205 protein-coding genes and 1 riboswitch (1 of these 206 running past the window's edge) are annotated in these 227,342 nt (G+C 63.9%); of the genes, 100 read left to right on the forward strand and 105 right to left on the reverse strand.

The window, feature by feature from the left end; translation table 11 throughout:
- The first annotated feature begins 110 nt into the window (after positions 1-110).
- The 3 genes from pgmG to DBZ32_RS06790 all read left to right on the forward strand — a co-directional run bounded on the left by pgmG (position 111) and on the right by DBZ32_RS06790 (position 3,654).
- Positions 111-1,490, forward strand: a complete 1,380-nt coding sequence (pgmG, locus tag DBZ32_RS06780) for a phosphoglucomutase/phosphomannomutase PgmG (RefSeq protein WP_119166398.1) — start codon at positions 111-113, stop codon at positions 1,488-1,490.
- Between the two features lie 115 nt (positions 1,491-1,605).
- Positions 1,606-2,148, forward strand: a complete 543-nt coding sequence (locus DBZ32_RS06785; RefSeq protein ID WP_119166399.1) for a gamma-glutamylcyclotransferase family protein — start codon at positions 1,606-1,608, stop codon at positions 2,146-2,148.
- A gap of 84 nt (positions 2,149-2,232) precedes the next feature.
- A complete protein-coding gene (locus DBZ32_RS06790; RefSeq protein ID WP_119166400.1) occupies positions 2,233-3,654 on the forward strand; it encodes a methyl-accepting chemotaxis protein in 1,422 nt (473 codons plus the stop codon).
- Positions 3,655-3,765: 111 nt separating this feature from the next.
- On the opposite strand, the gene DBZ32_RS06795 is transcribed toward DBZ32_RS06790, so the two are convergent.
- On the reverse strand, positions 3,766-5,019 hold the full coding sequence (locus DBZ32_RS06795; RefSeq protein WP_208539135.1) for a D-alanyl-D-alanine carboxypeptidase family protein: 1,254 nt from the start codon (positions 5,017-5,019) through the stop codon (positions 3,766-3,768).
- A 172-nt stretch (positions 5,020-5,191) separates the two neighbouring features.
- Here DBZ32_RS06795 and DBZ32_RS06800 point away from each other — a divergent pair, with 172 nt between their 5' ends.
- Complete coding sequence (locus DBZ32_RS06800) at positions 5,192-5,908, forward strand: hypothetical protein (RefSeq protein WP_119166402.1); 717 nt, start codon at positions 5,192-5,194, stop codon at positions 5,906-5,908.
- Positions 5,909-5,943: 35 nt separating this feature from the next.
- Here DBZ32_RS06800 and DBZ32_RS06805 read toward each other — a convergent pair whose 3' ends face one another.
- Complete coding sequence (locus DBZ32_RS06805; RefSeq protein ID WP_119166403.1) at positions 5,944-6,366, reverse strand: flagellar FliJ family protein; 423 nt, start codon at positions 6,364-6,366, stop codon at positions 5,944-5,946.
- Positions 6,363-7,778: a flagellar protein export ATPase FliI gene (gene fliI, locus DBZ32_RS06810; protein ID WP_119166404.1), complete on the reverse strand. Its 1,416-nt coding sequence runs from the start codon at positions 7,776-7,778 to the stop codon at positions 6,363-6,365. Before fliI ends, DBZ32_RS06805 begins: the two co-directional genes overlap by 4 nt.
- 258 nt (positions 7,779-8,036) lie before the next feature.
- On the opposite strand from fliI, the gene ctrA reads away from it, so the two are divergent.
- The gene (gene ctrA, locus DBZ32_RS06815; protein ID WP_119166405.1) at positions 8,037-8,759 is read left to right on the forward strand and encodes a response regulator transcription factor CtrA; all 723 of its coding nucleotides are present in this window, start codon (positions 8,037-8,039) and stop codon (positions 8,757-8,759) included.
- Between the two features lie 108 nt (positions 8,760-8,867).
- Here the strand turns inward: ctrA and DBZ32_RS06820 are convergent, their stop codons facing one another.
- Positions 8,868-9,737: a MipA/OmpV family protein gene (locus tag DBZ32_RS06820; RefSeq protein WP_162906612.1), complete on the reverse strand. Its 870-nt coding sequence runs from the start codon at positions 9,735-9,737 to the stop codon at positions 8,868-8,870.
- Between the two features lie 120 nt (positions 9,738-9,857).
- Here DBZ32_RS06820 and DBZ32_RS06825 point away from each other — a divergent pair, with 120 nt between their 5' ends.
- Positions 9,858-10,538, forward strand: a complete 681-nt coding sequence (locus DBZ32_RS06825; RefSeq protein ID WP_119166407.1) for a response regulator transcription factor — start codon at positions 9,858-9,860, stop codon at positions 10,536-10,538.
- 4 nt (positions 10,539-10,542) lie between these two features.
- Positions 10,543-11,934 (forward strand): sensor histidine kinase, encoded by a 1,392-nt coding sequence (locus tag DBZ32_RS06830; protein WP_119166408.1) that lies wholly within the window; start codon positions 10,543-10,545, stop codon positions 11,932-11,934.
- Positions 11,935-12,048: 114 nt separating this feature from the next.
- Here DBZ32_RS06830 and DBZ32_RS06835 read toward each other — a convergent pair whose 3' ends face one another.
- The 5 genes from DBZ32_RS06835 to DBZ32_RS06855 are packed head-to-tail and all read right to left on the reverse strand — an operon-like array spanning position 12,049 to position 17,780.
- Positions 12,049-12,888 (reverse strand): CheR family methyltransferase, encoded by an 840-nt coding sequence (locus DBZ32_RS06835; protein ID WP_119166409.1) that lies wholly within the window; start codon positions 12,886-12,888, stop codon positions 12,049-12,051.
- Positions 12,885-14,006 (reverse strand): protein-glutamate methylesterase/protein-glutamine glutaminase, encoded by a 1,122-nt coding sequence (locus tag DBZ32_RS06840; RefSeq protein ID WP_235830090.1) that lies wholly within the window; start codon positions 14,004-14,006, stop codon positions 12,885-12,887. Before DBZ32_RS06840 ends, DBZ32_RS06835 begins: the two co-directional genes overlap by 4 nt.
- A 38-nt stretch (positions 14,007-14,044) precedes the next feature.
- Complete coding sequence (locus tag DBZ32_RS06845; RefSeq protein WP_119166978.1) at positions 14,045-14,410, reverse strand: response regulator; 366 nt, start codon at positions 14,408-14,410, stop codon at positions 14,045-14,047.
- 56 nt (positions 14,411-14,466) lie between these two features.
- The gene (locus DBZ32_RS06850) at positions 14,467-14,961 is read right to left on the reverse strand and encodes a chemotaxis protein CheW (protein WP_119166411.1); all 495 of its coding nucleotides are present in this window, start codon (positions 14,959-14,961) and stop codon (positions 14,467-14,469) included.
- Positions 14,958-17,780, reverse strand: a complete 2,823-nt coding sequence (locus DBZ32_RS06855; protein ID WP_119166412.1) for a hybrid sensor histidine kinase/response regulator — start codon at positions 17,778-17,780, stop codon at positions 14,958-14,960. The genes DBZ32_RS06850 and DBZ32_RS06855 overlap by 4 nt, the downstream gene beginning before the upstream one ends.
- Before the next feature lie 388 nt (positions 17,781-18,168).
- Between DBZ32_RS06855 and DBZ32_RS06860 the strand changes: the two genes are divergently transcribed.
- Positions 18,169-19,896 carry an ABC transporter permease gene (locus tag DBZ32_RS06860; protein ID WP_119166413.1) on the forward strand — a complete coding sequence of 576 codons (1,728 nt, stop codon included), beginning with the start codon at positions 18,169-18,171 and terminating at the stop codon, positions 19,894-19,896.
- Between the two features lie 148 nt (positions 19,897-20,044).
- On the opposite strand, the gene DBZ32_RS06865 is transcribed toward DBZ32_RS06860, so the two are convergent.
- The gene (locus tag DBZ32_RS06865; RefSeq protein ID WP_119166414.1) at positions 20,045-21,097 is read right to left on the reverse strand and encodes an extracellular solute-binding protein; all 1,053 of its coding nucleotides are present in this window, start codon (positions 21,095-21,097) and stop codon (positions 20,045-20,047) included.
- A gap of 240 nt (positions 21,098-21,337) precedes the next feature.
- Complete coding sequence (locus DBZ32_RS06870) at positions 21,338-21,973, reverse strand: histidine phosphotransferase family protein (RefSeq protein ID WP_119166415.1); 636 nt, start codon at positions 21,971-21,973, stop codon at positions 21,338-21,340.
- Positions 21,974-22,178: 205 nt separating this feature from the next.
- Here DBZ32_RS06870 and DBZ32_RS06875 point away from each other — a divergent pair, with 205 nt between their 5' ends.
- From DBZ32_RS06875 to DBZ32_RS06890, 4 genes are read left to right on the forward strand one after another with little or no spacing between them, the layout of a single operon-like run.
- On the forward strand, positions 22,179-22,373 hold the full coding sequence (locus tag DBZ32_RS06875) for a DUF3553 domain-containing protein (RefSeq protein ID WP_119166416.1): 195 nt from the start codon (positions 22,179-22,181) through the stop codon (positions 22,371-22,373).
- A gap of 51 nt (positions 22,374-22,424) precedes the next feature.
- Positions 22,425-24,161 (forward strand): NADH-ubiquinone oxidoreductase-F iron-sulfur binding region domain-containing protein, encoded by a 1,737-nt coding sequence (locus DBZ32_RS06880; RefSeq protein WP_119166417.1) that lies wholly within the window; start codon positions 22,425-22,427, stop codon positions 24,159-24,161.
- A gap of 16 nt (positions 24,162-24,177) precedes the next feature.
- On the forward strand, positions 24,178-26,964 hold the full coding sequence (gene fdhF, locus DBZ32_RS06885; RefSeq protein ID WP_119166418.1) for a formate dehydrogenase subunit alpha: 2,787 nt from the start codon (positions 24,178-24,180) through the stop codon (positions 26,962-26,964).
- A 57-nt stretch (positions 26,965-27,021) separates the two neighbouring features.
- Positions 27,022-28,287 (forward strand): ankyrin repeat domain-containing protein, encoded by a 1,266-nt coding sequence (locus tag DBZ32_RS06890; protein WP_162906613.1) that lies wholly within the window; start codon positions 27,022-27,024, stop codon positions 28,285-28,287.
- 57 nt (positions 28,288-28,344) lie between these two features.
- Here DBZ32_RS06890 and DBZ32_RS22635 read toward each other — a convergent pair whose 3' ends face one another.
- Positions 28,345-28,473 carry a hypothetical protein gene (locus tag DBZ32_RS22635; protein WP_268877937.1) on the reverse strand — a complete coding sequence of 43 codons (129 nt, stop codon included), beginning with the start codon at positions 28,471-28,473 and terminating at the stop codon, positions 28,345-28,347.
- Between the two features lie 136 nt (positions 28,474-28,609).
- On the reverse strand, positions 28,610-29,938 hold the full coding sequence (locus DBZ32_RS06895; RefSeq protein WP_162906614.1) for a c-type cytochrome: 1,329 nt from the start codon (positions 29,936-29,938) through the stop codon (positions 28,610-28,612).
- 103 nt (positions 29,939-30,041) lie between these two features.
- Between DBZ32_RS06895 and DBZ32_RS06900 the strand changes: the two genes are divergently transcribed.
- Complete coding sequence (locus tag DBZ32_RS06900) at positions 30,042-30,584, forward strand: DUF2478 domain-containing protein (RefSeq protein WP_119166421.1); 543 nt, start codon at positions 30,042-30,044, stop codon at positions 30,582-30,584.
- Positions 30,585-30,620: 36 nt separating this feature from the next.
- Here the strand turns inward: DBZ32_RS06900 and DBZ32_RS06905 are convergent, their stop codons facing one another.
- From DBZ32_RS06905 to DBZ32_RS06950, 10 genes are all read right to left on the reverse strand, one after another.
- Positions 30,621-31,202, reverse strand: coding sequence for a hypothetical protein (locus DBZ32_RS06905; protein WP_119166422.1), 582 nt, complete (start codon positions 31,200-31,202; stop codon positions 30,621-30,623).
- 107 nt (positions 31,203-31,309) lie between these two features.
- Positions 31,310-31,678, reverse strand: coding sequence for a hypothetical protein (locus tag DBZ32_RS06910; RefSeq protein ID WP_119166423.1), 369 nt, complete (start codon positions 31,676-31,678; stop codon positions 31,310-31,312).
- Between the two features lie 4 nt (positions 31,679-31,682).
- Positions 31,683-32,816 carry a formate dehydrogenase subunit gamma gene (locus tag DBZ32_RS06915; protein WP_235830091.1) on the reverse strand — a complete coding sequence of 378 codons (1,134 nt, stop codon included), beginning with the start codon at positions 32,814-32,816 and terminating at the stop codon, positions 31,683-31,685.
- Positions 32,817-32,868: 52 nt separating this feature from the next.
- The gene (locus DBZ32_RS06920; protein ID WP_119166424.1) at positions 32,869-33,069 is read right to left on the reverse strand and encodes a hypothetical protein; all 201 of its coding nucleotides are present in this window, start codon (positions 33,067-33,069) and stop codon (positions 32,869-32,871) included.
- A 347-nt stretch (positions 33,070-33,416) separates the two neighbouring features.
- A complete protein-coding gene (gene fdh3B, locus DBZ32_RS06925; protein ID WP_119166425.1) occupies positions 33,417-34,013 on the reverse strand; it encodes a formate dehydrogenase FDH3 subunit beta in 597 nt (198 codons plus the stop codon).
- A 21-nt stretch (positions 34,014-34,034) separates the two neighbouring features.
- Complete coding sequence (locus DBZ32_RS06930) at positions 34,035-36,905, reverse strand: formate dehydrogenase subunit alpha (RefSeq protein ID WP_119166426.1); 2,871 nt, start codon at positions 36,903-36,905, stop codon at positions 34,035-34,037.
- Between the two features lie 38 nt (positions 36,906-36,943).
- Entirely contained in the window at positions 36,944-37,144 is a 201-nt protein-coding gene (locus DBZ32_RS06935) for a formate dehydrogenase (RefSeq protein ID WP_119166427.1), read from the reverse strand.
- A gap of 110 nt (positions 37,145-37,254) precedes the next feature.
- On the reverse strand, positions 37,255-37,869 hold the full coding sequence (locus DBZ32_RS06940) for a TorD/DmsD family molecular chaperone (protein WP_119166428.1): 615 nt from the start codon (positions 37,867-37,869) through the stop codon (positions 37,255-37,257).
- 294 nt (positions 37,870-38,163) lie between these two features.
- A complete protein-coding gene (locus tag DBZ32_RS06945) occupies positions 38,164-38,943 on the reverse strand; it encodes a DUF3306 domain-containing protein (protein WP_119166429.1) in 780 nt (259 codons plus the stop codon).
- A complete protein-coding gene (locus tag DBZ32_RS06950; RefSeq protein ID WP_119166430.1) occupies positions 38,936-39,481 on the reverse strand; it encodes a DUF3305 domain-containing protein in 546 nt (181 codons plus the stop codon). Before DBZ32_RS06950 ends, DBZ32_RS06945 begins: the two co-directional genes overlap by 8 nt.
- Before the next feature lie 232 nt (positions 39,482-39,713).
- Here DBZ32_RS06950 and DBZ32_RS06955 point away from each other — a divergent pair, with 232 nt between their 5' ends.
- From DBZ32_RS06955 to DBZ32_RS06970, 4 genes are all read left to right on the forward strand, one after another.
- Complete coding sequence (locus DBZ32_RS06955) at positions 39,714-39,968, forward strand: YdcH family protein (protein WP_119166431.1); 255 nt, start codon at positions 39,714-39,716, stop codon at positions 39,966-39,968.
- Positions 39,969-39,999: 31 nt separating this feature from the next.
- Positions 40,000-40,803: a DUF1194 domain-containing protein gene (locus DBZ32_RS06960; RefSeq protein WP_208539136.1), complete on the forward strand. Its 804-nt coding sequence runs from the start codon at positions 40,000-40,002 to the stop codon at positions 40,801-40,803.
- Positions 40,804-40,922: 119 nt separating this feature from the next.
- Positions 40,923-42,038 (forward strand): M14 family metallopeptidase, encoded by a 1,116-nt coding sequence (locus DBZ32_RS06965; RefSeq protein ID WP_119166432.1) that lies wholly within the window; start codon positions 40,923-40,925, stop codon positions 42,036-42,038.
- 50 nt (positions 42,039-42,088) lie between these two features.
- Complete coding sequence (locus tag DBZ32_RS06970; protein ID WP_119166433.1) at positions 42,089-42,964, forward strand: bile acid:sodium symporter family protein; 876 nt, start codon at positions 42,089-42,091, stop codon at positions 42,962-42,964.
- Here DBZ32_RS06970 and DBZ32_RS06975 read toward each other — a convergent pair.
- Positions 42,961-44,052 (reverse strand): NAD(P)H-dependent glycerol-3-phosphate dehydrogenase, encoded by a 1,092-nt coding sequence (locus DBZ32_RS06975; RefSeq protein WP_119166434.1) that lies wholly within the window; start codon positions 44,050-44,052, stop codon positions 42,961-42,963. The genes DBZ32_RS06970 and DBZ32_RS06975 overlap by 4 nt on opposite strands.
- A gap of 495 nt (positions 44,053-44,547) precedes the next feature.
- On the opposite strand from DBZ32_RS06975, the gene DBZ32_RS06980 reads away from it, so the two are divergent.
- The gene (locus tag DBZ32_RS06980; RefSeq protein WP_119166435.1) at positions 44,548-45,834 is read left to right on the forward strand and encodes a DEAD/DEAH box helicase; all 1,287 of its coding nucleotides are present in this window, start codon (positions 44,548-44,550) and stop codon (positions 45,832-45,834) included.
- Between the two features lie 44 nt (positions 45,835-45,878).
- On the opposite strand, the gene mobA is transcribed toward DBZ32_RS06980, so the two are convergent.
- Together mobA and fdhD are read right to left on the reverse strand one after the other, a co-directional pair.
- A complete protein-coding gene (mobA, locus tag DBZ32_RS06985) occupies positions 45,879-46,505 on the reverse strand; it encodes a molybdenum cofactor guanylyltransferase MobA (RefSeq protein ID WP_119166436.1) in 627 nt (208 codons plus the stop codon).
- Positions 46,502-47,515, reverse strand: coding sequence for a formate dehydrogenase accessory sulfurtransferase FdhD (fdhD, locus tag DBZ32_RS06990; RefSeq protein ID WP_407923487.1), 1,014 nt, complete (start codon positions 47,513-47,515; stop codon positions 46,502-46,504). The genes mobA and fdhD overlap by 4 nt, the downstream gene beginning before the upstream one ends.
- A 222-nt stretch (positions 47,516-47,737) precedes the next feature.
- Between fdhD and DBZ32_RS06995 the strand changes: the two genes are divergently transcribed.
- From DBZ32_RS06995 to DBZ32_RS07010, 4 genes are all read left to right on the forward strand, one after another.
- Positions 47,738-48,442 (forward strand): ABC transporter permease, encoded by a 705-nt coding sequence (locus DBZ32_RS06995; RefSeq protein ID WP_119166437.1) that lies wholly within the window; start codon positions 47,738-47,740, stop codon positions 48,440-48,442.
- Between the two features lie 11 nt (positions 48,443-48,453).
- Positions 48,454-49,224, forward strand: a complete 771-nt coding sequence (locus tag DBZ32_RS07000) for an ATP-binding cassette domain-containing protein (protein WP_119166982.1) — start codon at positions 48,454-48,456, stop codon at positions 49,222-49,224.
- A 65-nt stretch (positions 49,225-49,289) separates the two neighbouring features.
- Complete coding sequence (locus DBZ32_RS07005; RefSeq protein ID WP_119166438.1) at positions 49,290-50,111, forward strand: substrate-binding domain-containing protein; 822 nt, start codon at positions 49,290-49,292, stop codon at positions 50,109-50,111.
- A 136-nt stretch (positions 50,112-50,247) separates the two neighbouring features.
- Positions 50,248-51,057: a molybdate ABC transporter substrate-binding protein gene (locus DBZ32_RS07010; RefSeq protein ID WP_119166439.1), complete on the forward strand. Its 810-nt coding sequence runs from the start codon at positions 50,248-50,250 to the stop codon at positions 51,055-51,057.
- 9 nt (positions 51,058-51,066) lie between these two features.
- Here DBZ32_RS07010 and DBZ32_RS07015 read toward each other — a convergent pair whose 3' ends face one another.
- Positions 51,067-51,273, reverse strand: a complete 207-nt coding sequence (locus tag DBZ32_RS07015; protein ID WP_119166440.1) for a TOBE domain-containing protein — start codon at positions 51,271-51,273, stop codon at positions 51,067-51,069.
- Between the two features lie 179 nt (positions 51,274-51,452).
- Here DBZ32_RS07015 and DBZ32_RS07020 point away from each other — a divergent pair, with 179 nt between their 5' ends.
- Both DBZ32_RS07020 and DBZ32_RS07025 read left to right on the forward strand, forming a co-directional pair.
- Positions 51,453-53,375 (forward strand): ABC transporter substrate-binding protein, encoded by a 1,923-nt coding sequence (locus DBZ32_RS07020; RefSeq protein ID WP_119166441.1) that lies wholly within the window; start codon positions 51,453-51,455, stop codon positions 53,373-53,375.
- 328 nt (positions 53,376-53,703) lie between these two features.
- Entirely contained in the window at positions 53,704-53,913 is a 210-nt protein-coding gene (locus DBZ32_RS07025) for an RSP_7527 family protein (protein WP_119166442.1), read from the forward strand.
- Positions 53,914-53,997: 84 nt separating this feature from the next.
- Here DBZ32_RS07025 and DBZ32_RS07030 read toward each other — a convergent pair whose 3' ends face one another.
- Complete coding sequence (locus tag DBZ32_RS07030; RefSeq protein ID WP_119166443.1) at positions 53,998-54,885, reverse strand: helix-turn-helix transcriptional regulator; 888 nt, start codon at positions 54,883-54,885, stop codon at positions 53,998-54,000.
- 229 nt (positions 54,886-55,114) lie between these two features.
- Here DBZ32_RS07030 and DBZ32_RS07035 point away from each other — a divergent pair, with 229 nt between their 5' ends.
- Both DBZ32_RS07035 and DBZ32_RS07040 read left to right on the forward strand, forming a co-directional pair.
- Positions 55,115-57,208: a 4Fe-4S binding protein gene (locus DBZ32_RS07035; RefSeq protein ID WP_119166444.1), complete on the forward strand. Its 2,094-nt coding sequence runs from the start codon at positions 55,115-55,117 to the stop codon at positions 57,206-57,208.
- Positions 57,205-58,050, forward strand: coding sequence for a C40 family peptidase (locus DBZ32_RS07040; RefSeq protein ID WP_119166445.1), 846 nt, complete (start codon positions 57,205-57,207; stop codon positions 58,048-58,050). The genes DBZ32_RS07035 and DBZ32_RS07040 overlap by 4 nt, the downstream gene beginning before the upstream one ends.
- A gap of 146 nt (positions 58,051-58,196) precedes the next feature.
- Here the strand turns inward: DBZ32_RS07040 and DBZ32_RS07045 are convergent, their stop codons facing one another.
- Complete coding sequence (locus DBZ32_RS07045) at positions 58,197-59,033, reverse strand: NAD kinase (RefSeq protein WP_407923488.1); 837 nt, start codon at positions 59,031-59,033, stop codon at positions 58,197-58,199.
- A 79-nt stretch (positions 59,034-59,112) separates the two neighbouring features.
- Between DBZ32_RS07045 and DBZ32_RS07050 the strand changes: the two genes are divergently transcribed.
- On the forward strand, positions 59,113-59,604 hold the full coding sequence (locus DBZ32_RS07050; protein WP_119166446.1) for a molybdopterin-guanine dinucleotide biosynthesis protein A: 492 nt from the start codon (positions 59,113-59,115) through the stop codon (positions 59,602-59,604).
- A 205-nt stretch (positions 59,605-59,809) separates the two neighbouring features.
- Here DBZ32_RS07050 and DBZ32_RS07055 read toward each other — a convergent pair whose 3' ends face one another.
- From DBZ32_RS07055 to DBZ32_RS07065, 3 genes are all read right to left on the reverse strand, one after another.
- Positions 59,810-60,616, reverse strand: a complete 807-nt coding sequence (locus tag DBZ32_RS07055; protein WP_208539137.1) for a hypothetical protein — start codon at positions 60,614-60,616, stop codon at positions 59,810-59,812.
- A gap of 211 nt (positions 60,617-60,827) precedes the next feature.
- Positions 60,828-61,457 (reverse strand): LysE family translocator, encoded by a 630-nt coding sequence (locus DBZ32_RS07060; RefSeq protein WP_119166447.1) that lies wholly within the window; start codon positions 61,455-61,457, stop codon positions 60,828-60,830.
- Between the two features lie 74 nt (positions 61,458-61,531).
- Entirely contained in the window at positions 61,532-62,641 is a 1,110-nt protein-coding gene (locus DBZ32_RS07065) for a PQQ-dependent sugar dehydrogenase (protein WP_119166448.1), read from the reverse strand.
- 438 nt (positions 62,642-63,079) lie between these two features.
- Between DBZ32_RS07065 and DBZ32_RS07070 the strand changes: the two genes are divergently transcribed.
- Together DBZ32_RS07070 and ggt are read left to right on the forward strand one after the other, a co-directional pair.
- Positions 63,080-64,417 carry a hypothetical protein gene (locus DBZ32_RS07070; protein ID WP_119166449.1) on the forward strand — a complete coding sequence of 446 codons (1,338 nt, stop codon included), beginning with the start codon at positions 63,080-63,082 and terminating at the stop codon, positions 64,415-64,417.
- A 166-nt stretch (positions 64,418-64,583) separates the two neighbouring features.
- A complete protein-coding gene (gene ggt / locus DBZ32_RS07075) occupies positions 64,584-66,170 on the forward strand; it encodes a gamma-glutamyltransferase (RefSeq protein WP_119166450.1) in 1,587 nt (528 codons plus the stop codon).
- Between the two features lie 6 nt (positions 66,171-66,176).
- Here the strand turns inward: ggt and moaA are convergent, their stop codons facing one another.
- Positions 66,177-67,199 (reverse strand): GTP 3',8-cyclase MoaA, encoded by a 1,023-nt coding sequence (gene moaA, locus DBZ32_RS07080; protein ID WP_119166985.1) that lies wholly within the window; start codon positions 67,197-67,199, stop codon positions 66,177-66,179.
- A 288-nt stretch (positions 67,200-67,487) separates the two neighbouring features.
- Here moaA and DBZ32_RS07085 point away from each other — a divergent pair, with 288 nt between their 5' ends.
- Both DBZ32_RS07085 and DBZ32_RS07090 read left to right on the forward strand, forming a co-directional pair.
- On the forward strand, positions 67,488-67,811 hold the full coding sequence (locus DBZ32_RS07085; RefSeq protein WP_119166451.1) for a hypothetical protein: 324 nt from the start codon (positions 67,488-67,490) through the stop codon (positions 67,809-67,811).
- Between the two features lie 52 nt (positions 67,812-67,863).
- Positions 67,864-69,477, forward strand: a complete 1,614-nt coding sequence (locus DBZ32_RS07090; RefSeq protein ID WP_119166452.1) for an acyl-CoA synthetase — start codon at positions 67,864-67,866, stop codon at positions 69,475-69,477.
- 3 nt (positions 69,478-69,480) lie between these two features.
- Here DBZ32_RS07090 and DBZ32_RS07095 read toward each other — a convergent pair whose 3' ends face one another.
- A complete protein-coding gene (locus DBZ32_RS07095; RefSeq protein ID WP_235830092.1) occupies positions 69,481-70,248 on the reverse strand; it encodes a CDP-alcohol phosphatidyltransferase family protein in 768 nt (255 codons plus the stop codon).
- Between the two features lie 178 nt (positions 70,249-70,426).
- Between DBZ32_RS07095 and DBZ32_RS07100 the strand changes: the two genes are divergently transcribed.
- Complete coding sequence (locus tag DBZ32_RS07100; RefSeq protein ID WP_162906615.1) at positions 70,427-71,359, forward strand: aminotransferase class IV; 933 nt, start codon at positions 70,427-70,429, stop codon at positions 71,357-71,359.
- Positions 71,360-71,377: 18 nt separating this feature from the next.
- Here the strand turns inward: DBZ32_RS07100 and DBZ32_RS07105 are convergent, their stop codons facing one another.
- Positions 71,378-72,439, reverse strand: coding sequence for a Leu/Phe/Val dehydrogenase (locus DBZ32_RS07105; RefSeq protein WP_119166453.1), 1,062 nt, complete (start codon positions 72,437-72,439; stop codon positions 71,378-71,380).
- Positions 72,440-72,680: 241 nt separating this feature from the next.
- Positions 72,681-73,295 (reverse strand): 2-hydroxychromene-2-carboxylate isomerase, encoded by a 615-nt coding sequence (locus tag DBZ32_RS07110; protein WP_208539138.1) that lies wholly within the window; start codon positions 73,293-73,295, stop codon positions 72,681-72,683.
- 67 nt (positions 73,296-73,362) lie between these two features.
- On the opposite strand from DBZ32_RS07110, the gene DBZ32_RS07115 reads away from it, so the two are divergent.
- Complete coding sequence (locus tag DBZ32_RS07115; RefSeq protein WP_235830093.1) at positions 73,363-74,343, forward strand: ABC transporter permease; 981 nt, start codon at positions 73,363-73,365, stop codon at positions 74,341-74,343.
- Entirely contained in the window at positions 74,340-75,305 is a 966-nt protein-coding gene (locus DBZ32_RS07120; RefSeq protein ID WP_119166456.1) for an ABC transporter permease, read from the forward strand. Before DBZ32_RS07115 ends, DBZ32_RS07120 begins: the two co-directional genes overlap by 4 nt.
- Positions 75,306-75,342: 37 nt before the next feature.
- On the opposite strand, the gene DBZ32_RS07125 is transcribed toward DBZ32_RS07120, so the two are convergent.
- The 4 genes from DBZ32_RS07125 to DBZ32_RS07140 form a co-directional block, all read right to left on the reverse strand.
- Complete coding sequence (locus DBZ32_RS07125; RefSeq protein WP_119166457.1) at positions 75,343-76,185, reverse strand: universal stress protein; 843 nt, start codon at positions 76,183-76,185, stop codon at positions 75,343-75,345.
- A 124-nt stretch (positions 76,186-76,309) separates the two neighbouring features.
- Positions 76,310-76,933, reverse strand: coding sequence for a glutathione S-transferase family protein (locus tag DBZ32_RS07130; protein ID WP_119166458.1), 624 nt, complete (start codon positions 76,931-76,933; stop codon positions 76,310-76,312).
- Positions 76,934-77,067: 134 nt separating this feature from the next.
- Positions 77,068-79,623: an ATP-binding protein gene (locus DBZ32_RS07135; RefSeq protein ID WP_119166459.1), complete on the reverse strand. Its 2,556-nt coding sequence runs from the start codon at positions 79,621-79,623 to the stop codon at positions 77,068-77,070.
- A 174-nt stretch (positions 79,624-79,797) separates the two neighbouring features.
- Positions 79,798-80,475, reverse strand: a complete 678-nt coding sequence (locus DBZ32_RS07140) for an orotate phosphoribosyltransferase (protein WP_119166460.1) — start codon at positions 80,473-80,475, stop codon at positions 79,798-79,800.
- Between the two features lie 113 nt (positions 80,476-80,588).
- Positions 80,589-80,699: riboswitch (TPP riboswitch) on the forward strand.
- Positions 80,700-80,774: 75 nt separating this feature from the next.
- On the opposite strand from DBZ32_RS07140, the gene DBZ32_RS07145 reads away from it, so the two are divergent.
- From DBZ32_RS07145 to thiE, 3 genes are read left to right on the forward strand one after another with little or no spacing between them, the layout of a single operon-like run.
- Positions 80,775-81,857 (forward strand): TRAP transporter substrate-binding protein, encoded by a 1,083-nt coding sequence (locus tag DBZ32_RS07145; protein WP_119166461.1) that lies wholly within the window; start codon positions 80,775-80,777, stop codon positions 81,855-81,857.
- Between the two features lie 32 nt (positions 81,858-81,889).
- A complete protein-coding gene (gene thiM / locus DBZ32_RS07150; RefSeq protein ID WP_119166462.1) occupies positions 81,890-82,696 on the forward strand; it encodes a hydroxyethylthiazole kinase in 807 nt (268 codons plus the stop codon).
- Positions 82,693-83,364 (forward strand): thiamine phosphate synthase, encoded by a 672-nt coding sequence (thiE, locus tag DBZ32_RS07155; protein WP_119166463.1) that lies wholly within the window; start codon positions 82,693-82,695, stop codon positions 83,362-83,364. Before thiM ends, thiE begins: the two co-directional genes overlap by 4 nt.
- 409 nt (positions 83,365-83,773) lie before the next feature.
- Here the strand turns inward: thiE and DBZ32_RS07160 are convergent, their stop codons facing one another.
- Positions 83,774-84,172, reverse strand: coding sequence for a VOC family protein (locus tag DBZ32_RS07160; RefSeq protein WP_119166464.1), 399 nt, complete (start codon positions 84,170-84,172; stop codon positions 83,774-83,776).
- A 107-nt stretch (positions 84,173-84,279) separates the two neighbouring features.
- Here DBZ32_RS07160 and soxR point away from each other — a divergent pair, with 107 nt between their 5' ends.
- On the forward strand, positions 84,280-84,744 hold the full coding sequence (soxR, locus tag DBZ32_RS07165) for a redox-sensitive transcriptional activator SoxR (RefSeq protein ID WP_119166988.1): 465 nt from the start codon (positions 84,280-84,282) through the stop codon (positions 84,742-84,744).
- Positions 84,745-84,774: 30 nt separating this feature from the next.
- Here the strand turns inward: soxR and DBZ32_RS07170 are convergent, their stop codons facing one another.
- Complete coding sequence (locus tag DBZ32_RS07170; RefSeq protein WP_162906616.1) at positions 84,775-85,812, reverse strand: patatin-like phospholipase family protein; 1,038 nt, start codon at positions 85,810-85,812, stop codon at positions 84,775-84,777.
- Between the two features lie 94 nt (positions 85,813-85,906).
- On the opposite strand from DBZ32_RS07170, the gene DBZ32_RS07175 reads away from it, so the two are divergent.
- Positions 85,907-86,755 carry an enoyl-CoA hydratase-related protein gene (locus DBZ32_RS07175; protein ID WP_119166989.1) on the forward strand — a complete coding sequence of 283 codons (849 nt, stop codon included), beginning with the start codon at positions 85,907-85,909 and terminating at the stop codon, positions 86,753-86,755.
- A gap of 54 nt (positions 86,756-86,809) precedes the next feature.
- On the opposite strand, the gene DBZ32_RS07180 is transcribed toward DBZ32_RS07175, so the two are convergent.
- A complete protein-coding gene (locus DBZ32_RS07180) occupies positions 86,810-87,265 on the reverse strand; it encodes a PaaI family thioesterase (RefSeq protein ID WP_119166466.1) in 456 nt (151 codons plus the stop codon).
- A gap of 362 nt (positions 87,266-87,627) precedes the next feature.
- On the opposite strand from DBZ32_RS07180, the gene DBZ32_RS22030 reads away from it, so the two are divergent.
- The 3 genes from DBZ32_RS22030 (at position 87,628) to DBZ32_RS07195 (ending at position 93,212) form a co-directional block, all read left to right on the forward strand.
- The gene (locus DBZ32_RS22030; RefSeq protein ID WP_162906617.1) at positions 87,628-88,281 is read left to right on the forward strand and encodes an ImuA family protein; all 654 of its coding nucleotides are present in this window, start codon (positions 87,628-87,630) and stop codon (positions 88,279-88,281) included.
- Positions 88,208-89,830, forward strand: coding sequence for a Y-family DNA polymerase (locus tag DBZ32_RS07190; protein WP_119166468.1), 1,623 nt, complete (start codon positions 88,208-88,210; stop codon positions 89,828-89,830). Before DBZ32_RS22030 ends, DBZ32_RS07190 begins: the two co-directional genes overlap by 74 nt.
- A 94-nt stretch (positions 89,831-89,924) precedes the next feature.
- A complete protein-coding gene (locus DBZ32_RS07195) occupies positions 89,925-93,212 on the forward strand; it encodes an error-prone DNA polymerase (protein WP_119166469.1) in 3,288 nt (1,095 codons plus the stop codon).
- Between the two features lie 78 nt (positions 93,213-93,290).
- Here DBZ32_RS07195 and DBZ32_RS07200 read toward each other — a convergent pair whose 3' ends face one another.
- Complete coding sequence (locus DBZ32_RS07200; protein WP_119166470.1) at positions 93,291-94,430, reverse strand: NAD(P)/FAD-dependent oxidoreductase; 1,140 nt, start codon at positions 94,428-94,430, stop codon at positions 93,291-93,293.
- A gap of 224 nt (positions 94,431-94,654) precedes the next feature.
- On the opposite strand from DBZ32_RS07200, the gene DBZ32_RS07205 reads away from it, so the two are divergent.
- Genes DBZ32_RS07205 through DBZ32_RS07235 form a run of 7 tightly spaced genes read left to right on the forward strand, consistent with a single transcriptional unit; the run spans position 94,655 to position 102,417 of the window.
- Complete coding sequence (locus DBZ32_RS07205) at positions 94,655-95,545, forward strand: MurR/RpiR family transcriptional regulator (RefSeq protein ID WP_119166471.1); 891 nt, start codon at positions 94,655-94,657, stop codon at positions 95,543-95,545.
- Between the two features lie 42 nt (positions 95,546-95,587).
- On the forward strand, positions 95,588-97,171 hold the full coding sequence (locus tag DBZ32_RS07210; RefSeq protein WP_119166472.1) for an ABC transporter substrate-binding protein: 1,584 nt from the start codon (positions 95,588-95,590) through the stop codon (positions 97,169-97,171).
- A 39-nt stretch (positions 97,172-97,210) separates the two neighbouring features.
- Positions 97,211-98,137, forward strand: a complete 927-nt coding sequence (locus DBZ32_RS07215; RefSeq protein ID WP_119166473.1) for an ABC transporter permease — start codon at positions 97,211-97,213, stop codon at positions 98,135-98,137.
- Position 98,138: 1 nt separating this feature from the next.
- Positions 98,139-98,984, forward strand: coding sequence for an ABC transporter permease (locus DBZ32_RS07220; RefSeq protein WP_119166474.1), 846 nt, complete (start codon positions 98,139-98,141; stop codon positions 98,982-98,984).
- A gap of 1 nt (position 98,985) precedes the next feature.
- Positions 98,986-99,936 (forward strand): ABC transporter ATP-binding protein, encoded by a 951-nt coding sequence (locus DBZ32_RS07225; protein ID WP_119166475.1) that lies wholly within the window; start codon positions 98,986-98,988, stop codon positions 99,934-99,936.
- Positions 99,937-99,940: 4 nt separating this feature from the next.
- Positions 99,941-100,933, forward strand: coding sequence for an ABC transporter ATP-binding protein (locus DBZ32_RS07230; RefSeq protein WP_119166476.1), 993 nt, complete (start codon positions 99,941-99,943; stop codon positions 100,931-100,933).
- 8 nt (positions 100,934-100,941) lie between these two features.
- Positions 100,942-102,417, forward strand: coding sequence for a M81 family metallopeptidase (locus DBZ32_RS07235; protein ID WP_119166477.1), 1,476 nt, complete (start codon positions 100,942-100,944; stop codon positions 102,415-102,417).
- A gap of 69 nt (positions 102,418-102,486) precedes the next feature.
- On the opposite strand, the gene DBZ32_RS07240 is transcribed toward DBZ32_RS07235, so the two are convergent.
- From DBZ32_RS07240 to DBZ32_RS07275, 8 genes are all read right to left on the reverse strand, one after another.
- A complete protein-coding gene (locus DBZ32_RS07240) occupies positions 102,487-104,199 on the reverse strand; it encodes a peptide ABC transporter substrate-binding protein (RefSeq protein WP_119166478.1) in 1,713 nt (570 codons plus the stop codon).
- 4 nt (positions 104,200-104,203) lie between these two features.
- Positions 104,204-105,310 carry an ABC transporter ATP-binding protein gene (locus tag DBZ32_RS07245; RefSeq protein ID WP_119166479.1) on the reverse strand — a complete coding sequence of 369 codons (1,107 nt, stop codon included), beginning with the start codon at positions 105,308-105,310 and terminating at the stop codon, positions 104,204-104,206.
- A gap of 18 nt (positions 105,311-105,328) precedes the next feature.
- Entirely contained in the window at positions 105,329-106,327 is a 999-nt protein-coding gene (locus DBZ32_RS07250) for an ABC transporter ATP-binding protein (protein WP_119166480.1), read from the reverse strand.
- Complete coding sequence (locus DBZ32_RS07255; protein ID WP_119166481.1) at positions 106,327-107,307, reverse strand: ABC transporter permease; 981 nt, start codon at positions 107,305-107,307, stop codon at positions 106,327-106,329. Before DBZ32_RS07255 ends, DBZ32_RS07250 begins: the two co-directional genes overlap by 1 nt.
- A 15-nt stretch (positions 107,308-107,322) precedes the next feature.
- On the reverse strand, positions 107,323-108,306 hold the full coding sequence (locus DBZ32_RS07260) for an ABC transporter permease (protein WP_119166482.1): 984 nt from the start codon (positions 108,304-108,306) through the stop codon (positions 107,323-107,325).
- 144 nt (positions 108,307-108,450) lie between these two features.
- Complete coding sequence (locus DBZ32_RS07265) at positions 108,451-110,058, reverse strand: ABC transporter substrate-binding protein (protein WP_119166483.1); 1,608 nt, start codon at positions 110,056-110,058, stop codon at positions 108,451-108,453.
- A 253-nt stretch (positions 110,059-110,311) separates the two neighbouring features.
- Positions 110,312-111,553 (reverse strand): metal-dependent hydrolase family protein, encoded by a 1,242-nt coding sequence (locus tag DBZ32_RS07270; protein ID WP_119166990.1) that lies wholly within the window; start codon positions 111,551-111,553, stop codon positions 110,312-110,314.
- 335 nt (positions 111,554-111,888) lie between these two features.
- The gene (locus DBZ32_RS07275) at positions 111,889-112,563 is read right to left on the reverse strand and encodes a LysE family translocator (protein ID WP_119166484.1); all 675 of its coding nucleotides are present in this window, start codon (positions 112,561-112,563) and stop codon (positions 111,889-111,891) included.
- Between the two features lie 166 nt (positions 112,564-112,729).
- Between DBZ32_RS07275 and DBZ32_RS07280 the strand changes: the two genes are divergently transcribed.
- From DBZ32_RS07280 to DBZ32_RS07305, 6 genes are all read left to right on the forward strand, one after another.
- The gene (locus DBZ32_RS07280; RefSeq protein WP_119166485.1) at positions 112,730-114,118 is read left to right on the forward strand and encodes an aspartate aminotransferase family protein; all 1,389 of its coding nucleotides are present in this window, start codon (positions 112,730-112,732) and stop codon (positions 114,116-114,118) included.
- Between the two features lie 295 nt (positions 114,119-114,413).
- On the forward strand, positions 114,414-115,514 hold the full coding sequence (locus DBZ32_RS07285) for an ABC transporter ATP-binding protein (protein WP_119166486.1): 1,101 nt from the start codon (positions 114,414-114,416) through the stop codon (positions 115,512-115,514).
- Positions 115,515-115,665: 151 nt separating this feature from the next.
- On the forward strand, positions 115,666-116,760 hold the full coding sequence (locus DBZ32_RS07290) for an ABC transporter substrate-binding protein (protein WP_119166487.1): 1,095 nt from the start codon (positions 115,666-115,668) through the stop codon (positions 116,758-116,760).
- Positions 116,761-116,927: 167 nt separating this feature from the next.
- Positions 116,928-118,211 (forward strand): ABC transporter permease, encoded by a 1,284-nt coding sequence (locus DBZ32_RS07295; protein ID WP_119166488.1) that lies wholly within the window; start codon positions 116,928-116,930, stop codon positions 118,209-118,211.
- 20 nt (positions 118,212-118,231) lie between these two features.
- Complete coding sequence (locus DBZ32_RS07300; RefSeq protein WP_119166489.1) at positions 118,232-119,089, forward strand: ABC transporter permease; 858 nt, start codon at positions 118,232-118,234, stop codon at positions 119,087-119,089.
- 199 nt (positions 119,090-119,288) lie between these two features.
- On the forward strand, positions 119,289-120,248 hold the full coding sequence (locus DBZ32_RS07305) for a ribonucleotide-diphosphate reductase subunit beta (RefSeq protein ID WP_119166490.1): 960 nt from the start codon (positions 119,289-119,291) through the stop codon (positions 120,246-120,248).
- 119 nt (positions 120,249-120,367) lie between these two features.
- On the opposite strand, the gene DBZ32_RS07310 is transcribed toward DBZ32_RS07305, so the two are convergent.
- The 8 genes from DBZ32_RS07310 to DBZ32_RS07345 form a co-directional block, all read right to left on the reverse strand.
- Entirely contained in the window at positions 120,368-122,461 is a 2,094-nt protein-coding gene (locus tag DBZ32_RS07310) for a PAS domain S-box protein (RefSeq protein WP_119166491.1), read from the reverse strand.
- Between the two features lie 500 nt (positions 122,462-122,961).
- Complete coding sequence (gene mnhG / locus DBZ32_RS07315; protein ID WP_119166492.1) at positions 122,962-123,312, reverse strand: monovalent cation/H(+) antiporter subunit G; 351 nt, start codon at positions 123,310-123,312, stop codon at positions 122,962-122,964.
- Positions 123,312-123,647, reverse strand: a complete 336-nt coding sequence (locus tag DBZ32_RS07320; protein WP_119166493.1) for a monovalent cation/H+ antiporter complex subunit F — start codon at positions 123,645-123,647, stop codon at positions 123,312-123,314. The genes mnhG and DBZ32_RS07320 overlap by 1 nt, the downstream gene beginning before the upstream one ends.
- Entirely contained in the window at positions 123,644-124,117 is a 474-nt protein-coding gene (locus DBZ32_RS07325) for a Na+/H+ antiporter subunit E (protein ID WP_119166494.1), read from the reverse strand. Before DBZ32_RS07325 ends, DBZ32_RS07320 begins: the two co-directional genes overlap by 4 nt.
- Complete coding sequence (locus DBZ32_RS07330; protein WP_119166495.1) at positions 124,114-125,679, reverse strand: Na+/H+ antiporter subunit D; 1,566 nt, start codon at positions 125,677-125,679, stop codon at positions 124,114-124,116. The genes DBZ32_RS07325 and DBZ32_RS07330 overlap by 4 nt, the downstream gene beginning before the upstream one ends.
- Positions 125,676-126,065: a Na+/H+ antiporter subunit C gene (locus DBZ32_RS07335; protein WP_119166496.1), complete on the reverse strand. Its 390-nt coding sequence runs from the start codon at positions 126,063-126,065 to the stop codon at positions 125,676-125,678. Before DBZ32_RS07335 ends, DBZ32_RS07330 begins: the two co-directional genes overlap by 4 nt.
- Positions 126,065-126,562, reverse strand: coding sequence for a Na+/H+ antiporter subunit B (locus DBZ32_RS07340; protein ID WP_119166497.1), 498 nt, complete (start codon positions 126,560-126,562; stop codon positions 126,065-126,067). Before DBZ32_RS07340 ends, DBZ32_RS07335 begins: the two co-directional genes overlap by 1 nt.
- Complete coding sequence (locus tag DBZ32_RS07345) at positions 126,559-128,916, reverse strand: putative monovalent cation/H+ antiporter subunit A (protein ID WP_119166498.1); 2,358 nt, start codon at positions 128,914-128,916, stop codon at positions 126,559-126,561. The genes DBZ32_RS07340 and DBZ32_RS07345 overlap by 4 nt, the downstream gene beginning before the upstream one ends.
- 619 nt (positions 128,917-129,535) lie before the next feature.
- Here DBZ32_RS07345 and DBZ32_RS07350 point away from each other — a divergent pair.
- The 3 genes from DBZ32_RS07350 to DBZ32_RS07360 all read left to right on the forward strand — a co-directional run bounded on the left by DBZ32_RS07350 (position 129,536) and on the right by DBZ32_RS07360 (position 133,454).
- Complete coding sequence (locus DBZ32_RS07350) at positions 129,536-131,878, forward strand: xanthine dehydrogenase family protein molybdopterin-binding subunit (protein ID WP_119166499.1); 2,343 nt, start codon at positions 129,536-129,538, stop codon at positions 131,876-131,878.
- Positions 131,875-132,705, forward strand: a complete 831-nt coding sequence (gene cysQ, locus DBZ32_RS07355; RefSeq protein WP_235830094.1) for a 3'(2'),5'-bisphosphate nucleotidase CysQ — start codon at positions 131,875-131,877, stop codon at positions 132,703-132,705. The genes DBZ32_RS07350 and cysQ overlap by 4 nt, the downstream gene beginning before the upstream one ends.
- 98 nt (positions 132,706-132,803) lie before the next feature.
- Positions 132,804-133,454 carry an FMN-dependent NADH-azoreductase gene (locus DBZ32_RS07360; protein ID WP_119166501.1) on the forward strand — a complete coding sequence of 217 codons (651 nt, stop codon included), beginning with the start codon at positions 132,804-132,806 and terminating at the stop codon, positions 133,452-133,454.
- A 4-nt stretch (positions 133,455-133,458) separates the two neighbouring features.
- Here the strand turns inward: DBZ32_RS07360 and DBZ32_RS07365 are convergent, their stop codons facing one another.
- From DBZ32_RS07365 to pdxH, 7 genes are all read right to left on the reverse strand, one after another.
- On the reverse strand, positions 133,459-135,246 hold the full coding sequence (locus DBZ32_RS07365; protein ID WP_208539140.1) for an SLC13 family permease: 1,788 nt from the start codon (positions 135,244-135,246) through the stop codon (positions 133,459-133,461).
- A gap of 59 nt (positions 135,247-135,305) precedes the next feature.
- Positions 135,306-136,097, reverse strand: coding sequence for an SDR family NAD(P)-dependent oxidoreductase (locus DBZ32_RS07370; protein WP_119166503.1), 792 nt, complete (start codon positions 136,095-136,097; stop codon positions 135,306-135,308).
- Between the two features lie 138 nt (positions 136,098-136,235).
- The gene (locus DBZ32_RS07375) at positions 136,236-136,649 is read right to left on the reverse strand and encodes a hypothetical protein (RefSeq protein WP_119166504.1); all 414 of its coding nucleotides are present in this window, start codon (positions 136,647-136,649) and stop codon (positions 136,236-136,238) included.
- A gap of 46 nt (positions 136,650-136,695) precedes the next feature.
- Entirely contained in the window at positions 136,696-136,977 is a 282-nt protein-coding gene (locus tag DBZ32_RS07380) for a hypothetical protein (protein ID WP_119166505.1), read from the reverse strand.
- Positions 136,978-137,120: 143 nt separating this feature from the next.
- Positions 137,121-138,002: a universal stress protein gene (locus DBZ32_RS07385; protein ID WP_162906618.1), complete on the reverse strand. Its 882-nt coding sequence runs from the start codon at positions 138,000-138,002 to the stop codon at positions 137,121-137,123.
- Positions 138,003-138,229: 227 nt separating this feature from the next.
- Positions 138,230-139,165, reverse strand: coding sequence for a cation diffusion facilitator family transporter (locus tag DBZ32_RS07390; protein WP_162906619.1), 936 nt, complete (start codon positions 139,163-139,165; stop codon positions 138,230-138,232).
- A gap of 13 nt (positions 139,166-139,178) precedes the next feature.
- The gene (gene pdxH / locus DBZ32_RS07395; protein ID WP_119166507.1) at positions 139,179-139,781 is read right to left on the reverse strand and encodes a pyridoxamine 5'-phosphate oxidase; all 603 of its coding nucleotides are present in this window, start codon (positions 139,779-139,781) and stop codon (positions 139,179-139,181) included.
- 217 nt (positions 139,782-139,998) lie between these two features.
- Between pdxH and DBZ32_RS07400 the strand changes: the two genes are divergently transcribed.
- The 3 genes from DBZ32_RS07400 (at position 139,999) to DBZ32_RS07410 (ending at position 141,983) form a co-directional block, all read left to right on the forward strand.
- Positions 139,999-140,481, forward strand: coding sequence for an RT0821/Lpp0805 family surface protein (locus tag DBZ32_RS07400; RefSeq protein WP_208539141.1), 483 nt, complete (start codon positions 139,999-140,001; stop codon positions 140,479-140,481).
- A gap of 148 nt (positions 140,482-140,629) precedes the next feature.
- On the forward strand, positions 140,630-141,565 hold the full coding sequence (locus DBZ32_RS07405) for a DnaJ C-terminal domain-containing protein (protein ID WP_119166508.1): 936 nt from the start codon (positions 140,630-140,632) through the stop codon (positions 141,563-141,565).
- A 73-nt stretch (positions 141,566-141,638) separates the two neighbouring features.
- Positions 141,639-141,983 carry a chaperone modulator CbpM gene (locus DBZ32_RS07410; RefSeq protein ID WP_119166509.1) on the forward strand — a complete coding sequence of 115 codons (345 nt, stop codon included), beginning with the start codon at positions 141,639-141,641 and terminating at the stop codon, positions 141,981-141,983.
- Positions 141,984-142,018: 35 nt separating this feature from the next.
- On the opposite strand, the gene DBZ32_RS07415 is transcribed toward DBZ32_RS07410, so the two are convergent.
- Positions 142,019-143,281, reverse strand: coding sequence for a YihY family inner membrane protein (locus DBZ32_RS07415; RefSeq protein ID WP_162906620.1), 1,263 nt, complete (start codon positions 143,279-143,281; stop codon positions 142,019-142,021).
- Positions 143,282-143,569: 288 nt separating this feature from the next.
- On the opposite strand from DBZ32_RS07415, the gene fabI reads away from it, so the two are divergent.
- Genes fabI through DBZ32_RS07430 form a run of 3 tightly spaced genes read left to right on the forward strand, consistent with a single transcriptional unit; the run spans position 143,570 to position 146,017 of the window.
- On the forward strand, positions 143,570-144,409 hold the full coding sequence (gene fabI / locus DBZ32_RS07420) for an enoyl-ACP reductase FabI (RefSeq protein WP_119166511.1): 840 nt from the start codon (positions 143,570-143,572) through the stop codon (positions 144,407-144,409).
- A gap of 28 nt (positions 144,410-144,437) precedes the next feature.
- Entirely contained in the window at positions 144,438-145,520 is a 1,083-nt protein-coding gene (gene aroC / locus DBZ32_RS07425; RefSeq protein WP_119166512.1) for a chorismate synthase, read from the forward strand.
- Positions 145,517-146,017 (forward strand): GNAT family N-acetyltransferase, encoded by a 501-nt coding sequence (locus DBZ32_RS07430; protein WP_119166513.1) that lies wholly within the window; start codon positions 145,517-145,519, stop codon positions 146,015-146,017. The genes aroC and DBZ32_RS07430 overlap by 4 nt, the downstream gene beginning before the upstream one ends.
- A 22-nt stretch (positions 146,018-146,039) precedes the next feature.
- Here the strand turns inward: DBZ32_RS07430 and DBZ32_RS07435 are convergent, their stop codons facing one another.
- The 3 genes from DBZ32_RS07435 to DBZ32_RS07445 form a co-directional block, all read right to left on the reverse strand.
- Positions 146,040-146,915 (reverse strand): DMT family transporter, encoded by an 876-nt coding sequence (locus tag DBZ32_RS07435; protein WP_119166514.1) that lies wholly within the window; start codon positions 146,913-146,915, stop codon positions 146,040-146,042.
- Positions 146,916-146,999: 84 nt separating this feature from the next.
- Positions 147,000-148,070 (reverse strand): hypothetical protein, encoded by a 1,071-nt coding sequence (locus DBZ32_RS07440; protein WP_119166515.1) that lies wholly within the window; start codon positions 148,068-148,070, stop codon positions 147,000-147,002.
- Positions 148,071-148,545: 475 nt separating this feature from the next.
- The gene (locus tag DBZ32_RS07445; RefSeq protein WP_119166516.1) at positions 148,546-149,841 is read right to left on the reverse strand and encodes a class I SAM-dependent RNA methyltransferase; all 1,296 of its coding nucleotides are present in this window, start codon (positions 149,839-149,841) and stop codon (positions 148,546-148,548) included.
- A 167-nt stretch (positions 149,842-150,008) separates the two neighbouring features.
- Between DBZ32_RS07445 and DBZ32_RS07450 the strand changes: the two genes are divergently transcribed.
- The gene (locus DBZ32_RS07450; protein ID WP_119166517.1) at positions 150,009-150,587 is read left to right on the forward strand and encodes a peroxidase-related enzyme; all 579 of its coding nucleotides are present in this window, start codon (positions 150,009-150,011) and stop codon (positions 150,585-150,587) included.
- Between the two features lie 43 nt (positions 150,588-150,630).
- Positions 150,631-152,430, forward strand: a complete 1,800-nt coding sequence (gene sppA / locus DBZ32_RS07455; RefSeq protein ID WP_162906621.1) for a signal peptide peptidase SppA — start codon at positions 150,631-150,633, stop codon at positions 152,428-152,430.
- A 21-nt stretch (positions 152,431-152,451) separates the two neighbouring features.
- Here sppA and DBZ32_RS07460 read toward each other — a convergent pair whose 3' ends face one another.
- From DBZ32_RS07460 to DBZ32_RS07475, 4 genes are all read right to left on the reverse strand, one after another.
- The gene (locus DBZ32_RS07460; RefSeq protein ID WP_119166519.1) at positions 152,452-153,189 is read right to left on the reverse strand and encodes a TlyA family RNA methyltransferase; all 738 of its coding nucleotides are present in this window, start codon (positions 153,187-153,189) and stop codon (positions 152,452-152,454) included.
- On the reverse strand, positions 153,186-154,607 hold the full coding sequence (locus tag DBZ32_RS07465; RefSeq protein WP_119166520.1) for an MATE family efflux transporter: 1,422 nt from the start codon (positions 154,605-154,607) through the stop codon (positions 153,186-153,188). The genes DBZ32_RS07460 and DBZ32_RS07465 overlap by 4 nt, the downstream gene beginning before the upstream one ends.
- 163 nt (positions 154,608-154,770) lie before the next feature.
- The gene (gene dxs / locus DBZ32_RS07470; protein WP_119166993.1) at positions 154,771-156,696 is read right to left on the reverse strand and encodes a 1-deoxy-D-xylulose-5-phosphate synthase; all 1,926 of its coding nucleotides are present in this window, start codon (positions 156,694-156,696) and stop codon (positions 154,771-154,773) included.
- A gap of 201 nt (positions 156,697-156,897) precedes the next feature.
- Complete coding sequence (locus tag DBZ32_RS07475) at positions 156,898-157,167, reverse strand: exodeoxyribonuclease VII small subunit (protein ID WP_119166521.1); 270 nt, start codon at positions 157,165-157,167, stop codon at positions 156,898-156,900.
- A 174-nt stretch (positions 157,168-157,341) separates the two neighbouring features.
- Here DBZ32_RS07475 and DBZ32_RS07480 point away from each other — a divergent pair, with 174 nt between their 5' ends.
- Positions 157,342-158,034, forward strand: a complete 693-nt coding sequence (locus DBZ32_RS07480) for a hypothetical protein (protein WP_119166522.1) — start codon at positions 157,342-157,344, stop codon at positions 158,032-158,034.
- A 1-nt stretch (position 158,035) separates the two neighbouring features.
- Here the strand turns inward: DBZ32_RS07480 and DBZ32_RS07485 are convergent, their stop codons facing one another.
- The gene (locus tag DBZ32_RS07485) at positions 158,036-158,974 is read right to left on the reverse strand and encodes a histone deacetylase family protein (RefSeq protein ID WP_119166523.1); all 939 of its coding nucleotides are present in this window, start codon (positions 158,972-158,974) and stop codon (positions 158,036-158,038) included.
- 169 nt (positions 158,975-159,143) lie between these two features.
- Between DBZ32_RS07485 and DBZ32_RS07490 the strand changes: the two genes are divergently transcribed.
- The 3 genes from DBZ32_RS07490 to DBZ32_RS07500 all read left to right on the forward strand — a co-directional run bounded on the left by DBZ32_RS07490 (position 159,144) and on the right by DBZ32_RS07500 (position 164,969).
- A complete protein-coding gene (locus DBZ32_RS07490) occupies positions 159,144-160,316 on the forward strand; it encodes a 2'-deoxycytidine 5'-triphosphate deaminase (RefSeq protein WP_119166524.1) in 1,173 nt (390 codons plus the stop codon).
- A gap of 234 nt (positions 160,317-160,550) precedes the next feature.
- Entirely contained in the window at positions 160,551-161,741 is a 1,191-nt protein-coding gene (locus DBZ32_RS07495) for an efflux RND transporter periplasmic adaptor subunit (RefSeq protein WP_162906623.1), read from the forward strand.
- Positions 161,742-161,759: 18 nt separating this feature from the next.
- Positions 161,760-164,969: an efflux RND transporter permease subunit gene (locus tag DBZ32_RS07500; protein WP_119166526.1), complete on the forward strand. Its 3,210-nt coding sequence runs from the start codon at positions 161,760-161,762 to the stop codon at positions 164,967-164,969.
- A 4-nt stretch (positions 164,970-164,973) separates the two neighbouring features.
- Here the strand turns inward: DBZ32_RS07500 and DBZ32_RS07505 are convergent, their stop codons facing one another.
- From DBZ32_RS07505 to DBZ32_RS07515, 3 genes are read right to left on the reverse strand one after another with little or no spacing between them, the layout of a single operon-like run.
- Positions 164,974-165,219, reverse strand: coding sequence for a sulfurtransferase TusA family protein (locus tag DBZ32_RS07505; RefSeq protein ID WP_119166527.1), 246 nt, complete (start codon positions 165,217-165,219; stop codon positions 164,974-164,976).
- Positions 165,216-165,596 (reverse strand): DUF423 domain-containing protein, encoded by a 381-nt coding sequence (locus DBZ32_RS07510; RefSeq protein ID WP_208539142.1) that lies wholly within the window; start codon positions 165,594-165,596, stop codon positions 165,216-165,218. Before DBZ32_RS07510 ends, DBZ32_RS07505 begins: the two co-directional genes overlap by 4 nt.
- A gap of 10 nt (positions 165,597-165,606) precedes the next feature.
- Positions 165,607-166,359 carry a glycerophosphodiester phosphodiesterase gene (locus tag DBZ32_RS07515; protein WP_119166528.1) on the reverse strand — a complete coding sequence of 251 codons (753 nt, stop codon included), beginning with the start codon at positions 166,357-166,359 and terminating at the stop codon, positions 165,607-165,609.
- Positions 166,360-166,559: 200 nt separating this feature from the next.
- On the opposite strand from DBZ32_RS07515, the gene DBZ32_RS07520 reads away from it, so the two are divergent.
- From DBZ32_RS07520 to queG, 4 genes are all read left to right on the forward strand, one after another.
- Positions 166,560-166,994, forward strand: coding sequence for a helix-turn-helix domain-containing protein (locus DBZ32_RS07520; protein WP_119166529.1), 435 nt, complete (start codon positions 166,560-166,562; stop codon positions 166,992-166,994).
- A 116-nt stretch (positions 166,995-167,110) separates the two neighbouring features.
- Entirely contained in the window at positions 167,111-168,139 is a 1,029-nt protein-coding gene (gene queA, locus DBZ32_RS07525) for a tRNA preQ1(34) S-adenosylmethionine ribosyltransferase-isomerase QueA (protein ID WP_119166530.1), read from the forward strand.
- Positions 168,136-169,263, forward strand: coding sequence for a tRNA guanosine(34) transglycosylase Tgt (gene tgt, locus DBZ32_RS07530; protein ID WP_119166531.1), 1,128 nt, complete (start codon positions 168,136-168,138; stop codon positions 169,261-169,263). Before queA ends, tgt begins: the two co-directional genes overlap by 4 nt.
- A complete protein-coding gene (gene queG, locus DBZ32_RS07535; protein ID WP_119166532.1) occupies positions 169,218-170,399 on the forward strand; it encodes a tRNA epoxyqueuosine(34) reductase QueG in 1,182 nt (393 codons plus the stop codon). Before tgt ends, queG begins: the two co-directional genes overlap by 46 nt.
- Here queG and DBZ32_RS07540 read toward each other — a convergent pair.
- Entirely contained in the window at positions 170,356-170,766 is a 411-nt protein-coding gene (locus DBZ32_RS07540) for a hypothetical protein (protein WP_119166533.1), read from the reverse strand. The two genes, queG and DBZ32_RS07540, sit on opposite strands and share 44 nt — an antisense overlap.
- Positions 170,767-170,898: 132 nt before the next feature.
- Between DBZ32_RS07540 and DBZ32_RS07545 the strand changes: the two genes are divergently transcribed.
- The 3 genes from DBZ32_RS07545 (at position 170,899) to DBZ32_RS07555 (ending at position 173,481) form a co-directional block, all read left to right on the forward strand.
- Positions 170,899-172,227 carry a nucleoside recognition domain-containing protein gene (locus DBZ32_RS07545; RefSeq protein ID WP_119166534.1) on the forward strand — a complete coding sequence of 443 codons (1,329 nt, stop codon included), beginning with the start codon at positions 170,899-170,901 and terminating at the stop codon, positions 172,225-172,227.
- A gap of 28 nt (positions 172,228-172,255) precedes the next feature.
- Positions 172,256-172,603: a DUF1491 family protein gene (locus tag DBZ32_RS07550; protein WP_119166535.1), complete on the forward strand. Its 348-nt coding sequence runs from the start codon at positions 172,256-172,258 to the stop codon at positions 172,601-172,603.
- 65 nt (positions 172,604-172,668) lie between these two features.
- Complete coding sequence (locus DBZ32_RS07555) at positions 172,669-173,481, forward strand: tetratricopeptide repeat protein (RefSeq protein WP_119166536.1); 813 nt, start codon at positions 172,669-172,671, stop codon at positions 173,479-173,481.
- Here DBZ32_RS07555 and DBZ32_RS07560 read toward each other — a convergent pair.
- From DBZ32_RS07560 to DBZ32_RS07600, 9 genes are all read right to left on the reverse strand, one after another.
- The gene (locus DBZ32_RS07560) at positions 173,458-174,195 is read right to left on the reverse strand and encodes a hypothetical protein (RefSeq protein ID WP_119166537.1); all 738 of its coding nucleotides are present in this window, start codon (positions 174,193-174,195) and stop codon (positions 173,458-173,460) included. The genes DBZ32_RS07555 and DBZ32_RS07560 overlap by 24 nt on opposite strands.
- 15 nt (positions 174,196-174,210) lie before the next feature.
- Positions 174,211-175,149: an ABC transporter permease gene (locus DBZ32_RS07565; RefSeq protein ID WP_235830095.1), complete on the reverse strand. Its 939-nt coding sequence runs from the start codon at positions 175,147-175,149 to the stop codon at positions 174,211-174,213.
- A 30-nt stretch (positions 175,150-175,179) separates the two neighbouring features.
- A complete protein-coding gene (locus DBZ32_RS07570; RefSeq protein ID WP_235830096.1) occupies positions 175,180-176,367 on the reverse strand; it encodes an ABC transporter permease in 1,188 nt (395 codons plus the stop codon).
- A 24-nt stretch (positions 176,368-176,391) separates the two neighbouring features.
- A complete protein-coding gene (locus DBZ32_RS07575; protein ID WP_119166538.1) occupies positions 176,392-177,504 on the reverse strand; it encodes an ABC transporter ATP-binding protein in 1,113 nt (370 codons plus the stop codon).
- 131 nt (positions 177,505-177,635) lie between these two features.
- The gene (locus tag DBZ32_RS07580) at positions 177,636-178,796 is read right to left on the reverse strand and encodes an extracellular solute-binding protein (protein ID WP_162906625.1); all 1,161 of its coding nucleotides are present in this window, start codon (positions 178,794-178,796) and stop codon (positions 177,636-177,638) included.
- A 497-nt stretch (positions 178,797-179,293) separates the two neighbouring features.
- Entirely contained in the window at positions 179,294-181,459 is a 2,166-nt protein-coding gene (locus tag DBZ32_RS07585; RefSeq protein WP_119166540.1) for a TonB-dependent receptor, read from the reverse strand.
- A gap of 648 nt (positions 181,460-182,107) precedes the next feature.
- Complete coding sequence (locus DBZ32_RS22810; protein ID WP_407923490.1) at positions 182,108-182,428, reverse strand: choice-of-anchor I domain-containing protein; 321 nt, start codon at positions 182,426-182,428, stop codon at positions 182,108-182,110.
- A 115-nt stretch (positions 182,429-182,543) separates the two neighbouring features.
- A complete protein-coding gene (locus tag DBZ32_RS07595; RefSeq protein ID WP_119166542.1) occupies positions 182,544-183,620 on the reverse strand; it encodes an NAD(P)-dependent alcohol dehydrogenase in 1,077 nt (358 codons plus the stop codon).
- A 176-nt stretch (positions 183,621-183,796) separates the two neighbouring features.
- Positions 183,797-186,583: a cation-transporting P-type ATPase gene (locus DBZ32_RS07600; RefSeq protein WP_119166543.1), complete on the reverse strand. Its 2,787-nt coding sequence runs from the start codon at positions 186,581-186,583 to the stop codon at positions 183,797-183,799.
- A gap of 293 nt (positions 186,584-186,876) precedes the next feature.
- On the opposite strand from DBZ32_RS07600, the gene DBZ32_RS07605 reads away from it, so the two are divergent.
- Positions 186,877-188,034, forward strand: a complete 1,158-nt coding sequence (locus DBZ32_RS07605) for a serine hydrolase domain-containing protein (RefSeq protein WP_162906626.1) — start codon at positions 186,877-186,879, stop codon at positions 188,032-188,034.
- On the opposite strand, the gene DBZ32_RS07610 is transcribed toward DBZ32_RS07605, so the two are convergent.
- The 3 genes from DBZ32_RS07610 to panB all read right to left on the reverse strand — a co-directional run bounded on the left by DBZ32_RS07610 (position 188,019) and on the right by panB (position 191,488).
- Positions 188,019-189,122: a glycerol dehydrogenase gene (locus tag DBZ32_RS07610; RefSeq protein ID WP_119166545.1), complete on the reverse strand. Its 1,104-nt coding sequence runs from the start codon at positions 189,120-189,122 to the stop codon at positions 188,019-188,021. The genes DBZ32_RS07605 and DBZ32_RS07610 overlap by 16 nt on opposite strands.
- Positions 189,123-189,659: 537 nt before the next feature.
- Entirely contained in the window at positions 189,660-190,466 is an 807-nt protein-coding gene (locus tag DBZ32_RS07615) for a sterol desaturase family protein (protein ID WP_119166546.1), read from the reverse strand.
- 146 nt (positions 190,467-190,612) lie between these two features.
- A complete protein-coding gene (gene panB, locus DBZ32_RS07620; RefSeq protein ID WP_119166547.1) occupies positions 190,613-191,488 on the reverse strand; it encodes a 3-methyl-2-oxobutanoate hydroxymethyltransferase in 876 nt (291 codons plus the stop codon).
- 213 nt (positions 191,489-191,701) lie between these two features.
- On the opposite strand from panB, the gene DBZ32_RS07625 reads away from it, so the two are divergent.
- Genes DBZ32_RS07625 through DBZ32_RS07635 form a run of 3 tightly spaced genes read left to right on the forward strand, consistent with a single transcriptional unit; the run spans position 191,702 to position 193,319 of the window.
- Entirely contained in the window at positions 191,702-192,082 is a 381-nt protein-coding gene (locus DBZ32_RS07625; protein ID WP_119166548.1) for a hypothetical protein, read from the forward strand.
- Positions 192,083-192,120: 38 nt separating this feature from the next.
- On the forward strand, positions 192,121-192,309 hold the full coding sequence (locus DBZ32_RS07630; protein ID WP_119166549.1) for a hypothetical protein: 189 nt from the start codon (positions 192,121-192,123) through the stop codon (positions 192,307-192,309).
- A 5-nt stretch (positions 192,310-192,314) separates the two neighbouring features.
- A complete protein-coding gene (locus DBZ32_RS07635) occupies positions 192,315-193,319 on the forward strand; it encodes a GlxA family transcriptional regulator (RefSeq protein ID WP_162906627.1) in 1,005 nt (334 codons plus the stop codon).
- 12 nt (positions 193,320-193,331) lie between these two features.
- Here DBZ32_RS07635 and DBZ32_RS07640 read toward each other — a convergent pair whose 3' ends face one another.
- Positions 193,332-194,030: a GntR family transcriptional regulator gene (locus DBZ32_RS07640; protein ID WP_119166551.1), complete on the reverse strand. Its 699-nt coding sequence runs from the start codon at positions 194,028-194,030 to the stop codon at positions 193,332-193,334.
- A gap of 359 nt (positions 194,031-194,389) precedes the next feature.
- Here DBZ32_RS07640 and DBZ32_RS07645 point away from each other — a divergent pair, with 359 nt between their 5' ends.
- The 12 genes from DBZ32_RS07645 (at position 194,390) to DBZ32_RS07700 (ending at position 208,803) form a co-directional block, all read left to right on the forward strand.
- Complete coding sequence (locus DBZ32_RS07645; RefSeq protein WP_119166552.1) at positions 194,390-194,692, forward strand: DUF6166 domain-containing protein; 303 nt, start codon at positions 194,390-194,392, stop codon at positions 194,690-194,692.
- 74 nt (positions 194,693-194,766) lie between these two features.
- Complete coding sequence (gene dctP / locus DBZ32_RS07650; RefSeq protein ID WP_208539143.1) at positions 194,767-195,846, forward strand: TRAP transporter substrate-binding protein DctP; 1,080 nt, start codon at positions 194,767-194,769, stop codon at positions 195,844-195,846.
- 135 nt (positions 195,847-195,981) lie between these two features.
- The gene (locus DBZ32_RS07655; protein WP_119166553.1) at positions 195,982-196,527 is read left to right on the forward strand and encodes a TRAP transporter small permease subunit; all 546 of its coding nucleotides are present in this window, start codon (positions 195,982-195,984) and stop codon (positions 196,525-196,527) included.
- A 4-nt stretch (positions 196,528-196,531) separates the two neighbouring features.
- A complete protein-coding gene (locus DBZ32_RS07660; RefSeq protein ID WP_119166554.1) occupies positions 196,532-197,845 on the forward strand; it encodes a TRAP transporter large permease in 1,314 nt (437 codons plus the stop codon).
- A gap of 252 nt (positions 197,846-198,097) precedes the next feature.
- Complete coding sequence (locus DBZ32_RS07665) at positions 198,098-198,436, forward strand: hypothetical protein (RefSeq protein ID WP_119166555.1); 339 nt, start codon at positions 198,098-198,100, stop codon at positions 198,434-198,436.
- A gap of 3 nt (positions 198,437-198,439) precedes the next feature.
- Positions 198,440-201,256: a sensor histidine kinase gene (locus tag DBZ32_RS07670; RefSeq protein ID WP_119166556.1), complete on the forward strand. Its 2,817-nt coding sequence runs from the start codon at positions 198,440-198,442 to the stop codon at positions 201,254-201,256.
- A gap of 374 nt (positions 201,257-201,630) precedes the next feature.
- Entirely contained in the window at positions 201,631-201,891 is a 261-nt protein-coding gene (locus DBZ32_RS07675; RefSeq protein ID WP_119166557.1) for a DUF4212 domain-containing protein, read from the forward strand.
- Positions 201,892-201,912: 21 nt separating this feature from the next.
- Positions 201,913-203,682, forward strand: a complete 1,770-nt coding sequence (locus DBZ32_RS07680) for a sodium:solute symporter family protein (RefSeq protein WP_119166558.1) — start codon at positions 201,913-201,915, stop codon at positions 203,680-203,682.
- 281 nt (positions 203,683-203,963) lie between these two features.
- Entirely contained in the window at positions 203,964-205,787 is a 1,824-nt protein-coding gene (locus DBZ32_RS07685; RefSeq protein WP_119166559.1) for a DUF294 nucleotidyltransferase-like domain-containing protein, read from the forward strand.
- A 19-nt stretch (positions 205,788-205,806) separates the two neighbouring features.
- Positions 205,807-206,325 (forward strand): hypothetical protein, encoded by a 519-nt coding sequence (locus tag DBZ32_RS07690; protein WP_119166560.1) that lies wholly within the window; start codon positions 205,807-205,809, stop codon positions 206,323-206,325.
- A 17-nt stretch (positions 206,326-206,342) separates the two neighbouring features.
- A complete protein-coding gene (locus DBZ32_RS07695; RefSeq protein WP_235830098.1) occupies positions 206,343-206,732 on the forward strand; it encodes a response regulator transcription factor in 390 nt (129 codons plus the stop codon).
- Positions 206,725-208,803, forward strand: a complete 2,079-nt coding sequence (locus tag DBZ32_RS07700) for a 3'-5' exonuclease (protein ID WP_119166562.1) — start codon at positions 206,725-206,727, stop codon at positions 208,801-208,803. Before DBZ32_RS07695 ends, DBZ32_RS07700 begins: the two co-directional genes overlap by 8 nt.
- 36 nt (positions 208,804-208,839) lie before the next feature.
- Here the strand turns inward: DBZ32_RS07700 and DBZ32_RS07705 are convergent, their stop codons facing one another.
- The 7 genes from DBZ32_RS07705 to DBZ32_RS07735 form a co-directional block, all read right to left on the reverse strand.
- Positions 208,840-210,105, reverse strand: coding sequence for a TRAP transporter large permease (locus tag DBZ32_RS07705; protein WP_119166563.1), 1,266 nt, complete (start codon positions 210,103-210,105; stop codon positions 208,840-208,842).
- Positions 210,102-210,650: a TRAP transporter small permease gene (locus tag DBZ32_RS07710; protein WP_119166564.1), complete on the reverse strand. Its 549-nt coding sequence runs from the start codon at positions 210,648-210,650 to the stop codon at positions 210,102-210,104. The genes DBZ32_RS07705 and DBZ32_RS07710 overlap by 4 nt, the downstream gene beginning before the upstream one ends.
- Before the next feature lie 119 nt (positions 210,651-210,769).
- On the reverse strand, positions 210,770-211,750 hold the full coding sequence (locus DBZ32_RS07715; protein ID WP_119166565.1) for a TRAP transporter substrate-binding protein: 981 nt from the start codon (positions 211,748-211,750) through the stop codon (positions 210,770-210,772).
- 79 nt (positions 211,751-211,829) lie between these two features.
- Positions 211,830-212,390, reverse strand: a complete 561-nt coding sequence (locus DBZ32_RS07720) for a 3-hydroxyanthranilate 3,4-dioxygenase (RefSeq protein WP_119166566.1) — start codon at positions 212,388-212,390, stop codon at positions 211,830-211,832.
- A 19-nt stretch (positions 212,391-212,409) separates the two neighbouring features.
- Positions 212,410-213,384 (reverse strand): dihydrodipicolinate synthase family protein, encoded by a 975-nt coding sequence (locus DBZ32_RS07725; protein ID WP_119166567.1) that lies wholly within the window; start codon positions 213,382-213,384, stop codon positions 212,410-212,412.
- The gene (locus DBZ32_RS07730; RefSeq protein WP_119166568.1) at positions 213,381-215,753 is read right to left on the reverse strand and encodes a xanthine dehydrogenase family protein molybdopterin-binding subunit; all 2,373 of its coding nucleotides are present in this window, start codon (positions 215,751-215,753) and stop codon (positions 213,381-213,383) included. The genes DBZ32_RS07725 and DBZ32_RS07730 overlap by 4 nt, the downstream gene beginning before the upstream one ends.
- Positions 215,754-215,821: 68 nt before the next feature.
- Positions 215,822-216,757, reverse strand: a complete 936-nt coding sequence (locus tag DBZ32_RS07735) for a LysR substrate-binding domain-containing protein (protein ID WP_119166569.1) — start codon at positions 216,755-216,757, stop codon at positions 215,822-215,824.
- A gap of 110 nt (positions 216,758-216,867) precedes the next feature.
- Here DBZ32_RS07735 and DBZ32_RS07740 point away from each other — a divergent pair, with 110 nt between their 5' ends.
- Positions 216,868-217,671: an aspartate dehydrogenase gene (locus DBZ32_RS07740; RefSeq protein WP_208539145.1), complete on the forward strand. Its 804-nt coding sequence runs from the start codon at positions 216,868-216,870 to the stop codon at positions 217,669-217,671.
- Positions 217,672-217,797: 126 nt separating this feature from the next.
- On the opposite strand, the gene DBZ32_RS07745 is transcribed toward DBZ32_RS07740, so the two are convergent.
- The 5 genes from DBZ32_RS07745 to DBZ32_RS07765 all read right to left on the reverse strand — a co-directional run bounded on the left by DBZ32_RS07745 (position 217,798) and on the right by DBZ32_RS07765 (position 221,059).
- Positions 217,798-218,787 (reverse strand): energy transducer TonB, encoded by a 990-nt coding sequence (locus DBZ32_RS07745; RefSeq protein WP_119166570.1) that lies wholly within the window; start codon positions 218,785-218,787, stop codon positions 217,798-217,800.
- A complete protein-coding gene (locus DBZ32_RS07750; protein WP_119166571.1) occupies positions 218,784-219,242 on the reverse strand; it encodes an ExbD/TolR family protein in 459 nt (152 codons plus the stop codon). Before DBZ32_RS07750 ends, DBZ32_RS07745 begins: the two co-directional genes overlap by 4 nt.
- An 8-nt stretch (positions 219,243-219,250) precedes the next feature.
- The gene (locus DBZ32_RS07755) at positions 219,251-219,682 is read right to left on the reverse strand and encodes an ExbD/TolR family protein (RefSeq protein WP_119166572.1); all 432 of its coding nucleotides are present in this window, start codon (positions 219,680-219,682) and stop codon (positions 219,251-219,253) included.
- The gene (locus DBZ32_RS07760; protein WP_119166573.1) at positions 219,636-220,466 is read right to left on the reverse strand and encodes a MotA/TolQ/ExbB proton channel family protein; all 831 of its coding nucleotides are present in this window, start codon (positions 220,464-220,466) and stop codon (positions 219,636-219,638) included. Before DBZ32_RS07760 ends, DBZ32_RS07755 begins: the two co-directional genes overlap by 47 nt.
- 155 nt (positions 220,467-220,621) lie before the next feature.
- On the reverse strand, positions 220,622-221,059 hold the full coding sequence (locus DBZ32_RS07765; RefSeq protein ID WP_119166574.1) for an ExbD/TolR family protein: 438 nt from the start codon (positions 221,057-221,059) through the stop codon (positions 220,622-220,624).
- 268 nt (positions 221,060-221,327) lie between these two features.
- Between DBZ32_RS07765 and DBZ32_RS07770 the strand changes: the two genes are divergently transcribed.
- The 6 genes from DBZ32_RS07770 to DBZ32_RS07795 all read left to right on the forward strand — a co-directional run.
- Positions 221,328-222,251: an alpha/beta hydrolase gene (locus DBZ32_RS07770; RefSeq protein WP_119166575.1), complete on the forward strand. Its 924-nt coding sequence runs from the start codon at positions 221,328-221,330 to the stop codon at positions 222,249-222,251.
- 213 nt (positions 222,252-222,464) lie between these two features.
- Positions 222,465-222,638 (forward strand): hemin uptake protein HemP, encoded by a 174-nt coding sequence (hemP, locus tag DBZ32_RS07775; protein WP_119166576.1) that lies wholly within the window; start codon positions 222,465-222,467, stop codon positions 222,636-222,638.
- A 172-nt stretch (positions 222,639-222,810) separates the two neighbouring features.
- A complete protein-coding gene (locus DBZ32_RS07780) occupies positions 222,811-224,961 on the forward strand; it encodes a TonB-dependent hemoglobin/transferrin/lactoferrin family receptor (RefSeq protein ID WP_119166577.1) in 2,151 nt (716 codons plus the stop codon).
- Between the two features lie 10 nt (positions 224,962-224,971).
- Complete coding sequence (locus tag DBZ32_RS07785) at positions 224,972-225,835, forward strand: heme/hemin ABC transporter substrate-binding protein (protein WP_208539146.1); 864 nt, start codon at positions 224,972-224,974, stop codon at positions 225,833-225,835.
- A 4-nt stretch (positions 225,836-225,839) separates the two neighbouring features.
- Entirely contained in the window at positions 225,840-226,931 is a 1,092-nt protein-coding gene (locus DBZ32_RS07790) for a FecCD family ABC transporter permease (RefSeq protein WP_119166579.1), read from the forward strand.
- On the forward strand, positions 226,931-227,342 hold the 5' portion of the coding sequence (locus DBZ32_RS07795; protein WP_119166580.1) for a heme ABC transporter ATP-binding protein. 371 nt of this gene lie beyond the right edge of the window; the window shows 412 of its 783 coding nt (coding positions 1-412); the start codon lies at positions 226,931-226,933; its stop codon lies off the right edge, out of view. Before DBZ32_RS07790 ends, DBZ32_RS07795 begins: the two co-directional genes overlap by 1 nt.

Genomic DNA, 227,342 nt, shown 5'->3' on the forward strand with positions numbered 1-227,342 from the left:
AACGTCTACGACCCCGAACGCGTCCAAAAAGCCGGATTCCAATACTCCGGTATCGGACGGGGACAACCTGCTCAAACCAAAACGAAGACCGCAAGCGGAGTCAGCGCAGCATGACGGCCCACAGCTTCGATCCGACCCTTTTGCGTGAATACGACATCCGTGGCATCTTCGGGCAGACCCTCTCGACCGACGATGCGGTGGCGCTGGGTCGCGCCTTCGGCTCGCAGATTGCCGAAGACGGCGGCAGCCGCGTTGCCGTCGGCTATGACGGGCGGCTGTCTTCGCCGGAACTGGAGGCAGCCCTGGTCGAAGGACTGGTCTCCACCGGCATGCAGGTGCTGCGGGTCGGACTGGGTCCGACGCCCCTGCTCTACTACGCGGTCTGCGAGCTGCCGGCGGACGGTGGCATCATGGTAACCGGATCGCACAATCCACCGGATTACAACGGCTTCAAGATGATGCTGGCCTCCGGCAGTGTCTTCGGATCGCAGATTCAAGAGCTCGGGCAGAGAGCTGCGGAGGGTCGCTTCGTCGAAGGCCAGGGCAGCGAAGAGCGCAGCGATTTGATGACGGCTTACGTCGACCGGCTGCTGCGCGATTTCAAAGGCGCGCACAATCTGAAGATCGCCTGGGACGGCGGCAACGGGGCGGCTGGTGACGCCATGCGCGCTCTGACCAAGCGCCTGCCGGGCGAGCATATCCTGCTGAACGCCGAAATCGACGGCACCTTCCCGGCCCACCACCCCGATCCGACGGTCGCGAAGAACCTGGAACAGCTCATCGAAACCGTGCAGCGCGAAGGCTGCGATCTCGGCTTCGCCTTCGACGGCGACGGAGACCGGATCGGCGCGGTCGACGGTCAGGGCCGCATCCTCTGGGGCGACCAACTGATGCTGCTCTTGGCTCGCGACGTTCTGAAGGCTCACCCCGGAGCCACCATTATCGCCGACGTCAAAGCCAGTCAGATGTTGTTCGACGGCATCGCCGAACTCGGCGGCCAACCGCTGATGTGGAAGACCGGACACTCCCTGATCAAGGCCAAAATGAAGGAGACCGGCTCTCCCTTCGCCGGCGAAATGAGCGCCCATCTCTTCTTCGCCGACCACTTCTACGGCTACGACGACGCACTTTACGGTGCTGTCCGCCTCCTCAACGCGCTGGAAACCTATGGCGACAACCTCGCCGCCTTCCGCGACTCCCTCCCGCAGCTCACAAATACGCCGGAAATCCGCTTCCCCGTCGATGAAGCGCGCAAATTCGACATCGTCGAGGAGGTCGCCGAGCGTGTGAAGAAGAGCGGCGCGGAGGTTATCGACGTGGACGGCGTTCGTGTCCGTGACGGCGACGGCTGGTGGCTTCTGCGAGCCTCCAATACCCAGGATGTGCTGGTCGCGCGCTGCGAAGCGCCCAGCGACACCGGTCTTCAGCGTCTCAAGCTGCTGCTCGGCGAACAGCTCCGCCAGTCCGGCCTGGAACCTCCCGAGTTCTAGAACGGGGTCGGCGAGCCGCCGCCTCCCGAAGGTCGGCACCCGAACGCCGAACCACCTGGTGTCCCACCGCACGTAGGCGATTTAACTGGCCTTCGGATTGCGCCAGGATATCGGGATGCGTGTTTTCTTCTATGGCACCCTGCTTGACCCCGACGTTCGCCGCATCGTCCTGCCGCACCTCGCCTGCGATCTGACACTTAGGCCGGCCGAGCTGCGCGGTTTTCGGAGGGTGGCGGCGTGCGACGGAGACTATCCCGTCCTGAGTCCCCATCCTTCGTCACGGGTCAGAGGCTATCTGGCTGACGGGCTCGATTTGATCGGTCTAGCCCGCGCCGCCCATTTCGAGGGCGCGCGCTATCAGCCGGCCTTGCGATCCGTAAGTGAAAGCGAAAATCGAAAGACGGATGCCTGGCTTTTTCTGCCGGTCGACCCTCGCCGTCACGCCAGCCGGAAGCCGTGGGATCTCGGCCTTTGGCAACGGCGCCGAAAGCGTCACCTCCTGCTCGTCGCCAAGCAGTGGATGGCAGAGTTCGGTGCCAAGGATCTCGCCAGCGGCGACCTCTCCTGGCAAGGACGCCGGACGCTGCGATCGCTGGCTAAAAAGGCGCCAAGAAAGCAAATTCATATTGGCATCCCCCGGGCCGAAGCAGCCAAATGACCATCGGAGGCGCGAGTTTACGGCACTTTAATCCTAATACAGCAGACTGAGTACTTATCTAATTCTGCCGAAACGAGACCTTTCATGTCTGCTTCCGAAACCTCTCGGAACGCTTCCTCTGTCCAGGGTGCAGGTAACGATCTGATAGATCGCATTGCAGAAGCGGCCGGAAGCCTCTCCCTCGAGTTGGTCGACGTGGCCGGCGGTATCGAGGCTGCCACACAGACCTTCAGCACTCAGGCAGAGGCCTTCGGTTCACTTTTGCAGAACGCCGAAACGATTGGCAGCCAAAACGCCAAGATCGCCGAAGCGGCGCAGACAGCAAGCGAAACTGCGAAAACCGCAAGCTCAGAGGTCGTTTCCTCACGTGATACGATCGAAGGTTCGCTTGGCGACATTCATGCTCTGGTTGAGGCGGTGACTGAAATCGAGCAACAGCTGAATGGATTGCAGGACGCGCTGGGCGAAGTCGGAAAGGTGGCCGCCGACATCGATGCCATCGCACGGCAGACCAACCTTCTGGCCTTGAACGCCACCATCGAAGCCGCTCGCGCCGGCGCAGCAGGTAAGGGCTTTGCCGTGGTCGCCGGTGAGGTCAAGGTGCTCGCCGCGCAGACCAGCGAGGCGACGGCACAGATCGACCGAACCCTGAAAGGCCTCACACAGCAGGCCGAGCAGCTGATTTCTCACGGCGCCGAAAGTACCGCGCGCGCTCAAAACGTGCGCGAAGGGACCACCACGATCGGCCGCGTAGTCGACACCGTCGCTTCCGCTGTCGAAAGCATGCGTCATGAAACGGCCGGTATCGCAGAGGCGGCAAGCGAGATCGAAGCGCGCTCCGGTGACTTCCTCGGAACGCTTACGTCAATGTCCGGCGAAGTCAGCCATGCCCGCGACAGCCTGGGCGATGCGCGCGAGCGGATGAATCATCTCTCGGCCGCCAGCGAACAACTGGTCGACCTTTCCGCGCAGAGCGAGCAGAACACGCTCGATCGCCCCTTCATCCAGAAAATCCTCGGTACGGTGGGCGAAATCGCCGCTGCCTTCGAAGCGGGGCTGAAAACTGGCGAGGTGAGCGAAGCCGATCTCTTCGACCATGACTACGAGCCGATTCCCGGAAGCGATCCGCAACAGCTCCTAGCCCGTTTCACAGCCTTCACAGATCGAACCCTGCCAGCGATCCAAGAGCCGGTTCTGACTTGGGATCCGCGCGTTGTCTTCTGCGCCGCAATCGATACCCGCGGCTATTTGCCGACCCACAACGCTAAGTTCGCCAAGCCGCAGGGCAGCGATCCGGTCTGGAACAATGCGAACTGCCGTAACCGCCGTATCTTCGATGACCGGGTCGGTCTGGCGGCTGGGCGGAACACCAAGACCTTTTTGCTCCAAACCTACCGCCGGGACATGGGGGCCGGGCAGTTCGTCCTCATGAAGGATCTCTCCGCGCCCATCAAGGTACGCGGCAAGCATTGGGGCGCCCTGCGACTCGCCTACAAACCCGACTAGACCTGCTGCGAGTAAGATCGGCGTGACGGCCCCGGGTCGGAGACAGAGCGAGACTAAAGACCGGCAAGCGTACCGTCCGCGGCCAAACGAAGCTTCGCGTTCGGCGAAGCGTCAGACGCCGTCTCGGACCACAAGGCAGGGGGTGGAGTGCTGACGCTCTAGACGGCGGCAAGCTTCCAACGCCGTGGTGTGAGTGTTCAACCCGGTCAGCCGAGCCCGGAACAGCGTATCGCTGCCATGTTCGGTCGGCTGAACCAAAACCTGCGCGCCTTTCAAAAGCTCCGGCATGCGACGGACGGCTGCAGCAGCGGCACCCCGAGCCAATTCGTAGTGGCCGAAGGCACCGACTTGCACGGTCCAACCGACGACGCCCCTGGCTTCGGCGCGCGATACCAGACTGAAACCTTCGCTTTCGGTCACAGGCTGTTCCTGCGTGCCTTCGCCGGTCGCAAGTGCGAGGGAGATGCCGGGGCGCATCGGATTGCGCGGCGGCAGTCGACCGGGCGTCGGGACGCCCAAAGCCGCAACCTGGGTGAAACCGCGGTTCAGAAGCGCAACCATATGGTCGTCGCGCGACCGGCCGGTGCGTCCACCGAAGACGACTGCCACCACCCGGCGACCGTTCCGTACGACGGAGGCCGCAAGATTGAAGCCGGAGGCACGAATGTAGCCGGTTTTGATTCCGTCCGCGCCTTCGTAGCGGGTCAGCAGCTTATTGTGATTCCGGTAGGTCTGGCCTTTGTATGAGAAACGCGTTGTCTGGAAGTAGGCGTAACGCTCCGGAAAATCGGCCATGATCCGGATCGAGAGGGTCGCCATGTCACGCGCTGTGGTGATCTGGTCCGAATTGGGCAGACCGGAAGCATTCTGAAAAGTCGTGCTGCTCATTCCCAGTTGGCGGGCTCGCTCGGTCATTTCACGGGCGAACTGCCATTCCGTCCCGGCCAGGCCCTCGGCCACGACGACGGCGACGTCGTTGGCCGACTTGGTCACCAACGCCAGGATCGCGTCTTCCAGCCGGATGGTCGAACCGGACCGAAGACCGAGTTTCGACGGCGGCTGCGCGGCTGCACGCGGCGAGACGACCAGTTTGTCGTCGAGAGAAACCTCACCACGCTCCAAAGCCTCGAAGGCCATGTAGAGCGTCATGATCTTGGTCAGGGAGGCCGGGAACCGGGGCGCATCGGCATGACGCGCATGCACAACGGTGCCACTCTCGACATCGACCATAATAGACGCATATCTGGGATTGGCCGAGGCGGGCGTGGCCAAGAAGACGGACGCCATCAACAGCCCGAGCAGCAAACTCGAGCGGGAAGCGCCGGCACGAGCTGTGACAGCGAAGAGCGCTAACGCGGTCGGCACGGAAACATCCCCTTCAATCGCAATAACAACGACGCACCCCAGAAGCTTGAATCTAGACAACTTCATCCGGTTTGTCTAGCCATTCCGATACCCTGATCGCAGATCGAAATCGTTCGGCTTTACTGGTTCATTCTATTAAATAGCGAAAAACTGTTAGCGGAGTCTTGATGCCATGGCGATCGTGAGCGGCCGGTTTCCAATTCGCGCAAGCCTAGCAGCCGGCCTCGCCCTACTGGTGATGACTGCCTGCACCTACTCCGGCGGAATCGACCAGCCAGGCGTGCAGAAAATCAGTTGGTTTAGCTACTTGAACGGAGACGACATCCGCCGCGCCTGCGTGCCGGGCAGCGTTCCACATTGGCGCCTGGTGTATAACGGTCAGTACGAGCAGCAGCTTCGTGGCTACGAGCTGGTCGGCGACGGTCACGGCGGCGCGACCTACAGTGCGAGAGTCCAGACACCGGCGAGCCTGACCAACTTTACGCTCAACAACCCGCTGGAGCCCTGGGCCTGGAAAACCAACGAGTTGCTGCTCTCGCCGCCCGAAGTACAAGGCTTCGAGACGGCCCTCCAGCAGTCCGGCGCCTACGGGCCGACCCCGAAAGGCCTGCGCCTGCATTCGCGCAACTTCTATTGGATCCTGATCGCCTGCCGCGATGGGGTCGTTCACTACAATGCCTGGCTTCATCCCTCCGAACGCTGGGATCGCATCGTCTTCGACGACTGGCTGTTGCGCTTCGACGAAAGCGGCGTCCCCTTTCGCGAGCCGCGCTTCGTCGACCCGGCGGAGCGCCTCAGCGACCGAATTACCCGCGGCGACGACGACAGCTCGGTGAATTTCGATATTCAGATCGGTGACAACGGCCTGGTCGGCCACCTGAGTTTCTGAGTCCGGTGTAAAGCCGGCGCGGACGCGGATCCGTCTTATCTCTGACCTCTGCGACGATGGAGTTCGAGACCCAGCTCATCTTCGACCAGTTGCTCGGCCCGCGCCGCTTTGTCCTTGGCGCGCTTGAGAGCGCCGGCCTGGGCCAACTCGTACTTCTTGAGTTCCTGAAACGCCGTTTGCACGGCCATCCGGGCCTCTTCGCCTTCCGCCTCGACCGCGCGGAGGCTCTCGACAAGCTTGTCGCGTCGTCGCTTGGCGACAGCGACAAAGGCCGGATAGGCCACTGCGCCTTCGAGCGAACGGGACGCCACTTCCTGCTCGGAGGCGATCTCTTCGTCCAGCAGGGTGATATCGTTGCTGAGACGCTGAGCTAGTCGCTCCAGATCGGACAGCAAACGCCGCTTCTCGTCGAGAGTCCAGCGATGCAATCGAACCAGATTCTCGATAGCTCCCGTCATGCCGACGCGCCCTCCTGCGCCTCCGGTTGACCCGTAGCAGTTTCATCTTCATCCGGCGGAGCGGAAGCTACCTCAGGGGGCCAGTCGAGGCCCAATGCGTTGGCGAGTGCGGCATAACCGCCCGCCAGATCGGCACGCTCGCATTTATCCTGCTTCAGGACGGCCTCGATCGCCGGATAGTGCTGGATTGCCTCGTCCACCGCTGCGTCGCTGCCCTGTCGATAGGCGCCGATGCGGATCAACTCGCCCATGTTTTCATAAGTTGAGAGCAGGCGGCGAGCGCGCTCGATCAGATCGTTTTCCTCCGGCGAGTTGCAGGCCGGCATGGTGCGCGAAACGCTGCGCAGGATGTTGACGGCGGGATAGCGGCCGCGTTCGGCGATCTGGCGTTCCAGCACGATGTGACCATCGAGGATGCCACGGACGGAATCGGCCACGGGTTCGTTGTGGTCGTCACCTTCCACCAACACAGTGAACAGCCCGGTGATGGCGCCCTGCCCGGCCTGGCCAGGACCCGCCCGCTCCAGCAAGCGCGGCAGTTCGGCAAAGACGGAGGGCGTGTAGCCCTTGCTCGCGGGAGGTTCGCCGGCTGACAACCCGATTTCCCGCATTGCCATTGCGAAACGGGTCACGGAATCGATGAGGCACAGCACCTCCCGGCCCTGATCGCGGAACGCCTCGGCCAAACTGAGAGTCAGGTGCGCAGCCTGCCGGCGCATCAGCGGCGGCTCGTCGGAGGTCGCGACCACGACGATCGAGCGGGCCAGACCTTCGGGGCCCAGGTCGTCCTCCAGCCACTCCTGCACTTCGCGCCCGCGCTCTCCGATCAGGCCGATCACGTTGACATCGGTCGCGGTGTAACGGGCTAGCATTGAGAGCAGCACAGACTTACCCACGCCAGACCCGGCGAAGATCCCCATTCGCTGACCGCGGCAGCAGGTCAGGAAGCTGTTAAGCGCCCGCACGCCCAGGTCGATCTTGCCGCCGACGCGCGCGCGTCCATGTGCCGGCGGAGGGTCGGCGCGCAACGCATAGGCCTGCTGTCCCTGCGGCAAAGGGCCCTTGCCATCGATCGGCTCACCCAGTGCATTGACCACGCGACCCAGCCATCCCGCGGCCGGATGCACGACCGGTTCCGCCTCGGCCAGCTCGGCCCTGCAGCCTAGGCCGACGCCGTCGAGCTTGCCGAAAGGCAGCAACAAGGCCCGGCCATCCCGGAAACCGACCACCTCGCAAGGCAAGCGCCGCTCACCGCGCGCCAGAATTTCGCAACGGGATCCGATCGACAGCACCCGCTCGAGGCCGGCCACTTCGACGGTCATGCCCAGGACACCGGCCACTCGGCCATAGAGCCGATGATCGGAGAGACGTGAAATTTCATCAAAAATCGTTTCGGCGGCTGAAAGTGGCATTTTTGTCCCTTCGTCCCAGCGCGTACCGATGCAATCCAGGAACTGGCGATTAATTCACTGTTTTACAAAAGAAAATACCCTCCGCTTTCGGCTGCAAGCATGCCCCCATTCAACTTAAAGATAAGTAAAGCCGAGGTGCGCTCTCTTCCGAGCCGGTAAAGGTTTATTAACGACATTAGCGAAAAATGGTTAACGTTATAGCCAGGGTTATCTGGCCATCGGGAAATTGCGCCTTTCAAGAGGGGGTCGAGGTCGACCATGCGTGTTCTGCTCGTCGAGGACGATACCGCCACCGCCCAAAGTATCGAGATGATGCTCCGTTCCGAAGGTTACGTGTGCGATGTGACCGACATGGGCGAAGATGGGCTGGAAATCGGCAAACTCTATGACTACGACATCATCGTCTTGGATGTGATGCTGCCGGATATTGACGGCTACGAGGTACTGAGACGGCTGCGCTCCGCGCGCGTCAACACGCCGATCTTGATCCTCTCCGGCCTCACAGCGCTTGACGAGAAAATCAAGGGGCTGGGCTTCGGTGCCGACGATTATCTGACCAAGCCTTTCGACAAGCGCGAGTTGGTCGCTCGTATTCAAGCGATCGTTCGCCGCTCGAAAGGGCACTCGGAATCGATTATCCGCACCGGCCGCTTGGCGGTGAATCTCGACACCCGCACGGTCGAGGTCGATAGCCAGCCCATCCACTTGACCGGCAAGGAGTACGGCATCCTGGAGCTGCTGTCTCTGCGCAAGGGCACGACGCTCACCAAGGAGATGTTCCTGAACCATCTCTACGGCGGTATCGACGAACCGGAGCTCAAGATCATCGACGTCTTCGTATGTAAGCTACGCAAGAAGCTGGCCTCCGCCACGCAAGGCGTGAACTACATCGAGACTGTCTGGGGCCGCGGCTACGTTCTGCGCGATCCCCAGGAAGTGCCTGGTCAGGAAGAGCCCGAGAAGCAAGTCGCCAACGCTTAGCCGCTAGGCCTCAAGGGTCTCGTCGCTTTTCCAGTAAAGGATGGCGGTAGTGCATCGCCCGGCCGGATACAGGCGTCCGGCCAAGCGGACTCGTTGGTTCCAAGACCGCTAAAATCGGTAAGCGATGAAGCCGCCGACTTCGACGGCCCCTTCGTTCTCGACGATCGGGCTGTCTGCGGCGTCGCCGACAAGGCGGCTGTACTCGACGAAGCCGAGCAGGCTCCAGCTTTCGGTGAGTTGGTAGCGGCTCGATAACGAGACACCGGCACCATAGAGGCCCGCCCCCGCATCGTAGCGCCCGAAGCGGCTGCGGGCGGCCTGTCGTCCCGTCACGCCGAAGAAGCTCTCGAGATACTGTCCGTCGCCGAATTGCAGGAAGGTCTCTGCCCCGACCGAGAGACGCTCGGTGAGTTGGTGACCGACCCCAGTGCTGACTTCACCTCTTAAGCCTTCATGGCCATTGCCGACATCCTGATAGAGTTCCGCGCCAAACTCCAGGAAGCCGACCTCCAGCGTCGCGAATAGGCCCACTTCAGCCGACAGGTCGATGTCGCCGAGGCCATCCAGCCGGTTGTCGTCATCCTCGTCCCGACTCTCCGACGGGCGCACCGACAGCCCTACCGAGAGCCCCTCGATCAGGCTGTCTTCCCGCTCCGCCCAGTTGATGACGTAGCCGCCCAGGCCCTGCTCGCTGCGCAAGAACAGCCGGTCACGCCAGGTGACGTCGACATAGGGCAGAGGTGAAATGCTGTACTCATCGGCACCCGGATACTCGGGACCGTAGGTCGCTCCAGCACCGACCGTCACGTCCCAGTCGCCGGCTTTGGCAGGAGACGACAGAACGAGACACAAGCCCGATATCAAAAGCGTTGCCACCGCGATCCTGGCGACAGTCTTGGCCGCACTCGGGACTTCGCGCTGTCCAAACAGCAGATCCGCAGGCGAAGCATGACGTAGAAGACCTGTTGGAATAAGCACCCGTTTTCCTCCGTCCTGGGGCAGGAATAGACGGAGGGATAGGATTGAAAACTTACTGCAGGCTTTCAGCGTTAAGACTTGGTGCGCAAGACCGACGTAAGCCTGAGGAGACTTCGCTGAATGCGTGTTTTAGTGATAGAAGACAATGCGGAACTCGGCGCCGCCGTTTCCCGGGGTCTGCGCAATACGGGCCTGACCGTCGACCTCTTCGGCACCGCGGAGGAAGCGGAAGAAGCCTGGCAGTTGGCCGACTATTCGGCCGTCGTCCTCGATCTCATGCTCCCAGACGGGTCCGGATTGGACGTTCTGAGGTCGGCCAGACGCAGTGGCCTCTCCACTCCCGTCCTCATCTTGACCGCACTCGACGGGATCGCTGAACGGATCGCCGGCCTTGATGCCGGTGCCGACGACTATCTGACCAAGCCGTTTCACAGCGAGGAACTGGCGGCTCGCCTTCGCGCCCTGATGCGGAGATCGAAGCTGCCGATCGTTCGCGAGATCGAAGCCGGCAGTATGCTGATAGATCTCGAAGCGCGGGTTGCACGCACCGGCTCGGCTACGCTGTCGCTCTCTCGTTCCGAGTTCCTGGCCCTGGAATGCCTCGCGCGGAACCAGGGGCGAACCTGTTCCAAGGAGACGATTGCCAATGCGATCTATGGCTTCGAGGAGGAGTGGAGCGAAGGAGCGATCGAACTTCACGTCCATCGCTTGCGCCGAAAACTTGCGGTCCAGCCAGGCATGCCGAGGATAAAGTCCCTGCGCGGCTTGGGCTACATGCTGGTCGCCGATCTGGAGAACTGAGTGCATGCGCCGCTCCCACTCCCTCGCACGACAGCTCTATCTTCGGCTGACCGCCGTGGTGACGGTCAGCTTTGCGATCTTTGTCTCGGTCATGCTCGTGGACTTCAATTTCGAAGGGATGCTGATCGAGCGCGCCAGCCTGCTCGGGCTTGCCCAACGCATTGCCGAGGCCCCGGAACGCTTCGGTCTCACCGGGAGTCCGTCAGGCGAGACCCTGCCGATTTCCGGGATCACCGTCCGTCGCCTCAACGGTGAGATCCTGGTTTCGCCGGATCGTTGGGCGATAGACACCATCCCCGCCGACCCTCTCCGATACGACGAGTACAGTATCGAACTGGGGCGCGACCTTCGGACCGGCGACGAACTTTTGGCTGTCGCGGTTGCGATGGACGGCGCCGCGCTCGGCCTTGCCAGCGGGCCCGTGATCCTTCAGATAGCGAGACCGGCCTCCGATCTCGTACCGATCATCCGGTCCTTCTTCCAGGCGACCTTTGTCGAAATGTGGTGGATCTTCGCACTGATCCTCTGCATCACCCTGGTGGTCGTACGCTTCACCGTGGAGCGGTCGATGCGTGCGGTCGAAATCGCTTCCGAACAAGCCGCTGCGATCGCCCCCAACGATATCGACCGCCGCTTGCCGCTGGAGGGCCTTCCACGTGAAATCGAGCCGTTAGCCCGCCGGGTCAACGACGCACTCGACCGGCTGGAGCGCGGCTATCGCGCGGAGCAGGCCTTCACCGCCTCCGCAGCCCACGAGTTGCGCACGCCGCTTTCGGTCCTGCGCGCCAGGATCGAGGCCATTCCGGCGAGCCCGCAGCGCGAGCATGCACTCGACAAGGTCGACGGCATGGCGCGGCTGATCGGGCAACTCCTGCAGTTGGCACGCATTGAGACCTGGCAAGGCAAGCTGGAAGATACCGCCGATGCCGCCGAAATCTGTCGGACCGTCGCGACCGATCTGTCGGCCCAGATCGTGGCCTCAGGCGGGGATATCGAGCTGAAGGCTCCCGCCTGCAAAACCGGGTGGCAAGTCGATCGTATTCTTTTGGAAATCGTTGTTCGCAACCTGATCGAAAACGCGATCCGGCATGCCGGTCCGTCACCGAGGATTCGCGTCACCATCGGGAACACGGCACTGATCGTTGAAGACGATGGGCCCGGCATCGCGGAAGAGGACAGAGAACGCATCTTCACCGTCTTCTGGCGGCGAAGCAGTGCGAACGAGGATGGCGCCGGCATCGGTCTCGCCCTCGTCTCACGAATCGCCGGTCGAATGGGTGCAGGCGTTCAGGTCGCCCGATCGGACCTTGGCGGTGCAAGGTTGACGGTCTTCGCGACCGAATCGGCTCCGCAGATTCTGGCGGTAGCCGGCCAGGATGAGGAGCTGCAGAGATAGTAGCGTTCCATGGAGGCCTCACGCCTCCGGGACATTTCGGCGAGACAGACGGAACCGGCAAAGAGAGTCTCGGACAACCGCCCCCTGCCAGCCCAGCCTCCCACGGAAAGTGCGCTATCCGGCCGCAGCAACCTTCGCAGCAGGATCGACGACGCCGTAGAGACCTCGCTGACCGGGCAAGACCTGGAAGCGGTCGGTGATACCGAGAACCGTTTCGGCACCGCCGAGATAGAGATAGCCGTCAGATGGCATCTGCTTAGCGACTCTTTCCAGAACCTGAGTCTTCGTCGGTTGATCGAAGTAGATCAGGACATTGCGTAGGAAGACGATATCGAAGCGACCGAGCGACGCGGGGCTCTCGAGCAGATTGAACATCCGATAGTCGATCATCCCGCGCAGATCCTGGGTGATCTGCCAACGATCGCCGACCTGCGTGAAATACTTCATCAAGAGATTGATCGGCAGGCCGCGCTGTACTTCGAACTGCGAGTAGATGCCTTCCTTGGCCTTATCGAGAATAACCGTCGAAAGGTCGGTCGCTACGATCTCGACGCGCCAGCCAGCAAGCTTTGCCGCCTGCTCCTTCAAAATCATGGCCAGCGTGTAGGGCTCCTGCCCCGATGAACAGGCCGCCGACCAGATGCGCAAGGATCGACTCGACCTGCGCGCGTCCAAAAGCTGAGGCAGGACGATGTCCTTGAACTGATCGAAGGGTCGCGTGTCGCGAAAGAAGAAGGACTCGTTGGTCGTCATCGCCTCGACGACGTCGAGCTCCAAGGGTGACCCCGGCCGCGCGCGCAGTTGGGAGGCAACATCCTCAACCGACGTCAGGCCGTGTTTGCGTGCGACCGGTCCCAACCGGCTTTCCAGCAGGTAGGCTTTCTCGTCACTGAGCACGAGGCCGGAGCGATTGCGCAGCAACGTGGCCAGGAAATCGAAATCAGACTTGTTCATGCGGCGCTCCTCAGCACCTTCCGGCGCAAATAGCCGGAAATTTCTCCGATCGGCAGTACCGCCGTGCAGAGACCGCGAGTTGCGACGGCACCGGGCATGCCCCATACCACCGAAGAGGCCTCGTCTTGAGCCACCACCTGTCCGCCGGCAGCGACCACGGCCTCACAGCCCTTCGCGCCGTCGGAGCCCATACCGGTCAAAATCACCGCCTGTAATCGGGGCCCGTAGATCGGCGCAAGCGAGCGCAGCATCGGGTCGACGGCCGGTCGGCAAAAGTTCTCTGGCGGATTCTGATTCAGTTGAATGAAGCGCTTCGTTCCCTCGGATGCGACAGTCATGTGCCAATCGCCGGGAGCGACGTAGATGGTGCCGGCCTGCAATGGCTCACCGTCCCGACCCTCATGGCACTCCATACCCGAGGCCCGGCCCAGATGCTCAGCCAAGAGAGTCGTGAAGGTTGCCGGCATATGCTGAGTGATCAAGACCGGCAACCGCAACGCACCCTTCAGATCGCCCAACAGCTTGAACAGCGCCTGCGGCCCGCCGGTCGAACTGCCGATGGCAAGAACTTCCGGCATCTGTGTCGAGGGGTCGCGCAGTTTTACGGGAGTCGCCCCGGAAGCCGACCCGGAGGCAGGCCTCTGGGGTGCGGTAGCCGTCGGCTTGACGCTGCGCTGCCCGACCGACCGACCGCCGCGGGCCGCGCTGGCGAGCGCCTTGACCTTGTCGGTCAGTTCGCGCTTGAAGGCGTCGGCCGAGTGCAATTCACCACCCGAGCTTGGCTTAGCTACGTAGTCGGCGGCCCCCGCGCGCAGCGCTCGCAAGGAGACGTCCGCGTTTTTCCGCGTCAAGGTCGACGCCATGATGACCTGCAAGCCCGGCTTGAGGCTCAGCAACTGCGGCAAAGCGGTCAAGCCGTCCATGACGGGCATCTCAATGTCGAGCACCACGACATCGACAGGCTGACGTGGAAGCTGATTGAGCGCCATCTGGCCGTTAGAGACCGAGGCGACAACTTCGATCGTGGGATCCTGTTCCAGCGCTCTCGTCAAGAGACCGCGGATAACGGCGGAATCATCCACGACCATGACGCGATAAGGATCTGCGCTGCTCGTCATTTTTGTTGGCCCAGCTCAGAGGTGGAAATCGGAAGGCGCTAAAGGACGCCGGCTTGCTGAAACTTCGATTCGAGAATGTCGCTGTCGAAGGGCTTCATGATGTACTCGTTGGCACCGGCCTGAATGGCCTCTTGAATATGCGCAAGGTCGTTCTCCGTTGTGCAGAAGACGACGATCGGCTGCTGCTTGTCGGCTAGGCCCCGCAGTTCGCGCAGAAATTCGATGCCGGACATCACGGGCATGTTCCAATCCAGCAGCACGGCATCGGGCATCTGAGTGAGGCAGCGATCGAGGGCTTGTTTGCCGTCCGCCGCCTCGTCGACCGCAAAGTTGAGGTCCTCGAGAATACGTCGGGCGACCATCCGCACCACTTTCGAATCATCTACAACCAGACAGCACTTCATGAACTGGAGATCCCAAATCACAGCCCGGCATCCTGGCCGGAGCAAGATGGAGGCGATTAGGCCGCAACGCGACCGTAGTCGAGCAGACGCTCGACGCTGAGAACGACGAGCAACTGCTTGTCCAACCGGTAGATACCATCGGAGTAGTCGCGAAACCGCGGGTCCAAGGTTGGCGGATTGCGCTCGAACCCATCCGGCGCAAGCGCCAGTACCTCGCCGACCTGGTCGACCAACAAGCTGTAAAGCTCGTGGTCGTGCTCGACCACGATCGCCATGCTGGCTTTCTTCGAATCGTGCGGCGGCAAACCGAGACGCAGACGAACGTCGATCGCCGTGACGATCCGGCCGCGCAAGTTCAGCGAACCGGCGATTTCCGGTGGTGCGAGCGGTACCGGCGTTGTCTTCATGGAGCCCAGTACGTCCTGAACCTTGAGGACGTGAATGCCGAACAGCTGACCCGCGATCGAGAAAGTTACGAACTCGGTCGCCGCCTCGGCGGCCTCGATATCGACCTCTATCTTACCGGCGTTGGAAACAGTCGTGGTGCTCATGCCGCTCCCCTGTGATCGCTAAGGGTGTCCTGTAAACTCGTGAGAAGCGCGTCTCGGTCGAGCTTGGCCACATAATCGGTGAAGCCGACGGACCGACCGCGGGCGATATCGCGCGGCGAGGCGTGCGAGGTCAGCGCCACGATGGGCGTCTCCCGCCACCGGTTTGCGCGAATCTGCTCGGCAAGCTCGAAGCCGTTCATACCCGGCATCTCGATGTCCGAAACAATGATGTCGAAGTCGCGACCCGCCTCGCAAAGCTTCAAGGCCTCTTCGGCTCCCTCGACACTGGTTACGTCATAGCCGGCCGTGGTCAACAAGGGAGCCAGCAAGTTGCGGAAAAAGGGACTGTCGTCCACTAGCAGCACGCGATTGACCGCTCCTTCCCCGAAGGCTTCGTGCGTATCGACGTCGAACCAGTCGCGGAAGGCCTGGGTGAGATAGAAGCCGGCATCGATGATGTCGGTCGCTTTGCCGCCGACCACAGCGGAGCCGACGAAGCCCTGGCGATCGCTGGTCAATTCGACGTTCAGACGACCCTCGACGATGTCGACGATGTCGTCGACCACCAAGCCCATGGAACGGCCGCGGTCGGAGAAGACTAGAACAGGTTGACGACCCTCGCTGGCGAGCTCGCGGTCATCCTCCATACTGACCAGAGGCATGAGAACGCCGCGATACTGCACCACCTGCTGGCCGTTTGAGTCCTCCACCTGTGACAGGTCGATCTCCTCGAGTCTGGCGACGAGAGCGAGCGGGACAGCCTTGGGGGCATCGTGGCCGGAGCGGAAGACCAGCAGCGCAACCTCGTCTTCGCGGCGCAGATGGCGCTGCTCCGAGGTTTCACCCTGTGAGTCGGTGACGTTGATCTCGCCGGTTTGGCTAGCGATGCCGTTGGGATCCAAAATCATCACCACCGAACCATCGCCCAGGATGGTGTTGCCGCTGAACAACTGGATGTCGCGCAGGATCGGCGCCACCGGCTTGACGACGATCTCTTCCGTATCGAAGACGCGATCGACGACGATGCCGAAGGTATAGGTACCCACCTGTGCAACGACGATGAAATGGTCGTCCTTCTCGGCCTCGGATTCAGGCATGTCGTAAGCATCGAGCCGTAGCAGCTCGCGCAAACTGACCAGCGGCAGCAACCGATTTCGCAGGCGCAGAACCGGTGTGTCCTTAATGTGCTCGATCTGATTCTCGCTGCGCGAAGAGGTACGAACGAGTTCGATCACGGAGAGCTGCGGAATGGCGAAGCGTTCCCCGGCGCACTCGACGATCAGCGCCGAGACAATTGCAAGGGTCAACGGGATCTTGATGGTGAACTTGGTGCCCTTACCCGGCACCGACGTTAGCTCGACGGTACCGCCGATCCGCTCGATGTTGGTGCGGACGACATCCATGCCGACGCCGCGGCCCGAGACGGCGGTCACTTTCTCCGCCGTCGAGAACCCTGGCTTGAAGATGAACTGCATAATCTGCTGATCGCTCAGCGCTTCCAGTTCGGCCTCTGATGCGAGGCCGTTGGAGATGGCCTTGCGCTTGATGGCCTGCGAGTTCAGTCCCTTACCGTTGTCGGCGATCTCGATGATGATGTGACCGCCCTCATGGTAGGCGTTCAGCATCACGGTGCCGGTCTCGGGCTTGCCGCTACGGCGGCGTTCGGCCGGGGTTTCAAGGCCGTGATCGGCCGAGTTGCGAACCATGTGGGTCAGCGGATCCTTGATCAGATCCAAGACCTGGCGGTCCAGCTCGGTATCCGCGCCCTTCATGGTGAGATCGATTTTCTTGCCGAGTTCATGCGCCAGATCGCGAATGATGCGCGGGAGTTTCGCCCAGGCATTGCCGATCGGCTGCATGCGCGTCTTCATGACGCCTTCCTGCAGTTCGGACACCACGTGGTTGAGGCGCTGAAGCGGCGCGGCGAATTCGGTCTCTTTCTGGCTGCGCAGAATCTGCAGGAGCTGGTTGCGCGTCAGCACTAGCTCAGAAACCATGGTCATCAGATTTTCCAGCAACTCCACGTTCACGCGGATCGACTGGTTGGCGACACTGGATTCCTTGGGCGTCTCGCTCTCGCCGGACTTCCCAGCCTTGGGCTTGCCCGCTGCCGCCGCCTCGGCGGGAACAGCGGCGTCCGGAGCCGCCTCGGCAAGCTGAACGACATTTTCCATCTCTTCGATGGCGGGCTCTGCGGCTTCCGCTTCGATGACGAGCGGATCGGCCGTCTCGGCCTCGACGCTTTCGATCTCGGCCACAGGCGTTTCGCCCTCGGTCTCGGGAACGACCGACTCTGGAACAGCCAAGTCCGCGGTCATCGCATCGGCCGCTTCCGGAGCGGTGGCCGCCAGATCGTCGGCAACCGGATCGGCGGCAACTTCCGCCTCCTCTTCGGCTGGCGCGGCTTCGACCGGCTCGGAAGTCCCTTCGGCAGCCACAGTCCGACCTTCGGCGCAGGCGTCCAGGCGCGCGATCAATTCACCGTCGTCGCCTGCCGGCTCGGCCTCCGTCGCCTCCAGCACCTCCAGAATTTCCCGGATCCGGTCCAGACACTCCAGGATGAGCGAGACGGCCTCGGGCGTGACTTCCAACTCACCGTCGCGCACACGACCCAAGATGTTCTCGCCGGAGTGCGCAACCGACTCCAGACGCGGCAACCCCAGGAACCCGCAAGTTCCCTTGATTGTGTGCATCAGGCGGAAGATGTTGGACAGCAGCTCTGGATCGTTAGGATTTTGCTCCAGCTTAACGAGTTCGACGTCGAGAACACCGAGGCCTTCGTTGGTTTCGGTTAGGAATTCGCTGAGCAGATCATCCATCGGGGCGTTTTCCGTCTACTGGCATACAGGGCGGACACCGGTTTGACCGGTCCCGGGAGCGCCATTGGCGCGGCTAACGTCGTAAACAATTTCAAACTCGCCCTAAAAAACGGTTACTTCCTGCAAATTCTGCCGAAATGCGAGTAGCCGAACCTTCGATCCATCGGAGCGAGAAATCGTCGAGGCGGTATTCAGAAAATCATGATGCGAGAAGCTCGCGAACGCTTCGCATTTGCATATTTCCTGCTTACACTTGCATGATCCAGAGCAATGCCAGCTCCGCCGGCAACGCTACGACTGCCGAGATGAGCGTCCTTGCGACTGGCCGCTTACCCGAAAAGGCGATCACCGAGGAGACGGCTCCGCGCCCGTCCATGTGCCCAGTTCGATGACCGATCTCGCCCAACCCACCCCGTCATCGTCGCGCCGCGTAACCGCAAGTCTGAAGCGGGAGACGCCCGAGACGAAGGCTCCCAGGCTCAAGTCCGGCACTTGGCTCACCGCTACGGCCGTGGCGGTTGCCGGACTACTGGCCTTGCCGGTCCTTGGGGTGTTCGCGAGCTTGTTTCAAAGGAGCGATGGTGCCTGGCAGCATCTGGCAGAGACTGTGCTGCCCGACTTCATCGTCAATACCCTCTATCTCACGGTCCTGGTGGGAGGCGGTGTGTTGTTGGTCGGCGTCGCCACGGCCTGGCTCGTTACCATGTGCCGTTTTCCCGGTCGGCGTTTGTTCGAGTGGGCTCTGATCCTCCCCTTGGCATTCCCCGCCTACGTCATCGCCTACGCTTACACCGACTTCCTGCAGCACCCCGGCCCGGTCCAGACACTGCTGCGCGAGCTGACCGGTTGGGGCCCGCGCGACTACTGGTTCCCTCAGATTCGTTCGATCGAAGGCGCCGGGTTGATGTTCACCCTGGTGCTCTATCCCTACGTCTACCTTCTGGCGCGCACGGCCTTCCTGAACCAGTCCGTCTGCGCGCTCGAGGTCAGCCGCACACTGGGTCGCAGCGCCTGGTCTTCTTTTCGCCACGTCGCCATGCCGCTCGCCCGTCCGGCCATCGTGACCGGCACGGCGCTGGCGCTGATGGAAACGCTGGCCGACTTCGGCACCGTGGCTCACTTCGGGGTGCCAACCTTCACCACCGGCATTTATCGGGCCTGGTTTTCCATGGGGGATCGGATTGCGGCCGCACAGCTGGCCGCCAGCCTGCTCGGCTTCGTCGTCCTGCTGCTATTCCTTGAACGCTGGCAACGCGGTCGCGCCCGCTACTTTCAGACCGGCCGCAAGTATCAGGAGCTTCCGGGCTATCGCCTGGTGGGCTGGCGTGCGGCGGCGGCCCTGACCGTCTGCGGCTTGCCGCTGGCCTTAGGATTCCTGCTGCCGCTCGTCATTCTGGTCGAGATGCATTTCAGCGGGGGACACGACCTCTTCGGACCACGCTATCTAAAGCTGGTGTTCAACTCCTTCACTCTGGCCGGCGTCGCCGCGGTCCTAGCCGTCGGACTGGCCCTCTCCATGGCATATGCCGCCCGTCTCAGTCCTGGCCTGGTGACACGGAGCGCCAACCGCATGGCAAGCCTGGGCTACGCCGTTCCGGGATCGATCATAGCGGTGGGCGTGCTGATCCCGCTGGCGGGATTCGACAACGCGTTAGATGCCTGGATGCGTGCAACCTTCGGTCTGTCGACCGGCCTGTTGCTAACCGGCAGCATCGCCGGCCTGGTCTTCGCCTACCTGGTCCGCTTCATGGCGGTGGCCCTGAACACGGTGGAGTCCAGCCTGGCGAAAGTCACGCCCGCGATGGACGACGCCGCCCGCACGCTCGGTGCCAGCAGCGGCAGCGCCTTGCGCCGCGTCCACATGCCATTGCTGCGCGGCGGACTGCTGACGGCCGGACTGATCGTCTTCGTCGATGTGATGAAGGAGTTGCCGGCCACACTGATCATGCGCCCCTTCAATTTCGATACGCTCGCCGTGCAGGCTTACCGCCTGGCCAGCGACGAGCGACTGACCGAGGCCGCAACTCCGTCTCTGGCGATCGTGGCCGTCGGGTTGCTGCCTGTCATCCTGCTCAGCCGGGAAATCATGAAGTCGCGGCCGGGGTATCGCGGTTAGACGGCACTCGCAGCGAAAGAGCTGGCGCAGCGAACGAGTTGGCAAGCCCGGTGACAACCCCCTGCTTCGAACGCGCGATGTCCCCTCACGATGAAGGGCGCGCCCTTCGCAGGACGCGCCCTCGTCGCTCGATCACTCGAAGGTCGGCTTATTCGTAGCCGACTCGGTCGTAGATCTGCTGTGCCAGCGCCTGATTGGCACCATAGACCGTCAGCGAGATCCCATCCTCTTCGTAGTCGCCCATCTCCTTAAGGCTGTCGGGCAACTCCACGCCGACGACAGCCGGATACTCGTCGTTGCCTTCCGCGAAGTACTGCTGCGCCTGATCGCTGGCCAAGTACTCCAGGAACTTGATGGCATTTTCCTGGTTCGGTGCGGTTGCCACGACACCGGCGCCTGAAATATTCGCGTGGGATCCAGTCGTCTGCTGGTTCGGGAAGACCCAGCCAACCATGTCCGTGCTGCCGGACAGACCGTCGACATCCTTACGCAGGGCGCGGGCGAAGTAGTAGGTGTTGGCAACCGCGATCTCGCACTCGCCGGAGACGATGGCGCGAATCTGATCGGTGTCACCGCCTTCCGGATCGCGTGCCCGGTTGGCCCAGACACCGGCCGCCCACTCCTCGGCCGCCTCTTCTCCCTTGTGATCGATAAGCGCGGCCATCAGGGAGAGCATGTAGATGTTCGACGAGGTGCGCGTACAGACCATGCCCTCGTACTGCGGATCGGCCAACGCTTCGTAGGTCTGTGGCGGCGCTTCCACATCGTTCTTGTCATAGAAGATCACCCGCACACGCTTCGAAAAGCCGAACCAGTGCCCCTCGTCATCACGCAGGTGGCTGGGGATCCGTTCGTTGAGGAGGTCGTTCTCAACAGGGGCCAGAAGCCCCATCTCCTCAGCCTTCCAAAGACGGCCGGCATCCACCGTGATCAACAGATCTGCCGGGCTGTTGGCGCCTTCGCTGTTGATGCGCTCCAGCAGAACGTCGGCACTGTCCTCGATCCGGTTGATGGTGATACCGGTCTGCTCCTCGAAATCGCTGTAGAGCCGCTCATCGGTATCGTAATGACGAGAAGAGTAGATGTTGAGTTCGCCCTCGGCCTGGGCTTGGCCGGGAAGGCCGGCGGTGGCGATCAGGGCGGCGCCGACAGCGCCGGCCAGAAGTCCGCGCCGGGTTGATTCGCCTCGGGTGACGCGCATTGTCCTTATGATCCTCCAAGTTCTCCTGTTTGCGTCCGCCTCGTCGTCCGTCGGCTTCTTGAAAGCGACAGAAAGCGAAGCGCGAACGGTTGCCAGCCATTTTAGGTTGAATAAACCTGCAAATAACTGAGAACCATTCTCATTCGCGACGCTAATGCAATTCACTCGCACACGCAAGGGATTTCGGCGATTAGGGCAGTCCGAAGCGCTGCCGTGCACGGCGGGAACTCGGAGACGCTCTCACTCGACGATTGTCGCAGAAAAGCTGACTTCGCCGGGCGTATCGGTCGCCACGGAAAGTTGGCTGCCCGAGAGACGGATCAATTGTTGAGTGAAGTAGGCATGAACGTTGCGCGGCGTGAGATCGTCGATCTCGGCATGCTCGTCGAGACCGATTTCACTTTCCGGACGCAACCGGGCGTCAATGCCTTGCGCGGTAACGGTCAGGTCGGCGCCGGCGCCAGCGCCGACGATCGCTAGTACCACCTTGCCGCCACGAGGCAGGCTCTCCGCCCCCAGTTGACTGAGGTTGAGGATCAGCTTGGGAAGGCTGGCCGGCAGCATGGCCGGCAGGTTCTCGGGCCACACCAAAACCGACTTCTGGTGTTGCAGCATCTTCTCGACGAGATCGCGGACCATGCCGTAGTCGGTCACGCCGCCGCCGCTGGCTCCGTAGGCCAAGCGGTAGAACTGCAGCACAGTACCGGCATGCTGAGCACTCGAATTGACCAGCTTGACCGCCTCGTCCCCCATGAGCAGGTCGTCTTCGGCCAGCAACTCCATACCGTTGTTGACCGCACCGACCGGTCCCACGAGGTCGTGACACAGCTTGGAAGCCAACAACTCCGACAAACGCAGGTCCGCTGCAGCTGCCATCGTTTATTCCCCCTCCTTCTTCACGCTAGACCGCCCTCCCGCCGCATAGCGGCAAGCTGGCGTCGCTCCTGAGATTTCAACGCACCGACCCAGGACCATAGACTGACCAGTCGCAGTTGCCCTGCGTCAAGGGGTGGTGTGCCACAACCTCCTAGTCTCGGGTCTCGGTCTCGAAGAAGTTTCGGGCGATGGAGGGAGGAAGCGCATGAACGTGGAATTGGTGCCGGGTGCAATGGTGCGTCATCCGGAAAAACCCGAATGGGGCCTGGGACAAGTGCAGTCGGCGATCGGCAGCCGTGTCACGGTCAACTTCGAAGACGCCGGGAAGCTGCTGATCGACACGAGTAAAGTCAGCCTGACAGTCGTCGATCCCGACGAAGAGGATCGCAGCGAAGGCTGAGAACCGCGAGTGAAGCCGCCGAATAGACGGCACAGGTTAGAAGGTGGAGCGATGCCCGAGGGCAACGGCGTGGCGATGAAACGCAAGATCCACCCCGGCTCAGGCCGGCGGAAGGCACCGACGGAGCCGCGCGGACGCGTTCTGGAGCCCGAAGCGCAGGAAGAAGTCGCCAGCTTGCTCGGCCAGCGGCCGCGGCGCGCCGACCTGCTGATCGAGTATCTTCACCTGCTGCAAGACACCCATGGCTGCCTGCAGGCCCGCCACCTGCAGGCCCTGGGCGACGAATTGAGCCTGCCGATGGCGGCGGTTTACGAAGTCGCCTCCTTCTACGCCCACTTCGACATCGTGCTGGACGGCGAAACGCCGCCGCCGCCACTCACCGTAAGGGTTTGCGACTCTCTCACCTGCGAGCTGTTCGGCGCAGCCGAACTTTTGAACAACTTACCGGACGCCCTCGCTGACGCCGGGCTCGGTGACGCCGTGCGTGTCGTGCGCGCACCCTGTATGGGGCGCTGCGATACGGCCCCGACCTGCGAAGTGGGCCATCGCCACGTGGACGCGGCAACACCGGAGCGCGTCGTCCAGGCGGCGGAGGGTGCCTACCGGAGGAGCGAACGCCACCCCATCGCGGCCTCCTACGAAGATCTGCAGGCCTACCGGAGCGGCGGTGGCTACAGGCTGCTGGACGATTGCCGGAACGGCTCACGCAGTGCCAAGGAGATCACCGACCTCCTGGCCAACTCGAACCTACGTGGCCTGGGCGGCGCAGGCTTCCCGGCCGGGCAGAAATGGCGTCTGGTCGCTCAACAGCCGAAACCGCGGCTGCTGGCGGTCAATGCCGACGAGGGCGAACCCGGCACCTTCAAGGACCGCTACTATCTGGAGCGCTGGCCGCACCGCTTTCTGGAAGGAATGCTGATCGCCGCCTGGGCGGTCGAGGCGGAGCGGTTATTCATCTATCTGCGCGACGAGTACCCAGCCATTCAGCTTATCCTAGAGCGGGAGTTGGCCGAGCTTCGCAAGGCGGGGGTCCTAAACGGCATAACCGTCGAACTGCGGCGCGGCGCCGGCGCCTACATTTGCGGTGAAGAGTCGGCCATGCTGGAGTCCCTCGAAGGCCGGCGCGGCTATCCCCGACACAAACCCCCCTACCCGAGCCAGGTCGGTCTGTTCGGGCGCCCGACCCTGACGCACAATGTCGAGACTCTCTACTGGGTTCGCGAAATCGTCGAACGGGGCGCCGGCTGGTTCGCCAGTCAAGGCCGCAACGGCCGCAAGGGTCTGCGCAGCTTCTCCGTTTCGGGCCGCGTCAAGACTCCGGGCATGAAGCTGGCTCCGGCCGGCATCACCGTGCGCGACCTGATACAGGAATACTGTGGCGGCATGAGCGACGGACACCGCTTCAAGGGCTATCTGCCCGGCGGCGCATCGGGTGGCATCTTGCCGGCGCACTTGGACCACATTCCGCTCGATTTCGGAACGCTCGAGGAGTTCGGCTGCTTCATTGGCTCGGCCGCTGTCGTCGTGCTGTCCGATCAAGACAACATCAGGCAGGCGGCGCTGAACCTGATGCGCTTCTTCGAGGACGAGTCCTGCGGCCAGTGCACGCCCTGCCGCGTCGGCACGGAGAAGACCGTCAAGCTGATGCAGGATCCAGTGTGGGATATCGCGCTCTTGTCGGAGCTGGCGGAGACCATGCGCGACGCATCGATCTGCGGCTTGGGCCAGGCGGCGCCGAACCCCCTCCTGTCCGTTCTGCGTTACTTCCCCGAAGACCTCCAAGCGTAGCGCGCGGGAGACAAAGATGTCGGTGATCGAAAAGATCGAAACCGTTCCCTTCATTCTCGACGGCTACGAGGTCGAGGCCCGTCCGGGCGAGACGATCTGGCAGGTCGCCAAACGCAGCGGATGGGAAATTCCCCACCTTTGCTACGCACCCGAACCGGGCTATCAAGCCGACGGCAACTGCCGCGCCTGCATGGTGGAGATCCAGGGCGAACGCACGCTGGCGGCCAGTTGCATTCGAACACCGCGCGCCGGCATGCAGGTCGTGACCAACTCGCACCGAGCCGAGTCGGCGCGCCGCATGGTCTTCGAGCTTTTGGTCGCCGACCAGCCGTCGCGCGAAACGAGTCACGACCCGGACTCCGCTTTCTGGGGATGGGCGGACAAGGTCGGCGTGACCGAAAGCCGTTTCCCGGCACGCCAAGCGCCGAAGATGGATGTCAGTCATCCGGCGATTGCCGTCAACCTGGATGCCTGCATCCACTGCAACCTTTGCGTCCGAGCCTGCCGTGACGTCCAGGTCAACGACGTGATCGGCATGGCCTTCAGAGGCCACGACGCCAAGATCGTCTTCGACTTCGACAGTCCGATGGGAGACTCGACCTGCGTGGCCTGCGGGGAATGCGTGCAGGCCTGCCCGACCGGTGCCCTGATGGAAGCGAAACTGCTCGACTCGGCCGGTCAGCGCCAAGTCTACGCCGACAAGACGGTCGACAGCATCTGCCCCTACTGCGGCGTGGGCTGCCAGACCAAGGTTCATATCAAGGACGACCAGATCGTGCAGGTCGACGGCCGGGCCGGACCGGCGAACGAGAACCGGCTCTGCGTCAAGGGTCGCTTTGGGTTCGATTATGTACGCCATCCCCATCGGCTGACGGTGCCGATGATCCGGCGTGACGACGCACCCAAGACAGGGGACGACGAGGTCGACCCGGCCAACCCTTGGACGCACTTCCGCGAAGCGACCTGGGAAGAGGCGCTGGAGGTTGCGGCAGAGGGACTGACGACAATTCGAGACCGCGACGGCGGCAAGGCCCTGGCAGGCTTCGGCTCGGCCAAAGGCTCGAACGAGGAGGCCTATCTGTTTCAGAAGCTGGTGCGAACCGGCTTCGGTACCAACAACGTCGACCACTGCACACGGCTCTGCCACGCCTCCTCGGTTGCCGCTTTGATGGAAGGCATCGGCTCCGGCGGCGTGACGATTTCCTTCAACGCCGCCCTCGAGTCCGATTGCATCGTCGTTATCGGTGCCAAACCTGAACAGAACCACCCGGTGGCCGCGACTTATCTCAAACAGGCCGCCAAGCAGGGCGCCAAACTGATCATCATGGATCCGCGCCGTCACGACACGCTCGCACGCTACGCTTCCCACAATCTTCAGTTCAAACCAGGCAGCGACGTCGCCCTGCTCAACGCCCTGCTTCATGTCATCGTCACCGAGAACCTGGCCGACGCGCAGTACGTGCAAGCCCAGACCGAAGGCTACGAAGAACTCAAGCAGCGTATCGCCGCCTACAGCCCCGAACTGATGGCGGAGGTTTGCGGGATCGACGCGCCGACGATTCGCGAAGTCGCCAGACTCTACGCGACCTCGGAACGCTCGATCATCTTCTGGGGCATGGGCATCTCCCAGCACGTTCATGGGACCGACAACACCCGCTGTCTGATCGCATTGGCTCTAATCACCGGGCAGATCGGCCGCCCGGGGACCGGGCTGCACCCTCTGCGCGGCCAGAACAATGTCCAAGGCGCCTCCGACGCCGGCCTGATCCCGATGGTCTATCCGGACTATCAGTCGGTCGAGACTCCGGAGATACACGCCAAATACCAAGAGTTCTGGGGCAGCGAGCTGGATCCGGCGGCGGGCCTGACCGTGGTCGAAATCATGCAGGAGATCGCGGCCGGAACCATCAAGGGCATGTATATACTGGGCGAGAACCCGGCCATGTCGGATCCCGATCAGATCCACGCCCGCAAGGCCCTGGCCAAGCTCGAGCACCTGGTCGTGCAGGACATCTTCCTGACCGAAACGGCGTGGCATGCAGATGTGGTGCTGCCCGCCTCGGCCCACGCCGAGAAGCTGGGGAGCTACACAAACACCAACCGTCAGGTTCAGATCGGCCGGCCGGTTCTGGATCTGCCTGGCGCCGCACGGCAGGATTGGTGGATCGTCCAAGCGCTCGCCAAGCAGATCGGTCTCGACTGGGACTACGACGGGCCTCCCGAAGTCTTCGCCGAAATGGCGCAGGTGATGCCCAGTCTGGCGAACATCACCTGGGACAGGCTGGAGCGCGAAGACTCCGTAACCTATCCCTGCGATGCACCGGATGTACCGGGTACGGAAGTCATGTTCGCAGAGGGATTTCCCACGGACGACGGTCGCGCAAGGATCGTACCGGTCGACCTGCTGCCGCCGGACGAGCTGCCGGACGCCGATTTCCCCATGGTCCTGACGACCGGACGCATGTTGGAGCACTGGCATACGGGCGCCATGACGCGCCGCGCCGGCGTGCTCGACGACCTGGAGCCGGCAGCGGTGGCAAGCCTCCACCCGGTCGAAATCCGTCGACTGAGTCTGCAAACCGGAGGGACGGTACGCATCGCCACCCGGCGCGGCACGATCGAGATCACTCTGCGAGCCGACGCCGGCGTGCCACCGGGGATGGTCTTCATCCCCTTCTGCTTCAACGAAGCGGCAGCCAACATCCTCACCAACCCGCAGCTCGACCCCTACGGCAAGATCCCGGAGTTCAAGTTCTGCGCGGCCCGGGTGGAGCCGGTCGAGACGCAGAACGCAGCGGAGTAGAGCCCGGGCAGCGAGCGCACGATGGAGGGAATCGCCGTGTGAATGCATGGCGTGGCCGTGACTGGACCGATCGGTTACCTTGGCGGTATGCGCGTGATCTTCCCTCTGCTTTTCATGCTGGCTCTGGTCGTCCCAGCCCTTCCTGCGACAGCCCAGCAAGACGGCCTGCCCGAAGGTCTGGAAGCGCCGGAAACCCCGGAAGCCGCGCTGCAGTTCCTGCACCTCGGCGCCCGCGCCGACCAGCCGGCGATGATTGCGATCGCCCTGGAGCGCGGCGCCGACATCGAGGGCCTCAACCCACGCGGCAATAGACCGCTGCAGGTTGCCGCGATCTTCGGATCGGCGGAGGCTGCAAAGGCACTCATCGCCGCAGACGCGAAGCTCGACGCCGCAACGCCCGACGACGCCTGGACGGCCTTGCACTATGCCGCCTACGAGGACCGGATGGAGGTTGCCAGAGTTCTGATCGACGCCGGCGCGGCCGTCGATCTGCGCGAGACCGACTACGGCAACACACCGCTCTTGATCGCGACGCGGCGCGGCAACCTGGGGCCGGCGGTCGCACTGCTGGAAGCAGGGGCCAATCTCGAGGCACGGGATCAAAAGGACGGCAATACGCCGCTGATCAACGCTGCCTTCTCGAAGAATATCCCGCTGGTGGCAGAGTTGATTGCCCGCGGAGCCAATGTCAGCGCGGCCGCCGACGATGGGATGACGCCTCTGCTCGCCACGGCCCGGGCATCCCGATCATCCGCCGGACGGCAGGACGACAGCGTTCCGATCGCCAGGCTGCTGATGGAGGCGGGTGCCGATCCGACGGCTGCGGTCGAACTGCAAGGCACCGCACTTCATATCGCCGCCAAGGAAGGCGTCACGGCCCTCGTCGAGACATTGCTGGCGGCCGGCATAGCCGTCGACAGCATCAATCCCTACGATGGCCGCACTCCGCTCCACGACGCGGTCGACAACGCTCAGATCGATACGGTCCTGTTTCTGCTGGAAGCCGGTGCGAACCCCAACGCCCGAGAGACGGAGTCCCGAGAAACGCCGCTCTATGCCGCGTCACAGCTCGGAAACCCCTCGACGGTTCTGATCCTGCTGCAGAACGGTGCCGATCCCGATCTGCGCGACGCCAAAGGTATCTCACCGCTGATGCGCGCCGCCAACGTCGGGGCGTTGCAGACGGTCAGGCTGCTTCTGGAAGCTGGAGCGTCGGTGGATCTCGTTGCGGACGACGACTGGACGGCCCTGCAAGCCGCTCAGGATGTGGGTGCAACGGAGATCGAGGAGATCTTGCGGGCCGCCGGAGCGACCAGGGAATAGCGGCCCTGCGGCGCAGGCAGAACCGCTGCGCGACGAGAACTGGGCCCGCTCCCAGATTTAACCGTCGAGACGAACGTTCGACGTTGAGAAGACGCTGCCGGCGTCCATGCCCAGAGAGCCGAGAATGAAGTATGCGCCGAGCGCGATCACGACGGCCGCAGTGCAGCCAGCGACAAAGGCTTTCATGAAAGAACCCTCCAAACCCTGTTTTTCGGTATTCTATTGCACAGCTGCGCAGAGGCAAAGGGCAGTTTCCACCGCATGACTATCCTATTTATTCAGTAGGTTAAAGCCTATTCATCGGACCTGCCCCGACCGCACTCTACTCGGTCACGACCTCGAGGTAGCGCATCAGTGCCGCCCGATCTTCGGCGTTTGGGATCCGCTGGATCGGCATCTTTGTGCCGGGAGTCATGATATCCGGCCCCTCGTCGAATAGCTGAGAGATGGTCTCGGCGTTCCAAACGATCTCCGTATCCGTCAGCGCCGGCGAGTAGTTGTAGTCGGCCACCGCCCCCGCCGGACGGCCGAAAACGCCATGCAGTGTCGGTCCGGCGCGCCGGGACGCACCCGGCTGCACGTCGTGGCAGACTGAGCATTTGCGGAAGACTTCGGCGCCCCTCTCCAGAGAGGGGTCGGCAGTGGCCAGGTCCGACAGCGGCCGTGCCCCGGAAGCCACCGAAACGCCGATCTCCGTGCCTTGCTCGAGATCCCAGACCCGCGCCACCTCGTCGGCGCCGCCGGAGATCAGCTTCTTGCCGTCGTCGAAAAAGGCGAGCGACCAGATCGGCGCCAGATGACCGTCCAGAACGGCCGCCGGCTGCCGGGTCTCCAGATCCCACAAGCGAACGACGCGGTCGGTCCCGGCAGATGCCGCCAGACGACCGTCCGGCGAGACAGCAAGAGCGAAGGCGGAGGCCTCGGGATGCTCACCGAGTTGCGCGACCTCCGTTCCCGTCTCCAAATCCCAAAGGCGCACGGAGCCGTCGACCTGCGTTGTGACCGCGTGACGCTCATCCGGCAGCCAAACGGCGGAGGTGAAGCCGACCGCACCGCCGGAGAGTTCGCCAAGCTGGGTTCCGTCGCTGACCCGCCAGATCCGCAGCGTCAAATCGAAGCCAGCCGAGAGCAACTGCTCTCCCGACGGGGAGAAGGCCACGGCGTTGACCGTGCTTCGATGTCCTTCGAAAACACCGAGAGGCTCAAGCGCCTGAAGGTCCCACAAGCGGACGCTGCCGTCCCAGCCGGCCGACGCCGCGCGGGTTCCATCCGCGGAGACCGCAAGGCCCTGGACCTTGCCCTCATGGCCTTCCAGAACCGCAACCTCTCGGCCAGCTGCGGTATCCCAGACGCGCAAAGTGCCGTCGTCACTGGCCGAGACGGCGCGCTCGTTCGGCAAGAGAGCGACCGCGTTGACCGAAGCCTGGTGTGCATCGAGCACCTGCAGCGCACGCTGCTCGGGAAGGTCCCACAGGATCACCGTGTAATCGAAGGAACCGGTGAGCGCGCGTTTGCCGTCCGGCGCGACGGCGACCCCCTTCACGAACCCGCCATGGCCGAGCAATTCGGCCCATGCGGGACTGCCTGGCGACACGATCGAAAAAGCTGCGGCAAGCCCCAGCAGCGCGCAGCTTTTTGCCCAAAAATTCATGGCTTTACGCCAATTTTCCAACATGGCCTCGACTGTAGCAAAAACCGCCTCTTCCCTCCAAGCGCTTGCATGAGGACCCAGCGGCTGGCAAAGGACGCACGCTATGATAGGCGCTCCCCTCGCTACTCTGGTCTATGCCCCCAATGACGGGAAGTCGGATTTGCTTGCCGACTTTGCCGGACGCCGGCGGGCAGAGGGCGTGGTCGTCGACGGCGTTGTTATTGAAACGCTCTGGAGTCAGCCCGGAACGAAATCGGGCCTGCAACTGCGTGCACTGAAAGCGGATAGAGCGACGCCCCTGACCCAACCTTACCGCGAGGGAATCGTCGTCGGCCGCTGGCATCTGCTGCCCGATGGCGTGGCGACCATGGCGCGCATTCTGGAACGCGCAGCCGCCAGCTCCACCGACCTGCTGATCGTCGACAAGTTCGGCCCCCTGGAGGGCCGTGGCCTGGGAATGGCGTCGGCCCTGCGCAAAGCCTTGGCAAAGCCCGTTCCCATGGTGGTCGCCGTGCGTCACGAGTTTTTACCGGCCTGGCGCAGCTTCGTTGCCGACGCGGCACCGACCCGTCTCGAGACCCTGACCGAACTGCCACCCGACGAGGCCGCCTTGAACGCCTGGTGGGCGGCAACGGCTTGCGCGTAACCGTTCGAGCGTGGCTCCGCTTGTGACGGTCACGCTCTAAGGGCGCAGGTTGAGGTTACTGTCGACGTTACGACCGTAGCTTTCAGCCAAGGGCGCGACCAGTAGTGGTGCCAAGCCTTCCAGACCCCGCGCGTCCATGGCCGTGGAGGCATCGCCTTGCCAGACCACCTCGCTCTGTCCCGGGTCGCGCAGTTGGGCGCTCAAGGTCACCAGTCCTTCGCGCAGGATACGGACACCCGTTTCGCTGCGCCGACCGCCCAGGACGGAATCCTCGGTATTGGACAGGACGTTGACGTCGACCTGTGCGTCGCCCAGATTGGTTTCCGCGCGTCCCAGGGTAGGACCGGTTCTCTCCATCTCGCCCTGGCGCACCTGAAGGTCCAGCATGAGCTGGAGCGGCGCCGTAGGGTCGACGGTGACTCCTTGAGTTTGCAAGGCAGCGATGAAATCGTCGCGCAGTTGCACGTTCAGTTCCGAGTCGTCATAGACGTCGACCGCGACCGGCAGCACCGGCGCGGCGTCGGCAAACAAGGTGGCGACGAGGCGCGACGGCCCGCCCCCTTGCGCCAGGGCGGTCGATCCGAAAATCAAACCGATCAAAAGCACCCGCCAGAACATTCACGCGCCTCCCTTTTTCACCGATGAAGCGGGTTGGAACGAAAGCGACCGCTGCCGGAGAGTCGGGTCCGGCAACGGTCGGAGTCAAGCGAGTCCGGTATATAAAGCTATCGCCAAACTGTGCCCGCAGCGCGGCTTGGCTGCACGGTGTCGCGCGTGAAGCGGCCGCCCGACCCCGGCAGCTGATACCCGCTGCTACCGTGTCGGAAGGAGGGGATCAGGTCCCCGGTCTCCCGATCCACCGCCAGACGGGTGACCCGAAAGGCGCTGTTGGACGTTCCACCCGGCTCCATCACGGTCAGGAGCCACGCGCGCTGTCCATCGACCTCGCTGGCCTGGGCCCTCAAAACCTCGACGCCGTAACGTTCGGCCACCAGCGCCGTCGCTTCCTCCTGGGTCAAAGCCAAGGCAGCGGGGGCCGTCGACAGGAGGCCCGCCGCCAAGCAGATCGCCGACAGGAGAGGCAGTGGTCGCATTCGGTTACTCCGCCGGCTGAGGATGTTTGCCGTATTGGGGCGGCGTCTCGCCACGCACCTCGGCGACCCAGAGATTGTGATGTTCCCGCGCCCAATTCTCGTCGACCTGCCCGGACCCCATGGCCGCGAAGGCCCCCTGCATACCGAGCGAGCCGATGTAGATGTGCGCGACGACGATCGCGATAAGAACCAGCGAGACCACCCCGTGCCAAAGGGTGGAGAGCTGCATTTCCTGGATCGCCGTTACCTCGGTCGGCAACCCGAAACCGAAGATATTGAGAGCCGCGAAGGTCTTGGCCCAGATATCGAACTCGAAGGGGAACATCATCGCGATACCCGACAGCGACAGAGACAAACCGCCGAGAACCGTGGACCAGAAAATCACCTTCTGACCGGCGTTGAACTTCTTCGAGGGCGGATGGCTGTGCTTCGTGAACAATCCTCCGGCCTTGGACAGCCAGATCAGATCGTACTTGTTGGGAATGTTGTGCTTCACCCAGAGAACGAACATCAGCGTGATGCCCAGCATGAAGGGGAAGGCCAGGAAGTTGTGCGCATACTTGCCGGCAATGGTGAGCCAGGAGAAAGCCTCCGGCCCCAGCACGGGCATCAGCACGAAGCGGCCCCACAGCAGGTTGATGCCGGTCAGGGCGAGGATCACGAAGGAGGTCGCCGTCAGCCAGTGAGCGAAACGGTCGATGAAACCGAACCGCTCGATGGTCCGGTCCGAGGGGCCTGCCTCGATCTTGATGCGGCCGCGCAGCACGAAGAACAGCGCGAGCAGAGCGATCATCCCAAGCAGGAGCCAGGACCCGTAAACCATCAGCGGACCGTTGCGGACGTTCCGCCAGTTCTCGCCTTCCGACTGCACCAGGATCCCCGCCTTGCTGTCCGGTATAGACACCTCGCCCTGGATACCGCCGCGAACCGCACGCCACATCTCGGCATCGCTCGCACTGCCCAAAGATCCGCCTGGGACGGCGCCGCCGGTCAAAGCCTCCTCCGGAACTTCACGGCCCTGTATCTGTTGGGCCACGGCTTCGGTTCCGGTGAGCGTCATCGCCGCAAGAACTGTGACGATCGCCAGTGCCAAGGCGGTAAGGCCAAGACGCCGGACAAGTAGATCGATCAGCTTCATCTGCCTGATATCCCTAACTGTAGCAGCTTCGCAGAGCCGCTCGGGAGCGCCGCTAGAGCGCGCCCTGGTTCTTGGCGCGGGCGCGCAGTTCTTCAGCCGTCGTCCCACCCATGCTGTTGTCATCCTGTCCCAGGTACGTGCCCTTCTGGAACATGAGAATACGGTCCTGCTCTTCTTCCTTGCAGCCCGCCAAGAACAGGCCGCCGAGCATAACCATCGTTGTCAACGCGAGCGTTTTGCTCTTGAACTTCATCTGATCACCCCTCCTCGTTGGCCCCCTGTAGCGGCACTCCCGTTAACGCCCAGCGCCGAGGCCGCTTTCGTTCGATCACCGCCCATCCGACACCGAACCTCGGGTACCGGGCCGCATCGCCGAAGCCTGTCTCTTGTCGTCTTCTCCCGCGCGCCATCGAATGGAAACTCCAGACAGAACGGCCAAACGGGACTGACAACTATTGTTGTTGGACCTACGCATCGGGCCTCCCCACGGGAGGCAAGGGGCGGCGAACCCAGAAGCCCGCCGCCCCAGAACCTTACCGAACAATCACGCTTCGACCGCCCCGACACAGAGGCCGGACCAACCGAACCGCAATCGAGCGATCAGGAACCGCCCTTCTGCTCGTAAGCGGTGCCCCAACCCCAGGCGCCGGAGCCGAAACCGCGGGCAACCACGCGCTCGCGGTAGATATCCGAGACGGTATCGCCGTCACCGGCCAGCAACGCCTTGGTCGAGCACATCTCCGCACAGAGCGGCAGGGTGCCCTCGGCCAGACGGTTACGACCGTACTTGGCGAACTCCTCGGCGGAGTTGTTCTCCTCCGGACCGCCGGCGCAGAAGGTGCACTTGTCCATCTTGCCCCGGCTACCGAAGTTGCCCGCCTGCGGATACTGCGGCGCGCCGAAGGGGCACGCATAGAAGCAGTAGCCGCAGCCGATGCAGAGGTCCTTGGAGTGGAGAACCACGCCTTCGTCGGTCTGGTAGAAACAGTCGACCGGGCAGACCGCCATGCAGGGCGCATCGGAGCAATGCATGCAGGCCACCGAGATCGAACGTTCGCCCGGCTTGCCGTCATTGATGGTGACGACCCGACGACGATTCACGCCCCAAGGGACTTCGTGCTCGTTCTTGCAGGCCGTGACGCAGGCGTTGCACTCGATGCAGCGCTCGGCGTCGCAGAGGAACTTCATTCTTGCCATTAGAGTTTCTCCCTCAGGCCCTTAAGCCGGCTCGATCCGACAGAGAGTGGCCTTGGTCTCCTGCATGTTGGTGACCACGTCGTAGCCATAGGTCTGCATGGTGTTGCAGGCCTCACCGAGCACGTAGGGGTCGGAACCAGCGGGATACTTGCTCCGCATGTCCTCGCCCTGCCAGTGACCGCCGAAGTGGAACGGCATGAAAGCCACCCCGTTTCCGACACGCTCCGTGACCATGGCCTTGACCTTGACCTTCGAACCCTCGGGACCGTGCACCCAGACCATCTGCCCGTCGCGGATGCCGGCATTGTTGGCATCCACCGGATTGATCTCGACGAACATGTCCTGCTGAAGCTCGGCCAACCAGGGGTTGGAGCGAGTCTCGTCACCGCCGCCCTCGTACTCGACCAGTCGGCCCGACGTCAGAATGATCGGGTAATCCTGAGAGAAATCCTTCTCCTGGATCGACTTGTAGAGGAGCGGAAGTCGATACAGACGCCGATCCTCGTAGGTCGGGTAGTCGGACACCAGGTCCCGCCGATTGGTGTAGAGCGGCTCGCGATGCAACGGCACCGGATCCGGGAAGTTCCAAACGACGACACGTGCCTTGGCGTTTCCGAAGGGTGCGCAGCCATGCTTGATCGCGACGCGCTGGATACCGCCCGAGAGGTCGGTCTTCCAGTTCGTCTTCTCACCGGCAACGGCTTCGATCGCGGACCGCTCTTCGGCGGTCAGGTCACTGTCCCAACCGAGCTCCTGGAGCATGGCCATCGTAAACTCGGGATAGCCGTCCGTGATTTCCGAACCGACCGGGTAGCTGCCTTCGGCGAGCAGGTTCTCGCCTTCCCGCTCCACGCCGAACCGGGCGCGGAAGCAGAGACCGCCTTCGGCCACCGGCTTGGACGTGTCGTAGAGATTTGGCGTCCCCGGGTGGTTCATCTCGGCGGTGCCCCAACAGGGCCAAGGCAAGCCGTAGAAGTCACCGTCGGCCGGACCGCCCTTCGCCTGAAGGGTGGTCTTGTCGAAGGTGGCCTGGTTCTGCATGTGCAGCTTCAGGCGTTCCGGAGACTGACCGGTGTAGCCGATCGTCCACATGCCGGTGTTGATCTCGCGCAGCGTGTCCTCGATCGAGGGCACGGTTCCGTTGACGGTGATCTGCTTGAACATCTCGTCGGCGAAACCGAACTTCTCGGCGAAGAGATAGATGATCTCCTGGTCCGTCTTCGAGTCGAAGAGCGGATCGATCACCGCCTCACGCCACTGCAGCGAACGGTTGGAGGCCGTCGCCGAGCCGTAGGTCTCGAACTGCGTCGTCGCCGGCAGCAGGTAGACGCCGTCGGTGCGGTCGTGCATGACGGCCGTCATCGTCGGGAAGGGATCGATCACCACCAGGAGATCGAGCTTCTTCATCGCCTTCTGCATGTCGGGCAGACGGGTCTGAGAGTTCGGAGCGTGACCCCAGAAGACCATGGCCCGCAGGTTGTCCGGCTGGTCCAGATCTTCCTTGGCCTCGAGTGCCAGGTCGAACCAGCGGGAGACCGGCACGCCGGAGCTCTCCATCAGATCCTTGCTGGCGAAGTTCGACTTCAGATACTCGTAGTCGACGTCCCAGACGCGGGACCAATGCTTCCAGGAGCCGGCCTTCAGGCCGTAATAGCCCGGCAGCGTGTGACAGAGCACACCGAGGTCGGTTGCCCCCTGCACGTTGTCGTGGCCGCGGAAGATGTTGGTGCCGCCGCCGGAGGTACCAATCACGCCAAGGGCGAGACCCAAGGTACAGTAGGCCCGGGTATTATTGTTGCCGTTGGTGTGCTGCGTACCGCCCATGCACCAGATGATGGTGAAGGGACGGTTGTTCGCCAGCGTGCGCGCGACGCGCCGAAGCTGCGACCCCGGCACGCCGGTGACGCGCTCGGTCTCGTCGGGAGTCCACTTGGCCACCTCGGCCCGGATCTGATCCATGCCCCAGACGCGCTGACGGATGAATTCCTTGTCCTCCCAGCCGTTCTCGAACACATGCCAGAGAATACCCCAAACCAGAGCCACGTCGGTGCCGGGACGGAAGCGCACGTACTCGTCGGCGTGGGCCGCCGTCCGGGTAAAGCGCGGATCCAGCACGATCATCGGCGCGTTGTTCTGTTCCTTGGCCTTCAGCACGTGCTGCAACGACACCGGGTGCGCTTCGGCGGGGTTGCCGCCGATCAGGAAGATGCCCCGACTGTTGTGGATGTCGTTGTAGCTGTTGGTCATCGCGCCGTAGCCCCAGGTATTGGCGACGCCGGCGACCGTGGTGGAGTGGCAGATGCGCGCTTGGTGGTCGACGTTGTTCGTCCCCCAGAACGCGGCAAGCTTGCGGAACAGGTAGGCCTGCTCATTGTTGTGCTTGGCCGAACCGAGCCAATAGACCGAATCAGGACCGCTGGACTCGCGGATTTCCAGCATCTTGCCGCTGATTTCGTCGATCGCCTCTTCCCAGCTGACCTTCTGCCACTTGCCGTCGACCAGCTTGGTGGGATGCTTCAAGCGGCGCTCGCCGTGCGCGTGCTCGCGCACCGACGCGCCCTTGGCGCAGTGAGCGCCGAGGTTGAAGGGGCTGTCCCAGCCCGGTTCCTGACCCGTCCAAACGCCGTTCTGAACCTCCGCGATCACCGTGCAGCCGACCGAACAGTGGGTGCAAACCGACTTCTTGATCTGCACGGCACCGCTGGCCGGAGCCGCTGCGGACGCTTTCTTCACCTTACCGAAGGTCAGGGCACCGGCCACGGCGAGACCGCCAGCAGCAAGCCCGGAGTGCTTCAGGAAGGTACGGCGGTCAATCGCGCTGCCGGCCAAGCCGCTCAGCGCTTTCGACAAACGGGGGCCAGTTGCAACCCCATTCGTCTTTCTCGTTAGCATTGACCTCTCCTGAGTTTTTTAAAACGAGCCGAGTTCGTTTAGAACCTGGCCAGGTCGTAGTAGGTCTTGACGAGGGCCGTCTCGCGATAGCCCGCCGCCGTGGGCGAGGTTACCGTCTCGGCCGCCTCGGCCTCGTCGGTACCAAGCGCAATCGCGGCTCCGGCCGCCGCCGCCGACCCGAGGGTGGCGGTGCGGAAGAAGTCACGGCGGCTCACGCCCGTCTTCTCGTTCTTGTCCATGGGCTTCACCTTTGTCCTCTGGTGAACCGTTGCTCCAATGCGGCGTCCTCCCGATCCCAGGTGGGGCCCGCCGCCGGCCCCAAGTCCGGCGCCTCGCGCCGAACGGCCTCCTAAGCGGCCATCTCGAAAGCCTGCGCCTCTATCGCCATGAACAGGCGACCGAGCGTGCCGACCGGCATGTAGAAACGCGCGGCCTTGGCCGCCTCCAGGTCCTCGAAGAACCGGGGCGCCCAAACCGCGATGTGTCTTTCGAAAAACGCGCGCTGAGCCGACAGGTCGGCCGGTGCCGAGAAGGCTCCGGTGATCAGCGCCGCCATCATCTCCATTTCGGAGGCGATGCCGTCCTCCGGCTCCTTAACGTCATCGGCGCGCGCCAAGCCGAGGCGCCGCATGTCTTGGCGAAGCTTGGCCAGAGGCTTTTCGTGCAGAAATCCGGTGAGATAGTAGCTACCGAAGGGAACCAACTCGCCCTGACCGATACCGACGAAAAGATCGAAGTACTCCTGCCGCACCTCGGCAGCGTCGGCGGCCTGGGCCGCGCGCGCCAGAACGGTCAGAGTCTCGCCCAGTTCTCCCTCGCCGCCGCCCAGCTCCGCGATCCGGTCAAGCAACGCCCGGTCGGGCGCGTCGCCGAGCAGGCGCGCGAGCAAGCCGTACCAGTCGGCGCGCAAGCGATCTTCTTCCGCGATCTCTCGATCTAGGCTCGTCTCGGCGACTTGCGCCAATTTTATCCCTCCTGACGGGCCGTGGCGACTTCGAGAAAGAAGGGTCCAAACCGGCTCAGCCGACTCCGGAAACCTCTCTCTGCGAGCTACCTTGAAACCCGCAAAACCCCAGTCATACCAGGGATTTTTCTTGTTTCGTTCAGTGCATTAGAGGCCGTCGTCAAGGGCTGTGTCAACACTGGGACATGCTGCAGGTGCGAACACAAAATCCTGCTGTGGAAGCAGGGCCGAACCGAAGGATCGCCTCGATAATCTCTCACGATTATTATGGTTACCGACCCCAAATTCAGGGCCTCACAGATCGCCCGAGCTATCGGAAGCCGCGTCAGCGCGACTGGGAGCCGGCGCAAAGCCACCCCATCGACGCTGTGCCGCCCGCCCCTTCTCGGGCTGCGGGAACTCACCGCCGAGTGTTGCCACCTCCGGAGCATCGGGTGCCGATAGATCCGCCTGAGGTGTGACTGGGAGAGCATCTTCAACTCCCGGGACCCTATTCTCATCTGGCGACTCGGGCTGATCTGTCGCAACGACCGCCTCCCTGTCGGGATCAGCGTCAGGATCAGCCGAACCGTCGCGATCCGCTGTCTCCTCCTCGACCGTCCCGTCGCTTGCCGCTTCCATATCCGGCCGGGCGATCTCTCTTTCTTTTTCTTCTTCTTCGGGAAGCACCACGCCTTTACCGACCTTGAAAACGGTCTGGAGATTGGCGACGACGGTCGCGGCATCCGTATAGTCGAGGTCGTAGTCATTGAGGCCGTCGAGAAAACCGAACACCGGGTTGCTGCGCCAGAGCCGCCGCAGCGCGCGTCGCTTCAGTTCCTCGGGCACCCCTTCGCGCAGAAATGCCTTGAAATCGCTCCCCGGCTCGAGCGTATCGGGATCCGGCAGATCCGCAACTTCCTCGGGCGTCAGGGGGCGATCCGGAGCCGGGGACTGAGCGATCTCGGCATCCTCTGTCGAGAGCTGTGGGTGTTCGAGCGTCGGTTCGGCCGTCTTCTCCCGGACCTCATCCTCGCGCACCGCCTGTTTGCGGCGCGCCCAGCGGGAGAGGAAGGGGGCGTCATCCTCAGCCATGCTCGGACCGCTTGCCGAAGCCGACCTTGCGCGGATCGTGCGGCTTACGCTTGCGCTTGTAGAAAGGCTGGTCGACGTGATGGCGGTCGACGAACGCCTGGACGAAAGCGATCAAGTCCGGCGGCATGACGACCGGTTCGACCAGATCCTCGCCACTGTCCAGGAAGTCCTGCGCCTCGTACGGGCAGACGGTGACGTGAACCGGCACCCACTCGTGCGCCACCTCCAGGTCCGCTCCGGCGCGCAGAACCACGAAGACCCGAGGCGGCTCCTGGCTGAGATTGACCTTGTAGCCTTCGGTTTCCTTGCGGAAAAGCTCGCACGCCAAGGTGCCGGCATGAAAGTGCTCCCAGGCCCCGACCGCGCCCTCTTCCTCACCCGCGCCGGACCTGAGACTACGCCAGGGGCCCTCCGGATCGAGCTGCGGTGCGCCTGGAATCACGGCCACCGGGCGCCAAGCGTGCTTGATCCAGCGGTGCTCGACCGACCGCTTTTCCAGAACCACGCCCAAAGGCACCGAGTCCTTGATCTCGGTCACGAACGATCTTCCCTCCTGAAGCGCCCGGCTACGTCGGCCTTCGGCACCGTATAGTTTCCATCTTGGAGCATAGGTCCGCACGCGACTGCCGTCATCCTCAGGGATTCTGTGGGAATTCGCCGAGCGACCAACGCCGCCTGATCTGGGTCAACGCGCCGGCAGCCCTCACCCTGCGAGGCTTGTCGTTCGGTCCCGATTGGACGAAAGATCTAAGTGACGGAGGGCTTGGCCTATGTACGGCGAACATCACGATCTGGTGCACGAGTTGCCGGAGCATCGCGAGACGATTCATACCTTGAAGACGGAGAACGCGCACTTCGCCCGGCTCTTCGACCAGTATCACGAGATCGACAAAGAAATTCGCCGTGTCGAACAGGAGATCGAGGTCGTCAGTGACGAGCATGCCGAGGAGCTGAAACGCAAGCGCCTGGCCCTGAAAGACGAGCTGTTCGCCATGATTCGCAAGCACGAAGCGGCAGCCGCTTAGGACGCGAAGCGAGTCCGAGAAAGCCGGGCCGGTGCCCCTCCGCACCACCCTTCGTGCCTTTTTGCTCGTCGTCGTAACGGCAATCGGTGCCGCGATCGGGTCTACGAATCCGGCCGCAGCTCAAACCGCTCCGGCTCAAACCATTGTCGATCTGGAGCTGGTGCTGGCAGCAGACGGCTCCGGCTCGATCGACGACCAGGAGCTGCGGCTGCAGCGCGACGGTTACGCCGCAGCCATCACCCACCCCAACGTGCTTTCGGCCATCGCGGCCGGTGGCACCGGACGGATCGCGCTGGCCTACGTCGAATGGGGTGCTGCCGACTCGCAGCACACCATCGTGGACTGGACGGTGATCGACGGGCCTGAGTCCGCAGCGGCCTTCGCCGCGGACCTGCGCCGCCAGCCGAGAGCGGCGCGCGGCTGGAACTCCATCTCCGGCGCCATCGACTATTCGGCCGGCCTGATCCGCGCCAACTCCTTCGAGGGCGCCCGCAAGGTGATCGACGTCTCCGGCGACGGTCCGCAGCGCGGCGGACGACCGGTCGAGGCAGCCCGCGACGAGGCCGTACTGTCCGGCATTACAATCAATGCGCTGGTTCTGCGCAGCCCCGGCGGCGGTTATCCGGGACCCGGCGGCATGCCGCTGGCCGACCACTACACGATCTCCGTGATCGGCGGCTTCGGTGCTTTCGTGATGACGGCCGACCGGGGCGAATCCTTCCGGAACGCCATTCTCGCCAAGATGATCCGCGAGATCGCCGACCGCAGTCCGACCGGCGCCCAGCAAGCCAGCCGCGCAGTCGTAACCGGCGGCGATTCGGACGATCGCCGGTAACGCCACTGCTCTCACGACATCGCAGAAGTGCATCGCAAGGGGTGGAGTCGGCGCGCCGCTGGCACTACCGTCGCGACTCTGTCGCACTTGCCCGTCAGCCCTTCACGAAGGACCCCGACATGGATCTGCTGTCCGCCGCCCAAACCTGCTTTCCCCAGGACTACGCCAACGCGCGTGAGAGCTTTCTCGCGGCCTGCCGGCAGCAGGGCGTCGAGGCGGTCGCCTTCGTCAATCCTCATCGCGGACCCAAGGGCGAGGAGTTGGCCACCGACGCCGCCTGGTTCGGTCCAGAGGACGCGCGCGGCGTCCTGGTGATGGTCAGTTCGACCCATGGGTCCGAGGGCTTTCCGGGCTCAGCGGCCATGCTCGACTGGATCCGCTCCGGCGGTCCAGATCGTCTGCCTAAAGGCGTAGCCCTGCTGGCGGTCCATGCCATCAACCCCTACGGCTACGCCTGGCTGCGGCGCGTGACCGAAGAAGGCGTCGACCTCAACCGCAACTTCATCGACTTCACGCTGCCGCTGCCGGAAAACCCCGGCTACGACGCCCTGGCGAAGCATCTGGTGCCGGAGTCCCTCGACGCGCCGACGCTGGCGGCAGCCGACGCGGCGATCGAGGCCTACCGCGATCAGCACGGACAGATCGGCCTGATGATGGCCCGGACCGGCGGCCAATACAGCCATGCCGGGGGCGTGTTCTACGGCGGCACCGGACCGACCCATGCGCGGCGCACGCTGGAAAAAATCGTGGCGCAGTGGAACCTGGCGGAGCGCGATCTGGTCGCCGTCGTCGACTATCACACAGGTCTCGGCCCCTTCGGCTACGGAGAGCCGATCAGCGATCACACACCGGACTCCGTGAACGTCGAGCGTGCGAAGCGCTGGTACGGCCGCTCCGTCACGCAACCGCGCCTCGGCACCTCCTCCTCGGTGCCGAAAACCGGGCTGGCGGAGACCGGCTGGGAGCGCCTGCTCGGCGAGACGGTGAGTTTCGTCGCCCTGGAGTACGGCACGTTCCCGCCGGTCAACGGATTGAGAGTGCTGCGCGCCGACCACTGGCTGCACAACAGCGGTAATGTCGATTGGGACGATCCGACGACCCAAGAGATCAAGCAGGCCATCAAGGACCACTTCGCGCCCGATGACGTCGACTGGCGCGAAATGGTCATCTTCCGCAGCCGCCAAATTCTTCGCCTCGGCCTCGCCGGCCTGGAGCAGGACCTGGCTCAGGCCTAGCTCACTCGTCCGAGACGCCTAGAGGCCGGAGCGCGCGGAGGGCCGGAAAGTTGGACATAGTCACGCAGGTGGTTCTGCCGCTGGCGCTGGCCTTCATGATGTTCTCGATGGGGCTCGCGCTGGTCCTCGACGACTTCAGGCGCGTGGTTCTCCGGCCGAAGGCCTTCGTGATCGGCGCGCTCTGCCAGATGCTCTTTCTGCCACTCATCGCGCTGGCGGTGGTGCTGGGTTGGCAAGCCGCCTTCGGCCTCGACCCAGTGCTCGCCGTCGGCTTTCTCATCCTTGCCGCCTGTCCCGGCGGCGTGACCTCCAACCTGCTGACACATCTGGCCAAGGGCGATACGGCCCTGTCAATCAGCCTAACGGCGACGATCTCGCTGGCGAGCGTGATCACCCTTCCCTTCATCGTAAACTTCGGCATCGACCTGTTCCTGGGGCGGGAAGCGGCCCACCTGCCGCTCGGCGAGACGGTGGCCGGCATCTTCGCGATCACCACGATACCGGTCCTGCTCGGCATGGCGCTGCGCCGCTGGGCCTCCACGACGGCCCTGAGGTTGGAGCCGGCGGCCCGCGTGCTCGCCACCGCCCTCTTCGTGCTGATCGTCATCGGCGCCGTCGCCGCGGAATGGGACTTGGTACGCCGCAGCTTCGGCGACGTCGGTGCGGCGGTGCTGACGCTCAATCTGGCGACCATGGCGCTCGGCTGGACGGTCGCGCGTGCCGCCCGGCTGGACCGCCGCGCCGGCATCGCAATCTCTCTGGAGACCGGCCTGCAGAACGGCACTTTGGCGATCTTCGTCGCGGCCACCCTGCTCGGCAACGAGGCCATGATCGTGCCCGCCGGCATCTATTCCCTGGTGATGTTCTTCACCGCAGGAGCCTTCGTCGCCGCCTTGATCCGCCGCCCGGTGGTGGCGGAGGCTTAGGACGTTCCAAGCTCTCGCGTGAGAGGACGGTGCAACAGACCCGTCATAGCCTCGGCAATCGGCTGGCCCTCGTGGACCACGGCGCGAACGGCTTCGCAGATCGGCAGCTCGACGCCCAACTTGCGGGCCAGATCCGTCACCGTCACCGCGTTGATCACGCCCTCCACCACCGCCTGACGACCGGCCAGCAGTGCCTCGGCCGTCTCGCCCCGCCCCAGTCCCAGACCGAAGGAGAAGTTGCGCGACTGCTCGCTGGAACAGGTCAAGGTCAGGTCGCCCAATCCGGCCAGGCCACTGACCGTCTCGCGTGCACCTCCGAGCGCCTCGGCCAGACGCTTGATTTCCGCCAGGCCCCGGGTGATCAGGGCGGCGCGGGTGTTGGAGCCGAAACCCAGCCCCTGGGCGATCCCGCAGGCGATGGCGATGACGTTCTTGACGGCGCCGCCGACCTCGACGCCGACCGGATCCTGGCCGGCGTAGATGCGGAAGGTCGGGGTGCTGAGGGCAGCCGCCAAACGCGCGGCGAGCGCCCCCTCCCCTTCGGCTGCAGCCAAAGTCACGGCAGTGGGCTGGTCGGCCGCGACTTCGGTAGCGAAGGTCGGGCCCGAGAGCACCGCCAACGGACGACCCGGCATGGCCTGCTCCACCACCTGGGTCATCAGCAGGCCGGTCTCCCGCTCGATGCCCTTGGCGCAGACGATGACGGGCACGCCGGCCGGCAACGCGGCCTCCACCTGTTCCGCTACCGCGCGTAGGAACTGCGAGGGCACCACCAACAGCACGACCTCGGCATCGGCACAGACCGTCGGCAGATCGCTGCTGACGAAGAAGACCTCAGGCAGCGGCACACCGGGCAGGAAGACCTCGTTCTCATGGCGCCGATCGATCGCCTCGACCACCTCCGGCTCGCGCGCCCAGAGCCGAAGATAGCGCCCGGCCCGCAAGGCTGTCAGCGCCAAGGCCGTCCCCCAGGCGCCGCCGCCGACAACGGCGACGCTGTCGAAGCCAGCGCCGGATCCGCCGACAGAATCGCCCTCAGGGCGATCGTTCGAACCACGATTTTCCGAGTCGACGCCGCGCTTCGTCATTTCGCTCTCCCCGATCCTGCGGAGACCTTGCCAAGATCCTGGCCGGATTCGCTACGGTGGTCAGGGTGTCCGGCGCGGTGGTCGACGCCGCCGCCCGCGCCATCTCCGGTCTGTCCAGATAGCGAAGCCCAGTGCAGGCAGGAAGCCTCCGACAGCCGGTTCTTCGCGGTTTTTCGACAAGGTGCTTGAAAAACCCCACGGTTAGACCGAGTTAGCAATGGTGCGGTGCAGCGAGGGCTGTGCGGTTTCCTTTGACAGGGGTCGCAAAGCCTGCGCAATCTCCGCGCCGACTTAGCAGCGCTCTTGCCGCGTATCGGCTGTGACGCCTTTAGCATACAGCTCCTGCCCGAGCGCCAAGCCTTTTCCAACCTACCCAAGTCCAGGAACGCGGGACTTGTGTCCCGTAAACCTCTGCCGGTGCCAGGAGCCGGAGTCAGACCGACTCCGGCTACATGACTGGGTTGACGCCGGCTGGACTGAAGAAAGATAGATTTCATGACCGCTTTCGATACGCTCGGCCTCGCCGAGCCCCTTCTGCGTGCCGTCAAGCAAGCCGGCTTCACCGAGGCAACGCCGATCCAGGCCCAGGCGATCCCGCCGGCCCGGGAAGGTCGCGACATGCTGGGCATCGCCCAGACCGGCACCGGCAAGACCGCAGCCTTCGCACTGCCGATTCTGGACCGCCTGCTGTCGCAGCGCGGCCGTCCGACACCCTGCACCTGCCGCGTGCTGGTGTTGGCCCCGACCCGCGAGCTGGCAGCCCAGATAGAAGCCAGCTTCCGCAGCCTCAGCCAGTTCATGCGCCTTTCGACCGCGCTGGTCACTGGCGGCGCCAAACATGGTCCACAGATCGGTGCCCTGAAGCGCGGCGTCGACGTGCTGGTGGCAACTCCGGGCCGGCTGATCGAGCACCTGGACAACCGCATCATCCGTCTGAACGAGACGCAGGTCGCAGTGCTGGACGAGGCCGACCACATGCTCGACCTCGGCTTCCTGCCGCCGATCCGTAAGCTGATGGGCCGTCTGCCGGAGCAGCACCAGACTCTGCTGTTCTCCGCCACCATGCCGAAGGAGATTTCCGGCCTGGCTGACGACCTGCTGCGCAATCCCGTCAAGGTCGCCGTCACTCCGGTCGCCACCACGGCAGAGCGCGTCGCCCAGAAGGTCTACCTGCTGGATGCCAGCATGCGCCGCGACCTTCTGCTCGACTTCCTCCGTCAGCCGGAGTTTTCGCGCACCCTGGTCTTCACCCGCACCAAGCGCGGGGCCGACCGCCTGACCAAGCAGCTCGAGGATCGCGGCGTGGTCGGAGCGGCCATCCATGGCGATAAGTCCCAGAGCCAGCGCACCCGGGCCCTGGAAGCCTTCAAGAAAGGCAAGCTGCCGGTGCTGATCGCGACCGACGTGGCTGCGCGCGGCATCGACGTGCCCGAGGTCAGCCATGTGGTGAACTTCGAACTGCCGAACGTCCCGGAGGCCTATGTCCACCGGATCGGCCGCACCGCACGCGCCGGTAAGGAGGGCCTTGCCATCTCCTTCTGCACCAACGAAGAGATCGGCCTGCTGAAGGACATCCAGAAGATGGTCGGTGCGCTGGAGCAGGAAGATCGCCGCAGCCCCGAAGGCCGTCGCATGGCCGCAGCCGCCCAGAAGCAGCCGCCGAAGCGCGGAGGCCGCAACGGCGGCGGTGGCAAGGGCCGCAGCCAAGGCTTCGGCAAGCCCAAGCAGGGCGGAGCCGGTCGCCCCTCCCAGGGCTACTCACGGCGCCAAAGGGCGGCGTAAGGGCGAAGACGTCGCGAAACTGAAGACAGATGGGCGCGATGGCCTCAGGCCATCGCGCCCATCATCTTTTCAGCCTCGGCCAGATCGTCTGGGCGGTTGGCGTTGAAGAAGGGGTCGACCGGCTCGGTCGGCCAGTCGGCGACGGCGACCTTGTAGCGGGCGGTCCAGACGTCGACCTTGCGGATCTCCTCCACGGTCATGGCCTCGCGCAGTTCCTCGGCCAGCGAGACCGGCCAGAGGGCGATCGGCGGGTGGATGCGTCCACCCGAGCCGGCGCAGGCGATGTCCGCTCCTTCGGCGATCATCCGCTCCTCGAGGCGCTCGACCAGGTCGCGCGGCAGGAAGGGAGCGTCGCTCGGCACCGTCAGGATCAGGTCGCAGACCGGCGCGTGCTTGGAGGCCCATTCCATCCCGGTGAGCACGCCGGCCAAGGGTCCCGCATAGCCCTCCACCGCATCGGCGGCGATCGGCAGGCCGAAGCCGGCGAAGCGTGCCGGATCACCGTTGGCGTTGATCATCAGGCAACTGACCTGCGGGCGGACCCGCTCCAGGATGTGCTGCAGGATCGGCATGCCGGCGAGAGGCCGCAGACACTTGTCGCCGCCGCCCATACGCCGCGCCAGGCCGCCGGCCAGAAGTACGCCGCAGACTCTGTGCCGGCTTCGGTTCATGCCCCATCACCGCTCTCGCGACCGCCCCCGAAGTTGCCCTCGAAACTCCCCTTGCGGCGGTGCTTGGCGTGCTCCTCCGGAGCGTCGCTGCCGTCGCTGTCGAAGACGATGCGCTCCGGGCCGGAGAGCGCGATGAAGCGCTTGCCCTTGGCCCGGCCGATCAGGGTAAGACCCGCCTGCTGCGCCAATTCCACGCCCCAGGCGGTAAAGCCCGAACGGCTGACCAGGATGGGAATCTCCATCTGCACCGTCTTGATGACCATTTCGCTGGTCAGCCGGCCGGTGGTGTAGAACATCTTGTCCTCGGGGCCGATTCCTTCCAGGAACATGTAGCCGGCGATCTTGTCGACTGCGTTGTGGCGGCCGACGTCCTCCATATAGATCAGCGGCCGCTCACCCTGGCAGAGCACGCAGCCGTGGATGGCGCCCGAGGTCAGATAGAGGCTGGGCGCGCCGTTGATCTTCCTGGTCAGGGCATAGAGGTCGGAGGTCTTGAGCCGCGCCTCCGGGTTCAGACGAATGTCGTCGAACTTCTCCATCAGATCGCCGAAGACGGTGCCCTGGGCGCAGCCTGAAGTGCGGATCTTCTTCTTGAGCTTTTCCTCGTAGTTGGTGGCGCGCGCCGTGCGCACCACCACGACCTCCAGTTCCTCGTCGTAGTCGATGCCGGCGATCTCGTCGTCGGCGCGGAGCATGTTCTGGTTCAGCAGGTAGCCGACCGCGAGATAGTCGGGATAGTCGCCGATCGTCATCATGGTGACGATCTCCTGCCCATTGAGGAACAAGGTCAGGGGGCGCTCGATGACAACGCGCGTCTCGATAGCCTGGCCGGTCTCATCGATGCCGCGAACCGCCTGAGTCAGGCGCGGATCGTCCGGGTCGGGACGGAGCAGGAACTCGCCCAGCGCCACGGGATCGGCGAGCTTAGCCTTGCCCTTCTGCGCGAGGCGCACGGGCGCCTCCTGGCCAGGTTCGCGGGCGTGTGGAGTCTCGGCGAGCGTCTGGTCCATGGAACCGGCAGCCTCCCTTGCTTTTCCGCTATATGCGGCAGGTCGGCGGCTGGTACAAGGACGGCCGGACAACCCTAAGCCTGCAGATTTTCCCGTGTAATGGCTATGGTTGTAGTAAAAACAGTTTTCTGCATAGATACGCAGACTTTAAGCTCGAATGACCTGCGTTTCGCATGACGTCTACAGCGCACCTCCAGGCACCAACCGCCGCACCGAGACCCGATGGAATACCTTGCCGCGGCCTTCCAGGCCGCTTTCGAGCTGATCGTTTCCTTCGACGCGGACCTATGGGAGATCGTGGCGCTGAGTCTGCGCGTCAGCCTTTCGGCGGTACTGATCGCGGCCTTGATCGGCCTGCCGCTGGGCGCGGCCGTGGCGCTTTTCTCCTTTCCGGGGCGCGGTGCGCTGATCGTGGTGCTCAATGCCTTGATGGGATTGCCACCGGTGGTCGTCGGCCTGGTGGTCTACCTCTTCCTGTCGCGTGCCGGGCCGCTGGGGGTGCTGAACCTCCTCTTCACCCCTACGGCCATGATCATCGCCCAGGTGGTCCTGGTCCTGCCCATCGTCGCCGCCCTGACCCGACAGGTGATCGAGGATCTTTGGGGCGAGTACCGGGAGCAGTTCGTCTCGCTGGGCGCCGGGCCCGCACGGGCGATCCCGACGCTGCTGTGGGATGGGCGGATCACGCTGGTGACGGCGGTCCTGGCGGGCTTCGGCCGGGCCAGCGCGGAGGTCGGAGCGGTGATGATCGTCGGCGGCAACATCGATCACGTGACGCGGGTCATGACCACCACCATTGCATTGGAAACCAGCAAGGGCGCGCTGCCGTTGGCGCTGGGCCTTGGCATCCTCCTGCTGCTGCTGACTCTACTGATCAACGCCGCGGCGGAAGGCGTGCGGCGCTACGCTCGCGCGCAACTGGTATGACGGCTGGCGCGATGAGAGACGTGGAGGCCGCGCCCCGCACCGCTGGCGGAACCTATCGGGACACGATCCTGCCCTGCCGCTTCGACGCCGTGGTCTACGAAGTCGGCGGCAAGCGACCGATCGACGGCCTCGATCTGACCCTGGAAGCCGGCCCCATCACCCTGCTGATCGGGCCAAACGGTGCCGGCAAGTCGCTGACCCTGCGGCTAGCCCATGGTCTGATCGCGCCGACGGCGGGGCAGATCCTCTGGCAGAACCGCAAGCTGGAACGCGCCGGACGCGGCCCGCGACGGCAGTCGATGGTCTTTCAGAAACCCGTGCTGCTGCGCCGCTCGGTTGCCGCCAATCTCGATTACGCACTGGCGGTGCATCGGGTCGGGGGCGAGGAACGTCGGCAGCGGCGCGAGGAAGCTCTGGCACGCACCGGTCTGACCGCCTACGCCCGGCAACAGGCCCGCACCTTATCGGGCGGCGAGCAGCAACGCCTCGCCATGGCGCGCGCCTGGGCGCTGAGACCGCAGGTGCTCTTCCTCGACGAGCCGACCGCCAGCCTGGACCCGGCCGCCACCGCGGCGATCGAAGCGATCGTCCGGGCCATGCATGCGGAGGGGTGCAAGATCGTGATGACGAGCCACGACCTGGGCCAGGCCAGGCGGCTGGCCGACGAGGTCGTGTTTCTCAACCGTGGCCGCGTCGTCGAGCATTCACCGGCCGCAGGCTTCTTCGAACAGCCGGACAGTCAAGCCGCCCGGGATTTTCTGGCCGGTAAGCTCGTGTGGTGATGACGGCTTCGCATGGTGACGACTGGACCACCACCGCAAAGGATACCCAAGGGAGGTTTCTGACTATGAAGACGATGTTGGCATTCGCTGCCGCCTTGATGCTGGTCGCCACGGGCGTCCAGGCGGACGACAAGTTCATCACGGTGGCCTCGACCACCTCGACCAAGAACTCCGGTTTGCTCGACTTCCTGCTGCCGAAGTTCCAGGCGGACAGCGGCATCGAGGTGCGCGTGGTCGCCGTCGGCACCGGCAAGGCGCTGCAGCAGGCGCGCGACGGCGACGCCGACGTTCTGCTGGTCCACGCCAAGGCGCGAGAGGAGAAGTTCGTAAACGAAGGCTACGGCGTCGAGCGCTTCGACGTGATGTACAACGACTTCGTGGTGGTCGGCCCGGCTGGCGATCCGGCCGGCGTATCCGGCATGACGGACGCTCCTGCCGCCTTGCAAAGCATCGCCGAGGCCGAGGCGACCTTCGCCAGCCGCGGCGACGACAGCGGCACCCACACGAAGGAGCGCAACCTCTGGCAGGCGGCCGGCGTCGACATCGAAGCGGCCAGCGGCACCTGGTATCGCGAGACCGGCTCCGGCATGGGCGCCACGCTGAACACCGGCATCGGCATGGACGCCTACGTCATGACGGACCGCGCCACTTGGATCGCCTTCGAAAACAAGGCCGATCACGAGGTACTGGTCGAGGGCGACCCGCAGCTATTCAATCAGTATGGCGTGATCCTGGTGAACCCAGAGACACACCCGCACGTGAAGGCCGATCTGGGCCAGAACTTCATCGACTGGCTGATCGGCGACAGCGGCCAGCGGCTGATCGCCGAGTACCAACTCAACGGCCAGCAACTCTTCTTTCCCAACGCCAAGAAAGGCCAGTCCTAACGGTTCGGCCAGCCTAGTCCCGGCCAGCCTGACTTAGACGAGTCCCAAATACCCTCCACTGGCGGGTGCGGCCGTTTCGGTTCGCCGGCGCGATCGCTCCCGCCACTTTTTTCTTCTCCTTCGGAACCCAACCATCATGTTGAAGCGCCTGTTGCCGCTGATGACCGGAACTCTACTGATGACGACCGCGGCCCTGCCCGCCTCCGCCGACGCCGTGAAGCTGCAGGCCGCCGGCAGCTTGAGAGCCGCCATGACCGATATTGCAGCCGCCTATACGGAAAGTAGCGGCAAGGCGGTTCAAGCGGCCTTTGGTCCGTCTGGACTGCTGCGCGAGCGGATCGAGGGCGGCGAAGCTAGTCACGTCTTCGCCTCCGCCAACATGCGCCACCCCCGCATCTTGGAATCGCAAGGCATCGGAGGGCCGGTGGTGCTCTTCGCCCGCAATCGTCTCTGCGTTCTGACTCAGCCGGCTCTGGGCGTCACCCCCGAGACTCTGCTGGAGACGATTTTGTCGGCAGAGGTGCGGCTCGGCACCTCGACGCCCAAGGCGGATCCCAGCGGCGACTATGCCTGGCAGCTCTTCGAGAAGGCAGAAGAGCTGCAAGCCGGCAGCTTTGCCGCACTCGATGCCAAGGCCCTGCAACTCACCGGCGGGCCGGACAGTGCCAAGGCACCTGAGGGACGCAACCCCTATGCCTGGGTGATGGCGGAACAGCAGGCCGACCTGTTCCTGACTTACTGTACGAATGCAATGCTGGCCAAGGCGGACAAACCGGATCTGGAGATCGTCGCCATTCCAGACGCTCTCGCCGTTGGCGCAGACTACGGTCTGACCCTGATCTCTCCCGAGAACGCCGCCGCGGCCCAGCTCGCGCTCTTCATTCTATCGCCGGCCGGTCAGGAGATCCTGGAGAGCTACGGCTTTACCGCCGTCGGCTTGCCCTGACTGCACCGGTTACTTGGAAAGCATCACTTCAGTGGACTTGATCACCACGTTGATCTCGTCGCCGACCTCAATGCCGAGATCGTCGACGGAGTCCGCCAGAACCATGGAGGTCACAACGTTACCCCCGCCGATGTCGACCTTGACCTTGGCGGCCACAGCGCCAGTCTTCACCTCGACGACCTTGCCGGGAAAGACGTTACGGGCGGAGATTTTCATAAAGCGGGACTCCTAGGGGTTGGGGTGCCAAAGACCGCCTAGATGCCAGGCCGCGACGCCGCTATCAAGCGGAGGAAGGCGACAGAACCTCTCCCGGTCCCGGCACAGCTCAGCTAGAGTAGCGCAGGCTACCGTGACGGCTCGGTAGCGATCGGATAAGGAGGCCGAACCGCTCGCCGATGTGCGCCCTTGCTCGATCCCTGACCCTCCTCCTGCCGTCCGCCGTCGTCTTGACCGGACTGCTCACCGTTCCGATAGCGTCTCCCGCGACGGCACAGGAGGAGCCGCCGTTTCTGGCAGAGCGCGTGGAGCTGGGTCAGCTTCCTCCTCTTACGGAGCGACTGCCCTCGGAGCCGCGCCGCGACCTGCCGCAGCGCGAGAGTTGGCAGAGCGGCAGCTATGGCGGCAGCCTCACCCTATTGACGCGCGGCGGCCGCGACGCGCGCGACCTGGTCGTCCTGGGCTATGCGCGGCTGCTGGTCTGGAACGAGACCTTCGAGTTGGTGCCGGACATTCTTCAGGACGTGGAGGTGGAGGAGAACCGCAGTTTCACTCTAAAGCTGCGGCCGGGGCATCGCTGGTCCGACGGTCAGCCCTTCACAGCCGAGGACTTCCGCTTCTGGTGGGAGCAGGTGGCCAACAACCCCGAACTCTCGCCCGGCGGACCGCCTTCGGAGTTGCTGGTGGAGGGCCGTCCGCCCCGTTTTGAAGTGCTGGACGCGGCAACGGTTCGCTTTACCTGGGATAGGCCGAACAATCAGTTCCTACCGACGCTGGCCGCAACCCGCCCACCCTTCATCTACCGGCCGGCGCACTATCTACGGCAGTTCCATCCCGACTTCGCCGACCTCGCCGCGCTGGAAGCACAGGCGGAAGAGGCCGGACTGCAAGGCTGGGCGGCCCTGTTCGACCAGCGCGACCGACCGTTCCTGCTCGCCAATCCGGACTATCCGACGTTGCAGCCCTGGCGCCTACTCAATGGTCCGCCGACCCGGCGCTGGCGCTTCGCCCGCAATCCCTACTTCCACCGCGTCGACGCGGCGGGCAACCAGCTTCCCTACATCGACGAAGTGGTCCTGGAAGTCGCCAGTGCGGAGCTGATCCCGGCCAAAGTCGCCGCCGGCGACAGCGACCTGCAGGATCGGGGACTGACCTTCCGCGACGCCGCCTTTCTGAAGGAGGCCGAGGAGCGAGCGGCTATATCTCTCAGGCTATGGCCGATCGCGCGCGGAGCACAGCTCGCGATCTATCCAAATCTCAATACAGCCGAGCCGGGCTTACGCCGCCTGATCCGCACGACGGACTTCCGCCTGGCACTCTCGCTCGCGATCGATCGGGGGGAGATCAATCAGGTGATCTATCAGGGTCTGGCCCTGCCCGGCGCCAACTCGGTTCTGCCGGACAGCCTGCTCTACCGTCCGGCCCTGCGCGGGGCCTGGGCTCAGCACGACCCGCAAGCCGCCAACGTTCTGCTCGACGGCTTGGCGCTCGACCGTCGCGATTCCAAAGGCTATCGGCTGAACCGCGACGGCGAGCGGCTGACGGTCATCGTGGAGGCCGGCGATACCGACCCGGCCGAGATCGACGTGCTGGAATTGATCCGCAGTCATTGGCGCGAGATCGGCGTCGAGTTGTTGATCCGCAGCCGGGGCCGCAGCGCGCTGCGCAATTCGATCCAAGCCGGCGAGACGGCCTTCAGCGTCTTCTATGGCTTCGCCAATGGCTTGGCCCGCCCAAGCATGAGCCCGAAGGAGTTGGCACCGACCGGCGATCGTCAGAACCACTGGCCGCTCTGGGGACTTCACTACGAGAGCAACGGCAGCAAAGGCGAAGCGCCGGATCTACCCGCAGCGCAGCGGCTGCTGGAGCTGTTCGAAACCTGGAAAACGGCATCCGACCTGGAAGCGCAACGCGCGGTTTGGGAGGAAATGCTCATGATCCACGCAGCCGAGACCTTTACCATCGGCCTGATCGCTCGGGTTCCCCAACCCGTGACCCATCGTCCGGATCTTCGAAACGTCCCCGAAAGCGCCCCCTATCTCTACGATCCAGGTGCCTACCTCGGCTACACCCGTCCCGACACCTACTGGATCGCCGACTAAAGACGAGTCAGGCCCCAGGGAAAACCGGGTCACGCCCCAGAGCGAACCGGGTTGCAGCCACTGCATAGCGGCCCTGTGTTGGATCCAAGCCGAACGGACTTGGTAGGTCAGAAATACTGCCCTATTATTTGTGCGGTGCAGCATGAAAAGAAGCTGCTTAAACATTTCTCAAGGAACCGCGGTTAAGACCGACCGCTGGTTCGCACCGCTGGCCCGCTATCGGCGGGACGAAGCGGGCCGATCCTAAGGCGCAGCCATAAGCGCCGAGCGAGATAAACCGTTCCGGGGATGGGATGCCTCCAACCGTTCAAGCCTGGAGAGCTGACCCATGGTAGAGAAGTTCGAAGCCCCGATCGCCGCCTACGGCGACCTGACCTACGATGAACTGCAAGCCTTGATCGAGCGCGGCCGTCAGGAGCGTTCGAAAGCCATCGTGACCCACGCAAAGAGTCTTGCGGCTGTCATCGGCGGCCTCTTCCGTAACGGTCGTACGACCGACGCGCAGGAGCCGCTGGCCGGTTCCGCGGCAAAGGTCTGAAGCCACTTAGACCAGATAGTGATCGGCGGAATCGCCCGGCGATTCCAAACGATCGCAGTTCGCTCTAGCGACATCGCCGGTCTTTCAGGGTCCGTTGAAGCGAACTCGCCCGAGACTGGCGATGTCGTAGCCGCCCATGCTTTCCGCCCTCCGGGCAAAAGCAGCCGTCCGAGTGAAGGCCAGGAGCGTCTGCAGCGGCGGCTCGAAGTAAGCGCGCCGTGCGACCAGCAGATCGTAGCGCTCCTCCATCAGAGGGACGAAGCCGAGCTTCAGGCTCCGCGCAACCGCCTCCACGGCAAGCCCGGCATCGGCGCGGCCCTCCAGAACTGCCAAACCCACCTCCAGTTCGCTCAGAACCGTCTCCGCCGGTGTCAGAGTCGCGATATCTCGACCGGCTTCGCCCAGCAGATGGGCCAACAAGAGCTGCGCTCCAGCTTCCGCCTGGCGCGCAACCCAGCGCAACCCGTCGCGCCCCAGATCGGCGACCGCAGAGACCCCCAGGGGATTGTCCGCCGCCACGATCAAACCCTGGCTTCGCCTCGCCCACTCGACCAAGACCACCGGGCGGCCGACGCAGGCAGCCTCGATCACCGTGACATTCCAGTCGGCCCGTTCGGGGTCGTAGACGTGCAGGCCAGCCACCAGGGCACCGCCGTCGACGAAGCGCTTCACCCCGTCCAAACTCCCCCCCGGCATCAGAGCCAAGCCGCAGGCGCTTTCCCGCACAGCCCAATCCAGCAGAGGATCGGCCGAACCGGCGATGACCGGCGGCGGCGCAATCGGCACCTCGGCACCTTCGAGATTGCGCGCCAGCCAGAGATCGATCAGCGGCTTGGGAAAGAGCCACTTTCCGGTGACGCGGGTACAGGGAATTTCACGCCTGCGCACCAACTCATAGAGCCGCCGCTCCTTGATCCGCAGATAATCCGCCACCTCGCGGGTGGTCATCAGCTCCGGCGGCCGTTCGGCCATGTCCGCTCCCTCACCGTCCGCCTCAAATGCCCAGGTTAAGGCAACAGACAAGTTCAGCCGGCGCAACCCCTCGCTTGCCTCCCCGAAGGCCGCAGATTATTTGGGGTCGAACCCGTTTGGCGCAGAGCCTAGTCTGCCGACGAACGTAAGATATAAAAAGCGGTCGCTCGCTCTCGGCGCCTACAGCCGAAGAAACCAAGCGCGGCCGCACCTCAGGAGGGATTCGGTTATGCGCCTCGGCGCCAAGCGACTGCTTGTCTGCGACTGCGAGTCCACAATGCCCCTGGACAGCGACAAGCTGACCAAGGCCTGCAAGGCGCTTGGCGGCGAGGGCGAACTCCAGCTCAATACGCAGCTCTGCCGCAACCAGCTCGGCAACTTTCAGCAGGCGGTCCTCGGGCAGGAACCGCTGCTGATCGCCTGCACCCAGGAGGCCCCGCTGTTCGACGAGGTCGCCGCAGAGGACAACCCTCAAGCCCAGCTCGGCTTTCTCAACATCCGCGAGACGGCCGGCTGGTCCGAAGAAGCCGGGGCTGCGACACCGAAGATCGCCGCTCTGCTGGCCGAAGCCGCACTTGACCTGCAGCCGGCCCCGACCGTGTCCTTCGCGTCGGAGGGCACCTGCCTCGTCTACGGACGGGACAGTCAGGCGCTGGAGGCCGCGCAGCAGCTCAAGACGAAGCTGGACGTGACCGTACTCCTGATGCCTGAGGCTGACTCCGTCATGCCGCCGCGGGTCATGGATCTGCCGGTCTTTCGGGGCCGGATCACCAGCGCGCAGGGTCATCTCGGCGCCTTCGCCATCAACGTCGACGGCTATGCCGCAGCCAAGCCGTCGTCGCGGCTGGAGTTGGCGTTCGAGGCGCCGCGCGACAATGCCTACTCCGAATGCGATCTGATCCTCGATCTGACGGGCGAGGCGCCGCTCTTCACCGGTCACGAACGGCGCGACGGCTATCTGCGTCCCGACCCGGGCAATCCCGCCGCGGTGCAGAAGGCGATCTTCGAGATCAGCGAGCTGACCGGCGAGTTCGAGAAGCCCCGCTACGTCAAGTACGACGCCAACATCTGCGCCCACAGCCGCAGCCGCAAGACGGGCTGCACCCGCTGTCTCGATGTCTGCCCGACCGGCGCCATCACGCCCGCAGGCGACCAGGTGGAGATCGACCCGCACATCTGCGGCGGGTGCGGCATGTGCGCCAGCGTCTGTCCGACGGGCGCAGCGACCTATCAGTTGCCGGCCGGCAACTCTCTGTTCGAGCGGCTGCGAAGCCTGCTGGAGGCTTACCACAAGGCGGGGGGCACAAACGCAACCCTGCTGCTGCACGATGGCCGGCACGGAGAGGAGATGATCTCCCTGATGGCACGCGGCGGCCGCGGCTTGCCACCTCAGGTCATCCCCTTCCCACTGAACGAAGTGACGCTGGTCGGTGTCGACTTCTTCGCCATGGCCTTTGCCTACGGGGCGACCCGGATCGCCCTCCTGATCGGGCCGGACAAGCGCGGCGAGTTGGAAGGGCTGGCCGGTCAGATCGCTCTGGCCGAGACAGTGATGGACGGCCTGGGGTACGGCGGCGGCCGCATCGACCTGCTGGACGAAGCGGATCCCGACAAGGTGGAAGCGCGGTTGTGGGAGCTTGAAAGCCGCAGCCAGCCGGAGCCGGGCGGCTTCCTTCCGATGGGCGGCAAACGGACACGCTCCATGCTGGCGCTGCGCCACCTCCATGGCAAAGCCCCCCAGACCGACCACGGCGGGCCGCCCGACCTCCTGCCGCTTCCCAAGGGCGCTCCCTTCGGCCGGGTCAAGGTCGACACCGACGGCTGCACCATGTGTCTGGCCTGCGTCTCGGCCTGCCCGACCGGCGCGCTGCAGGACGATCCCGACAGGCCTTGGCTCGGCTTCAGCGAGGAGGCCTGCGTTCAATGCGGCCTCTGCGCCAACACCTGCCCGGAGAGCGTTATCACGCTCGAACCCCGCCTCAACTTCTCCGAGGAGGCGCGCGCTGCCGTCAAGCTGAACGAGACGGAGCCCTTCAACTGCATCCGCTGCGGCAAACCTTTCGGCGTCAAGCACACGATCGATCGCATCACCGATCAGCTCGCCGGCAAGCATTGGATGTTCGGCTCCAGCGATACCGTCGAACGGATCATGATGTGCGACGACTGCCGCGTCGTGGTGCACTTCGAGCAACCCAATCCGATGGCGGGACCGGAGCGCCCGGCGATCCGCACGACGGACGACTACTTCCGCGAACGCGAGATCGAGGAGGCCCGCGCCAAGGTGCGCGCCGAGCGCGATCAGGAGGGCGACGATTCGGTATGAGCGACCTCGACCGCCGCCTCCATGCTCTGCGCGACGACCTGGCGGACCTGCGGCTGCAGGGACGGGTCGAAGCGATCCGGTTCGTCGAAGGCCGCCCGGCAGCCGTCGCCGTCGGCACGGCGGGGCTGCGGCGCAGTCCCGGCGGACGGCTCGACAGCCAACTGCTGCTCGGCGAACCGCTGCTGGTCTTCGAGGAACGAGACGGCTGGGCCTGGCTGCAGTCGGAGGCCGACGGCTATGTGGGCTACGTCGAAACCCCGGCGCTTGCACCACGCGGCCCCGCAGCCACTCACAGGGTGGCGACCCGCTCGACATTGCTGTTTCCAGAGCCGGACATCAAAGCGCCGATCCTGGAGGTTCTGACGCTCACCACGACCGTCGCCGTCACCGGCCGCGAGAAGCGCTTCGCCGTCACGCCGCAGGGCTACATTTGGGCCGATCATCTGATCTCCCTCGGCGAAACGCTGCCCGACTACGTCGAGACCGCGCTGACCTTTCTCCACACGCCCTACCTCTGGGGCGGCAAGTCGGCCGCCGGCGTGGACTGCTCGGGATTGATACAACTGTCTCTGACGGCTGCGGGCGTCGCCTGCCCGCGCGATACGGACATGCAGGAAGCCTGCGCGGAGTTGGGCACCTCGATCGATCCGGAAGCGCCGCTGCGGCGCGGCGACCTGGTTTTCTGGAAGGGTCACGTCGCGATCGCGCTCGACGCCGAGACGGTGGTCAACGCCACCGCGCATTATCTCTCGACGGTGATCGAGCCGCTGGCGGTGCTGGACTCCCGCGCCCGTGCCGACAGTCCCGAAGGCATCACGACCGTCCGTCGCCCTTCTATCTGATCACGCATCGCGCCTACGACTGAAGCGGATCGCCGTTGCTAATGTGTCCCGGGACTTTGAAGTAGATCGGCATGGCGGCCCTCGCCCTCTTGCACGGGGAATCACAACAGCCAAGAACAAAGGGACGGTTAATCCAATTCCCACCATCAAGGCAGGAACTGCTCCATGATGATCCGTTCTTCGAGGTTATGCTCGGCATCGGAAAGCAGCCGCAGGCTCACCTCGCGATCTTCGCGGATCTCCACCTTTGCGACGTCGCGAACCTCGGTGTAGTCCGCGACCGCGCCGACGGGCCGTTTGTCCTGTTCCAGGATCTCAAGGGTCACCACGGCCTTGTGGGGCAGCAGCGCACCACGCCAGCGCCGGGGGCGGAAGGCGCTGATCGGCGTCAGCGCCAACAGGCCGGCGCCAAGCGGGATGATCGGTCCGTGAGCGGACAAGTTGTAGGCGGTACTGCCGGCCGGCGTGGCGACCAGAACGCCGTCGCAGATCAGTTCCTTCAGCCGAACCACGCCGTCCACGGAGATTCGGATCTTCGCGGCCTGGCGGCTTTCGCGGAACAGCGAGACCTCGTTGATCGCCAAAGCGTCATGGCACGCGCCATCGCACCCCGTGGCGATCATGCGGAGGGGATGCAGATCGACACTCGTGGCCGCCGCCAGCCGTTCAGCCAGCCCCTCCTCGCGGTACTCGTTCATCAGAAAACCGACGGTGCCGCAGTTCATGCCGTAGATCGACACGCCGCGGCCCATGTTCGCATGCAGCGTCTCCAGCATCAGGCCATCGCCGCCGAGCGCCACGATGATCTCCGCCTCCTCCGGCGCGACCGGATCGTAGCGGGCCGATAGAGCTTCCAGCCCACGTCGCGCCTCGGGCGTTTCCGCCGCGACGAAAGCCATCTTCGGCGCGGAACCGACTTGGGAAGCCGGGCGGTTCACAGTGGTGTTGGCGGGAGAGAGACCGGACGGCATGTTGGCACCCATCGTCTTTTCGACCGCCGCAGTATAGCCTCTCGCGAGCTTGAGACCATGTCAGCTTGAAACCGGGCCAGGGAGCCATCGAATGCGCGGAATCTTTTGGGTTTTCGGATTGACCCTGCTGCTAGCGGGCGGACTGGCGGAGCCGGCGGCAGCGCAAGAGCTGGATGATCGACACATCGGCTACTACTACCCGCACCCGCAGACTTACGAGACCTTCGTGTCGCGCGGTCGGCCCCTGCCCCAGGCCAGCCGGCAGATGCGCGTCGGCTTCGTGGTCGGCTACACCACCAGCCAGCTGGAACTGCCCTACCCGCCCGAATTCGTGCTTTATGCCAAGGGGGCCGAGGCACAGAAGCTGATCATCGCCTCACTGGACGACGACCGCATGAACACGCTCTACCGGGCCCGCGCGGTTCTGGCGATGATGACGGCGGTCGCCCGCACCATGCCGATCTTCGTGGAGAACGGCGTGGAAGACAGCTTTACCTTCTTCGACCTGGCGAAACTTTTGGGTTTCGAGCAGATCACGGTCACCGACGGGCGCGACTTCGCACACCAGGTTACTCTCGACTAGGCCCAGAACCGGAACTACCCGGTCGACGAGGCTTGACGGAGATTTGCAGACGCTCGAGGTGCAAGAAATGCGGCCCTCGGTTTGCGCAGGCAGTCTCGCCGGCAGGCCTTTGCGCGACGGCCTGCATGCTCTCCCGGCCGCTCGCAAAAGCAGCGAGCGTTGGCAGGGGTTTTCTGGGGCACAATCGGGAGGGACGGAGCGCTGATCAGAAGACGGTCTTCAGCACCTTCTCTGTCCCTGACAAGAGGTCATCGATCTCATCCTTGGTCGGCTCTTTCGTCTTGGCGTGACCGCACAGATTTCGGATGTCGGCGAGGTGCTGGATGAAGCGCCACTGAGGCACCGTTATAGCGTCTTTGTCTTTCAAGGCTTGGTTCAGATCAGAAATTGCGGGGTTCTTCTTCCTTATGGTGATGGCGTGGGCATCGCTGACCTGTAGCAGATGCTTCTCGATCACGACCCCGCAGATCGCCCCAGCAGCGCGCAGATAACCTGCCTTTGCAAGTGCACGGGCGCTCTCTATTTCTGAATCAAACAGATCAGCCTGAAGTATAGCTGTCAAATCAATCAACGCGCTGTCTAATTTTTCTTTAGCCGCCCTTACTATGCTCAATTGTTGACGAAACTCGGGAATCGCCGCGCTTCTATCCACAATTATATCTCCAATTCGAGTAATTTGGAGGCCCTGCAAATAATCTTTGATCATATAGTTTTGAAAACTTATTTCCTTTCTGATCCTCGGATACTCATAATAAGATTGAAAATCTGTGAAGCGATACGGCAGAATTTTCTTAATTAATGCCTGAGCTTCCGAATACCAAGCTTGGTATTTATTGTCGAAACTTGGAAGTTCTTTGAGGTATTTCTCAATCCCATGCTCGCCGACTTCTTCTCGAACATGCTCGACGAAGTCTTCGCCATAACAGTCATACTGCATCGCCATATGCAGCATGTCGCCGTCGCGAATCAGACGATCCAATGCCTTAGTGAACTTATCAAATCGCTCGGACATACCGCTCCTCCAAAAGCGGGACTTTCTCTATCTGGATTCAGGCTGTCAAACGTCGGTGGAGCCGGCGAAGAGTTCACCGAGAATCCCCCAAGATTCAACCAACTCGAATCACGCTCTAGGTGTTTAGTCCCGGCATTTGATGGATGCGGATTGGCTTCCATCAAACAGGTGAATCGCACTCTCATTCTTATTATTTTAGAGCAGGATCGCTTTACGAGCGATCGGCCGCCAAGCGGAGACCGAGGCCGATCAGAATGGTGCCGCCGATCCGTCTGGCCCAGAGTTGCGCGCGCTGGCTCGCCTTCAGCCGCGCAACCAAGGTCGAGGTCAGGAAGACGGCGACGAGGTCGGCGGAGGAGAAGGCAAAGTTCACGATCACGCCGAGGATGAGGAACTGCGTCCAGATCGGCAGAAGCGCCGTAGGGTCGACGAACTGCGGCAGAAAGGCGAGATAGAAGATCGCGACTTTCGGGTTCAACACCTCGACCAGAATGCTTTCGAAAACACTGCGCCGGGCGCTCTTGGACGCAAGCTGCGGCAGGTCCGTATCCAACGGCCGGCTGCGCAGCAGTCCGATCCCCAGCCAGATCAGATAAGCGGCGCCGGCAAACTTCACCGCGAGATAGAGATCGGGAACCAGCTCGAAGACGGCGGCCAATCCAAGAGCAGCCGCCAGAACGTGCGCATAGCCGCCGATATGGATACCCAGCATCGCCAAGAAGCCGGCCCGACGACCACGCGCCAGAGTCTGTGCTGCCGTGTAGAGCAGTGCCGGTCCGGGCATGTAGGCGAAGATCACGGTGGCCACCGCGAAGCCCAAAAGCAGTTCCCAGGAGGGCATTCAGAACTTCCTCCACCGATGAGACCGACAGGATATCGGCATCGACCGTGCGAAGGGAAGGCCCGGTCAAGAGGCTAGGAAACCGGCTCCAGGCGCAGCAGTCGACCGTCGTTGGACTCGGTCAGGAGGTAAACGAAGCCGTCGGGACCGACCCGAACGTCGCGAATTCGGCCGACCTCCCGTTCCAGCAACCATTCCTCGCCGATCACCTGCTCGCCTTCCAGTTCCAGCCGTACCAGGAGGCGCGAGCGCAGGGCGCCGACGAAGAGATCGCCCTGCCACTCCGGGAAGGCCGCCCCGCTGTAGAAGGCCATGCCGGAGGGTGCGATGGAGGGCACCCAGACATGGACCGGGTCGTCGAAGCCAGGCGCGGACTGTCGATCGCTGATGACGGCACCGGAGTAGTCGATGCCATGGGTGACCTCCGGCCAGCCGTAGTTGGCGCCGGCCCTGATCACGTTGACCTCGTCACCACCGCGCGGGCCGTGCTCATGAGTCCAAATCACACCTGTATCGGGATGGGTCGCCATGCCTTGGGCGTTGCGATTGCCCCGGGTAAGGGCCGTCGGCGGCGTGCCGGATTCATCCAGATAGGGATTGTCCGACGGCACCGTTCCGTCGCGCTCGATGCGATGGATACGGCCAGCCTCGTCGGCAGGGTCCTGCGCGCGCTGCATCGCGCCTCGATCGCCGATCGAGAAATAGAGGCGACCGTCGGGGTCGAAGGCGAAGCGCGACCCGAAATGGCGTCCTATGCGGGTCTTGCGCTGCATATCGAAAAGCAGCTCGCTCTCGATCCAACGATTATCCTGGATGCGTCCACGCCAGACCTGCGTTCCGAGACCACCCTCGCCTCGCGCAGAGAGCGACAAATAGATCCAGCCTGTTTCCGCGTAGTCGGGATCGACCGCGACGTCCAGCAGACCGCCCTGTCCCCGCTCCTCTACGTCAGGAGTGCCGGGAATAGGATCGGAAAGATCGCCGCCGCGATAAAGCCGCAACTGGCCGGCCTGCTCGGTGATCAAGATCCCGCCATCGGGCAGGAACGCCATGCCCCAGGGACTCTCCAGGTCGTCGGCCAGCTCGACCAGCCGAAAGTCTGCTTGCTCGCTTCGGTAGGTTTCGGCAACGGCCGGAAACGCAAAGATCGGACCGAGCGCAAGTAGGACAAGACGAGCGATCATGGCTCTCTCCCGTGGCGGATTTACGCGGAGTCTGTCGCAGAATATGGTGCTGCAACGGCAAGCTGGCAGGCTCGATGCCTGTAGATGACAGAGCATGTCCCATCTCTGACAACTTTTTCGAGCATGAAGTCCTCCACACGGGAAAGCGGCGGGGACGCACAGTCATCTCCGTCGCACCGATCCGCGACTTTCGGCATAGCGATCCGACCGAAACCGAATGAGCCTTTTTTGACGGAACACGACGGCAATGGGCATGAAGGGGTGGGCGTGAGGATGGACGACAGCCTACCGGCGCATCGGCGGCAGTTCCTTCTAGGACCGAGATCGCTGGACGTGGGATCCGACTGGCGCCGCGAGCCTTTCGGGGCGTCAGCTGTCCTTCATAGCTGTCCGACTTTGCCGATCGCACAGGCGAAAGACGCCGATGGGACACCATGGTTGTTATTCGGCCGTGCCATCGAATCGGATCCCGAACGTCCCGATGCCGTAACGTCGATCGAACGCAGCCGCACTTCCGAGGTCGCAGAGCGCACCCAGAGCTGGGCTGGGCGATGGCTCCTGGCGAATCCCTCGAATTTCTATCCTGACGCGGCCGGGTTGCTCGGGTGTTTCTATCTTAAAGACACTGAAGGCGGACTATGGGTCTCCAGCAGTCCAGCTCTGATCGCACAGCACGCCTTCGCCACTCAGCCGACTGTCATCGATGGGCGTAAGCTCGTCTACGAGCGTGGAATTTCCTGGTTTCCGCCGCCTCTCTCCCGCCTCGACGGCGTTCAGCGGCTCTTGCCGAGTCAGACGCTGGACCTGGCGACAGGCACGCCCGCGCCGCGGTCCCTGATGCCGCCGATCGAAATGAGCTCGGATGAGGACGCGCTGATCGCCTGGCTGACGCAGACCTTGCGAACGGTCATGAGCCGCCTCGCGGACGCAGCCGAAGAGCCGCCGTGGCTCGGTCTGACGGCCGGGTTCGATTCGCGTCTGATGCTGGCCATCGCCGTCAGCGCGGATCTGGAGGTGCGGCCCTATACACGTCTGACCGAACGCATGCCGGTCGCCGACCGTGTTCTCCCGCCACGAATCGCCAAACGGGCCGGCGTTCAACACTGGATCAGGCACGAGATCACCTCCCGCAGCGCGATGGAGGAGCGACGTGGCCTGCTGGAGCGGCACGCCGGAGGGCATGTCTCCGACGGCGACGCGCGCCCTTACCTGACCGGCGCGCGCGACGGCATGGACGGCGTAACCTTCGGCGGCCATGGCTTTGCAATCGCCGGCGGATTCAACGATTGGCGAGAGTTCCCCGAAGAGATGCCGGAGCCGGAAGAAGCCGCGGCGCTGCTGATGCGCTCGATGGGCGAGCCGAGGGGATCGTCCGCCGCCAAGGGTCTGACCGAGTGGTTCGCCTGGGTGAAGGACCATCCCCACCCCAACCTCGATTGGCGGGACCGCGTCTTTCTGGAGCAACGGCAGGCAGGGTGGTTGGCCTCCAAGGAACAGCTGTTCGACATGAACCGTCTCGAGCGTTTTCCCATCCTGAACGCCGCGACCATCTACGCCCGCATCCTCGGGCTGTCCGCGGCCCGCCGAACGGGGTCGTCTCTGCAGCGGCGCATGATCGAATCGCTCCGCTCCGACCTGGCGACAATCCCGTTCAATCCAAGCGACCGGATGTTCCTGGCACGCTATCCTCACTTGGTCTTGCGCCGGCGCTATCGCCGTCTGGTGAAAAAAGCGGTCCAACCCCTTCGACGCGGGGCCGCGGCCCGTCCGGCGTAATTCGTCGCCAAGACTGCCGCTTTGCCGAAAAACAGAGCCAAGCGCTGCCGAAAACCAGCCCCGGATCGCACTTTCACCTACCTTGAGGGTCTTCAAGGCGGTAAATCCTCGTCACGCTCAATGAACGAAGACAACCAATAACCGCAAGGCAGGAAACACTCCCCTCATGCGCGATTTCGATTTTCCCGGCCGCTCCGCCGTGCATGGCATCAACGGCGCCGTCGCCACGTCCCATCCCTATGCCAGCCAGACGGCGCTGGAGGTGTTGCGCAACGGCGGCAATGCCGTGGACGCGGCGATCGCCGCAGTCGCAACGCTCTGCGTGGTCGAACCGCACATGACCGGCATCGGCGGCGACTGCTTTGTGCTCTACGCGCCGGGTGGTGGTGGCGAGGTCGTCGGCTTGAACGGTTCGGGCCGGGCGCCGGCCGCGGCCGACCTTGAGACCCTGCGGACCCAGGGTCTGGAGGCCATCGACCAGACGTCCCCACACGCGGTCACGATCCCCGGGGCGATCGATGCCTGGTGCCGCCTGCACGAGCGCCACGGCAGCATGGACTTCGCGGAGCTTCTAGCACCGGCGATCGGCTACGCCCGCGACGGCTATGCGGTCCATGCCCGGGTCGCCAACGACTGGCATAGCCTGGCAGGCAAGTTGCGCAACAACGAAGCGGCGGCGGCACAGTTTTTACCGGGAGGCGCCGCTCCGCGCGAAGGCGATCTGCATCGGCAGCCGGCGCTGGCCGACACCTTGACCCAGATCGCCAGGCAAGGCCGCAAGGCCTTCTATGAAGGCCCCATCGCCGAGGCGATGGTTGCCTCCCTCAAGGCGCTCGGCGGCGTCCATGCGCTCGAGGACTTTTCCAGCTTCGAAAGCGAGTGGGTGACGCCGATCTCCAGCGCCTACCGAGGCTACGATATTCACCAGATCCCGCCGAACAACCAGGGTGTCGTGGCCTTGGTCATGCTCAACATCCTGGAGGGCTACGATCTTGCCAAGTTCGGACCTCTCTCCCCCCTGCGCACCCACTTGGAGATCGAAGCCGGACGCTTGGCCTACGACATGCGCAACCGCCATCTCGCCGACCTGGAGGCGTTGGAGGTTTCTCTCGATCGCCTCTTGTCGAAGGACTGGGCCGCCGAGCTACGGGCCAAAATCGATCCGGAATGCGCCTTCCCGGACATTCCGGATCTGGGCCTAACGACATCCGACACCGTTTATCTCACGGTGGTCGACCGCGACCTCAACACCGTCAGCGTCATCAACTCCCTGTTCCACGGTTTCGGCAGTGGGATTCTCTCCGCCGAGACCGGCGTGGTCTTCCAAAGCCGGGGCGCCAGCTTCCGCCTCGACCCCGCGCATCCGAACCGCCTGGCACCGAACAAGCGACCGATGCACACGATCATGCCCGGCCTCGCCACCCGCAACGGTCAGGCCGAGATCGGCTACGGCGTGATGGGAGGCGACTACCAGCCCTTCGGCCATGCCCGGCTGCTCACCAACCTGATCGACTACGAAATGGACCCGCAAGCCGGATTGGACTGCCCGCGGGTTTTCGCTCTAGGCAATCGGGTCGAGGTGGAGAAATCGCTGCCGACCGAGACGCTGCTGGGGCTCCAGCAGCGCGGCCACACCCTCACCCTGGCCACCCCCTCGCTGGGCGGCGGGCAATGCATCCGCATCGACCGCAAGCGGGGCGTCCTGACGGCAGGCTCCGATCCTCGCAAGGACGGCTGCGCTCTGGGCTACTGAGCGCCCCTACCCCCCGGTGACGCTCATGTGGCGGGAGGCACCGGTGATGCCGCGGCGGCGGTCGATCACGAAGTCGTGGCCCTTGGGCTTGCGGGTGATGGCTTCGCGGATCGCTTGCTGCAGAACCTGATCGTCGTCGCTGGCGCGCAGCACCGAGCGCAGGTCGGCCGCGTCGTCCTGGCCCAGGCACATGTAAAGCGTACCGGTACAAGTCAGGCGGACCCGATTGCAGGCCTCGCAGAAGTTATGGGTCAAGGGGGTGATGAAACCAAGTCTCTGGCCGGTTTCCTTGACCTGCCAGAAGCGGGCCGGACCACCGGTACGGTGGTCGATCTCCTCCAGCGTCCAGCGCTTGGCCAGTTCGCTGCGCACCATGGTCAGCGGCCAGTACTGGTCGATCCGCTGTTCGGTGCCGATATCGCCCATCGGCATGACCTCGATGAAGGTCAGGTCGAAGTCCTCTTCGCCGGCCCACTCGACCAGACGATGAACCTCGTCGTCGTTGACGCCCTTCAGGGCCACGGCGTTGATCTTGATCTTGAGCCCGGCTTCCTTGGCCGCCGCCAGACCGGTCATGACCTTGTCGAGCTTGCCCCAGCGGGTGATCGCCGCGAACTTGTGCGGGTCGAGGGTGTCGAGCGAGACGTTGATCCGGCGAACGCCGGCGTCGTAAAGATCGCCGGCCAGCTTGGGAAGCTGACTGCCGTTGGTGGTTACCGTCAGCTCGTCCAGGTCACCGCTTTTCAGATGCCGGCCGAGCTGGCGGAACAGCCAGATGATATTGCGGCGCACCAGAGGCTCGCCACCGGTCAGGCGCAGCTTGCGCACGCCCAAATGCACGAAGCTACTGCACAGACGGTCGAGCTCTTCCAGGCTCAAGACCTCCTGCTTCGGCAGGAAAGTCATGTCCTCGCTCATGCAGTAGACACAGCGGAAGTCGCAGCGGTCGGTCACGGAGATGCGCAGATAGCTGATGCGGCGCTGAAAGGGGTCGATCAGCGGCGCTTCGCGCCCCAAAGGTGCGGCCATGCCACTCGCGTCCAACGGCGTGCCGGTCGGCGGGGGCGCATCCGAATTGGCGGCCTCCGGCGCAAGACGGGGCGTCTGCTCCATGCTAGGTACCCTCCTGGTGGTCCGTTCTTATGCGGTCGCTCGCTTCGCTCTTGCACCATATAAGCAGCGAACTTTCCATTTGAACATAACGGTCTTGCTTTCCTCTTTCGCCCCCAAAATTCCTAAGGAAAAAAGCCCCTTGGAGGATTTGCGGCCCTACGACCCCCCTTGCCCAGCACTTCTTGAGCGCCGTAAAAGGGCGAGATGGCAGACTCCTCGGACGACAGCTTTCTCGACCGCCCGGCCGCCCGCCTGCTGGCCGCCGGCGTCTTCTGCGGTGTGATCGCCGTGCTGACGATCCAGCACTGGGACGATCTCTTCCCGCCGCCGCTCGAGGAGATGACCGTCGACTCCGACGATCCCGCCGCGCTCTGCATCGCGCGCGAGCGGGATCAGATCGAAGGTATGGTGGCGGACAACCCGCAAATGGCGGCGCAGAAAGACCTCTTCCTGCAACGCGCCGAGGCCCGTTGCCAAGCGACAGCCGGCGGCGGCAGTGCGGCGCCACCACCGTTGCCGACCAACTAGGGCATCAACGATCTGAGGTTGCGTACCGGGCGCGCGTAGGGAGAGGACGGATATGCTGCCGGCAGCGGAGACCTACGATCAGCTTCGGCGCGATTTCGTCTGGAACATTCCGGGTCGCTATAACATCGCGGTCGACGCTTGCGACAAGTGGGCGGACGGCAGCGGTCGGCTGGCAGTGATCCACCACCGCAGCGACGGGGTGCGTCGCGACTATAGTTTCGATGAGCTGAAGGGACTTTCGAACCGCCTGGCCAACGCCCTGATCGCATTCGGCGTCGCACCGGGGGCAAGAGTCGGCGTACTGCTGCCACAGGCGCCGGAGACCGCCGTTGCGCATCTGGGCATCCTAAAGCTGGGAGCGATCTCCATCCCGCTGTTCGTGTTATTCGGCGAGGAGGCGCTGGAGTATCGCCTTTCGGACAGCAGCGCTACCGCGCTGATTACCGACCGCGCCGGAGTCGAAAAGATCGCCACCCTGCGCGACCGGCTGCCCGACCTCCGGTCAGTGATCTGCATCGACGGGGCCATCGAGGACGCCGAGGACTGGACGGCCCTGCTGGAGCGCGCATCGGACAGCTTTACGCCGGCCGAAACCGGCCCCGACGATCCCGCCATCCTCATCTACACCTCCGGCACGACAGGACCTCCCAAGGGGGCGCTGCACGGGCACCGGGTCCTGCTCGGTCATCTGCCGGGCGTGGAGCTGCCGCAGGAACTGTTTCCGCGGCCGGGCGATCTCTTCTGGACACCGGCCGACTGGGCCTGGATCGGCGGGCTGCTCGACGTGCTGCTGCCCAGCCTGCACCACGGCATACCGGTCCTGGCTCACCGCTTCGCCAAGTTCGATCCGGAAGCGGCCTTCCACCTGATGGCCGACTACGGCGTGCGCAACGCCTTCCTGCCGCCAACGGCCCTGAAGATGCTGCGCCGGGTCGAGCGGCCGGCAGCGCGCTGGAAGCTGAAGGTCCGCTCCATCGGCTCGGGCGGAGAAACCCTGGGCGCCGGTCTTCTGGATTGGGGACGGGCAACCTTCGGCGTCCCGATCAACGAGTTCTACGGCCAGACCGAGTGCAACCTGGTCGTGGCCAACTGCGCAGGCCTGATGCCGGTCAAGCCGGGCGCCATGGGTCGTGCCGTACCGGGACACGAGGTTGCGGTGCTGGACGAAGCAGGCCAACCGCTGCCGGTGGGCGTCCAGGGAACGGTGGCCGTGCGGCGGCCGGACCCGGTCATGTTCCTGGGCTACTGGAACAACCCCGAGGCCACGGCCAAGAAGTTTGCCGGGGACTGGCTGCTGACCGGCGATCAGGCGCGACTGGACGAGGAGGGCTACTTCCACTTCGTCGGCCGCGACGACGACGTCATCACCTCCGGCGGCTACCGCATCGGTCCAGGCGAGATCGAAGACTGCCTGATCAGGCACCCTGCCGTGGCGCTGGCCGCCGCGGTCGGCGTCCCCGACGACTTGCGGACCGAGCGGGTCAAGGCCTTCATCGTGCTGGCTGAAGGCCACCGTCCGTCGCAAAGCCTGGAACGTGAGATCCAGGACTACGTGAAGACCCGTCTCGCCGCGCACGAGTATCCCCGCGAGGTCGAGTTCCTGGACGCCTTGCCGATGACCGCCACGGGCAAGATCATCCGGAAAGAGTTGAAGGCACGAAGATAGGGCTCAAGCCTTGCTTTGGCGTCGCTCAGGCCGCTCCTTGCGGAAGGAGCGCCAGAGCGACAAACCGACGAAGTAGAGCGAACTGGCAACCCAGATCCAATAGATCGTCGGTTCTTCAACCGGAAGGTCGGTCGTGTCGGGATCGACCGCGACCAGCCAGATCGACGCGAAGGCCCAGACCACCGTCATCGGGATGTTCAGACTGCGCAGGTGCGGGACCCGGAAGGGATGAACGTACTTGAGCGGAATGAACGTCAGCAGACAGCAGAGGGCGATCACCGCGATGTTGATCCAGGGGTCGGTCTGCAAGATGAAAAAGGCCAGCACGACGACGTTCCACAAGGCGGGAAAACCGCTGAAGTAGTAGTCGTGGGTCTTCATCTCCGCATTGGCGAAGGTATAGCAGGAGACCGCCATGATGGTCGCGGCCGCCGCAGTTTCCCAGCCGTTCGGCACCAGGCCGAACCAGTAGACCAGCATCGCCGGCACGGCGACGTAGGTGAAGTAGTCGATGACGTTGTCCAGGGTGGTGCCGTCGACGTTCGGCGTCACCTCCCGCACCTTGGCACGGCGCGCCAGCGTACCGTCCACGCCGTCGACGAAAAGCGCCAGACCGAGCCAGAAAAAAACCAACTGCTTGTCGCCGTGGAGGATCGCCAGCAAGGCGAGGAAGCCCAGCACGGCGCCGGAAGCGGTAAAGACGTGAACGGCCCAGGCCGCCGTCTTAGCCCTCATGGCGGGCTTATCGATTCGGGTGAGATTGAGGCTCATGACCTGTCCCCGACGCACGGGGCCTCCGACGGATCGTCACGCTTCTGCAACAGAGAATAGCTTTTGTCCCGAGAGGACAAGCCACCTGCGCTCCACTTCTGCCCTAAAACCACTGCCCCGGCAGAGCGGCTTGACGCTAGACTGCTCGCCGGAGATCGCGCGATGGGGAGTCCAAGCCATGCCGGACAGCCAACCACACCCGCCGCTGGCGGGGCCTGAAACCCAGTTTCCCCCAGGCGTTGCCTGGATCGACGGCCGCTTCGTGCCGATGAGCGAAGCCAAGATCCCGATACTGGATTGGGGCTTCCTGCGCTCCGATGCGACCTACGACGTGGTTTCCGTCTGGAAAAATCATTTCTTTCGTCTCGATAAGCATCTGGATCGCTTTCTCGCATCCGTCGCCAAGCTGCGCATGTCTCTGCCGTTCGATCGCACCGGACTGGAGACCCTGCTGCACGAGACGGTCACCCGAAGCGGCCTGGAAGACGCGTACGTGGAGATGATCTGCACGCGCGGCCACTCGCCGACCTTCAGCCGGGACCCGCGCGACGCCGTCAACCGCTTCATCGCCTTCGCCATTCCCTTCGGCTGGATCGCCGACGAAACGCAGCGTGATCGCGGTCTGCGGATGATCGTTGCCTCGGTGCCGCGAATTCCGGCGGCCAGCGTCGATCCCACGATCAAGAACTATCACTGGCTGGACATGGTCAGAGGGCTCTACGAAGCGTACGACCGCGGCGGCGAAAACGTTCTGCTGAAGGATCTCGACGGCTTTCTGACAGAGGGACCGGGCTTCAATCTCTTCGCGGTGAAGGACGGCAGCGTCCACACACCGGACCGCGGCGTGCTGGAGGGCATCACCCGCGGCACGGCCCTCGAACTCTGCGCTGAACTGAAGATTCCGACTCGCATCGAACCGCTGTCCATGGAGACGCTGACCACGGCCGAGGAGGCTTTCGTCACCTCCACCGCCGGCGGGATCATGGCCATCGCCAGTGTTGACGGCCAAGCCCTTCCAGCCTCGCCCGGACCGATCACTCGGCGTCTCGGCGAACTCTACTGGGCCAAGCACCAGGACCCGGCCTGGACCACGCCGGTCCGGAGCCTCTGACCCTCTGCCTCCAAGGCGCTAAGCCGCTTGTCGCACGGCCGGCTTGAAGCGCTGCTCAGCCAAGCGGTCGGCGGCCTCCGAGGTGGGCAAGTCGGCTCGCTCGGCGAGTCTGTAGATCTCCGCCAGGGTGTCGCCGATTCGCGCGACATGGGCGAAGGCCGTCGCCTTGTCGTAGCTGGCACCGGAAAGCTGTGTCTCGTGGCTGATGTTGACGATGCCGCCGGCGTTAAGCACGTAGTCCGGCGCGTAAAGGATACCGCGCGCTTTCAGCGCGGCACCGTCCCGCAGCGTCGCGAGCTGGTTGTTGGCGCTGCCTGCGATGACAGCGCAGTTGAGCTGGGGAATGGTCTTTTCATTCAGAACGGCGCCAAGCGCGCAGGGAGCGAAGATCTCGGCCTCGACGGCATGAATCTCGGACGGCGCAACAGCCAAGGCATCCCAGGCCTCGACCGCCTGCCGCACGGCCCGCTCGTTGATGTCGGCGACGACGAGCTTGGCACCGGCGGCGTGCAGATGGGCCGCGAGATGACGCCCGACGGCACCGAGACCCTGGACCGCCACGCTGACGCCGTTCAGGTCGTCGCTGCCGAACTTATGCCGGACGCTCGCCTTCAAACCGCAGAAGACGCCCCAGGCGGTGGCCGGCGAAGGATCGCCCGCGCCTCCAGCCGGTATACCGGCCACGTAGCGGGTCACCTGCCCCATGGCTTCGACGTCGGCAACCGTGACCCCGACGTCCTCGGCGACGCGATAGCGGCCGCCCAGCGACTCCACCAGCCGGCCCATGGCCCGGAACAGCGCTTCGCTCTTCATCGTCTCAGCGTCACCGATGATCACCGACTTCCCGCCACCGAAAGGCAGATCGGCCAGCGCCGACTTGTAGGTCATGCCCCGCGACAAGCGCAGAACATCGGTCAGCGCCGCCTCGTCGCTCTCGTAAGCCCACAGACGGCAGCCGCCGAGCGCTGGCCCGCGACTGGTATTATGCAGGGCGATGATCGCCTTCAGCCCCGTTTCCGGGTCATGGCCGAACAGAACCTTTTCGTGGGCGTCGAACTCGGGGTGGCAAAAGACCGGCATGGCTCGAAACCTCCTGTCCGAAGCAGTCGGACAGCTATGATCCGACGCTCGGCTTAATGATCTCTTTCCATAAATCTGCGGTGCGTCAGCCGGGGTCGCAATCGCGATTCTGCGCCGCGACGAAAATAGCAGCAAAGGTGAAGAGAAGCCCGGCTACGGAGACGCAAAACTGCGCGAAGCCCCGGTCAAGACGACAGCGAATTACCCATCCCAAACGGCCCGAAAACCTATTCGACGTTCCTCATACGGCAGTTTGCGACTCGCCAACCAAAGCGCGCTCCAGAAACTCGAGGCGGTCCTGGCCCCAGAAGATCTCACCGTTTTCCAGAACATAGGAAGGTGCTCCGAAAACGCCGCGTTCCAATGCCTCCTGGGTCAGTGCCTCGTAGCGGAACTGGGTTTCCGGGTCGAACGCCTTGGCGGCCAAGGCACCCGAGTTATGGCCCGTCTCGGCGGCGATGGCCTCCAGGGTTCCGACCTCGGCGATGTTGCGTTCCTGCTGCCAGATTGCCGCAAGAACGGCGTGGGCAAGCTGCAGGGGATCGCCGCCCGTCGCCTCGGCGGCGATGACGAAGCGAGCCGCCAACCCCTCGGGCGCCGGCAGGCAGCTCGGTTCGAAGACCATTGCGACGCCGAGATGGGCCGACCAGCGTTTCAGTTCCATCATCCTATAGGCCAGACGCTGCGGGGCGCGCTTCGGCAGGGGCAAACCGCCGGAGGCCGGGAAGACGACACCGAAGTCGACAGGTTTGACCGCGATCTTTATCCGGTGACGTTGCGCAATCTGCTCCAGCCGATGCGATCCCAGAAAGGCCCAGGGCGAGCGGAGCGAGAGATAGTAGTCGAGTCGGCGCATCGGCATCGGCCTCCCAAGGTTGCGACCCCTCGAGGTAAAGCAGGCCTGACGCCGAGCAGCAACCCGCTTGCTTGATCCGTCCCAAGCTCTACCCTGCTACGCCATGGTGCGTTTTCTGATTGAGCGGCTGATCGGGCTGGGCGTGGTGCTCTTCGCCATGTCCATCTTCGTCTACCTGCTGATCGGGCTGATGCCCGGCGATCCCATCGACCTGATGATTTCAGCCGATCCGAACCTGACCGCGGCCGACGCCGAACGCCTCAAGGCCGTGTACGGTCTCGACCGGCCAGTTCATGAGCGCTATCTGGCCTGGCTCGGCAACGCTCTTCAGGGCGATTTCGGCTACTCCCGGCTGTTCGCCCGGCCGGTGCTGGAGATCCTGCTCCCGCGCCTCGCCAACACCCTGATGCTGATGGGCCTGGCTTTCGCCCTGGCGCTTTTGATCGCCCTGCCGCTCGGGGTCCTGGCCGCACGGAGGCCGCAGAGCCTGACCGACGGCGCCGTCAACCTCTTCGCCTTCGCCGGCATCTCCCTGCCACCCTTCTGGCTGGCGATTCTGCTGATCCTGCTGTTCGCCGTGGCACTCGGCTGGCTGCCGGCGGGCGGCATGGGCGACGGCTCGCTCACAGGTACGCTGGCTCATCTGGTTCTGCCGGCCTTGGCCTTGACGCTGGCCAGCGTCGGCGGTTACGTGCGCTACCTCCGCGCCAGCCTCATCGAAGCGCTACGCCAGGACTACGTGCGCACCGCCCGCGCCAAGGGCCTGAGCAGTACCCGCGTCGTCTATGGCCATGCCTTGCGGAACGCCATGATCCCCGTGACCACCATTATCGCGCTCGACTTCGGTACGCTCTTCGGCGGCGCACTGATCACCGAGACCATGTTCGGCTGGCTGGGCATGGGCAAGACGATCTACGACGCCATTATGGGCAACGACTACAATCTGGCTCTTGTCGGACTGCTTCTGGCCACCGGGACGGTGCTGCTGGCCAACCTGCTGGCCGACCTGACCTATGCCTGGCTCGACCCCAGGATCAGGCTGGAATGAGCGCTGGCGACGCGCCCGATGTTCTGACCGCCGACCGGCAGGCCGCCGCACAGCCCGGTCTCTCTCCACGGCGGCTCAAGTTGCGCCGCTTCCTGCATCACAAGCCGGCGGTGGCATCGCTGATCCTGCTGTTGCTGCTGGGCAGCCTGGCGCTGGCAGCTCCGCTGATCGAGACCGCGCGCGGGCTGGATGCCACGACGGTCGACCTCTTCGCCCGCAGTCTTCCGCCCTCCGCGACTTATTGGCTCGGCACCGACGAGTTGGGCCGCGACCTGCTGCTGCGCCTGCTCTACGGCGGCCAAGTGTCCTTGGCGGTCGGCCTGCTGGCCGCGCTCTGCGCCGCCGTGCTGGGCACTTTCCTGGGCCTCCTGGCAGGCTACTACGGCGGGCGCATCGATGCGGCGATCATGCGCTTGGCGGACACCACCATCGCCCTGCCGCTGTTGCCGCTGCTGATCGTCCTGGCCGCGATCGACCTAACCAAACTCGGCCTGTCACCCGAACTGGCAAGCTCTGAAGACGTCAGTTTCTACCGCATCGTCATCCTGATCGCGCTGGTCGGCTGGACCGTGACGGCCCGTCTTGTACGCGGCGCCGTCCTGAGCCTGAAGCGCCGCGAATATGTCATGGCGGCCGAGGCGCTCGGCGCGGGACCGAGCCGAATCATGCTGGTTCATCTGCTGCCCAACGCCGTTTCGCCCATCGTCGTCGCCGCCACCCTGTCGGTCGGCAACGTGATCCTGCTGGAGTCGGTGCTGTCGTTCCTCGGCCTCGGCATTCAGCCGCCGGTACCGAGCTGGGGCAACATGCTGACCGGCGCTCAGGAGACCATCTGGTCGGCCCCCTGGCTGGCCGTCTGGCCCGGCCTGCTGATCTTCGTCACGGTGATCGCCTTCAACTTCCTTGGCGACGGACTGCAAGACGCCCTCGACCCAAGGGCCGAAGCCGAGCGCATGGGATGAGAACCAGCCTCGGGATCGAGGAGCGTCGAAGTCTAAGCTAGTGCGTCATCAAGGTCGGGACGGTCATGTGCTGGAGAATGTGGCGGGTGGTGCCGCCTAGCACCAGTTCGCGGAGGCGGGCGTGACCGTAGCAGCCCATGACCAGCAGATCGGCGCCGTCGTCGGACAGGCGGGAGAGCAAGGCCTCGTCGATGCTGACATCCCGCACAGCCATCGACTCGGCCTCCGCCTTGACGCCATGACGGGCAATGGCCAAGGCGATATCGGCGCCGGGCTCTTCGCCGTGAGCGCCGCGGCCCTTCTTCGGGTTGATCGTCAGGACCGTGACCTTTTCGGCCTGTTCCATGAGCGGCAGGGCGTCACTCGCGGCGCGCGCCGCCTCCCGGCTGGCATCCCACGCCAGCAGCACCTTCCGGCCGAAACCCGCCGGAGCCCCGATGTAGGGCACCACCAGGACGGGCCGACCGGTGCCTAGCAAGCACTGTTCCAGAGTGCCGACACCCAGGCTGTTGGCGTCGTCAGGGTCGTGCTGACCCATCACCACGAGATCGGCATAGCGTGCGTGCAGCGCCAACGTCTCCGGCACTTCCTCGTTGAAGGCCAAGGCCCTCCGGGTCTCGACACTGCAGCCAGCCTTTTGCGCCGCCGTTTCGAACGCGGCGATCGCTTCGTCGGCCTTCGTACGCAAGGCCTCGCGCTGAGACTCCAGCGCCGAGGAGGGAATCTGCGCCATCACGAAAGTGGGCACGACCGGTTCGACCGTAACGACGAGGCCGACGAGGTGCGCATCGAAACGCGTGGCCAGATCGAGTGCGACCGCGACTCGACCGGCGCAGGACGCGCTGTTGTCGAGGTGGACCAATATGGTCTTATAGCTCATGGATTTCGGTTCCTTCCCCTTCAGCGGCGTCGTGATCGCGCTGCCGTTTTATGCGATCGGGAAGAAAACCCTGTCCGGCCAAGGACCGATATGACGTGGGTCAAGAAACGGCAGACCTCGAACGTCAATCGGCCTTCGCCTCGAGTGCGGCATCGTCGATCCCGGCGGCGCGCAAGTAGGCTGGACGCTCGCTGATCCTTGCCCAGTAACCGACGAAAGCGGGCCGCTTCTCGACAAGGCCGAATTGCATGCTCCAGAAGAGCAACGAGCCGACAGAGACATCTGCTGCGCTGAAGCGATCGCCCGCAAGATAGGGCCGCGCCGAAACCTCGCTTTGCAAGACATCGAGAACCGTCGCAAAGCTGCCGTAACCGACCATGCCGCGCTTGTCTTCGGGGGGCTCGAACTGCAGAGCCGTGTTGACGATAGCCGCCTCCATGGGGCCGGCGCCGAAGAAGAGCCAGCGGTAGTAAGCCGCACGGGCATCGACCGGCGGGGCCAGTCCCGCTTCGGGGAAGGCATCCGCAAGATAGGCGCAGATCGCGGCGGTCTCCGTGATCACCGCCTCGCCGTGACGCAGCGCCGGGACCTTGCCCATCGGGTTGACCGCCAGATAGCTCTTGGATTTCATCTCGGCGCCGTAGTCGAGGAATTCCGCGCGGTAGGGAGCGGCGACCTCCTCCAACATCCAGCGCGCAACGCGCCCGCGCGAGTTCGGGTGGGTATAGAGCACGAGTTCACCGGACATCGCCTACCTCCATGAATATTTAGGCTCAATCTGGAGAGAAGCGGTGCCATCGTCACGCAAAAACCAGGCGCGAAAAGGCACCTCGCGATCAGATGGAAAGCTGTGGAACGACAGGCTCAGAGGTGTAGCCGGGCTTAGATCGCCGCTTTCAGGCTGCCCGAGGGGTTCTCATCGTCCACTGCGGTTTGGCGAGATTGCAGAAGCAGCCGCTCCGGCGGCAAGAGGGCGCTCACGACGGTCCCCTCTCCCGGTCGACTGTCGATCGTCAAACGACCGCCGTGAAGTTCGAGAAGCTGCTGCGAAAGCGGCAAGCCCAGGCCGGTACCGCCTTCCCCACGAACGAAGGAGTCCCGGACCTGACCGAACGGACGAAGCGCAACCTCCACATCCGCCGGATGCATTCCCAGGCCGTTGTCGTCGACCCAGAAGCGCAGCCAGCCGTCGGACTGCAGCTCCGCACCGATTCGCACGCGGCCGCCGTCCGGCGTGAACTTCACTGCATTCGATAGAAGGTTGAGCAGCACCTGCTTGAACCGGCGCGCATCGCCCCGCACCGTCGGCAAGTCCGACAGGTCGTCGATATCCAGCGACAGCTGCTTACTGGCGGCTCGCGCCGAGATCAACGCGACGGCGGAAGCGACGACGTCCAGCGGCGAGAAGAGCGTCTCCTTCAAGTCCGCTTGCCCCGCCTCGATTTTCGCCAGGTCGAGCAGATCGCCGATAATCCCCAACAAGTGCCGGCCGGCCGCCTGAACGTGGCCGATGTACTCCGTCTGCCGTTCGTTCAACGTCCCTCCGAATCCTTGCTGGAGCGCATCGGAGAATCCGATCACGGCGTTGAGCGGCGTGCGCAGTTCATGGCTCATGTTGGCCAGGAAGTTGGACTTCGCGCGATTCGCAAGCTCCGCTTCCTCGCGCGCCTCAAGGGTCTCGTCCTGCAGTTTCCGCTCTTCGGTGATGTCGATCACCACTCCGTTCCAGACGACGGCGCCATCGGCACGCCGCTGCGGTCGGGCGCGGCCGCGCAGCCAGCGCACGGCTCCGTCCCGGAGGATTCGGTAGTCGCATTGCCAGGGTGTCAGCGTCTCGGCGGAGCAGAGAATGCTTTCGTCGAACCGTTCCAGATCGTCGGGCACAACCTCGTTCAGAAGAACAGCGGCGTCGCGCTCCGCATCCTCCGGTTCACATCCATAGAGGTCGCGGACACCGCTGCTGACAAAGCTGAAGGTCTTCTGCCCGTTCGGCCAGAGGACGAATTGGTAGACCATGCCGGGTACGGTCTCGGCGATATCGGAGAGACGACGTTCCGCGAGTTGGCGAGCCAATTCCTCGCATTTGTCATCGGTAATGTCGCGAGCGGCGACAACCACACCGTCTTCCAGCGGAAGCGCTTGAATGCGCATCCACTTCGGCTTGACGTCCGGAGACTCCAGCGGCAACTCCATCTCGAAAGGCTGTTGGGTCTCGACCACTTGCTTGTAGTGCTCGACCAAACCATGGGTGCGGTTGATCGGAACGGCCTCGCAGAGACGCCGCCCAATCCAGTGCGCCCGCGGCTTTGTCATCATCTGCTCGGCTCGTCGATTCATGTCGGCGATCGTAAAGTCGATAATCTTGCCGGTATCGTCGCGCAAGCTGCGCAGAAAGTAGTAGCCATGCAGCGAGCCCTCGACCGCCGCCTCGCGCTGCGCGGTGGCGCGCTGGGCCCGCCGGATCTGAACGCTGAGCAACCAGACCCCGCCGAGAATGATGGCCAGCGCGGTAACCATCACCAGCAGATCGCGCCAGACCCCCCTGCGCCAGTCCGCCAGCGACTGGCCCCGGTCGATCGATACGGTCACCGCCAAAGGCAAATCGGGTACGGGGCCGAGCCCGACGATACGCATCCGTCCGTCCCAGGCAGAAGGTCCCTCGAGTGCACGCGGCTCCTCAAACAAGTCGGCATTGACCTCGAAGGGAAACATCGTCTGGCCGACCTGCGCGCCCGATCCTGGGAAGCGCGCCAGCAAGAGACCGTCGCTGCGCCAAAGCCCGAGGGAGGTCGTGTGAAGGTTGCTGGAGCGGCGGTAGAGATCATGGAAGTAGCGGCCGTCCAGATTTGCCACCACGATACCGCCGAAGTCGCCGTTCGGCAGATCGATCCGCCGGCTGACCGGAATACTCCACTGGTCCCCGGCGACGCGCGGCTCACCTATGCTGAGGCTGCCCCTCGGCTCGTCTTTGTGGTGCCGCCAGTAGGCATAGCTGGAGACCTGATGCGGCAAACTGGCGGTCGGGCCGGCCGCGACGCGCACCTGGCCCTCGGCGTCGATCACCCGGAAGCTCACAACTTGCGGAAGCTTGACCAACAGCTCTTCCAGGCGGCCGCGCGCGTCTGTCGGAGTCGAGCCATACCGAGGATAGGTGACGGCAAAGCTGCGGAGCACGAGATCCACGGTATCCAGGCTACGCGCGGTATGCTCGGCGATCAGCTTGACCGTATCCAACGTGCTCGAGCGCGCCGTCTCCAGGACGACACGACGCGACTCGACGAGATTCCAGGCGTTCAGTCCGGCCAGCAGAAGGCAGAGCACGATACCGAAGGCAAGCAAACTGCGCCGGGGCATCTCCGTGCCGTTGAGCGCCGGTCTTCGCTCCAAGTCCGCGCGACCGGCAACAGTCGGTGCAACGTCTCTTCCAGACAGCGCCATCGGGAGAATTCTCGCAGTACGGAGAGTTTCTTAACGCGAGAGCTTCTACTGATAGTGGTTGACATAGTATTAATGCCTACGAACGGCCTGCCAAGGCGTGCGCGTAAGTCGAATCCCCTAACAGATCGAACCTCCAGGTGGACTGGCGAGCCTTCGGGTTAACGCGCTCGTCGACTAGTCTTGAGCGTCGCCGGCGCGCCAACCGTCGGGGTTGTCCAGGAAGGCCTTCACGTCGGTCAGGCCGTCACCCGACAGATAGCCTGCCGTTTCGGCCGCCGCCAAGGCATCGTACCAGGTGCAAAGGGCATGCAGCTTCACCCCCTCCGCCTCCAGCCGAGCGATACCTTCGGGAAAGATGCCGTAGTGGAAGACCACAAAGCTGTGCGCCACTTTGGCACCGGCCGTGCGCAACGCTTCGACGAATCCGAGTTTGGAACCGCCATCGGTCGCCAGATCCTCAACCAACAAGACGCGCGCACCCTCTGAAAAGCTGCCCTCGATCCTGGCGTTCCGCCCGAACCCCTTGGGTTGCTTGCGCACATAGACCATGGGCAAGGCCAGCCGCTCCGCGATCCAGGCCGCGAAGGGAATGCCTGCCGTCTCGCCGCCGGCGATCGCATCGAGCGACTCGTAGCCGATGGCATCGGCGATCCGCTCCACCGCCAAGTCCATCAGCCGCGCCCGCGCTCGCGGGAAGGAGATGATCTTGCGGCAGTCGACATAGACCGGGCTTTGCCGCCCGGAGGTGAAAGTAAAGGGGTCTTCAGGCCGGAACAGAACCGCCTCGATTTCCAACAGAATGTCGGCAGTGGTGCGTGCGGCCGTTTTGGCGCCGCTGACGGGCGTGGTCATGGATCAGGACTCCTGTCGGGTAGCGGTGTAACGGCGCGGTCATAGCTGCCTTTGCCCGATCGAGGCAACGCCACCCCTTCACAGCCGGCATCCCAAGGTCCATCATAACCTCGACATAAGGCCCGGGGTGTCCCGCACAGCGCATGCTGCAACGGGGCTGAGATCACACCCGCCGAACCTGATCTGGATCATGCCAGCGCAGGGAGCCGCCGATACCTCCGCCTGCAAACGTCAAGCGGGTCGCCAGAGGTCCCGAGCATTCGACGGCTTCGCTTTCCCGCGCTGGGGGAGGAACCGAGATGCACGTCGCAAACCGCCGCCGCTTTCTCGCCTTTGCAACCGGCGCCACAGCCGCCGCCAGCTTGTCTGCCCCAGCGATCGCAAGGGAGCGCCGGATTTGGCGCCTGGCCACATCTTGGCCGAGGAACGCACCCGGACCCGGCACCACAGCCGCCCGCCTGGCCGAACGGATCACCGCACTGTCGAGTGGCCGTCTGACGGTGGAGCTGCATGCGGCCGGCGAGCTGGTACCGGCCCTGGAAGTCTTCGACGCGGTCTCCGCAGGCACAGTCGAGATGGGGCACTCGGCAGCCCTCTTCTGGTCCGGAAAGATGCCCTCCGCGCCCTATTTCACGGCGGTGCCCTTCGGACTGATGCCGGAGGGACACGACGCCTGGCTGACAGCCGGTGGCGGCCAGGCGCTCTGGGACGAGCTTTACGGAACCTTCGGTGTGAAGCCCTTCGCCGCCGGCAACTCCGGCATCCAGATGGGAGGCTGGTATCGGCGGCGGATCGAGAAACTGGAAGACATGAAAGGCCTACGGCTGCGCATGCCGGGGCTGGGCGGCGAAGTGCTGCGCCGGCTGGGTGCCGCGCCCGTGACCCTGCCGCCGGGCGAAATCTTCGGCGCGCTTTCGACAGGTGCAATCGACGGCGCCGAGTTCCTGGGACCCTGGCAGGACCGCGCGCTCGGCCTTCAGCGGGCGGCGACCTTCTATCTCTGGCCCGGCTGGCATGAACCGAACGGCAGTGCCGAAGCCCTGATCTCGGCAAAGGCCTATGCCGACCTGCCCAGCGATCTGCAGCAGCTCGTCACGGCCTGCTGCGAAGTGGAAAACCGACGAGGCCCAGCCGAAGCCGAATGGCGCAACGCCGCAGCGCTCGCACAGTTCGAAGAAGAGGGCACCGTCACTCTGCACCCTTGGCCGACCGAGGTGCTGCGGGCCGCGCGCCTGGAAAGCGAAGCCGTGCTGGCGGAGCTGGCGGAAACAAGCGCGCTCGACCGACGCATCCGAGACTCCTACTCCGCGGCCAAGACCCTCTTTCTACACTGGGGACGGGTCGGACGGCATGCGCTGCTGAGCGCCCAGATCGACGCCTGAACCCCGCTTTGACCCATCGAGAGGAGATCTCCATGACCCTCGCCGCCACCCTCGACCAACCGTCCAAAACCCTGCATGCCCTGCGCGAGCAAAGGCCTCTGGTCCAGAACATCACCAATTTCGTCGCCATGGACCTGGCAGCCAACACTCTGCTAGCGGTCGGCGCGTCGCCGGCCATGGTACATGCGCCCCAGGAGGCGGCAGAGTTCGCAGCCCTTGCCGGTGCCCTGACCGTCAATCTGGGAACCATGGAAGCCCATTGGGTCGAGTCCGCCGAAGCTGCCGCCAAGGCAGCCGCCGCCGCGGGGCGGCCCTGGGTGCTGGACCCCGTCGCGGTCGGCGCAACCGGCTTCAGACGCGGCAACGCCGCACGCCTGCTGGCCTGTAAGCCGACGGTGGTGCGCGGCAACGCGTCGGAGATCATGACACTTGCGGGCCTCAGCGGGGCGGAAGGCAAGGGCGTCGATTCGACCGTGGGGTCGGAGTCGGCGGTCGAGGCGTCGCAGCGTCTGGCGCAAAGCTGCGGGGCCGTGGTGGTGGTGACCGGAGCCCTGGATCACGTCAGCGACGGCACCCGCCAGGCCACCTGCGCCAACAGCCACGAAATGATGACGAGGATCACCGCCAGCGGCTGCGCCTTGACAGCTCTGACCGGTGCCTGCCTGGCCGTCGAGCCAGAGCCCCTGGCGGCGGCGCTGCATGCCCTGGCGATCTACGGCGTCGCGGCGGAGCGCGCCGCAGCGCGCTCGCGCGGCCCGGGTAGCTTGCGCGTCAATCTTCTCGACGAGCTCTATCTGCTCGACGGCGGCGACCTCGACCGAGCCGCGAGGCTCGGATGAGCGCGCGCCAGACCCTCGACCTCTCGGTCTACCTGGTGCTGGGCCGCAGCGACTGCCGCCGTCACGGTTTGGAGGAGGTCGTCGCTCGCGCCCTGGCCGGCGGCGCCACCCTGGTTCAGTTGCGTGAGAAAGAATTGCCGGCGCACGACTATCTGGAGCTGGCCCGAAGCCTTCTGCCGCTGCTCGAGAAGGCCGGCGTTCCGCTGATGATCAACGACCGGGTCGAGGAGGCCGTCGTTCTGGGCGCTGCCGAGGGCAAGGTCGGGCTGCACGTCGGCCAGGGCGACCAGCCGGCCCTCGAAGTCCGCGCGCGGGTCGGTCACCGCCCCTTCCTCGGCCTTTCCGTACGCCGTCCCGAGGAAGCGATGGCCGCCCCGGTGGAAGCAGTCGATCACTTGGGTGTGGGGCCGGTTTACGCCACCACGACCAAAGCGAACGCAGCCGCGCCGATCGGACCGGCAGGCGTCGCCGCCGTGCGCGCCGTAACCGCATTACCGCTGGTCGGCATCGGCGGCATTACGATCGACCGGGCACCCGAGGTCATCGCCGCCGGCGCACAGGGTGTGGCCGTGGTCTCGGCCATTACCGGCAGCGATGATCCCGAGGCGGCCACCGCACGGCTTGCCCGCGCCGTGGCCGACAGCAAACGTCTGCGGCGGAGGTCTTGAAGGACCCGCGGCTAAGGAAATTTAGAGACTCCCGGCTCACTCACGCCTTTTGCAACGAACGAACCACGATCGTCTCAAAAGACCGTCGCCCAAGACGAAGAGGTGATACGGGGCGGCTCCGACGCGCAGTAGAACAAGTGCCAGACTGAGGCGTGCGCCAAGGCCATGCGGCCGCCTCGGCGATAGCTCCTAGAAGACCGGCAACGTACCTGGGTTACCGCCGCCGAAGGGCGATGGCCGCAAGCGTGATGACGGTCGAATAGTTCCTTCGGTCTTATAGAACCGGGTTCCGTCGCATCGACTCGCCCAAGCCTTGAGACGCAGCACCCGAGGAGTTGGCGCTGAGCGCAGAGAGGCATGCGATCAACGTCGCCGCCAGGCGTCGCGGGCGCGGCGGAGGCGCCCGTCATCAGCGCTCGGTCTTCGGCGCGTAGCTGACGACTTCGAATTCGATGCCGTCGGCGTCGCGGAAATAGAACCGGCGGCCGGGGTCGTAGTCGTCATAGCCATAGGTCGCGTAGCCGGCCTGCTTTACCCGCCCCTCGACTGCATCCAGGTTGGCGACGACGACGCCGATATGGTTGAGGCCGCCTTTGGCGTGGTAGCTGGAGGCGATGGTCTCCGGAGGCCGGCCGTTGGCATAAACGGCGAGGTAGGCGTCGTCGGTGCCGACATGAATTGTCTGGCCGCCCATGGTCGAAGGACCCTGCCAGCGGATCTTCCAGTCGAAGAACCGGCAGACCATCTCCGCGGTTTTCTGCGGGTCGCTGACGGTGACGTTGACGTGTTCCAGGGTGGCGTTCTGCATCGGTCCGTTCCTCCGGTTGAAGTCAACTCAGCTCTTGATTTGCGAACGATAATTCCTCAACTTAACTTGAGATCAAGGAATTTTGCGGACGTGTCATGGAGGCGGAAATGCGGGCGGATGACCGGCTATCGATCGGCGATCTGGCCCGCCGGACCGGTCTGTCGGTGTCGGCGATTCGGTTCTACGAGACAAGGGGACTGGTGACACCGATGCGCAACGCCGGCGGACAGCGGCGGTTTCTCCGGGCGGACGTGCGGCGGCTGTCGTTCGTGCTGATCGCCCAACAGCTCGGCTTCTCGATCGACCAGATCCACCGGCAACTCAACCGCTTGCCGGAGGGGCGCACGCCGACGGCCAAGGATTGGGCGCGGATCAGCCGCTCGTTCCGCCAGGAACTGGACGAACGGATCGATGCTCTGACTCGACTGCGCGACAACCTCGACGGTTGCATCGGTTGCGGCTGCCTGTCCTTGCGGAAATGCGCCCTGTACAATCCACTCGACCGCGCCGGCCGCCGAGGCTCGGGTCCCCGATACCTGATGGGCGACGACTGGAATCCCGACGCGGCCTAGGTTAGCGCGGCGCGGAACCAAATCGAGTCCTCAGAGATAGCGCGACGGAGCCCTGTAGCTGCTGGCCTGTCCAACCAAGCTGCGCGGGCCAGCGAGCCAACCTTCGGCGGCGTCGCGGCCAAGATCGCGCAGGTAGGTCAGAAAGCGCCAGTCGGCGTTGAGCCGGCTGGAGGCGCTCAATTGGCCGAGCACCTGGGGCTCGGCGATGCCGTGCAGGCGCACCTCGGGATGGGTGGCGGCCAGCCATTCCAGCTCGGCCAGCAGGCCGCCCGCCCCCGACAAGCTGTTGAGACGGTCGAAGATCTCTTGCGGACTGGTCAGCGTACCCGGCTGCTCGAGCCCGTCCAGTTCGACCAGCAGCAGATCGTCCGGTGCCGTCTCGTCCGCGAGCAAGGGGCGCAAAGGAGGGTTGGCCAGATAGGCGCCATCCCAATAGGGCTCCCCCTCGATTTCGACCGCCTTGTTGAGGAACGGCAGGCAAGTCGAAGCGATCACGGCGTCCAGGGTGATCTGACGTGGTCCGAAGACCCGAATCCGCCCGCGGCGCACGTTGGTGGCAGCGATGTGTACCTGCACTTCGGCGCAGTCCCGAACGATCGCAAAATCGATGGTCTGGCGCAGCACCTCGCGCAGGGGATTGAGATCGAAAGCCTTGAACTGATAGGGCGAAAACAGTCGGCTGAGGGTGTCCATCCAACGGTAGCCAGGCGAAAAGTCGAGGCCACCCGGCCGCAACAGGCGGTCGATGGGGCTCGGCTGCAGGGGCGAGAATGCCGCTAGCGCCGCCGTACGCTCCCAAACCTCGGCCAGCTTGCCGCGGGCACCGGCACGGCCGCCCTCGGCGAAGCCTTGAGCCAAGGCGACCGCATTGACCGCCCCGGCGCTGGCACCGCTGACTCTGGGGAAGCTGAGGCTTTCCTCTTCCAACAGGCGATCCAGCACGCCCCAGGCAAAGGCGCCGTAGGCACCGCCGCCAGGCAGAGCCAGACCGAGCGGCGTTACAGCGGCGGCCGGACGCTCCTCGAGGATGACGGTCGTGCCTGCCCGCCGGCTTCCGTTACGCGGCATCCGGTGTATGCTCCATCCAGCTTTCGAAGAAACCCCGCGCCCATGTCGCATTGCACATCGGCGTGTGGCAAGCCGAATGAAGGAGCAGACCCGGATGTCCCAGGCCGAGACTCTCGTCACCGACACAGCAACCGGGCCAGCCCGGCCAACCCCCGAGGGCGCGGCCGACGACTCACTGCTGCTGCGACGCGAGGGACCGGTCGCCACGATCATCCTGAATCGCCCGGAACGCCGCAACGCGCTGAACCACGCCGCCTGGACACGCTTGGGCGCAACAGTGACGGCGCTGAATGCGGATACCGACCTGCGCTGCATCGTGGTGCGCGGCGCGGGCGGCGAAGCCTTTGCGGCCGGCGCCGACATCTCCGAATTCGAGGAACGACGCCACGACGCTGCCTCGGCCCGCAGCTACGCCGATAACATGCATGCTGCGCTGGAAGGGCTTATGCACTCGCCCCACAGCACTCTGGCGGCGATCGAAGGCGCTTGCGTCGGCGGCGGGCTGGAACTGGCGCTCTGCTGCGACCTGCGCCTCTGCGCCGAGGGCAGCCGTTTCGGCATCCCGATCGCCCGCCTGGGCCATGTGTTGCCCTGGGAGGGTATGATTCCGCTGGTTCAGCTCTCCAGCCGCGCCGTCGCGTTGGAGCTGCTGCTGGAAGGCCGAATCTTCGAGGCTGAGGAAGCTTACGTGAAAGGCTTGGTCAATCGGGTGGTGACCCCAGAGGCTTTCGAAGCGGAGGTCGCGGCAACGACCAAACGCCTCGCCGCCGCGGCACCTCTGGCCGCCCGGGCGCACAAGCTGCACGCGGCCCGCGCACTCGACCCGCAGCCCTTGAGCGAAGCGGAATATGCCAGCGCCTTCGCGGTCTGCGACAGTGCCGACTACCGCGAGGGCGTCGAGGCTTTCCTGGAGAAGCGCAAACCGGTTTTTCGCGGGAAGTGACGAGTCACGGGGAGTGCTGGAGAAGCGTCCCGACGACCCCTTTCAAACACCTTCCTAAGCCGGCTCGCCGTCGGGACCTTCCGAACCGCGGCGGTACTTGAAGACTCCATCGCCCTGACCAATCAGCTTGCCGGCCTCGTCCCGCACCTCGCAGCTGGAGAAGAACAGGCTGCGTCCTCCTCCGGTCTTACGGCCGGTGGCGGTTACGATTCGGCCTTCCAGGCCCGGCGCAATGAACTGGCAGGTGAGCTGCAGGGTCAAGGCGCGGCGCACGCGCCCCGGCGTTGGACAATAGCAGCCGCTGTAGCCGCTGGCCGTATCGATCAATGTGGTCAGCGCTCCGCCATGCATTACGCCGCTGCGGTTCATATGCCGACCGTCGAGCGTCAACTGAACCTGTGCCTCCGTCTCGCTCCAATAGATCAGGCGGTAACCGACAAGATCGGCAAATCCATTGGTTTCGATAGGGTCGAGAGGAAGATTTTGGAGGTCGCTGGTAAGATCGGTCATGACCGGCAAGCTGCCGTGCAGACCTGCGCTTGTCCAGATCTTGCGGAGATCTCGCCCAATTGACCGCGGTGCGGGCTTGACCTGGCGCGGGGATCGGAATAGAACAAAAAGGCAACAAGAACACTACAAGAACATCTGCCGTGCAACGCCCACCCTCTGACGGACTGCGGATCATGACCGTCGCGACTCTCGATCCTAAAAGCCGCCCTGTGCAAGATCAAACAGATCATGGCCAGGCAGACCAAAGCCAGACAAGCCACGGTCTGGCAGGCCGCCGCCATCGTCTGGAGAAACTACGCCACCGGATCCGGGTTCTGGAGCGGGGAAACACCGGACCATCGCACAGGGTGGCGCCTCTCGGCGTGGCAGCCTTGGACGAGCGGCTGCCGGGCGGTGGGCTGGCGACGACCGGACTGCACGAGATCCTGCCTGCCCGCAGGGAATGGGACGAGGGCGCCGCCTTGGGCTTCGCACTGGTCTTGCTCGGTCGGCTGACCGCCCGGCGCGACGGAGCGATCCTCTGGGCGACCCGGCAGGCCGATCTCTACGCCCCGACGCTGAGCGATTTCGGTGTCGCCGCCGAACGGCTTTTGCTGACGCGTACGGGCGGCGATGGGGAAACGCTCTGGGCTCTCGAGGAAGGATTGCGCTGCCCCGATCTGGCCGCCGTGGTCGGCGAAGTCAGCGAGCTTGATGCAACGGCCGCACGTCGCCTGCAATTGGCTGCCGAGATGATCCAGCGTCCTTGCCTGCTGCTGCAACGCCAGCGTTTGGCGCCGCGCCGCGCCACCGCGGCCAGCCCCGCCCTGACCCGCTGGCGGGTCGAAGCACGGGCTGGCGATCCAAGCCTGCCGAAGGGTCTGGTCGGCAACCCGGTCTGGCGCGTCGAGCTGCTGCGCTGCCGCGGCGGGCAGCCCGCCGTCTTCGAAGTGGAGTGGGACCATGCGACGAGTGATTTCGCTTTGGCTGCCGAGCTTTGCGATTCAACGACGGCAACGTTTGGCTACGGCGCCTGAACGAAACAGCGAGCCGACACAGCCCTTCGTCCTGACCCTGCGCGATGGCCCGCGCATTCTTTTGGCTGCGGTCGACAGCGCCGCGGCCCAAACGGGAGCGGCACCGGGTCAGACCCTGGCAGAGGCCCGTGCGCTCTGTCCGATACTGCGGAGCGAAGCACTCGATCCAGAGGCCGACCGCGCCGCGCTCGACAAGCTGACCGATTGGTGTAGCCGCTACAGCCCTTGGGTCGCGCTGACATCCGCGAGCGAGCCGTGTGGGGCTGCCGGGCTTTGGCTCGACATCACCGGTTGCGCCCACCTCTTCGACGGCGAGGAGACCTTGTCGGCAGAGCTGGTGGCGCGGCTTGCGCGCTTCGGCCTGACAGGACGCATTGGATTGGCCGACACAGCGGGCGCAGCCTGGGCCGTCGCCCGCTACGCCACCGAAGCGGCGCGGCCGGTCCGCCGCATCGCGCCCGGCGAACAGACCCAGGTCTTGGTTTCGCTACCGGTCGCGGCCTTGCGTCTTCCGGCCGCAGAAGCGGAACTGCTGCGCCGGCTCGGTCTCTCGCGGATCGGCGATCTTCTCGACCTGCCCCCAGCCGCTTTGGAACCGCGCGTGGGACCGGAAGTGGCGCGCCGCCTGCGTCAAGCGCTCGGCACGCTGGACGAGCCGATCTCGCCCAAAACGCCGGTGCCGCCGCAGATCGAGCGTCTGAACTTCGGAGAGCCGGTCGGCACAGCCGAGGACGTCGCCCGTGCGGTCGAGACTCTGCTCGGTCGGCTCTGTGCAAAACTGGAGAAGGATCAGTCGGGCGGCCGTCGTTTCGGGCTGACCGCCTATCGGGTCGACGGCAGCCTCGCCCGCCTGACCGTCGGCACCGCCCGACCCCTGCGAGATACGGCTCATCTCAAACGTCTTTTCGCCGGCAAGCTGGAGGCTCTCGATCCGGGGTACGGTGTCGAGGCACTGGTCCTGGCCGCCGAAACTCTGGAGCCGCTGACCGCTCTACAGATGACGCTGGACGCCAGCCGGACGCAGAGCGATGCGAAGAGTCCAGCCTCCACCAGGGCCGCTGCCCGGCACGACCTCGGTCGCTTGGTGGACCGCCTGGGCGGTCGCTTCGGTTTCGAGCGGGTGCACCGCCTGGCTCCGCGCGAAAGCCACCTGCCGGAGCGCTGCGTCGCCCCCAGCCCTGCCCTGCCCCACCGACCGAACCTCCGAAACCGCCTTTCCGATTCCTCCGCACAGCGCTCAAGTGAGTCTCGGCGCTCTGGCGGCTGGCCGGAACGCCCCCCCAGACCGACCCGGTTGCTGACACGGCCGGAGCCGATCGAAGCGATTGCCGCCTGGCCAGACGCACCGCCGGCCCAGTTCCGTTGGCGGCGCCTGCTGCACCGTGTCGCGCGGGCCGAAGGTCCAGAACGCCTCAGCCGGGAATGGTGGCTGCCGCAGGATGCCGGTGCAGCGGAGCGCGACTACTTCCGCGTCGAAGACGAAGACGGCCGCCGTTACTGGCTCTACCGCGAAGACAGCCGCTGGTTCCTGCACGGTCTCTTCGCGTGAGGCAGACGACCGAAGAGACCGCGGCGGACCCGTGGCACAGCAATCGGCTTCCGCCTCTTTACCCAAACGTCGCAACCAGAGTCTCGGGAGCGTAATGCGGCGAGTGGCGCACCCTGCCTATGCCGAGCTGGTTGCGGCGACCAACTTCTCCTTTCTACGGGCCGGCTCGCATCCCGAGGAACTGGTAACCGCGGCCAAGGCGTTGGGACTGGCGGCGCTCGGCATCGCCGACCGCAACTCCCTGGCCGGGGTGGTACGCGCCCATACGGCGGCCGAGGAAGCGGAGCTACCGTTGCTGGTGGGATCGCGCCTGGTGCCGCGCGACGGCCCGGAGGTGATCTGCTATCCCAAAGATCGCCCTGCTTACGGACGCCTCTGCAAGCTGCTGACCCTCGGCAAACGCCGCGCCGCCAAGGGCGAGTGCGATCTGAGCTTCGCGGAAATCGTCGCGTTCCTTCCGGACCAGGTCGCCATCCTGCTGTCGCCCGACAGGCCTGACGCCGTCTTCGAAGCTCACCTTGGCGCGTTGGTTCGGGCCGCGCCCGGCGACGTCTATCTGGGTGCAAGCTGGCGCCATCGCGGCGACGACGCGCGCCGTCTCACCCGGCTGGCGGAGATCGCCGCGCGCTGCGCCGCACCACTGGTCGCGGTGGGCGAAGTGCTGCTGCATCACCCTGCACGCAAGCCCCTGCTGGACACCCTCACCTGCATCCGCGAAGGCGTGACGATCGATACCGCCGGCTGGAGACTGGAGGCGAACGCGGAGCGCCACCTGAAGTCCGCCGAAGACATGGCGCGGCTTTTCTCTGCTTGGCCCGAGGCCCTGTCGCGCACACTCGAGATCGCCGGCAAGTGCCGCTTCAAGCTGGACGAACTGACTTACGAGTACCCAATCGAAAAAGGCCAGCGGGGCCGCACGCCGCAGCAGGAACTGGAGCATCTCACCTGGGAAGGCGCGGCGGAGCGCTATCCGCAGGGCCTTCCGCAAAAGGTCCGCACTGCCGTAACCTACGAGTTGAACCTGATCGCAGGGCTGAACTACGCCGCCTACTTCCTGACCGTCTACGATCTGGTGCGCTTCGCACGCAGCCAAAAGATTCTCTGCCAAGGCCGCGGCTCGGCAGCCAACTCGGCCGTCTGCTACTGCCTCGGCATCACCTCCGTCGACCCGGCGAAGATCGAGCTTCTGTTCGAACGCTTCGTCTCCGCCGAGCGCGGCGAGCCGCCCGACATCGACGTCGATTTCGAGCATGAACGGCGCGAGGAGGTGATCCAGTACGTCTACGCGAAGTACGGGCGCGACCGTGCCGGCCTGGCGGCAACGGTGATCTGCTATCGCAGCCGCGGCGCCGTACGTGAGGTCGGCAAGGCGCTCGGCCTGTCGGAGGACACCGTGACCGCACTCGCCGGCTCGATCTGGGGCTGGTCGAGCGAGGGGGTGGAAGAAGCTCAGGTGCGCGAACTGGGCCTCGACCCGGAGTCGCCTCGGCTGGCCCTGGTCCTCGAACTCACCCGCGAGCTGATCGGCTTTCCCCGACATCTCTCCCAGCATGTCGGCGGCTTCGTCATGACGCGCGGCCCGCTCGACGAGGTGGTGCCGATCGAGAACGCGGCGATGGCGGACCGGACGGTCATCGAGTGGGACAAGGACGACCTGGAATCTCTTGGCCTGCTCAAGGTCGATGTGCTGGCGCTCGGCATGCTGACGTGCCTGCGCAAGGGTTTCGCCCTGCTGCAGCGCCACTATGGCCGGATGCTGGATCTCGCCGAAGTGCCGCAGGACGATCCGGCGGTCTATGACATGCTCAGCGATGCGGATTCTTTGGGCGTGTTCCAGGTGGAGTCGCGCGCGCAGATGAACATGCTGCCGCGGCTGCGGCCCAAGATTTTCTACGACCTGGTGATCCAGGTTGCGATCGTGCGACCCGGCCCGATCCAGGGCGACATGGTTCATCCCTATCTACGGCGGCGCAAAGGCGAAGAACCTGTCGAGTTTCCGTCGCAGGAGCTGGCGGAGGTGCTGGAACGAACCCTGGGTGTCCCCTTGTTCCAGGAGCAGGCGATGAAGATCGCCATCGTCGCGGCGGGCTTCACGCCGAGCGAAGCCGATCGGCTCCGTCGTGCCATGGCAACCTTCCGCAAGCTCGGCATCATCCACGAGTTTCGCGGCAAGCTGATCGACGGCATGACCAAGAACGGCTACGACCGCGGCTTCGCGGAACGCTGCTTCAAGCAGATCGAGGGGTTCGGCACCTACGGCTTCCCGGAAAGCCATGCCGCCAGCTTCGCCCAGCTGGTCTACGTCTCGGCCTGGATGAAGTGCCACTACCCGGCGGTCTTCGCCTGCGCACTGCTGAACAGCCAGCCGATGGGTTTCTATGCGCCGGCGCAGATCGTCCGGGATGCACGCGACCACGGGGTCGAAGTGCTGGAACCCGACGTCAATGCCTCCGACTGGGACTGCACGCTGGAGCCGGCGCGTGCCGGCCCGGGCATGGCCTTGCGGTTGGGCCTGCGGCAGATCAAGGGCCTGTCCCCCGCCGAGGCCGAGCGCCTGGTCGCGCGCCGCGGCAACGGCTACCCGGATCCACTGAGTCTCTGGCGCAAGGGCGAGGTCGGCGCGAGGGCCTTGGAAGCGCTGGCCCGCGCCGACGCCTTCCGCTCCATGGGCCTCGACCGGCGCGAAGCGCTTTGGGCGGTCAAAGGGTTGCCCAAGGCCGATCCGCTTCCGCTCTTCGCCGCCATGAACGAAGAGGAGCGCGGACCGGATCCCGAGGTTCGCCTGCCGAAGCTGAGCGAGAGCGAGCACGTCGTCCAGGACTACGCCAGTCTGCGGCTCTCCCTGAAAGCGCATCCTCTGGTCTTCCTGCGCGACGAACTGACGGCGGAAGGCTATGGCAACACGGCGGCACTGCACCAGGCCGCCGACGGACAGCGTCTCTCGGTCGCCGGCCTGGTGCTGGTGCGGCAGCGCCCCGGCAGCGCCAAGGGCGTGATCTTCATCACCCTGGAGGACGAAACCGGCATCGCCAACCTGGTGGTCTGGCCGGATGTCTTCCAGCGCTTTCGCGCAACGGTGCTCAAAGCCTCGCTGCTCGGCGTGACCGGGAAGGTGCAACGGACCGGCAAGGTGATCCACCTGGTCGCCGAAACCCTGGTGGATCAGACGGAGCGGCTGGCGACCCTGGAGGTACGACCGCGCAACTTGATCGCCACGCTGATGCCGGCAGCCGGCAGCCAGGGCAGTGCCGAAACCGGCACGGACCCGACCGGAGTTATCTTTCAACGCGCCATCACCAGCGTCGACGAGGTCAAACATCCGATCCCGGAACAGCGCAAACCGAAACGGTTGAAGCTCCAGCAAAGCCGGGATTTTCATTGATGCAAATCGGCTGACTTCGGATCTTCAGTCGCCCTGTCGACGCAATCACCGGCGCGCTTCATCGGCGCCAGCCGCGCCTCACACGGAGGGTACGGCGATACCTCCAAAACGAGCGGGGGAAAGGGTGGCCTCCGTGAGTCCGGACTCTCCGAAATCCTGCGGCAATCGCCCAGTGAGCATCAATGTTGCGGCGGCGCGTCCAAGCGCGGGCGACATCATGATCCCGTAGCCGCCCAAGCCGGCCAACCAGAAGAAGGACGGCAAGCCGGCGTCGAAACCTATCGCCGGGACACCGTCGGTGACGAAGGACCTAAGGCCGGCCCAACTGTGTTCTATGCGGTTCAGCTTGACCAGAGTGCAGCGCTCGAGCCAGTCGGCGATCAAAGCGACGTCCAGTTCCTCCGGCTGTACGTCTTGCGGCGTGACAGGAGTCTCATCTCCAAGCGAAGCCATGATCCGCCCCGCTTCCGGTTTCAGATAGGCCTGAGACCCAGCCGCATCGACAGCTGGCATATCTCTCACATCCATGCCCGGCGGTGCATCGACGACGATTGCGGTCCGCCGCTTCGGAACCAAGCCGATAGGAGTTGCACCCGCGAGACTACCGATCTCGTCCGCCCAGGCCCCGGCGGCGTTGACGAGGACTGCGCCGCTCGTGACGGAACTGCCTGCGGTTACGCGCCAATACCCGTTTTGCCAGGACAGAGCCCGTGCCCGCGCATGACAGACCAACGTACCGCCGCGTGCCTTGAAGCCACGCAGATACCCTTGATGCAAGGCGGCGACGTCGATGTCGGTCACACCCGGCTCGAACACAGCGGCGGCGACCAGATCGGGGCGAAGCAGCGGCGCCATCCGGCACGCTTCCGCAGGTGTGACCCGCTCGACCGGCTGGCTGGAAGAGGAGAAGGCGAGCACGGCCTCCAAAGCCGCTTCCTCGCCCGGGCCAGCCACGGTGAGCGCACCGCGCCGGCTCAATAAGGGATGATCCGTGAAACCCGCCGGCGGACGTTTGAAGAATGGCTGACTGATGCGGTTGATACCCCGCACCGTCTCATTACCGTAGTTTGGGGTGAAGAGTGCCGCGGAGCGTCCGGTGCTGTGATAGCCGGGCTGCGCCTCGGCCTCGATCAGCACGACCGTGCCGCTCGCGGCCAACTCGAAAGCGACGGCCGCGCCCGCCATGCCAGCACCGAGAACCGCATAGTCGTAAATCATATGGCGGTTGCCTTTCGCAGTGCTAACCGCTGCCGTCAGTCAACCCTTCACCCAAAGTGTCGATTTTTCAATGCGGTGGGATCGGACTCAGGGAGTGCCGTCGGCGTTCGACTGGTGCGGTCATCAAATAGCGAAGTGTGCGGGCAAGCAATAAATATAAACTTTCTTGACTAAATGTAATATTTATAACATTTCTAAAGCAACCTCAGGAAGGAAGCTGCCGGATGGGCGCATCGGTTCGCGAGCGACTGCTGGAACGCCTCGGGACGGCGTCGAAAGCCGACAAGGCGATTGCCAACTTCATGCTTTCGCAGCTCGCAAACCTGCCCTTTGAGACGGCTGCCAGTCTCGCCGCCAAAGTCGAAGTGAGCGAGCCCACCGTGGGCCGCTTCTGCCGTACCCTCGGCTACAAGAGCTTCAAGGACCTGAAGGAGCATCTGAAGCAGGACATCGGCGAGAAGCCCTGGCTGATCAGCGATCGCCTGCGTGACCTGCGCGACCGGACCAAGGCAGGTGAAGATCAGCTCGCGCGGGGATTGGAGCTGGAGATCGCTGCGCTAGTCGCGATCTATGAACTTGCGCGCACTCCCGAGTGGGAGCGCGTCGTCAAACGTCTCGCGATCCGCCCGATCGTCCACGCCGCCGGGTTTCAGACCGAACGCGGAATGGCACAGATCTTCGTCAATCAATTGCAATATCTGCGCGATGGCGTACGGCTTCTCGATCTTGCCGGCGGCAACTTCGCCGAAATTCTGGCTTCCGATCCTGATCAGTCGTGCCTCGTGATCTTCGAGGCGCGCCGCTACTCGCGGCTGGCCGAGCAATTGGCCATCGAGACCAAGCAAGCCGGTATTCCGACCACCCTCGTCACCGATCCCTTCTGCGACTGGGGCCGCGATCTGGTCGACGAAATGTTCGTGGTGCCGACGGAGTTCAATCAGTTCTGGGACTCCGCTGCGCAGATGGCCAGCCTCGCAAATCTCCTGGTCAACGGGGTCTTCATGGAGCTCGGCCCGAAGGTCGAAGCAAGGATGGAGAAGATTGCCCGGCTCTATAGCGACTTCACCGGATACGTCGGCGACCCACCGCGAAAACCGGGGAGACTCACAGACTGATACGCACTCACAAAAGATAACAATCGAACAGGGATCTTTGTCATGCGCTTCACGACCCAATCACTCCTGCTTGCAGGCTCGATGCTGGTTTCGACCGGCCTCGTCGCGCTTCCGTCCGCTGTCCATGGGCAGGAAGCCACTTTCGTCATGTCAGCCGCCAACGTTGGCACACCAAGCTACGACCCGATCAACAGTACGAAGGTGAACGACGCCATCACCTTGATCTTCGATCGGATGGTGATCCAAGACGCGGACCAGAGCTTTCACGGTCAGCTTGCCACTGAATGGGAATCGACGCCCGACGGCATGTCCTGGACCTTCAAGCTGCGTCCAGGCGTGACCTTCCATGATGGCGAACCTTTCAATGCCGAGACGATCGTCTGGTGGATCCCGCAATTCGCCGGCACCGAAAACGCCTTCATGACGGAGGCGATCGAACGGATCGAAGTGATCGACGATCTGACCGTCCGTTTCGTGATGAAGAACCCGGATCCCAATCTCCTGTCCAACATGTCGACCGGTTTCATGGGCATCCCCTCGCCAAAAGCGTTCGAGGCCATGGGTGACGATTTCGGCGTTACGGGCGCGGTCGGCTCGGGCCCCTACAAACTCGAAGACTTCACCGTCGGCCAGGAAACGGTCCTGGTCGCCAACGAAGACTATGCCTGGGCGTCCGCTCTTTCGGAAAACCAGGGGCCGGCCAAGATAAAGACCCTGACCATCCGCGAAATCGCCGAGGACTCAACAGCGTTTCTGGAACTGAGAACCGGCGGTGTCGACATGCTCCTCAGCGTTCCCACCGACTTCCTGCCGCAGCTCGAAGCCGAAGAAACGGTTGAGGTCGGCACCTTGCCCGGCACCGGTCTCTTTTACATTCCCATGAATACGACCGTCGCTCCTTTCACCGACATCAAGGTCCGCGAGGCAACGGCACTATCGATCAATCAGCAGGAGATTCTCGACAATCTCTTTGGCGGAGTCGGCTCGGTCGCCAACACGTTCCTGATCGACTCGCTGCTGTCGGCGAAGGTCGATCCCGATCTCAAGATCTCCTACGACCCGGACCGCTCGAACGAACTGCTCGATGAAGCGGGCTGGACGCTCGGTTCCGGCGGCATCCGCGAGAAGGACGGAGAAAAGCTTCAGGTCGCCCTCTGGACCCAGAACGGTACGGAGTTCAAGCGGGTGACCGAAGTGGTACAGGCCCAGTTGAAAGCCGTTGGAATCGGCGCCGACATCACCGTCTTCGACAGCGCGACGATCAACGATCAGTACCGCAAGGGGGCCGAGCATCAGCTCGCCGTTCGCTCCTATTCCTGGGCAAATGCCGACATCATCGACTGGTTCTTCAGCGCCAGTCGGCTGGGCTATCCCAACGTTTCCATGTGGAACGATCCCAAAGCGGAAGCCCTGAACGAAGCGGCCATGAAGCAATCGCGCACCTGGGAAGAAAGGGTCGCGAACTTCACGGCCTATCATGAATACGTACTGTCGCAGTTCGTCTTCGCACCGATCTACCAGCCGGTTCAGATCTATGCCTACAACAAGGACACCCTGAGCCTGCCGGAAAGCGTGCGTGGCACACGGCTACAAAGTCAGACAGTGGTCGATATCGCGGTCCAGTAACACACCTCGACTCTTGGCAACCGCAAGGCGGGAACCGGAATGATCAGCTTCTTCCTCAGGCGGCTTCTGCTGCTCATTCCGGTCTTCCTCGCCGTGTCGCTCGTGATCTTCATGATCGTGCACCTGGTGCCTGGGGACCCGATCGACAATCTGGTACAGATCAACTCGACCGCGGAGCAGAAGGCCGCCCTGGCGGCGAAGTACGGACTCGACAAGCCGCTTTATCAGCAATACGGAATCTGGCTCGGCAAGGCGCTGAGCGGCGATCTCGGCGAAGCGATCATCCTGCGTCGTCCGGTCGCCGACCTGATCGCGCAAAATCTGCCGCATTCCCTGGCCCTCGGCGGGCTGGCGCTGTTGTTCTCGACCGTCGTGGGGATTGCGGCGGGTGCCTTGGCGGCGATCTACAAGAATAGCTGGATCGACCGGACCACGATGACCGTGATCCTGCTCGGCTCTACCGTACCCGGCTTCTGGTTGGGTCTCCTGCTGATCATGCTGTTCGCCGTCCAGCTCGGCTGGTTCCCGGTTTCAGGCGCACGAAGTTGGGATGCGCTGGTGTTGCCGGTCCTCACGATCGGGCTTGGCGGCGTGGCGTTGGTGGCGCGCGTCACGCGGGTCGCGATGATGGAGACGGCCCGCCAAGACTTCGTGATGATGCTCCATGCCAAGGGCGTACCCCCTTGGCGGATTGAGCTGCGCCACGTGCTGCGTCACGCGCTCATGCCCGTCGTCACCATCCTCAGTCTGCGGATCGGTTGGATTCTGGGTGGCGCCGTGACGGTTGAATTCGTTTTTGCCCGACCGGGACTCGGCTCTCTCCTGATCACCTCGCTCAATCAGCGCGACTATCCGGTGGTGCAGGGCGCTCTTCTGATGCTCGCCATCGCCGTGATGCTCGGCACGCTGCTGGGCGACGTGATGCAAGCGGCAATGGATCCGCGCGTCCGTGAAAGGATCAAGTGACATGGCTGGATTGACCGCCGTCGCGACGGCGCTTCGTTCTCCGCGCGGGGCCGTTTCCGCCTCGGTCTTGCTGCTGGTGATCGCCTGTGCGCTCTTTGCGCCGCTGATCGCGCCCTACGCCTACGACATCCAGAACCTGCCGGGCTCCAACAGCGGGCCGAATTGGGCGAACTGGATGGGGACGGACGAATTCGGCCGAGATCTGCTCTCGCGCATCGTCTACGGTGCGCGTACGTCACTGACCGTAGCGGTCAGTTCGATTGGCATTTCCGTCGTCGTGGGCATGACTCTCGGCTCGTTGGCCGGATACTTCGGCGGTGCGTTCGACCGGGCGGTGACGGCCGTGGTGGACCTGACCTGGTCGTTTCCCGAGATTTTGATCGCATTGATCCTGATCGCCATCATCGGTCCCGGCCTGCAAAGCACGATGGTTGCCATCAGCATCGCCTACTTGGCGCAGTTCACCCGACTCACGCGTGCGCAGATCATGGCGCTGAAGAACGAGACCTATGTCGAGGCAACCGCCAGTCTGGGAGCCGGTCATGCACACATCATCTTCCGCCACCTTCTGCCGAACGCGCTGACACCGGTCATCGTGGCCGGCATGCTGGCGACCGGTGACGCCATCATCCTCGAAGCCACGCTCGGCTTCTTCGGTCTGGGTGCGCAACCACCAACTCCAAGCTGGGGCGCGATGATGTCGAGTGGAACGGCGCAGATCTTCATCGCGCCCTGGATCATCATCTTCCCCGGCTTGGCCATCGCCATCACCGTGATAGCAATCAACCTCTTCGGCGATGCGCTGATTGAAGCGATGGATATCCGGAGCCGGCTTAGGAGCAATTGAGATGCCGCTACTCTCAGTGCACGAAGTTTCGGTCTCCATTGGCGAACTCGACCCGATCGAGGGCGTATCCTTCGATATCGACAAAGGCGAAATCCTGGGTCTCGTCGGGGAGTCCGGCTCCGGGAAGTCCTTGACGGCAATGTCCGTCATGGGGCTCTTGCCCCGTATAGGTGGCACGATCGTCAAGGGGTCGATCGTCTTCGACGGAACCCAACTCGTCGGCCTGCGCGAAGCCGACCTTCGGCGTCTGCGCGGCCGCCGTATCGCTCTGATCAGCCAGAACCCGATGACCTCGCTCGACCCCATCATCCGAATCGGGGCGCAGATCGACCAGGTGTCCACACTCCATCTGGGTCTCGATGCCCCAGCAGCGAAAGCGCGCAGCATCGATCTGATCAGCCAGTTGCGGATCCCGGAGCCGGAGGCGATTCATGGCGCCTATCCCCATCAGCTTTCGGGCGGCATGAAGCAAAGAATTGTCATAGCCATGGCGCTGGCCGCCGGACCCGATCTGATTATCGCCGATGAGCCGACAACCGCGCTCGACGTGACCATTCAAGCCCAGATCATCCAGATCATGGTCGAACTGGTGCGCGACCGAGGGCTGGCGCTGCTGTTGATCACCCACGACATGGGTGTCGTGGCGCAGGCTTGCGACCGGGTTGTCGTGCTCTACGCCGGCCGTGTCGCCGAGACGAATACGGTCGATGCGATCTTCACCGATCCCAAACACCCCTATACCCGCGAGCTGATCGGCTGCATTCCTCGGCAAGGACAGGCGTCCGGCAGTCTCAAGGGCATCCACGGTGCCGTTCCAAGCATTCTCGACTATCCGGCGGGCTGCCGCTTCAACCCGCGTTGCCTACTGGCAGAAGACCTTTGCCGCACGGCGGTTCCACCGCTGGAACGGAAGACATCAGGTCTTGCCGCCTGCCACCTGAGCGAGGCTTGATCCGATGGAAACTGCCGCCGATAGTCTCGCAACCACCGACAGTCTCGTAACCATCGACAGGCTGGTGCGCGAGTTCTCCTCCGGAGGCGGATTGATGAAGCCTCGGCGGACCATGCGGGCGGTGAACGATGTCTCGCTCGAGGTGCCGCGCGGGCAGGTCACGGGCGTGGTCGGAGAGTCCGGGTGCGGCAAGTCCACCCTGGCCAGACTGGTGCTGCGTCTGATCGATGCGACCAGCGGTACGATCACGTTCGACGGCATCGACATCGCCACCCAGTCACCGGCAGCAATGCGCAAGCTGCGGCGGCGGATGCAAATGGTGTTTCAGGACCCCTACTCCGCCATCGATCCGCGCTACAGCATTCGCCGCGCGCTACTGGAACCGTTTCAGGTACAGGGCGTCCAGCAGAGTGCCGCCGAGGCGGATCGGGCCGTCGAGGAACTGATCTCCATGGTCGGTCTCAGCCCGCGCATGGTCGCAAGCTTTCCGCATCAATTGTCGGGCGGGCAGAAGCAACGGGTGGGGATCGCCCGGGCACTGGCGCTCCGGCCATCGTTCCTCGTACTCGACGAACCGACGGCCTCGCTAGACGTCTCGATCCAGGCACAGATCATCGACTTGCTCGAGGCGCTGAAGGAAAATCTCGGTCTCACCTATCTCTTTATCAGCCATGATCTGAGCCTGGTCCGGTACTTCTGCGACCGAGTCGTCGTCATGTATCTCGGCCGGGTCATGGAGATTTTGCCAGGAGCGACAGCGATACCGCGGCATCACTACGCGCGTGCTCTGCTCGACAGCAACTTCGAGCCTGACCCGGCACGACGCAAGGTGATCACCATGCTTAGCGGGGAAATTCCCAGCCCCTTCGCTGTCATCCCGGGCTGCGCCTTTGCTCCACGCTGCCCGGCGGCGACCGACCTCTGCCGAAACCATCGGCCGCCTTTGACCGACATCGGCGGTGGACACCAGATTTCCTGCCATCATCCGATCGACTGAGCAGACCCATGTCCTTCCGTGTGCTCACGGCCGAGATATCGCATGAGACCAACACTTTTTCAGTTCGTCCGACGGATTCTACCGCCTTCGCGGACCGCTACTATCTGCTGGGCGATGAGGCAATTTCCCAGCGCGGGGATGCCAATACCGAACTCGCGGGCTTTCTCGACGTGGCACGCACCCGCCATTGGCGTGTGATGCATGCCGTCAGTACCTCTGCGCCTCCGGCCGGGCGCGTCACGCGCCGTGCGCTGGTCAAGATCACCGAGCCGCTGCTGGAGCTCGCCCGCGCGCAGCCGTTCGATGGTATTCTTCTAGCACTGCACGGCGCGATGGTGTCGGAGGAGAGCGAGGATGCGGAAGGCGATATTCTGGCTCGGCTCCGTGAGATCGTCGGGTCAGAGATACCGATAGCAATCACTCTCGATCCTCACGCCAATGTGACACGTCGGATGTGCAAACTGGCGGAGATCGTCCTGTCGTACAAAACCTATCCGCATGTCGACATGCGGGACATCGCAACTCAGGCCGGCGAGATTCTACACTCGGCGATGGCTGGCGAGATTTCACCCCGGACTCTGCGCGTCCATCGCCCGATGCTCGAGGAAGTGAACGGCGGGCGAACCGATCGCGGCCCGATGATCGAACGGCTAGAGCGCGCACGCGCCCACGAAACCCATCCCGACGCCTTCGCCGTCAGCATCAATGCCGGCTTCGGCAATGCCGATGTTGCCGAGGTCGGACCTACCGTTCTGGTAACCTATCAGGGCGATGCCGCACCGCATAAGCGACTGGCCGAGGAGATCGCCGACGACATCTGGACCCGACGCGGCGAGGTTCTGAGCAACTTTCTAAGCGTGGACGAAGCTGCCGCCGAATGCCGCGCCCATGACGGCGACGGCGGTCCCGTCGTTCTTGCCGACTATTCGGACAATCCCGGTGGCGGCGCCTATGGCGATGCCACCCTGCTTCTCTCAGCTCTCCTGGAGGCAGGTGCCGAGAATGCCTGTTTCGGGCCAATGGTAGATGGCCAGGCGGTGCGCGACCTGGCCGGCCGAAAGCCAGGCGAGACGGTCACCATCGCGCTCGGCGGCAGAACCGACCCGCGCTATGGCGGCCCTCCTCTCACGGTCACCGGAACGCTCAGGCTCCTCAGCGACGGCAACTATGTGGGCAGCGGGCCGATTCTCCGTGGTCTGAAGCGGAGTTGGGGGCCGACAGCCGTGCTGTCCGTTGCGGGAATCGAGATTCTCATCGTGACCAATGGGTCTCAGATGCTGGATCTCGAGCAGTTCCGGGCCTTTGGGATCGACCCTCTTGCCAAGGCCACGGTGGCGTTGAAGTCGATGCAGCATTTTCGCGCCGCCTTCGAACCGATCGCCGCCCGCGTGATCGTCTGCGACAGCGGCGCGCTCTGCACGCCCAATCTGGCTGCCTTGCCCTACCAAAACGTTCCGAGGCCGGTCTTCCCGCTCGACCGATAGAGCGGAAGGGGTCCGCGAGGCGTGAGTGAGACCGGGAGCGGTCCCGACGTCGCGGCTGAAAACCCAAGCTCACTCGGCGCGGCGCCACTCCTCGACCCACAAGGTGGTGGGGCCCATGTGACCGGTCGGACGCAGCCCCTCCAGCCAAGGCGGCAGGACATAAGGTTGAGCACGCCAATAGAGCGGCAGAGCCGGCAGATCGGTGGCATAAAGCCGCTGCAGCTCGGCCCAGAGTTCCGCCCGCGCCTCACGGTCGAGCTCCACCTCGATCCGGTCGATCAACGCATCCATTTCGGGCGTGCAGTAGCCGGGATAGTTCTGACCGCCCCAGCTGTTCTCCTCCGTCGGGATCTGCTCGCAATGCAGCGTGGTCCGCGGCACATTCTCGGGGCTTGAGAACCAGGCGAACATGGCCAGGCCGCTAAAGCGCCGCTGGCTCACGGTCTGACCGAAGAACACCCGCGCCGGCTCATTGCGAATGGTCAGCTCGACACCGATGTCCTGCAGCTGGCTCTGGATCACCTGCTGTACCAGTTCGCGCGTGCGATCGCCGGCCGTGGTCATGATTTCCAGGCGCAAGGGTTCGCCCGCCGCGTTGCGCCGAACGCCGCTGCCGCCCTCACGAGTCCAGCCCGCCTCTTCGAGCAAGTCGCCGGCCCGCGCAGGATCGAAGGCGTAGGTCGGGACAGCTTCGCTATAGACCCAGTCGAGCGGGCTGACATTGCCGTCGGCCACGGGATTGCGGCCCGCGAAGAGCCGCTCGCTGATGGCGTCGCGGTCGATGCCATGCAGCAGGGCCTGACGAACACGCCGGTCGGCCAGGATCGGGTTGTCGAGCATCAGATCGATGTGCTCGTACACCAGACCCGGCTTGAAAAGCACGTTCCAGTCGTCGCCGTGGCGCTGTTCGAAGGCCAAGGCCTGGTCGACGGTCAGACCCATCGCGCCGGGAACCATGTCGATGGCGCCGGACAGCAGGTTCGCCTCCAGCGCCGGCGTGTTCTCGATCACCCGCACGACGATGCGATCGAAAGCCGGCGGTGCGCCGAACCACGTCTCGTTCGGCTCCAGCGCGACCTCGGCCCCTGGAGTCATCGAGACGACCTTATAGGGCCCAAAAGCCAAGCCGGGATTGGTCGGATCGCTGTCGAAGGCCGTGCGCGTACGATAGCTTGCCGGGTCCGACTCGAAAATCGGCCGCTCAATGTGCGCAGGCAGCACCCGAAAATCGGCGGAGGAGCCGTATTCGAAGGTGACGCGGTCGGCATGGAAGGTGAAGGTCTTGTCGTCGATCACCGTGATGTCGAGGATGCGCCGGTAAAGCTCGAAGTTACTGACACCGGACTGCGGATGCCGGCCGACGTCCCAGGTAAAGAGCACGTCCTCGGTCGTGACCGGAGTGCCGTCGCCCCAGGTCGCCTCGGGATGGATGCTGTAAGTGACTGCGATCCCCTCGCCGCCGTCCGGCGTCGTCTCCAGAACCGCAGATCCCGCTTCCAGGCTCGGAACCTCGGTACAGAGGAAGCAGACCACCTCCCAATCGTGATCGTAGTGGGTGAGCGGACGCAGGGTCATGCCCTGCAGGTAGCTCTTGGCCAGCATCGAATCGATGTTGGGATGCAGCGTCGAAGGGAACTGGGTCACGCCGATGGTCAAGGTCCCCGCCCCACCCGCCGCGCGAGGCGTGCCGGCCGGCAAGGCGCTTAGGGCAAGGAAGGCGAGAAGGAGACCGCAGCGGCGGAGCAGTCGGCCCGGCGTCAGGGCTGTCGGCTCGCGCCCCATGCCCCTAGGTCTCGTCACGATGGGCGTGCAGAGCGCCACTCTCGTCCGGCGGCGGCAGCCGGCCTTCCTCGGCCGCATGGCAGCGCACCTGGCCGCCGGCTGCGAAGTCGAGCGTCTTCGGTGTTTCGCTGCGACAGCGGTCCTCCGCGAAAGGGCAGCGCGGATGGAAGTGACAGCCGCTCGGCGGGTGGATCGGGCTGGGAACCTCGCCAGCCACAGGAATCCGTTGCCGTCCGGTCATCTCCAAGTCGGGGATCGCGTCCAACAGCATGCGCGTGTAGGGATGCTGTGGATTGAAGAAGACGCGATGTGCCTCGCCCCACTCGACCAAACGGCCCAGGTACATGACCCCGACGTAGTCGGAGATGTGATAGACCACCGCCAAGTCGTGGCTGATGAAGAGATAGGTCAGCCCCAGATCCTTCTGGAGCTCCTTCATCAGATTGAGGATCTGCGCCTGTACGGAGACGTCGAGCGCCGAGGTCGGCTCGTCGCAAACCAGGAATTCCGGGTTGGACGCCAGCGCGCGCGCAATGGAGATGCGCTGGCGTTGCCCGCCGGAGAACTCGTGCGGAAACTTCTCGCCGTCACGGGCGGAGAGACGAACCTGTTCCAGAAGCTCGCCGACCCGCCGCCGGATCTGACCGTCATCGCTCATGATGCCATGCGCACGGATCGGCTCCGCGATGATGTCGGCGACCCGCCAGCGCGGATTGAGGCTGGCGAAAGGATCCTGAAAGATCATCTGGAAGCGCTTGCGGACCGGCGCCTGCTGCTTGCGGGTTTTTAGCGAAGCCAGGTCGACGCCTTCGAAATGTACGGTCCCGCGGGTCGGCTGATAGAGCCCGACCACCAAGCGCGCCACCGTCGACTTGCCGCAGCCGGATTCGCCGACCAGACTGAAAGTCTTGCCGCGTGGAATATCGAAGGAGACGCCATCAACCGCCTTCAGGATCGAGCGGGGCTCGTTCTCCAGAACGCGATTGAGCCAAGGCGGCGAAACGTCGAAGTAGCGAGCCAGGTCCTGCACCTGGAGCAGTGGTTGCTCACCCGCGCCTGACTGGGTCTGAGTCCCAGCCTTTTCCCGGACATCTTCGGCAATTTGCGACATCAGATCCTCCGGCCCACTCTATTCGGCCGCTTTCTTCGCGCCTTCGTCGAACAGCCAACAGGCGACTTGGGTGCGGTCCACGGAGATCAGCTCCGGCCGTTCCACGCGGCAACGGTCGTGGACGTTCGGACAGCGCGGGTTAAAAGCGCAGCCTTGCGGAATTTCGGTCAAACGCGGCATCGACCCCTCGATCTGAGTCAGCCGCTCCGTGTCGTGCCCGATCATCGGAATCGAGCCCATCAGGCCGTGGGTGTAGGGGTGTTTGGCGTTCTGTACCACATCGCGGACCGGACCGATCTCCGCGATTCGACCGGCGTACATCACCGCCACCCGATCCGCCGTTTCGGCGATCACGCCCATGTCGTGGGTGATCAGCATCACGGCCGCCCCATGCTCCTTACACATCCGCTTGAGGAGCTTGATGATCTGAGCCTGGATCGATACGTCGAGCGCGGTGGTCGGCTCGTCGGCGATCACCAGCTTCGGGTTGACGCAAAGTGCCAAGGCAATGACGACACGCTGGCGCATGCCGCCGGAGAACTGGTGCGGATACTGATCGATGCGGCGTTCCGGGGCCGGAATGCCGACCTCGGACAGCAAGTCGATGGCCTGCTTGCGCGCCGCATCCTCGGAGATGTTTCGATGCGTCTGGATCGTCTCGACGAGCTGCCGGCCGACCGTGTAGAGCGGGTTGAGACTGGTCAGCGGATCCTGGAAGACCATGCCGATTTCGCGGCCGCGGATCTGGCGCATCTCTCGGTAGGACAGATTGTCGATCCGCCGCCCCTTCAGCAGCACCTCACCGGCCGCGATGCGGCCCGGCGGCTCCAACAGCCCGATCACGGCCGAGCCGGTGAGCGACTTGCCGGCGCCGGACTCGCCGACGACACCCAGCACCTCGCCCTCCTTGATGTCGAAGGACACACCATTCACGGCCACCAGTGTCCCGCGGCGCGTCGGAAACTCGACCCGCAGGTCACGGACTTCCAGGAGAGGGGTTCGATCCAAATCCGACATCAGCGCAACTTCGGGTTCAGGGCGTCGCGCAACCAATCGCCCAGTAGGTTGACGGCCAGGACCAGGATGACCAGCGCCACTCCAGGGAAGATGGTCATCCACCACTCGCCGGAAAAGAGATACTCCTGGCCGATCCGGATCAGCGTACCGAGCGACGGCTCGGACGAGGGAATGCCGACGCCGAGAAACGAGAGCGTCGCTTCCGTCAAAACGGCCAGCGCCAGCGAAAGAGTCCCGATCACCAGCACCGGCCCCATGACGTTGGGCAGCACATGGCGCACCATGATCAGCGCCGGATGGATGCCGATCACCTTGGCAGCCTGCACGTACTCGCGGTTCTTCTCGACCAGGGTGGAGCCGCGGACCGTGCGGGCGAAGTTGACCCAGAGAGACGAGGCGATCGCCAGAATCAGTACTGGATAGGTCAACTCCTCGGCGGTGTTGCGCGGCAGCACCGAGCCGACGATGCCGTCCACCAGCAGCGCGATCAGAATCGCCGGAAAGGTTAACTGAATATCGGCGAAGCGCATGATCACACTGTCGACGCGCCCACCCACGTAGCCGGAAATCAAGCCCAGGATCGTGCCGATGATGGCCGCCAGCACCACGGAGGCGAAGCCGATCACCAGAGAGGCCTGCATGCCGAACATGATGCCCGACAGCATGTCCCGGCCCTGATCGTCGGTTCCAAGGGGAAAACTCGCGTCGCCGCCGGAAGACCAGGCCGGCGGCTTGAAGGCGTCCATCAAATTGAGGCTTGCCATGTTGGTGGTGTCGTGAGGCGCGACCCAGGGAGCGAGGAAAGCCCCCAGGAACAACAGCACCGTTACGGCGAAGGCGACGATCGTGAGCGGCGACCGTTTGAAGGAGTAGAAAACATCCGAATCGAGAAACCGGTGCCAACCGTCGGCGATCTTGCCGGCAAGGGTGAGCTGCGGTGCTGCACCTGCGCCACCTGGCTCTCGTGCCACTTCGGCCATGCCGTTACGCCTCCCCTAATGCCCGCCGCCGCCGCGCTCGACGCGCAGCCGCGGGTCGACCACGTAGTAAAGCAGGTCGACGATCAGATTGATGACGACGAAGAACAGCGCAATCAGCACCAGGTAGCTGCTCATCACCGGAATGTCGGCGAACTGGATTGCCTGAATAATCAGAAGGCCCATGCCCGGCCAGGCAAAGACCGTCTCGGTAATGATCGAAAACGCCAGGAGCGAGCCGATCTGCAGCCCGATGATGGTGATCACCGGAACCAGCGTGTTCTTGAGGGCATGGCCGAAGTTGATCGCCCGGTTCGACAGCCCCCGCGCCCGCGCGAACTTAATGTAGTCGGTGCGCAGAACCTCCAGCATCTCGGCGCGAACCAGACGCATGATCAGCGTCAGCTGGAACAGCGCCAGGGTAATCGCCGGAAGCACCAGGGAGCGCCAGCCCTGCAGGGTGAGGAAGGAGGTTTCCCACCAGCCGAGGTCGATCGTTCCGCCGCGCCCGAAGGTCGGCAACCAGGCCAGCCAAACCCCGAAGATCAGGATCAGAAGGATACCGATCAGGAAGGTCGGCAGAGAGATTCCGATCAGCGATACCGTCAGAAAGACCTTGGATATCGGTGAATTGCGGTTAAGCCCCGTATAGACCCCCATCGGCACACCGACCACCAAGGCAATGATCGCGGAGACCAAGACGAGTTCGATGGTCGCCGGCAGACGTTGGGCGATGATGTCTTCGACAGGGATGCCAAGGCGGTATGACAGACCGAATTGAAACTGCGCCGCGTTACCGACGAAGTTGACGAACTGGATCGGGATGGGATCGTTGAGGCCGAGCCGTTCGCGCAAAGCCTCGCGCTGCTCTTGCGTCGCGTCCTGACCAACCATGTTGTTGATCGGATCGCCGACGAACTGGAACAGCGAGAAAGATACGAAGGCGACGACCAGCATGACCAGGACGGCCTGGAACAAACGCTGGATGACGAAGGCGAACATCTGCCACGAAGCTCCCTGACGTTCATCCTTAGTCTGCCCGAGCGGTCTGATGCCGCCCTTTTGCCGCGCAGCCTAACAGGATGCGAAAAAACAACGGCGGCCCGGAGGGTCTCTCTCCGGGCCGCCGCCCCGCGCCCGAAGGCGTTACTGCATCACGACGTAGCGCAGGTCCACGTCGTTGAAGGGACGCTGGATGATCTCGGCCACGGTGTCCGTCCGCACGCCCCAGGCCAAGGCCTGCTGGTGCAGCGGAACGTGACCGACATCATCCTGATGGATCTGGAAGGCCTCGGTGATCAAAGCCTGGCGGGCTTCCGGATCCATCTCCGTCTTGATCCGCTCGGCCAGATCCATGACCTGCTGATTGTTGTAGCGACCGCTGTTCCAGTCACCGTGACCCGGCGCGCCGGTGGTCATGAGCTGCATCAGCGGGTTCAGCGAGTCGTAGGAGCCCGGCGTCCAACCCAGCATGAAGAAGCTGGTGTTGTTTTCCTCGGCCCGGCCGATCTTGTTGAAGTGCAGGGATTTGGTCTGCGCGTTCAGGCTGACGTTGATTCCGATCCGCTCGAGCATCGGGATCACGGCGTTGCAGATGGCCTCGTCATTGACGTAGCGATCGTTCGGGCAATCGAGAGTGACCGGGAAACCGTCGGCGAAGCCCGCTTCCTCGAGCAGTTCCCGCGACCTGTCGGGATTGTACTCGTAGGGGGTATTGAGATCCTCGACGAAGCCGTTGATGCCCGGCGCAACCATGAGGCCGGTCGGCGTGGAAGCGCCGCGCATCACGACGCGCTGGATCGCCTGCAGGTCAATGGCATGGGCGAAGGCCGCGCGAACCCGCTGGTCCTTGAAGGGGTTCTGGCCGGTGCCCGGCATGTCGAGCAGCTCATCGCGCCACTGATCGAAGCCGAGGAAGATGGTCCGAAGCTCGGGTCCCTCGAGAACGTCCACGTCCGCCTCGTTCTGGAGACGGGGAATATCCTGCAACGGCACCGGATACATCATGTCGATCTCGCCGGACAGCAGCGCCGCCACGCGCGTGGCGTCGTTGGGGATCGGCGTCAGAACGGCACGGTCGATGTTGGACATCATGCCGTCAGCGTTCCAGTAACCCTCGAAAGGCTCGAGAACCAGCCGGTTGTCCTGAACCCACTCGACCACGCGGTAGGGGCCGGTCCCATTGGCGTTGACGTTCGGAAAGTTCGTCTGGCCGGCACCGCGCACAACCTCGAAGGAGTTGTTCTCCTCAACCCACTCCTTATCCATGATGTAGAAGTTGGGCATGTTGAGCAGCAGGATCGGGTCCGGACCGTTAGTGACGATCTCCACCGTATAGTCGTCGACCTTCCGCACCTCCTCGATCGTGGCGATCGCGAAGGACATATCGGAGGTTTCCTGCGACTGGCGTTCGAAAGAATAGACCACGTCGTCGGCGGTGAAGGGATTGCCGTTGTGGAAGGTGACGCCCTCGCGCAAAGCGAAGCGCCAGGTCACGTCATCGACGTTTTCCCAACTGACCGCCAAGTCGGGCTCCAACGAGAGGTCCGGCTTCCGATGGATCAGCAGGCCGTAGATGTTGCCCTTCATGGTGTTGGTCGGACCCTCGTTGTTCGAATGGGGGTCCAGACCCAAGACATCGCCCGTGGTGGCGTAGCGGAACACCTTCTCCTGCGCCTGCGCGTCTTGCGTCGGCGACAATGTGAGAGCCGCAACGGCAGCCACAGCAGCGACCAGTCCCAGACGGTATCGCATAGCTGTCTCCCTGTAACTCAATCCCTGCGCAGTCCGACGGCACCTGGCCATTGACCGCTTTCATGATCCCTTCTTAATCCCGCTTCGGTAAGCGGACGCGGATCCGAGCAATCAGAACCGAACCTCTTGCCGACGGGCGAAACGGTGAGGGTTGCCCGTTTCACTGAGCCGTAACCTATGCCCCCTTTGGGCGACGGAACAAGCGGAAATCACCGTCCGCCGACCCCGAACGGGCGTCTTCGTATCCCATCTATCACAGTGTATTTTTGTAAATCTCGCCAGCCTTGACGATCAGCGGCATGTGCCGTCCCTGATCCTGCAGCAATTCCAAATCGGCCAAGGGATTGCCGTCGATCAGCAGCAGATCGGCATAGGCTCCGGGCGCGACGCAACCGAGCTTCCCGGTGCGATTCATCAACTCAGCATTGCCGCTGGTGGCCTGCCGCAGGACCTCCAGGGGCGACAGGACCTCGGCGCGGATGAGAAACTCGCGCGATTGGTGGCGATGCATCTCGCCCAGCAGGTCGCTGCCGAAGCCCATCTTGACGCCGGCCGCCTTCAAGATCTCCAACGCCTCCAGGCCGGTCGTACGCACATCGGCAACCTTGGCGATGCTGACCGCCGGCAGGCCAAGGGCGCTGCCTTCCTCGGCCAGCGCATCGTAGGTCGCCAAGGTCGGCACCACCCAGGCGTCGCGATCCCGGCACAGCGCCGCGGTCTCCGCATCGATCAGATTCCCGTGCTCGATCGACTTGACACCCAATTCGACACAGCGCCGGATCGCTTCCGGCGTGTAGGCGTGCGCCATCACGTAGGTCTTCCAGCTTTCGGCCTCCCAAACGGCCGCCGCGATCTCTTCCTCCGAGTACTGCAGATTCCAGATCGGATCGGCCGGGCTGGCGACACCGCCGGAGGCCATGATCTTGATCTGGGTCGCGCCCTTGCGCAGTTCCTCACGCGCCGCGCGGCGCACCTCCGTGACGCCATCGGCGATCACGCCCATGACATTGCCGTGCTGCCCGCAGAGACAGAAGGCAGGGTGTTCGGCGGCGCGCTCGCGGAAGTCGGCATGACCGCCGGTTTGCGTCAGCGCCTTGCCGGAGTAATAGAGCCGCGGTCCCTCGATCAAGCCGGTCTCGACCGCAAGCGCCAAGCCGAAGTCGGCGCCGCCGGCATCGCGCACCGTGGTAAAGCCCCGCCGCAAGGCGGCCTCCAAAAACCCGCGCGCGTACTGGCCGATGTGGTAGGCGCTCATGGTCTCCAGGCGCGCGATATTCGGATCGGCCGCGACCGCGTGGAAATGAGCGTCGATCAGGCCCGGCATCAGGACGCGACCGCCGGCGTCGATCCGCGTCACCTCGGCGGATCCGGTTCCGATCGCGCCCTCCGCCACCTCCTTGACCATGCCGTCTTCCACCAGCACGGCGGCACCCTCCCGCAGCTCAGGCTCGAAGCCATCGAACAACAGGGTGTTTTCAATCAAAAGCAATGTCATAGGAGCCTTCATCGACAGCATACGGGACTGTGTCCATACCAACGGTATCGGCCACGGGAGTCAAACCCTGGAGGAGACCTGTAAAGCGGACGGGCCTGCCCCAGCCAAACCATCATCGAGGCCGGTATGCGTTTGCTCCTGCGGACCTCCCGAAAGTCCAGCGGGTCCACGCGCAGAAGCTTGCCCCGGGAAGCGCGCCGGCCGGGATTCTGATCCAGACGGTATACCTCGCGTCGCTCGACGTGCCGGTCGAACTGGGGTCGCTTGCCGTCATCCCAAGGGAACGCTTTCACGCGCCGAAACGGTGGCGGCCGACCGAAACCGAGGCGTCTGGATCAGAAGACCTGGAACAGCGCGAGCACCCCGACCGTGGCAACAATCAGCCCAAGCACACGGTTGACCTGGACGATGATATTGCCCGAGACGTTACGCCGCACCGCGCTGGACGCGGCGATCAAGGTCAGCCACCAGAGGGTCGAACCAGCCGCGACACCAAGCACAAGCGTCGTTCCCTTGGCCCAGGTTTCGGCTTCGCCGGACGGCCCGAGCACGCCAAGGCCGGCGAAAGCGCCCATGAATCCCAGGAAGGTAGCCGGATTGATGATCGTCAGCCCGAACCCGCTGAAGACCATGCCGAGACGATTCAGCAGGCCGGCCAGCGACCAGGGGCTGAGGTCGGCCTCCTCCTGCTCGGTCAAAGCCTGCCGGCCCAACAGCTTCGGCGCGTGAATGATCATGTAGAGGCCGTAGCCGAGCAGAAAGACGCCACCGACCAGACTCAGTTCGCCGTGATGGTCTTCGAGCCATTTGATGACGAGTGACAGCCCCAGGGCGGCGATCGCCGCAAAAACACCATCGGCAATGGCCGAGCCGAGGCCGCAAAGCAAGGCTTCGAAGCGATGCCCGTGCAGGGATCGGCGGATGCAGATCGCGCCGACGGCACCGACCGGCGCGGCTACGACAAAGCCGATCGCGATCGCCTGAAGCAAAAGATAGAAGTTGGAAATCATATCGAGAGGGCTGTCCGGCGGCGGCGGCAGCTTGTCCTAACGTCGCGGCGCGAGCGATCCAAGCACTTTCCTGCCCTTGCTGCCGGGTGGAAGAGAGCGATAGGCTACCGTATAAATATTAGACGACCGTCAACAGGCAGTGCCGAATCTAGGAGTTACCTTCGCTATGGTCGATCGTCCCAACTCGCCATCCTTCCGTGACGTGGCGGTCAACTTCCACCCCTACACCAATGCCCGCAAGCATGAGGACAAGGGTGCGATGGTGATCCGCGAGGGTAAGGGCATCCACGTCTACGACGATGCCGGCAAGGAGTATATCGAGGGTTTGGCCGGCCTCTGGTCGGTCGCAGTCGGCTTCGGCGAGGACCGTCTGATCGAGGCGGCACGCGCCCAAATGGCCAAGCTGCCCTATTACCACTCCTTCGCGCACAAGAGCCACGAGCCTTCCATCGAGCTCTCCGAGCGCCTGCTGGCCATGGCGCCGGGCAAGATGTCCAAGGTCTTCTATACCAGCTCGGGGTCGGAGGCGAACGACACAGCCATCAAGCTGGTCTGGTACTACAACAACGCGCTCGGACGGCCGGAAAAGAAGAAGATCATTGGGCGGATCAAGGGCTACCACGGCATCACCATCGCCTCGGGCAGCCTGACCGGACTGCCCTACAACCACAAAGACTTCGACCTGCCGATCAAGAACATCCTGCACACCGCCTGTCCGCACCACTGGCGGTTCGGCTGGGAGGGCGAGAGCGAGGAAGAGTTCGCGTCTCGCTTGGCCGGCGAGTTGGAACAGATGATCCTGTCCGAAGGCCCGGAAACCGTCGCCGCCTTTATCGGCGAGCCGGTAATGGGAGCCGGCGGCGTGATCACGCCGCCCAAGAGCTATTGGCAGAAGATTCAAACCGTCTGCCGGAAGTACGACGTTCTGATCATCGCCGACGAGGTCATCAACGGCTTTGGCCGCACCGGGCAACTCTGGGGCTCGACGACCTATGGTATCGAGCCGGACATGGTGGTCTGCTCCAAGCAGCTCACCTCCAGCTACATGCCGCTGGCCGCCCTGCTCTTCTCCGACAAGATCTATCAGGCGGTCGCTGACAATACGGCGAAGATCGGCACCTTCGGACACGGTTACACCGCCAGCGGCCATCCGGTAGCGACCGCAGTCGCGCTGGAGAACCTGAAGATCATCGAAGAGCGGGATCTGGTCGGCAACGCGGCACGCATGGGCGAGCGGCTCCAGACTGGGCTGCGCCGCTTCGCCGACCATCCGCTGGTTGGCGAGGTGCGCGGCATCGGTCTGATCGGCTGCATCGAACTGGTGGCGGACAAGGCCGGTAAACACCCGTTCGACCCCGTCGGCGCGGTCGGCACCTACTGCTACGAGCGCTGCCAGGAGCATGGCCTGATCATCCGCAATCTTGGCGACCAGATGGCCTTCTGCCCACCGATGATCATCGACGAAACGGGAATCGACAAGTTGCTCGAGCGCTTCGGCCGGGCACTGGACGAAACCGAGAGTTGGGCTGGAAGTCAGCATCTCGCGGCGGAGTAAAGGTCCCGTCGATGCCCCTTACGTGCATCGACGGCCCGCGTTGCAACTGACTGGAAAGAGGTTGGCGGATGCCGTCGTCACGAACGTGTGACCGGGCATTTCCGCCGTGGCTTGAGCGATCTTCCCGGGATCAGCGCTTTCCGCAGCGCAAAAAACCTCTCGAATTCCAAGGGCGCTTTGTCTAGCATTCGCCAGTTGAAACCGCGCACCAACGACGCGGCTCGTTAAAAGCTATCGAACAGGTTAGGCGGGCCCGGATCGCAATGACGCGAACGAAGGGGGCCAAGTACCAGGCATGATCGATCGAGGCGACGTACTCGTCGAGTTCATCGAGGTTCAGAAGAGCTACGACGGCGAAACGCTGGTCGTGAAGAATCTGAACATCGAGATCGCGCGCGGCGAATTCTTGACCATGCTCGGCCCCTCCGGCTCGGGCAAGACGACGTCGTTGATGATGCTGGCCGGATTCGAGGCACCGACGCACGGGGAAATCCGGCTTGGCAGCCGGTCTCTCGCGAACGTTCCGCCTCACAAGCGCGACATCGGCATGGTGTTCCAGAACTACGCCCTCTTCCCGCATATGACGGTGGCCGAGAACCTTGCCTTCCCTTTGCAGGTCCGCAAGGTCTCCAAAGCCGAGACGGAAAAGCGGGTGGAGCGCGCGCTCGAGATGGTGCAGCTCGACGGCTACGAAACGCGCAGACCGGCCCAGCTCTCTGGCGGCCAACAGCAACGGGTCGCGCTGGCTCGCGCTCTGGTTTTCGAGCCGACTCTGGTTCTGATGGACGAACCGCTGGGCGCGCTCGACAAGCAGCTGCGCGAGCAGATGCAGTTCGAGATCAAGCATATTCACGACAGTCTCGGCGTCACCGTGGTCTACGTGACCCACGACCAGTCCGAGGCCCTGACCATGTCCAACCGCATCGCGGTCTTCAACGACGGCATCATCCAGCAGCTCGATACTCCGGCCGACCTCTATGAGCGGCCGCAGAACGCGTTCGTTGCCCAGTTTATCGGCGAAAACAATACGTTGCACGGCACGGTCAGCAAGCTCAACGGGTCCAATGCCTGCACGGTCACCCTCGACAACGGCAGCGGCGAGGTACAAGCCTTGCCCGTCAACTTGCTGAGCGGGCAAGGCTCCAAGACGACCCTGTCGCTGCGTCCCGAGCGCGTCATGATCGACCCTGCGCCGGGCAGCCTCCCCAATATCTTCGCTGGTCGTGTCGAGGAACTGATCTACCTCGGCGATCACATTCGCACACGCGTGAGCGTGTGCGGCAGCGACGAGTTCGTCGTGAAGGTGCCCAACGCGCAAGGACACGCCCACCTGCGCGAGGGCGTCGACGTAAGCGTCGGTTGGGAGATTGAAGATTGCCGAGCCCTGGACGCGTGAGCGGCTCCGGCATGGCGAATTCGCCTGCGCCCAACAACCGGGTGCAGCGTTGCGGACCGGCGGACGCCGGTTCGACTGGGCGCGGACCGATAAGGGCCCGCCAAGACGCCGGCACAGCCGGCATCAGTAACAAGCAGGGAGTGTTCCATCGATGAAACACATGCTTCGCACCACCACGGCGGCTCTCGCCGTGGTCGCGGTGACAGGCTTCGCAGCCGGAGCCGCCAAGGCCGACCCTCTGACAGTCGTCTCCTGGGGCGGTGCCTATACCAAGAGTCAGGTAGAGGCCTATCACAAGCCCTTCACGGAGCAGACCGGGATCGAGATCGTCTCGGCGGACTACAACGGCGGCCTGGCCGAAGTGAAGGCGCAGGTCGAGGCCGGAAACGTCACCTGGGATCTGGTCGACGTCGAGCTGTCGGACGCCGTCCGCGGCTGCGACGAGGGCCTGCTTGAACCACTCGACCACGCGATGCTTCCGCCGGCGCCGGACGGCACGGCGGCCGCCGACGACTTCCTCGAGGGAACGCTGCACGACTGCGCAGTCGCGACCATCGTGTGGTCGACGATCTATGCCTACGATACGACTAAGTTCTCCGATGCGGCGCCCAGCTCGATGGCCGACTTCTTCGATCTGGAGGGCTTCCCGGGCAAGCGCGGCATGCGCAGAACCCCCAAGGCCAACCTCGAGTTCGCCCTGATCGCCGACGGCGTACCGGCAGGCGAGGTCTACGAGGTGCTTTCGACCCCCGAAGGCGTCGACCGTGCCTTCGCCAAGCTCGATACCATCAAGGACGAGGTGATCTGGTGGGAAGCCGGGGCCCAGCCGCCGCAGATGCTGGCCGACGGTGAGGTAGCGATGACCACCGCCTACAACGGACGTGTCTTCAACGCCATTGCGGCCGAAGGCAAGCCTTTCGAGATCGTCTGGGACGGCCAGGTTTGGGACCTCGATCTCTGGGTGATCCCGCGCGGCGCACCGAACAAGGAAACCGCGTTGGAGTTCATCAAGTTCTCCACCGATACCCAGCGCCTGGCTGATCAGGCGTCTTGGATCTCCTACGGTCCGGCACGCAAGTCTTCGGTACCGCTGATCGGCACCCATGCCGAAGCCGGTGTCGAAATGGGCCCGCACATGCCGACAGCTCCGGAGAACTTCGGAAACGCGCTGCAGAACGATTTCCTGTTCTGGGCCGACTACCAGGACGAATTGAACGAGCGTTTCAACGCCTGGCTCGTCAACTAGGACAGGCCGTCGCGACCGTCGGTGCGCGGGGCCGGCCAGCAGGTCGGCCCCGTCCCTGGCGCGCTAGCCGTAAAGCAACGGATTATGAGACACTGTCGCGGCGCCCCAGAAGAATCGTCTGGAGACTCGCGGGCCGCGTCGGTCTTTAGGAAGCGGAGACAGGCTTCATGGCGCAGATCGCCATTGGAGACGCAGGCAAGCCCGAGCGGCTGACCACGGCCGACGGCACGCCGCTGAAGCAAGCGCTCGGCCGCGTCGAGTTTCGCGCCAAAACCCGTGCCTTCCTGCTGGTCGCTCCGCTCCTGGTTTTCCTCTCCATCACCTTCCTTTTTCCAATCGGGCAAATGCTGTTCCGCAGCCTGCACGACCCGCTGGTGTCGGGGGTGCTACCGAACACCTTGGCTACGCTGGAAGACTGGAGCGCCGAGGATGGCTTGCCGCCGGAAGAGGCATTTGCTGCCTTGGCCCAGGAACTGGCACTCGCTCGGGAGAATCGCTTCAGCGGCGACCTCGGCCGCGTCGCCACCCGCCTGAATTATGAGAAACCGGGTATTCGCTCGGCCGTGACCCGAACCGCCCGCTCGGCGGCGCGCATGGAAGCGCCCTTCAAGGAGGCGATGATCGAGGCCGACGCGGATTGGGGCAAGCTGGAGAGCTGGGCAACCATCCAGCGGCTCGGCAATGTCTACAACGCCGTGCAGTATCTGGCGGCCGTCGACCGCCGCTATAACGAGTTCGGCGACATCGTGATGCAGGCGGAGCAGCGCCAGATCTACGTCCAGCTGTTCGGCCGTACGCTCTGGATGTCGCTGCTGGTGACGTCGATGGCGCTGCTGCTCGGGTTTCCGATATCCTATCTGCTGGCGACGCAGCCGACACGGGTCAGCAATGTGCTGATGATTCTCGTGCTGCTGCCTTTCTGGACGTCGCTGCTGGTCCGCACGACCTCCTGGATCGTCCTGCTGCAGTCGGAGGGCGTTCTCAACGACATCCTGGTCTGGATCGGATTGGTCGGCGACAACGATAGAATTCAGATGATCTACAACCAGACAGGCACGGTGATCGCCATGACGCAGATCCTGCTGCCCTTCATGGTGCTGCCGCTCTTTTCCGTCATGAAGACCATTTCGCCGAGCCATATGCGAGCCGCGCAGTCATTGGGCGCGCCGCGTTTCCAGGCCTTCTGGAAGGTCTATGCGCCACAAACGCTGCCCGGCGTGGGGGCCGGCTGCCTGCTCGTCTTCATCCTGGCGATCGGCTACTACATCACGCCGGCCCTGGTCGGCGGGCAGGACGGTCAGATGATTTCCAACTTCATCGCCTTCCATATGCAGTCGTCGCTCAACTGGGGCCTGGCTGCGGCGCTGGGCGGCATTCTTCTGGCCGGCGTGCTGGCGCTTTACTGGCTCTACAACAAGCTGGTAGGCGTCGAACGCCTGACCCTGGGCTGAGCGGACGGAACTAGGACACCATGGCAAAAGTCTCCTCCCTGCCGCCCTACGCAACGCCGATGGAACGGGCTTGGTACTATCTCTTCCGCGTCATCTGCGGCTGCGTGTTCCTATTCCTGATCATGCCGATCCTGGTGATCATTCCCCTATCCTTCAACGCCACTCCCTACTTCACCTTCACGGAGGGTATGCTGGCGTTCGAGGCCGAGGCCTACAGCCTGCGCTGGTACCAGAACTTCCTGACCAACGACCGCTGGCTCACTTCGATCGAGAACTCGGTGATCGTCGGCATTCTGTCCACCATCCTGGCCACCACTCTCGGCACCTTGGCGGCGCTCGGCCTCAGCCGCGAGAAGATGCCTCAGCGCACCCTCATCATGGGCATCCTGATTTCACCGATGATCGTGCCGCTGATCATCACCGCGGCCGGCATCTACTTCTTTTATTCCAGCGTCCAGCTCACCGACTCGCTCCTGGGCCTGGTGCTGGCGCACACGGCGCTGGGCACGCCCTTCGTGGTCATCACCGTCACCGCGACCCTGATCGGCTTCGACAAGGCCCTGCCGCGGGCCGGCGCCATGTGCGGCGCGCCACCGACCACGGTGTTCTTCAAGGTTATTCTGCCCCTGATCCTGCCTGGCGTGATCGCCGGCGCGCTCTTCGCCTTCGTGACCTCCTTCGATGAAGTCGTCGTGGTGCTCTTCGTCGCCTCAAGTCCCGAGCAGTACACGATCCCGAGGCAGATGTGGTCCGGCATCCGCGAGCAGATCAGCCCGACCATTCTGGCGGTCGCCACCCTGCTGATCGGCGTCTCGATCCTGTTGATGACCACGATCGAGCTGCTGCGCCGCCGCTCCGAAAGGCTGCGAGGCCTGTAAAAAGCCCTTTGACCGCAGATCGTTTCGGCCCGCAGGTTCGGCTGCGACCGACAAATTTCCCATATCATCCACAGAAAAGCCGACTTGTACCCGCTTTTCCAGCACGACTTGGCCTTGGCGACGCGGGGGGACTAAGCTACATTCCTTAGCATCCGATCCGCTGCGACCCACAATATCTAGTGTCTGGAGCTCTCTCCGCATGTCCCTGCTGGACGCCGACCCGATTTACAAGCCCTTCGCCTACCCCTGGGCCTTCGAGGCCTGGCAGGTACAGCAGAAAGTGCATTGGCTCCCGGACGAGGTGCCTTTGGCCGACGATGTGAAGGATTGGAATCGCGCCCTGAGCGAAGGTGAGCGCAACCTGCTGACCCAGATTTTCCGCTTCTTCACGCAGTCCGACGTCGAGGTGAATAACTGCTACATGCGCCATTACGCGCGCGTGTTCCAGCCGACCGAAATCCAGATGATGCTGGCGGCCTTCGCCAACATGGAGACGATCCACATCGCGGCTTACAGCCACCTGCTGGATACCATCGGCATGCCAGAGCAGGAGTACTCGGCCTTTCTCCATTACAAGGAGATGAAGGACAAATACGACTACATGCAGCAGTTCGGCGTCGAGACGAAGAAAGACATCGCGCTGACATTGGCTGTCTTCGGCGCCTTTACCGAAGGCCTGCAGCTCTTCGCCTCTTTCGCGATCCTGCTGAACTTCCCGCGCTTCAACAAAATGAAAGGGATGGGTCAGATCGTCTCCTGGTCCGTACGCGACGAGTCGCTGCATACCAACTCCATCATCCAGCTCTTTCGCACTTTCGTGCACGAAAATCCGGACGTCTGGGACCAGGATCTGGAGCGCGAGCTTTACGGCGCCTGCGAGACCATCGTGACCCACGAGGATGCCTTCATCGATCTAGCCTTTGAGCTGGGCGGCATCCAGGGCCTGAGCGGCGCCGAGGTGAAGCGCTACATCCGCTGGATCGCCGATCGCCGCCTGACTCAACTGGGGCTGCAACCGATCTACCGCATCGAGGGCAACCCCCTGCCCTGGCTCGATGCCATGCTCAATGGGATGGAACACACCAACTTTTTCGAGAACCGGGCAACCGAATATGCGCGCGCGGCCACCCAGGGCAGCTGGGGCGAAGCCTTCGACTGATCCCTCTGCGGACGAGGCTTCAGATCCGTCTCAGTGTTTTCCCGGCTCTGACTCGCCGGTGGGCAGGTCTCCGCCGGCACATTGCCCGATTGTCGCTGCGCTCCGAGAGCGATCGACCGCTAGCTTGCCATGCCCAGCTTGCCGATCTGCGTCTTGGTTTCCGAGATCAATTCGCCAATCTCCGTCGCCGACCCCGAGGATCGTCCCGCCAGCTCACGAACTTCCTCGGCCACCACCGCAAATCCGCGACCGTGTTCTCCAGCGCGGGCGGCCTCGATCGTGGCATTGAGGGACAACAGATTGGTTTGCGAAGATAGCTGATTGATCTGCGAAGCGACGCCATCAATACGGTCCAAAACATTCGACATCAGTTCGGTAGATTGCGCGACGGCAACGCGCCGCGCCGTTACATCCGACCCATTCATCACGATCCTGTCGAGCGCTCCCGATACATCCATGATCGGCTGCAGCGTAGCCGACAGCCAGACGGTTCCGCGCTCTTCAATATCGAGCGAGAGCTCCTTGGCGACCGGAGAACCTTGCCTCAAGGTCTGCTGCTCTTCATTCGTGACAAACTTGGAGAGACTCAGAATCGGGGAAGTCCGCGACTTGGCGTCTAGCAGTTCACGCGCATAGTCATTGACGTCCGCGACCTGACCTTCGGCATTCCATTCGACCACGGCGTTGGAACGCCGAATGGCATCGATCCGCGCGCTCGACGCCAAGGCTTCCAACTTCGTTGTGGTGATGTTCGCTTGCACCGAAATGAACTTACTGAGCTGACCCGCGTCATCGAACACTGGGTTGATCGACAGGGAGATCCAGTAAGGTTCACCGTTCTGAGAGTAGTTGAGGATCTCCTCGTAGAAGGGTTCACGCGCCTCAAGCTTCTCTTTGATACTAGAAACAGTATCGGGAGAGGTATGTTTTCCCTGGAGAAAAGCACCGGGTTTCTTACCGATGACCTGATCGAGATTGTACCCCGTCAGCCTCGTAAAACCGGGGTTGACGTATTCGATCCAACCCTCCGGGCCGGTGATGACCACCGAGTTGTCCGTTTCGTTGGCGACCAGCGAAAGTAACCGGAATTGATCCCGACGCCGGACCTCTTCGTCGACGTCCTTTACGAAGGCGGTATAGACGATCTCATTGTCCAGCTTGACCTTCGATAGAGATAAGGCGCCCCAAACGCGGGTTCCATCCTTGCGCTGCACCTGCACTTCACGGCTCGTACCGACGATCTTGTCCTGGCCCGTGGTGCGGTTGGCGTTGACGTTTGCGTCATGATTGGCCCGAATTTCATCGGGCACCAGCATCTTGACGTTCTGTCCGAGCACCTCGTCGCGCGCATAGCCCCACAGGCGCTCGGCCGCGAGGTTGAAGAAGGTCACCGTGTTGTGTTCGTCAATGGTAACGACAGCGTCCAGCGCCTGCTCCAGCGTTTGGTTGATCATTTCCCGTGCGCGGCGTTCCTCGGTGATGTCCTTGACGAAGGCTGTATAGCTGATCAGTCCGCCTACATTGACTTTCGACAGAGACAGATTGGCCCAGATCCGCGTGCTGTCCTTGCGCTGAATTTCAACGTCCCGCGAAGTTCCGACGATCTTGTCTTGACCGGTTTCCCTGTTGTGGTTGACGAGGCTGTCGTGATTGGCGCGAAGCTCGTCGGGCACCAGCATCTTGACGTTTTGTCCGACCACCTCGTCGCGTGCATAGCCCCATAGCTCCTCGGCCGCGCGATTGAAGAAGGTTACGATGTTATCGTGGTCGATCGAGACCACCGCATCGAGCGCCTGCTCCAGCGTCTGCTCAATCCTCTCGCGCGATTCGCGCTCCTTTGTGATGTCCTTGACGAAGGCCGTGTAGCTGATGGCCCCCCCAGTCCCGATCTTGGACAAGGAGAGATTGGCCCAGGTCCGCTGACCGTCCTTGCGCTGAATCTGGATGTCGCGCGACGTGCCGACGATCTTGTCCTGACCGGTGCGCCTGTTGGCATTGACCATTTCGTCATGCCCGTCGCGAATCTCGTCCGGCACCAGCATCTTCACGTTCTTGCCGACGACTTCGGTGCGGCTGTAACCCCAAAGCTGCTCCGCAGCCTTGTTGAAGAAAGTCACTCGATTCTTGGCATCTATCGACACGATGGCATCGAGAGCCTGCTCAAGCGTCTGGTTCACAGAGCCGTGGCGCCAGCCAAAAATTCGATGAAGCATAAGTATTTCCCCGCCGATCAAACGAATTCTACGAGTAAACCGTAGACACCTAAAAAATGTATTAAGTGTATAGCAGTCATGGGAGTTTATGTTCTAATTCCACCCTGGATTAATCAAGTTATACTTTAATCAACTTAATGTATAGATGTTCGACTGGTAGTTTAGTATTCTCTAAACCGACATTTTATTATAGCACAAATGAATTTCTTTTATCTGACAGAGTGCGGCCGAGAACGAGAGACTGAACTATTCCACCCCTCGTTTCTCGACGGCCTGCACAATTGGACAGTTTGGAGCAATCGGTGATTTAGAGCACTCCAGTCGATAGCCGGTGCCTCACCACAGCCGCAGAGCCGCATCGATCCAGTCCGACGTGGCTATCGAACGAAGAGCCCGCTTGCTTCGATCAAGCTGCGAAGAGATCCAGCTCACACACGACCGGCAATCCTGACATCCGATTCAAGACCTGATCTGCCGTGCTTGCGAACCTGAGCGCTCGCCTACTTCTTAGGTTTGTCGGTCCGCCTGTAGCGGCCTTCCCACTCGTCGATCTGGGTGCGGTCGGACAGCGGCACGCCCATACGGTAGGCGGCCCGGCCGATGGCGTGAGCCGCCACCGGGGCGGTGATCAGCAGGAAGAGGATGGTCAGGATCGAGAAGGAAATGCTGACCGTGTCGGCGAAGTGAACCGCCAAGGCCGCGAAGATCAGTCCGGCGCCGAGAGTTCCGGCCTTGGTCGAGGCATGCATGCGGATCAGAACGTCCGGCAGGCGCAGGATTCCGAGGCCTGCGACGAACACGAAGAAGCCCCCGGAGAGCAATAGCAGAGCGACGATCCAGTCATTCACCATCAGCGGTCGCCCTCTCGATCCCGCAGATCGGCTTCGAGACCGAACTGCGCGGCGCGCCGATCAGCATACCAGGCGAAGGCCACGGTCGCGAGAAAGGCGACCAGCGCCAGACCGATCGCCACGTCCAGGAAGGCCGAGACGTCGCTGGCGATCGCGAAGAGCCCGACGAAGCCGACGGTGATGATGGTGATGAGATCGAGCGCAACCACACGGTCCGGCAGGCTGGGCCCGCGCACCATCCGAATGAAGGACAAGGCGATGGCAACCAGCATCAGCAGCGCGGTGATGTCGATGGCCCAGGCCAGCACGGCTGCGTGGTCGCTCAGCCCGCTCATCGCATCGCCTCCATCACCTTGCGCTCCATCCCCGCCTTGATTTCCCGGCGCAGGATATCGGGATCTTCCACGAACATGCCATGGACGTAGAGGAACTTCTTGTCGTCACTGACGTCGAGACTCAGGGTACCTGGCGTCAAGGAAATCAGATTCGCCAAAACCGCGATCTCCGCCGGATCCTCCACATCCAAAGGCACGGCGATGATGCCGGGTTGCGACTTGTGAACCGGCGTGATCACGTCCCAGACCACCTGAAGGCTGGAGACCACGAGCTCGTAGAGGAAGTAGCCGCCCAGGCTGATCAGCCGCAGAACGCGGCCGAAGTAGGCGGTACCGCCGAACAGAGGATTTGCGACCCAAAGCGCGGCGAACCCCATGGCGAACCCAATGGCGAGGTTCAAAAGCGTGAAGTCGGCGAAGAGGGCGCACCAGCCGATCGCCAGCAGCAGGTTAAGCACGAAGAGGTTCATTCTTGGACCTCCAACACGTCCGTCTCTCCGCTCGCAAGCGACACCGCCGTCATGCGCGCGAGCCCCTCGTCCCCAAGCACCGCCGCCACGTAGGGCCGCGGATCGAGGAGCTCTTCCGCCGAGCGCTCCGCCAATTGATAGAAGGGCTCGACGAAGAGGCCGATGGTCACCGTCATGGCGGCCAGCACCGCAATCGGGCCGAGCAGAAACCAGCGTTGCGCGCCGGTCAAGGGCGGCGGCGGCGGACCCGCCTCTGCCGGCCGCGCTTTCCAAAAGGCATTCAACCAGATCTTGGTCATGGAATAGATGGTCAGCAGACCGACCGCCAGCGCGACGGCCGCAATGACGTAGCCTTCGGCTTCGATAGAGGCCTGAACCAGCACGAACTTGGCCCAGAAACCCGACAAGGGCGGAAAACCTGCCAGCGAGAAGGCGGGAATGAAGAACAGAACGGCAATCAAGGGGTGATATCGGTAGAGGTCGCCCAGACGCTTCAGCTCGAAGGAACCGCCGATGCGGTTCACCACGCCCGAAACGAAAAAGAGGTTCGCCTTCACGATGATGTGGTGAACCAGATAGAAGACGGCGCCGACGATCCCGAGCGGCGTGTAGAGCGCCAAACCGAGGATCATGTAGCCGATCTGGCTGACGATGTGGAAGGAGAGGATGCGCCTCAGTTCGTTCTGCGCCGCCGCACCCAGCACGCCGGTCACCATCGTCAGGCCGGCGACCCACAGCAGGATCTCGTGGGTGTAGCCGACATCTCCGGTAAAGATCAGGGTGAAACAGCGGATCAGCGCGTAGACCCCGACCTTGGTCAGCAGACCGGAGAAGATCGCGGAGACCGCCACCTTCGGCGTGTGGTAACTGGCCGGCAGCCAGAAGAACAGCGGGAAGACCGCCGACTTGATACCGAAGGCGACAATGAACATCACCGCCACCACGGTCACCAACCCCTGGTTCTCCACTTCCTGGAGGCGGATGTGGAGATCCGCCATGTTCAGCGTGCCGGTCAGGCCGTAGAGCAGGCCGATCCCGCCGAGGAAGAGAATGGTGGCGATCAGATTGAGCGCGACGTACTTGACCGCACCGTCCAGCTGCGCCCGGCGACCGCCCAGAACCAGCAGCGCGAAGGAGGCGATCAGCATCACCTCGAACCAGACATAGAGGTTGAAGAGATCGCCGGTCAGGAAGGCGCCGCAGACGCCGCACAGCAGAGCATGCAACAGCGGATGAAAGCCGTAGGCGACCGCCTTGTCGCCGACATCGCCGAAGGCGTAGACGACCGTCGCCAGGCCGATGATGGCGGTGATCAGCACCATCACGGCGCTGAGGTGATCGGCCACCAGCGTAATGCCGAAGGGCGCCGGCCAGTCGCCCATCTGAGCCGCGAGGATACCCTCTTGCCAGACCGCCGCCATCAGGGCGATCGACAGGCCCAGCAGCCCCAGCGCAGCGGTCACGCTGACGATACGCTGGGCTGCGAGATTACCGCGCAGGATGAAGCCGATAACCGCCGCGATCATCGGCAGGATAATCGGAAGAACCAGCAACCAACTCATAGAGGCCGGTCCTTCGAAGCCGGCTCGGCCGCGCTCTCCTCGGGCTCGGCGACGCGCATGGCATCGGTGTCCACCGTCTCAAGCTCCTGATAGGCGCGAAAAGCGAGCACCAGAGCGAAGGCGAGTAGGCCGAAGGAAATCACGATCGCAGTCAGGATCAAGGCCTGCGGCAAGGCATTCGCCACCCCGGGATCGGGCAGGCTTTCCCCCGTCGCGATCAAAGGCGGTGCCGCCCGCGTCAGGCCACCGCCCGCGAAGATCAGCAGATTGGCAGCGTTGGAGATCAGGACCAGGCCGAACACGAAACGCACCAGGTTGCGGCTGAGCATCAGATAAACGCTGGCCGCCATCAGTACGCCGACCAGGACCGCGACGATCGGTTCCATCAGGATCTGTCCTCCGGCAAGGATCTGTCTGCCGGCCAGGACCTCGTCTCGAGCCCGGGATTCTCCTCGGGTTCAACCGGGTCGTCCTCGACGTCCGCCTGTTGCTCCTTGATCCCCAGCACAATGGTCAAGACCGCGCCGACCACGACCAGATAGACGCCGATGTCGAACGGCAGCGGCGTGCCGGCCTTGAAGTCCATGATCGTTGTCCACTGACCGGTCAGAAACGGCGCCGGCTCCAACAACGCCAGGAAGCCCGAGCCGATGGCGAGGCCGAGGCCGACAGCTGCGATCACGCGCGGATCGGCCCGGAGCGCCTTACGCACGGCCTCCGCGTCGGTGGCCAGGGCATAGAGCGCGAAGGCGATGGCAGCGATCAGCCCACCGATGAAGCCGCCCCCCGGCTCGTTGTGGCCGCGCAACAGCATGAAGACGGAGAAAACCAGCATGAGCGCGACCAGGAGACGCGAAGCCTCGCGCAGGATCAGGGAATTCATGCGCCGATCCTCTCCTTCCCGCCCCGGTCTTGTCCGCCGACCTGACCTCCATTCTTGCGCGTGCCGTTGCTGCGGCGGCGCGGACGCAGCATGATCAGCGCATAGGCCGCGACGCCGGCAACGGCCACCACCGCCACTTCGCCCAACGTATCGAGCGCGCGGAAGTCGACCAGGATCACGTTGACGATGTTCCGGCCGAACCCTCCGGGCATGGAGTTTTCCTCGAAGTAGTCGGTGATCGCCTGCTGCGGCGGTTCCGCCGTCACCGACAAGACGATCAAGGTGGTCGAAACGCCGACCACGCCAGCGACCACCGCATCGCGCAGCCGGCCGGCACCGGTCGGACGCTGCTCGCCGCGAAAGTCCGGCAGCTTGAGTAGGACGATGGCGACGATCACCACGACCAGGGTCTCGACCAGAAGCTGAGTCATGGCGACGTCTGGCGCGCCGAACAGCAAGAAGATCAGCGCGACACCGGCCCCGACCACACCGAGCGAACAGATCGCCAAGAGGCGCGATTCGGCCATCAGTGTGGAGGCGGTCGCCGCCACGATCAGTAAGGCAACACCCCATTCGACGAAATTGGCCGAGACCTCGGGCAGGGGCCAGACCAGTGCATCCTTCAGCACCAGCGTCGTTGCCAGGGCCAGCCCCAGAGTCGAGAAGACCACGAGGATGTAACGCCGCTGGGTCCCGCCCTGCAGCCAGCGCGTCTGCCAGATGGCGACATCGGCGATCCAGGCCATGGCCCGGTCGTAGGCGCGGTCGCCCGTAAGCGGAAAAGCGGCAACACCGCGCGAGAGGAGCGCCAGCAGACGTGCCCGCTTTGCATAGATCAAGGCACCCGATGCGACGGTGATCGCCGAAAGGATCAGCGGGATGTTCACGCCGTGCCAGAGCTTGACCTCGTAGTCCGGTTGATACCCCATCACCGCCGCAGCCGCCGGCAGCAGCAGCGTCTCGGCCGTGAGGTCCGGCAGCAGCCCGCCGAAGAGAGCGATCACACCGAGCACCAGAGGACCGATCCACATGGTCACGGGAGCCTCGTGCGGGGGCTTGGGCAGATCCCGCTGCGCGCCGAAGAAGGGCAGGAACGCGACCAGTAAGGCCACCGTCACCATCATGACCTTGGCGGCAACGATGGCGGCAACGGCGATGTAGGGCTCGGCCGGCCAGGCCAACGCGCCCTTGTACAAAAGCTCCTTGCCGATGAAGCCCACGAAGGGGGGCAGCCCGGCCATCGAGAGCGCGGCCAGGATCGCTGCCGCACAGGTCCAGGGCATGGCCCGCCGCAAACCACCGAGCCGACTCAGTTCGCGGGTGCCGGCCTCGTGATCGATGTTACCGGCCACCATGAAAAGCGCGGCCTTGTAGAGAGCGTGAACGAAGATGAAGGTGACGGCGGCGATCAGACCGATCGACGGATCGCCATTCTCCGCACGCGTCGGCGCCCCGAGAAACATGACGCAGGCGCCCAGCGCCATCACGGTCGTGTAGGCCAGTACCTGCTTCAGATCGGTTCGGGTCAGTGCAATGATCGAGGCATAGACGGTGGTCACGGCCCCGAAGATGGTCAGGGTCGCCATCCAGATCTCGGTGTCGCCCAGAACCGGGGTGAAACGAGCCAGCAGGAACACGCCGGCCTTCACCATGGTGGCCGAATGCAGGTAGGCTGAAACTGGCGTCGGCGCCGCCATCGCGTTCGGCAGCCAGAAATGGAAAGGAAACTGGGCCGACTTGGTAAAGGCGCCGCAGAGCACCAGAATCAGAATCGGCAGATAGTCGGCGTGCCCGCGAAGGACGTCGGGATCCGCCAGGATCTCCGACAGGCTGTAGGTGCCGGCAGCCTGGCCCAACAGGATGAAGCCCGCAAGCATGGCCAATCCGCCGGCCCCGGTGACGAAGAGGCCCTGCAGGGCGGAGCGGCGGGCCGCCGCATCCTCGTGGGTGTAGCCGATCAGCAGAAACGACGTAATCGTCGTCAGTTCCCAAAAGACGAAGAGCGCAATCAGGTTGTCCGACAGCACCAGCCCCAGCATCGCCAGCATGAAGCTGACCAGGAACAGCGTAAAGCGGCCGACCTGCGGGTAGCCGCGCATGTAGTCGCTGGCATAGAGCAGGATAAAGCTGCCGATCCCCGTGATCAGCAAGGCAAACAGCAAGCTTAGCCCATCGACCATGAAGGACAGGTCGATCCCGAGCTGCGGGATCCAAGAAATCCGCCAGGTCAGGACGGCGCCGCCCGAAACTTCGGGCAAAAAGGTCAGGAACCAGACGAAGAGCGTAGCCGGCAACAGCACGACGAGCCGTGAAAACAACGGTACCGGTGCATCGGCCTTACTGGCGGCAGCCATACTCTCAGTCGTCTCCCCGTCCCCACAGCCGGCCCGTCACTTGCTCGCGACGTTCCGCCGACCGCACCGACCGCCGCAGCCCCGCCGCCGGCACTCCCGAGCCGGATTTCCAATGAATCCGTCTCTCAATTCAACATGTTAGAGCACATCCGAGGGCTCAAGCCAAACCATCGCGTGGCTTGACCCCGCCTCGATTTGCTCTCAGGCAAACCTGTCCGCCCTTCGGCTGAGTTTTCGCCGGCCATCGACAGGTCGGCACGCCCCCCGCGCGAATTCTCCCGCGTTCTGCGCGGTATATTTGGCACGAACCGGAGTGTTTCAAGACGAGTCCGGTTCCAAGGCATCTGCGAGCGCTGGGAAAGAGCCCTGCGATGCTGCGGCGCAACCTTCGCCCCTTCCCCGCCAGCCCCTAGCCCGCCTATGATCGGCCTCGCTCAAGAAGCATGCTCGGGAGCAACAACCAAGAAGTCCCGATCGTCGAGTCCTCGGAACTGTCGGGCATTTCCAGAAAAATCGCGCGATGCTGCTCTGAACTTGGAATAAGAGCGTTTCTCGGACGATCAGACCGCCTCGCCTGATCGCCCGACAAACGCTCTAGCGAAACAACGGGAGAGTCGGAATGGGTCAATTCGGCAAAGGCCAAGGTATCAGACGCGTCGAGGACCAGCGGTTCCTGACCGGTCACGCGCGCTACACCGACGACATCCGTCTAGCGGGCGAAAGCTATATGGCCGTCGTCCGCAGTCCCCTGGCGCATGCTGAAATCACCGCGATCGATATCGCAGAAGCACGGGATCTGCCCGGCGTTCTGTTGGTTCTGACGGCGGAAGACCTCGCGAGCGAGAAGATCGGCAATATTCCGGTGCTCGCCAAAATCCAAGGACGCGACGGCGAGGTGAAGCAACCGCCGCATCCGGTCCTGGCCCGGAGGTTCGTGCGTCACGTCGGCGATCCGGTCGCCGTGGTCGTGGCCGAAACGTACGAACAAGCCGTCGCGGCGGCCGAGACGGTGGTGGTCGACTACGACGACCGGCCGGCCGTGACCGACGCCGCCGCCGCTTTGGCGGCGCAGGCACCCCAGGTACATCCTGAAGCACCGGGCAACCTGGCGCTCACTTGGGAGCATGGCGACCGCGCTGCCGTCGAGGCGGCCTTCGCCAAGGCCGAACGGAGGGCGCGCATCGAGATCATCAACAACCGACTGGTCGTGAACTCCATGGAACCGCGGGTGGCGCTCGGCGAGTACGACCCGGCCAGCGAACACTTTACGCTCACCACGCCCAGTCAGGGCATCTTCCGACTGCACGACCAGTTGGCCGAAACCATCCTAGGCACGACCAAGGACAAAGTCCGCATCGTAACGCCCGATGTCGGCGGCGGTTTCGGTATGAAGATTTTCTGTTACGCCGAACAGGTGCTGGTTCTGCTGGCCGCGAGGCGGCTTGGCCGGCCCGTGCGCTGGGTCGGAGAGCGAACCGAGTCCTTCCAATCGGACATCCAAGGCCGCGACCACAGGACCGTGGCGGAGATGGCGATGGACAAGGATGGCCGCTTCCTTGGGATTCGCGTCGAAACCAAGGCCAACCTAGGAGCCTATCTCTCCAACTTCGGACCCTACATCCCGACCGGCGCCAGCACGCAGATGTACTCCGGTCTCTACAAGATTCCCGCCATCTTCGCGGAAGTGCAGTGCGCCTTCACCAACACCGTGCCGGTCGACGCCTACCGGGGTGCCGGGCGGCCCGAAGCCGCCTACTGCATGGAGCGCCTGGTTGAGGCCTGCGCCCGCGAGATCGGTGTCGACACCCGCGAAATCCGGCTGAGAAACTTCATTCGACCCGAGGACCTTCCCTACGAGACCGGGATGGGCCCGGTCTACGATTCTGGCGATCCGGCTCGCCTGCTCGAGCAGGCCACGAAACTGGCGGACTGGGAGGGTGTGGCCGAACGCAAGGCGGAAGCGCGCCGGCGCGGCAAGTACCGCGGCATCGGCCTTGCCTCTTACGTCGAGGCCTGCGGCGGCATCGGTGCGGAGGAAGCCCGCATCTCCCTGGAGGAAGACGGCGGCGTCACCCTTGTGATCGGCACGATGACCAACGGCCAGGGCCACCACACCGCCTATGCCCAAATTCTCAACGATCTGATGGACATTGATCCGGAGAAGGTCCGCCTGGTGCAGGGCGACTCCGACATCGTCAAACGCGGCGGCGGCACCGGCGGGTCACGCTCGCTTCTGATGGGCGGCGTCGCGACAGAGCGCGCCGGAGAGAAAGTCATCGAGCGCGCGCGAAAGGTGGCCGGCCATCTGCTGGAGGCCGCCGACGCCGATCTGGAGTTCGCCGACGGTCTTTTCACCATCGCCGGGACCGACAAGCGGGTGACCCTGACGGAGGTCGCGAAAGCAACCCACGGCGAGGACTTGCCGGAGGAGATCGCCGGACCGATCGAGGAGACGGGCGGCTACAAGGCAGAGGCCATGACCTATCCCAACGGCTGTCACATCGTGGAACTCGAGATCGACGACGCCACCGGCACGGTCGAGATCCTGCGATACGTCGTGGTTGACGATTTCGGCAAGGTCGTGAACCCGCTGCTGGTACTCGGTCAGGTCCATGGCGGTACCGCCCAGGGCATCGGTCAGGCCTTGTTGGAGCATACCGTCTACGATGAGGACGGCCAGCTGATCACGGCCAGCTTCATGGACTACACCATGCCTCGGGCGGACGATACGCCCAACTTCGAGATCACACTGGTCGAAGACATGCCCTGCGCCACCAACCCGCTGGGGGTGAAGGGCGCCGGCGAAGCCGGAGCGATCGGCGCGCCGCCGGCAATCATCAATGCGCTTCTGGACGCCTTGCAGCCGCTTGGCGTGGCTCACCTGGACATGCCGGCCACACCGGAGCGGATCTGGCGCGCAATGCGCGACGCCGACAGCGCGCAGCGGCGGGCGGCAGAATGAGCGAAAGCGGAATGAACAACAGCGAGCAAGAGGCCGAACCGCAGGACGACCTGCTTGCCGTTCTGCGTATCCTCGCCGAGCGGGCCGGCAAGATCGCGCTTGCCTACTATGCGGAAGCTGAAGAGATCGAGGTTCGCAGCAAGGCCGACGCCTCGCCGGTCACGGAAGCGGACGAGGCCTGCGAAGCCTTCTTGCTGGAGGCATTGCACAAGCTGACACCGGACGTGCCGGTGGTTTCCGAAGAAGCCTCGTCCCAGAGCGGCCTGCCGGATATCGACGTGACAAAGCCCTTCTGGCTGGTCGATCCGCTGGACGGCACGCGGGAGTTTATCTCTCGGAATGGCGAGTTTACCGTCAACGTCGCCCTGATCCGAAACCAGCGGCCGGTGGCGGGCGTGGTGCATGCGCCGGCATTGGCCATGACCTGGTGCGGCGGCTTCGACGACGAGGGCAAGGGTCACGCCAGCTTCAACGAGACGGACCGGCCGCCGATGGCCATCGAAGCCCGGCGAACGCCTGAAGCGGGCGAGACCGTCGTGGCCAGCCGCCGTCACGGTTCGGGCGAGGACCTGGAGACCTTCCTTGCCGAGCGGAAGATCGCCGAGCGGGTCACAGCCGGCTCCTCCCTGAAGTTCTGTCTGGTCGCGAGCGGCAAGGCCGATCTCTACCCTCGCTTCGGCCCGACCATGGAATGGGATACCGCTGCCGGCCAGGCGGTCTTGACGGCCGCGGGCGGATTGGTGGAAACGCTGGATGGCGAACCGCTGCGTTATGGCAAGGCAGGCTTCGCGAACCCGAACTTCGTCGCCGTCAACCAGCGTGACTAGCCTCCCCGGGAAACAATAGGTTTCCGTTACAGACCTTCGGTTTTCGGGTGGGAAGCCCGATCTCTTGCTGAACAGCCAGCAAGAAGAGACTTCTCGCCATGGCCGCCAGCATCACGCATCTCGCGACGAACCACTCCAAAGGTAACCCGACGCCACGAGTCCTGCGGATCGACGCGAGTGCGCGCAAGACAGGCTCCACGACGCGCGGCTTAGCCGACAAGGTCATCGAGCGGCTGCGTGACCAGCATCCGGAGTTAACGCTTGTCGAACGCGATCTGGCTGAGGGCATTCCCTTCGTGACCGAGGCCTGGGTGGCCGCGAACTTCATCCCGGCCGAGACCCGCACGCCCGAACAGCGGGCTCAACTGGCGGTCTCCGACCTGCTGGTCGCGGAACTGGAGACTGCCGACATCCTGGTCATCGGCCTCCCGATCTACAACTTCGGCCCGCCGGCTGCTCTCAAGGCCTGGATCGACCAGATCGCCCGGGCACGCGTGACCTTCCGCTATACGGAAAACGGACCGGTCGGCCTGCTGGAGGGTAAGAAGGCCTATCTGGTCGCGGCCTCCGGCGGAACGGCAATGGGCAGTGCCATAGACTTCGCGACGCCCTATCTCCGGCACGTCTTGGGCTTCGTCGGCATCGAGGATGTCACGCTGATCGCCGCCGACCGACAGATGGTGGACGCTGAAGCCGCCAGCGACAAAGCGGAACGCGCACTCCAGAGCGCACTGCCGTTATCGGCTTGAGCCGCTAGAGCCCCCAGACCAACAGGATCATTGGAATCGCCACGGCGACGAGCAGCAACTCGAGCGGAGCGCCCATCTTCCAATAGTCGCCGAAGCGGTAGCCGCCCGGCCCCATGATCAGCGCGTTGTTCTGGTGACCGATCGGCGTCAGAAACGCGCAGGACGCACCGATCGCGACGGCCATCAGGAAGGCATCGGGATTGGTTTCCAGCCGCTCGGCGAGATTGACGGAGATCGGCGCCATGACCACGGCGGTCGCGGCGTTGTTCAGAACGTCGGACAGCGTCATAGTCACCACCAGCACGAGGGTGAGAACCACCCACGCCGGCAGGCCACCGGTCACCTCGAGAATCGCGGAAGCGATGGTATCGGTCGCGCCGGTCGATTGCAGCGCCCCGCCGACCGGGATCAGTGCGCCCAGCAGCACGATCACGGGCCAGTCGATCGCAGCATAGAGCCCGCGCAGCGAGACCAGACCGCTTGCCACCATCACGGTCAGGGCGGCACCGAAGGCGATGTAGATCGGCACGAGGCCCAGGCTCGCGACGAGGATGGCAAGCGCGAAGAGGCCAGCCAGAGAAGCCGCATGGCGGCGCTGTCCGTAGATCAGCCCGCGCTCGGCCAAGGGAAGCAGGTCGTAGCGCGCCACGAAGTCGGAGACCCTGTCTTCCTCGCCATGAAGCAGCAGGACGTCACCGGCCGCGAATCGAAAGTCGCGCAGACGTCCGCGATAAGGCCTGCCCTCCCGCGCCACACCCAGAAGCGTGAGTCCGAGGCGCGAACCCAGGCGTAGCTGCTCGACCGTCCGCCGTTCCAGGTTGCTGTTGGGCGGAATGACGGCTTCGGCAACGATTGCCTCGCCATCGGTCAGCAAGCCGTCTTCCGGAGTGCCGCTTTTACCCTGTTCCACGCCCAGCCGCCGGACGAAGGCTTCCAAATCCTTGGGCGACGCTTCGATCAGAACGCGGTCGCCGACGATCAGGGCGAGACCGCTTGGAACCGGCGCGATGCGCCGGCCCTGACGCATCACGGCTACGACCTGCACTTCGAGGTCCTTAACCTTCTCGTATAACTCCGAGACCGTCAGGCTGGAGGCCTCGCTGTCAGCCGGAATGCGGATCTCCGAGAGGTAGGCGTCGATCCGCATCAGCTCGGCCGCGCCGGTGCCCGCCGCATCGCCGCGTGGCATGAGGCGCCATCCGATCAGCGTTACGAACAGCAGGCCGGCCAGGGCGACGACGCCGCCCACGGGGGTAAAGTCGAACATGTCGAAACTACCACGTGCGGGCAAAAGTTCGGCCCGCTGCGTCGCCACGATGATGTTGGGCGGCGTTCCGATCAAAGTGATCAGGCCGCCCAGAATGGTTGCGAAGGAAAGCGGCATCAAGAGCAACCCCGCCGCCCGCTTGGCCTTGGCAGCGCTCGAGAGCGCCACCGGCATCAGCAAGCCCAAGGTGCCGACATTGTTCATGAAACCGGAGAGCAGGGCACCGATCCCGCCCAGCGCGGCAATATGCGTGGTCGTCCGCCCCGCAGCCGGCTGCACAGCCCGAGCGAAGATATCGGTCGCGCCCGAATCGCTGAGCGCCTTTGACAGCGCCAAGACCAGCGCCACTGTCACCGTCGCCGGATGGCCGAAGCCTGCGAACGCCTCGGTCGCCGGTATCAAACCAGCGACCACACAGGCGATCAAGGCGCCGAACGCAACCACGTCGTAGCGGATCCGCCCCCAGACCAGCAGAACGACAAGGAGCGCCAGAAGGCCGAACAGCAAGCCTTGGTCGAGACTCACCCGCAACTCCGGTCGTCTGGGGTCATAGCTGCAGCCGTGGCAGAGTCAGCGGAGCGGCATCAATAGAGATGCTGGCCACCGGTGACGAAAACTTCGGTTCCGGTCACGTAAGCGAAGTCACGCGTGCAGAGCCGAAAGACGGCCGCAGCCACTTCATCGGGCGTGCCCATACGCTGCATCGGAATACGCGGGATGAGGCTTTCATACTCCGGTCCGATCATGCCGGTCTCGATCTCACCCGGCGCCACGGCGTTGACGCGGATGCCGAGCTGCGCCAACTCCACCGCCAATTCGCGCGTGAGAGCCGAGAGTGCAGCCTTGGAGGTCGAATAGGCCGAACCGGCGAAGGGGTGGGTCGCATGACCGGCGATCGAGGTGATGTTGACGATACTGCCTTTCCCGCGCCGCAGCGGCACGGCGAAACCACGCGCCAGCGTCAAGGGCGCGAAGAAGTTCAGTTCGAACACCCAGCGCCAGTCGGCGATGTCTCCGTTCAAGCAGCCCAGCCGTTCCTTAAAAGGCGTTTTCGGGCTGACAGCCGCGTTATTGACCAGCGCCTGCAGGCCTCGGTCGCCGAGGATCTCGACCGCTTCCGCGATGAAGTCGGCGACACCCGCCGGGTCGGCTAAATCGGCGGTGATGTGATGAGCCCAGTTTGGATCGCGCTTGCAGGCCTCCGGCACCTCCTCGCGCGAACAAGTAATGATTCGCCAGTTCTCGTGCGAGAAACGCATGACCGTCGCGTGACCGATGCCCCGACTGGCGCCGGTGAGCACCACGGTCGGCTTCTCTGCACCGTCGCTTTGCGTCTTTTCGAGCGTGAGGCGGTCGGCGGAGATCTGATCGGCCATACGGCGCAGTCTAGACCAAATCGCGGTCTAGCGAAATCGCGCCGACAACCCGCCGAACCACGCGGTCCGATCCCCGATCGATCCTACCGAAAACCGAATCTCGCCTCGAGATTTTGCGCACAACGCCGCTAGGATGGCTCAAGAGGCTGCCGCCCCGCCTTGCTTAGCCAACTGAGCCTGTCCGGCCGAGCGAACGGAAACGACCTGAAAGGTGCGCATGACGTCGTCCTGTTCGCGCAGCGACACATACTCGCCCTCCACGAAGCGATGACTGTCGAAGCGATACCCAGACTCGTCGACATCGGGATCGCCCTTGATGTCGTAGTGGAAGGCCCAACTGCGGCCGCGGGTATGGATCAGATGGCCGTACTCGTCGGCCTCGCCTTCCCAGAAACGCCAGACGTTGCAGTGCTTGCGCTGCTTTCGCCATGCCTCGACATCGATGTGTCCTTCGACGTCTAGCGGTGCAACGAACTCGTAGCCGCGGCTCGGACTGCCATTGGGAAAGTCGTGATCGCGCGCCAACTCAAGGCGAATCGACATAAGCTTCATGAGCGGATGAGCTCCTGCAAAAACCGATGGGTAGGATCTTGACGACCTAAGCCGAGGCCTTGGCGACATCGACGTCAGGGTGCGTCTCGACGAAGTGGCGCAAGACCAAACGCAACTTCAACGCATGCTTATAATCCTGACGACCTTCGGCCGCAGCAATATCCTCAAGAATCATGCGTTTGAGCAGCGGCACACCGTCGGGCGAATGCACCAGATAGTTGCCAAGCTCTGCCGCCACGATCTCGGGGCAGTGCTCATGCTCGACGATCGCGTCGATCTCGTCTTCCGTGAGGTCCGATAAGGCGATCACATCATCTAGCGTCAACATGGCTTTTCCTCCAAGAGCCGCCGGTCAGGCGGCGTCGACGCGTCCAGGGGCGGCGCTCTTTGCGGCGGCGCCACCTCCAGGTCACGGCAGGTTTCTTACTTCGTCATCGGCACTCCAGTGCGCACGATCCAGGTCGCGATCGTTTAGTGCGCCATCAGGACCGGCAGGCTGGTGTGGGTAAGCACCTCTCGGGTCGCGCCACCGAGCACGAACTCACGCAGCCGGCTGTGACCGTAGGCCCCCATTACCAAAAGATTTGCACCGGCCTCCGCGGCGGTGGTCAACAGCGTGTCCCCGGCACCGTCCGTCAGCGCGACCTCGCGTGCCCTGGCATCGACGCCATGCAAGGTAAGCCACGCCACCGCGGTGTGCGGATCGTGGGCGTTACCTTCGGGTGGTTTTTCACCGCCGTTCAAATGAACGACCTCCACGGCTTCAGCGCCGGCCAACAGCGGCAGAGCAGCCGTTACCGCCCGCGCGCACTCGCGCTGGCCGGTCCAGCCAACCACCATTTTGCTTCCTATCGCGCCTTCGTATCCAGGCGGAACAACCAGGACCGGGCGACCGGCCTCGAAAAGCGCGGCCTCCAACGCCGGCGCATAGGCCCCATCGCTCTCGGCGTCGGGCCGTCCGGCGATCACCAGATCGAACACCAGTGCGCGCTGAGCCGTTTCGCTTTCCTCACGCCCCGTCACGCTGCGCCAGGCGAACACGAACTTGCCCGCCTCCGCCTTGCCATTGGCCTGAAGCGGTTGCGCATCGACGCCGCGGCACGCGTCTTCATAGGCCGTACGCGCGACCTTGGCATGATCCTCCACGCTGCGCCGCAGATCAGCCGAAATCTGCTCGACCATGGCGCCGGACATACCTTCGCCCACCAGCGGAATGGAACTGTCCGGGTCGAGTTGAACGTGCAACGCCTCCACATAGGCGTCGTAGCGCCGACCGATCTGCACAGCCGCAGCAAGCACCGCAGAACTGGCGGGACCGCCATCGACAACGGCGAGCAGCGATGAAATGGACATAAACCGTAACCCTCTAGCAGCCTTCCATCCGCCTCTATGTCCGCCACCACGGGAAGAGGCAGAGCTTGCCAGCAAGATCCGTGTGCTGGCCAGACAGGGCATTGATGTGCGTCAACGAACCAACTGACGGGCTCAGATGAATGGCGACAGATAGGCGAAGTGGGACCGGTAGAGCGGCAAGTACCGGCAGAGATCGACAGCAAGCCGAACTCAGGACCGTTCGGACCTCAGGTTCCGTACTGCGGCGTCTCTTCGGCCAGGACATGCGGATCCTGATGGATGATCACCTCAGCGTCTGGAAAGGCCGTCTGCAGCTCGGCCTCGACAGCCTCCGCGATCGCGTGAGCACGGTAGAGAGTCATGCCGCCATCGAGTTCCAGATGGAGTTGGATGAAGGTGCGCGGCCCCGACGTCCGGGTCTTCAGATCGTGCACGCCCAGGACCTCGCTGTAGCCGCGGACCACTTGGAGAATCCGCTCCCGTTCCTCAGGAGGCAGCTCCCGGTCCATCAACATGCCGAGTGCATCGCGCCCGATCCGATAGGCGCTGTAGAGAATGTAGCAGGCCACGCCCAGACCGATCAGCGGATCGGCCCGCAGCAGACCGAACTCACTGGCCAGCACCAGTGCGGCGATCACCGCCGCGTTCATCAGCAGATCTGAAAAGTAGTGCAAGGAATCGGCGGCGATCGCACTGGATCCGGTCCGCCTCACGACATAGCGCTGGAAGCGGACCAAGGCGAAGGTCAAAGCGATAGAGAAGACCATCACAGCGACGCCGAGCCTGCCGTGCTCAACGGCTTCGGGCCGAACCAACCGGTGAATGACCTCGAAGGCAAGCAAAACGGCTGAGCCCGCGATCAAGCCGGACTGCAGCAAAGCCGCCAGCGGCTCGGCCTTTCCGTGGCCGAAGCGATGCTCTTGGTCAGCCGGGACCAGTGCCTGACGAACCGCGAGCAAGGTCACCAGGGACGCCGCCACATCGAGTAGGGAGTCTACAAGACTGGACAACATACTGACGGAATCCGTCAGCCACCAGGCACCCAGCTTGACGACGATCAGGACGGAGGCGGTCGCGACCGAAGCGTAGGTCGCAAGCTTCATCAAGCGGCCGGCGCGGCGTGCATCGAGACGTTGCGGCTTGGCTGTTGCGGGCTCGGGCATCGGACAGCCTTCCCTAGGGATAGAGCCGTTCCGTCCGCCAGCCGGTCGGGCTCTCGGACTCCCGATAATACACGAGCCGGTCATGCAGGCGGAACGCACCGTCTTTCCAAAACTCGATCAACCGGGGCGTCACTCGGAAACCGGACCAATGCGGCGGACGGGGAACCGTACCGAGACCGTACTTCGCGGCATATTGTGCGACGCGCTTCTCCAAGGCATGGCGGCTTTCCAAGGGGCGCGACTGCTGCGAGGCCCAGGCACCGATCTGGCTCTGTTTCGCCCTGCTCGCGAAGTAGGCGTCGGCTTCTTCGGAACCGACCTGCGCCACCTCACCCTCGACGCGAACTTGCCGCCGCAGGGATTTCCAATGAAACAGGAGAGCGGCCTTGGGGTGCGAAAGGATTTGCGTGCCCTTGCGGCTCTCGTAGTTCGTATAGAAAACGAACCCGCCGTCGCTCACATCCTTCAACAGCACCATCCGCTGGGCCGGCATGCCGTCAGGCCCGACGGTCGCAAGAGCCATCGCATTAGGATCGTTGACTTCTTGGGACTTAGCTTCCTCCAGCCAAGCCTCAAAGAGGCCAAAAGGATCTTCTTGTGGGTCGGGAGCGAACATGCAGCCTGTACTTTCCGGCGAAGACTTTGCGAAACATGAAAGGGATCATAGACGGGGATGACCCCTCCGGGTGATTCGTACAATCGGCGGAGTGATGCCGGCAGATCGACGTCGGCAGCGCGACGCCGGATGAAGAGTATAGACGGCAGAAAGCCTGCTCCAACCCTTTGGGGGGCAAGGCAGACACGTCAAGAGAGCAGAACGAGAGGCAAGCTCAATGATGCGCAAACTGGCAATCATCGCAGTCGCGGCCCTGTCCCTGGGTCTGGCCGGCTGCGCCAACGACGGCAGTGGCCCCGGCACCAAGCAGGTGGTGGGTGCGCTGGGCGGCGCCGCGCTCGGCGGCCTGGTCGGCTCGCAGATCGGCGGCGGCACCGGCCAGCTGATCGCTACGGCTGCCGGCACCGCGATCGGCGCCTTGGTCGGATCGGAGATCGGCCGAGGTCTCGACGATGTCGACCGCATGCGGGCCTCACAGGCTCAGCAGCAGGCGAGCAACGCACCGATCGGCGAAACGATTTCGTGGAACAACCCGAATTCCGGCAACCAGGGCACCTACACCGCGACCCGCGATGGTTACAGCCAAAGCGGCCGTTACTGTCGCGAATTCCAGGAAACCATCACCGTCGACGGTCGGACAGAAACCGGCACGGGCGTCGCCTGCCGCCGTACTGACGGGACTTGGGAGATTATGAGCTGATCTTCAGGATCCGACGAAGTGCGGGGCCAGGGCGCCGGTTCAAGCGGGATCGGCGCCCTTTTCCCATCGTCTCCCTTGTGGAAAGCCATCACGTTACCCACTAGATAGAACCCTGAAGAGCTTGATCTGACGGGACGATTCGCCGCCGATGCGCGATCCATACCAGGTGCTGGGCGTTAACCGCGACGCCAGCCAAGACGAGATCAAAACGGCCTATCGCAAGCTGGCTAAGGAACTGCATCCGGACCTCAATCCGGGCAATGCCGAAGTCGAGCAACGCTTCAAAGACGTCTCTCAGGCCTATGGAGTCCTGAGCGATGCGGACAAGCGGAAGCGTTTCGATGCCGGCGAAATCGATGCCAGCGGCCAGGAAAATCCGCAGCGCGGCTTTTATCGCAGTTACGCCGAGGCGGCTGGCACGGGAGGCGACAAGTACAGTCGTTTCGCCTTCGACCAGGACTTTTCGGCGGACGAGATCTTCTCCGACCTATTCGGCGGCAGCTTTCGACGCAGCGACGGCGGCGGCGGCAATCGTGCGCGCCAGCGTGGCGCCGACGTGCACTACGCGGTGCCGGTCGGCTTCCTCGAGGCAGCGACGGGTGTGCGCAAACGCATCCAGTTGTCCGACGGCAAGACGCTGGACGTGGCGATCCCCGAAGGCATGGAGAACGGCCAGACCTTGCGGCTCAAAGGCAAAGGACGCCTGGGCTTCAACGGCGGCCCGGAGGGCGACGCCTATCTGGAGGTGCAAATCGAGCCGCACGCCTTCTTCACACGCAAGGACAACGACGTGCACCTGGAGGTGCCGGTGACCCTGGCGGAGGCCTTGAAAGGCGCCCAGATCGAGGTTCCCACTGTCCATGGCAAGGTCGCCATGAAAGTACCCGCCGGGGCTAATAGCGGCACGGCTCTGAGACTGAAGGGCAAGGGTATCAAGGACCGCAAGTCGGGCCTCTACGGCGACCAGTACGTCAAGCTCAAGGTGGTCCTACCCGACGCGCCCGGCGACGATCTGGTCGACTTCGTCGTCGAGTGGTCGGAAAAGAACCCTTACGATCCCCGCCGAAAGGCAGGACTCGCCTGAGAGGCTCTTTGCGATTGGTCTCTTCCGTCCCGCCCTCAACACGGCCGTTCCGAACCACGCAAGGAGGTCCGCCATGCTGATGACGCTCGCCGAGGTGGTCACCCGCATCGATGCCGCAGGCCTTACGATCACCCAGACGCAGCTCGTCTATTTCGCCGAACAGCAGTGGGTCCGCGCGCGCCAGGAAGAGGGGGCCTGGTACTTCGACGAACAGGATGCCGCCCGTGCCCAGCTGATCTGCGAAATGCGCGAGGACATGGCGATCAACGACGAGGCCATGCCGCTAGTTCTGCGCCTGTTGGACCAAGTCTACGCTTTACGTGGCGTGATTGGTGAAATGCAGCAGGTCCTCGGTCAGCTTCCGGCCGAAGAGCGCGCGGAAATCGAGGAAAAGCTGCGAGCGGCGCTGGACGGCTAGACCAAGCTGGCGTTTTAAGGACTTACTGAAGAATTCTATCGATCCTCGGCGTCCTCGGGCGGTTGGCTGTCCTCATCCATCGCCTCCAGCACCTCGGCCACGGAGATGACGGCAAGATCGCGGCTGTGGTCGGCCCAGCGTTGAGCCGCACGACCGGCGGCACCGGGCCAGCGGCGTTTCGGGCTCGGCTCGATCTTCAGAGCTTGCTGCAAATCGCCGAAACTCAAGTGACGCAAGTCACGCGCGAGCAAAATGCGGCTTCGGTTGGCGCGTTCCAGGATACCGGCCTTCCTCAGCTGGGAAATCAGCAGATCCACCTCGGCAGGGGTTGCCGGCAAGCCACGGTGAAGCCGCCCTTGCGAAAGCCGCCGTCCTTCTTCCCCCGCGGCCTTGAGGCGTTCCAGCACGGCGAGGCCGAGCGCCAGTTTCTCCCCGGGATCCATAAGAATTGCACTTGGCGAATCGCTGTAGCGCCACTCGGGCAGGGCTGCTGCCGTTTCGGCCCCCAGCAAAACAACGGTCCAAGCCAGATAGAGCCAGAGGAGAAAGATCGGAAGCGCCGCCAAGGCCCCATAAAGAGCTTCGTAGGTTGGGAAATTCACAATGTAGAGGCCAAAGCTGTACTTCAGCAGTTCGAGCAGAAGTGCCGCCGCCAATCCGCCTGCAAGGGCATGCCGCACGGCGACACGGCGATGCGGCACCACGAGGTAGATCACCCCGAAACCAAGGGTGGCCAGAATGATTGCGACGAAACGGGACGCCACGATGGCACCGCCGGTCAGGCCGCCGACCAGTTCCATCTGCGCCAAAGCGTAAACGTAGGATGAGAGAGAGAAAGAGGCGCCGATCAGCATCGGGCCCAGGGTCAGCATCGCCCAGTAGATCAGAAACCTCAGGGTGGCGCTGCGCGGTTGTGCTTCACGGAAGATCTTGCTCAGCACCGCGTCGATATTGCTGAGCAATAGCACGGCGGTCAGCGCCAGGCCGATCACGCCCGGTCCCGTCAGCCTCGATGCATTCTCGAGAAACTCGTCGTAGTAGTCGCCGATATCGACCCCGCTGCCAGGCGGGAAGATGGCATAGGCAGCCTCGCGCAATTGGTCCCGCGCCGCGTCGAAGGCGGGAAAAGCGGCCAGAATGGCGAGTGCGATGGCGATCAACGGCACCAAGGCCAAGAGCGAGGTGTAGCTGAGCCCGGCCGCCAGACGGAAGCCGTCGTCCCCCAAGAACCGCAAGACCACAAAACGCACGAAGTTGAAGGCAACGAGCCTCGCGCGCAGGACTTTCGGAGGCGCCAAGGATTGCTGCGGCCCTGTCGGTGGCTTTTGCGCGGTTACGGCCATCGTGACAGAGAGCATAGCGCAACGGCCGAAGTCCCGCGCCACGGAATTCCCGGCGGGAAAAGCGGCTTCGAGGCCGGGCGAATCGGCTGGTTCGCCCGCCTTTGACCTGTAAGTGCCATAGTGTAGGATGCGCCGCCGCTGGGCTGCGGGGCCGACTCGGACCCGCCGTCGGCGGCCATTTCATTCCAGCCGATGTAGTGCCTGCAACGGCTCCGCAATCGGGCATCCAGTATCGGGAAGAGCATGTCGGATTCGCCTGCGTTAATGAGCGGCAAACGCGGTCTTGTCATGGGGGTCGCCAACGATCGCTCCATTGCCTGGGGTATAGCCCAGGCCGTACGCGCCCAGGGCGCGGAATTGGCCTTTACCTACCAGGGCGAGGCGCTGGAGAAGCGCGTGCGCCCACTAGCTGCCAGTGCCGGCAGCGATCTGGTGCTGCCTTGCGACGTCAGCGACGACGCCTCGATCGATTCCGTTTTCACGGTCCTCGAGGAAAAATGGGGTCAGATCGACTTCCTGGTCCACGCCATCGCCTATGCCGACAAGGAAGAGCTAAAGGGTAAGTATCTGGCGACCACGCGCGATAACTTCGTCAAGTCGCTCGACATCTCCTGCTATTCCTTCACCGCCATCGCCCAGCGTGCTGCCCCCTTGATGTCGGACGGCGGCAGCCTGCTGACGCTCAGCTACTATGGTGCCGAGCGCGTGATGCCGCACTACAACGTCATGGGCGTGGCCAAGGCCGCGCTCGAAGCCTCAGTCCGCTATCTGGCCTCAGACCTGGGAGGATCGGGGATCCGCGTGAACGCCATCTCCGCCGGTCCCATCAAGACTCTAGCTGCCTCGGGCATTGGCGATTTCCGCTATATTCTGAAATGGAACGAGTACAATTCGCCACTGCGCCGCAACGTCACCCAGGAACAGGTCGGCGGTGCAGCGCTTTACATGTTGTCGAGTCTTTCGGGTGGGGTCACGGGCGAGATCCACCACGTGGATTCCGGCTATCATACGGTCGGCATGATGGCCGTCGAGGCAGCACCGCAGATTCGCGATCTGCTCGAAGGCTTCAAGAGTCAGGGCTGAGGCCCGGGTCTAGAGAGGTTGCAGCGACGTGGCAGGTAACGCCTTCGGCCAAGCCTTTCGGATCGTGACCTGGGGCGAGAGCCACGGGCCCTCTATCGGCTGCACGATCGACGGCGTTCCGCCGCGGATACCGCTCAGCGAAGCGGACATACAGCCCGACCTCGATCGCCGCAAGCCGGGTCAGTCGCGCTACACCACACAGCGGCGCGAAGACGATCTGGTGCGCATTCTCTCGGGCACTTTCGAAGGCGCGACGACCGGTACGCCCATTGCCCTTGAGATCCAGAACGCCGACCAGCGGTCCAAGGACTACAGCGAGATCGCCGACAAGTTCCGGCCCGGCCATGCCGACTACACCTACTGGACCAAATACGGCATCCGCGACTACCGCGGCGGCGGACGCTCCAGTGCGCGGGAAACCGCGATGCGGGTCGCCGCCGGCGCAGTGGCGCGTCAGGTGCTGGACCACCTGCTGGACGGAATCGCCATTCGCGCGGCTCTGGTTGAGATGGGCGGCGATATCGTCGATCGGGCGAACTGGGACTGGGCGCAGCTCGAAGCCAATCCCTTCTTTTGCCCCGATCCGAGCGCGGCCGAGCGCTGGGCCGCGCAGCTGGATGCGGCGCGTAGGAACGGCTCTTCGCTGGGGGCCGTCGTCGAAGTGGTGGCTGAGGGTTTCCCGGCCGGCCTGGGCGAACCGGTCTACGACAAGCTGGATGCCGATCTCGCCAAGGCGATGATGTCGATCAATGCCGTCAAGGGCGTGGAGATCGGTGACGGCTTCGCGGCGGCACGCCTGTCCGGAGAAGACAACGCGGACGAGATGCGTATGCAGAAAGGACGGATCTCCTTCCTGTCCAATCACGCGGGCGGCGTTCTCGGCGGTCTTTCGACCGGCCAGCCTCTCGTGGTGCGTTTCGCCGTCAAGCCGACCAGTTCGATCCTCAAGCCGAAGCGCACCGTCGACCGCTTCGGTCAGGATGCGGAGATCGTGACCAAGGGACGTCACGATCCCTGCGTCGGCATTCGTGCCATTCCGGTCGGCGAAGCGATGATGGCGCTGGTGCTGGCGGATCACCTGCTGCGGCATCGCGCTCAGATCGGTCTGTGAGCGACGTCGATCCGGCCGCCGCAATCCGCCGTGCGGAAGCGGCAGACTGCGGCGGGTTGGCGGCGCTACTGATGGAGGCCTTCGCTTTCTACGGCGATCCGCAACCTTTGCCGGCCGTCGAAATGTCGGAGCGACTGCGACGACGGATCGATCAGCAACCGGGTTTCGAGGCCTTGGTGGCCGAGCGCGACGGCCTGCCGGTCGGCTTTGCCATCTACGCACCAGTGTTCTGGACGACCGATTGCGAGCTGGCGCTGTTCCTCAAGGAGATCTACGTCACGGCGTCCGCGCGAGGCAACGGCATCGGACGGGCCTTGATGGCGGAGATGGCAGACATCGCGGTGAAGCGCGACTGGACACGACTGGTGTGGACGGTGGATCGTTTCAATCGACAAGCCATCCGCTTCTACAAGTCGCTGCCCGGCCTCCGCGTTCTCGACAAGAATGTCTTCCTGATTACTGGCGAGAGCCTCACACGCCTGGCCGGGGAAAGCTAGCGCTCGCCCAAGCCGCCAGGATCTATTTGGCTTTCAACGCGACCCACAGCCCCGACGACACCAGCGCGACGCCGAGCAGGAACTGCAGGGTTATGGACTCGTCCAACAACCAGACGCCAAGCGTCGTGGCGACGATCGGGCCGAGCGAGAAGAAGGCGGCAACGTCGCTGGCCGAGGTGTGCGCCAGAGCCCAAGTCAGCAGAAGAAACCCAGCCGCGCTGGCAACACCGGTAAGAAAGATGACAGCCCAGATGGGCGCGGCCAATTCGGACCAGACCGACGGCCAGCCTTCGAAAAGTATCAAGGCGGGCAACAACACGATCACCGCCGGCGCCATAGAGAGAGCGCTAACCGTTCGAGCGCCGTGACGCCGTGTATAGGTCCCGTAGAGGACATTGCAGACCGCACCCGTGAGGGCCGCGCCGAAAGCGGCCAAATCGCCGATCCAGGCGCGCGGGTGGGTCAGGATATCGCGCTCACCAATCGCCACGGCCACCCCGACCACGCAGGCGGAAACGGCCAGAGCCTTCAGAAAACTGCGCGGTTCCCGCCGGAGGGCGATCGCGATTCCCATCGTGAGCAAAGGTATCGTGGCGAAGATGACCGCAGCCCGGCCCGCCGGAATATAGAGCAGACTAAAATGGAACAGGCCCGCCAAGATAGCGAACTGCGCCACGCCCAAGGCGGCAATCGCAGAGATGTCGCCGAAGGACAAGCGTCGCCAGGACGAGAGCGCTGCGAAGGGAAGCAAGCAAACGAGCGCGATCGCATAACGTAGAAAGGTCAGCCCGGTCGGTCCGACATCGGCGACAACGAACTTCGACGCCACCGTGGTCGCACCGATGGAGACACCGACTCCCGCAGCTGCGATCAAGGCCGCGCCTCGAAGCCCGCTCACGGTCTTGCCCAGTACTGCCGCAGGAACGGAGCCGCCGCTTTATCGCAGAGGCTCCTGAAGCTCGAAACCCGGTTAACCGATACGCTAAGGAAGAGAATACATTCCACGACTGGCAGGAACCCCGACCGGCAGGTTCTCGTGGGCCGGCTGGTCGAGCCTCGCCACCGACTTCCAATCTAGCACAACATCCGACAGAAGTTCGCGTGCTTGCTCGGTAAAGGGTTGTATATCTTCGAAATTCGGCCGATCGAAGCTCTTGTATAACAGGGCGCCATGCGTGCTTCCGGGCAGATAACGCGGCAAGAGACCGCTGAAGGCATAGCCGAGGTGCCGCAACCGCTCCAACGCGCCCGCCGCTTGAGGTCGATCGAGTCCGACCAGAATCTGGGCGGTACGCCGACCGGCAGCGCTGGCCCGCCGCTCAAAGTCATCCAGGAGATCCGGCAGGTCCTCGCCAGCTTCTTCCAAGGTCAAACGTGCCATGTCAAAGCGCGGCATATCCGTCTCTTCGCCCAGAGTGGCGCGGCGAGTCAGCTGAGGCTTCACCACTGGCAAAGCCGGCCCATCTTCGCCCGCAGTCGCGAGCAGCCGCCAAACCCAGCCCGCCAGCTCGGGAGAGACATAGGCGGGGCTCACAGGACCTCTGCCGAAGGAGCGATACTGCACCACGGTGGCAATCGGCCCAGCTGCCCCTTCGCGGGCCAGCATCCGCTGCGGAACGTAATCGATCTCGAAACCGACATCGCGCAGACCGGCCGCCGAGAGAACACGCTGAGAAATCTTGTGGTTCGTAAGCGCCGTCCCGAACAGCGCCTCGCAAGCCGGATCGGCCTCGGCCAGGTCCAGCGCCGCATCGAAGATGTCTCGGAAAATGCCGGCTTTGCGGTGGTCGGCAACGACGATTCCCTGGCTGATTTCGTAAATATTACCGTTCGGTGCCGAGCGGCGGAGCGCAATATGTCCAGCGAAGTCGCCGCTTCGATGCCGCGCCAGGAAGGAGATCTGTTCCCCGCTGTTGAGCGCTGCGGCTATGGCTGCGGTGTCGTAGACAGCACTGGAGAGGTAGTCTTCACCATAGACCCGCCGAAATCCATCGGGGATAAGGCCGGCTTCCTCCGGTCCGATGCGGGCGATCATGTAGTCGCCGACGCGCATCGGGTCACGGCTCGGAAGGGTACTTCGCCGACTGGCCGGGCTGCAGGCCTTCGTCCATTCCACACTGAAACCGGAGGGCTGCCGCAGATCCGAACCGGCTATCTTCCCAGCAGCAGCGCTCGACATTTTTCGTTCCCCAGTTGAGTTCTTGCCCGGAAAATCGCGACTTACTTCAACTCCCTTTGGATACGTTAGCGAAAAATTAACTATAAGTAAATCAGGTCATTAACCATTAACAGTTAAGGTTAATGGCCTGATTTGAATGTGAGGATTTTCGAGCAATCGCCGACTGATCTCGCGCTACGCTACGAACGTGGGTTGTCGGTTTTCCGAGGGTCCGACGAAGCGCGACTGCGAGCCGACGCGACAGTCGAAGCGCCCTGCACCGAGCGGGCGGCTTCGACGCTGCCGAGCCTGTTTCTTTCCACGTCAGATCGGATCGCCGAGAAGGCCCTTCGCGACCTATCGACCTGCGTCACCGCAAAAAGACGGCGACCAGTTCCAGATGGCTCGACCAGGGGAACTGATCCACAGGTGTAATTTGCTCCAATCGGTACCCGCCATCCACCAGAAGCCTGGCATCGCGGGCAAAGCTGGCCGGATTGCAGGAAACCGCCACCACCGTCGGGACATCGCTTGCCGAAATGTGGGCGACCTGAGCCGGGGCACCGGCGCGCGGCGGATCGAAGACGATAGCATCGAAGACGTTCAACTCCTCGCTGCGTAGCGGCTGGCGGCCGAGATCACGGCGTTCTCCAGCCACTCGCCCCTGCAGCGACGGTTGACGGGCTGCCGTGTCGAGAGCCGCCAGGGCTTCGGCATCGCCTTCATAGGCCAGGATACGGGCCCGGTCGGCCAAGGCAAAAGCGAAGGTTCCAAGTCCGGCATAGAGGTCGGCGACGCGAAGCGCGGAGTCCGGGATCGCCGAACGGACCAAGTCGATCAAGGCCGCCTCCCCTTCGCGACTGGGTTGCAGAAATGCCCCCGGCGGAGGGGTGACCTGAGCGCGGCCGAAGCTCAAGACGGGCAGGCGGCGCAGCGCCAAGGGCTCCGACAAGCCGCCTCGAAGACGCCACGACAGACGGGCCAAGTCCCGAGTTTCGGCGAAATCCGCCAGGGCCTCGCGTGTTTCCAGATCGGGCGCAACGTCCGTCTCGACCAGCAGATCCAGCCCCGTTTCCGTATCGACCAGCGTCGCCTCGGCCTCGCCGCCCTCGGGCAGCCATAGCGCCAGGACAGCGCGAAGCGGCTCCAGCAGGTTCAGAAGAGTCGGCGTTACCAGCAAGCACGTTGTCAGGTCGACCAGGTTATGGCTGCGGGCTTCATGAAAACCAAGCTGCAGACGCCTGCCACGGCGACGCGCCGCGAAGACCGCGCGACGGCGGCAACCAGGCGCGATCTGCACCAGCGGCCTCACGACCGCCGGATCCAATCCCTGACGCGACAAATGCGTGCCCACCAGAAGCTGCTTCCAGCGGTGATAGAAATCGGCCTGCAGATGCTGGACCTGGCAACCGCCACAGGGACCGAAATGCGGACATGGGGGGTCGATCCTGTCCGGGCCTTCTTCCAGAATTTCCAGGATCTCACCGAGCAGCGCGCCACCCTTCTTCTCGCCCGTCACGCGCAGACGCAGAAAGTCGCCGGGCGCCGAGAGCGGGACGAACACCAGCCCCTCCCCCGTCTTCGCCACGCCATCGCCGCGTGCACCGAGCTCGGCCACGCTCACATCGATTTGGCGTCCGCCGCCGGGACGAACACGTCGTCGCACTTGGAACCTCTTGCCGGTAAAACTTGGTTGTTGAACGCCGGTCGGTGAAACCTGGGTGACGAGGTCTCGCGGGCTCTGGCCAAAGGCGCCCCAAAGAGGCTACCACCAAGGCCGTGGGCCGAAGAGCAAGGAGCGCCGCACCATAGGCGCCAACAAGGAGGAAGGCCATGCCGCAACCCGATCATGTCATGAAGCTGCCGGTGCCGAAGGAGTCCGAGCTCGAGGAAGACCTGCAAACCTACTTCCAGAAGTGCCGGGAGAAGCTAGGCTTCGTGCCCTATGTGCTGCAGGCCTATGCGCTAAGGCCCGAAAAGCTGCGCGCTTTTGGACGGATGTACAACGAGCTGATGCTGGGCGAGTCCGGTCTGACCAAGCTGGAGCGCGAAATGATCGCGGTGGTCGTCTCCAACGTAAACCGTTGTTACTACTGCCTGGTTGCTCATGGAGCGGCGGTTCGCGAACTGTCGGGCGATCCGCAGCTGGGCGAGATGCTGGTGATGAACTATCGTGTCGCCGAGCTAAGCGAGCGACAACGTGCCTTGCTTGACTTCGCTTGCAAGCTCACCGAAACACCACACCTGATGGAGGACGCCGACAGACGACGCCTGTTCGACGCAGGCCTGTCAGATGAAGACGTCTTCGACCTCTGTGCCGTGATCGGCTTCTTCAACATGTCGAACCGCGTGGCTTCCGGTACGGATATGATGCCCAATTCGGAATATCATGCCGTTTCGCGTCAGGGCTAACCCCGAAGCCATCCGCCTCAACACTAGACCGGAGGGCAGCGGCGTGATCCGCATCATCCTCTTTCTGCTGAAATCCATCGTCGGCCTGCTGGCCAGTGTCGGACTGCTGTTGGTGGTCGTGGTGCTGGTCGGCGTCTTCGCATGGCGCGAAGCGGCCGAAACCTTCGACGAAAGGATCGGCTTTCGAACCGCCGAGCAGGCCCTGCCCGAGTCCATGATGCTGGAGCTCGATCTCTCGCCCGGCGTCGTCGAGCGGCAGGACGGTGGTTTCTCCGCAGCGGCCTTCGGCGGGCCCTGGCAGCTCGCCGACCTGATCGAGGCAATCGAGGATGCCGGGCAGGATCCCGGCGTCGAGGGCATACTGCTTCGCTTGGGCGCGGGCGAGCTCAACATCGCTCAAGTGCAGGAATTGCGAGATGCGCTGATCGCCTTCCGCGCCGAAGACAAGCTCGTCTTCGGTTTTGCGGAGAGCTTTGGCGAAGCCGGGAACGGCACCCTGCACTACTACCTCGCCACGGCGATCGACGAGATCTGGCTGCAGCCCTCCGGCGGCCTCGACCTGACCGGTTTCCTGCTGGAGCAGCCCTACATGCGCGAAGCGCTGGCTGGCTTGGGCATCACCGGGCGCTTCGGCCAACGCGAGGAATACAAGGGAGCGGTCGATCCTCTGACCCGCGACGCCATGTCGCCGGCGGTGCGCAGCAACCTGGACCGCCTCCTGGCCTCCTGGCGCGAGCAGCTGGCAGAGGCCATCGCGGATCACCGCGGCATCGGCCTGCCCGAAGCCAGACGGCTGATCGACAATGGGCCTTACCTGCCTGCCCAGGCTCTGGAAGCGGGACTCGTCGACCGTCTCGCCTATCTCGACGAAATCCGCGGCCTGGCCGAGACGCATGTCGAACGCGTGAGTTTCCAGCGCTACGTGAACCAGCGCGAGCAACCGGAGACGTCAGCGGACGCGCCGACCGTCGCCTTAATCTACGGCATCGGCCCGGTCGTTCTGGGGCACAACGAAGGCCGCAGCCCCTTCGCCGGACCGGATATGCAATCCGGCCGGATCGTCGAGGCTCTGATGGCCGCCGCCGAGGACCCGGCCGTCGAAGCTGTCGTCTTCCGCGTGGATAGCCCAGGCGGGTCCTATGCAGCCTCCGACGCGATCTGGCGGGCCGTCGCCCAGGTACGCGCTACCGGCAAGCCAGTGGTGATCTCCATGGCCAGCCTGGCGGCCTCGGGCGGTTACTTCGTTGCAGCCGGGGCTGACCGCATCGTCGCGCAGCCCGGCACCGTGACCGGCTCGATCGGAGTCGTCTCCGGCAAATTCGTGCTCGCAGACCTGTGGAACGACCTGGAGATCAATTGGGATGGCGTCCAGGCTGGCAGCAATGCAGCCTACTGGAGCGCTAACCGCAACTTCACCCCGGACCAATGGCAGAAACTGCAGACCGGCCTGAGCGCGGTCTACGAGGACTTCCTGGAAACCGTGGCCGAGGGACGGGGCCTCGAGGTCGCCGCCGTGCGTGATATCGCCGGCGGTCGCGTCTTCACTGGCGCCGATGCGGCGGAGAACGGACTTGTCGACGCGCTGGGCGGCCTGACCGTTGCCGTCGCGGCCGCGAAGGAAGTTGCCGGGATCGCCCCCGAGACCGAGGTGCTGCTTGTCGAGTTTCCTCAGGAACCGCGCTTCCAACGTTTCCTTCGGGACCTCGCCGGTCTGCAGGCCGATGCGACGACACTGGTCCGACTCGCGCAGGTAGTCGACCGTCTTGAGCCGGTTTTGCGAATGATCGGGGCGTTCGAGGCGCAGGGCCCACAGATGCGGGTCGCACCGGCCTTGGAACAGTAAGAACAGGACGGCAGTCTCGAGTCAGAGAGATTTTCTAGCCGAAAGCAGGGACTCGCGGTTGCCGTCGCTCCCCGAAATCGGACTGTCGACGAGTTGCTCTACGGTCCAGTCAGCCTGTGCGGCAAGCCAGTCGCGGACCTTGACGACGGCGGCCGAGCGAACCGTCGGGTCGCGTAGGATGCCGCCTTTACCGATCGCAGCGGGACCTGCCTCGAACTGTGGCTTGACCAACGCCGCGAGACGGCCTCCCGGGGCGACCAGCGGGAGCGCCGCCGGCAGGCCGAGCGTCAGGGAAATGAAGCTTAGATCTGCGCTCAGCAAGTCGATTGGCTCGGGAATCAACGCTCTGGTCAGCGCCCGGGCGTCGGTTCGCTCCAGGGATACGACGCGCGGGTCGGCGGACAGTCGGGGGCTGAGTTGCCCTCGACCGACATCGACCGCATAGACCTTCGCAGCCGCGCGGCTGAGCAGAACGTCGACGAACCCGCCAGTCGAGGCACCGAGATCCAGGCAGACGAGGCCCGCCGGATCGAGATCGAAGACATCGAGAGCGGCCGCCAGCTTAACACCGCCACGGGACACCCAGGGGTGGTCGCGGCCGGTGACGATCAGGTCCGCCGTCTCCTCCAGGCCCTGGCTGGCCTTGACCAGCGGTCGTCCATCGCAAAGCACCAGACCTGCGGCGATCAGCGCCTGAGCGCGGGTGCGGCTTTCCACCAGTCCGCGCGTCACCAGTAGACGGTCGGCGCGCTGCTTCATGCTGCGGCCGGCCGGTCCAGCAAGCCAAGTCGCTCCCGCAGAACGAAGCGGAGCGTCAGCCCGACGGCGGCGGCCGCCAGCCCGACAGCCAGGCCCATCCAGACGCCGACCCCGTCCAGCCCCAACGGAAAGGCGAAGACCCAGGCCGCACCGAATCCCACGACCCAGTAGCTGAGGACGGCAATGACCAGCGGCCAGGCCGTGTCCGAGAGCCCCCGCAGAGAGGACACCATGGCGACCTGCGCACCGTCGACCAGTTGGAAGACCGCGGCAACCAGCAGGAAGTTGACGGCCAGAACGAAGACCGGTCCATCGATCGGGCTGCCGGACTCCAGAAACAGTCCGACGATGGCCTCCGGCGCGAACCACATGACGAGCGCGGCGGCACCGGTGGTGACACCCGCCAGCAGCATAGCCATCCAGCCGGCCCGCCGCACGCCTGCGCGGTCGCCGGCTCCGAAGCGCTGACCGACCCGAACCTGTGCGGCCTGACCGATGCCCAGCGGCACCATGAAGGCCACCGACGCGACCTGAATGGCCACTGCATGGGCTGCCAGTTCCAAAGTTCCGATCAGCCCCATCAGCAGCTGACAGGCGCCGAACAAACCGCTTTCGGCGATCAAAGTGACGCCGACAGGCAGGCCGATCCGCCAGATCTCCCGATAGCGCTGCCAGTCGGGCCGCCAGAAACGGACGAAGACGTGATAGCGGCGAAACTCCCGATCGCGCAGCACAACCGCGACCAGCCACGCGAAGAGACCGACCCAGATCAAAGATGTCGCCCAGGCCGCACCGGCGATTCCCAAGGCCGGAACGCCCAGCGCCCCGTGGATCAGGAGGTAGTCCAAGGGCACGTTGACGACCGCGCCGGCGATCAGGCCGATCATCACGGTATTGGGGCGCGAGAGCGCCGACACGAAGAAACGCAATACCAGAAAACCAAAACTGAAAGGCAGACTCCAGACGATGGCGCGCAAGTAAGGCTCGGCCAACGCCACAACCTTCGGGTCCTGCCCCGTCAGCAAGAGCAGATCGCCGCCGAACCAGAGCGCCAGCGCGGCCGGCGGCACCAGCGTGATCGCAACCCAGAAACCCTGCCGGATCGAGCGGCGCACACCCTTGAAGTTGCGCGCGCCGCGCGCCTGGCTGGCCAAGGAGGCCGAGGCGATCAGGACGCCCAGACAAAAGAGCCAGATGTTGAAGTAAAGCATGAAGGCCAGTGAGCCCGCCGCCAGATGCGTTGGACCGAGCGGCGCGATCATCAGAACGTCGGTGACCGACATGGCGATCAGACCGAGCTGGCCGGCGATCAGCGGCAAGGCGAGCTTCACCATGGCCCTGGCTTCGAAAAGCCAGGGGCCAAGGCCGGCCGCGCGTTCAGGCGCAGCCGGCGAGGGAGTGGACGCCGCGACGGTCATGGGACCTGAGACTATGGGCGAATCAACGCCGGGTCGAAAGACGGAGGCGTGGCAGGGCTGCTATGCGGTCGAACGCCAGAGCAGGAGCCTCTGAGACGGGCGGCGCAGGCACCATTTGCCGCAATCGCCCCGACGCGAGGCGGGCGGCGTCGCCCGGTGTGTGCTACGCCCTAGCCGGGCGAACTTCCGTATCGTTGTAGCCGAGCGCGGTCAGCGCCGTGGCGACGATGTCGGAGGCGGCGAGGCCGGCCCAAGCCATCTGCTCGTCGGGCTTGCCATGATCGATGAAACGGTCCGGCAGGCACATGGGGCGCACCTTCACACCGGATTCCAGGATCCCCTGACGTGCCAGTGAATGGAAGCAGTAGCTGGCGAAGCCGCCGACCGCGCCTTCCTCGATGGTGATCAGCACCTCGTGCTCGCTGGCCAGGCGCCGCAGCAGGTCTTCGTCCAGCGGCTTGGCGAAACGCGCATCGGCTACGGTCGTGCTGAGCCCCTTGGCGGCCAGTTCGTCGGCGGCGGTCAGAGCGTCCTTCAGGCGCGTGCCGTAGCTGAGGATCGCAACCTTGGTGCCTTCCTTGACGATCCGGCCCTTGCCGATCTGCAGCGGCGTGCCGCGCTCCGGCAAGGGCACGCCGATGCCTTCTCCGCGTGGGTAGCGCAAGGCCGAGGGGCGATCGTCGATGGCCACCTGAGTCGCGACCATGTGCATCAGTTCCGCCTCGTCGGAGGCCCCCATCAACACGAAATCGGGCAAGCACCCCAGATAGGCGATGTCGTAAGAGCCCTGATGGGTCACGCCGTCCGCCCCAACCATGCCGGCACGGTCGAGCACGAAGCGCACGGGCAGCTTCTGGATCGCAACGTCGTGCACCACCTGGTCGTAGGCACGCTGCAGGAAGGTGGAATAGATCGCCGCGAAAGGCACGAAACCTTCGCAAGCCAGGCCAGCACAGAAAGTGACGGCATGCTGTTCGGCGATTCCGACATCGAAGGTGCGGTCGGGGAAACGATCGCCGAACTTGTTGAGGCCGGTTCCCGAGGGCATGGCCGCAGTCACAGCCACCACCTTGTCGTTGTCCTCGGCCTCCTTGATCAGGGCGTCGGCGAAAACTGAGGTATAGGCTGGCGCCTTGGGCTGGGGCTTGGCCTGCTTGCCCGTGATGACGTCGAACTTGGCAACGCCGTGGTACTTGTCGGCCGCCGCTTCGGCCGGCGCATAGCCCTTGCCCTTCTGGGTTACGGCATGGATCAGCACGGGGCCGGCGAAGTCGGTATCGCGGACGTTCTTCAGAACCGGGATCAGATGCTCCAGGTTATGACCGTCGAGCGGCCCGATGTAGAAGAAGCCCAACTCCTCGAACAGCGTACCCCCGGTCACCAGTGTACGCGCGTACTCTTCGGCCCGCTTGGCGGTCGCCTGAAGTCCGCGGGGCAGCCGCTCGGCCAGATGCTTGCCCCAGTGGCGGACCGACTGGAACGACTTTGAGCTGACGATCTGCGACAGATAGCTGCTCATGGCGCCGGCGGGCGGCGCGATGGACATGTCGTTGTCGTTGAGGATCACGACCAGACGCGTGTCGCGGGCTCCGGCATTATTCATCGCCTCGTAGGCCATGCCGGCCGACATGGCGCCGTCCCCGATCACCGAAATCACATGGTTCCTGGCGCCCTTGTAGTCACGCGCCACAGCGTAGCCCAGACCGGCGGAAATCGAGGTCGAGGAATGCGCCGCTCCGAAGGGGTCGTATTCACTTTCGGTTCGGTTGGTGAAACCCGAGAGCCCTCCGGTCTGGCGTAGAGTGCGGATCCTGTCGCGCCGTCCGGTCAGGATTTTATGCGGGTAGCACTGATGGCTCACGTCCCAGATCAGCTTATCGTCGGGCGTGTTGAAGACATAGTGCAGCGCGACCGTCAGCTCCACGACCCCGAGACCGGCGCCCAAGTGGCCACCGGTGTGGGAGACGGCGTCGATCATCTCGATGCGGAGTTCGTCCGCGAGCTGACGAAGTTGGCTTTCGTTCAACTCTCGCAACTCGGCCGGGGTGGGAACCTGATCCAGCAACGGGGTCTTGCTCTCGCCTGACACGCTCACGCTCGTCCTCTTTTCTTTTCTATTCCCCCGGCGCCATCGAAGACGCGACGGCGGACAAGCGAGAAAGGTCCGACTTCGTAAGAAAAAGGTCAAGCCCGCGTGTTTTATGGATTCTATCTAACACGCGCGTCGTTTCGACCCTTTTCCGCACCAACGCCTCGTTCCGCATCTCACCGGATGCGGCGTCGCGGCGGCTCAGCTTCCCTCGAAAGGCTCGCCGCGCGCTGCTCCGTCCGGACCCAGCGCGATCATCTCGATCTTGGCCTGAGCCTCTCGCAACTTCGCTTCGCAATGGGCCTTCAGGTGCGCTCCACGCTCGTAAGCATCGATGGCTTGATCGAGCTGACCTTCGCCCGACTCCAACCGGCTTACGATCTGGCGCAGCTCTTCCAGCGCCTCCTCGAAGGACATCTGAGCTATCTCGCTTGGCACCTGGGGTGCCTGCTGTCCGGCAGCTTCGGCCATCGGTCCTCTGTCTATACTTTGTTTCAACGCTGTTTTACCGGTCGCAGTCTGTAGCACGTGGAGCGCGCTGCTGTCTGCGAGATTGGCCTTGGCCGGACGTGGCGCGTAAAGTGTCAATTCAGAGCCAATTCGAGGGCTGCCGCTCAAAAGCAGCGGGACGAAGGAGAGTAAAGAGTGAGGGCGTTCCAGAGTTTAATCTGTCTCGCTGCCGCGCTGCTGCTGACCGCCTGCGCCGGAGATCTGTCGGCACGCTATGGGCAGACCGTGCTGGAACGGGTGGCTCCAGACACACCCGCTCCGGACTCGCTGGTCTACTGCAGCGGCCATGGTTGCGCCGAACGGCACACTTTCGGCTTTTCGTCTTCGGAATGGCAGGCAATCGCCGGGCACTTCGAACCGCCGCCGGTCGGTCCGGAAGATGAGCGGCGGCGGTTGGCCGAGGCCGCGGCGACCTTCGAAACGATCGCCGGGCAGCACACCGATACCGGCGGCGACGAGGCGAGAACCTTCGCCGGCTTCGGCAGCAAGGGGCAGCTCGACTGCATCGATGAAGCCGTGAACATGACCCAACTGGCCCGATTGCTCGCGGCAGAGGACTTGCTGCGCTACCACACGCCGGGCCTGCCGGTACAGCGGGGCAACTTCATCGATAGCTGGCCGCACTACGCCGCGAGCCTGCACGAAGAGGCGAGCGGACAAAGCTACGTGCTTGACGGCTGGTATAGGGATAACGGCGAACCGGCGCTGGTCCTGCCGACCAAGGTCTGGCGCGCCGGGATCGACGAACCGCTGCTGGCTTGCCTCCGCACCACCGAAACACGGGGCGCCGAAGCATCCGAGAACGCCGCGCTTTGCTACGGCGGCTAAGTTACTTCGGGCCCGCTTCCATCAGCGCCGTCACATGCGCGGCGGCGGAGCGCGCCAAACCCTCGAGGTCGTAACCGCCCTCTAGCGTCGAAACGACCCGGCCCCGCGCCGCATGCTCCGCCACGTGGAGAATCTCCGTGGTGGCCCAGGCGAAGTCTTCCTCGGTGAAATTCAACCCGGCCAGAGGGTCCGCATAATGTGCATCGAACCCGGCTGAAACGATGACGAAATCGGGGTCGAAGGCCCGCAATCGGGGAATCACCACCTTGCGGTAGATCTCCCGGAACTCTTCGGAGCCGGCGCCGGGCGCCAGCGGGATATTGACGATATTGCCGTGGGCGCCGCGCTCGCTGGCCGTGCCGCTGCCCGGATAGAGCGGCATCTGATGACTGCAGAACAGCATCAGGTCCGGGTCGTTCCAGAAAGCGGCCTGAGTGCCGTTGCCATGGTGTACGTCGAAATCGACGACGGCGATCCGGTGCACCCTGTGGGCCGTGCGCGCGTGAAGGGCGCCGATGGCGGCGTTCGAAAAGACGCAGAAGCCCATGGCGCGATCGGGCTCCGCGTGATGACCGGGCGGGCGGATCGCGCAGAAAGCGTTGTCCGCCTCTCCGGCCATCACCGCATCCACCGCCGCCGTGACGGCGCCTGCCGCGCGCAGGGCCGCCTCGCCGGAGGCCGCGGAGACGACCGTATCGCCATCCAGATGCGCCGTACCGCTGGCTGGGACCGCGGCAAAGACAGCTTCGACGTACTCCGGCGGATGCACCAGCTCGATCTGCGCGCGATCGGCCAAGGGTGCTTCCCGCCGCTCAAGTGACTCGAACAGAGGATCGTCGAGGGCACTGAGAACGGCCTGCAAACGAGCAGGCCGCTCAGGGTGACCGGGGCCCGTGTCATGCTCGGCACAGATCGGATGGCTGTATAAGAGGGTGGTCATGAGGTGGGATGCCGCCTTTTCCGCGTATTCGATCGCGTTCTTTCGCAGCAGCTTACGCGATGGTCGTGCGGCGAAACAAACCTCGTTTCGCACGGCTCGTGACAGCCCGATTGTGACGACTCTGCCGGGCTGCTACAGGGGACCGCAGTCGGAGGAGAAAGAGTTCCACATGGCCGAGGCCACTACAGCAGCATCGTCGCAGTCCACGCCGCGCGGCGCCGGTATCTTACCGGCTCAGGCGATCCGCGAGCTGATCGCAACCGGCGAGATCGCGGCGGCGGACGCCGACTGCGAAGCCGATCTGCTGGCCCAGGTTCAACCGGCCAGCCTCGACCTCCAACTCGGCTCCGTGGCCTATCGAGTGCGGGCCAGCTTCCTGCCCGGCAAGGGCCGCGCAGTGGCCGAGCTGGTCGACGACCTGTCGATGCACAGGATCGACCTCACTGCCGGAGCCGTCCTCGAGGTCGGGTGCGTCTACATCGTTCCCTTGATGGAGCGCTTGACCTTGTCCAGCCGGATCGCCGGCATCGCCAATCCGAAGTCCTCGACCGGCCGGCTCAACGTCTTCACGCGACTGATCTGCGACGGTGCAACCTCTTTCGACAAGGTGCCTGAAGGCTACGAGGGGCCGCTCTACGCGGAAATCGCGCCGAACGCCTTTTCCATCCTGGTGCAGAGGGGCACTGCCCTGAACCAGCTCCGGCTGATCCGCGGCTCACCGGGTGTCCGGGATGCCGCTCTCGCCCGGCTCCATGCCGAGGTCGGACTGATCGGCGACGAAGCGGAAGCGGTGATCGATCGCGGTTTGATGTTTACGGTGGACCTCACCGGCCGGGCAGGCGGCCTAGGCAGCGAGGGCCTGATCGGCTTTCGGGCCAAGCGTCACGCCGATGTGATCGACGTCGCAAGGATCGGCCACTACGACCCGAGGGAATTCTGGGATCCGATCTCGGCCAGTCGCGGCAATCGCCTGATCCTGGACCCGAACGAATTTTATATTCTGGCCTCGAGCGAGGCGGTGCGCATCCCGCCGACTCATGCCGCCGAGATGGTTGCCTACGATGTCCAGGTCGGGGAGTTCCGGGTCCACTATGCCGGCTTCTTCGACCCCGGGTTCGGCTGGGAGGCCGAGTCTCTCATCCAGGACAAGGGAACGCGCGCCGTCTTGGAGGTGCGCAGCCACGAAGTTCCCTTCATGCTCGAAGACGGTCAACCGGTCGGCCGTCTGGTCTACGACCGCTTGGTCGCACCGCCGGACCAACTCTATGGCGCCGGCATCGGTTCATCCTACCATGCCCAGGGTCTCACCCTCTCAAAGCACTTTCAGCCCTGGTCCGAGTAGCCCCACCCGTGATTTCAGGCAGCCGATTCCCGGTCTTCCGCCCGATCCGACCTTCTTTGCCGCCGACTTGAAGTCTGGCGCGAGGGAGTATCACCCGGTACTCTGCGTATAAATTAGCAGACAGCCTGCCGGTGCGTGACGACGGCACCGTTTGCTCTAGCATGCGAAGCTGGGCGCGCAAGCTCGGCCTTTTTTTATGCCGAGGCCGAGGAGGCCGAGGCAAGGAGAGTCAACGTGAGCGTAAGGGTACGAAAGAGCGTTCTTGCCCTTCCACTGTTGCTCGGCTTCGCCGTCGCGGGCGGTCCATTCATGCCTTCCGCAGCGGCGCAAGGCGGTCCGCCAGCCTCGCCAGTGCATGTCGATGAGGTGGTGCGCGCGCCTTTGTCGCAGACTGCGCCAGCCATCGGGCGGGTCGTGGCCCGCAAGGCGGGCCCCGTGGCGACGCGGATCGATGGCGCGGTCGCGGAATATCTGGTCGAGGTCGGCGACAGGGTGAACGACGGCCAGCCGCTGGCCTTGATCGACGATGCGGTCCTGGCGGCGCAACGCGAGCTGGCAGCGGCCCAGTTGAGCGAGGCGGAGGCGTTGATCGCCACCCGTCGCGCCGGCATCACCCTGGCCGAACAAGAGATGCGCCGCATCGAGGGTCTGCGCAGCTCGGCGGCCTTCAGCCAGGCTCGCTACGACGACCAGCGTCAGACCGTCGCTATCGCCCGCGCCGAACTGAATGAGGCCGAAAGCGCCGTCGCCTCGGCCGGCGCGGAACTGGAATTGGCCGAACTCAACGTTTACTACGCCGAGGTGCGCGCGCCCTACGCCGGCGTGGTGACCGAGCGGCACAGCGAGGCCGGCGCCTACCTGCGAACGGGCGAGCCGGTCGTTTCGCTGGTCGCGGTCACGGAGCTGGAAATCGAGGTGGAAGTTCCCTTCATGCGCTTGGGTGGCCTTACGCCAGGTACACAGGTCAACGTGCAACTGGCCGATCGTTCGATGCACACTGCGGTCGTACGTGCCGTGATTCCCAACGAGGATCCACGTACGCGTACGCGCCCGGTCCGTCTGCTGCCGCAGTTCGGAAGCGTCGATACGCCCCTGGCCCCCGGGCAGAGCGTGACCGTGCAGGTCCCGGTCGGCACGGCCCGCGAAATCGTGAGTGTCGCGAAGGACGCCATCTTGCCGCGAGGGGGAGGTGGCCAGCAGATCTTCGTGTTCGAGGAAGGCCAGGCCAACCTGCGCGACGTCGATCTCGGGGTCGCGGTGGGCAATCGCTTCGAGGTCTTGGAGGGGCTGCAGGTCGGCGACCTGGTGGTGGTGCGCGGTAACGAGAGACTGCGCGACGGCCAGGCTGTGATCCCGGTCAACCTCGACGCCGAGGGCGGACCGCAGTCAGCCCCCAATACCGCCCAGACCGATAACCAGGGCTAGGCGGAGTTCGGCGCGGCCATGAATCTCATCCGCCTCGCCATCGAACGCCCGACCGCCGTCATCGCGGCCGTCATTATGGTTGTGATGTTCGGCTGGGTGGCGCTGCAGGCGATTCCGATCCAGCTCGCCCCAGACGTGAACCGCCCCGTGATCACGGTGCAGACGGTCTGGCCAGGCGCCGCACCCGTCGAGGTCGAGCGCGAAATCGTCAATCGCCAAGAGGATGCTCTGAAGGGCCTGGAGGGTCTGGACACGATCACCTCGCGGGCGGAAACCGGCCGGGCGCGAGTCAGCCTGGAGTTCGCGATCTCGACCAACATGGATCGGGCACTGCTGCTGGTGGCCAACCGGCTCGACCGCGTCTCCGACTATCCCGAGGAAGTCGACGAGCCGACGATCGATACCTCTGGCAGCGACGACAATCCGATCGCCTGGTTCAACATCGTTCGCCTGCCCGGCAACGAACAGCCGATCCATACCTACGGCGACTTTGTCGACGACGTTATCATCGACCGCCTTGAGCGAGTGTCCGGCGTCGCGAACATCAACGTCTTCGGCGGCAGCGAGCGGCAAATCGAGGTGATCGTCGAACCGGAGTTGCTGGCGCGCTATCAGCTGACGGTGACGGACGTGGTCGCCACATTGCGCGCCGCGAACGCCAGTGTATCGGCCGGCGACGTCGAAGAGGGAAAGCGCCGCTACGTGGTCCGCACGGAGGGCGAGCTCGATACCGTGCAGTCGGTGGGCGACGTGGTCTTGCGCTCCGAGGGCGACGGTCTGGCCGGGGTCGGACGCGTTACCGTGGCCGATATCGCCATCGTCCAGTTCGGCTATACCGAACCGACCGCCCGCATTCGCATGAACGGCCAGGCCGCCCTGGCGATGAACGCGGTGCGCGAGACGGGCGCCAACGTGATCGAGACCATGGAGGGCATCCGGTTGGCGCTGGACGACTTGCGCGCCTTCCAGGTGCCGAACGCCGGCCTCGAACTCCGCCAAGTCTACGACGAAACGGTCTACATCAACTCCGCGATCGACCTGGTTAACCAGAACATCTACATCGGCGGCAGCTTGGCGGCGCTACTGCTTCTGATTTTTCTGAGGTCCGGCCGGGCGACGCTGATCATCTCGCTGGCCATTCCGGTTTCGGTCATCGGCGCCTTCGTCGCGATGGCGGCCTTGGGGCGCTCGATCAACGTCATTTCCCTGGCCGGACTGGCCTTCGCGATCGGCATGGTGGTCGATGCGGCCATCGTGGTGCTGGAGAACATCTACCGCTTGCGCGAGCGCGGTCTGCGCCCGGCCGAGGCCGCCTACAAGGGCGCTTCGCAGGTCTGGGGAGCCGTGTTGGTCTCCGCCTTGACCACGGTCATGGTCTTTATCCCCGTCCTGATCATGGATCTGGAGGTCGGCCAGCTCTTCCGCGACATCGCGGTCGCTATCTCGGTGTCCGTGCTGTTGTCTCTCGTCGTCTCCATCACCGTCATTCCAGCGCTCTCGAACTGGCTGTTCGGCTTCGGCGCCAAGCAGGGCGAACAGTCCTCCGTCACCCGGATGCGCCTGCCGGTGATCGACAGCTTCGCCGATGGCTTCGTTCGCGCCATCGTCGGGTTTCAGCGGCGCGTCGTCTCGAACCGCATGATGGCGATCTCCGTGGTCAGCGCCGTGACCCTGGTCGCCGGCGCAGCGGCCTGGCTGTTCCTCCCCAAGCTGGAGTACCTGCCGGAGGGCAACCGCAATCTCGTGCTGGGGATCATCATCCCGCCGCCGGGCTACAATCTCGACACCACAACCGACATTGCCGAAGGCATCGAAGGATCGGTCCGTCACCTTTGGTCTTCGGAGACCGGCCCGGAACGCAACGAGGGGGGGCCGCCGAAGATGGAGCGGTTCTTCTTCGTCGCGACCCGCTCGACGACCTTCGTCGGCGCAATCTCCGAAGAAGCGCAGAAGGCCAGCGAGCTGGTCCCGGTGCTGCGTGGCCCGGTCTTCAGCGAACCCGGGACCTTCGGCTTCATCAACCAGCCATCGATCTTCGGCCGGGGCATCGGCTCGGGCCGAACCATCGAACTCGATATCTCCGGCGCCGAGCTCGAGACCATCGTACCGGTCGCTCAGGAGGCAGCCGGCCGCGTCACCCAGATCTTCCCCTTCAGCGAGGGCAACCAGCTTCGTCCCAATCCGGGGCTCGAGTTGGGCGCGCCGGAGGTCAGGGTGCTGCCCGACCGCATGGCCTTGGCCGACGCAGGCGTCAGTGCGCGCGAGCTGGCCGACACGCTCGATGCCTTCAACGACGGCCTGCGTGTCGCCGAGATCACGATCGGCACGGAACGCATGGATCTGATCCTGGAAGGCCCGAAACAACTGGAAGAGTCCACGCAAGGAATCGGCAATCTGCCGGTCGTCACCAGCAGCGGTCTGATTCTACCGGCCGAAGCCTTGGCGAACGTGATCCTGACCGCGGGGCCCACGGAGATTCGACATCGCGAGCGGCTGCGCACCATCACGCTGGAGATCCGCCCCCGACCCGGACTGCCTTTGGAGGCGGCGGTGGAGCAGTTGGAACGCGAGGTTATTCAGCCAATGCGCGATGCCGGACTGCCACCGGACATCCGCATGTCCATCTCGGGAACGGCCGACAAGCTGAGCGAGACCTGGGACGCGATGATCTGGGATCTGCTGCTGGCGGTGGTCATCGTCTACCTAGTGATGGCCGTGCTGTTCGAGAGCTTCGTCTACCCGCTCATCATGCTCCTGGCGGTTCCGCTGGCCGCGGCCGGCGGCATCGGCGGCCTCGCGCTGCTCAACCTCTTCACCTATCAGCCGCTCGACATGCTGACTCTGCTCGGCTTCGTCATTCTGATCGGTATCGTGGTGAACAACGCGATTCTGCTGGTTCACCAGACCTTGCAGCAGATTCGCGAAGAAGGCATGGCGCCGGAGGCCGCGATCCTGGACGCGACTCGCAACCGAATCCGGCCGATCTTCATGTCCACCCTGACCAGTGTCTTCGGCATGTTGCCGCTGGTGGTGTTCCCCGGCGCAGGCTCGGAACTCTATCGCGGGCTGGGATCGGTGGTCGTCGGCGGGCTCTCCATGTCGGCGGTACTGACCCTACTGGTGGTGCCGCCGATGCTCAGCCTGCTCGTCGGCACCTTGGAGGGCGGCCGAACGGCCGCTCCCGCCGCCCGGCTGCCGGATCGTGCAGAACCTCAGCCCGGCGAGTAGGCCGCTACCCCACCTTCCGGATACGCAGGACGAAGTGATCGCCGTCCTGACGATTTTCGAGAAGTTCGTGACCCGTCGTCTCGCAGAAGCTGACGAAGTCCTGCGGCGCACTCGGGTCCGTAGCCAGCACTTCCAGCGTGCCGCCGGGCGGCACCTCCTTCATGGCCTTGCGCGCCCGCAAAACCGGTAGAGGGCACTTCATGCCCTTGGCATCGAGCGTCCGGTCGCTCTTCGGAGTCGCTTCGCTCATATCCCTCGATCCTGTCTTGTTAGCGCATAGCAGGCCAAGGCGGCCCAGCCGATCAGGAAGCTCACGCCCCCAATCGGCACGATCATGCCGAGCCAACGCGTGCCAGTCAGAGCCATGACGTAGAGCAGGCCGCTGAAAACCACGGTTCCGGCCAGAAAGCCGCTGCCGGCGAGCGTCAGACTTCGTGCCGGCGCCCGGGCCGCAAGAAGCGCGACAGTCAAGAGTCCGGCGACATGCAGCATCTGATAGCGCAGGCCGGTGGCCAGCCAGTCCAAGGCTTCCGGCGGCAGACGACCCTCCAGTCCATGGGCCGCGAAGGCGCCGATCGCCACGGAGAGGAAGCCGCTAACAGCGGCGGTCACAAGCCAAAAGGTCATGATCCAGCACTTACGACCAGACACCACGGCACTGCAAGACGTCGCGAAGCAAGCTCGGCCGGTCGGTCATAAGGCCGTCGACACCCAGGTCCAGCAGCCGTTCCATCTCGGCACGCTCATCGACGGTCCAGACATGGACCTGGATATCCCGGGCATGGGCCGCCCGAATCAGATTGCGCGTAACGAGGGGGATACCGCGAAACTGCGTCGGCACCTGCAAGGCACCGCAATCCGGAACACCGAGCGGAAGGCCGTAACCGGTCGCCCAGACACGGAACACGCCGAAAGGACCCGGCGACCAACAGAGCGCTGGCCCCAGCAGCTCTCGCAGGCGACGCACACGCGCCTCCTGGAAGCATCCGACGCAAACCCGATCGAGAGCCCCCGCATTGCGGATCGCCTCGACCATGGGGACGACGGCCGAATCGCTCTTCGGTTCCAGATTGATGCGCAGCTCGGGCCAAGCCGCCAACAGCTCGTCAAAGCGCGGGATCGGTTCGCCCGCCACCCGCAGATGGCGCAGTTCGGACCAGTCCAGTTCGCTCACGCTTTGCGGCCGGCCGGCGAGCCGAGCCAAGTCGTCGTCGTGAAAGACGACTGCAACTCCGTCCCGCGTCGCTTGGATATCCGTCTCGATGTATCGATAACCAAGCCCCACGGCATGGGCGAAAGCCGCGAGTGTGTTTTCCGGAGCCTCAAGAGCGCCGCCCCGATGGGCGAAAGCGAGCGGACGGTTCGATTGGAGGAACGCATACGAGAGCATTGACCGCAGAACCTTGGCAGTTGTATCGACACGATGGAGGATCTTGGGGGAGACCTCGGCGTCGAGAATGCGAATTATCTTTACGATTTTCGTAAGTTCGCGTATTTATAATTCAACCAATCGGCGCAGATATCCAATCGTCCTGGCTTCCCTTGCCGAGAATGCGCCACAAAACGCAACGGTGGGAAGGTTCTTGATTTATGGCTGATACACGGGACTCCGCGGCCTGGGCACCGCACCCGGTTGACGCTTACGTCGGCCATCGGCTGCGGCAACGCAGGGTGGCTGTAGGTCTGACTCAGGATAAACTTGCCAAATCCGTCGGCATCACCTTCCAGCAGGTCCAGAAGTACGAGCGCGGCACCAATCGGATCGTCGCCAGCCGACTCTACGAATTGGCCCAAGTGCTGCGGGTTTCGGTCGACTACTTCTTCAAGGATTTCGAGATAGAGGCCGGCAGGCCGTCTGATGCGAGCGCCGCGGATCAGGGCGAGGCCGGCTTCTCGGACGTTATGGGGGAGCGTGAAACGCTGTCGTTGGTGCGCGCCTTCCACAGGATCGGAAACGGTATCGTGCGCCGCCGCCTGGCCGAGCTGATTCGCTCCCTTGGCGAGTCGAACAGAAACCTCTGCTGAAACCCCTTTGGTACCGCCGTGGACCGTTCGCGGCATGGCGGCAAAGAGTGCGGTCTGTCCTGCCGGGTCCCCACTCTCTGGGCGCCGCGCCGCTTTGATGCTACATCCGCCGCGCCATGAACCTGAACGACTTCGATTTTCACCTGCCGACTAAGCTGATCGCCCAGCGGCCCGTCGCACCGCGCGATGCCGCCAGACTGCTGCAGGTTGACTCTGCTCTGACCGACCGTGGCGTCAAAGAGTTGCCGAACCTTCTGTCGCCCGGAGATCTGCTGGTCTTCAACGATACGCGCGTGATCCCGGCACGATTGGTTGGCCGGAAAGGTGCAGGCAAGGTCGAGATTACCCTGCACAAGCAGGCCGAGCCGGACAGCTGGTACGCTTTCGCCAAGCCCGCCAAGAAGCTGCAACCCGGCGACCGGATCGACTTCGAAGACGGCTTCGCAGCCAAGGTTGTCGAGAAGGGTCAGGGCGGAGAGGCACGCCTGACCTTCGATCGCGCCGGCATGGATCTGCTGGCGGCGCTGCATGCTCAGGGGACCATGCCTCTGCCGCCCTACATCAAGCGCACGGGCGGCGCGGATGCGCAGGACCGCAGCGACTACCAGACGATCTACGCGGCCCGGGAAGGCGCCGTGGCAGCCCCGACCGCCGGGCTGCACTTCACACCTGAGCTTCTGGCAGGGTTGGAGGCCCGCGGTGTCAAGCGTGCGACCCTGACCTTGCACGTCGGCGCCGGGACCTTTCTGCCGGTGAAGACCGAACGAGTCGCGGACCATCGTATGCATACCGAGGTCGGCGAAATCTCGCCCGAGGCCGCCGCAGCCATCAATGCCACGAAAGCCGATGGCAAGAAGATCGTCTCCGTCGGCACGACCAGCCTGCGACTGCTGGAGCATGTCGCCGGCGAGGATGGCCAGGTCGCGCCTTTTACGGGTGAAACCGACCTGTTCATCCTGCCTGGTTATCGCTTCAAGCTGGTCGACAGGCTGATGACCAACTTCCACCTGCCGAGGTCGACCCTCTTCATGCTGGTTTGCGCCTTCGCCGGCAAAGAGCGGATGACGGCGGCCTATGCCCATGCCGTCGCCGCAGGCTATCGCTTCTACTCCTATGGCGATTCTTCGCTGCTGGACCGGGCATGAGCGTCGGTTTCGAGGTGACAGCCCGCGGGGGCGCGGCGCGGCGCGGAAGGCTGACCACCGCGCATGGACCGCTGGACACCCCGGCCTTCATGCCGGTCGGCACGGCAGCCACGGTCAAGGGCGTTCAACCGGAACAGGTCAAGGCGCTGGGCGCGCAAATGGTGCTGGCCAACACCTACCATCTGATGCTGCGCCCGACCGCCGAGGTGGTCGATAAGCTGGGTGGCCTGCATCGCTTCATGCAATGGCCGGGGCCGATCCTGACCGACTCGGGCGGGTTTCAGGTCATGTCCCTGGCGAAGCTGCGCAAACTGGAAGAGTCGGGGGTTACCTTCAAGTCTCACGTCGACGGGACCGAACACCGCCTGACGCCCGAGCGGGCTGTCGAGATCCAGGACCTGCTCGATTCCACGATCACGATGGTGCTGGACGAGTGTACGGCTTGGCCGGCAACGCAGGCGGAGGCGGCAAGCTCCATGGAGCTGTCCATGCGCTGGGCGGCCCGCTGCCGTGATGCCTTCCGCCAACGCGAAGGCTACGGCCTGTTCGGGATTGTCCAGGGCAGCGTTTATCCCGACCTGCGCGAGCGCTCGGCCCGAGCCTTGATCGATATCGGCTTCGACGGCTATGCCGTGGGCGGCTTGGCCGTCGGCGAACCGCATCAGGAGATGCTGCAAATCCTGGAAACGACGGTGCCGCAGCTGCCCGAGGACCGTCCGCGGTACCTGATGGGGGTGGGCAAGCCCCAGGACATCGTCGAAGCGGTTTGGCGGGGCGTCGACATGTTCGACTGCGTGCTGCCGACCCGCTGCGGACGCACGGGCCTTGCCTTCGTCCGGCGCGGCAAGGTGGTCATGAAAAACGCCCGTCATCGCGAAGACCCACGGCCACTTGACGAGACTTGCGCCTGCCCGGCCTGTGCCGGCGGCTTCTCGCGCGGGTACCTGCATCATCTCTTCCGCACGGAAGAGATGCTTGGGCCGATCCTCATGACGCTGCACAATCTCACCCACTATCAGACCCTGATGGCCGAGCTGCGAGCCGCCATCGAAGCCGACTGTCTGGAGGAGTACAGAGCGTGGTTCCAGGCCGAACAGGCCAAGGGCGACATCCCGCCCCTTTAGGCGATGCCGCGCGTGACACGAGAGCCGCGATCCGCGAGCAGGCCCTGGCGATCGGCTTCGACGCCGTCGGTTTCGCGCCAGCCGCCACCTCGCAAGCCGCCAAGCAGGGCCTGACCGACTTCCTCTCCCAGGGCTGGCACGGCGACATGGGCTGGATGGCGGAAACGGCGGAGCGCCGTGCCGATCCGCGGTCGCTCTGGCCGCACGCGCGCTCGGTGATCGTTCTGGCGATGAACTACGGTCCGGCAGAAGATCCCCTGGATCTGCTGCGCCAACCCAAACGTGGCAATGTCTCCGTCTACGCTCGCAATCGCGACTATCACGATACCCTGAAAAAGCGGCTGAAACGTCTGGCACGCGGGCTGGTCGAGCGCGAAGGCTGCCAGGTCAAGGTCTTCGTCGACACCGCGCCCGTCATGGAAAAACCTCTGGCCCAGGCCGCAGGACTGGGCTGGCAGGGCAAACACACCAACCTGCTGTCGCGTGAACTCGGCAACTGGTTGTTCCTGGGCAGCATCTTTACCGATCTGGAGCTAGCGCCCGATACCCCGGAACTAGACCACTGCGGCTCCTGCAACGCCTGTCTGGACGCCTGCCCAACGGCGGCCTTTCCCGCGCCCTATCGGCTCGACGCCCGGCGCTGCATCTCCTATCTGACCATTGAGCACAAGGGCCATATCGATCGCGCGTTGCGCGTCGCCCTTGGCAACCGAATCTACGGCTGCGACGACTGTCTGGCGGTCTGTCCCTGGAACAAGTTCGCGCAGCGCAGCGCCGAGCCGGACTTCCTGCCGCGCGCCGAACTGACGGCTCCCCGCTTGGCCGACCTCGCCGCACTCGACGATACCGGCTTCCGTCACGTCTTCTCCGGCAGCCCGATCAAGCGGATCGGGCGTGACCGATTCCTGCGTAACGTCTTGATCGCTATCGGCAATTCCAATGCAGCCGAGCTGGTCGCCACTTTGCGTCCTCTGCTCGACGATCCCTCTCCGCTGGTCCGCGCCATGGCGGTCTGGGCGCTCGGCCGCCTCGACACTATCGCCTTCATGGAGGAGAGAAACGCACGCATCGACGCCGAAAGCGACCCGGCCGTCAGCGCCGAATGGTCAAGCCCTGACCGGGGATCGGCGGGATGAGTGTACGCCGCTGCAGGTCGTAGCAGATGAAAGTGTGGCGATAGGGCTGGGCCAAGGCACAGGGGGCGCCAAGGGTGTCACGTCCATAGTAGATCAGCCGCTGATAATCGCCGTTGCAGCTTCGCAGCGCCGAGTCGTAGAGCTCGGCCTCGTTGTTCAACGCCGGGCCGTAGCAGAGCGAGATGACGCCCGGGCGCACAAGGTCGGACTGCGGCCCTTCCTGCAATTTCTGAGCGAGGTAGAGCTCGTTGATCTCCTCGACCAGCGCCTTGGGCGACGCGATCGGATAGGGATATTCAGCGCAGCCGGCGAGAAGCAGGAGCGCGAAGAGGATCGGCAACCCGGCAAGGCGAGGCAAGAAGGTCATGCGGCGGACAATAGCGACTTCGCCGATGCCAGTAAAAGCGCTTTGACACGGCTGACATGGCCGTCAGCATGAAAACTCGCTGTCGTCCGAGTCGCCGCCGCAAGGACTGAGTGTTCGAGGCTTTTCTCCACCATGAATCTCGTCTTTTTCGCCCTGGTCGCAATCGCCTTTGCCGTCGCGGCAGTGCGGCAGCTTCTCTGGAACGCCGGCGGGCTGGATGAAGTGGCGCCCATGGCGCTTCTCACCGACGAGATGATCGCCGCCGCCCGCGCCTCGGTCGAACTGGCGATCGGACTGGTCGGTGTCATGGCGCTGTTCCTCGGCCTGATGAAGGTGGCCGAGCAAGGCGGCCTGCTCGTGATCATCGCCAAGACCGTGCGGCCGCTGATGACTCGTCTGTTTCCCGATGTGCCGCCGAACCACCCGGCCATGGGCGCCATGATCCTCAACATCTCGGCCAATGTGCTGGGTCTGGGCAATGCGGCCACACCCTTCGGCATTCGCGCGATGCAGGAGCTGGACAAGCTCAACCCGCACAAGGGCACGGCGACCAACGCCATGGCGCTGTTTCTCGCGATCAATACCTCCTCGGTCACGCTGCTGCCGACCGGTGTGATCGCCCTGCGCGCTTCACTGGGTTCGACCGAGCCAGCCGCCATCGTACCCACCACCCTGGTCGCCACCCTCTGCTCGACCATCGTTGCCATCGTTGTCGCCAAGTCTCTGCAGCGCTTCTTTGCAACACCGTCGCCGGACCCCGAGGTCGAAGCGGCCGAGCAGGCAAGCGGCGCGGCCGCCGCGGAGAGATCGGAAATCCCGGGCGATATACCCGATGCGCCGGCAGGATCGGACGAAGCCTATCCGCTCCGGGTCTCTCTGCTGGTCCTGCTCGGCGTCGCCACGCTGGTGCCACTCACGGTTCTCTATGGCCGTGAGATCTCGCCCTGGATCGTGCCGGCGCTGATGGTCGGCCTACTCGGCTTCGGCATGGCCAAGGGGGTCCGGGTGTACGAGTGCTTCGTCGAGGGTGCCAAGGACGGTTTTCAGGTCGCGCTCAAGATCATTCCCTATCTGGTCGCGATTCTGGTGGCGGTCGCCATGTTCCGGGCAAGCGGTGCTCTGGAGGCACTGGTCGTCGCCATCGGGTCCGTGACCGACCCTCTTGGCCTGCCGGCCGAAGCGGTGCCCATGGCGCTCCTGCGTCCCCTGTCCGGCTCCGGCGCCTATGGGGTCATGACGTCGATCATGCAGGACCCGGCGACGGGACCCGATACCTACGTCGGGTTCCTGGTCTCCACTCTGCAGGGCTCGACCGAGACGACTTTCTATGTGCTGGCCGTTTACTTTGGTGCGGTGCAGATCCGGCGCATCCGCCATGCCCTCGCCGCCGGCATCTCCGCCGACATCGCGGGCGTGATCGCCGCCGTCGCCATCGTCGGACTGCTGTTCGGCGCGTTGTGATCAGGGCGCAGTGATCGGGGAGAGTGCGATGCAGCAGGAGGACGACACGCGGATCCCGACCCATCTCTGGGTCATGGCCCAGGTGCGCCGCTGCAACGACGGTGGCCAGCCTGCCTATGTGCTCCGCAAGGGCGAACGCATGAGCGGCCTGGTACTGGTGAAGCTCGCCTTGCTCGACGGCACCGCCAAGGTCCTTGTCCAACAGCGCGATCTCGACGGCCGGCTCGGCTGGATGCTCGCCAAGGGCGACGGCCCGATCGCGGAGCCAGAAGCCGATGCCTATATCGCCCGTACCATCGACCGGGACCCCGACCTCTGGGTTGTCGAGGTCGAGGCGCGCGACGGCTTGAACCCCTTCGAGGGGACAGCGATTTGAGGGGTCCGACAGGGCTTCACCGCCAGCCTTTGACCTGCGGCACGGCTTCGGCTTGACTGCCGCACATGCTCCCTCGCCCCCAGACAAAGGCGAAGACCGCCCTCGCCCGTGCCCAGATGGCTTTAGCCGCCGGCGACCTACCGGGCGCAGAGGCGATCTTGAGCCGGCATCTGCAGCGCAAGCCGAAAGACGCCGAAGCGTTAGCCCTGGCCGGCGTGATAGCGCTCCAGCGCGGTGCGACCGGGGAAGCGCAGCGCCGCCTGCGCCGGGCAGCCAAATTGCGACCCGACGATGCCGCATTGCTCACCAACCTGGGTATCGCCGAAGAGGCGGCCGGGGAGCCCGACGCAGCCGTCGCGAGTTTGACCCGAGCTTGCGCTCTGCGCCCCGACTTCGCACAGGCGCTCTATAACCTCGGCATCCTCTTGCGCCGGTTGGAGCGGCCCACTGAGGCGGCTGAGGCCCTGGCGCGAGCCAGCAACCTGGAGCCCGGTCACGGTAAAGCCAAGTCGGCCCTGGCCGGTGCCTTGCTCGATGCCGGCCGGTCCGATGAGGCGCTGACCGCAGCCGAACATGCCTTGGAGACGAGCGACGGCGAAGATATCCGCCTGACCGCAGGACTCGCCGCCAAGACGCTGGGGCGGTGGAAACAGGCTGCGCTGCATCTCGAGCAAGCCGGACAGCGGCCCGAGGCGCTGTTGGAGCTGGCCCACTGCCGGCAGGAAGCCGGCGAATCGACGGCGGCTCAAACCGCCTATCGCGCCGCCCTCGCTCTCGATCCGAGCCTCTATGCCGCAGCGGTCAAACGGCTGGTCTCCGCCGCCAAGGGAGAGCTGCCGCTGCGTCCCGCCGCGCTACGCGCCTGGCTCCTCGGCTAGCGGTTCGGCTGTATCGGTCTGAGCGCGGTAGTGTTTGCGGTAGACGCCCGGCTCTGCGGCCAAGGCGCCTTGCACCTGCGCGAAGGCCGCGGCCGCGGCCTCGTCGAGGGCGGCACAGTCCAGGTCCAGAGGCTGGCGCGGCACAGGTAAGCACTGCGCCACCGGGGTCCCCTTCGGCAGAACACCGGTGAAATCTGGATCGCGCCAAACGGCCGGAAAGTGCACGAAGGAATCGGAGAAGCCGTCGCAATCGACCAAACCGGTCAGAGTGGTGAAAGGCAGGTCGGCCCGGTTGACCGGATGCAGGCACAGCAGCGACCAGCCGGCCGGCAAGGCGATGGTCCAGAAGGAGTTGAACTTGACGACCAGCGCCTCGGGATCGTGCAGCGGCGAACCGGTGGCCTGCTCCGGGAAATGGCAGGAAATGGGCGCGCGCGTGTAGGGGCCGGTGGCACCCGGAGGCGGAACCGGCCAGTCCCAGGCAAAGCGACCCGACTCGACCTGCAGATCGCAGGCCAGCGGCATCACGAAGCCGGCGGACATGGCATCCACGAAGGGCGGGCACTGCTTCACCGTGCGCAGCGAAAACCCGAGATCGTCGGAGAAGGCTTCGCTGGGCATGGCTCGCAGCCAATCGGGCAGCGCGCGGCGGGATGGCAGCGGCTGCGGCAGGATCGGCTGCAGCTCGGGCGGACAGCGGAAGGTCACTTTCATAGGACTGCCCCGGGCCTACTGCGCCGGCTGAGGCTGAGGTTGGCCCTGAGGCTGGAGCGCCGGCGACCCGTCGCGACCTCGGTCCAGGCCCGAGGTCATCTCGGCGTCCGCGCGCTTGGCCGCCTCGATCCTCCGTTCCTCCTCCGCCCGCTCCGCCCGGCGCTTCATCTCCAGGGCAATGGCGGCGACCACCGTAAGGACAATGAAGATCACCGCCAAGGCGTTGACCTCCGGCGTCAGGCTGAGGCGCGCCATGGAGGCGAGCTGAATGGTCAGCGTGGTCTCACCCCCGATTGCGAAGACCGTCGTGTTGAAGTTCTCGAAGGACTGCAGGAAGGCAAGCACCGCCGCCGTGAAGATCGTCGGACGCAGGAACGGCAGAGTGATCTTCCAAAAGACCTGACGATGGGAGGCACCGAGATCGAGCGCGGCCTCCTCCAGCGCATGATCGAAGCGCTGGAGCCGTGCCATGAAGAGCAGCATGCAGTAAGCCGAGATGAAGGTCGCCTGCGCCAGAATCGCCAAAAGAAGCCCGCCAGGAACGCCGAGATTGTTCCAGAACACCAGGGTCGAGATGCCGAGGATGATGCCCGGGGTCAGCAGCGGCGAGACCAGAACGCCGTACAGGAACGTCCGGCCGCGCGTCTTAAGGCGAGTCAGCAGCAGAGCCCCGGACAGTCCCAGCGTGATCGACAGGGCGACGACGCCGGCACCGATGATGAGGGAGTTCACCACGGCAGCCCAGATCTGGGCGTTGTCGAAGAGCCGCTCGAACCAGTGGAAGGTCAGTCCCTCGAAGGGAATGGCCCGCGGGATGCCCGGTTCGTTGAAAGCCGCCACGAACATGAAGATCAGCGGCAGGAACATGTAGCCGAAGAAGATCACCAGGTAACCCTTGACGGCCCAACGGGTCATGTCCTCGGCCCGAAAGCTCGGCTTCCTGGATCGCGCCATCGTCCCTGCTCCCGCCGGTTCCGTTTCCACCTACTTCGCGATGTCCTGCAGGCTGACCTTGAACAGACGCATCATGACGAGAATGAAAACGATGCAGGTGGTCAGCAGCGTGAAGGCATAGGCCGAGCCGAGGCCCCAGTCGTTGCCCTCGTTGAAGGCGTCGTAGATCACCTCGGTGAACCACTTGGAAGTCGTGCCGCCGAGGATCAGAGGGACGGCATAGGAGCCCGCCGCCAACATGAAGGTCATGATGCAACCGACGGCAATGCCAGGCTTGGCGTGGGGGATCACCACGCGCAGGTGAATGCGCCACCAGGGCGCCCCCAGATCGCGCGCCGCCTCGATCTGGTTCCTATCCAGCGTGTCGATGGTATTGTAGATCGGAAAGATCATGAAGAGGATGTAGGCGTAGGTCATGCCGATGATCACGGCGCCGTTGCCCTGACGCCATCGGATCGGCTCGCCGATCACACCCAGCGCCAGAAGCAGTTCGTTGATCACGCCTCCATCGGACAACAGCATAAGCCAGGCGAAGGTACGCAGGATCTCATTGATCCAGTAAGGCACGATCAACGCCAGCATCAGCAAGGCGGCCTGTTCGCCGGGCGCAGCCTTCGCCAGATAGAAGGCGATCGGGTAGCAGACGATCAGACAGATCAGGGTCACCAGCACCGAGGCCCAGATCGTCTTCAGGAAGATCGAGCGGTTCAGATCGTTTTCGACCAGTTCCCGGTAATTGGCGAGACCGTACTGCGGCGCAGCGGCCAGCCGCGCCTGTTCCAGGCTCCTATCGTTTTCGGCAATGACAAGGCGATTGCCGTCGATCTGTACCTCAAGGTCGACGATCTCCGCGCGCAGAGCCTCAGGTGTGGCCGCTGCCGCCTGCTGCCGAGTGCCGGAGGCGAAGGGATTTAGCAGCGTCGCGCCGCCGCGCTGAACCTCGGGATCGGGTTCGCCCGCCTCGAGGGCCTCGATCCGCGTCCGCAGCCTGCCGACGGCGCGTTCGGCGCGTGTAATCTCTACGAAGAGGCGGTCCGTATTCGCCTGGATCTGCGCCGCACGCGCGCTGGCGGCCGGGTCGCTGTAGGTCAGCGACTTCTCCAGCATCAGAAGCTGCGGCAGGACGATCATGCCGACCATCCAGATGCCGCACCCGAGGAAGATGTAGGCGGTCATGACGCCGCCATAGCGGCGGACGAAATCCTGAACGGCCTGCATCGACTTGCCCCCTCCCCGCTGTATCTAGGCCGCCGCCGCGCTGTCGGGGCTTTCGCTCGGCAGAGCGACGGCTGCGTCGGCGGAGAAGCCGATGGTTACCTGCTGTCCCTGCGCGAGCCTCGACAGATCGCGGTCGTTGGTCAGGTGGACGATTAGACTGCGTCCCTGATCGCCGCGCACAAAGAGGTTGACGTAGGCGCCCTCCAGATCGATGCGCTCCACCTCGCTGACGAAGGTGTTGTCAGGCAGATTCGTCTCCGGCCGGTCTTCGTCGAGAAGCAGGCAGCGCTCGGGCCGCACGAAAACCGACGCCATCTCGCCCGGCGTCAGATTTTCCCGATTACGGGCGCGCAAAAGACCGCGAGGCGTCTCGATCGCTGCGCAGCCGTCCGACACGTCGGTCACGCGGCCTGCGAAGCGATTGTTCTCGCCGACGAAGGTGGCGACAAAGGCCGTGTGCGGCGCGCTGTAGATCTGGTCTGGCGTACCGACCTGTTCGATCACCCCCTGGGACATCACGCCGACCCGATCCGACATCGTCAGGGCTTCGCCTTGATCGTGCGTGATGTAGATGAAGGTAACGCCGGTCTTCTTCTGTATCGCGCGCAGTTCCGCCCTCATGTGTTGGCGCAGCTTCAGATCGAGCGCGGAGAGCGGCTCGTCCAGCAGCAGCACCTCAGGCTCCACGGCCAGGGCACGGGCAATGGCAACACGCTGGCGCTGGCCGCCCGACAGCTCCGTCACCAGCTTGTCGGCTTGATCGGGCAAGGCGATCAGATCCAACAGTTGCTCGGCCCGCTTGCGCCGCTCAGACTTGCCGATCCCACGTACTTCCAGACCGAAGGCTATGTTCTCCCAGACTTTCATCAGCGGAAAGAGCGCCAGATTCTGAAAGATCAGGGCGGTCGGGCGCTTGTTCGGCCCGAGGCCGGCCATATCCCGACCGCCGATCCGCACGACGCCTTCGCTCGGCTCGATAAAGCCTGAGACCATGCGCAAAATAGTCGTCTTCCCGCAGCCGGATGGGCCGAGGAAGGAGAAGAACTCACCGCTGCGAATGGTCAGGTCGGCGTCGCGAACAGCTGTGAAGTCACCGAACCGCATGGTGACGCGGTCCAGTTCGACATCCATGCCCATAGTAGGCCTCCCAGATCGGCGAAGGTCCGGACCCTCGACAGGGGTCCGGTTACCACGCCAGATTACCGCACCGGATCCGGGCGGCAGCCGGCGCGGCGGAGAGTCCGCCGCGCCGAATCGCTCGCAGCCTGTCAGGCCGTCTCGTAGCGAGTGATGTACTCCGCACGCAGCTTCTGGAACCAGCCGGGCTCCGGCTTCCACCAATAGAGCTGCGAGATGGCCTCGCCGTTGGGGCCATACATGAACTTGAAGCGCTCCTGCGCTGCCTCGTCCAGCGCGGCCTCGGCCCCGATCGCGGCCGAGTTGTAGCCGGCGTGCGACGCATGCATGCCGCCGCCTTCGGCGGACGTCAGCCAGTTGATCAGTTCATAGGCCTGATCGACGTTGGCGGCGCCGGAGGGCATGCACATGGTGTCGAGCCAGGTCAGAGCACCGTCGGTCGGCGCGACGTACTTGATGCGGCCGTCGGTCTCCTTCCACATATTGACCGCCGTCCCGTCCCAGCTCTGGCCGATCACGCAACCGTCGGACAGGAAGGCACCGGTCAGCGCCTGGGCGTCTTTCCAGAAGGTTCGGATCCAGGGCTTATGCTCGACTGCGAAGGCAAGGGCCTGATCGAGAACCTTTTTGGCAGTCTCCTCGTCCTGGTGGGCCTTGTCCATCATCTCGCCGGTTCCGTCGATCATCACGCCCATGGCGGTCAGGCCGGAGCGCGGACGCACGGTGACGAGATCGCGGTTATCTTCCTGCCAGATCGTGCTCCAGGACACGTCGCCGTACTTCAGGTCGCGCTGGCTGCTGTCGAAGGCGACGGCCTCGGTCCCCCAGTTGAAGGGAACGCCGAACCGCTGACCGCGGCGGGAGGCACCGAGGTCGAGAGACTTGTCCCAGATCGCCGGCTGCACCTGATCGGCCATGACGCGGTTCTCGTCGATCGGCTGGAGCAGATCGACTCCGTCTTCTTCGCTGGCATCGAACCAGGAGACCAGCGTGGTGACGGAGGGGAACACCAGGTCGAAACCCTCGCCCTTGGCCGCACGGACCTTGGACAGCACCTCGTTGTTGGTGCCGTAGACGGAGAGATTGATCTGGATACCCGTACGTTCCTTGAAGGTCGCGATCATGTCCTCGGAGACGTACTCGCCCCAGGCATAGACGTCGACCTCGCCCGAGGAAGCGAGTGCGCGCGGGCTGATGATGGCGGGCGCTGCCACGATGGCTGCACCGGCTGCAGCGCCTTTGAGCAGGCTGCGACGAGTCACCAAGCGACGCGAAGTATGGCTGTGAGACACGGTGATATCCCCCTTCCCTGTATAGACTGTTCTTTCAAACGGCAGGCTGCTGTCGTTCCGCGGAAACCCATGCCTCCAGACTGGATACGATACGCATCACCCGACAGGACAGATACGCCCCATCGGTGACAGGTTGATCGGAGTTATGCGTCGCGTCCATGACGAATATATGACAGAAAAGTTACATATAACGCGTGGGGATGTGAATAAATGCGCAACGCCGCGCCAAGGCTGTACGGGTCCCCAGCATCACCTCGATCGCCTCGACTCCGAACAAAATACTGTGATCCAGCTCCGCCGATTTGGAACTCGCGCCGGCCGGGCGATCGCGAGGGATCTAACGCCGCCAGGACAACACCATCCGCCCTCGCATCCTCCTCGGATTCCGGGCGCCGGCCTCCGCAAGCGTCGTTCCGATGGATCAGGCGCCCGCCATCCACCAAAACCCAAATTGCATCGCCACGTGAAAGCAAGCCACAACCCAGAGCGCCGGCGCCCTAGAACACGCGGCTGTAACGGAGTCCGACGGTTCGACCGAAACCGTTGACCGGGCGGTTGCGCGACGCGCTTGCCGTAGGGTTCTCGTAGTCCGTATCCAGAAGATTCTCGACACCGACGCCGAGATTGCCCCCGAACACAGGATAGTCGGCGGCGAAATTGAAAGTGATGGTGTTCTCGATCTCGACCCGCTCAACCCCATCGTTCCGGTCGCGCGCGCCGGAGTAGACAGCCTCCAGACGAAGATCGAGATCGAAGTCGGTCTTGTAGTCGACGTAACCGGTCAAACGAAGCGGTGGTCCGATACGGTTGTTTGGCAGATAGGAGTCCAGTTGCCCGTCGTCGTCGGTGTCCCGCTTTCCCTCGCTCCAGGAGAATACGCCACCGAGTGTCAAGCGATCGGTCACGTCACCTTCCAGAACGGCTTCGACGCCGACGATACGCTCCTCCTGCTGGACCACCTCGTTCGTCGAGACATCGAAGTTCGTTCCCAGTTCGGACTGACTGAGGTAGCCCGAGAGACTGCCGCGGAGACGATTCCAGTTTCCGCGGACTCCGATCTCGTAGTTGTCGACCAGCTGAGCCTCCGGAGCGATATCGGAAAAATCGACCGTGCCGCCGAAAGGCAGGTTCTGGCCGGCGCGACGCGTGAAACCGCCGACGTCGGGCAGGGAGTAACCCTGCGAGAAAGCGCCGAAGACCTCAACTTCGTCAGTCAGAAAGACGACGGCACCAAGGTTGAACACGAGTTCGTCGTAGGACGTATCGCCACCGACCACGTCGACAGGGGCCAGCGTGAAGACCGCGCCGTTGCCCTGCAGGAAACGGTAACTGGGCCGCGTGAAGTCATCGATCTCGAGATCGAAGCGTTCGTAGCGAACGCCGCCACGGACCAGCAGCCAGTCCAGGGGCGAAACCTCGGCCTGCAGAAAGCCCGCATAGCTGTTCTGGCTCATGGGTGCGATAGCCTCGACACCGTCTTGGAATTCCTGTGTTGTCTCATCGTAGGTGTAGTCGAACCCCCAGGTCAGGGTCAGACTTTCGTAAATCTCGTCGAGTTTGGTATCGACGGTCGTTCGGATACCGAGTTGATCTGCATTGAAGGTCGTCTGCCCGTCTTCCTGCGAGATGTAGACCAAGGTATTGGCGGCGGAGAGCCGGGCGTCGGCAAAGCGCTTTTCGATGTCGTTGCGGAAGGCCCGGACCGTGAGACTACCGAGGGGAAAATCGCCATCCGTGAATTCGACGGCTTGATAGTTGGAGTCTTCGTAGATGTTTCGGCCGGTGTAGGGTGCGGAGAAGTCGACGCTCGCCGGCTCTGTCGAATAGTCGGTGAAGAAATCCGGATCCTGATCGAACCGCGTCACCTCTGCGCTGACTTGCAGTCGTCGGGAGCCGAAGTCCCGTCCCAGCTTGATCAACCCATTGTAGGACTCGCTGTTCCCGAAGGCGCCTTGACCGAGCAGCGGGTCGTCGGGCAAGCGATCGCCGTTGCCATCGAAAGTCTCATTTGTCGCTTCGGCGGAGATAACGGCGAAATAGTCGAAGAGTTCCGCGTCTCCCGAGATTCCAACGGAGGCCTCCGGCGCCAACGAGTCCTCGACGTCGGCCGTAAAGGCGCGCAGGCCGACGCTGGCGGTCACGGTCGGAGCGCCGTCCGTCGAGTCTTTGGTGATGAAGTTGACGATCCCGCCGGTAGCGCCGTTGCCGTAGATGCTGCTGGCGCCATTGACGATCTCGATCCTTTCGATCTGGTTGAGATCGATCAGCGAGATAATGCGAGAAACATCGCGCAGAGGCGTGTTGCGCGACACCCCGTCGACGAGCACCTGCACGCCGCGCCCACGGAAATTTTCCGCAGAACCGGAAACCGTCTGGTTGCTGGACGAGAAACCCGGTACGAGCTTGGAGAGGATATCGGTTGGGTCCTTCGAGATCGAAAGTTGCTGTTCGATCTGCTGCCGGTCGATGACGATGACCGAGCCTGGAATTGCAGAGACAGGGCGCGGTGCTCGGGTCGCCGTATTGACAATCGGCTCCAATGCCATGGTCTGCCCGGCAGAGGCCTCGAAAGGTACTTCCTGCGCGGAGCTGCCACCAGCCGCTGAGAGCAGTGCGGCCGTCAAGACGACGGCGAATTTGTGGTGTATTCGACCGATACCCATTGCTTTACCTCAACATCTTCTTGGTTTTCCGTTGTTTTTAGAGATCAGCTCGCAAGACGGTGCCTACCCACGCAGCGACAGGTTGACCTCGCGGATCCGTCGCCGGCAGGTGCCAGCGCGTCAGGTCTTTGAACGATGCGCCCAGAACGGCGGCTGCCGAGGCGGCGAGATTTTTCGAAAAGCCCAAGTCCGAGGGCGTGAAATGAGGAGTGAAGGCTAAGTTTCCGTAATGCAATTGATTCGCATTTGCAAACAGAAACTTCACGATCGTTGAACGAGGCCGGCCATCCCGAAGCGCCGAAATCACGAGCTAGAAACAGGCTCAAATCATGATAGAGGTCCGAGGAGTCTGACGATCACTTCGAGATCGAGGCCCGACAACCTTCAGGACCATGAAGCGGGTCCGCTAAATCACGATCAGTTCGACGTCAGGACCGTTGCGCCGCTATTCGCGGATTATGCAATCAAAGTCGTCCAGGTCGGCGATCTAAGCAACCTGGATGTTGGCACCCGGCTGCCCGCCGTCGGCCTTGTCCTCCGGCGCAATGGTCACGAACACTAGGGGTCGACCCCGGCGTTCGCCAGCGCACCGAGCAGGAGCTGCAAGGTCACGCCAGCATCGACGGCGCCGTTGGGTGAGATTGCGATCTACTCGGGCTCCAGGTCGTGCGACGGCTGTTCGCCGGGTAAAATACGCAGGCCGAGATGGCGCAGAGCGTCCGCGCCGAAGACGTCCAGGATCTCCAAGCCGACCGTGTCGATGACCCCGGCGTCGGCACCGACCGAGAGATCGATGATGCTGATCGAACCGCGCGGATCGACGCCATCGTCGGCTTCGCCCTCGTTGGCGCCCAGCAGCTTCGTGCCGTCCGGCGTGAAGGCCAGCAGGTCGGGCAGAGCGCCGACTTCGTAGGTCGTAACTTCGATCAGCGTCGTCTCGCCAGCGCCGTCGGTGCCGATCCGTAGCAGGGTGACCGTTCCCGGATCGGCGACGAGATCGGCCTACATCGCGACGGCGTCGAGATCGTTGGACACGGAGACGGAGTTTACGCCTGCACCGAAACGCCCAGGCCGAGCGCCAACCTCAAGGTGTTATGGCAACCTTAAGGACGCCATCGCGCTGATTAGAGAAGAGATCGTAGGCGGCTTCGATATCGTCGAGCTTGTAGCGATGCGTTACCAGCGGTTCGAGATCGACGCGCCCGCCGGCGATCACGTTCATCAGCCGACGCATGCGCTCCTTACCGCCCGGACAAAGCGAGGTGACGATCTTATGGTCGCCCAATCCGGCCAGAAAACCATCGAGCGGAAGCGTGAGATCGCCGGAATAGACGCCCAGGCTGGAGAGCGTGCCGCCCGGCTTGAGCACACGCAGACAAGCCTCAAAGGTCTCCTGCAGACCCAGGGCTTCGATTGCCACATCCACGCCGCGACCGTCGGTGAGCCGCGTGATCTCGGCAACCGGGTCGACCTTGGTGAAGTCGATCGTATGGTCGGCCCCCATCTTACGGGCGATCTCCAGCCGTTCGGGGACCGAGTCGACGCCGATGATCGTGGTCGCGCCCTTCAGCTTCGCACCGGCCGTCGCGCAGAGGCCGATCGGGCCCTGCGCGAAGACCGCGACGGTGTCCCCGATCCGGATGTTGCCGCTCTCAGCCCCGGCGAAGCCGGTCGACATGATGTCGGGGCACATCAGCACCTGTTCGTCGGTCAGGCCGTCCGGCACCGGCGAGAGGTTCGCCATGGCATCCGGCACCAAAACATAATCCGCCTGAGTACCGTCGATGGTGTTGCCGAAGCGCCAGCCGCCGAGCGGCTTCAGGCCATGCTTTCCCCCCTGCCCGTCCTGGGAGTGCAAGCCGTCGAGACAGGCGTAGGAATGACCGCTGGGGCAGATCGCGCCGGCAATCACGCGCTGACCTTCCGTGTAGCCGGTCACGTTGGCACCCAGCTTGTCGATCACGCCGACCGGTTCGTGACCGACGGTCAGGCCCTTGGCGACCGGATACTCGCCCTTGAGGATATGCACGTCGGTACCGCAGATCGTCGTCGTGGTGATGCGCATCAAGGCGTCGTTAGGTCCGACATCCGGAATCGGCTTGTCCTCGAGGGCGATCCGCCCAGGTTCGATGAACACCGTCGCCTTCATTTTCTGCGCCATCTGCAACCATCTCCCTTTCCGCTGTTGATGCGGCTTGAACAGCCCCGGTCGTTGGGCAAGCCACCGAATTTATTGACCGTACTCAAACATAATGCACGACGACGCAAACCGCCATGAGCGAGATTGATCGGAAGTCTTCGCAGCGGAACGCCGATCCCAACGGCGCCCCTACACCTTCACGATTGCGACGATGCGTTCCTCGGCGAGAGGGTGCTGCCGTCCGGGCCGCCAGGCAGGTTCTGGGTTCGCCCGCCGAACAGGGCCGCGCGGACGCGCTTCTCCAGCTCCAGAACAAGCAGGACGGCGACGCCCACGACGAAGACCTGCAAACCCTGCAGCAGGCTCAAGGGGCGGGTTGCGAAGAAGGCTTCCATGAAAGGCGCATAGGTGAAGAGAAACTGCAGCGCCGTCACGGCCGCGATGGCGATCAGCACGGACCGGGTGCCGAAAAAGCCGCGCAGACTGAGGGAAGAAGCGTCGAGGTAGCGCACGGAGAAGAGATAGAAGATCTCCATCACCACCAGGGTATTGACGGCGATGGTACGCGCCTCTTCGACGCTGGCGCCTTGCGCCTGGGCGAGCGTGAACTTGCCGAAGATCCCGGCCGAGAACAACAGAGACACGAAGCCGACGCGCCACAGCACAAAGCGCGACAGGATCGGCTCGCTAGCCGGCCGCGGCGCCCTACGCATCACACCCGGCTCCGACGGCTCGAAGGCCAGCGTCATGGCAAGCAGCACCGAGCTGACCATGTTCACCCAGAGAATCTGAACTGGTGTGATCGGCAAGGTAAGTCCGAGCAGAATGGCCGCGACGAGACTGAGCGACTCGCCGCCGTTGACCGGCAGCAGGAAAACGATCGCTTTCTTCAGGTTGTCGTAGACCGTTCGCCCCGCCTTCACTGCGGCGGCGATGGTCGCGAAGTTGTCGTCCGCGAGCACGATCTCGGCGGCCTCCTTCGCCGCCTCGGTGCCCTTCCCGCCCATGGCGATGCCGACATCCGCGCGCTTGAGGGCGGGCGCATCGTTGACACCGTCACCGGTCATGGCCACCACGGCGCCGCCTTCCTGCAAGGCCTCGACGAGACGCAGCTTGTGCTCCGGGCTGGTGCGCGCGAAGACGTCGACTTCCCGAGCGCGCCGGCGCAGCTCTTCGGGCTCGAGACCGTCGATCTCCGCACCTTCCAACACCTCGGACGAATTCTGCAGGCCGAGCTGCCGTGCCACCGCGGCAGCGGTACCGGCATGATCGCCGGTAATCATCTTGACGCGGATACCCGCAGCTCGACATTCGGCCACGGCGGCGATCGCCTCCTCCCGCGGCGGATCGATCAAGCCGACCAGGCCCAGCAGTGTGAGGTCGCCCTCCACGTCGGCGAACAGCAGCTCTCCATGCTCCGTATGCGTGGCCTTGCTGGCGATGGCGAGCACGCGCTGGCCTCGGGCCGCGATGGCCTCGGCCTGCTCGTGCCAATAACCGCGGTTGAGCGCTTCCGCCGTGCCGTCTTCGTGACGTTGATGGCGGCTCATCTGCAACAGGCGCTCGGGCGCGCCCTTGACGAAGATGGCGGCATTACCCTCGTGATCGTGATGCAGGCTCGCCATGAAACGATGCTGGGAATCGAAGGGGATAGAGTCCGTCTGGGGGCGGGCGCGTCGCTCGAAGTCCAGATCAAGCCCCGCCTTGCTGGCGAGGGTCAGGAGCGCACCCTCCATGGGATCTCCGACCACGGTCCAGGTATCGCCCTCGCCATGGAGTTCGGCCTCGCTGCACAGGAGCGCGCCTTTGGCAAGATCCGTCAGCAGCGGGAAATCGGCGACCGCGATGTCGCGACCGGAGTCGGAAAACCCGCCGTGCGGCGCATAGCCACTGCCGGACACCGTGAAGAGGCGCTGGGCGGTCGCGACCGAAGCAACCGTCATCTCGTTTTTGGTCAACGTCCCGGTTTTGTCGGAGCAGATAACCGAGACCGAGCCCAAGGCTTCGATGGCCGGCAGGCGACGCACGATGGCATTGCGCCGCGCCATGCCCTGCACGCCGATGGCCAAGGTCACCGTGAGGATCGCAGGCAATCCTTCCGGAATCGCGGCAACCGACAGCCCGACCACGGCCATGAAGAGCTCGCTGAATCCATAGTCCGCGACGGTCAGTCCGAAGACCAATATGAGCGCGCTGAAAAGAAGGACAAAGCCGGTCAGCCACTTGGCGAAGATGGCCATTTGCCGGATCAGCGGAGTCGTCGTGGTACGGACCTCGGCGATCAGACTGCTGATGCGCCCGATCTCCGTAGCGGCGCCGGTGGCGACGGCAAGACCGCGGCCCTGACCGGCCGCCACCAGCGTCCCGCTGAAGGCCAGCGAGCGACGGTCGCCGAGCGGAACGTCCCGTGCCACGGCGTCGGTCGCCTTCTCCACCGCCAAGGATTCTCCGGTCAGAACGGCCTCTTGAACCCTCAGCCCGCGGACCTCCAACAAGCGCAGATCCGCTGGCACCCGGTCTCCAGCCTCCAGGATCACCAGATCGCCGGGCACGATCTCCTCACCCGGAATGGTCCTGCGGCGCCCCGCGCGCAGCACCGTCGCCTTCGGCGCCAGCATGTCGCGGATCGCCTTGAGGGCCTGCTCCGCCTTGCCCTCCTGGACGAAGCCGATCACAGCGTTCACGACGACCACTGCCAGGATGACGAAGGTATCGACCAGATGCCCCAGCAAAGCGGTGATAGCCCCGGCCGCGAGCAACACATAGATCAGGAGGTTGTGGAACTGACGCAGGAAGCGGATCAACGGACCCCGGCGCCTCGGCTCCGGCAAGCGGTTCGGCCCGTAGCGCCCGCGTCGCCGCTCCGCCTCGGCGTCGGTTAACCCATCCGCCACCGCCTCAAGACTCTCCATCGCCTCGACGGCGGGCCGGTCGTGCCAGGTTGCATCGGAACCGGATCGACTGGGTGGATTACGTTTCGACATGGTTTCTCCGCTTCGGCGTTACCGCAAGAGCCTGCGGCGGCACTCTAGTTCGTTCTCGCAAATGTTGAACAGGGGTCCGGCCGGCGGCGATTCAAGTCAAACCGCATTGCGAACCCTTCGATCTCCCTGAAAGGCGGCATCTTCTTGTCGTTCGAAGGAGGCTTCGACTAGACAAGATATCGATGCCGGTAACGCCAAGACTATCGACACCGGCCCCGCACGCCCACGAGAATGCCACCAAGCGGTGCCGTCGAGCCGGCCTGCTGGATAAGGAATGGATTGGGGAGGATGGAATGGCGGCTTTGGAAACGCTTCTGAGCGAGGCAGTGGCAAAGGACACCTTGCCCTTCGCCGTGGCAATGGTCGGCGACAGTGAAGGCATCGAATGGTCCTGTTGTGCCGGCGATGCCGCCAAGGGCCAACCGGCGCGGGAAGACAGCGTCTTTCGCATCTTCTCCATGACCAAGGCGATCGGTTCGCTGGCGGCAATGATTCTGATCGACCGCGATAAGCTCGACTTCGACACTCCGGTCGCTGAGATTCTGCCGGAGTTCGACCGTCTCAAGGTCATCGATCGCTTCGACGGGGATACCGCGATTCTGCGCGATCCCGTTCGCCCAGCCACCGTACGGCATCTGGCAACCCATACCAGCGGCCTGGAGTACGAGATCTGGAACGCGGACATGCCGAGATACATGGAAGCGACGGGGCTCCCCTCCATTCTGTCGGGCAGCCGAGAGGGTTTGTTCTACCCCTTGATGAGCGATCCCGGTACACGCTGGGCCTACGGGAACGGGATCGACTGGTTGGGGCAGGTCGTCGAAGCGGTCGACGGGCGCTCCATCGACCGCTTCTGCCGGGAAGAAGTCTTCGAGCCGCTGGCCATGACGAGTACCGGCTTCGAGCCGGGCCAAACCAAACAAGATCGCTTGGTGGATAGCACCATCCGTGGCGGGGACGGTTCCTTCGAGCCCTTCGAGATAGCGCCGCCGCCAAACCCTGAGTTCTATGGAATGGGTCACGCGCTCTACGCGACGGCGCCGGACTACCTGCGCTTTCTGCGCATGCTCTTGAACGGCGGAACGCTGGACGGGCAGACGATCCTGTCCCGGCACGGGGTCGAAAGGATGCTGGCCAATCATATCGGCGACCTGTCTCTCGAGAAGATGGTCACCGTCGCGCCTGCCGTCTCGGCCGACGTCGACATCTTCCCCGGCACCCGAAAGACACACAGCTTCGGCTTCATGCGCGTGGAAGAAGACTTGCCCGGCCAGCGGTCGGCCGGATCGCAAGGCTGGGCCGGCGTGCTCAACACCCATTACTGGTTCGATCCGCACCAGGACCTCGCGGCCGTGCTGATGACGCAGTTCCTGCCCTTCGCGGACCCCCGCTTCATGCAGCTCTACAGCGATTTCGAAACCGCCGTCTACGCTACCTACAGAAGCTCGTAGAAGGCCTTGCGGCGGCGGCCCTCGGCGTCGGCGGCCTTCAGCGCCCAGAAAACCGTTTCGGGCTTCACCTCGTGCGGCTCGTGGTGGATCGTTTCGCCGGGTGCGCAGGCCGCCTCGGCTACTTGCATCAGACGTTCGTCGGAAATCCCCTCGAGTCCGATCTCGGCAAGGGTAACCGGCAAGCCGACGTCCAGGCAGAAGTCGTAGATCTCCTCAACCCGCTCGGCTGACTGATCAGTCAGGAAGAGTGCTGCCACCACACCGATCGCCACCTTCTCGCCATGCCAGTAGGCGTGGGTTTCCTCCAAAATGGTCAGACCGTTGTGGATCGCGTGGCAGGCCGCCAGCCCGCCGGACTCAAAGCCCAAACCGGACAGCAGGGTGTTGGCCTCGACCACATGCTCGAACGCCGGCGTGACCACACCCTCTTCCCCGGCCGTCTTCGCCAGCCGCCCATACTCCATCAGTGTATCGTAGCAGAGCCGGGCGAGGGCATAGGCGGTCATGGTTCCGGGGCGGCCTGTCATGTTGCCGGCGCGCCGGACGCGGCAGCTTTCCGCCTCGAACCACGTGGCCAGAGCGTCGCCGATACCGGCAACCAGGAAACGCACGGGCGCCTTGGCGATCACCGCCGTATCGACCAGAACAACGTCGGGATTGCGAGGAAGCACCAGATAGCGTTCAAACTGCCCGTCGGGCGTGTAGATGACGGAAAGCGCCGAACAGGGCGCATCGGTCGAGGCGAGCGTCGGCACGATCACCACCGGGCAACCGAGCTCATGCGCCACGGCCTTGGCCGTATCCATGGTCTTGCCGCCACCGACCCCGACGATCGCGCCGGCCTCGCCCGACTTGGCGAGCGCGACCAGCCGGTCGATCTCGTTCTGACTGCACTCTCCACCGAAGCGCTCGAGACGATGGGGCAGCGCCCCAAGCCCCGCGACCACGCTGTCGTGGAGCTGCCCATCCACGAAACCATCGATCAGGACCAGCGCCGCCGTTGCAAAACGCTCGACCTCCTCGCCCAGCGAGGCCAGCGCGTGCGCGCCCTGAACGTAGCGTCCCGGGAAAATGGCTGTGGTCAACATGCGGATGCGTCCCCTCTGCTTCCTAGCGTATATGATGAAGTGCCCGCTCCCAAAGCGAGCTGGCGGTTCGATTTACGACCGAGTCAGGCGTTCCCGCGAAGACCTGGACCGGCCAAGCGAGACACTGCGTCGCCGGTGCAAGTGAACAGATCTGCAAGCCGTCGACTTTGATCGTAGTCAAACGGCATTCGGCGGATCGAAGCAATCGGGCTGGTCAGGTCAGCCTTGAATCCACAGGCTGCGGCACCATCGCCGTCATCTGACACCCCGAACGTTACGACATCCGATCACGTCGTGGGCCAAATGAGGAGACTCGATTTTCGGAGGATATGAGCTTGAAGGTCGCTGCCGTTCAGCTCACCCAAGTTCCACCCAAGAAAGATCGGCTGCAAGGCAGTCGGAAAACCGGAAGAAAAAAGGCGTTTCCGCAAAGAAGACCCCGGAGCGGAGGCCCGGGGTCTTTTTCATTTATCTTGCCGTAGGTATCTTGCCGTAGGTGAAAGGCTCACCATAGGCCGCTGAAATCGGGCGTCCTCTTCAGGCGGTGGCCGCATCGGCTGGCCCAGCGGCCTCCGCGCCCCGGCGGCCTGTCGGTGTGCGTGAGGTCTTGCGCATGTCGGTTTTCACGTGGGTCGTGCTGTAGCCGTTGAAGATGTGCCCGAGCAGACCGCGGTTCAGGTCCGAGGTCCCGAACAGCCAATCGGCGACGGGAAAGGTTAGATTCATGTTGCGCTCCATCATCAACGACTGATCGTGGTGCGCCGTGTGGTGGCGCCGGATCGTGTTGACGAAGGGGCAATGCCGAACGAAGGCATTCTCCTCGACGTGGCAGCAGAAGTGCATGAACTCGTAGAGCAGATACATTCCCGTCGTGGTGCACATGACCAACCAGCCGACGTTCGGCGAGATCAGCCAGGCCATCAGCAAGGCGCCGGGGATGGACATCAGAATGAAGGTCACCAGCGCATAGGGTGGGAAGAAGGTGACGCGCCAATCACTGCTGTCGGCGAAGCGCATCTCCGACTCCGTGAAGAACTGGTGATGCATCAGGGTGTGGCGCGTATAGATCGCCCGCATCCCCGGGAGTCGCAGAGGCCGGTGCATGATATGACGATGCAGCGCCCACTCGAAGATGTTGCAGATCATGAAGACCACGGGAATGGTCAGCCATTCCCACCAGAGGACTCCGACGATGTTGGAGACATAGACGAACAGTGCAGCCAGGCCGATCACGTAGATGACCGCGACATGCAGCCAACCATTGTACCAACCGGCAATACGCTCGCGATACTGAGCGCGGTAACTGCGTTGCCGTTCGGTCATCGGGGATCGGGTCAGTTCCATTGCAAGCGGCTCCCTGCTCGCCGGGTCCAAGCAGCAGATTGCGAGTCTGCCGCCATCTGATATATCAATGATAGATTAGCCATGCTGACCTGTCAAACAGCCAACGGCGGCAAAGGTCGGAAAGCGCCGACCCTGTCGGGGTTTCGTCAGTGCTGTTTGCGCCGCTCCACGAGATCTGTGAACTCTTCCAAAACTCCGTCCTTGACGCCGTAACTGTGATCCTCGTCGGGGAAGCGCCCTTGCTTGACCTCGGCGACATACTGCTTGAGCCCGGTCACCGCGACCTCGGTCAGGTTGGCGTAGCGCTTGGTAAACTTCGGCTTGAAGTCGGTGAAGACGCCCAGCAGGTCGTAGCTCAGCAGGATCTGCCCGTCCGTGCCCGCACCCGCACCGATACCGATGGTCGGAATCTCCAACTGCTCGGAGATCACCTTTGCGATCGGCGCCGGCACCGCCTCGAACTCCAGCATGAAGCAACCAGCATCCTGGATCGCAAGAGCGTCTTCCAGGATCTTCAGGGCGGCTTCGGCCGTGCGGCCCTGGATCTTGAAACCGCCGAACATGGCGATGGTATGCGGTGTCAGGCCGATATGCGACGCGGTCGGGATGCCGGCATCGACCAGTGCTTTGAGGATATGCGCCTGGCTTCTGCCACCTTGCGGTTTGACCGCATCGCAATCGGCGGCCTGCATGAAGCGGGTGGCGTTGGTAAGCGCGCGTTCGACGGTGTTGTAGGACTGGTAGGGCATGCAGCCGAGTACGAAGGTGTCAGGTGCGCCCCGACGTACGGCCGAGGCGTGCATCACCATCATGTCCATGGTCGCCGGAATGGTCGACTTGTGGCCATGCGCAACCATGGCTAGGCTATCGCCGACAACGCAGACGTCGACCCCGGCCAACTCGGCCCACCGCGCGGCGGTATAGTCCGGCACCGAGGTATAGACCATTTTCTCCCCGGTTTTTTTCGATTCCCGTATCTCCGCAATGCTCCGCTTCTTCCGCTCCCTGCCCGTCTCCGCCATCACCCGCTCCCTCTCTGTTGCTTTTGTTCTGTCGCTCTTGCCCGGTCCGGATCCCACGAACAGCCCGTCGGTTTCGCTGGATTGCATTGTGTGATGCACTATTGATATATCAACAGCATGCCTGGAAGTCGACCTATGTGACGCTGAGAGCTTGGCCCAGCACGGCAGCAGTTCCGCAGCCACGATCCGGTCCGGTCGGAGGAAATCGAGAGGATGGGGGCGACCGACGTCGCGACTTGGAATTTCTTCGAGCTTGCGATCTTCGCCGGGGCGGTCGCAGCCACAGTAGCAGCCAGCGTGTCGGTCGGCGGCCACCTGCCGCTAGCCGCCGACCGCCGAGCATCCGGGCAGCCCGACCTGATCCTGCTGCTGGCCTTCGCGTCCGCCATGCTCCTCCTGGCCTCGATAGCCACAGTGGGCTTCGCCCTCGACCGCCTGCCGCTGGCCGGTGCGATCATCACCGGAGGCTTCGGTTTGCTGGCCGGGCCACTCCTGTTTCAGGCCTCGCCCGCGAGCCTGCGCGACGGCGCGGGCGGGCTGTTGTTCGGCGGCCTCGTCTGCGCCGGCACAGCCCTACTTCTCCTGTCGTTCTGATGAACGGCATCCAACAAGACCTTCCAGGGAGACCGCCGATGCCCACTCACATAAAGCTCATCCTCTCCGCCATCGTCCTCGCCGTCGCCGCTCTTGTAGGCTGGTGGCAGCAAGGTCTCGGCGAGACCGCGTCCGGCTACGTCGTATGGGCACTGGGCCTCTTCATGATCGTGGCCCTCTGGCTGTTCCCGGAAACGAAGAGACGCGCGCAAAAAGACAACGGCTGACGCGCATGACGGCGACCGAGACCGGCCCTCGTCAGATCGGCTTTCTGTTGATCGAGGGCTTCGACCTATCCAGCTTCGCCGGCCCGGCCGAGGCCTTCGCGCTCGCCGACCGCATGGGTCGCGGCCGCGGGTTCAAGGTGCGCCCCATCGGCCTGACAGCGCGCCCTGTGCGGGCACGCTGCGGCGCCAGCTTGACGATTCGCCGGCTGGTTGGGGAATCTCTGTCCTACGACCAACTCTTCGTCTGCGCAGGTGTACCCTCGACAGAGGCCGCGGCGCCTGACGCGCTCAACTGGCTACGGCGCTGTCAACGCTTCGGCACGGTTGTGGTCGGTCTCGATACAGGTGTCTGGAGTCTCGCACGCGCGGGCCTACTCGGCGAACAGCAGCCCTATGTCGCGCCGAAGCTGGCGGCAGCCTTCGCCGAAACCTTCGGGCGCCAGCCGATCGCGGCTTTCGGCCATAGCAGCGGATCCGAGTCCGGCACGACTGTCGTCACCGCCGCCGGGGCAAAGGCTGCGCTGAATCTCGCACTCGAACTGATCGCCCGGTGCGAGGGCGAGGCCCTTGCCGAAGCGGTCGCTCAAGAGCTGGGACACCGCCGGGCCGAAACCGGGGACTTCACCCTCCCTCTCTCACAGCGTCTGGGGCTGACTCACCCCGCCTTGGCCCGCTGTCTCGACGCCATGGAACAGAATACGGAATCGCCACTGGACAAGCAGGCGCTGACTGAGATCGCAGGTCTCTCGGCACGCCAGCTGGAACGGCTGTTCCTGCGGATGCTGGGTCAGACGCCAGGTACCTTCTACCGCAATCTCCGGCTGGCTCACGCGCGATACCTCCTGGAGCATACCGCCTTGCCGGTCACCGAGATCGCAGTGGCCACCGGCTTCGTCTCGGTCTCTCACTTCGGACGCACGTTCCAGAGCCTCTATGGCTCGACCCCGAGCCAGTTGCGACGAGTCAGTCAGGAACGCAACGGCAAAGCCGCCCTCGCGCATTTGACCTGAAGCGCACGCCCTTCAGGTCCCGAGTTCGGCGTCCAGAGTGGCACGCGTGAAGCTCTCCATATAGTCCATCAGCCGATCCGTTGCCGCCGCTGCCGCGTCCTTGTCGCTTGCTGCGATCGCCCGCGCCTGCTCCGCATGCAGCCGCGCGCAGAGCGGCAAGTCCAGCACCTGCTTATAGTGCTGGTACCAAAACCTCCGCGACAGGCCATGCGTGAGGCCCATCGCCCGCGAAGCGTACTGGTTGCGGCAGCAGGTCGCGATCAAGAGGTTGAGCTGCCTGTCCTGACGCATGAAGGCGACATCGTCGGCGCCGCTAGCGGCTGCATCCATCTGCGCGGCCAGCTCGGCGAAGACCGTACGTTCCTCGGCGGTGCAGCGCCGTGCGCAAAGAATGGCCATGAGGCGCTCCAGTTCACGTCGGACCCGCAGCAGCTCCAATTGGTTTCGGACGTTGATTTCCGCGACCAGGATGCCGCGTCGGGGCAGGATCACAACCAGACCCTCACGGGCCAAACGCTGCAGCGCTTCGCGAATCGGCGTGCGACCGATCCCGAGCTGCTTGCTGAGCGCGGCCTCGGACAAGACCTCACCCGGCGCCATCTGCAGGGTGACGATCCGCTCCTCCAACTGCCGATAGGCCCGGTCGGTCAAGCTACCGGGCGAGTCGCCAGCCGCCTCGGCCAGCCCAATACCAATTTCGCTTTCGGACATGGTCCGGCTGTCCCTCGCGCTCATCCCGTTCGCAGTTCCAACGGCCCGCGGCCGCCGGCGCCCAAGATCCAGACTGACGACACGCCTAAGCAGCCGACCTGCCTCCCAGAGTCAACTCCGATACCGCAGAGCGCTGCCCGGAACCAGGGGTCCTCGTGACCTGCGGGACAGGAGAAAACGGATTTCTTTCCGGCCCGTTCCACGCGGAACGCCTTTTCAAGATTGAGATCGGACGCTAGGATGCAACAAATATATCAATGATACATAAGATGTCAGGCAGCGTTTCGCCGGACGCAACGAGATGCCATCAGGCATCCGGCAGTAGGGAGAGGGAGGTGCGCCATGGCGCGCGAGCAGTCATGAAGACCTACCGCGGCGACCGCACAATCGATGGCATCGAGGTGACAGTGGACGGTCAACCACTGGACCCGCGCATCGATCTGCTTGCCCTCTCCCAGAACGGCTTCGAGTGGAGTTACGAGGGGGCCGAGCCCGCCCAATTGGCGCTGGCCCTGCTCGCGGCGCATACCGGCAACGACGTGCGCGCCAAGGTCGAGCACTTGGCCTTCATGCGCGACGTGGTCGCGAACTTCGGAAACGAGTGGGAGATGACGAGCGCCGACATCGACGAGGCGCTCGCCGCAATGCGGCCGACGGGGTGAAGCCCGCGGCTGCCAACAGCCGGTGCGCGGGTCTGCGCGCAACCGGAACAAACGCGTAAGGGAAGGAAGCGATCATGGAGATGACCAAAGGACTGCGCGGAGTCGGATTGGCCGCCGCGCTGGCCATGGCGGGAGTGGCGCCGCTCGCCGGCATGACCGGCGAAGCCTCGGCGGAAGAGCGGAGTTTCCGCATGGCAACCGGCTGGAGCGGCGGTCCGCTGATGGACATCGGCGCCCAGGCCTTTGCAGACAACCTGGCCACGCTGTCTGAAGGCCGCATGACGGTCGAAGTCTTCCCGGGCGGCACCCTGGGTCCGGCTCTGAAGGTCTCCGAGACGGTGCAGCAGGGCGTCGCCGACATGGGTCACACCTGGGCGGGCTACGACTGGGGCGCCGACCCGACGGCGGTGCTGTTCGGAGGCTATGCCGGCAGCTTCGATACGGAACGCATGCTGCACTGGCTGTACCGTGGCGGCGGCGTCGAACTTTGGGAAGAGTGGCGACGCGAAGAATTCCAGGTAGTCGGCATGCCGCTGTTCATCCGCACGGCCGAAGTCTTTCTGCATTCGCGCCGCCCGGTCAGAACGCTGGAGGACTTGAAGGGCCTGAAACTGCGCACCGCAGGTGCCTGGCTCGGCATCTCGGAACAGATGGGAGCGGCACCGGTCACCACACCCGGAGGCGAGGTCTACACCGCGCTCGAGCGCGGCACCATCGACGCCACCGAGTGGGGAACCCTCTATGAGAATATCTCGCCTGGCTTCCACCGCGTCACCAAGTACGTGATCATCCCAGGCGTGCATCAGCCAACGGCGCCCTTCGAACTGGTGATCAATCAAAACGTCTGGGACGAGCTTTCCGACCAGGACAGGGCGATCATCCGCGAGGCGGCTTTCCTCACGACCATGAATTCCTGGCTGACCATCGGGCAGGAAGACGCCAAGGCACTCGCCTTCCTGCGGAGCGAAGGCAACGAGATCATCGAACTCGCGCCGGAAGTCCAGTACAGAGCGCACGAGTTAGGTCTGGCTTGGGCAAAGGAACAGGCTGCGGACAACCAGCGTTTCGCCCGCGTTCTCGAGAGCCAGACGGCCTTCGCCGAACTCTGGAAAGATGCCCGTCGCTACCGCAACGTCCGCACGAAGGACGAGTAGCCTTAGCGAAGCAACAGGCACGGCCGCGCGGTGGCCGGATGACGGACGACCTCCCGCTCCGGTCCGGCCACCGCTCCGCCACCCGCCGCGTCTTGGCAATCTGCAAGTAGGTTTCGATCGGGGGCTCTAAGGTCCATGCGTTCCTTCGTCGACGCGATCGAGCGTCTGACCACGGGCGTCGGCTACCTGGCGGCAGTGATCGTACTGCCGCTCGCGGTCGCCACCGCCTACGACGTCTTCGCCCGATACGTTCTGCTCGAGCCGACGATCTGGGCTTTCGAGCTAGGCTACTCCCTCACCGGCGCTCACTTTCTGCTGGGCGCGGCGCTGACCCTGAAGCGCGGGGCCCACGTGCGAATCGACTTGATCTATGCACGGCTGCCTCGGCGCGCGCAGGCCGGCATCGACCTGACGTTCTACCTCCTGCTCTACCTGCCTTTCCTGATGCTGTTCTGCGACGCACTCACCGACTACGCCCTGCGCGCCATGGCGAGCGGCGAGCGCACGGGACAATCGGCCTGGAACCCACCGATCTGGCCCTTACGAACCGTCATCGCCGCAGGCCTCGTCCTGCTGTCGCTTCAGGTCATCGCTGAGACGATCAAGAGCGCTGCCCTGCTACTGGGCCGGCCGCTCGACGACGAACCCCGCGACGACCTGCGCGACGTTCGGGAGGGCTGAGCCGATGGAAGCCCTGATCATGTTTCCCGCGTTGTTCGTGATGATCTTCCTGGGATTCCCCGTTGCCTTCTCGTTGATGTGCGTAGCTTTCGTCTTCGGGGTCATGACCTTCGACATGGCCGCCTTCTTCCAGTTCACCCAGAAGGTAGAGGACATCGCGACCAACTTCGTGCTCGCGGCCGTGCCGCTCTTCGTCTTCATGGGTGCCATGCTGGAACGGTCGGGCATCGCCGAGTCCCTGTTCGAGGCGGTACACCTCTGGACCCGCCGTCTGCCCGGGGGCCTGGCGATCGGTACCGTGGTCATGTGCATCATCTTCGCAGCCTCGACCGGCGTCATCGGTGCGACCGAAACCGTGGTCGGATTGCTGGCGATCCCGGCGATGATGCGCTACCGCTACAAGAACAGCCTGATCAGCGGAACGATCTGCGCCGGGGGCTCACTCGGCACGATCATCCCGCCGTCGGTGGTGGTGGTCGTGCTCGGGCCGATCGCCAACGTCTCGATCGGCGACCTGATGGTCGGCATGATCTTCCCCGGCCTCATCCTGTCGGGCCTCTATATCGCCTACATCCTGATCCTCTGCCTGCTCGATCCCGAAGCCGGGCCTCGCGTGCCGCCGCGCGACGACGATCCGGACCTGCTGACCAAGCTCGCCGTCACAGCCAAGGCGCTCGTCCCGCCGATCCTGATGATCGTGGCCGTTCTCGGCTCGATCATGTTCGGAATCGCCGCACCGACCGAAGCCGCGGCGCTGGGCGCGCTGGGCGCGATCCTGCTCACAGTGGTCTATGGGCGCTTCACCTTTGCCGCCTTCGGCGAGGCCCTGCTCAAGACGCTGACCATAACCTCCATGATCATGCTGATTCTGTTGGGTGGCAGCCTTTTCACCGGAGTCTTCGCCGCAACCGGCGGTATGGGGGTGATGCGCGACCTACTGGACGCCGTCAATCTCGGGCCCTGGGGTCTGCTGTTCCTGTTCCTGGGAATCGTTTTCATCGCCGGTTTCTTTCTGGAGTGGATCTCGATTCTGCTGATCTTCGTGCCGCTGTTCATGCCCTTCGTCCTGGCCGCCGGCTTCGATCCTCTTTGGTTCTGCATGCTGATACTGGTGATGATTCAGACCAGCTATCTGACCCCGCCGATGGCACCCGCGATTTTCTATCTGCGCGGCATTGCCCCGCCGGAGATCACCCTGCGGCAGATGTATCGCGGGGTTCTGCCCTTCATCGCATTGCAGGTTCTGATGCTGGGAATCGTAATGGCCTTCCCCGAGACGGCCACCTGGCTGCCCGACCAGTTACTAGGCTTCAATTGAGTGCAAAGCCTCGCGTTTGCGGTCGGCAGTTTTCCGTGGAGAGGTTTTCGGGAGGGAGGTTCAGCCTGGAATCCGTTGTCCCTGGTTAGACTCGTCGCAGCTTAAGAAACCGGCGATACTTGCCGAACAAGAATGATCGACCGGATAGGGCATCTTGAACGGCCCGAGCAGAACCGTGGGAGGATCCGGGATGACCGACAGGCGGTTGACCGGGAGTGAGGACGATGAACGCCGGCTCCTCGATCCCTGGCGATGACCGATGAAACTCGCGATCCCGAGGAGATACGACAGACGCGAGACCGGCGCCACGGCGGACGACGTCTGCGGGATCTGGCGGTAGTGCTTCCGGTCGCCCTGCTGCTGTTCTTCCTCCCCCCCTACATTCGTATTTTCGATCAAGACGGCTTGATTTCCGGCTTGCCGCCGCTGCTGGTCTACATCTTCGGCCTCTGGGCACTGGGGATCCTCGCCAGCGCGCTGCTCGGTCGCGGCCTCGTGCGGGCGGAAATGAACCAGGCACTCGAAAGCGGTTCAGAAATGGAAGGGCGCGAACCGCCAGAGCAGCCTCACGCGTCAGAGCGGGAGACCTAGCGCATGCTGCCCGCCGGCGTCGTGATCTTGGTGTCCGGACTCTATCTCGGCTTGCTTTTTCTGCTCGCCTTCGTAACCGAGCGCCGGGTGCGGAGCGGATCCGCGCGCTTCATCGCTTCGCCGCTGGTTTATACTTTGTCCCTCGCGGTTTACTGCACGTCCTGGACCTTCTACGGCGCCGTCGGCTCGGCCAGTCGCAACGGACTTGAGTTTCTGACGATCTACCTGGGCCCGACGATCGTGTTCGTCGGCTGGTGGCTCCTGCTGCGCAAGCTGGTACGCATCAGCCGAACCCAGAACATCACCTCGATCGCCGACTTCATCTCGGCCCGCTACGGCAAGAGCGCCGCCATTTCGGCGTTGGTTACCCTGATGGCGGTGATCGGGAGCATTCCCTACATCTCCTTGCAGCTTAAGGCCATAACGGCCAGCTATGAGGTTCTTGTCGGCACGTCTGCAACAGGCGGGGCGGGCTCGAGCGCCGGCATCGTAACCGACACCGGCTTTTGGGTGACGGCCTCCATGGCGGCCTTCGTCATTCTCTTCGGCACCCGCAACCTGGGCGCAGATCAGCGGCATCCGGGCGTCGTCGCCGCAATCGCCTTCGAGTCCGTGATCAAACTGCTGAGTTTCGCCGCCGTTGGCCTCTTCGCGCTTTACGGCCTCAGCGACGGCTTCGGCGACCTTTTCTCCCGCGTGCGGGAAACGCCGGAGCTCAGTCACCTCTACAGCTTCCCCGACGGCTTCGAACCGCGCTGGGTGGCGACGCTTTTCCTCGCCGGCATTGCGGCAATCTGCCTGCCGCGCCAGTTCCAGGTCACTGTTGTCGAGAATTCCGACGAACGTCACCTTGCCACGGCGTCCTGGCTGTTCCCGCTCTATCTGATGCTGATCAGCCTGTTCGTCCTGCCGATTGCCGCCGTGGGTCTGACCGCCCTACCGGCCGGCGCGAACACGGACCTCTACGTGCTGACGGTGCCACTTTCGGCGGGGCGGGAGGACCTAGCGCTGCTCGCGTTCATCGGTGGCCTGTCCGCAGCCACTTCGATGGTGATCGTCGCCAGCCTGGCGCTGTCGATCATGATTTCCAACCACCTGGTGGCCCCTTTACTGCTGCGCAGCCCTTACTTCACCAGTCCGGAGGCGGGGAACTTTTCCGGGACGCTGCTTTTGACGCGCCGCCTGTCGATCGTCGCGATCCTGGTGCTCGGGTTTCTCTACTACCGCGGGACCGACACCGGCAGTCCGCTTGCCTCCATCGGCCTGATCTCTTTCGCCGGCGTGGCACAGTTCGCTCCGGCACTGATCGGCGGCGTCTACTGGAAGCAAGCGACGAAGGCAGGGGCCTTGTGCGGCCTGGTTGCGGGGTTCGTCTTCTGGGCCTACACGCTGCTCGCCCCGACCTTGGCAGAGGCCGGTTGGGCTCTCGAGGAGTTGGTGACGCAGGGCCTCGGCGGTGTCGCACTGCTGAGGCCGGATGCACTCTTTGGACTGGAAGGCTGGGACCCTTTGGTTCACGGTCTTTTTTGGTCGATGAGCGCGAATGTGGCTGCCTTCGTGGTCGTCTCGCTCGTGACCCGGCCGACTCCCATCGAAAGTCTACAGTCGGCACTGTTCGTCAACGCATTACAGCTAGGTGAAACACGAGCCGAAGTAGCACTGCAGCGCTCGGCCACGGTGAAAGACCTGTTTCGCCTGGCCCAGCGCATCTTGGGAGCAGAGCGCAGCTATCAGATCTTCCGCGACTACGCCCGCCGGCAAGGCCGCGAGGACCATCTGCCCGCCCCCGATCCGCCTCTGGTCGCCTACGTCGAACGCCAGCTTGCCAGCAGCGTCGGCGCCGCCTCCGCGCGCTCTCTGGTCTCGGGCATCGCTAAGGGAGAGACGATCAGCTTGGACGCGCTGATCGGCATCCTGGACGAGACGCAACAGGCGATCCGCACCAGCCGCGCCCTCGAGCGTAAGTCCCGGGAGTTACAGGAGACGGCAACGCAGCTGCGGGCGGCCAATGCACAGCTCAAAGCCCTCGACAAGATGAAGGACGACTTCCTCAGCCGGGTCAGCCACGAGTTGCGCACGCCGATGACCTCGATCCGCTCCTTTGCGGAAATCCTGAGCGACATGCACAATCAGGGGCCAAGTCTGGATTCGGAACAGGCCGGCCGGTTTCTCAAGATCATCCACCTGGAGAGCGAGCGCCTGACGCGTCTGCTCGACGAAATCCTCGACCTCAGCCGGATGGAAAGCGGCGAGGCAACCCTGCGGCAGGATCGGCTGGACGCTGCGGCGATCGCCCGGATCGCGGTCGAGACCATGGAAGGCTTGGCTAAGCAGTCCGGCGTGGAGCTGGAGATCGATCTCGGCTCACAGCCCATTTGGGTGATCGGGGATGGCGACCGCCTCAAGCAGGTCTTCGTGAATCTGCTGTCCAACGCCATCAAGTATCATCGGCCAGAAGAGGCATCGCCGGAGACCGCGCCGAAAGACGAGGCGCTGGAGGGCAAAGGGCAGGAAAACTCAAGATCGACCCGCAAAGCCTGGATAACCCAAGGCACGAGCCAGGACGGTCTCGTCGAGCTGCAGGTCTGCGACAATGGCCCCGGCATTCCCGAGGGTCATAGGGATAAGATCTTTTCCAAGTTCGCACGGGCCTGGAACGAGGACGGGGGAGAACCCCGCAGCGGCAGTGGTCTCGGGCTGCCCATTTCGCGTCAGATCGTGGAGCACCTTGGCGGTCAGCTGCGTCTCGACAACACCGGACCGGAGGGATCCGTCTTCGTCGTCCGCCTGCGCCGAACTGCGACGATTGCAGCGCAATAATCCATTGCAGCGCAATAATCCGTGAGATCGATGCGATCAGGCACAATGACTCGATCGGACCGCACGCGACCAAGCCTCGCCGATGACCTCGGGACCTCACACCCTTAAAGGCTTGGAGTCGCGGGCTTCTCGGCCCTGTGACAAGCAGGCCGATGCTCCTGCCCGACCTGGAGATTTGCTTGGTGTTCGAAGCAATAAAAGTGCTGTTCTCAAACAGCGCCGCTTGCAGCAGCACCGATACGCCGCATAAGCTGATGTTGCTGTCGACCTTAACACTTTGGATCGTCAGCTAACGGAAAACCCCAATACCTGCCAAGCGGTATCTGGGATAAAATGAAATCGCCGAACACAGGACGGCTTAGGAGGAGACACCCGTGGCTGAACAGCAACCCCCAAATAATTATTGGTCAGCGAACATTCGACTCGTGAGCATCTGCCTGGTGATCTGGGCAACGGCCTCCTTCGGCTTCGGCATCGTGCTGCGGCCGCTTCTGTCGGGCATCTCGGTCGGCGGCACGGATCTGGGCTTCTGGTTCGCCCAGCAGGGCTCGATCCTGGTCTTCCTCGTGCTGATCTTCTTTTACGCCTGGCGCATGAACAATCTCGACATCGAACACGGCGTCGACGAGAAGTAAGCCAAGGGGGGCAAACGAACGATGGATCAATATACGCTCAACTTGCTGGTGGTGGGCGCGACCTTCGCGCTCTACATCGGCATCGCAATTTGGGCTCGGGCGGGTACAACCTCCGAATTCTACGCCGCGGGACGCGGCGTCCACCCTGTAACCAACGGCATGGCAACGGCCGCAGACTGGATGTCAGCGGCCTCTTTCATTTCTATGGCCGGCTTGATCGCCTTCGTCGGCTACGACAACTCCTCCTTCCTGATGGGCTGGACCGGCGGCTACGTGCTGCTCGCGCTTCTACTCGCGCCCTATCTGCGTAAGTTCGGCAAGTTCACGGTGCCGGAATTCATCGGCGACCGCTTCTACAGTCCGACTGCGCGTCTCGTTGCCGTGCTCTGCCTGATCGTGGCTTCCGTGACCTACGTGATCGGTCAGATGACCGGCGTCGGCGTGGCCTTCTCGCGCTTCCTGGAGGTTTCCAACGCAACGGGCCTTTTCATCGGTGCCGGTGTCGTCTTCCTCTACGCGGTGCTGGGAGGGATGAAGGGCATCACCTATACCCAGGTGGCGCAGTACTGCGTCCTGATCACCGCCTACACCATTCCCGCGATCTTCATCTCGCTGCAGCTGACCGGCACGCCGATCCCGCCGATCGGTCTGTTCTCGGAGCATGTAGCTTCCGGCCAGCCGCTATTGGAAACGCTGGACCAGGTGGTTCAGGACCTCGGCTTCGCGTCCTACACCGGGCACCACACCAACACCTTGAACATGGTGCTCTTCACCTTCTCGCTGATGATCGGAACGGCCGGCCTACCGCACGTCATCATCCGCTTCTTCACGGTGCCGAAAGTGGCCGACGCTCGCTGGTCGGCCGGCTGGGCGCTGGTGTTCATCGCCCTGTTGTATCTCTCGGCCCCGGCCGTCGGCGCCATGGCGCGGATGAACATCATCGACACGGTCTACCCGAACGGCCTGCAGGCCGAACCGCTGGCCTACGACGAACGGCCGGACTGGATGAGAAACTGGGAGGTCACCGGCCTCCTGACCTTCGAGGACAAGAACGGCGACGGCCGCATCCAGTTCTACAATGACGAGTCCGAGGACTTCGCGGCAACGGCCGAAGCCAACGGCTGGGCCGGCTCCGAGATGAATGTCAACCGCGATATTCTGGTTTTGGCCAATCCGGAGATCGCCCAACTGCCCGGCTGGGTGATCGCCCTGGTGGCCGCGGGTGGCCTTGCGGCAGCTCTGTCGACTGCAGCGGGACTGCTGCTCGCCATCTCCTCGGCGGTCAGCCACGACGTGATCAAAGCTACCATCAATCCGGGAATCTCGGAGAAAGGCGAGCTTCTGGCGGCCCGGATCGCGATGGCGGCGGCGATCGGCGTTGCAACCTGGTTGGGTCTCAATCCACCCGGTTTCGCGGCGCAGACCGTGGCTCTCGCCTTCGGCATTGCGGCAGCCTCGATCTTCCCGGCCTTGATGATGGGGATTTTCTATAAGCGTGCGAACAATTATGGCGCCATCGCCGGCATGCTGTCGGGCTTGGTGTTCACCGTAGGCTACATCTTCGTCTACAAAGGTTTCCTCTTCATCCCCGGCACCAACATGCTGCCGGATACGCCGGACAACTGGCTGTTCGGTATCTCGCCGCTCTCCATCGGCTCGATCGGTGCGATGCTGAACTTTGCGGTGGCAATCCTGGTATCGCGTGCGACGGCGGCCCCGCCGCAGGAGATCCAGGATCTCGTCGAGAGCATCCGCGTTCCTCGTGGCGCCAGCGGGCCGGTGGCTCACTGAGACTGCTGAACGACCGATCTTCGCGCGCTCGTGAGTCGCAGTATCCTGTGGCTCACGAGCCGCGAATTCGGCATCTCGACCGAAGGGGCTTTGAGCCTCCCTCGGCTCAGGCCGGACTTCCTTGGCAAAATCGTCGGGTCGCGACAGTACGGTTCTGATTTGCGTGTCGAGCTTGTACGATCGTGAAACCGGATCGTCGAGCCACAGCGGTCCGACCCAGATGCTTAGACGGATTTTGCAGTAGCGAGACCCGTGGCGTCCTTTGCGAGGCACAAGAGACGATGGATGTCGAAGCCAGCGAGACTGCGGACTTCCTCGCGAGCGTGCATCCTTACGACAGCCTGTTACCGGACGAGCTAACGCGCGTCGCTGCCGCTTTCAGGCAGGTCGAGTGCGAAGCGGGCTCGAACATCTACGCGCTTGGCCAGCGCCTGGAGGGACTCTACATCATCGCCGAAGGGCGGGTCGACGTGCGCGACCGCAATGGCGCCGTGGTTTCCATTCTCGGGCCGCGCAACAGTTTCGGCGAGCGAGGGCTTCTGCGCGACGGCGCGGCAGCCACCACCGCAGTGGCGCAAAGCGCGACCCGTCTGCTGCTATTGCCGGCCGAAGAATTCCGCCGCTTGATCGCGGCAAGACCGGCCTTTGCACGCTTCTTCGATCGTTCCCGTCCGACCGAAAACCGAGCCCCGGATCTGGCGACAACGCGGATCGCTGATCTGATGACGCCAGGTCCGGTGACCTGTCCGCCCTCGGCCACGGTCGCCGAGGTGGCGCGGACGATGCGCGACCGGCAGGTCTCATGCCTCCTGGTGATGCAGGAAACGCAGCTGACCGGCATCGTCACCAATCGAGACCTGGTGAAACGCGCGCTCGCCGAAGGCCTGTCGACGGATGCGCCGGTCACAGGAGTCATGACGGCCGATCCGATCACCCTGGCCCCAGATGCACTGGGCTCCGACGTCCTCCATGCCATGCTGGAGCGGCGAATCGGTCATTTACCGGTCGTCGATGGGGAACGGGTGATCGGCGTCGTCACTCAGACCGACCTGACACGGCACCAAGCCATATCGTCGGCCCATCTGGTGCGCGAGATCGCCGATGCCGAGGATAGCCAGGCCCTCGCCCTTGTCGTCGGTCGTATTCCCGACCTGCTGGCACAACTCGTCGGAGCCGGCAATCCGCACTGGGTCGTGACCCGCTTGATCACGGACATCGCGGATGCCGCGACCCGGCGGTTGCTCCGGCTCGCCGAGGAGCGGCTGGGTCCGCCGCCCGTCCCCTATCTGTGGCTGGCCTGCGGAAGCCAGGGCCGGCAGGAACAAACCGGTGTCTCCGACCAAGACAACTGTCTCTTTCTGTCGGAAAACGCCATTCCCGAACACGACAGCTACTTCGAGGCCCTGGCACGCTTCGTGTCGGATGGACTTGATGCCTGCGGCTACTACTATTGCCCAGGCGAGATGATGGCGACGACGGCGAGGTGGCGCCAGCCTGTGCAAGTTTGGCGGAACTACTTCTCCGGCTGGATCCGCAAACCGGACCCGATGGCTCAGATGCTGGCTTCCGTCATGTTCGATCTGCGTCCCATCGGCGGTGAAGTAAGCCTGTTCCGCGACGTGATGTCAGAAACCTTGGCGCTTGCCGCCACGAACAGCATTTTCGTCGCGCATATGGTCGCGAACGCACTGAATCATGCGCCGCCGTTGGGTCTGTTGCGCGGCTTCGCGACCATCCGCTCCGGCGAGCACAAGGACACGCTCGACCTCAAGCTGAACGGCGTCGTGCCGGTGGTCGATCTGGGCCGTATCTATGCGATTCAGGGGCGGCTCCAAGCCGCGAACACCCGTACACGCTTGGAGGTCGCGCAGCAGTCAGGCATCGTCAGCCCCAGCGGCGGACGTGACCTGATCGCCGCCTATGACCTGATCGCGGAAACCCGGCTAAGACACCAGGTGGCCCGTGTCAGAACCGGTGAAAAGCCAGACAACTTCATGTCCCCGGCCGCGCTTTCCGACTTCGAGCGCAGCCACCTGCGCGACGCCTTCGTGGTCGTCAAGACCATGCAGTCGGCGATCGCCCACGGCCGGGCGGCCGTGCTTTAGAAGAAAGGAGGGCTTCCAGATGCTGATCGAGCTTGTCGCCGCCGTGGCCCTCGGTTTCGCCGCAGCAGGGCTGGCGCTTCTGGCCAGACGCGCAGTCCCATCGCTGCCCCGTTTCACGGTTCCGGCCGTGGCAGGTCTCGCTATGATCGGCTTTGGAATCTGGAGCGAGTACACTTGGTTCGATCGCACCTCCGCCACGCTACCCGATGGCATCGAGGTCATCTCGGCTCCTGCCGAAAGCGCTGTCTGGCGGCCCTGGTCTTACGTGACTCCCCTGGTCCTTCGGTTCATGGCCGTCGATCTGGTGGGCGCGCGGCGCAACGAGGCCGCACCAGGCCAGGTCATCGTCGAGGCCTATGTGATCGGCCGCCACGGTCCGCGCGCGCGCATTCCCGTGCTGCTCGACTGCGTGGGGCTGCGCCGCGCCGATATCGCCGACGGTATCGACTTCGCGCCGGACGGCACGATCGCCGAAGGCGACTGGCGTCCGGCAGCACCGGACGACCCCCTGATCGCAGCGGTTTGCGGCACGAGCTGAGGATGGAGAAGACTGCCATGGCGCAATCGGTTCTCCTGGTCGAAGACGAAGACAGCATCGCCACCGCTCTTGAGTTCCTGATGCAGCGCGAAGGCTACCTGATCCGGCGTGTCACCACCGGTCCCGCCGCGCTCGATGCGATTGCCGAAGAAGTGCCGGACCTGGTTCTCCTCGACATTTCCTTGCCAGGCGCTTCTGGATACGAAGTCTGTCAGAAAATCCGTCTCGATCCGGCGCTATCCAGCGTGAAGATCCTGATGATGACGGCCACAGGAGGCGCCATCCCGCGCCGCAAGAGCCTGGACATGGGCGCGGATGGCTTCATCACCAAGCCCTTCTCGGTCGCCGCCTTGATCGATGAAGTCCGCCGCGTAACCGGCGACGAAGAGACCGCGCGGGATGTTTGAGAAGCGCAGCCTGCGAGTTCGAATCTTCCTGTTCTTCGCACTGATCGCACTGGCTGGCTCGGCGATCATCGTCGCGGCCCTGATCGTAGGCTGGCAGCGGCTCGGCACAGTCGAGGCGGTCTCTGCCTTCGTGGTGGCCGGAGCCATCGCCTGCTTCGCGTTGATCGGCCTGACGGCCTGGGTCTGGTTACTGTTCGATGAGAACGTCGCCAAGCCGGTCCAGACGCTCGCCGCCGCGCTGCGCGTCCGCGCCCACACCGACGTCGAACACGCCATCGATGCCGAGCCGGCACGCTATCTAGGCGACCTCGGCCCGGCTTGCGATGCGGTCACGGCCAACTTGGTGGACACGCGAACGGAACTTGCCGAGGCCGTCGCTCGCGAGACTGCGCGTATCGCGGACGAGAAAACCCGACTTGAAGCGGTCTTGCGTGATGTTCCCGTCGGCGTTTTGCTCTGCACGCCCGACCACCGGATCGCTCTCTGCAACAGCCAAGCCGTTACCCTGCTGCGGGAAGTCGGCGAGGTGGGGCTCGACCGCCCGCTTTTCAATCTGCTGCGCGAGGGCCCAATCCTGCACGCGCGTGCGCGCCTGCTCCGCGCCGGTGTCAACGCGCCGGCGGCCAGCGTCCTCTGCAGCACGCAGAACGGCGCAAGGGTCTTGCAAGGGGCGATGCGTCTGCTCGGAAGCGGCAAGGCCGAAGCAGCCGGCTACGTACTGACACTGCGCGACACGACCGAAGATATCGCCGCTCATGCGGCACGCGAGCGGCTTCTGCACGAAGTCTTCGAGCGTACAAGGCGCCCCGCCGCCAACATCTCCGCAACGCTCGACGCGCTCGCCACAGCCCCGGAGCTTGCCGCACCCGCGCGCGCCGAACTCGAAGACGCCCTCACTGGCGAGGCTCAAGCTCTCGCTCGAGCCGTTACCGAACTGGGAACGACTGCAGACGCCACCGCCGGGGCCTGGTGGCCGATGACCGACGTGGCCGCCGGCGACCTGGTCGACTCCCTCGAAGCGCGCCTGGCAAGTGACGGCATTTCCTTGACTGCGCGCGTCGCGCCGCTGCTGCTCCGCTGTGACGGATTCGCCCTGGTGTTGGTGCTGGAGGCGGCGGTCCGTGCCGTGGTCGAGATTACCGGAGCTGCACTCGACCTTACGATCGACAAGGATGGTAACGGCGCGGTCATCGATCTTATCTGGCATGGCCAACCGCTGCCGGTGGTCCGCCTGGACGGCCTACTCTCCGGCCCCTTGGCCGGCGGCTATGGCGAACAGACCGGACGTGACGCCCTGGACAGCCATGGCACGGACATTTGGCCCGGCCATAGCGCAGATGGACGCCAACGCCTGCGCCTGCCCCTCCAGTCCGCTCGCGCCGAGACGGCCTCCCATCCGGCCGCCTTGCGGCCGGCCTTATGGGACTTCGATCTCCTGGTCCGACCGCCCGGTCCGCTCGAAAACCGCCTTCTGAGCTCGCTCACCTATGTCGTCTTCGATACCGAGACCACCGGACTGGAGCCCGAGAACGGCGACGAGATCGTTCAGATCGCGGCGCTGCGGATCGTCAACGGCCAGCTTCAGGAGGGCGAGGCCTTCGAAAGCCTGGTGCATCCCGGTCGCCCGATCCCCCCGACCTCAACCGAGATTCACGGGATCGACGACGCGATGGTCGCGACGGCACCCGGCATTTCCGAAGCGGGGCATCGGTTCCACGGTTTCTGCGAGGGCGCCGTCCTGGTCGCTCACAACGCGCCCTTCGATATGTCCTTTCTACGTCGACACGAAGCCGGGATCGGTCTGCGTTTCGAGAATCCGGTGCTCGATACAGTGTTGCTCTCCGCTACGCTGTTCGGCCAAAGCGACGTACACACGCTCGATGCCTTGACCGAACGCCTTGGCGTCGAGATCCCGGCCGCAGCCCGCCACACCGCGCTGGGCGATGCCCGCGCAACAGCCGCCGCCTTCCTGAAGATGTTGCCGATGCTCGAGGAGACGGGCATCACCACCCTGTCCAACGCCTTCGAGGAAAGCCGCAAGCACAAGCGGTTGCTCACTACAGTCGAGTAAAGACCGCGCCTCGCCCAGCCGTCTCATTCCAATCCGTCAGTCGCGGATCAGAAATGTGACCAGACCGGGCTGCCAACTCAGCAGAACGAGCACGGCCAGAGTCGATCCAAGAAAAGGCAGGAGCGCACGAAAGACGGCCATCGGCGATACTTGAGCCATGCTGGCTGCCACATAGAGTCCGGCACCCACAGGCGGAGTCAGAAGCCCGAGCACCAAGTTGATGCAGACGACAACACCGAAGTGATAGGGATCGATTCCGAAGACGTCGACTGCGATCGGCATCAAGATCGGCACTACCATGATCAAAGCAGCAATGCCGTCGATGATCATACCGACCAGGAGCAGAAGCAGGTTGACCAGCAGCATGAACACGACGGGATTGTCGGTCAGCCCCCCGGTCCAGGTCGCGACGGTCTGGGGAACCTGTTCGTAGATCAAGACCCAACCGAAGACATTGGCTGCGGCGATCAGAAAAGTGACGACGGTCGAATTGACGGCCGTGTCGTAAAACACCCGGGGAAGCGCGGCAAAACTCAACTCGCCATAGACGAAACGCCCGATCAGCAGCGCCGCGAGGACCGCCAGCGCAGCGGATTCCGTGGGTGTCGCCAAGCCCAGCAGAATACCTCCGATGATCACGGCAGGTATTGTGAGAGCCGGCAGACCGCTAGCCAGCGCCTTCAGGATCTCACGACGGTCCGGTCGCGGCGAGATGGGAAAGTCGACGACGAAGCCGATCAGCGCGATGCAGAGGAAGAACGATCCGCCGAGCAACAGGCCAGGGATGATCCCGGCGATGAAGAGGTCGCCGATCGCGATCTGTGCCAACACACCGAAAATCACGAACAGCATGGAAGGTGGAATGATCGGCGAAAGCAGGCCGCCAGCCGCCGTCAGCGCACCTGCAAAGGCACGGTCGTACCCTTGGCGCTCCATTTCTGGAACCATAACGCGCGACATGACGGCGATTTGGGCGATTGCCGAGCCCATGATCGACGCCATCATCATGTTCGCGATGACGTTGACGTAGGCCAGACCGCCTTTCATGCCGCTGACGAAGACGGCCGCCATGGCGACCAGCCGCCGGGTCAGGCCACCGGCATTCATCAACTCGCCGGTCAGCATAAAGAGGGGAATAGCCAGTAGACCGTAGGATTCGACGCCAGCGAACAACTGCTGCATGAAGGAGCCGAACAGCGCATCGTTTCCCGACTGCCAGATATAGGCCGAAGCCGTCACCATCAGCACAAAGCTGATCGGCATCCCGACCAGCAGCAGCACAAGGAAGAGGCCTCCGGTCAAAACACCTCCACCGATGCGCGCCCGCTCAGCCGCTCAAGCAGGTTCGCAGCCGCATGTACGCTGGCGGTCACGGCGAACCAGGGCATCACCAACCAGATCCAGAACTTGTCGATCCCGATGGTCAAGGTCGGCTCATCGTAGATGAAGTTGAAGGTGGTGCCGGCAAAAGCGTCGGTGTCGAAGCCGGCCGCCGCCAACCCCGGCAAATCGAACCAGATCCATGCCATCCAGACAAGCAGAAGGGAGAAGGCGAAGACGGCGGCGTCGATCGCGACCAACAAGGTCGTGCGCAGCGAGGGAGGCACGGCCAGCAGGGCCGCGGTTACGCGCACCTGGCGGCCCAGGCGGAGCGTATGGCTCCCGCCAATGAAGACCAGCCAGATCAGGCAGTAGATCGCGAGTTCGTCGACCCAATAGATCGCGACATCGAACGCTCGTGTCACCACGTTGACGAGGATCAACAGCGTGATGACGAGCGTCAAAGCAATCAGAAGGGCACGTTCCAACCGGCTGACACCCTCCGAGATGGCCGTCACGATCCGCATGTCGCCGCCCCCATTGCAGGGCACAGACTTTCCTGCACTTCCAAGAGAGTGGCAAGCCGGTCGTCGCAGCGACCGGCTTGCCGAGCACTCATCCCTTGCGACCCGCCCAAGGGGTGCGCTTAAAGACCAGCCGCCACCGTGCGCAGATCGTCGAGCACCGGGGCCTTCTCACCCCAAGTCTCTTCCCACTGCGTCACCACGTCCGCGAAGAAGTCGCGGTCGACGGTCTTGATCGGGACCTCGGCCTTTTCGAGTTCGGCCAGGAAGTCCGCTTCAAGCGCGACGTAACTGTCAATTACGCCATCCAGATGCTTCTTCATCAGACGCTGGATAACGGCCCGCTCCTCCTCCGACAGACCACCCCAGACGCGGGCCGAGACCAGACCGACCATCGGAAACATCATGTGATCGGAAATCAGCACCGTATCGGCATGCTCGTAGTACTTGAGCTTCCAGATCAGTTCGAGATCCATGTCGATCGCGTCGACTTGACCGTTGGCCAAGGCGTCGTAAACCGCAGGCAGCGGCATCGGCGTCGGCGCCGCGCCGACCAAGTTGTAGAAATCGCGAATCGGCTCGAAAGGCGTGATGCGCAGTTTTTTGCCGACCAGATCATCGACCGTTTCAATGGTATCGCGCGAGACGATCTGGCGCAGCCCGGCCATACCGTAGCCGAGCCCAACAACTCCGATCTCTCGCGGCAACGGCTCTAGGAGACTCAAGGCGACATCGCTCTTCAGAACCGCACCGGCTTGATCGATGGTCTCGACCAGGTAGGGAGCGTAGAAAGCGCCGAAGTTCGGTACCCGGTTCGAGACTTCGGCCACGGTCAGAAAGGCCATGTCCAGAGCGCCGGACTGCAGCAACTGCATCATCTCGGCCTCATTGCCGAGCTGGCGAGACGGGAAGACCGCGACCGTCTGCGCTCCCTCCGTCTCGGCAGCCAGGTCGGCGCCGAAAGCCTCGGCCGCCTTGGTCCAGATATGCGGCGGCGGTGTAATCAAGCCGAGACGAAACTCCTTGGCCATCGCACCTCCACCGAACGCGAAGACAACGGCAGCGGCGACGAAAGCCGCGGTGATCGTTCCCCAATGCCTCATGTTTTTAGCTCCCTGTTCATTTTTTGAACTCAACTTACAGACCTTGACTCCCACCACGCCCTCCCTGTCCCACGGGCTTCTAGACCAGAGCCCATCCCTCCGGCGGTTTGCGACCGGGATGCAGCGCCCCGCAGTTCGGACAAGTGCGAGCCCTTTCGTCCGCGTAGAAGGCATCGAAGAGCGGCGGCAGATCGGTCACGATGTTGGCGACAGGCACTTCGACCCGATGCACCAGACTGCCACAGTCGAAGCAGTACCATTCGAAACCGTCCTTCATGCCGGCCATACGCGGACTTTCGACAACCAGGCCAACGGATCCGGGGACGGGACGCTGCGGCGAATGGCGCACGTGCGGTGGTAGCATGAAGACCTGCCCTTCACGGACCGGCACATCGTAGATCTGGCCGCCTTCGGCAACTTTGAGCAGCATGTCGCCCTGCAACTGGTAGAAAAATTCCTCGACCGGATCGTCGTGGAAGTCGACCCGCTGGTTTGGACCGCCGACGACCATCACCACCATGCCGGCCTCTTCGAAAACCAGCTGATTGCCAACAGGCGGCTTCAGAACGTCTCGATGATCCTCGATCCAACGCTTAAAATCGAAGGGCGCGAAACGTGGGTGGACGGGATGCGCGGTCATGACGACGATCTCCTCGAGTCTACTGGGCCGCGCCGCGCGAGAGAGACAGCCCGCAGGTTGCAAAGGCCGCCCGCGTTGCCGCTTTCTCATCTTCGGTCAGATCCAGCATAGGCCGCCGCACGCCGCCGCCGGTCTGCCCGAGCAGCTCTTGCCAGTACTTCTGATGTGCCTGTGGTTTGCCACCCGGACGAGTCTGCTTCAGCGCCCGTCGCACGGGGTCGAGGCTGTTCCGTACCCGACGCGCTTCTTCCGCCTTGCCGGCGAAGGCCAGGTCCGTGTAGTCGCGCATACGCCGGTCGGTCGGCGTCTGCAGGAGATACGGCGGCGACGAACAAAGGTAGAGTTGCCAATTCAGCTCCAGAATATTGTCCAACCACTCCTCCTCCGAGGCCGTGCTGACAAGCAGGCGGTCACCGGCGATACGGGTCAGCTCAACATACATTTCGCGCGGCACGCTGTATTTGATCGCCACCACGTTGGGCAGCTCGGCGATGCGCGCGCAGAGCTCCGGACTCATGAGGTAGCCGCTGTCCGGATGACTCCAGAGGGCGATCCCGATATCCACCGCTTCGCTGATCCTGCGGTAGTAGGCGAGCAACACGTCGTCCCGTTCGTTGACGAAATGCAGTACCGGTGCGTGAACCACGATGTAGTCGGCCCCGACAGCCTGGGCGTGCTGTGCAAGATGCAGCACCGTGTCGAGATTCTGGTCGCTGCAGGACATGATCGTCCCGGCGCCGGTTCCGCGAGTCGCCTCCACGGCAATCTCAAAAGCGCGCTTGCGCTCGGCCAAACTCATGGAGAAGAACTCGCCCTGCTTGCCGGCAATGAAGAGACCGTCGATGCCGAGCGCGTCGATCCAATGAGCGATGTTACTGCGGAACCCTTCGTCATCGAGGCTCAGGTCCGATTTGAAGGGCTGCAGTGCAGCCGCCCAGATCCCTTTCATATGCGTGAAAGCATGGTCCTTGGCTTGGTGACGCCGGTACTTCATCGACCCCGTTCCTCCCTGGGCGTATCCCTCTCGGCACTGCGCATCGCCTGCCAGACCCGCTCGGACGTCAAAGGCATGTCCAATCGACGAACACCCAGAGGTGAGAGTGCGTCGATAACGGCATTCAGAATCGCGGGCGGCGCACCGATCGTACCTGCCTCTCCAACTCCCTTCGCTCCAAGCGTGTTGGACGGCGACGGCGTCGTCATGCGCGCCAGGTCGAACGACGGCATGTCGCTTGCGCGGGGCAATGCGTAGTCCATCAAAGACCCGCTGAGCAGCTGACCATCCGAATCGTAGCAGACACGCTCCAGCAAAGCCTCACCGATACCCTGCGCTATCCCGCCGGCAATTTGCCCATCGACCAGAAGGGGGTTCACCACTGTCCCGGCATCGTCGAGATACCAAAGGCGCTCCGGAGAGACGCAGCCTGTATCCCGGTCGACGGAAACCAGGGCCAAGCAGCAGCCGGCCCCCCAAGCCTCGGCGTCGGCCGTGTAGACGCAGTCAGCCACAAGCGGCTCGTCGAGTTCGGCAGCAATCTCGTCCCAGCCGATGGGACGCCGCACACCGGTCTCGGCGGTGAATCCGGCGGACCCGAAGGTCACGCTGTCCGGCGCCGCATTGAGCAATCGAGCGGCCAACGGCCGGGCGCGCGCGATCAGTCTGCGACCCGCCTGCTGCACGGCGCTCCCGCCAATCGCGGTGCTGCGACTGGCCAGGGCGCCGATTCCCTCTGGTGCTGTCCGGGTATCGCCGAAGACGACGCGCACGGCATCGGGCGACACCGCGAGTTCACGGGCCAGAATCTGCGCATAGGCCGTCTGCCGGCCCTGTCCCTGTGCGCTGGAGCCCGACGCGACGCTCAGGCCGCCTTTCAGGTCCAGCGTAACGGCAGCGCTCTCCCAGCCTTGGCCGCAAGGCTCGACGTAGAGGCCGAGGCCGAGGCCAACCAGCTCGCCACGAGCCCGGCGCACCTGCCGCCGGTTCAGAAGGCATCGATAGCCGGCTTGTGCCAGGGCACGGTCGAGCAGCTCGGGAAAATCACCCCCATCCAACCTTGCCCCACCCGGTCGCACGACCGGCAAGTCATGCGGCTTCAGGAGGTTGCGGCGCCGCAGATCGGCCGGATCCTGTCCCAGCGCAAAGGCGCCCTCATCCAGAAGCCGCTCGAGCAAGAGCGCCGCCTCTGGCCGTCCAGCGCCTCGATAGATCCCGACAGGTGCTGTGTTGGAGACCACTGCGCGCACACGCACCTCCAGCGCCTCGATGGCGTAGGGACCCGGCAGAATGCGCGCCGCATTCCAAGCCGGAACGGCAGCGCTATAGGTCATCCAGCAGCCGAGCGGAAATAGGAGATCGGCGGTCAAGCCCAGGATACGGCCGCTCGCGTCGAAGGCCATACGCCCCCGCGTGCTGGCGCCGCGGCCATGGGACGCCGCGGCCAAGTCCTCTCCTCGTTCGGCTGACCAGCGCACGGATCGGCCCAGCGTCCGCGCCGCATAGGCGACGACCACATCCTCCGGGTAGATCGAGGCCTTCATACCAAATGCGCCGCCGACGTCGGGGGAAACGGCATGCACCCGACCGCTCTCGAGGCCGAGAATGCGTGCCAGGTCCGCCCGCGCCCGATGCGGCGTCTGACTGCCGGTACAAAAAATCAGGCATTCGGTCGCCGCGTCCCAGCGGGCCAGTGTGGCGCGATTCTCCAGAGGCGAGGGCGCCACTTTCGGATGTTGCAGCTCGACATCGACGACGCTGTGAGCCATCGCGAAGGCGTCTTCCGGCTTACCGCTGCGCCACTGTCGGTCGATCGCAACATTCGACTCCATTCCAGCGAACAGAGGACCGGCATCCAAAGCAGCGAGCAGATCGCTGACCGGCTCGAGCGGCTCGAAGTCCACCTCGATCAGTTCAGCGGCGGACTGCGCCAGGTCTTCGGTTTCCGCGACAACGGCGGCAAACGCGTGCCCGACGGCATGCACCTCGTCGATGGCCAGCGGATGCACGGCCGGAACCGCCATCGGCCCCAGCACGGGGTTGGTCTCGAGGGGCGGCAGTCCCGTCAGATCCTCACCCGTGAGAACCGCGACGACCCCAGGCTGCGCCGCAGCGACCCGGACATCCAGTTCGGCGATCCGCGCACGAGCCAAGGGACTGCGGGCGAAGACCAGATGCAAAGCGGTCGGTTCAGTCAAGTCGGCGACATAGCAGCCGCCGCCGGTTACCAAACGGACATCTTCGACCCGGCACAGAGGCACACCGAAACCACCGGCCGCCAGAGCGTTCCGGTCGGAAGCCGGGTCGGGATCAGAAGGATGATCGGACAACCGATCCGAAGGAGAGCGCTTCTGCGCAAACGAAGTCATCGGAGCGAGTGTGCGGCCTGTCGCCTAGGTCGACAAATAGCGATCAGGGAATTTGATATAACCAACAGTTATGGCTGAAGGGTATGGCCGACATCCCTCAGTGTTTGAAGGAAAAGCTCCGCAGCGGGCGAAAGCTGGCTGCCTTTAAGGATCGAGACGCCAACGGGTCCGAGGGTCTGGCTCAGGCGGATCGGCAACGCAACCAGCCGGCCGCTTTCCAGTTCGTCGGCGGCGATACCTTCGGGCCAGGCACCCAGCAGATCGCTCTCGCGGAGCAAGCGGCGATTCGTCGGCAGAGACAGGGACTGCACGACCGCAACCGGCGGTTCGAGTCCGACATCGAAAAAAGCCTTCTCCAGTTGGCGGCGCAGAGTCGTTTCCGGCGGCGGCAGGATCCATTCGGCACGCTGAAGATCGGCGAGAGTCGTCGTCTCGCAAGCGAGCAGCGGATGGTCGGGTCGCGCGAGGATGACGATTTCCTCGGCGTAGATTTGTTCCTGGCGCACGCCGCTGCGGTGACGAACTTCGCTCAGACGCCCGATTACCATGTCCAGATCACCGTGCAGGAGCATCGGCTGCAGCCGCTCGTTGGTCCCCTCGACCACTTCGATCACGACTTTCGGGCGTTCGCGCCTGAGCCGGGCGATCGCACGCGGCAGCAGCCATGCGGAGGCGGCCAGCAGCGTCCCCACCACCACCCGACCGCCAGTGCCGTGGCTCAGGTCTTCCAACGCCTCGGCAGCATGCGCAAGCTGCGCCAGCACCAAGCGGGCATGTTGGACCAGGGTTCGGCCATAGATGGTCGGTTCCACACCGCGCCTGCCGCGGACAAAGAGCTCGACCCTCAAGTCCTCTTCCAGGTCGCGGATCGACTTCGTGACGGCAGGCTGGGTCAGGCCGATCACTTCGGCCGCGCGCACCATGCTGCCGGTCTCGGCGACAGCCACAAGAAGGCGGAGCTGCCGCACGGAGATGCGCTGCAAGCTGATGAGCGAGCGAGTCATACCGCCATGATGCGCCAATCCTCCATACGGCAGCCATGCCTATCTGTGCCGCCCCGGAGGCTGCTAAAGAACCGAAACGTGATTGCACCGGCACGATAGAGGAAGCACGCATGTTGAGACTTGCGATGATCGGCTACGGACCGATCGCCCGGTTCACAAGCCAAAAACTCGCCGAGCGCGACGACGTCGAGATCGGCGCCGTCCTATGCAGGCCCGGACGGGAAGCTGCCGCCCTGGCGGCCTTGGGACCGAGACCCAAGGTCGGCGTGCAGGTGGCCGACCTCGATACAACCGTTTTCGATGTCGCGCTCGACTGTGCCGGACATGGAGGCTTGGCCGCACATGGGCCGGATCTGCTGCGCGCCGGCCTCGACGTCATAACCCTGTCTGTCGGCGCGCTGGCCGATGCGCAGCTGACCGAGCGTTTGAACACGGCGGCCCGCGCCGGGAGCGCTCAGTTGGAGCTGGCATCCGGCGCGATCGGCGGTATCGACGCCTTGACCGCCGCGCGGATCGGCGGGTTGCGGGAGGTCTCTTACCGGGCCCGAAAGCCACCCGCAGGCTGGAAGGGCACGGCAGCCGAAGAGGTGTTGGATCTTGACAGCTTGGCGGAGCCGACGGAGCACTTCCGCGGTCCTGCGCGTGCGGCGGCGCTGCGCTATCCGCAGAACGCGAACGTGGCGGCCATCGTCGCCCTTGCCGGTTTGGGCTTGGACGACACCGAAGTTCGACTGATCGCGGATCCAAGCGTCGATCGCAATCGGCACGAGATCGAGGCACGCGGTGCCTTCGGGCGACTTCAGGTCGAGCTCGAAGGCGCCCCCCTGGCAGACAACCCGAAGTCGTCTGCACTGGCCGCCATGAGCCTCGTGAGCGCCGTCGAACGGCGGCTGGCACCACTTCGCATCGGTTGACGCCGGGCAGAGTCAGCTACGGCACCCGGAGCCGTTCGTCGAGCGGTCGCTTGTCGAGGGCCGCTCGTCGAGGGTCGGTCGCGACATCACCCGTTGTTCTCCGGCGTTCAGCCGGGAGCCAGGAGCTCACCTGAGGAAGAACTGCACCGGCACGACCAGTTCGAGGCGAGCTTGTGCCAGATCGTCCGGCATCTTCGGCAAGGGCTGAGCCCGCTTGATCATCTCCGAGACTTCCCGGTCGAGCAGTTCATAACCGGAGCTCTCCTGCAGCCGGTACTCGATCACCTGCCCGTCGCGATCCATCACGAAGTAGAGCAAGGCCGTGCCCTGTTGTCGGCGCACCTGTGCGCGCCGTGGGTATTCCTTGTGCTTCTCGAGCCAGGCCTGGAGAAGCGCCATGTAGTCCGCCTCCGCACCCGGCATGCCACCACCGCTGGTGTCGTTCGCACTGCCGGCGTTCGGGCTGGCCTGCGTGCCCGACCGACCGTCGGCGCCCGGTGCGGTCGGCGTGAGAGCGGCCGTCTGGTCCGGTGTCTCCGCTGCGGGAGCCTGCGCGGGAGGGTTCTCCGTTACGGCCTCGGGCTGTGATTGGGCAACTTGTTGCGGCGGCGGCCTGCGCGGCGGCAGCGGCGGCGTGACAACCGTCTCGGCGACGGCTTCTTCCGGCTGAGGTTCTTCCGGCAGAGGAGGCTCGGACAACGGTTCTTCGATTGGGACGACAGGTGTCTCAGCCTCGACCGGCTCGACCTCCGGAACCTCGGCAACGAGAGCCTCGACAGGTTCCGCCACCTCCGGCTCGATCGCTTGAGGCACCTCCAGAGGCTCGACTTCAGGCCGAACGGGATCGGGCGGAACGGCCGTCACCTCGGTCGGTGCCGGGTCTTGCGCGGCCTCGGCCGGCGCCACCGCCTCGGCTTCCTCGGCGTCCGGCGTCTCTGCGGCGGGTCCTCCCGGTGCGCCACCGGCAGGACCTAAAGAGATCTCGATACCGCCGATGCCAGCCTGCTGGGCGCCGCTCTCCGGCGCCTGCCACAGCACGGCGATGCCGATGCCAAGATGCAAGAGCAAGGCGACGCCGAAAGCCGTCAGCCAATGCCGTGTGGCGATCCGTATCATCCGCTCTCCCCGTCGGTGGGAGTGCCGGCGGAAGACCCCGGCTGAGGCAAGGTCAGCAAGGTGAGGCGCTCGACGCCAGCCGCGCGCAGCAATTCCATGACGGCGACAACCTGGGTTGCCTCGGCTCCGCCATCAGCCTTCAGCCGAATGCTCGGCGCTTCGCCGTTCGACAGGCGCTCCGCCACCGCTGTCCTGAAATCAGCCTCAGACAGCATCTCGCCGTCCAGGGCAAGGCGACCGTCCACCCCGATCAGGACCAACAGGTCCTGCGTCCCGGCTGACCCTTCGCTGCTCGACTGCGGCGGTGCGATTTCGAAGGGATCGGAGGCGGCGAGCTGGCCCGCAAGCATGAAGAAGATCAGCAGCAAAAAGACGACGTTGACCAACGGCAGAATCCGTTCATCGTCGCTCTTCGCGCGGTGAGACTGAAGATGCTGGGACGTCTGGAACCGCATGGTTGGCCTCAATTCGCCCCATCGCGAACCAGCGACAGCTCAGAGACGCCAGCCGCCGTCAGCCGGTCGAGCACGGCCACTGCTTCCTGCAGCGCCACGCCGGACGCCGGTCTCACGAGCACCCGCTGGTCGGGCGTGGTCTCGATCCGCGCGGCAACGCGGGTCGCGAGTCCATCGAGAGACACCGTTTCCCCCGACAAGCGAAGGCCGTCGGACCGCACCTCGACCAGCAGCGCTCCCTCGACCGAAGCGCCGGCGGCCGCCTGCGCCGGCGCGTTCAGTTCGATCGCGCGCCAGTCCAGAAAGCTGGATGCCAGCATGAAGAAAATCAGCAGAATGAAGACCACATCGATCAACGGCGTCAGGCTGATCAGCGCGCGCCGCCGTGAGGCCCTACTCGCCAGCCGCGGCGGGGACGGGGCGGAAGCCTGCGCCTGCATGGTTCCGGTCCTCCTCGGTTTCCGCAGACAGGTCGTCCGTAAAGACACAGGTCACGGTACTGTCCATTTCATGCGCCAGACGATCGACCCTGCGCTCCAGCCAGTTCAGCAAAGCGACGACGGGGATCGCGACCGCCAAGCCGACGGCAGTCGTCAGCAGCGCCTCCCAGATGCCGCCGGACAGAATCGCCGGATTGACCTGATTGCCCGCCGCCTCAAGCTGGCGGAAGGCCTCGATCATACCCAGCACGGTGCCGAACAGCCCAAGCAGCGGCGCCAGCGAGGCAATGACCTCCAGCGGACGGAACCAACTCCGCAGCGCCTCCAGGACATCGGTTCCATACCGCAGCACCTCTTCCCGTACCCTTGCCTCGGGCAAGCCTCGACGCTGACCGCGCAGCGCGCGAGCGAGAGCCTGAGCAACCGGATTCCGAGAGCTGTCCGCCAAGGCCAGCGCTTCGCCGGTTCGCCCGGTCCGCCAGAGCCAGAGCGACTCTTGCGCCGTCCGGCCGTCGCCCAGACGCGCGGCCCGGAACTGCCAGAGTTTGACGAAAACGATGGCCAGGGAGACCACCGACATAACCGCCAGGATCGCGACCACCGGACCACCGGCTTGAAACAGCGCCAAGCCCTGATCGACGAGTCCCGTCGGACCTGCCGGATCGACGAGGGTTCCGTCAGCGTTCAAGGCCGGCGCGTCTAGCCCGGCGGCGCTCAACTCTTCAATACCGCTGCTGCTCCCGTCGGACTCCGCCGCGTTCGCAGCTTCGGTTTGCTCGCTCATATCCACCGATCCTCAATCAAACCCTGCCTGATTTCGACAACCGAACGACTGCCGATGCTGCTCATGTCACTGAGAATGAGTGTCAGTTTCAGCACGAAGCGCCGTTGCATTCAACCCTGATCGCACTTTCCGGACATACCCGCTCATCGGGGGACTCAATGCTCCGCAGGGAGCGTCAGCAGAACCAAACGCTCCACACCCGCATTCTCGAGGAGGCGCAACACGGCGATCACGCGGTTGGCGTCACTTCGACCGTCAGCCTTGAGCCTAACCGACAGCTCCTCGCGGCCAGCCATACGCTGCGCAATCCGACCTTCCAAGACATCATCGCTCATAACTTCACCTTCGAAAGCCAGGCGCCCGTCCGCCCCCAGCAGCACGAGGATTGGCTGTGCCTCAGGCGCACGCTCGCTCGAGGAGTTCGGGGGCGTGATCGCCAGGGCGTCGGGCGTGGTGAGACGGCCGACCAGCATGAAAAAAATGAGCACCACGAAAATCACATCGATGAGGGGCGTAAGGCTGATCGCAACCCCTCGGCGCTGACGTTTGCGCAAGGCTGAAACCGCCGACGTACTGGGAAAAAGTGGCGCCATAGGGTCTCCAGAGTTCGGAACCGAACCTTCAGCGAAGGCGCTCGACCGACGCTGGCATCATTTGCGCGCCAATATAGGCCACCTTATCGCAAATGAGTATCATTCTCATTAATGGTTGACGCCAAAGATGAATATCTGGGATCTGTCTGCTGTCCAAGCGACGGCGATTCCTTGCCGGCCTGAAGGTGAAAGGTACAGCCAATCGATGCAGACGAGCCGGATACTATCCGCCTTTCTCTGCGCTTCACTCTGCCTCGGAGTACCGAAAATGTCCTCAGCCGCAGCCGCCGAATCGGAGTTCTCGATCCCCGGCCCCGAGGGACCGCTGTCCGGAACCTTGCTACAACCCAGCAACACTCTGGGAGCGCCGGTGGTCTTGATCATCCCCGGGTCGGGACCGACGGACCGGGACGGCAACAGTCCTCTCGGCGTAAGAGCTTCGAGCTATGCCTTACTCGCCGGAGGTCTGGCGGACCTCGGGATCGCCTCGCTGCGGGCCGACAAACGCGGGCTGGGCGGCAGCGCGCGGGCGATCGCGGACCCCAATGCCGTGACGATCGCCGACTATGCGTCGGACACGAAAGCCTGGGTCGCAGCGATTCGCACGGAAACCGCAGCCGATTGCGTCTGGCTGGCCGGACATAGCGAGGGCGCCTTGATCGCACTGGTGGCCGCGCAAGACCCTCGGAATATCTGCGGTCTTATTCTGCTTGCCGGGCCCGGACGCCCTCTGGGCACGATACTGCGCGAGCAACTGGCGGCCGGTCTTGGCGATCAAGGACTCGTCGAGCAGGCCAACAAAGCCATTGCGGCCTTGGAAAAGGGCCAGAGAGTCGACGCCACCACACTCGATTCCGCGCTCTCGCCGCTCTTCACCGCGAGTCTTCAGGACTTCCTGATCAGCCTTTTCTCCTACGACCCCGCAGCTCTCCTGGCCGAACTGGACATGCCGCTCCTGATCTTGCAAGGGCGGGAGGATTTGCAGATCACGGAGGTCGATGCCGAGCGCCTGCACAATGCCAACCCAGATGCCGAACTGCTGCTACTCCAGACCGTCAACCATATGCTTAAATCGGTGACGCCCGGCGATCGGCGAGAGAACCTGGAAAGCTACGGCGACCCTCACCGACCGATCTCAAACCGCGTCGTTCGGGCGATTCATGATTTCGTCTCGAAGCCCCGAAGACACTGAAGATCGGTCGCGACCAGTCGTCCGGCTGAGGGTCGAACGGCCGGAAACGACATTACCGATCCAGCCATGCTTCGATTTCCGACTTGAAAATGCGAATCATTTGCATCATAGCTTTTAAGATCAAGTCACGTTTAGCGAGTGATTTCGCAGATATTAAGAATGCGTCTCATTCGCATAAAAATGCAGGCTGAATAGATCGAGACGATCGGCGGGATGTCGCGAGACGAGAAGCAGGACGAAGTCGGTCAAACGCTGAAGCGGAGCGCTGCTCTCCGCATCGACAGTGCGAACCTGCTCGCCGGTGCGCGTGAGATTCTGATCGAACACAAGGGGGAGACCTACAGGCTGCGTTGCACGAGCAACGGCAAGCTGATCCTGACGAAGTAGGTCGGGTCGAAGAACCGGTGACGGTCCGCAACAACGGCATCGAAACCGTCGAGAGTGTTACCGCGTCCAAGCCAGCCACCGACGGCCTCTCCTCCATCCTAGAGAGGCCTCAGGCAGCCCGCCAGGACGCATGTTCTAGCAAGAGCATGCGCTTTGAGAGGGGCTGACAGAAATGATGAAGACGCTGTGGGGCGTCGCGCCGCTGAGCTTGGCGGCAGCAACGGTCATGTGGAGTGAAACGGCATCTGCCCAGGATGCGAACGAGATGGCACCGATGACGCAAGAGAACCTGGAGGTTGGGCGGCCGGAAGGAGACGGCGCCCTTCGCATGAATACGATCTCGGTGACGGCGACCCGCAACGCGATCGACCCTTTCGTCTATCCGGGCATGGTGACGGTGATCGATCGCGAGGAGCTACAGCGCCTGCAACCGTCCACTCCGGACGATGTGCTGAAACTCGTTCCGAACGTGGAGTTCACGGGCGGTCCGCGCCGCACCGGCGAGGTGCCGTCGATCCGTGGATTCTCAGGACCCGACGTCGTGCTCCTGGTGGATGGCGCCAGGCAGAATTTCGGCTCCGCGCACGACGGCCGCTTCTTCATCGACCCCAGCCTGCTGCGCAGCGTCGAGGTGCTGCGCGGTCCGGCTTCAGCACTCTACGGGAGCGGCGGCACCGGTGGCGTGATCGAGTTCCGAACGGTCACCCCGGACGACTTCCTGGCCCCCGGCGAAACCTTCGGCGCGAGGGTCGGTGCCGGGGTGCAGTCGGTCAACGAAGAACTGCTTGGCACCTTCACCGCCTATGGGAAGCCGCTCGAGGGGCTCGAACTGCTTGGCAGCGTTACGCACCGGGACTCGGGCGACATCGAACTGGGCGACGGCGACCGGCTCGACAACACCGACGACTCGATCCTCTCGGGCTTGGTCAAGGGCGGGTTCGAGTTCGGCGATCACCATCGTGTCGAGGCGAGCTATACACGCTTCGCCAACGATGCGGAGGAGCCCAACAACGGACAAGGCCTCGGCGGTGACGACGTGGTCGACAAGGAGATCCGGTCGGATAACGTTCGGCTGGCCTATAGCTTCGACGACCCGGGCAACCGTTGGATCGACCTGGACGTCACCGGTTACTACACGGCCTTCCAGGCGGACGAGCTGCGGCTCGACGACAACGGGGCCGGCCCCTCCGGCGAGCTGTTGAAACGCGATGTCGATACCCTCGGCTTTCGGCTCGACAACCGGTCGCGATTCCGTTTGACGGATGGAGCCGAAGTTACCTTAACCTACGGTACGGAGGTCTACCGCGACGACCAGAACGGTGCGGCCGGGGACGGCGAGCGCGACGGCGTGCCCGACGCCGAGGCGTTCTTCACCGGTGTCTTCGGGCAGGCGGAGTTCAATCTGGCGGAGCCCTTCGGACTGCCCGGCGACCTCTTGATTCTGCCCGGTCTACGCTTCGACCGCTACGAAGCCTCCAGCGATCTTGCCGATGACGAGACCACCGAGAGCCGGCTTTCACCGCGCATCGGCGTGAGCTACCTGCCGCAGGAGTGGCTTCTGTTCTTCGCAAACTATGCGGAAGCCTTCCGCGCTCCGACGTTCGACGAGCTCTATCTGACGGGGACGCATTTCCGACTTGGTCCGAGTATCACCAATCGCTTTGTTCCCAACCCGGACCTCAAGCCGCAAACGACCCAGACCGTCGAGTTCGGAGCTGGGCTGACCTTCGACGAGATTGCCTTTCCCCGAGACACCTTCAGCATCAAGGCAACCCACTTCCGCATCTGGGGCGAGGACTTCATCGATCAAAGCGTCAATCAGCCGACGCCAGGCGTCGATTGTATCCCCGCTATCCCCGGCGACTGCGACGGCACAACCAGGGCGACCAACGTGCCGGAAGCCGAGCTCTGGGGGAGCGAAGTAGAGGCAAGCTACGAGAACGACCGGATCCTTCTCGGTTTCGGGTTTTCCATGATCGACGGCGAGAACGAAGACACCGGTGAGAAGCTGAATACGCTCACACCCAACACCTACACCTTCAATACCGGGATCAAGCTTCCCGAGATCGACTCCCTGATCGGCTGGCGCGCAGTCATAGCGCAGGAGTTCGACGAGGTGAATGACGAGTCGGAGCGGCGTCAGCCCTACGACGTCCACGATTTCTATTTCGCCTATCAGCCGTCGGATGGATTGCTCGAGGGGTTCCGTCTCGATCTCGGTATCGATAACGCCTTCGACGAAGAATACGCGCGGGTCTTCACGAACGCGAACGAAGCCGGACGGAACTTCAAGGCCGCCGTGAGCTACAGCCTGAACTGGTGAGACGATACGCATGAGACATACGAAGACTTGGATGCTCGCCCTCTTGATTTCCGGCGGCATCGCGGTTCCGGCTGCCGCTCAGGAGGCCCAACGCGTGATCTCCGTCGGCGGCTCCATTACGGAGATCGTCTATGAACTGGGCGCGGGCGACAGGCTAGTCGCCGTCGATACGACGAGCAGCTACCCGCCACAGGCCGACGATTTGCCGGACGTCGGCTACATGCGCCAGCTCTCCGCCGAACCCATCCTGGCCTTGGAGCCGGATCTCTTGCTTCTGGTCGAAGATGCCGGACCGCCGGCGACGATCGAGCAACTGCGCGCCGCCGGAGTCGCCATCGTCACCCTACCCGATCAGCCGACGCTCGACGGTGTGCGGCAGAAGGTTCGACAAGTGGCGGCCGCGCTGGACTTGGTCGAAGACGGCGAAGGGTTGGTGACCGGGATCGAGGCGGCGCAGCAAGATGTGGCGGCGAAACTGGCAGATCTGCCGGATCGGCCGAGCGTGCTGTTCCTGCTGTCGGTCGGCACGGGCGCACCCCTGGCCGCCGGGAGGGAAACCTCGGCAGCCGGTATCATCGAGATGGCCGGCGGCCGAAATGCCCTGGCGGATTTCTCCGGCTTCCGGCCGCTCTCACCGGAAGCGGCCGCCGCGACCCGCGCAGAGGTCGTGCTGGTCACCGAGCGAACCCTCGAGCGGTTCGGCGGTCGCGACGCCCTGCTGGCTCGGCCCGAGCTCGCCGCCAGCCCTGCGGCCACCACCGGTCGTCTCGTAGCGATGGACGGCCTGCTGCTGCTCGGCTTCGGGCCCCGAACGCCGCAAGCCGTCGCGGAACTGGCAGAAGCGCTGCACCCAGAGATCGGGGAGGTTCGCTAGGCCCATGGCCGTTACGGCCGTCCGCGAAACCGCCGGCTTTCTGCACAGCCAGGCCGCCAAAGCCCGCCTTGCGCTGGTTCTTCTGGCCTGCGGTTTGGGTGTCGCCTTCCTGCTGTCGGTCGGTATTGGCGCCGTCGCGATCTCGCCGCTGCAGGTCTTCTCGATCTTCCTGGACCGCCTAGGCCTCGACTGGCTATCGGCCCACGAAACGATGCAGGAGACGGTCCTGCTGGCGATCCGGTTGCCACGGGCCTGTCTGGCGGTTCTGGTCGGGGCCGCCCTCGCGGTTGCCGGCGCGACGTTGCAGGGGCTCTTTCGCAACCCCCTGGCCGATCCGGGCCTGATCGGCGTGTCCACCGGGGCCGCTTTGGGCGCAGCCGGTGTGATCGTGCTCGGCGGTAGTTTGTCACTCGGCCTGTCCGCCGGTTTGCTGGACCTTCTCTTGCCTCTGGCGGCTTTCGCCGGAGGACTCTGCACCACCCTCCTGGTCTACCGTATCGCCAGCCGCGAAGGCCGGACCGAAGTCGCGACCATGCTTTTGGCCGGCATTGCGCTGAACGCCATGGCCGCCGCCGCCATCGGTCTGCTGATCTTCATCAGCGACGACCAGGCGCTGCGCGACCTGAATTTCTGGCTACTGGGAAGCTTGGGCGGCGTAACTTGGGACCGACTGCTGATCGCCGCCCCTCTCATGCTGGCGCCGGCGATGGCCTTGCCGCTGCTGGCGCGTCCCCTCAATGGGCTGCTGCTGGGCGAGACGGAAGCCCTGCATCTCGGTTTCGACATCGAGCGCGTGAAACGCGTCGCCATCCTGCTGACGGCTCTGGCCGTCGGCGCTTCGGTGGCCTTGACGGGCGTCATCGGCTTCATCGGCCTCGTCGTTCCGCACCTCGTACGGCTCACGCTTGGACCGGATCACCGCTTGCTGCTGCCCGCCTCGGCCCTGCTCGGGGCCACCCTGCTTCTGTTGGCCGACCTGCTCGCGCGAACCCTCGTGCTTCCGGCCGAGCTTCCGATCGGCATCCTGACCAGTTGCGTCGGCGGTCCCTTCTTTCTTTGGCTGCTGCTGCGCCGGCGCGGCCTGGGTCTCTGGTGATGCTGCATGCCACCGGCCTGCACTTCGCCCGCCAGGGCAACCCGATCCTTCGCGGCGTCGACCTCGCACTGGAGCCGGCTCGGGTCACGGCCCTGATCGGTCCGAACGGAGCCGGAAAGTCGACGCTGCTGCATCTCTTGTCCGGAGCGCTGGCGCCCGACGGCGGGACGGTGACGCTGGACGGGCGTCCTCTCGCCGACTGGTCACGCGCCGGCCTCGCCCGACGCCGGGCCGTGTTGCCGCAATCCTCCGAACTGACGTTTCCCTTCCGCGTCTTGGAAGTCGTCATGATGGGCCGCAGCGCCCATAACGGCCGCTCCAGCCTGACCCGCGATCTGGATGTCGCAGCGGCCACGCTCGACGAAGTGGACGCCGCCCATCTGGCGCAGCGGATCTACCCGACTCTGTCGG

Source organism: Algihabitans albus, assembly GCF_003572205.1.
Classification (GTDB): Bacteria; Pseudomonadota; Alphaproteobacteria; order Kiloniellales; family DSM-21159; genus Algihabitans; species Algihabitans albus.

Bases quoted from the DNA above. Each gene is read 5' to 3' on its own strand.
- pgmG (WP_119166398.1), top strand. From the start codon at position 111: ATGACGGCCCACAGCTTCGATCCGACCCTTTTGCGTGAATACGACATC.
- DBZ32_RS06785 (WP_119166399.1), top strand. From the start codon at position 1,606: ATGCGTGTTTTCTTCTATGGCACCCTGCTTGACCCCGACGTTCGCCGC.
- DBZ32_RS06790 (WP_119166400.1), top strand. From the start codon at position 2,233: ATGTCTGCTTCCGAAACCTCTCGGAACGCTTCCTCTGTCCAGGGTGCA.
- DBZ32_RS06800 (WP_119166402.1), top strand. From the start codon at position 5,192: ATGGCGATCGTGAGCGGCCGGTTTCCAATTCGCGCAAGCCTAGCAGCC.
- DBZ32_RS06805 (WP_119166403.1), bottom strand. From the start codon at position 6,366: ATGACGGGAGCTATCGAGAATCTGGTTCGATTGCATCGCTGGACTCTC.
- fliI (WP_119166404.1), bottom strand. From the start codon at position 7,778: ATGCCACTTTCAGCCGCCGAAACGATTTTTGATGAAATTTCACGTCTC.
- ctrA (WP_119166405.1), top strand. From the start codon at position 8,037: ATGCGTGTTCTGCTCGTCGAGGACGATACCGCCACCGCCCAAAGTATC.
- DBZ32_RS06825 (WP_119166407.1), top strand. From the start codon at position 9,858: ATGCGTGTTTTAGTGATAGAAGACAATGCGGAACTCGGCGCCGCCGTT.
- DBZ32_RS06830 (WP_119166408.1), top strand. From the start codon at position 10,543: ATGCGCCGCTCCCACTCCCTCGCACGACAGCTCTATCTTCGGCTGACC.
- DBZ32_RS06835 (WP_119166409.1), bottom strand. From the start codon at position 12,888: ATGAACAAGTCTGATTTCGATTTCCTGGCCACGTTGCTGCGCAATCGC.
- DBZ32_RS06840 (WP_235830090.1), bottom strand. From the start codon at position 14,006: ATGACGAGCAGCGCAGATCCTTATCGCGTCATGGTCGTGGATGATTCC.
- DBZ32_RS06845 (WP_119166978.1), bottom strand. From the start codon at position 14,410: ATGAAGTGCTGTCTGGTTGTAGATGATTCGAAAGTGGTGCGGATGGTC.
- DBZ32_RS06850 (WP_119166411.1), bottom strand. From the start codon at position 14,961: ATGAGCACCACGACTGTTTCCAACGCCGGTAAGATAGAGGTCGATATC.
- DBZ32_RS06855 (WP_119166412.1), bottom strand. From the start codon at position 17,780: ATGGATGATCTGCTCAGCGAATTCCTAACCGAAACCAACGAAGGCCTC.
- DBZ32_RS06860 (WP_119166413.1), top strand. From the start codon at position 18,169: ATGACCGATCTCGCCCAACCCACCCCGTCATCGTCGCGCCGCGTAACC.
- DBZ32_RS06865 (WP_119166414.1), bottom strand. From the start codon at position 21,097: ATGCGCGTCACCCGAGGCGAATCAACCCGGCGCGGACTTCTGGCCGGC.
- DBZ32_RS06870 (WP_119166415.1), bottom strand. From the start codon at position 21,973: ATGGCAGCTGCAGCGGACCTGCGTTTGTCGGAGTTGTTGGCTTCCAAG.
- DBZ32_RS06875 (WP_119166416.1), top strand. From the start codon at position 22,179: ATGAACGTGGAATTGGTGCCGGGTGCAATGGTGCGTCATCCGGAAAAA.
- DBZ32_RS06880 (WP_119166417.1), top strand. From the start codon at position 22,425: ATGCCCGAGGGCAACGGCGTGGCGATGAAACGCAAGATCCACCCCGGC.
- fdhF (WP_119166418.1), top strand. From the start codon at position 24,178: ATGTCGGTGATCGAAAAGATCGAAACCGTTCCCTTCATTCTCGACGGC.
- DBZ32_RS22635 (WP_268877937.1), bottom strand. From the start codon at position 28,473: ATGAAAGCCTTTGTCGCTGGCTGCACTGCGGCCGTCGTGATCGCGCTC.
- DBZ32_RS06895 (WP_162906614.1), bottom strand. From the start codon at position 29,938: ATGAATTTTTGGGCAAAAAGCTGCGCGCTGCTGGGGCTTGCCGCAGCT.
- DBZ32_RS06900 (WP_119166421.1), top strand. From the start codon at position 30,042: ATGATAGGCGCTCCCCTCGCTACTCTGGTCTATGCCCCCAATGACGGG.
- DBZ32_RS06905 (WP_119166422.1), bottom strand. From the start codon at position 31,202: ATGTTCTGGCGGGTGCTTTTGATCGGTTTGATTTTCGGATCGACCGCC.
- DBZ32_RS06910 (WP_119166423.1), bottom strand. From the start codon at position 31,678: ATGCGACCACTGCCTCTCCTGTCGGCGATCTGCTTGGCGGCGGGCCTC.
- DBZ32_RS06915 (WP_235830091.1), bottom strand. From the start codon at position 32,816: ATGAAGCTGATCGATCTACTTGTCCGGCGTCTTGGCCTTACCGCCTTG.
- DBZ32_RS06920 (WP_119166424.1), bottom strand. From the start codon at position 33,069: ATGAAGTTCAAGAGCAAAACGCTCGCGTTGACAACGATGGTTATGCTC.
- fdh3B (WP_119166425.1), bottom strand. From the start codon at position 34,013: ATGGCAAGAATGAAGTTCCTCTGCGACGCCGAGCGCTGCATCGAGTGC.
- DBZ32_RS06930 (WP_119166426.1), bottom strand. From the start codon at position 36,905: ATGCTAACGAGAAAGACGAATGGGGTTGCAACTGGCCCCCGTTTGTCG.
- DBZ32_RS06935 (WP_119166427.1), bottom strand. From the start codon at position 37,144: ATGGACAAGAACGAGAAGACGGGCGTGAGCCGCCGTGACTTCTTCCGC.
- DBZ32_RS06945 (WP_119166429.1), bottom strand. From the start codon at position 38,943: ATGGCTGAGGATGACGCCCCCTTCCTCTCCCGCTGGGCGCGCCGCAAA.
- DBZ32_RS06955 (WP_119166431.1), top strand. From the start codon at position 39,714: ATGTACGGCGAACATCACGATCTGGTGCACGAGTTGCCGGAGCATCGC.
- DBZ32_RS06965 (WP_119166432.1), top strand. From the start codon at position 40,923: ATGGATCTGCTGTCCGCCGCCCAAACCTGCTTTCCCCAGGACTACGCC.
- DBZ32_RS06975 (WP_119166434.1), bottom strand. From the start codon at position 44,052: ATGACGAAGCGCGGCGTCGACTCGGAAAATCGTGGTTCGAACGATCGC.
- DBZ32_RS06980 (WP_119166435.1), top strand. From the start codon at position 44,548: ATGACCGCTTTCGATACGCTCGGCCTCGCCGAGCCCCTTCTGCGTGCC.
- mobA (WP_119166436.1), bottom strand. From the start codon at position 46,505: ATGAACCGAAGCCGGCACAGAGTCTGCGGCGTACTTCTGGCCGGCGGC.
- fdhD (WP_407923487.1), bottom strand. From the start codon at position 47,515: ATGGACCAGACGCTCGCCGAGACTCCACACGCCCGCGAACCTGGCCAG.
- DBZ32_RS06995 (WP_119166437.1), top strand. From the start codon at position 47,738: ATGGAATACCTTGCCGCGGCCTTCCAGGCCGCTTTCGAGCTGATCGTT.
- DBZ32_RS07000 (WP_119166982.1), top strand. From the start codon at position 48,454: ATGAGAGACGTGGAGGCCGCGCCCCGCACCGCTGGCGGAACCTATCGG.
- DBZ32_RS07005 (WP_119166438.1), top strand. From the start codon at position 49,290: ATGAAGACGATGTTGGCATTCGCTGCCGCCTTGATGCTGGTCGCCACG.
- DBZ32_RS07010 (WP_119166439.1), top strand. From the start codon at position 50,248: ATGTTGAAGCGCCTGTTGCCGCTGATGACCGGAACTCTACTGATGACG.
- DBZ32_RS07015 (WP_119166440.1), bottom strand. From the start codon at position 51,273: ATGAAAATCTCCGCCCGTAACGTCTTTCCCGGCAAGGTCGTCGAGGTG.
- DBZ32_RS07020 (WP_119166441.1), top strand. From the start codon at position 51,453: ATGTGCGCCCTTGCTCGATCCCTGACCCTCCTCCTGCCGTCCGCCGTC.
- DBZ32_RS07025 (WP_119166442.1), top strand. From the start codon at position 53,704: ATGGTAGAGAAGTTCGAAGCCCCGATCGCCGCCTACGGCGACCTGACC.
- DBZ32_RS07030 (WP_119166443.1), bottom strand. From the start codon at position 54,885: ATGGCCGAACGGCCGCCGGAGCTGATGACCACCCGCGAGGTGGCGGAT.
- DBZ32_RS07035 (WP_119166444.1), top strand. From the start codon at position 55,115: ATGCGCCTCGGCGCCAAGCGACTGCTTGTCTGCGACTGCGAGTCCACA.
- DBZ32_RS07040 (WP_119166445.1), top strand. From the start codon at position 57,205: ATGAGCGACCTCGACCGCCGCCTCCATGCTCTGCGCGACGACCTGGCG.
- DBZ32_RS07045 (WP_407923488.1), bottom strand. From the start codon at position 59,033: ATGGGTGCCAACATGCCGTCCGGTCTCTCTCCCGCCAACACCACTGTG.
- DBZ32_RS07050 (WP_119166446.1), top strand. From the start codon at position 59,113: ATGCGCGGAATCTTTTGGGTTTTCGGATTGACCCTGCTGCTAGCGGGC.
- DBZ32_RS07055 (WP_208539137.1), bottom strand. From the start codon at position 60,616: ATGTCCGAGCGATTTGATAAGTTCACTAAGGCATTGGATCGTCTGATT.
- DBZ32_RS07060 (WP_119166447.1), bottom strand. From the start codon at position 61,457: ATGCCCTCCTGGGAACTGCTTTTGGGCTTCGCGGTGGCCACCGTGATC.
- DBZ32_RS07065 (WP_119166448.1), bottom strand. From the start codon at position 62,641: ATGATCGCTCGTCTTGTCCTACTTGCGCTCGGTCCGATCTTTGCGTTT.
- ggt (WP_119166450.1), top strand. From the start codon at position 64,584: ATGCGCGATTTCGATTTTCCCGGCCGCTCCGCCGTGCATGGCATCAAC.
- moaA (WP_119166985.1), bottom strand. From the start codon at position 67,199: ATGGCCGCACCTTTGGGGCGCGAAGCGCCGCTGATCGACCCCTTTCAG.
- DBZ32_RS07085 (WP_119166451.1), top strand. From the start codon at position 67,488: ATGGCAGACTCCTCGGACGACAGCTTTCTCGACCGCCCGGCCGCCCGC.
- DBZ32_RS07090 (WP_119166452.1), top strand. From the start codon at position 67,864: ATGCTGCCGGCAGCGGAGACCTACGATCAGCTTCGGCGCGATTTCGTC.
- DBZ32_RS07095 (WP_235830092.1), bottom strand. From the start codon at position 70,248: ATGAGCCTCAATCTCACCCGAATCGATAAGCCCGCCATGAGGGCTAAG.
- DBZ32_RS07100 (WP_162906615.1), top strand. From the start codon at position 70,427: ATGCCGGACAGCCAACCACACCCGCCGCTGGCGGGGCCTGAAACCCAG.
- DBZ32_RS07105 (WP_119166453.1), bottom strand. From the start codon at position 72,439: ATGCCGGTCTTTTGCCACCCCGAGTTCGACGCCCACGAAAAGGTTCTG.
- DBZ32_RS07110 (WP_208539138.1), bottom strand. From the start codon at position 73,295: ATGCGCCGACTCGACTACTATCTCTCGCTCCGCTCGCCCTGGGCCTTT.
- DBZ32_RS07120 (WP_119166456.1), top strand. From the start codon at position 74,340: ATGAGCGCTGGCGACGCGCCCGATGTTCTGACCGCCGACCGGCAGGCC.
- DBZ32_RS07125 (WP_119166457.1), bottom strand. From the start codon at position 76,185: ATGAGCTATAAGACCATATTGGTCCACCTCGACAACAGCGCGTCCTGC.
- DBZ32_RS07130 (WP_119166458.1), bottom strand. From the start codon at position 76,933: ATGTCCGGTGAACTCGTGCTCTATACCCACCCGAACTCGCGCGGGCGC.
- DBZ32_RS07135 (WP_119166459.1), bottom strand. From the start codon at position 79,623: ATGGCGCTGTCTGGAAGAGACGTTGCACCGACTGTTGCCGGTCGCGCG.
- DBZ32_RS07140 (WP_119166460.1), bottom strand. From the start codon at position 80,475: ATGACCACGCCCGTCAGCGGCGCCAAAACGGCCGCACGCACCACTGCC.
- DBZ32_RS07145 (WP_119166461.1), top strand. From the start codon at position 80,775: ATGCACGTCGCAAACCGCCGCCGCTTTCTCGCCTTTGCAACCGGCGCC.
- thiM (WP_119166462.1), top strand. From the start codon at position 81,890: ATGACCCTCGCCGCCACCCTCGACCAACCGTCCAAAACCCTGCATGCC.
- thiE (WP_119166463.1), top strand. From the start codon at position 82,693: ATGAGCGCGCGCCAGACCCTCGACCTCTCGGTCTACCTGGTGCTGGGC.
- DBZ32_RS07160 (WP_119166464.1), bottom strand. From the start codon at position 84,172: ATGCAGAACGCCACCCTGGAACACGTCAACGTCACCGTCAGCGACCCG.
- soxR (WP_119166988.1), top strand. From the start codon at position 84,280: ATGCGGGCGGATGACCGGCTATCGATCGGCGATCTGGCCCGCCGGACC.
- DBZ32_RS07170 (WP_162906616.1), bottom strand. From the start codon at position 85,812: ATGCCGCGTAACGGAAGCCGGCGGGCAGGCACGACCGTCATCCTCGAG.
- DBZ32_RS07175 (WP_119166989.1), top strand. From the start codon at position 85,907: ATGTCCCAGGCCGAGACTCTCGTCACCGACACAGCAACCGGGCCAGCC.
- DBZ32_RS07180 (WP_119166466.1), bottom strand. From the start codon at position 87,265: ATGACCGATCTTACCAGCGACCTCCAAAATCTTCCTCTCGACCCTATC.
- DBZ32_RS07190 (WP_119166468.1), top strand. From the start codon at position 88,208: ATGCGACGAGTGATTTCGCTTTGGCTGCCGAGCTTTGCGATTCAACGA.
- DBZ32_RS07195 (WP_119166469.1), top strand. From the start codon at position 89,925: ATGCGGCGAGTGGCGCACCCTGCCTATGCCGAGCTGGTTGCGGCGACC.
- DBZ32_RS07200 (WP_119166470.1), bottom strand. From the start codon at position 94,430: ATGATTTACGACTATGCGGTTCTCGGTGCTGGCATGGCGGGCGCGGCC.
- DBZ32_RS07205 (WP_119166471.1), top strand. From the start codon at position 94,655: ATGGGCGCATCGGTTCGCGAGCGACTGCTGGAACGCCTCGGGACGGCG.
- DBZ32_RS07210 (WP_119166472.1), top strand. From the start codon at position 95,588: ATGCGCTTCACGACCCAATCACTCCTGCTTGCAGGCTCGATGCTGGTT.
- DBZ32_RS07215 (WP_119166473.1), top strand. From the start codon at position 97,211: ATGATCAGCTTCTTCCTCAGGCGGCTTCTGCTGCTCATTCCGGTCTTC.
- DBZ32_RS07220 (WP_119166474.1), top strand. From the start codon at position 98,139: ATGGCTGGATTGACCGCCGTCGCGACGGCGCTTCGTTCTCCGCGCGGG.
- DBZ32_RS07225 (WP_119166475.1), top strand. From the start codon at position 98,986: ATGCCGCTACTCTCAGTGCACGAAGTTTCGGTCTCCATTGGCGAACTC.
- DBZ32_RS07230 (WP_119166476.1), top strand. From the start codon at position 99,941: ATGGAAACTGCCGCCGATAGTCTCGCAACCACCGACAGTCTCGTAACC.
- DBZ32_RS07235 (WP_119166477.1), top strand. From the start codon at position 100,942: ATGTCCTTCCGTGTGCTCACGGCCGAGATATCGCATGAGACCAACACT.
- DBZ32_RS07240 (WP_119166478.1), bottom strand. From the start codon at position 104,199: ATGGGGCGCGAGCCGACAGCCCTGACGCCGGGCCGACTGCTCCGCCGC.
- DBZ32_RS07245 (WP_119166479.1), bottom strand. From the start codon at position 105,310: ATGTCGCAAATTGCCGAAGATGTCCGGGAAAAGGCTGGGACTCAGACC.
- DBZ32_RS07250 (WP_119166480.1), bottom strand. From the start codon at position 106,327: ATGTCGGATTTGGATCGAACCCCTCTCCTGGAAGTCCGTGACCTGCGG.
- DBZ32_RS07255 (WP_119166481.1), bottom strand. From the start codon at position 107,307: ATGGCCGAAGTGGCACGAGAGCCAGGTGGCGCAGGTGCAGCACCGCAG.
- DBZ32_RS07260 (WP_119166482.1), bottom strand. From the start codon at position 108,306: ATGTTCGCCTTCGTCATCCAGCGTTTGTTCCAGGCCGTCCTGGTCATG.
- DBZ32_RS07265 (WP_119166483.1), bottom strand. From the start codon at position 110,058: ATGCGATACCGTCTGGGACTGGTCGCTGCTGTGGCTGCCGTTGCGGCT.
- DBZ32_RS07270 (WP_119166990.1), bottom strand. From the start codon at position 111,553: ATGACATTGCTTTTGATTGAAAACACCCTGTTGTTCGATGGCTTCGAG.
- DBZ32_RS07275 (WP_119166484.1), bottom strand. From the start codon at position 112,563: ATGATTTCCAACTTCTATCTTTTGCTTCAGGCGATCGCGATCGGCTTT.
- DBZ32_RS07280 (WP_119166485.1), top strand. From the start codon at position 112,730: ATGGTCGATCGTCCCAACTCGCCATCCTTCCGTGACGTGGCGGTCAAC.
- DBZ32_RS07285 (WP_119166486.1), top strand. From the start codon at position 114,414: ATGATCGATCGAGGCGACGTACTCGTCGAGTTCATCGAGGTTCAGAAG.
- DBZ32_RS07290 (WP_119166487.1), top strand. From the start codon at position 115,666: ATGAAACACATGCTTCGCACCACCACGGCGGCTCTCGCCGTGGTCGCG.
- DBZ32_RS07295 (WP_119166488.1), top strand. From the start codon at position 116,928: ATGGCGCAGATCGCCATTGGAGACGCAGGCAAGCCCGAGCGGCTGACC.
- DBZ32_RS07300 (WP_119166489.1), top strand. From the start codon at position 118,232: ATGGCAAAAGTCTCCTCCCTGCCGCCCTACGCAACGCCGATGGAACGG.
- DBZ32_RS07305 (WP_119166490.1), top strand. From the start codon at position 119,289: ATGTCCCTGCTGGACGCCGACCCGATTTACAAGCCCTTCGCCTACCCC.
- DBZ32_RS07310 (WP_119166491.1), bottom strand. From the start codon at position 122,461: ATGCTTCATCGAATTTTTGGCTGGCGCCACGGCTCTGTGAACCAGACG.
- mnhG (WP_119166492.1), bottom strand. From the start codon at position 123,312: ATGGTGAATGACTGGATCGTCGCTCTGCTATTGCTCTCCGGGGGCTTC.
- DBZ32_RS07320 (WP_119166493.1), bottom strand. From the start codon at position 123,647: ATGAGCGGGCTGAGCGACCACGCAGCCGTGCTGGCCTGGGCCATCGAC.
- DBZ32_RS07325 (WP_119166494.1), bottom strand. From the start codon at position 124,117: ATGAACCTCTTCGTGCTTAACCTGCTGCTGGCGATCGGCTGGTGCGCC.
- DBZ32_RS07330 (WP_119166495.1), bottom strand. From the start codon at position 125,679: ATGAGTTGGTTGCTGGTTCTTCCGATTATCCTGCCGATGATCGCGGCG.
- DBZ32_RS07335 (WP_119166496.1), bottom strand. From the start codon at position 126,065: ATGGAACCGATCGTCGCGGTCCTGGTCGGCGTACTGATGGCGGCCAGC.
- DBZ32_RS07340 (WP_119166497.1), bottom strand. From the start codon at position 126,562: ATGAATTCCCTGATCCTGCGCGAGGCTTCGCGTCTCCTGGTCGCGCTC.
- DBZ32_RS07345 (WP_119166498.1), bottom strand. From the start codon at position 128,916: ATGGCTGCCGCCAGTAAGGCCGATGCACCGGTACCGTTGTTTTCACGG.
- DBZ32_RS07350 (WP_119166499.1), top strand. From the start codon at position 129,536: ATGGGTCAATTCGGCAAAGGCCAAGGTATCAGACGCGTCGAGGACCAG.
- cysQ (WP_235830094.1), top strand. From the start codon at position 131,875: ATGAGCGAAAGCGGAATGAACAACAGCGAGCAAGAGGCCGAACCGCAG.
- DBZ32_RS07360 (WP_119166501.1), top strand. From the start codon at position 132,804: ATGGCCGCCAGCATCACGCATCTCGCGACGAACCACTCCAAAGGTAAC.
- DBZ32_RS07370 (WP_119166503.1), bottom strand. From the start codon at position 136,097: ATGGCCGATCAGATCTCCGCCGACCGCCTCACGCTCGAAAAGACGCAA.
- DBZ32_RS07375 (WP_119166504.1), bottom strand. From the start codon at position 136,649: ATGAAGCTTATGTCGATTCGCCTTGAGTTGGCGCGCGATCACGACTTT.
- DBZ32_RS07380 (WP_119166505.1), bottom strand. From the start codon at position 136,977: ATGTTGACGCTAGATGATGTGATCGCCTTATCGGACCTCACGGAAGAC.
- DBZ32_RS07385 (WP_162906618.1), bottom strand. From the start codon at position 138,002: ATGTCCATTTCATCGCTGCTCGCCGTTGTCGATGGCGGTCCCGCCAGT.
- DBZ32_RS07390 (WP_162906619.1), bottom strand. From the start codon at position 139,165: ATGCCCGAGCCCGCAACAGCCAAGCCGCAACGTCTCGATGCACGCCGC.
- pdxH (WP_119166507.1), bottom strand. From the start codon at position 139,781: ATGTTCGCTCCCGACCCACAAGAAGATCCTTTTGGCCTCTTTGAGGCT.
- DBZ32_RS07400 (WP_208539141.1), top strand. From the start codon at position 139,999: ATGATGCGCAAACTGGCAATCATCGCAGTCGCGGCCCTGTCCCTGGGT.
- DBZ32_RS07405 (WP_119166508.1), top strand. From the start codon at position 140,630: ATGCGCGATCCATACCAGGTGCTGGGCGTTAACCGCGACGCCAGCCAA.
- DBZ32_RS07410 (WP_119166509.1), top strand. From the start codon at position 141,639: ATGCTGATGACGCTCGCCGAGGTGGTCACCCGCATCGATGCCGCAGGC.
- fabI (WP_119166511.1), top strand. From the start codon at position 143,570: ATGTCGGATTCGCCTGCGTTAATGAGCGGCAAACGCGGTCTTGTCATG.
- DBZ32_RS07440 (WP_119166515.1), bottom strand. From the start codon at position 148,070: ATGCGCGTCGGCGACTACATGATCGCCCGCATCGGACCGGAGGAAGCC.
- DBZ32_RS07450 (WP_119166517.1), top strand. From the start codon at position 150,009: ATGCCGCAACCCGATCATGTCATGAAGCTGCCGGTGCCGAAGGAGTCC.
- DBZ32_RS07460 (WP_119166519.1), bottom strand. From the start codon at position 153,189: ATGAAGCAGCGCGCCGACCGTCTACTGGTGACGCGCGGACTGGTGGAA.
- DBZ32_RS07465 (WP_119166520.1), bottom strand. From the start codon at position 154,607: ATGACCGTCGCGGCGTCCACTCCCTCGCCGGCTGCGCCTGAACGCGCG.
- DBZ32_RS07475 (WP_119166521.1), bottom strand. From the start codon at position 157,167: ATGGCCGAAGCTGCCGGACAGCAGGCACCCCAGGTGCCAAGCGAGATA.
- DBZ32_RS07485 (WP_119166523.1), bottom strand. From the start codon at position 158,974: ATGACCACCCTCTTATACAGCCATCCGATCTGTGCCGAGCATGACACG.
- DBZ32_RS07490 (WP_119166524.1), top strand. From the start codon at position 159,144: ATGGCCGAGGCCACTACAGCAGCATCGTCGCAGTCCACGCCGCGCGGC.
- DBZ32_RS07500 (WP_119166526.1), top strand. From the start codon at position 161,760: ATGAATCTCATCCGCCTCGCCATCGAACGCCCGACCGCCGTCATCGCG.
- DBZ32_RS07505 (WP_119166527.1), bottom strand. From the start codon at position 165,219: ATGAGCGAAGCGACTCCGAAGAGCGACCGGACGCTCGATGCCAAGGGC.
- DBZ32_RS07510 (WP_208539142.1), bottom strand. From the start codon at position 165,596: ATGACCTTTTGGCTTGTGACCGCCGCTGTTAGCGGCTTCCTCTCCGTG.
- DBZ32_RS07515 (WP_119166528.1), bottom strand. From the start codon at position 166,359: ATGCTCTCGTATGCGTTCCTCCAATCGAACCGTCCGCTCGCTTTCGCC.
- DBZ32_RS07520 (WP_119166529.1), top strand. From the start codon at position 166,560: ATGGCTGATACACGGGACTCCGCGGCCTGGGCACCGCACCCGGTTGAC.
- queA (WP_119166530.1), top strand. From the start codon at position 167,111: ATGAACCTGAACGACTTCGATTTTCACCTGCCGACTAAGCTGATCGCC.
- tgt (WP_119166531.1), top strand. From the start codon at position 168,136: ATGAGCGTCGGTTTCGAGGTGACAGCCCGCGGGGGCGCGGCGCGGCGC.
- DBZ32_RS07540 (WP_119166533.1), bottom strand. From the start codon at position 170,766: ATGACCTTCTTGCCTCGCCTTGCCGGGTTGCCGATCCTCTTCGCGCTC.
- DBZ32_RS07545 (WP_119166534.1), top strand. From the start codon at position 170,899: ATGAATCTCGTCTTTTTCGCCCTGGTCGCAATCGCCTTTGCCGTCGCG.
- DBZ32_RS07550 (WP_119166535.1), top strand. From the start codon at position 172,256: ATGCAGCAGGAGGACGACACGCGGATCCCGACCCATCTCTGGGTCATG.
- DBZ32_RS07555 (WP_119166536.1), top strand. From the start codon at position 172,669: ATGCTCCCTCGCCCCCAGACAAAGGCGAAGACCGCCCTCGCCCGTGCC.
- DBZ32_RS07560 (WP_119166537.1), bottom strand. From the start codon at position 174,195: ATGAAAGTGACCTTCCGCTGTCCGCCCGAGCTGCAGCCGATCCTGCCG.
- DBZ32_RS07565 (WP_235830095.1), bottom strand. From the start codon at position 175,149: ATGGCGCGATCCAGGAAGCCGAGCTTTCGGGCCGAGGACATGACCCGT.
- DBZ32_RS07570 (WP_235830096.1), bottom strand. From the start codon at position 176,367: ATGCAGGCCGTTCAGGATTTCGTCCGCCGCTATGGCGGCGTCATGACC.
- DBZ32_RS07575 (WP_119166538.1), bottom strand. From the start codon at position 177,504: ATGGGCATGGATGTCGAACTGGACCGCGTCACCATGCGGTTCGGTGAC.
- DBZ32_RS07585 (WP_119166540.1), bottom strand. From the start codon at position 181,459: ATGGGTATCGGTCGAATACACCACAAATTCGCCGTCGTCTTGACGGCC.
- DBZ32_RS07595 (WP_119166542.1), bottom strand. From the start codon at position 183,620: ATGGCGCAGAAAATGAAGGCGACGGTGTTCATCGAACCTGGGCGGATC.
- DBZ32_RS07600 (WP_119166543.1), bottom strand. From the start codon at position 186,583: ATGTCGAAACGTAATCCACCCAGTCGATCCGGTTCCGATGCAACCTGG.
- DBZ32_RS07605 (WP_162906626.1), top strand. From the start codon at position 186,877: ATGGCGGCTTTGGAAACGCTTCTGAGCGAGGCAGTGGCAAAGGACACC.
- DBZ32_RS07610 (WP_119166545.1), bottom strand. From the start codon at position 189,122: ATGTTGACCACAGCCATTTTCCCGGGACGCTACGTTCAGGGCGCGCAC.
- DBZ32_RS07615 (WP_119166546.1), bottom strand. From the start codon at position 190,466: ATGGAACTGACCCGATCCCCGATGACCGAACGGCAACGCAGTTACCGC.
- panB (WP_119166547.1), bottom strand. From the start codon at position 191,488: ATGGCGGAGACGGGCAGGGAGCGGAAGAAGCGGAGCATTGCGGAGATA.
- DBZ32_RS07625 (WP_119166548.1), top strand. From the start codon at position 191,702: ATGGGGGCGACCGACGTCGCGACTTGGAATTTCTTCGAGCTTGCGATC.
- DBZ32_RS07630 (WP_119166549.1), top strand. From the start codon at position 192,121: ATGCCCACTCACATAAAGCTCATCCTCTCCGCCATCGTCCTCGCCGTC.
- DBZ32_RS07635 (WP_162906627.1), top strand. From the start codon at position 192,315: ATGACGGCGACCGAGACCGGCCCTCGTCAGATCGGCTTTCTGTTGATC.
- DBZ32_RS07640 (WP_119166551.1), bottom strand. From the start codon at position 194,030: ATGTCCGAAAGCGAAATTGGTATTGGGCTGGCCGAGGCGGCTGGCGAC.
- DBZ32_RS07645 (WP_119166552.1), top strand. From the start codon at position 194,390: ATGAAGACCTACCGCGGCGACCGCACAATCGATGGCATCGAGGTGACA.
- dctP (WP_208539143.1), top strand. From the start codon at position 194,767: ATGGAGATGACCAAAGGACTGCGCGGAGTCGGATTGGCCGCCGCGCTG.
- DBZ32_RS07655 (WP_119166553.1), top strand. From the start codon at position 195,982: ATGCGTTCCTTCGTCGACGCGATCGAGCGTCTGACCACGGGCGTCGGC.
- DBZ32_RS07660 (WP_119166554.1), top strand. From the start codon at position 196,532: ATGGAAGCCCTGATCATGTTTCCCGCGTTGTTCGTGATGATCTTCCTG.
- DBZ32_RS07665 (WP_119166555.1), top strand. From the start codon at position 198,098: ATGACCGATGAAACTCGCGATCCCGAGGAGATACGACAGACGCGAGAC.
- DBZ32_RS07670 (WP_119166556.1), top strand. From the start codon at position 198,440: ATGCTGCCCGCCGGCGTCGTGATCTTGGTGTCCGGACTCTATCTCGGC.
- DBZ32_RS07680 (WP_119166558.1), top strand. From the start codon at position 201,913: ATGGATCAATATACGCTCAACTTGCTGGTGGTGGGCGCGACCTTCGCG.
- DBZ32_RS07685 (WP_119166559.1), top strand. From the start codon at position 203,964: ATGGATGTCGAAGCCAGCGAGACTGCGGACTTCCTCGCGAGCGTGCAT.
- DBZ32_RS07690 (WP_119166560.1), top strand. From the start codon at position 205,807: ATGCTGATCGAGCTTGTCGCCGCCGTGGCCCTCGGTTTCGCCGCAGCA.
- DBZ32_RS07695 (WP_235830098.1), top strand. From the start codon at position 206,343: ATGGCGCAATCGGTTCTCCTGGTCGAAGACGAAGACAGCATCGCCACC.
- DBZ32_RS07700 (WP_119166562.1), top strand. From the start codon at position 206,725: ATGTTTGAGAAGCGCAGCCTGCGAGTTCGAATCTTCCTGTTCTTCGCA.
- DBZ32_RS07710 (WP_119166564.1), bottom strand. From the start codon at position 210,650: ATGCGGATCGTGACGGCCATCTCGGAGGGTGTCAGCCGGTTGGAACGT.
- DBZ32_RS07715 (WP_119166565.1), bottom strand. From the start codon at position 211,750: ATGAGGCATTGGGGAACGATCACCGCGGCTTTCGTCGCCGCTGCCGTT.
- DBZ32_RS07720 (WP_119166566.1), bottom strand. From the start codon at position 212,390: ATGACCGCGCATCCCGTCCACCCACGTTTCGCGCCCTTCGATTTTAAG.
- DBZ32_RS07725 (WP_119166567.1), bottom strand. From the start codon at position 213,384: ATGAAGTACCGGCGTCACCAAGCCAAGGACCATGCTTTCACGCATATG.
- DBZ32_RS07730 (WP_119166568.1), bottom strand. From the start codon at position 215,753: ATGACTTCGTTTGCGCAGAAGCGCTCTCCTTCGGATCGGTTGTCCGAT.
- DBZ32_RS07735 (WP_119166569.1), bottom strand. From the start codon at position 216,757: ATGACTCGCTCGCTCATCAGCTTGCAGCGCATCTCCGTGCGGCAGCTC.
- DBZ32_RS07740 (WP_208539145.1), top strand. From the start codon at position 216,868: ATGTTGAGACTTGCGATGATCGGCTACGGACCGATCGCCCGGTTCACA.
- DBZ32_RS07745 (WP_119166570.1), bottom strand. From the start codon at position 218,787: ATGATACGGATCGCCACACGGCATTGGCTGACGGCTTTCGGCGTCGCC.
- DBZ32_RS07750 (WP_119166571.1), bottom strand. From the start codon at position 219,242: ATGCGGTTCCAGACGTCCCAGCATCTTCAGTCTCACCGCGCGAAGAGC.
- DBZ32_RS07755 (WP_119166572.1), bottom strand. From the start codon at position 219,682: ATGCAGGCGCAGGCTTCCGCCCCGTCCCCGCCGCGGCTGGCGAGTAGG.
- DBZ32_RS07760 (WP_119166573.1), bottom strand. From the start codon at position 220,466: ATGAGCGAGCAAACCGAAGCTGCGAACGCGGCGGAGTCCGACGGGAGC.
- DBZ32_RS07765 (WP_119166574.1), bottom strand. From the start codon at position 221,059: ATGGCGCCACTTTTTCCCAGTACGTCGGCGGTTTCAGCCTTGCGCAAA.
- DBZ32_RS07770 (WP_119166575.1), top strand. From the start codon at position 221,328: ATGTCCTCAGCCGCAGCCGCCGAATCGGAGTTCTCGATCCCCGGCCCC.
- hemP (WP_119166576.1), top strand. From the start codon at position 222,465: ATGTCGCGAGACGAGAAGCAGGACGAAGTCGGTCAAACGCTGAAGCGG.
- DBZ32_RS07780 (WP_119166577.1), top strand. From the start codon at position 222,811: ATGATGAAGACGCTGTGGGGCGTCGCGCCGCTGAGCTTGGCGGCAGCA.
- DBZ32_RS07785 (WP_208539146.1), top strand. From the start codon at position 224,972: ATGAGACATACGAAGACTTGGATGCTCGCCCTCTTGATTTCCGGCGGC.
- DBZ32_RS07790 (WP_119166579.1), top strand. From the start codon at position 225,840: ATGGCCGTTACGGCCGTCCGCGAAACCGCCGGCTTTCTGCACAGCCAG.